General features: G+C 42.5%; 194 protein-coding genes, 2 tRNA genes and 8 pseudogenes (1 of these 204 running past the window's edge). 93 read left to right on the top strand and 111 right to left on the bottom strand.

Going from position 1 to position 230,686, the window contains the following annotated elements; genetic code table 11:
* The 12 genes from MSSIT_RS02560 to MSSIT_RS02500 all read right to left on the bottom strand — a co-directional run.
* Positions 1–1,728 carry the 5' portion of a DUF3160 domain-containing protein gene (locus MSSIT_RS02560; protein WP_048174457.1) on the bottom strand. Its footprint begins 642 nt before the window's first position, so 1,728 of the gene's 2,370 nt are visible here — the first part of the coding sequence; it begins with the start codon at positions 1,726–1,728; its stop codon lies off the left edge, out of view.
* Positions 1,729–2,466: 738 nt separating this feature from the next.
* Positions 2,467–3,645: an outer membrane lipoprotein-sorting protein gene (locus MSSIT_RS02555; protein WP_048169727.1), complete on the bottom strand. Its 1,179-nt coding sequence runs from the start codon at positions 3,643–3,645 to the stop codon at positions 2,467–2,469.
* 61 nt (positions 3,646–3,706) lie between these two features.
* Entirely contained in the window at positions 3,707–4,219 is a 513-nt protein-coding gene (locus MSSIT_RS02550; RefSeq protein WP_048169725.1) for a hypothetical protein, read from the bottom strand.
* A gap of 260 nt (positions 4,220–4,479) precedes the next feature.
* On the bottom strand, positions 4,480–6,771 hold the full coding sequence (locus MSSIT_RS02545; RefSeq protein ID WP_048174456.1) for a DUF3160 domain-containing protein: 2,292 nt from the start codon (positions 6,769–6,771) through the stop codon (positions 4,480–4,482).
* 198 nt (positions 6,772–6,969) lie between these two features.
* Complete coding sequence (locus tag MSSIT_RS02540) at positions 6,970–9,150, bottom strand: DUF3160 domain-containing protein (protein ID WP_082089107.1); 2,181 nt, start codon at positions 9,148–9,150, stop codon at positions 6,970–6,972.
* Positions 9,151–9,400: 250 nt separating this feature from the next.
* Positions 9,401–10,588 (bottom strand): hypothetical protein, encoded by a 1,188-nt coding sequence (locus MSSIT_RS02535; protein WP_048169724.1) that lies wholly within the window; start codon positions 10,586–10,588, stop codon positions 9,401–9,403.
* An 803-nt stretch (positions 10,589–11,391) separates the two neighbouring features.
* The gene (locus tag MSSIT_RS02530) at positions 11,392–12,255 is read right to left on the bottom strand and encodes a hypothetical protein (RefSeq protein ID WP_187151851.1); all 864 of its coding nucleotides are present in this window, start codon (positions 12,253–12,255) and stop codon (positions 11,392–11,394) included.
* Positions 12,256–12,759: 504 nt separating this feature from the next.
* Positions 12,760–15,888 (bottom strand): PocR ligand-binding domain-containing protein, encoded by a 3,129-nt coding sequence (locus tag MSSIT_RS02520; RefSeq protein WP_082088852.1) that lies wholly within the window; start codon positions 15,886–15,888, stop codon positions 12,760–12,762.
* 291 nt (positions 15,889–16,179) lie between these two features.
* Complete coding sequence (gene aroC, locus MSSIT_RS02515; protein WP_048169718.1) at positions 16,180–17,277, bottom strand: chorismate synthase; 1,098 nt, start codon at positions 17,275–17,277, stop codon at positions 16,180–16,182.
* 5 nt (positions 17,278–17,282) lie between these two features.
* Positions 17,283–18,173 carry a cation diffusion facilitator family transporter gene (locus tag MSSIT_RS02510; RefSeq protein ID WP_048169716.1) on the bottom strand — a complete coding sequence of 297 codons (891 nt, stop codon included), beginning with the start codon at positions 18,171–18,173 and terminating at the stop codon, positions 17,283–17,285.
* A 212-nt stretch (positions 18,174–18,385) separates the two neighbouring features.
* Positions 18,386–19,129, bottom strand: coding sequence for a 3,4-dihydroxy-2-butanone-4-phosphate synthase (gene ribB, locus MSSIT_RS02505; RefSeq protein WP_048169714.1), 744 nt, complete (start codon positions 19,127–19,129; stop codon positions 18,386–18,388).
* A gap of 2 nt (positions 19,130–19,131) precedes the next feature.
* Positions 19,132–19,839 carry a winged helix-turn-helix domain-containing protein/riboflavin kinase gene (locus tag MSSIT_RS02500; protein ID WP_048169713.1) on the bottom strand — a complete coding sequence of 236 codons (708 nt, stop codon included), beginning with the start codon at positions 19,837–19,839 and terminating at the stop codon, positions 19,132–19,134.
* Positions 19,840–19,996: 157 nt separating this feature from the next.
* Between MSSIT_RS02500 and MSSIT_RS02495 the strand changes: the two genes are divergently transcribed.
* The 10 genes from MSSIT_RS02495 (at position 19,997) to MSSIT_RS02450 (ending at position 28,837) form a co-directional block, all read left to right on the top strand.
* Positions 19,997–20,482 carry an HVO_0476 family zinc finger protein gene (locus tag MSSIT_RS02495; RefSeq protein WP_222702742.1) on the top strand — a complete coding sequence of 162 codons (486 nt, stop codon included), beginning with the start codon at positions 19,997–19,999 and terminating at the stop codon, positions 20,480–20,482.
* Positions 20,483–20,731: 249 nt separating this feature from the next.
* Positions 20,732–21,367 (top strand): HVO_0476 family zinc finger protein, encoded by a 636-nt coding sequence (locus MSSIT_RS02490; protein ID WP_048169710.1) that lies wholly within the window; start codon positions 20,732–20,734, stop codon positions 21,365–21,367.
* On the top strand, positions 21,309–22,073 hold the full coding sequence (locus tag MSSIT_RS02485; RefSeq protein ID WP_048169708.1) for a protein-L-isoaspartate O-methyltransferase: 765 nt from the start codon (positions 21,309–21,311) through the stop codon (positions 22,071–22,073). The genes MSSIT_RS02490 and MSSIT_RS02485 overlap by 59 nt, the downstream gene beginning before the upstream one ends.
* Positions 22,074–22,186: 113 nt before the next feature.
* Positions 22,187–22,651 (top strand): bifunctional nuclease family protein, encoded by a 465-nt coding sequence (locus MSSIT_RS02480; RefSeq protein WP_048169706.1) that lies wholly within the window; start codon positions 22,187–22,189, stop codon positions 22,649–22,651.
* 469 nt (positions 22,652–23,120) lie between these two features.
* Positions 23,121–23,942, top strand: coding sequence for an imidazole glycerol phosphate synthase subunit HisF (hisF, locus tag MSSIT_RS02475; protein ID WP_048169704.1), 822 nt, complete (start codon positions 23,121–23,123; stop codon positions 23,940–23,942).
* Between the two features lie 44 nt (positions 23,943–23,986).
* Complete coding sequence (locus tag MSSIT_RS02470) at positions 23,987–24,274, top strand: MazG nucleotide pyrophosphohydrolase domain-containing protein (RefSeq protein ID WP_048169702.1); 288 nt, start codon at positions 23,987–23,989, stop codon at positions 24,272–24,274.
* A gap of 352 nt (positions 24,275–24,626) precedes the next feature.
* The gene (locus MSSIT_RS02465; RefSeq protein ID WP_048169700.1) at positions 24,627–25,028 is read left to right on the top strand and encodes a hypothetical protein; all 402 of its coding nucleotides are present in this window, start codon (positions 24,627–24,629) and stop codon (positions 25,026–25,028) included.
* A 247-nt stretch (positions 25,029–25,275) separates the two neighbouring features.
* Positions 25,276–27,954 carry a DUF3656 domain-containing U32 family peptidase gene (locus MSSIT_RS02460; RefSeq protein WP_048169699.1) on the top strand — a complete coding sequence of 893 codons (2,679 nt, stop codon included), beginning with the start codon at positions 25,276–25,278 and terminating at the stop codon, positions 27,952–27,954.
* A gap of 24 nt (positions 27,955–27,978) precedes the next feature.
* Entirely contained in the window at positions 27,979–28,428 is a 450-nt protein-coding gene (locus MSSIT_RS02455) for a nucleoside 2-deoxyribosyltransferase (protein ID WP_048169697.1), read from the top strand.
* A gap of 151 nt (positions 28,429–28,579) precedes the next feature.
* A complete protein-coding gene (locus MSSIT_RS02450) occupies positions 28,580–28,837 on the top strand; it encodes a pro-sigmaK processing inhibitor BofA family protein (RefSeq protein ID WP_048169695.1) in 258 nt (85 codons plus the stop codon).
* 169 nt (positions 28,838–29,006) lie between these two features.
* Here MSSIT_RS02450 and MSSIT_RS02445 read toward each other — a convergent pair whose 3' ends face one another.
* Positions 29,007–29,840 (bottom strand): class I SAM-dependent methyltransferase, encoded by an 834-nt coding sequence (locus MSSIT_RS02445; protein ID WP_315968693.1) that lies wholly within the window; start codon positions 29,838–29,840, stop codon positions 29,007–29,009.
* A 6-nt stretch (positions 29,841–29,846) separates the two neighbouring features.
* Complete coding sequence (lysS, locus tag MSSIT_RS02440) at positions 29,847–31,463, bottom strand: lysine--tRNA ligase (RefSeq protein WP_048169693.1); 1,617 nt, start codon at positions 31,461–31,463, stop codon at positions 29,847–29,849.
* 1,190 nt (positions 31,464–32,653) lie between these two features.
* Between lysS and MSSIT_RS22770 the strand changes: the two genes are divergently transcribed.
* Positions 32,654–32,824, top strand: coding sequence for a hypothetical protein (locus MSSIT_RS22770; RefSeq protein WP_156158774.1), 171 nt, complete (start codon positions 32,654–32,656; stop codon positions 32,822–32,824).
* A gap of 347 nt (positions 32,825–33,171) precedes the next feature.
* Here MSSIT_RS22770 and mtbB read toward each other — a convergent pair.
* The 8 genes and pseudogenes from mtbB to MSSIT_RS02395 form a co-directional block, all read right to left on the bottom strand.
* A pseudogene (gene mtbB, locus MSSIT_RS02430) lies at positions 33,172–34,575 on the bottom strand ([dimethylamine--corrinoid protein] Co-methyltransferase).
* 60 nt (positions 34,576–34,635) lie between these two features.
* On the bottom strand, positions 34,636–34,785 hold the full coding sequence (locus MSSIT_RS23920; RefSeq protein ID WP_187151850.1) for a hypothetical protein: 150 nt from the start codon (positions 34,783–34,785) through the stop codon (positions 34,636–34,638).
* An 18-nt stretch (positions 34,786–34,803) separates the two neighbouring features.
* Complete coding sequence (locus MSSIT_RS02425; RefSeq protein WP_048169688.1) at positions 34,804–35,100, bottom strand: hypothetical protein; 297 nt, start codon at positions 35,098–35,100, stop codon at positions 34,804–34,806.
* Between the two features lies 1 nt (position 35,101).
* Entirely contained in the window at positions 35,102–36,163 is a 1,062-nt protein-coding gene (locus tag MSSIT_RS02420; protein WP_187151849.1) for a DMT family transporter, read from the bottom strand.
* A gap of 459 nt (positions 36,164–36,622) precedes the next feature.
* Positions 36,623–37,273, bottom strand: coding sequence for a cobalamin B12-binding domain-containing protein (locus MSSIT_RS02415; RefSeq protein ID WP_048169686.1), 651 nt, complete (start codon positions 37,271–37,273; stop codon positions 36,623–36,625).
* A gap of 28 nt (positions 37,274–37,301) precedes the next feature.
* A pseudogene (gene mttB, locus MSSIT_RS02405) lies at positions 37,302–38,789 on the bottom strand ([trimethylamine--corrinoid protein] Co-methyltransferase).
* A gap of 26 nt (positions 38,790–38,815) precedes the next feature.
* The gene (mtbC, locus tag MSSIT_RS02400) at positions 38,816–39,457 is read right to left on the bottom strand and encodes a dimethylamine corrinoid protein MtbC (protein WP_048169681.1); all 642 of its coding nucleotides are present in this window, start codon (positions 39,455–39,457) and stop codon (positions 38,816–38,818) included.
* 873 nt (positions 39,458–40,330) lie between these two features.
* Complete coding sequence (locus tag MSSIT_RS02395; RefSeq protein WP_048169679.1) at positions 40,331–41,479, bottom strand: (Fe-S)-binding protein; 1,149 nt, start codon at positions 41,477–41,479, stop codon at positions 40,331–40,333.
* A 340-nt stretch (positions 41,480–41,819) separates the two neighbouring features.
* On the opposite strand from MSSIT_RS02395, the gene MSSIT_RS02390 reads away from it, so the two are divergent.
* Together MSSIT_RS02390 and MSSIT_RS02385 are read left to right on the top strand one after the other, a co-directional pair.
* On the top strand, positions 41,820–42,359 hold the full coding sequence (locus tag MSSIT_RS02390; RefSeq protein ID WP_082088851.1) for a CDP-alcohol phosphatidyltransferase family protein: 540 nt from the start codon (positions 41,820–41,822) through the stop codon (positions 42,357–42,359).
* Between the two features lie 178 nt (positions 42,360–42,537).
* A tRNA-Pro gene (locus MSSIT_RS02385) sits at positions 42,538–42,615 on the top strand.
* Here MSSIT_RS02385 and MSSIT_RS21600 read toward each other — a convergent pair.
* Both MSSIT_RS21600 and MSSIT_RS24490 read right to left on the bottom strand, forming a co-directional pair.
* The gene (locus MSSIT_RS21600; RefSeq protein WP_082088850.1) at positions 42,601–42,795 is read right to left on the bottom strand and encodes a hypothetical protein; all 195 of its coding nucleotides are present in this window, start codon (positions 42,793–42,795) and stop codon (positions 42,601–42,603) included. The two genes, MSSIT_RS02385 and MSSIT_RS21600, sit on opposite strands and share 15 nt — an antisense overlap.
* Before the next feature lie 130 nt (positions 42,796–42,925).
* On the bottom strand, positions 42,926–43,102 hold the full coding sequence (locus MSSIT_RS24490) for a hypothetical protein (protein WP_231590385.1): 177 nt from the start codon (positions 43,100–43,102) through the stop codon (positions 42,926–42,928).
* A gap of 444 nt (positions 43,103–43,546) precedes the next feature.
* Here MSSIT_RS24490 and mutS point away from each other — a divergent pair, with 444 nt between their 5' ends.
* From mutS to MSSIT_RS02365, 4 genes are all read left to right on the top strand, one after another.
* A complete protein-coding gene (mutS, locus tag MSSIT_RS02380) occupies positions 43,547–46,249 on the top strand; it encodes a DNA mismatch repair protein MutS (RefSeq protein WP_048169675.1) in 2,703 nt (900 codons plus the stop codon).
* A 125-nt stretch (positions 46,250–46,374) separates the two neighbouring features.
* Positions 46,375–48,348 (top strand): DNA mismatch repair endonuclease MutL, encoded by a 1,974-nt coding sequence (gene mutL / locus MSSIT_RS02375; RefSeq protein ID WP_048169673.1) that lies wholly within the window; start codon positions 46,375–46,377, stop codon positions 48,346–48,348.
* A 573-nt stretch (positions 48,349–48,921) separates the two neighbouring features.
* Positions 48,922–49,941: a cobalt-precorrin-5B (C(1))-methyltransferase gene (locus MSSIT_RS02370; RefSeq protein ID WP_048169671.1), complete on the top strand. Its 1,020-nt coding sequence runs from the start codon at positions 48,922–48,924 to the stop codon at positions 49,939–49,941.
* A gap of 83 nt (positions 49,942–50,024) precedes the next feature.
* The gene (locus MSSIT_RS02365; RefSeq protein WP_048169670.1) at positions 50,025–50,612 is read left to right on the top strand and encodes a cobalt-precorrin-7 (C(5))-methyltransferase; all 588 of its coding nucleotides are present in this window, start codon (positions 50,025–50,027) and stop codon (positions 50,610–50,612) included.
* 72 nt (positions 50,613–50,684) lie between these two features.
* On the opposite strand, the gene MSSIT_RS02360 is transcribed toward MSSIT_RS02365, so the two are convergent.
* Positions 50,685–51,449 (bottom strand): A24 family peptidase C-terminal domain-containing protein, encoded by a 765-nt coding sequence (locus MSSIT_RS02360; RefSeq protein WP_048169666.1) that lies wholly within the window; start codon positions 51,447–51,449, stop codon positions 50,685–50,687.
* 248 nt (positions 51,450–51,697) lie between these two features.
* Between MSSIT_RS02360 and MSSIT_RS02355 the strand changes: the two genes are divergently transcribed.
* The 6 genes from MSSIT_RS02355 (at position 51,698) to MSSIT_RS02330 (ending at position 58,073) form a co-directional block, all read left to right on the top strand.
* Positions 51,698–51,771, top strand: a tRNA-Val gene (locus MSSIT_RS02355).
* Between the two features lie 589 nt (positions 51,772–52,360).
* Positions 52,361–53,335 carry a hypothetical protein gene (locus tag MSSIT_RS02350; protein ID WP_048169664.1) on the top strand — a complete coding sequence of 325 codons (975 nt, stop codon included), beginning with the start codon at positions 52,361–52,363 and terminating at the stop codon, positions 53,333–53,335.
* The gene (locus MSSIT_RS02345) at positions 53,307–53,906 is read left to right on the top strand and encodes a hypothetical protein (protein WP_048169662.1); all 600 of its coding nucleotides are present in this window, start codon (positions 53,307–53,309) and stop codon (positions 53,904–53,906) included. Before MSSIT_RS02350 ends, MSSIT_RS02345 begins: the two co-directional genes overlap by 29 nt.
* A gap of 4 nt (positions 53,907–53,910) precedes the next feature.
* Positions 53,911–54,282, top strand: a complete 372-nt coding sequence (locus tag MSSIT_RS02340; RefSeq protein WP_231590384.1) for an AAA family ATPase — start codon at positions 53,911–53,913, stop codon at positions 54,280–54,282.
* Between the two features lie 14 nt (positions 54,283–54,296).
* Positions 54,297–55,883: a hypothetical protein gene (locus MSSIT_RS02335; RefSeq protein ID WP_048169658.1), complete on the top strand. Its 1,587-nt coding sequence runs from the start codon at positions 54,297–54,299 to the stop codon at positions 55,881–55,883.
* Positions 55,884–56,411: 528 nt separating this feature from the next.
* A complete protein-coding gene (locus tag MSSIT_RS02330) occupies positions 56,412–58,073 on the top strand; it encodes an IS1634 family transposase (protein WP_048169656.1) in 1,662 nt (553 codons plus the stop codon).
* 1,137 nt (positions 58,074–59,210) lie between these two features.
* Here the strand turns inward: MSSIT_RS02330 and MSSIT_RS02325 are convergent.
* The 4 genes and pseudogenes from MSSIT_RS02325 to ltrA (MSSIT_RS02315) form a co-directional block, all read right to left on the bottom strand.
* A complete protein-coding gene (locus tag MSSIT_RS02325; protein WP_048169653.1) occupies positions 59,211–59,969 on the bottom strand; it encodes a hypothetical protein in 759 nt (252 codons plus the stop codon).
* A gap of 15 nt (positions 59,970–59,984) precedes the next feature.
* On the bottom strand, positions 59,985–60,359 hold the full coding sequence (locus tag MSSIT_RS21055; RefSeq protein WP_052721489.1) for a hypothetical protein: 375 nt from the start codon (positions 60,357–60,359) through the stop codon (positions 59,985–59,987).
* Positions 60,360–60,644: 285 nt separating this feature from the next.
* A pseudogene (locus MSSIT_RS24485) lies at positions 60,645–60,800 on the bottom strand (IS110 family transposase); the annotation flags it as partial.
* 129 nt (positions 60,801–60,929) lie between these two features.
* On the bottom strand, positions 60,930–62,408 hold the full coding sequence (ltrA, locus tag MSSIT_RS02315; protein ID WP_048174449.1) for a group II intron reverse transcriptase/maturase: 1,479 nt from the start codon (positions 62,406–62,408) through the stop codon (positions 60,930–60,932).
* A gap of 331 nt (positions 62,409–62,739) precedes the next feature.
* On the opposite strand from ltrA (MSSIT_RS02315), the gene MSSIT_RS02310 reads away from it, so the two are divergent.
* Positions 62,740–64,077, top strand: a complete 1,338-nt coding sequence (locus MSSIT_RS02310) for an IS1634 family transposase (protein WP_048169651.1) — start codon at positions 62,740–62,742, stop codon at positions 64,075–64,077.
* 55 nt (positions 64,078–64,132) lie between these two features.
* Complete coding sequence (locus tag MSSIT_RS02305) at positions 64,133–64,462, top strand: hypothetical protein (protein WP_331456177.1); 330 nt, start codon at positions 64,133–64,135, stop codon at positions 64,460–64,462.
* A gap of 597 nt (positions 64,463–65,059) precedes the next feature.
* Here MSSIT_RS02305 and MSSIT_RS02300 read toward each other — a convergent pair.
* Positions 65,060–65,278, bottom strand: a pseudogene (locus tag MSSIT_RS02300) (transposase); the annotation flags it as partial.
* A 422-nt stretch (positions 65,279–65,700) separates the two neighbouring features.
* Here MSSIT_RS02300 and MSSIT_RS02295 point away from each other — a divergent pair.
* Complete coding sequence (locus tag MSSIT_RS02295) at positions 65,701–66,498, top strand: hypothetical protein (protein ID WP_052721488.1); 798 nt, start codon at positions 65,701–65,703, stop codon at positions 66,496–66,498.
* Positions 66,495–69,665: a DEAD/DEAH box helicase gene (locus MSSIT_RS02290; protein WP_048169646.1), complete on the top strand. Its 3,171-nt coding sequence runs from the start codon at positions 66,495–66,497 to the stop codon at positions 69,663–69,665. Before MSSIT_RS02295 ends, MSSIT_RS02290 begins: the two co-directional genes overlap by 4 nt.
* 74 nt (positions 69,666–69,739) lie before the next feature.
* Here the strand turns inward: MSSIT_RS02290 and MSSIT_RS02285 are convergent, their stop codons facing one another.
* The 4 genes from MSSIT_RS02285 to MSSIT_RS02270 form a co-directional block, all read right to left on the bottom strand.
* Positions 69,740–69,973, bottom strand: coding sequence for a hypothetical protein (locus MSSIT_RS02285; RefSeq protein WP_231590383.1), 234 nt, complete (start codon positions 69,971–69,973; stop codon positions 69,740–69,742).
* Positions 69,974–70,086: 113 nt separating this feature from the next.
* Positions 70,087–70,365: a hypothetical protein gene (locus MSSIT_RS02280; RefSeq protein WP_011020566.1), complete on the bottom strand. Its 279-nt coding sequence runs from the start codon at positions 70,363–70,365 to the stop codon at positions 70,087–70,089.
* 137 nt (positions 70,366–70,502) lie between these two features.
* Positions 70,503–70,979, bottom strand: coding sequence for a GyrI-like domain-containing protein (locus MSSIT_RS02275; RefSeq protein WP_231590382.1), 477 nt, complete (start codon positions 70,977–70,979; stop codon positions 70,503–70,505).
* A gap of 344 nt (positions 70,980–71,323) precedes the next feature.
* Entirely contained in the window at positions 71,324–72,355 is a 1,032-nt protein-coding gene (locus tag MSSIT_RS02270) for a 6-bladed beta-propeller (RefSeq protein ID WP_052721487.1), read from the bottom strand.
* Positions 72,356–73,251: 896 nt separating this feature from the next.
* Between MSSIT_RS02270 and MSSIT_RS24480 the strand changes: the two genes are divergently transcribed.
* Positions 73,252–74,124: a hypothetical protein gene (locus tag MSSIT_RS24480; RefSeq protein ID WP_231590381.1), complete on the top strand. Its 873-nt coding sequence runs from the start codon at positions 73,252–73,254 to the stop codon at positions 74,122–74,124.
* A gap of 168 nt (positions 74,125–74,292) precedes the next feature.
* Here the strand turns inward: MSSIT_RS24480 and MSSIT_RS25595 are convergent.
* Positions 74,293–74,430 (bottom strand): annotated as a pseudogene (locus MSSIT_RS25595) (transposase); the annotation flags it as partial.
* 587 nt (positions 74,431–75,017) lie between these two features.
* Here MSSIT_RS25595 and ltrA (MSSIT_RS02250) point away from each other — a divergent pair.
* Together ltrA (MSSIT_RS02250) and MSSIT_RS21580 are read left to right on the top strand one after the other, a co-directional pair.
* Entirely contained in the window at positions 75,018–76,262 is a 1,245-nt protein-coding gene (gene ltrA, locus MSSIT_RS02250; RefSeq protein ID WP_231590380.1) for a group II intron reverse transcriptase/maturase, read from the top strand.
* Between the two features lie 315 nt (positions 76,263–76,577).
* Complete coding sequence (locus MSSIT_RS21580) at positions 76,578–77,045, top strand: group II intron maturase-specific domain-containing protein (RefSeq protein ID WP_082088847.1); 468 nt, start codon at positions 76,578–76,580, stop codon at positions 77,043–77,045.
* 118 nt (positions 77,046–77,163) lie between these two features.
* Here MSSIT_RS21580 and MSSIT_RS25590 read toward each other — a convergent pair whose 3' ends face one another.
* The gene (locus tag MSSIT_RS25590) at positions 77,164–77,460 is read right to left on the bottom strand and encodes a transposase (RefSeq protein ID WP_048169639.1); all 297 of its coding nucleotides are present in this window, start codon (positions 77,458–77,460) and stop codon (positions 77,164–77,166) included.
* 450 nt (positions 77,461–77,910) lie between these two features.
* Here MSSIT_RS25590 and MSSIT_RS02235 point away from each other — a divergent pair, with 450 nt between their 5' ends.
* The 6 genes from MSSIT_RS02235 (at position 77,911) to MSSIT_RS02210 (ending at position 85,251) form a co-directional block, all read left to right on the top strand.
* Positions 77,911–79,818, top strand: coding sequence for an alkyl/aryl-sulfatase (locus tag MSSIT_RS02235; RefSeq protein ID WP_052721485.1), 1,908 nt, complete (start codon positions 77,911–77,913; stop codon positions 79,816–79,818).
* Positions 79,819–79,918: 100 nt separating this feature from the next.
* Positions 79,919–81,646, top strand: a complete 1,728-nt coding sequence (locus MSSIT_RS02230; protein ID WP_048174444.1) for a SulP family inorganic anion transporter — start codon at positions 79,919–79,921, stop codon at positions 81,644–81,646.
* A gap of 52 nt (positions 81,647–81,698) precedes the next feature.
* Positions 81,699–83,306 carry an MFS transporter gene (locus tag MSSIT_RS02225; RefSeq protein WP_048169637.1) on the top strand — a complete coding sequence of 536 codons (1,608 nt, stop codon included), beginning with the start codon at positions 81,699–81,701 and terminating at the stop codon, positions 83,304–83,306.
* A 2-nt stretch (positions 83,307–83,308) separates the two neighbouring features.
* Positions 83,309–83,656: a SulP family inorganic anion transporter gene (locus MSSIT_RS25175; protein WP_048169635.1), complete on the top strand. Its 348-nt coding sequence runs from the start codon at positions 83,309–83,311 to the stop codon at positions 83,654–83,656.
* A complete protein-coding gene (locus MSSIT_RS21050) occupies positions 83,601–84,461 on the top strand; it encodes a SulP family inorganic anion transporter (RefSeq protein WP_197080328.1) in 861 nt (286 codons plus the stop codon). Before MSSIT_RS25175 ends, MSSIT_RS21050 begins: the two co-directional genes overlap by 56 nt.
* Before the next feature lie 535 nt (positions 84,462–84,996).
* Positions 84,997–85,251 (top strand): hypothetical protein, encoded by a 255-nt coding sequence (locus MSSIT_RS02210; protein ID WP_231590379.1) that lies wholly within the window; start codon positions 84,997–84,999, stop codon positions 85,249–85,251.
* A 483-nt stretch (positions 85,252–85,734) separates the two neighbouring features.
* On the opposite strand, the gene MSSIT_RS02205 is transcribed toward MSSIT_RS02210, so the two are convergent.
* The 7 genes from MSSIT_RS02205 to MSSIT_RS02185 all read right to left on the bottom strand — a co-directional run bounded on the left by MSSIT_RS02205 (position 85,735) and on the right by MSSIT_RS02185 (position 91,800).
* Positions 85,735–86,919 carry a YncE family protein gene (locus tag MSSIT_RS02205; protein WP_048169633.1) on the bottom strand — a complete coding sequence of 395 codons (1,185 nt, stop codon included), beginning with the start codon at positions 86,917–86,919 and terminating at the stop codon, positions 85,735–85,737.
* 465 nt (positions 86,920–87,384) lie between these two features.
* Positions 87,385–87,498 carry a cytochrome P450 gene (locus MSSIT_RS24475; RefSeq protein WP_231590378.1) on the bottom strand — a complete coding sequence of 38 codons (114 nt, stop codon included), beginning with the start codon at positions 87,496–87,498 and terminating at the stop codon, positions 87,385–87,387.
* 92 nt (positions 87,499–87,590) lie between these two features.
* Complete coding sequence (locus MSSIT_RS24470; RefSeq protein WP_231590377.1) at positions 87,591–87,755, bottom strand: hypothetical protein; 165 nt, start codon at positions 87,753–87,755, stop codon at positions 87,591–87,593.
* Between the two features lie 18 nt (positions 87,756–87,773).
* Positions 87,774–88,358, bottom strand: a complete 585-nt coding sequence (locus tag MSSIT_RS24465) for a hypothetical protein (RefSeq protein WP_231590376.1) — start codon at positions 88,356–88,358, stop codon at positions 87,774–87,776.
* Positions 88,359–88,859: 501 nt separating this feature from the next.
* Positions 88,860–89,378, bottom strand: a complete 519-nt coding sequence (locus tag MSSIT_RS02195) for a pentapeptide repeat-containing protein (RefSeq protein WP_048169631.1) — start codon at positions 89,376–89,378, stop codon at positions 88,860–88,862.
* A 748-nt stretch (positions 89,379–90,126) separates the two neighbouring features.
* The gene (locus MSSIT_RS02190) at positions 90,127–91,050 is read right to left on the bottom strand and encodes a hypothetical protein (protein ID WP_048169629.1); all 924 of its coding nucleotides are present in this window, start codon (positions 91,048–91,050) and stop codon (positions 90,127–90,129) included.
* Positions 91,051–91,062: 12 nt separating this feature from the next.
* A complete protein-coding gene (locus MSSIT_RS02185; RefSeq protein WP_048169626.1) occupies positions 91,063–91,800 on the bottom strand; it encodes a DUF6345 domain-containing protein in 738 nt (245 codons plus the stop codon).
* A gap of 197 nt (positions 91,801–91,997) precedes the next feature.
* Here MSSIT_RS02185 and MSSIT_RS21045 point away from each other — a divergent pair, with 197 nt between their 5' ends.
* A complete protein-coding gene (locus MSSIT_RS21045; protein ID WP_052721482.1) occupies positions 91,998–92,540 on the top strand; it encodes a winged helix-turn-helix domain-containing protein in 543 nt (180 codons plus the stop codon).
* A 563-nt stretch (positions 92,541–93,103) separates the two neighbouring features.
* On the opposite strand, the gene MSSIT_RS02170 is transcribed toward MSSIT_RS21045, so the two are convergent.
* From MSSIT_RS02170 to MSSIT_RS02160, 3 genes are all read right to left on the bottom strand, one after another.
* Positions 93,104–93,895, bottom strand: a complete 792-nt coding sequence (locus MSSIT_RS02170) for a hypothetical protein (RefSeq protein ID WP_156158771.1) — start codon at positions 93,893–93,895, stop codon at positions 93,104–93,106.
* 85 nt (positions 93,896–93,980) lie between these two features.
* Positions 93,981–94,223: a hypothetical protein gene (locus MSSIT_RS02165; RefSeq protein WP_048169621.1), complete on the bottom strand. Its 243-nt coding sequence runs from the start codon at positions 94,221–94,223 to the stop codon at positions 93,981–93,983.
* A 2,252-nt stretch (positions 94,224–96,475) separates the two neighbouring features.
* A complete protein-coding gene (locus MSSIT_RS02160; protein ID WP_052721481.1) occupies positions 96,476–96,988 on the bottom strand; it encodes a hypothetical protein in 513 nt (170 codons plus the stop codon).
* A gap of 360 nt (positions 96,989–97,348) precedes the next feature.
* Here MSSIT_RS02160 and MSSIT_RS02155 point away from each other — a divergent pair, with 360 nt between their 5' ends.
* Positions 97,349–99,631 (top strand): carboxypeptidase regulatory-like domain-containing protein, encoded by a 2,283-nt coding sequence (locus tag MSSIT_RS02155; protein WP_231590375.1) that lies wholly within the window; start codon positions 97,349–97,351, stop codon positions 99,629–99,631.
* Between the two features lie 517 nt (positions 99,632–100,148).
* Positions 100,149–100,691 (top strand): GrpB family protein, encoded by a 543-nt coding sequence (locus MSSIT_RS02150; protein ID WP_048169619.1) that lies wholly within the window; start codon positions 100,149–100,151, stop codon positions 100,689–100,691.
* A 79-nt stretch (positions 100,692–100,770) separates the two neighbouring features.
* On the opposite strand, the gene MSSIT_RS02145 is transcribed toward MSSIT_RS02150, so the two are convergent.
* Entirely contained in the window at positions 100,771–101,421 is a 651-nt protein-coding gene (locus MSSIT_RS02145; protein WP_048169617.1) for a YggS family pyridoxal phosphate-dependent enzyme, read from the bottom strand.
* Positions 101,422–101,561: 140 nt separating this feature from the next.
* Here MSSIT_RS02145 and MSSIT_RS23915 point away from each other — a divergent pair, with 140 nt between their 5' ends.
* The 3 genes from MSSIT_RS23915 (at position 101,562) to MSSIT_RS21040 (ending at position 106,128) form a co-directional block, all read left to right on the top strand.
* Complete coding sequence (locus MSSIT_RS23915) at positions 101,562–101,954, top strand: hypothetical protein (protein WP_197080327.1); 393 nt, start codon at positions 101,562–101,564, stop codon at positions 101,952–101,954.
* A gap of 8 nt (positions 101,955–101,962) precedes the next feature.
* Positions 101,963–102,253 carry a hypothetical protein gene (locus tag MSSIT_RS23910; protein ID WP_197080326.1) on the top strand — a complete coding sequence of 97 codons (291 nt, stop codon included), beginning with the start codon at positions 101,963–101,965 and terminating at the stop codon, positions 102,251–102,253.
* Positions 102,254–102,564: 311 nt separating this feature from the next.
* Complete coding sequence (locus tag MSSIT_RS21040) at positions 102,565–106,128, top strand: PAS domain S-box protein (protein WP_052721480.1); 3,564 nt, start codon at positions 102,565–102,567, stop codon at positions 106,126–106,128.
* Between the two features lie 66 nt (positions 106,129–106,194).
* On the opposite strand, the gene MSSIT_RS02130 is transcribed toward MSSIT_RS21040, so the two are convergent.
* On the bottom strand, positions 106,195–108,756 hold the full coding sequence (locus MSSIT_RS02130) for a PocR ligand-binding domain-containing protein (protein ID WP_048169615.1): 2,562 nt from the start codon (positions 108,754–108,756) through the stop codon (positions 106,195–106,197).
* A gap of 446 nt (positions 108,757–109,202) precedes the next feature.
* Complete coding sequence (locus MSSIT_RS02125; protein ID WP_052721479.1) at positions 109,203–110,027, bottom strand: DUF5050 domain-containing protein; 825 nt, start codon at positions 110,025–110,027, stop codon at positions 109,203–109,205.
* Between the two features lie 277 nt (positions 110,028–110,304).
* Here MSSIT_RS02125 and ygiD point away from each other — a divergent pair, with 277 nt between their 5' ends.
* Positions 110,305–111,081, top strand: coding sequence for a 4,5-DOPA-extradiol-dioxygenase (gene ygiD, locus MSSIT_RS02120; protein WP_048169613.1), 777 nt, complete (start codon positions 110,305–110,307; stop codon positions 111,079–111,081).
* A 542-nt stretch (positions 111,082–111,623) separates the two neighbouring features.
* On the opposite strand, the gene MSSIT_RS02115 is transcribed toward ygiD, so the two are convergent.
* Entirely contained in the window at positions 111,624–113,060 is a 1,437-nt protein-coding gene (locus MSSIT_RS02115) for an IS1634-like element ISMac23 family transposase (RefSeq protein WP_394296903.1), read from the bottom strand.
* 176 nt (positions 113,061–113,236) lie between these two features.
* Between MSSIT_RS02115 and MSSIT_RS02110 the strand changes: the two genes are divergently transcribed.
* Positions 113,237–113,608 (top strand): hypothetical protein, encoded by a 372-nt coding sequence (locus tag MSSIT_RS02110; RefSeq protein WP_156158770.1) that lies wholly within the window; start codon positions 113,237–113,239, stop codon positions 113,606–113,608.
* A gap of 224 nt (positions 113,609–113,832) precedes the next feature.
* Here the strand turns inward: MSSIT_RS02110 and MSSIT_RS24460 are convergent, their stop codons facing one another.
* Entirely contained in the window at positions 113,833–113,976 is a 144-nt protein-coding gene (locus MSSIT_RS24460; protein WP_231590370.1) for a hypothetical protein, read from the bottom strand.
* Positions 113,977–114,184: 208 nt separating this feature from the next.
* On the opposite strand from MSSIT_RS24460, the gene MSSIT_RS02105 reads away from it, so the two are divergent.
* Positions 114,185–115,174 carry a TolB family protein gene (locus MSSIT_RS02105; RefSeq protein ID WP_048169608.1) on the top strand — a complete coding sequence of 330 codons (990 nt, stop codon included), beginning with the start codon at positions 114,185–114,187 and terminating at the stop codon, positions 115,172–115,174.
* A gap of 148 nt (positions 115,175–115,322) precedes the next feature.
* Here MSSIT_RS02105 and MSSIT_RS02100 read toward each other — a convergent pair whose 3' ends face one another.
* A complete protein-coding gene (locus MSSIT_RS02100; RefSeq protein WP_048169606.1) occupies positions 115,323–115,613 on the bottom strand; it encodes a hypothetical protein in 291 nt (96 codons plus the stop codon).
* A 263-nt stretch (positions 115,614–115,876) separates the two neighbouring features.
* On the opposite strand from MSSIT_RS02100, the gene MSSIT_RS02095 reads away from it, so the two are divergent.
* Both MSSIT_RS02095 and MSSIT_RS02090 read left to right on the top strand, forming a co-directional pair.
* Positions 115,877–116,449, top strand: coding sequence for a hypothetical protein (locus tag MSSIT_RS02095; RefSeq protein WP_048169604.1), 573 nt, complete (start codon positions 115,877–115,879; stop codon positions 116,447–116,449).
* Between the two features lie 4 nt (positions 116,450–116,453).
* On the top strand, positions 116,454–116,849 hold the full coding sequence (locus MSSIT_RS02090) for a hypothetical protein (protein WP_231590368.1): 396 nt from the start codon (positions 116,454–116,456) through the stop codon (positions 116,847–116,849).
* 343 nt (positions 116,850–117,192) lie between these two features.
* Here the strand turns inward: MSSIT_RS02090 and MSSIT_RS24455 are convergent, their stop codons facing one another.
* The 7 genes from MSSIT_RS24455 to MSSIT_RS02060 form a co-directional block, all read right to left on the bottom strand.
* Positions 117,193–117,339 carry a hypothetical protein gene (locus MSSIT_RS24455; RefSeq protein ID WP_231590366.1) on the bottom strand — a complete coding sequence of 49 codons (147 nt, stop codon included), beginning with the start codon at positions 117,337–117,339 and terminating at the stop codon, positions 117,193–117,195.
* A 489-nt stretch (positions 117,340–117,828) separates the two neighbouring features.
* On the bottom strand, positions 117,829–117,975 hold the full coding sequence (locus MSSIT_RS22755; RefSeq protein WP_156158769.1) for a hypothetical protein: 147 nt from the start codon (positions 117,973–117,975) through the stop codon (positions 117,829–117,831).
* Positions 117,976–118,676: 701 nt separating this feature from the next.
* On the bottom strand, positions 118,677–119,048 hold the full coding sequence (locus MSSIT_RS02080; protein ID WP_048169600.1) for a PRC-barrel domain-containing protein: 372 nt from the start codon (positions 119,046–119,048) through the stop codon (positions 118,677–118,679).
* Between the two features lie 629 nt (positions 119,049–119,677).
* A complete protein-coding gene (locus MSSIT_RS02075; RefSeq protein ID WP_148704756.1) occupies positions 119,678–120,715 on the bottom strand; it encodes a hypothetical protein in 1,038 nt (345 codons plus the stop codon).
* A 236-nt stretch (positions 120,716–120,951) separates the two neighbouring features.
* Positions 120,952–121,395 carry a hypothetical protein gene (locus tag MSSIT_RS21035; RefSeq protein ID WP_052721478.1) on the bottom strand — a complete coding sequence of 148 codons (444 nt, stop codon included), beginning with the start codon at positions 121,393–121,395 and terminating at the stop codon, positions 120,952–120,954.
* A gap of 48 nt (positions 121,396–121,443) precedes the next feature.
* Positions 121,444–122,058 carry a hypothetical protein gene (locus MSSIT_RS02065; protein ID WP_048169597.1) on the bottom strand — a complete coding sequence of 205 codons (615 nt, stop codon included), beginning with the start codon at positions 122,056–122,058 and terminating at the stop codon, positions 121,444–121,446.
* 1,404 nt (positions 122,059–123,462) lie between these two features.
* Complete coding sequence (locus MSSIT_RS02060) at positions 123,463–124,347, bottom strand: hypothetical protein (RefSeq protein ID WP_048169595.1); 885 nt, start codon at positions 124,345–124,347, stop codon at positions 123,463–123,465.
* 665 nt (positions 124,348–125,012) lie between these two features.
* On the opposite strand from MSSIT_RS02060, the gene MSSIT_RS24450 reads away from it, so the two are divergent.
* From MSSIT_RS24450 to MSSIT_RS02050, 3 genes are all read left to right on the top strand, one after another.
* Complete coding sequence (locus MSSIT_RS24450) at positions 125,013–126,056, top strand: SWIM zinc finger family protein (RefSeq protein ID WP_231590364.1); 1,044 nt, start codon at positions 125,013–125,015, stop codon at positions 126,054–126,056.
* A 314-nt stretch (positions 126,057–126,370) separates the two neighbouring features.
* On the top strand, positions 126,371–126,985 hold the full coding sequence (locus MSSIT_RS24445; protein WP_231590362.1) for a hypothetical protein: 615 nt from the start codon (positions 126,371–126,373) through the stop codon (positions 126,983–126,985).
* A gap of 184 nt (positions 126,986–127,169) precedes the next feature.
* Entirely contained in the window at positions 127,170–127,349 is a 180-nt protein-coding gene (locus MSSIT_RS02050) for a 4Fe-4S binding protein (RefSeq protein ID WP_048169593.1), read from the top strand.
* A 130-nt stretch (positions 127,350–127,479) separates the two neighbouring features.
* On the opposite strand, the gene MSSIT_RS02045 is transcribed toward MSSIT_RS02050, so the two are convergent.
* The 3 genes from MSSIT_RS02045 to MSSIT_RS02035 form a co-directional block, all read right to left on the bottom strand.
* Positions 127,480–127,956 (bottom strand): DNA-deoxyinosine glycosylase, encoded by a 477-nt coding sequence (locus MSSIT_RS02045; RefSeq protein ID WP_052721477.1) that lies wholly within the window; start codon positions 127,954–127,956, stop codon positions 127,480–127,482.
* A gap of 107 nt (positions 127,957–128,063) precedes the next feature.
* Positions 128,064–128,855 (bottom strand): helix-turn-helix transcriptional regulator, encoded by a 792-nt coding sequence (locus MSSIT_RS02040; RefSeq protein WP_048169591.1) that lies wholly within the window; start codon positions 128,853–128,855, stop codon positions 128,064–128,066.
* 226 nt (positions 128,856–129,081) lie between these two features.
* Positions 129,082–129,936 (bottom strand): helix-turn-helix transcriptional regulator, encoded by an 855-nt coding sequence (locus MSSIT_RS02035; RefSeq protein ID WP_048169588.1) that lies wholly within the window; start codon positions 129,934–129,936, stop codon positions 129,082–129,084.
* 901 nt (positions 129,937–130,837) lie between these two features.
* Here MSSIT_RS02035 and mtaC point away from each other — a divergent pair.
* Complete coding sequence (mtaC, locus tag MSSIT_RS02030) at positions 130,838–131,614, top strand: methanol--corrinoid protein MtaC (protein ID WP_048169586.1); 777 nt, start codon at positions 130,838–130,840, stop codon at positions 131,612–131,614.
* A 10-nt stretch (positions 131,615–131,624) separates the two neighbouring features.
* Positions 131,625–133,010: a methanol--corrinoid protein co-methyltransferase MtaB gene (mtaB, locus tag MSSIT_RS02025; RefSeq protein ID WP_048169584.1), complete on the top strand. Its 1,386-nt coding sequence runs from the start codon at positions 131,625–131,627 to the stop codon at positions 133,008–133,010.
* Between the two features lie 55 nt (positions 133,011–133,065).
* On the opposite strand, the gene MSSIT_RS02020 is transcribed toward mtaB, so the two are convergent.
* A complete protein-coding gene (locus tag MSSIT_RS02020) occupies positions 133,066–134,064 on the bottom strand; it encodes a PHP domain-containing protein (protein WP_082088845.1) in 999 nt (332 codons plus the stop codon).
* A gap of 119 nt (positions 134,065–134,183) precedes the next feature.
* On the opposite strand from MSSIT_RS02020, the gene MSSIT_RS22750 reads away from it, so the two are divergent.
* From MSSIT_RS22750 to MSSIT_RS02005, 6 genes and pseudogenes are all read left to right on the top strand, one after another.
* A complete protein-coding gene (locus tag MSSIT_RS22750; protein ID WP_156158768.1) occupies positions 134,184–134,360 on the top strand; it encodes a hypothetical protein in 177 nt (58 codons plus the stop codon).
* A 167-nt stretch (positions 134,361–134,527) separates the two neighbouring features.
* Positions 134,528–135,013, top strand: a complete 486-nt coding sequence (locus MSSIT_RS23905) for a hypothetical protein (RefSeq protein WP_197080325.1) — start codon at positions 134,528–134,530, stop codon at positions 135,011–135,013.
* Complete coding sequence (locus tag MSSIT_RS02015) at positions 134,922–136,088, top strand: UDP-N-acetylglucosamine--N-acetylmuramyl-(pentapeptide) pyrophosphoryl-undecaprenol N-acetylglucosamine transferase (RefSeq protein WP_048169582.1); 1,167 nt, start codon at positions 134,922–134,924, stop codon at positions 136,086–136,088. Before MSSIT_RS23905 ends, MSSIT_RS02015 begins: the two co-directional genes overlap by 92 nt.
* Before the next feature lie 57 nt (positions 136,089–136,145).
* Positions 136,146–136,265, top strand: a pseudogene (locus tag MSSIT_RS22745) (UDP-N-acetylglucosamine--N-acetylmuramyl-(pentapeptide) pyrophosphoryl-undecaprenol N-acetylglucosamine transferase); the annotation flags it as partial.
* Between the two features lie 175 nt (positions 136,266–136,440).
* On the top strand, positions 136,441–138,102 hold the full coding sequence (locus MSSIT_RS02010) for an IS1634 family transposase (protein ID WP_048169579.1): 1,662 nt from the start codon (positions 136,441–136,443) through the stop codon (positions 138,100–138,102).
* A complete protein-coding gene (locus MSSIT_RS02005; RefSeq protein WP_394296907.1) occupies positions 138,098–139,216 on the top strand; it encodes a UDP-N-acetylglucosamine--N-acetylmuramyl-(pentapeptide) pyrophosphoryl-undecaprenol N-acetylglucosamine transferase in 1,119 nt (372 codons plus the stop codon). The genes MSSIT_RS02010 and MSSIT_RS02005 overlap by 5 nt, the downstream gene beginning before the upstream one ends.
* A gap of 81 nt (positions 139,217–139,297) precedes the next feature.
* Here the strand turns inward: MSSIT_RS02005 and MSSIT_RS02000 are convergent, their stop codons facing one another.
* The 3 genes from MSSIT_RS02000 to msrB all read right to left on the bottom strand — a co-directional run bounded on the left by MSSIT_RS02000 (position 139,298) and on the right by msrB (position 140,891).
* Positions 139,298–139,954 (bottom strand): HAD family hydrolase, encoded by a 657-nt coding sequence (locus MSSIT_RS02000; RefSeq protein ID WP_048169573.1) that lies wholly within the window; start codon positions 139,952–139,954, stop codon positions 139,298–139,300.
* A 135-nt stretch (positions 139,955–140,089) separates the two neighbouring features.
* Positions 140,090–140,290, bottom strand: coding sequence for a hypothetical protein (locus tag MSSIT_RS01995; protein WP_231590353.1), 201 nt, complete (start codon positions 140,288–140,290; stop codon positions 140,090–140,092).
* 178 nt (positions 140,291–140,468) lie between these two features.
* Complete coding sequence (msrB, locus tag MSSIT_RS01990) at positions 140,469–140,891, bottom strand: peptide-methionine (R)-S-oxide reductase MsrB (RefSeq protein WP_048169570.1); 423 nt, start codon at positions 140,889–140,891, stop codon at positions 140,469–140,471.
* Positions 140,892–141,157: 266 nt separating this feature from the next.
* On the opposite strand from msrB, the gene MSSIT_RS01985 reads away from it, so the two are divergent.
* The gene (locus tag MSSIT_RS01985; protein WP_048169568.1) at positions 141,158–141,622 is read left to right on the top strand and encodes a hypothetical protein; all 465 of its coding nucleotides are present in this window, start codon (positions 141,158–141,160) and stop codon (positions 141,620–141,622) included.
* A gap of 23 nt (positions 141,623–141,645) precedes the next feature.
* Here the strand turns inward: MSSIT_RS01985 and MSSIT_RS01980 are convergent, their stop codons facing one another.
* Complete coding sequence (locus MSSIT_RS01980; protein WP_048169567.1) at positions 141,646–142,857, bottom strand: ABC transporter permease; 1,212 nt, start codon at positions 142,855–142,857, stop codon at positions 141,646–141,648.
* A gap of 390 nt (positions 142,858–143,247) precedes the next feature.
* On the opposite strand from MSSIT_RS01980, the gene MSSIT_RS23900 reads away from it, so the two are divergent.
* Positions 143,248–143,445 carry a hypothetical protein gene (locus MSSIT_RS23900; protein ID WP_197080324.1) on the top strand — a complete coding sequence of 66 codons (198 nt, stop codon included), beginning with the start codon at positions 143,248–143,250 and terminating at the stop codon, positions 143,443–143,445.
* Between the two features lie 131 nt (positions 143,446–143,576).
* On the opposite strand, the gene MSSIT_RS01970 is transcribed toward MSSIT_RS23900, so the two are convergent.
* The 4 genes from MSSIT_RS01970 to MSSIT_RS01955 all read right to left on the bottom strand — a co-directional run bounded on the left by MSSIT_RS01970 (position 143,577) and on the right by MSSIT_RS01955 (position 148,489).
* Positions 143,577–144,128 carry a flavodoxin family protein gene (locus tag MSSIT_RS01970; RefSeq protein WP_048169563.1) on the bottom strand — a complete coding sequence of 184 codons (552 nt, stop codon included), beginning with the start codon at positions 144,126–144,128 and terminating at the stop codon, positions 143,577–143,579.
* A 120-nt stretch (positions 144,129–144,248) separates the two neighbouring features.
* Entirely contained in the window at positions 144,249–144,878 is a 630-nt protein-coding gene (locus MSSIT_RS01965; RefSeq protein ID WP_269430140.1) for a flavodoxin family protein, read from the bottom strand.
* Positions 144,879–145,039: 161 nt separating this feature from the next.
* Entirely contained in the window at positions 145,040–145,807 is a 768-nt protein-coding gene (locus MSSIT_RS01960) for a hypothetical protein (protein ID WP_048169561.1), read from the bottom strand.
* A 609-nt stretch (positions 145,808–146,416) separates the two neighbouring features.
* Complete coding sequence (locus MSSIT_RS01955) at positions 146,417–148,489, bottom strand: DUF2341 domain-containing protein (RefSeq protein ID WP_048169558.1); 2,073 nt, start codon at positions 148,487–148,489, stop codon at positions 146,417–146,419.
* Between the two features lie 319 nt (positions 148,490–148,808).
* On the opposite strand from MSSIT_RS01955, the gene MSSIT_RS01950 reads away from it, so the two are divergent.
* Both MSSIT_RS01950 and MSSIT_RS01945 read left to right on the top strand, forming a co-directional pair.
* Positions 148,809–149,324 carry a deoxyuridine 5'-triphosphate nucleotidohydrolase gene (locus MSSIT_RS01950; RefSeq protein ID WP_048169556.1) on the top strand — a complete coding sequence of 172 codons (516 nt, stop codon included), beginning with the start codon at positions 148,809–148,811 and terminating at the stop codon, positions 149,322–149,324.
* Positions 149,325–149,435: 111 nt separating this feature from the next.
* Positions 149,436–150,239 carry a 2-amino-3,7-dideoxy-D-threo-hept-6-ulosonate synthase gene (locus tag MSSIT_RS01945; protein ID WP_048169555.1) on the top strand — a complete coding sequence of 268 codons (804 nt, stop codon included), beginning with the start codon at positions 149,436–149,438 and terminating at the stop codon, positions 150,237–150,239.
* 943 nt (positions 150,240–151,182) lie between these two features.
* Here the strand turns inward: MSSIT_RS01945 and MSSIT_RS01935 are convergent.
* Positions 151,183–152,178, bottom strand: a complete 996-nt coding sequence (locus MSSIT_RS01935) for a radical SAM protein (protein ID WP_048169551.1) — start codon at positions 152,176–152,178, stop codon at positions 151,183–151,185.
* 263 nt (positions 152,179–152,441) lie between these two features.
* Between MSSIT_RS01935 and MSSIT_RS24440 the strand changes: the two genes are divergently transcribed.
* From MSSIT_RS24440 to MSSIT_RS01900, 9 genes are all read left to right on the top strand, one after another.
* Entirely contained in the window at positions 152,442–152,720 is a 279-nt protein-coding gene (locus tag MSSIT_RS24440; RefSeq protein WP_231590351.1) for a hypothetical protein, read from the top strand.
* 2 nt (positions 152,721–152,722) lie between these two features.
* A complete protein-coding gene (locus tag MSSIT_RS01930; RefSeq protein ID WP_231590343.1) occupies positions 152,723–152,965 on the top strand; it encodes a hypothetical protein in 243 nt (80 codons plus the stop codon).
* Positions 152,966–153,861: 896 nt separating this feature from the next.
* Positions 153,862–154,167, top strand: coding sequence for a hypothetical protein (locus MSSIT_RS01925; protein ID WP_048169549.1), 306 nt, complete (start codon positions 153,862–153,864; stop codon positions 154,165–154,167).
* 351 nt (positions 154,168–154,518) lie between these two features.
* Positions 154,519–155,583: a CobW family GTP-binding protein gene (locus tag MSSIT_RS01920; protein WP_048174432.1), complete on the top strand. Its 1,065-nt coding sequence runs from the start codon at positions 154,519–154,521 to the stop codon at positions 155,581–155,583.
* A gap of 116 nt (positions 155,584–155,699) precedes the next feature.
* Complete coding sequence (locus MSSIT_RS01915; protein ID WP_048169547.1) at positions 155,700–156,008, top strand: hypothetical protein; 309 nt, start codon at positions 155,700–155,702, stop codon at positions 156,006–156,008.
* A 247-nt stretch (positions 156,009–156,255) separates the two neighbouring features.
* A complete protein-coding gene (locus MSSIT_RS01910) occupies positions 156,256–156,438 on the top strand; it encodes an indolepyruvate ferredoxin oxidoreductase subunit alpha (protein WP_048169545.1) in 183 nt (60 codons plus the stop codon).
* 94 nt (positions 156,439–156,532) lie between these two features.
* Positions 156,533–157,561: an aspartate-semialdehyde dehydrogenase gene (gene asd, locus MSSIT_RS01905; protein ID WP_048169543.1), complete on the top strand. Its 1,029-nt coding sequence runs from the start codon at positions 156,533–156,535 to the stop codon at positions 157,559–157,561.
* 235 nt (positions 157,562–157,796) lie between these two features.
* A complete protein-coding gene (locus tag MSSIT_RS21575; protein WP_331456186.1) occupies positions 157,797–158,060 on the top strand; it encodes a DUF1670 domain-containing protein in 264 nt (87 codons plus the stop codon).
* A gap of 551 nt (positions 158,061–158,611) precedes the next feature.
* The gene (locus MSSIT_RS01900) at positions 158,612–159,343 is read left to right on the top strand and encodes a hypothetical protein (protein WP_048169541.1); all 732 of its coding nucleotides are present in this window, start codon (positions 158,612–158,614) and stop codon (positions 159,341–159,343) included.
* A 346-nt stretch (positions 159,344–159,689) separates the two neighbouring features.
* Here MSSIT_RS01900 and larC (MSSIT_RS01895) read toward each other — a convergent pair whose 3' ends face one another.
* The 11 genes from larC (MSSIT_RS01895) to MSSIT_RS01850 form a co-directional block, all read right to left on the bottom strand.
* Complete coding sequence (gene larC / locus MSSIT_RS01895; protein ID WP_048169539.1) at positions 159,690–160,880, bottom strand: nickel pincer cofactor biosynthesis protein LarC; 1,191 nt, start codon at positions 160,878–160,880, stop codon at positions 159,690–159,692.
* A gap of 29 nt (positions 160,881–160,909) precedes the next feature.
* A complete protein-coding gene (gene larB, locus MSSIT_RS01890) occupies positions 160,910–161,734 on the bottom strand; it encodes a nickel pincer cofactor biosynthesis protein LarB (RefSeq protein WP_048169538.1) in 825 nt (274 codons plus the stop codon).
* A 312-nt stretch (positions 161,735–162,046) separates the two neighbouring features.
* Positions 162,047–163,249, bottom strand: coding sequence for an aldo/keto reductase (locus MSSIT_RS01885; RefSeq protein ID WP_048169535.1), 1,203 nt, complete (start codon positions 163,247–163,249; stop codon positions 162,047–162,049).
* A 454-nt stretch (positions 163,250–163,703) separates the two neighbouring features.
* Positions 163,704–164,303, bottom strand: a complete 600-nt coding sequence (locus MSSIT_RS01880; RefSeq protein WP_052727151.1) for a DUF2202 domain-containing protein — start codon at positions 164,301–164,303, stop codon at positions 163,704–163,706.
* A 121-nt stretch (positions 164,304–164,424) separates the two neighbouring features.
* A complete protein-coding gene (locus tag MSSIT_RS01875; RefSeq protein ID WP_261788986.1) occupies positions 164,425–164,742 on the bottom strand; it encodes a flavodoxin family protein in 318 nt (105 codons plus the stop codon).
* Positions 164,687–164,806 carry an NAD(P)H-dependent oxidoreductase gene (locus MSSIT_RS25465; RefSeq protein ID WP_261788985.1) on the bottom strand — a complete coding sequence of 40 codons (120 nt, stop codon included), beginning with the start codon at positions 164,804–164,806 and terminating at the stop codon, positions 164,687–164,689. The genes MSSIT_RS01875 and MSSIT_RS25465 overlap by 56 nt, the downstream gene beginning before the upstream one ends.
* A 30-nt stretch (positions 164,807–164,836) precedes the next feature.
* Positions 164,837–165,820, bottom strand: a complete 984-nt coding sequence (locus MSSIT_RS01870) for an alpha/beta hydrolase (protein WP_048169533.1) — start codon at positions 165,818–165,820, stop codon at positions 164,837–164,839.
* Positions 165,821–166,039: 219 nt separating this feature from the next.
* Positions 166,040–166,579, bottom strand: coding sequence for a flavodoxin family protein (locus tag MSSIT_RS01865; protein ID WP_048169531.1), 540 nt, complete (start codon positions 166,577–166,579; stop codon positions 166,040–166,042).
* A gap of 333 nt (positions 166,580–166,912) precedes the next feature.
* The gene (locus MSSIT_RS01860) at positions 166,913–168,097 is read right to left on the bottom strand and encodes a glutathione-independent formaldehyde dehydrogenase (RefSeq protein WP_048169529.1); all 1,185 of its coding nucleotides are present in this window, start codon (positions 168,095–168,097) and stop codon (positions 166,913–166,915) included.
* A gap of 63 nt (positions 168,098–168,160) precedes the next feature.
* Entirely contained in the window at positions 168,161–168,586 is a 426-nt protein-coding gene (locus MSSIT_RS01855; protein ID WP_048169527.1) for a cupin domain-containing protein, read from the bottom strand.
* Between the two features lie 170 nt (positions 168,587–168,756).
* Positions 168,757–169,500: an SDR family oxidoreductase gene (locus MSSIT_RS01850; RefSeq protein WP_231590340.1), complete on the bottom strand. Its 744-nt coding sequence runs from the start codon at positions 169,498–169,500 to the stop codon at positions 168,757–168,759.
* Between the two features lie 675 nt (positions 169,501–170,175).
* Between MSSIT_RS01850 and MSSIT_RS01845 the strand changes: the two genes are divergently transcribed.
* On the top strand, positions 170,176–170,580 hold the full coding sequence (locus MSSIT_RS01845; RefSeq protein ID WP_315968704.1) for a winged helix-turn-helix transcriptional regulator: 405 nt from the start codon (positions 170,176–170,178) through the stop codon (positions 170,578–170,580).
* Between the two features lie 256 nt (positions 170,581–170,836).
* On the opposite strand, the gene MSSIT_RS01840 is transcribed toward MSSIT_RS01845, so the two are convergent.
* From MSSIT_RS01840 to MSSIT_RS01770, 14 genes and pseudogenes are all read right to left on the bottom strand, one after another.
* Complete coding sequence (locus MSSIT_RS01840; RefSeq protein WP_048169522.1) at positions 170,837–171,745, bottom strand: cyclophilin-like fold protein; 909 nt, start codon at positions 171,743–171,745, stop codon at positions 170,837–170,839.
* Between the two features lie 18 nt (positions 171,746–171,763).
* Entirely contained in the window at positions 171,764–172,822 is a 1,059-nt protein-coding gene (locus tag MSSIT_RS01835; protein WP_231590338.1) for a DUF3737 family protein, read from the bottom strand.
* 197 nt (positions 172,823–173,019) lie between these two features.
* Positions 173,020–173,595 (bottom strand): sugar O-acetyltransferase, encoded by a 576-nt coding sequence (locus tag MSSIT_RS01830; RefSeq protein ID WP_048169518.1) that lies wholly within the window; start codon positions 173,593–173,595, stop codon positions 173,020–173,022.
* A 29-nt stretch (positions 173,596–173,624) separates the two neighbouring features.
* Positions 173,625–174,377, bottom strand: coding sequence for a carboxymuconolactone decarboxylase family protein (locus MSSIT_RS01825; RefSeq protein WP_048169516.1), 753 nt, complete (start codon positions 174,375–174,377; stop codon positions 173,625–173,627).
* A 21-nt stretch (positions 174,378–174,398) separates the two neighbouring features.
* Positions 174,399–175,541: an aldo/keto reductase gene (locus MSSIT_RS01820; RefSeq protein ID WP_048169515.1), complete on the bottom strand. Its 1,143-nt coding sequence runs from the start codon at positions 175,539–175,541 to the stop codon at positions 174,399–174,401.
* Positions 175,542–175,589: 48 nt separating this feature from the next.
* A complete protein-coding gene (locus tag MSSIT_RS01815; protein ID WP_048169512.1) occupies positions 175,590–176,129 on the bottom strand; it encodes a flavodoxin in 540 nt (179 codons plus the stop codon).
* Between the two features lie 54 nt (positions 176,130–176,183).
* On the bottom strand, positions 176,184–176,819 hold the full coding sequence (locus tag MSSIT_RS01810; RefSeq protein ID WP_048169510.1) for a flavodoxin family protein: 636 nt from the start codon (positions 176,817–176,819) through the stop codon (positions 176,184–176,186).
* Positions 176,820–176,839: 20 nt separating this feature from the next.
* Positions 176,840–177,718: pseudogene (locus MSSIT_RS24435) on the bottom strand (aldo/keto reductase).
* A 260-nt stretch (positions 177,719–177,978) separates the two neighbouring features.
* A complete protein-coding gene (locus MSSIT_RS01800) occupies positions 177,979–179,073 on the bottom strand; it encodes an aldo/keto reductase (protein WP_048169508.1) in 1,095 nt (364 codons plus the stop codon).
* Positions 179,074–179,244: 171 nt separating this feature from the next.
* A complete protein-coding gene (locus tag MSSIT_RS01795; protein ID WP_052721475.1) occupies positions 179,245–180,309 on the bottom strand; it encodes an NAD(P)-dependent alcohol dehydrogenase in 1,065 nt (354 codons plus the stop codon).
* Between the two features lie 69 nt (positions 180,310–180,378).
* Complete coding sequence (locus tag MSSIT_RS01790; protein ID WP_048169504.1) at positions 180,379–180,801, bottom strand: cupin domain-containing protein; 423 nt, start codon at positions 180,799–180,801, stop codon at positions 180,379–180,381.
* Between the two features lie 247 nt (positions 180,802–181,048).
* Entirely contained in the window at positions 181,049–181,624 is a 576-nt protein-coding gene (locus MSSIT_RS01785; protein WP_048169502.1) for a TetR/AcrR family transcriptional regulator, read from the bottom strand.
* A gap of 412 nt (positions 181,625–182,036) precedes the next feature.
* Complete coding sequence (locus MSSIT_RS01780) at positions 182,037–182,639, bottom strand: TMEM175 family protein (RefSeq protein WP_048169500.1); 603 nt, start codon at positions 182,637–182,639, stop codon at positions 182,037–182,039.
* Between the two features lie 521 nt (positions 182,640–183,160).
* Positions 183,161–183,358: a hypothetical protein gene (locus MSSIT_RS01770; RefSeq protein WP_048169496.1), complete on the bottom strand. Its 198-nt coding sequence runs from the start codon at positions 183,356–183,358 to the stop codon at positions 183,161–183,163.
* A gap of 117 nt (positions 183,359–183,475) precedes the next feature.
* Here MSSIT_RS01770 and MSSIT_RS01765 point away from each other — a divergent pair, with 117 nt between their 5' ends.
* On the top strand, positions 183,476–184,243 hold the full coding sequence (locus MSSIT_RS01765; protein ID WP_048169494.1) for a winged helix-turn-helix domain-containing protein: 768 nt from the start codon (positions 183,476–183,478) through the stop codon (positions 184,241–184,243).
* Between the two features lie 136 nt (positions 184,244–184,379).
* Here MSSIT_RS01765 and MSSIT_RS01760 read toward each other — a convergent pair whose 3' ends face one another.
* From MSSIT_RS01760 to MSSIT_RS01735, 6 genes are all read right to left on the bottom strand, one after another.
* On the bottom strand, positions 184,380–185,549 hold the full coding sequence (locus tag MSSIT_RS01760; protein WP_231590336.1) for an MBL fold metallo-hydrolase: 1,170 nt from the start codon (positions 185,547–185,549) through the stop codon (positions 184,380–184,382).
* Between the two features lie 22 nt (positions 185,550–185,571).
* Positions 185,572–186,474 carry a permease gene (locus tag MSSIT_RS01755; protein ID WP_048169492.1) on the bottom strand — a complete coding sequence of 301 codons (903 nt, stop codon included), beginning with the start codon at positions 186,472–186,474 and terminating at the stop codon, positions 185,572–185,574.
* Positions 186,467–187,534, bottom strand: coding sequence for a DUF362 domain-containing protein (locus MSSIT_RS01750; RefSeq protein ID WP_052721474.1), 1,068 nt, complete (start codon positions 187,532–187,534; stop codon positions 186,467–186,469). Before MSSIT_RS01750 ends, MSSIT_RS01755 begins: the two co-directional genes overlap by 8 nt.
* A gap of 162 nt (positions 187,535–187,696) precedes the next feature.
* Entirely contained in the window at positions 187,697–188,275 is a 579-nt protein-coding gene (locus tag MSSIT_RS01745; protein ID WP_048169490.1) for a TetR/AcrR family transcriptional regulator, read from the bottom strand.
* 231 nt (positions 188,276–188,506) lie between these two features.
* Positions 188,507–189,088 carry a nickel insertion protein gene (gene larC, locus MSSIT_RS01740; RefSeq protein WP_231590518.1) on the bottom strand — a complete coding sequence of 194 codons (582 nt, stop codon included), beginning with the start codon at positions 189,086–189,088 and terminating at the stop codon, positions 188,507–188,509.
* A gap of 147 nt (positions 189,089–189,235) precedes the next feature.
* Positions 189,236–191,023: a hypothetical protein gene (locus tag MSSIT_RS01735; RefSeq protein WP_052721473.1), complete on the bottom strand. Its 1,788-nt coding sequence runs from the start codon at positions 191,021–191,023 to the stop codon at positions 189,236–189,238.
* Positions 191,024–191,326: 303 nt separating this feature from the next.
* On the opposite strand from MSSIT_RS01735, the gene pyrH reads away from it, so the two are divergent.
* The 6 genes from pyrH to MSSIT_RS01705 all read left to right on the top strand — a co-directional run bounded on the left by pyrH (position 191,327) and on the right by MSSIT_RS01705 (position 196,146).
* Positions 191,327–192,028 (top strand): UMP kinase, encoded by a 702-nt coding sequence (gene pyrH / locus MSSIT_RS01730; RefSeq protein WP_048169487.1) that lies wholly within the window; start codon positions 191,327–191,329, stop codon positions 192,026–192,028.
* A 186-nt stretch (positions 192,029–192,214) separates the two neighbouring features.
* Positions 192,215–193,393, top strand: coding sequence for a hypothetical protein (locus tag MSSIT_RS01725; RefSeq protein ID WP_048169485.1), 1,179 nt, complete (start codon positions 192,215–192,217; stop codon positions 193,391–193,393).
* Positions 193,394–193,481: 88 nt separating this feature from the next.
* On the top strand, positions 193,482–194,597 hold the full coding sequence (locus tag MSSIT_RS01720; protein ID WP_048169483.1) for an ABC transporter permease: 1,116 nt from the start codon (positions 193,482–193,484) through the stop codon (positions 194,595–194,597).
* Positions 194,598–194,696: 99 nt separating this feature from the next.
* Complete coding sequence (locus tag MSSIT_RS21570) at positions 194,697–194,978, top strand: DUF7557 family protein (protein WP_082088842.1); 282 nt, start codon at positions 194,697–194,699, stop codon at positions 194,976–194,978.
* Complete coding sequence (locus MSSIT_RS01710; protein ID WP_048169479.1) at positions 194,966–195,229, top strand: type II toxin-antitoxin system RelE family toxin; 264 nt, start codon at positions 194,966–194,968, stop codon at positions 195,227–195,229. The genes MSSIT_RS21570 and MSSIT_RS01710 overlap by 13 nt, the downstream gene beginning before the upstream one ends.
* A 200-nt stretch (positions 195,230–195,429) precedes the next feature.
* Entirely contained in the window at positions 195,430–196,146 is a 717-nt protein-coding gene (locus MSSIT_RS01705; RefSeq protein WP_394296906.1) for an ABC transporter ATP-binding protein, read from the top strand.
* Positions 196,147–196,242: 96 nt separating this feature from the next.
* On the opposite strand, the gene MSSIT_RS01700 is transcribed toward MSSIT_RS01705, so the two are convergent.
* Entirely contained in the window at positions 196,243–197,166 is a 924-nt protein-coding gene (locus tag MSSIT_RS01700) for a ribose 1,5-bisphosphate isomerase (protein ID WP_048169477.1), read from the bottom strand.
* A 76-nt stretch (positions 197,167–197,242) separates the two neighbouring features.
* Positions 197,243–198,031 (bottom strand): helix-turn-helix transcriptional regulator, encoded by a 789-nt coding sequence (locus MSSIT_RS01695; RefSeq protein ID WP_048169475.1) that lies wholly within the window; start codon positions 198,029–198,031, stop codon positions 197,243–197,245.
* 1,328 nt (positions 198,032–199,359) lie between these two features.
* Here MSSIT_RS01695 and MSSIT_RS01690 point away from each other — a divergent pair.
* Both MSSIT_RS01690 and tsaA read left to right on the top strand, forming a co-directional pair.
* Complete coding sequence (locus tag MSSIT_RS01690) at positions 199,360–199,995, top strand: FmdE family protein (RefSeq protein WP_082088841.1); 636 nt, start codon at positions 199,360–199,362, stop codon at positions 199,993–199,995.
* The gene (tsaA, locus tag MSSIT_RS01685; protein ID WP_048169472.1) at positions 199,988–200,425 is read left to right on the top strand and encodes a tRNA (N6-threonylcarbamoyladenosine(37)-N6)-methyltransferase TrmO; all 438 of its coding nucleotides are present in this window, start codon (positions 199,988–199,990) and stop codon (positions 200,423–200,425) included. The genes MSSIT_RS01690 and tsaA overlap by 8 nt, the downstream gene beginning before the upstream one ends.
* A 243-nt stretch (positions 200,426–200,668) precedes the next feature.
* Here the strand turns inward: tsaA and MSSIT_RS01680 are convergent, their stop codons facing one another.
* The 5 genes and pseudogenes from MSSIT_RS01680 to MSSIT_RS25460 all read right to left on the bottom strand — a co-directional run.
* A complete protein-coding gene (locus MSSIT_RS01680) occupies positions 200,669–205,114 on the bottom strand; it encodes a cobaltochelatase subunit CobN (RefSeq protein ID WP_231590334.1) in 4,446 nt (1,481 codons plus the stop codon).
* A gap of 302 nt (positions 205,115–205,416) precedes the next feature.
* On the bottom strand, positions 205,417–209,970 hold the full coding sequence (cobN, locus tag MSSIT_RS01675) for a cobaltochelatase subunit CobN (RefSeq protein WP_048169468.1): 4,554 nt from the start codon (positions 209,968–209,970) through the stop codon (positions 205,417–205,419).
* Positions 209,971–210,572: 602 nt separating this feature from the next.
* Positions 210,573–216,251, bottom strand: a complete 5,679-nt coding sequence (gene cobN, locus MSSIT_RS01670; RefSeq protein WP_231590332.1) for a cobaltochelatase subunit CobN — start codon at positions 216,249–216,251, stop codon at positions 210,573–210,575.
* Positions 216,252–216,835: 584 nt separating this feature from the next.
* The gene (locus MSSIT_RS01665; protein ID WP_048169467.1) at positions 216,836–221,149 is read right to left on the bottom strand and encodes a cobaltochelatase subunit CobN; all 4,314 of its coding nucleotides are present in this window, start codon (positions 221,147–221,149) and stop codon (positions 216,836–216,838) included.
* Positions 221,150–221,877: 728 nt separating this feature from the next.
* Positions 221,878–221,997 (bottom strand): annotated as a pseudogene (locus MSSIT_RS25460) (MM0924 family protein); the annotation flags it as partial.
* A gap of 678 nt (positions 221,998–222,675) precedes the next feature.
* Here MSSIT_RS25460 and MSSIT_RS01660 point away from each other — a divergent pair.
* Positions 222,676–222,912 (top strand): hypothetical protein, encoded by a 237-nt coding sequence (locus tag MSSIT_RS01660; RefSeq protein WP_048169465.1) that lies wholly within the window; start codon positions 222,676–222,678, stop codon positions 222,910–222,912.
* A gap of 410 nt (positions 222,913–223,322) precedes the next feature.
* On the opposite strand, the gene MSSIT_RS22735 is transcribed toward MSSIT_RS01660, so the two are convergent.
* The gene (locus tag MSSIT_RS22735) at positions 223,323–223,466 is read right to left on the bottom strand and encodes a hypothetical protein (RefSeq protein ID WP_156157238.1); all 144 of its coding nucleotides are present in this window, start codon (positions 223,464–223,466) and stop codon (positions 223,323–223,325) included.
* Positions 223,467–224,117: 651 nt separating this feature from the next.
* Between MSSIT_RS22735 and MSSIT_RS01655 the strand changes: the two genes are divergently transcribed.
* The 11 genes from MSSIT_RS01655 to MSSIT_RS01610 all read left to right on the top strand — a co-directional run bounded on the left by MSSIT_RS01655 (position 224,118) and on the right by MSSIT_RS01610 (position 230,594).
* Positions 224,118–224,324: a hypothetical protein gene (locus MSSIT_RS01655; protein WP_048169463.1), complete on the top strand. Its 207-nt coding sequence runs from the start codon at positions 224,118–224,120 to the stop codon at positions 224,322–224,324.
* Between the two features lie 153 nt (positions 224,325–224,477).
* On the top strand, positions 224,478–224,852 hold the full coding sequence (locus MSSIT_RS01650; RefSeq protein ID WP_048169461.1) for a putative zinc-binding protein: 375 nt from the start codon (positions 224,478–224,480) through the stop codon (positions 224,850–224,852).
* Positions 224,853–225,161: 309 nt separating this feature from the next.
* The gene (locus tag MSSIT_RS21030) at positions 225,162–225,512 is read left to right on the top strand and encodes a hypothetical protein (RefSeq protein ID WP_187151845.1); all 351 of its coding nucleotides are present in this window, start codon (positions 225,162–225,164) and stop codon (positions 225,510–225,512) included.
* 19 nt (positions 225,513–225,531) lie between these two features.
* Positions 225,532–225,711 carry a hypothetical protein gene (locus MSSIT_RS01640; protein ID WP_048169460.1) on the top strand — a complete coding sequence of 60 codons (180 nt, stop codon included), beginning with the start codon at positions 225,532–225,534 and terminating at the stop codon, positions 225,709–225,711.
* A 321-nt stretch (positions 225,712–226,032) separates the two neighbouring features.
* On the top strand, positions 226,033–226,758 hold the full coding sequence (locus MSSIT_RS01635) for an energy-coupling factor ABC transporter permease (protein WP_048169459.1): 726 nt from the start codon (positions 226,033–226,035) through the stop codon (positions 226,756–226,758).
* Positions 226,759–227,061 carry an energy-coupling factor ABC transporter substrate-binding protein gene (locus MSSIT_RS01630; protein ID WP_048169458.1) on the top strand — a complete coding sequence of 101 codons (303 nt, stop codon included), beginning with the start codon at positions 226,759–226,761 and terminating at the stop codon, positions 227,059–227,061. It begins immediately after the preceding gene.
* Between the two features lie 48 nt (positions 227,062–227,109).
* The gene (gene cbiQ / locus MSSIT_RS01625; protein WP_048174424.1) at positions 227,110–227,892 is read left to right on the top strand and encodes a cobalt ECF transporter T component CbiQ; all 783 of its coding nucleotides are present in this window, start codon (positions 227,110–227,112) and stop codon (positions 227,890–227,892) included.
* A gap of 29 nt (positions 227,893–227,921) precedes the next feature.
* On the top strand, positions 227,922–229,286 hold the full coding sequence (locus MSSIT_RS01620) for an energy-coupling factor ABC transporter ATP-binding protein (protein ID WP_048169456.1): 1,365 nt from the start codon (positions 227,922–227,924) through the stop codon (positions 229,284–229,286).
* A gap of 3 nt (positions 229,287–229,289) precedes the next feature.
* On the top strand, positions 229,290–229,898 hold the full coding sequence (locus MSSIT_RS21565) for a cation diffusion facilitator family transporter (RefSeq protein ID WP_052721471.1): 609 nt from the start codon (positions 229,290–229,292) through the stop codon (positions 229,896–229,898).
* Positions 229,868–230,188: a cation transporter dimerization domain-containing protein gene (locus tag MSSIT_RS24425; protein ID WP_052721470.1), complete on the top strand. Its 321-nt coding sequence runs from the start codon at positions 229,868–229,870 to the stop codon at positions 230,186–230,188. The genes MSSIT_RS21565 and MSSIT_RS24425 overlap by 31 nt, the downstream gene beginning before the upstream one ends.
* Positions 230,189–230,249: 61 nt before the next feature.
* The gene (locus MSSIT_RS01610) at positions 230,250–230,594 is read left to right on the top strand and encodes a hypothetical protein (RefSeq protein ID WP_048169455.1); all 345 of its coding nucleotides are present in this window, start codon (positions 230,250–230,252) and stop codon (positions 230,592–230,594) included.
* Positions 230,595–230,686 lie beyond the last annotated feature (92 nt).

Here is a 230,686-nt window from a genome sequence, read left to right as displayed (position 1 = left end):
GGCTTTGGTCTGCATGAAGGTAGGGTAACCTTCCGGGTAGCTTACAAGGAGAGGTTTTAAGGTGTACAGTTGAGACCAGTAGATATTTTTATTCCATTCTTCTTCATCAAAAGCTCCAAATTCACTTTCCAGAGATTGGTAGCGCCTATTATACTCTTCGTTTTCGGAAACACCCATATTTTTTAGATGTTCTCTGGCTCTTTCAGAACCCAGAAGGTCCATGATGTTCAGGGCTGGAGGATTGAGTTTCTGGAGAACATAAGAGTCCGGAGTGTAGCGCTGCCCCATGAACCTGAACTCTTTCGTGGCCTCAAGAGTTTCGTTTCCAGTTTCTGAGCCTGACGGAATTATTTCCCCGCTACCTCCATAGATTTTCGGGCTTTCATATCTTTCCAGCTCGGTCTTCAGTGCTGTAAGGTTTTCACTATCGAAGCTTGGTTCTTCTCTATCATTCCCAAAGACGGTATCCAGAGCTTTTGCATATTCATAAGGCCCGAGATCGTCGGAAAAACCGACATAAAGAGCTGTCACATCGTAAATTCTGTCCCATCTGTCCCGGAGGTTTTTGTCCCTGTCAAAATGGTCAGAAATCAAAAGGGCCTGAATTGTCTGAATTCTGGACTCCTTTTCGGATTCTTCCACAGCTGATTTTTCCGCAACTGATTCTTTTGCCATTGATTCTTCTGAAATGATCATGTCCGGCCGAAGGAGCATGCTCATTCTACCGTGCCACATCATGGCCTTAAAATAGTTAGTTAATTTCTCAGATGTTGTATAGTGCCCTCTTGGAATGTACTGTGAATAATCTTCATAATACTTGAAAATTGGAGATATTTCTCCTTTTTGCGCTTCTATCAGGGCAAGTTCGGTTTCTACATCGGCTTTTACAAATGAAGGGATTTCTACACTGTATTGTTTCACATTCTTAGGGTCAAAAAGTCTGGTTTTCCCTAAATATATCTGTGATTGCTCTATCTGCTCAGGTTTCGGCTGGAGCAGGCTCAAAGCCACGGTGAAGTACGCAACATTTCTTCTTGCAGCTTCCGTTACTTCTTCAGAGGCTTTATCCTCTATCGACCTGTTATAATCCTCTATGGAGGCTTCAAGAAAAGCTTTGTCAAGTTTCCACAAATCGTCATAAAATTCGTCCTCTTCTACCTTTTTTAAGGTCTCATCAAACTGGATGTGGTAAAGATGAAGAAGAGAGTCCGACGTGATGAAAATAGGAACGTCAGCCGTTTTCAGGGCGTTGTAAGTCTCGTTTACTCTTACCGGCTCTGCCTCAAACAGGTTTCCAGCAGCTCTGCTTTCAATTACAACAAACCCGTTTTTGTACAGTAAGTCCCTGTTCTTGTTCGTCAGAGGAATTTTTTGGATAAAATCGTCATAATTTGTAATTTTGGAAGCCTTTAGAGGCAGAGAATAAGCGGGAACATCAGCCTCAAACTGCAGGTTTTCTTTCCTGTAATAGCCGGAAAAGGAGGCTTCATTTTCAAGCTCAAGAGTATTGCTCTTCCCGGAGAAATTCTCTGGAGGAGAGGTTTCTGCTGTATCACTGGACGAACCGTCCTGATTGTCTGTTCCTTCATCCGGTTTCGTTTCATTGACAGGTTCGCTACTGCTATCAATACAGCCCGATCCAGGTATCAGTGAAACCACCAGTAAAAATATAACTATCGATGTCCTTATTTTCAATTGAGATCCCTTCAAAACTGCAATAATAAGCATATCTGTGGCTGGCACGTTTATAGAAAATCGGAAAACTAACTTTACACGAAATATTAGTTATCTCTTTATATGTTTTCCAGGTAAAACTTTCGAAATGACTGTTTTCACATTCATTTCAGGTATGTGCTTATTCCCCTACCTTTGATTGTTTGAGACTTTGGACAGAAAGATTATATGACCATACCTACTGCAAGTGTATTTGCAGCGAAATAACAAAAGTCCTGTGAGACATCAGGTATCTGGAAACATTAGCTACCTGTAAAAATTAAGAACCTATCCGAAAAGTGCTGCAGTTTGCTATAACTTTTACATTGAGCAATACACAACCGGAACGGAACCCGGATATTATAGCCTTCTCGTAATCTTTGCAACATGCCATTATCGACTTTTCGGATAGGCTCTTATAGTCACCACGTTAAATAACCGCAAAGCTAACACTAACCATGCCTCCGGGCACAATGGAGTTCAAATCTACTCTGGAAGGTGCGTTTGAACTCCACAAACTATTTTCTCAGATATATTATATAAAGTATAAAGTTTTTCACCATATCATCTAACAATAAACGCTGAATTTACGATTACTTTCATCAGTTGTAACACTTTATGTGAGAAATTACATGATGATTTTGACAGGATGATTGTAACTCCCAAATGTCGCCAGTACTTATATTACAAAAAAAAGAATGTGAAGTCTGTAACTTCACCCTTACTTCATTCATTCTGAAAACTTCTCGGATGTCAGGAGAAGGATCCTGCGATATTAAGCAGCTCCCCCTTATCAAGAGAAGAAATAATAGTAATTTCGAATTCCCCATCTTGCCAGGTCAGGGCTTTCATATTTCCTCCAAATACCGAAGAAATCGTACCGGACTTGTTATTGACCGGAACAGGCTCTCCTTCAAGTTCAAAATCCTGAGTTTCAGGTAAACTCTGTTCAGAAATGCTTTCTACAATACGTATTTCGTCTTCCCCATTAGTATATACCAGAGTGACCTTTTCGCGAGGGTATCCTGCAAAAATGCCGAAGCTGCTATGGAGAAAAGTGGAATAAGGCGTATCGATACCGGAAGATACCGTAGAATAATTAAATTCATATCCTTCCGGGAGATATTCAGGGATAAGTATTTCAAAATCAGTAAGTTGTTTTGCTTCTTCAAGCGTCATTTTTTCAGGCTCGTTTTTGAAGTCTTCCGGCTCCAATACCTTTACCTGTGCCCCATCCGGAATATTAAACTCAAATTCAGAATCCGGAATTCCCGTATTCAATCTCAGGTCCCTAATTTCCATGTCAAGATAAACATTTCCTTTGCTGTCATATAGTTCATACCCGAGAAACATCCAGTTTTCGCTGTCGACCCATATTCTTGATTTCGATTGAAGTGATTCATTATTCCCAGAGGGTGAGAGCTCAAGCAAATATACGCTTTTCCCATCTATATTTTCGGTCCCGAGGATAGAAGGGGACCTCCCACTAAGGACGAAACCGTTCAAAAAACCAGCGTAAACGTCAGGCTCAAAAAGTTTCAAACCGTCAAAGTCATCCGAAGTTTCCGCTTTGAAAACAGTCTCGGATTCGGAACTGTAAATCCATTGAAAATCTCCGTCAGAGACCATGATTATTTTCGTATCATTATCCGGACCTAAAAGAATCATTTTCATTAAATCAGGCTTTTTCCAGACAACTTCATATATTTCCGGATTCTGCCCTCTTAAACTTGAATTTACATACATTGTGAAAGAATAGTCTTCAAGACTATCCATTTTCATCTGCATGTTATATACGACTTCTTCACCGTCGGGCCGTATGTCAGATGTAACCCCTTCACCACCGGATTTCCCCCCACAACCTGAAATAAAAATGGATAGGGATACCAGGAACAGGATGAGCAGTAAATATCTTTTGGATTTATTCTTCATATAGAGTTCTCCACAGGTTATTTAATTAACAAACGGATTTGCATGATAATGTCAGGTCATGTCAGGGAATAAGCTCAGCTCCCACTACTTCAGCTTCTGCAGTCCAGTCAGGCAGTTCGTCCACCTTTTCAATCGATCTCACCGTCTCGTTTGGCGTGTCAATAGTTATTATGTAGAATTCTCCGCCTGTAATTTTAGAAGAAGTGGATATTACGGACCCGTTCAGGGAATCAGCTTCCATGTAAAGATCTTCCAGAGAATCGGAAGGTCCAACGGTTTTTAATGTACCGTTTTGCAGCTCAACAGTTACTTCGTGAATATACCAGCCATTAATCCGGATATATGCGACAGATTCCCCTGTTTCATTGAAGATTCCAACTTCATAGGTATAGTTGCCTTTTGTCAGGTTTTGAAAATCACTATCATTCACGTATATTTTTCTTAATATTTCCGATCCGGGCTCTCTGTTAATCCCTCCAGAATTATCAACGTCATTCATACCCAGGGGCAAATTTCCGGATTCATAGAGGGATAAAAGAAAAATTGCCGAAAGAAAACCAAGAATCACCAGCATAAACCATTTATTTCCGTCCAGAATTATTCCTCCCTGACCACCAGTGGCTTTAAATGTTCTGTAACTTATTAAGATTTATGATATATAGGTATAGAATCATAGAGGTACAGAGTTATGGGTACAGAGTTATAGGTACAGAGTTATGAAGTTGCGGAGTTGTAGAGTTACAGAATTCTAAATGTTACTGTTTTTTCCGGGCTACCCAAGCATATCCATGAAAGAAAAATGAAGGGAAAAGAAGCCATAAAGAACAACATCTTTTACGTCTTAAAAGACTCAACCCATTCCGGCCTTTCAGGAGGGTTATTCTCTAACATTTCTCTCCATTCTTCATCAGTCAACCTTTCTCCTGAAGGCTGCAAGAACTCATAATAACTCATTACAGGACCTGCTCCAAGAACTATCCTGCCGTCAGGCTGTTTATAAGCTACAACCATCAGGTCCAGTTTTCCGGTCCCTTCTTCCAAAACACTCCCCAGATTTGTGTAGACATCCGCAACCATGACAGAGCTCTGGGCATCCCCATCGATGTCCTCAAGCATTGGAGCTATATTCTGGTCGAAATTTCTAATGAACTCGTACTCTTCATCCGTCAGCTCTTTATTTTCAAGCTCTTTAATCGAGATTTCCAGCAGTTTTTCGAGGGTTTTTTCAAGAGTTGTAAAGTCTCTATCTGACTGCTCATCAAGCACTTCCATTTCAGCCAGCCCGGTATGTGCCATTCTGGTAAGGGCGAGCATCCTTGCATAAAATTCAGGTACCGGCTCCACATAGCCTTGGACCGGTTTTTCCTCCGGTGGCACATAGAGTGCACCTGTAGAGTAAGCCTGCTTCGCATAGAGAATAGTATCACGCCGGAGTTCGGTCCAGGAGGCGAGGGCTGTGTTAAGCTGCTTATCTTCCCAGGCTTCGGTCTGCATAAAGGTAGGATAACCCGCCGGATAGCTTGCAAGGAGGGGCTTTAAGGCATATAGTTGAGCCCAGTAAAGGTTTTTGTTCCACTCATCTTCATCAAGAGCTCCAAATTCATTTTCAAGAGATCGGTAACGCACTTTATAAGATTCACTTTCTGAAATATTTAGGTTTATAAGATGTTCTCCGGCTCTTTCAGAACCGAGAAGGCACATTATATTCAGAGCAGGAGGATGCAGAACCTGGAGAATATAGGAGTCCGGAACATATCGTTGACCCATGAACCTGAAACCTTTTGTGGCGTCAAGAGTTTCATTTTCAGTTTCGGAACCTGTAAGAATCATATTCCCTGTTCCACCGTAGATTTTCGGACTTTCATATTTTTCCAGTTCCACTTTAAGTGCCGTGAAGCTTTCGTTGTCGAAGCTTACTCTTCCTCTATCGTCCCCAAAAACGGCATTCAGAGCTGTTGCGTATTCATAAGGTCCGAGGTCATCGGAAAAACCTACATAGAAAGCTGTTACATCGTAGATCCGATCCCATCTGGTCCGAAGGTTTTCGTCCCTGTCAAAATGGTCAGAAATTAAAAGGGCCTGAATAGTCTGAATTTTTGCTTTCTTTTCTGACATTTCCAAAGCTGATTCTCCTGCCGTTGAATCTTCCGTAGCTGAACCTTCCACTGTTTGCTCTTCTGCAGTGAGAAGGTCCGACCGGAGCAGCATACTTATTCTACCGTGCCACATCATGGCTCTGAAATAGTTAATCAGCTTTTCAGAGGACGTGTAATGTCCTCTTGGGACGTACTGAGAGTAATCTTCTTCATACAGGAAAATCGGAGAGCGAGCAAATCCTTCGTGAGCTTGTATCAAAGAGAGTTCGGCTTCAACCTCTTCTTTTACAAATGAAGGAACTTCAAAGCCGTATTCTTCGGAACCCTGCTTCTCTGTGGATTTGACTTCGATCCTGTTTGGATCCGGTTTCTCTTCAAGCAAACTAAGGGCTACTGCAAAATATGCAACATTTCTTCTTGCAGCCTCTATTACTTCTTCAGATGAAGAATTGTTTTCTTTTGCCTCATTATAGTCCTCTATGGAAGCTTCAAGAAAAGCTTTATCAAGTTCCCAGAGCTTATCATAAAACTCCTCTTCTTCGACTCTTTTTAAAGTCTCATCAAACTGGATATGATAAAGGTGAAGAAGAGAATCCGTTGTGATGAAGATCGGGACCCCAGCCACTTTAAGGCTCCTGTAAGTTGCATTTACCTGCTCAGCTTTAAATCGGTTCTCAGTAACCTCATTTTCAATCACAACAAACCCGTTTTTGTACAATAAGTTCCTGTTTTCGTTTGTAAGGGGGATCTGTTGAGTGAAATAATAATAATTCTCAAGCTCTGAAGCCTTTAGAGGCAAAGAATAAGCGGGAACGTCGGCCTCGAACTGCAGGTTTTCTTTACTGTAATATCCGGAAAAGGCGCTTTGTTTTTCAAGTTCAAGGGCATTGCTCCTGTCAGAGAAATTCTCTACAGATACAGAAATAGTTTCCCTGGTATCATTAAATGAATCATCCGATCTATCAGTCATTTCTTCCAAAAATGTCTCTATAACAGGGTCGCTATTGTTAGTGTTCAGGTTACCAGTCATTTCTTCAAGGCCGGTTTCTTGGACTGGTTCGCTGCTGCTGTCAATGCAGCCAGACCCGGAAATAAGAGTTATTGCCAGCAGACAGATAACTATCAATGTCCTTATTTTCAAATCAAATCCCTCACATCTTGAATTTGGTTTTAGTGAACCGGCTCAAAAAAGAAAATGAAAAAGATAGCCTATTCAGAATGGCATCTTTTACCCCCTAAAGGAACTTGTCCACTCCGGTCTTTCAGGAGGGTTATTATTCAGCATCGATCTCCATTCTTCATCAGTCAACCTTTCCCCTGAGGGCTGCCAGAACTCATAGTAACTCATTACAGGGCCTGCTCCAAGCACGATCCTGCCGTCAGGCTGTTTATAAGCTACAACCATCAGGTCCAGTTTTCCGGTCCCTTCTTCCAAGACATTTCCTCCCGGACCTGTATAAACATCCGCAACCAGAGTGGACATCTGGGACTTGATATCTACGTTCTCAAGCATTGGAGCTATATTCTGGTCGAAATTCCTGATGAACTCGTACTCTTCATCCGTCAGCTCTTCGTTTTCAAGCTCTTTAATTGAGATTTCCAGCAGCCTTTCAAGGGTGTTTTCAAGAGTTGTAAAGTCTTTATCCGACTGCTCATCAAGCACTTCCATATCATTTAATCCGGAATGTGCCATTCTGGTAAGGGCAAGCATCCGGGCATAAAACTCCGGAACCGGTTCCACATATCCCTCTACAGGTTTTTCTTCCTGAATTTGAGGAGAGCCCATGAAGTAAGCCTGTTTTGCATAGAGGATAGTGTCGTGCCTGAGCTCGGTCCAGGAAGCAAGGGCGGCATTAAGCTGTTTATCTTCCCAGGCTGCGGTCTGCATGAAAGTGGGATACCCCTCAGGATAACTTACCAGGAGGGGCTTTAAGGCATATAGTTGAGCCCAGTAAAGGTTTTTGTTCCAGTCTTCTTCATCAAAAGCTCCGAATTCATTTTCAAGAGATTGATGGCTGATTTCATATTCTGCATTTTCGGAAATACCCATATTTTTAAGGTGTTCCGTGGCTCTTTCAGAACCGAGAAGATCCATGACATTCAGGGCTGGAGGATAGAGTTTCTGGAAGATATAGGAATCAGGGGTATAGCGCTGACCCATGAGCCTGAAACCCTTTGTGGCATCAAGAGTTTTGTTTTCAGTTTCGGAGCCTGCCTGAATTATTCCACCTGTTCCGCCGTAGATTTTCGGACTTTCATATATTTCCAGCTCGGTTTTCAGTTCTGCCAGGCTTTCGTTATCGAAACTCACTCCATATCTATTATCCCCAAAGACGGTATCCAGGGCTTTTGCATATTCATAAGGCCCGAGGTCGTCGGAATAACCAACATAGAAAGCCGTTACATCGTAAATCCTGTCCCACCTGTCCCGGAGCTCTTTATCCCTGTCAAAATGGTCGGAAATTAAAAAGGCCTGAATAGTCTGAATTTTTGCTTCCTTTTCCGGGTCTTCTGCAGAAATCATATCCGATTGGAGCAGCATACTCATTCTGCCGTGCCACATCATGGCCTTGAAGTAGTTCTGTAGCTTTTCAGAACGAGTGTAATGGCCTCTTGGGGTGTACTGAGAGTAATCTTCCCCGTACTTGAAAATTGGAGATACCCCGCCTTCCTGAGCTTCTATTAAGCGCAGCTCGTCATCTACGTCGGTTTTTACAAAAGATGGGACTTCGACACTGTACTGCTTTGCTTCCTGAGAGTCGAAGAGTAGAATATCTCCCGAATCTTCTCGTGATTCCCCTATCTGGTAAGATTCCGGTTCAAGAAGCTTCAAAGCAGCTGCAAAGTATGCAACATTTCTTCTTGCAGCTTCCTTTTCTCGCCCTGAGGCACTGTCATAATCCTCTATGGAGGCATCAAGGAGAGCTTTGTCAAGTTTCCAGAGTTCATCGAAAAATTCCTCAGATTCCGCCCTTTTTAAAGTCTCATCAAACTGGATATGATAAAGGTGAAGAAGAGAATCCGAAGTGATGAAAATAGGAACATCAGCCACTTTCAGGTCTTTATAAGTAGAATTTACCAGCGTATTCCCTGCTCCAGGCAGATTTTCGATAGCCGGATTTTCAATTACAACAAATCCATTTTTGTACAGCAAATCCATACTCTCGTTTGTCAGGGGAATTTGTTGAATGAAATCGTCATAATTCGCAATTTCAGAAGCCTTTAAAGGCAGGGAATAAGCTGGAACATCAGCCTCTAACTGCAGGTTTTCTTTCCTGTAATATCCGGAAAAGGAGCTTTCCTTTTCAAGTTCAAGAGTGTTGCTCTTGTCAGAGAAATTCTCTGCAGGAGCGGTGTTTATGGAATCATTAAATGAATCGCTCTGATCATCTGTTTGATTATCTGTCATTTCTTCCAGGCCGGTTTCGTTAACTGGTTCGCTGCTGCTGTCAATGCAGCCGGACACGGAAATAAGAGTTATTGCCAGCAGGAAGACAACTATCAATGCACTTATTTTCAATGCCTTTATTTTCAAGTCAAATCCCTCACATCTTGATTTTGGTTTTAGAAGGCAGATTCATAAAAAGTAAGAAAATTTAAAAATTAGAAAATTAAAGCAGCATACCGAAACCGGGAATGAAAAGCTTAGTTTATTACAATTACAATCCCACAAATTTCCCGGAATGTTGAGCATAACCCAATCGGTGCGGCATGATGAATATCCCTATCGGAAAGACATTATCTCCTACCGAAAAAGTAGTATTTTTATCTCCTACCGAAAAGGTAGTATTTTCCGGATCGTTTAATTGGGCCGAGCTGTTTAATGTGGAATTTTCTATCCCGCCGCTACTCCATGAAGTCAGGTTCCCGGGCCGGAAATATGATTTATTATAGTAATTATCAAAACGCACTTTACCTTTCTCGTTGTAGAAATCAACGGAAACGCCATCAAGACCGGCTCTTTTTGCATGTTTTGTCACGAGATTGTATATTTCAGTAAGTTCGCTTTGGGAATAGACTGTTTCGTTTCCTTCATAATAGAGTTCTATAGGGAAAACTTGATCCATGGTGTCGGAACCGTAGGTAATTATCGGGCCTTCGGGGTAGAGGTATGGTTTTATTTCGGGAAGTGAACTGTTTTGTATAAATTGCAATGATGAAGAATTAACTATATAATAAAAACACTCAGGGAAGCAAACATCTGTTAGCTGGACAACATCTTTGCCGAAGCCAGGTTTATTTTCAGGAAAACAGAATATTGCTGTCTTATCCCAGAGACAAAATATGACCGGGACTTCATCAAGTCCGGCTTTATTCGCATTCTTTTCCACAACATTGCAAATATCTTTTAACTCGGTTTCTGGATAAGCAGTTTTGTTACCCCCATAGTCATAGAGTTTGATCAAAAAATACCCTGGCATAGGACCGCCCCCGTAGTAAACTATCGGACCGTCAGGATAAAGATAAGGCTTTGCCTCGCGAATAGAACTGTCCCTTACAGCCTGCAGGGTTGAACTGAACTCAGCTAGCTGGGAAGCATTTTTAATCGCCGGAACACTTCCATATGCTTTTAACACGTTGGGATCATATACAGGACTTTCAGGGTTTGTACAGTTTGCAAGTGATTCTTCGCTTAATTTTGAGAGCAGGGAGATTGTTTCCTCCGGACTATCATGCCAGGTATAGTATGGCACGTCATACACAGGTATCTCTAACCAGCCAGTATTTACCTCTAAAGTCTTTTCCTCTGATATTTCATTCTGGCCGGACGTATTGTAAGTGTCTGCAAGTGCAGGTCCTGAAAGCAGGACTAACATCAAAAAAATAAGAACTGATTTTCTACCCATATTATCACCAAATTTCCCCTAAAGGTAAGAATAATACTATTTTACAAAATTTCTTTCACCAGCAGTTCCTCTGCTTGGATAATTATCCCCAGCTCTATCCCTGGCTCCAAAACCGATATAACAGTCCGTAAATGCTATAACAACTGTTTTTTCAGTCAGTGTTTAAGTACCCAAAAAAAGCACAAATATAGTTCAGCAACATTGCTGAAATTAGCGTTCCTTCAGGTTTCTTCTGTGGGATCACACCTTCCGACCTTTTCTTTACTCAAGAGGCAGAACCAGAGAAACCAGTACTTCCAAAACTGGTATAATCCTGCCTCAGGAGCATGGAGTTCAAGCGAGTCGGGAAAGTAAATTAGAACTCCATAGTTGACATTTAATAGACACTATATAAGTTTTCTAGCCAGATCGTCAAACTGATGGTTTTCCATACTTATTCCAAATACACAAAAAGCCTGTAATTAATGATTGTTAAAGACTCTGGTCAGAAAACTTATAAGGTGATAGTTACCACATTCGTTTTCCACACTGAAAAATGCTAAAGTTTTCAGCTCTTCTCTATTTTGTGTAAGTTGAAAATAATTGCTTAGTTAGGAAGGGCGTTCACATAACCCAATCCCTGCAATATGATTGATGGATATTTCTAACTGGTCAATCACTTCCCTTATAACTGCGGTCAATCACTTCCCTTATAACTTCGGTCAATCGCTTCCCTTATAACTTCGGTCAATCGCTTCCCTTATAATTTCAGCCAGCTATTAAGAGGCTCTGGCAAAAGCGACCAATAGTCGCAACTCAACAGTTTAACTTTCAGTGTCAGAGGTCACGTCACCATAAAAATCTAAAACATATTGACTACTCCATAAAGAAGCAGACCCACTCCTCCATGGCACTTCCTGTCCGAGAATAGCCCGGGCTTTTACATAGCCTGTGTCATTAACTTTTGCGAGTAGCAGGTTATTGTAACAACCACAGTATTCTTCAGGCCATTCTGTTGGGTCGTTATTTGCCTCCAATTCGATATTGAAAGATACTGTATCTCCCCCTTCCAGATTTTCACTTAAGTAGACGTAGGTATCATATGTCGGATTTGAGACATACTTAACGTAGTCTCCATAAGGAACTACAGAGATTTCAGAAACGTTTTCAACGGGGTACAATACGGGGCTTCCATTATTAATGGGATCGAAAATATCGAAGTAATCTGCAACGAATTCTCTACTAAAAGAAATATCGTCAAGCCTCGTCTCATTTGTCCTGAATCCATACATATAACCTTTATCAGTTTCTGCAATGAATGTTGTCCAGTTCCCGGATATCGTTTTGTTGTCAAAAACTTCAGTTGAATTTTCAAAATAGGGTCCTTTGCGGTGTTGTTCAGGCCAGTCAAGGATTTCATGCATCAGTCTCTGGCTTAAATAAGGATCCTTCTGGGCAGGTGGAGTAAAAAACTTGCCTTCTTTTGTTGCAGGAATCGGGACCATTATCACAGTAGTTCCAGCTACTTCCCTTCCGGAAAGGCCGCCTACACTGACCTCATATATACAATGGTATCTTCGACCCGGGGATCTCCAGTCCTCTGCATCCGTATAAATAGCATGAGCAAATATGGACCCAACGAAAAGAACGATAAATATAGCCAGGAGTAACAAATTCTTTTTTCTCACTTTTACCTATCCGCTTCATTCTTTCACATAATTAACAAGTTCCCTAATTTACCAGGAAGCAGGACCATGTAAGTCTTAAATATACTCAAAACTGATATAATTCTGCTCCAGGCGCATGGAGTCCAGGCAAATCGTCTGGAGGGCGTATTTGAACTCCATAATTGACATTTAATCGACTGTATATAAGTTTTCTAGCCAGATCATCAAACTGACGTTTTTTAGTACTATTTTGGAGTACACAAATATTCTTTGATTTTTGATGTTTAATATCCGGGTGAGAAAACTTATAATGTTGCAGTTGACCCAGGCGTTTTTCATGATATAAAAAAGACTTCATATTCTACAGTTAATACTCTGACATTTAAAAAGGAACCTGCGAAAAGAGAACAGGAAGTAAAGCTCCGGTCAAGTGCAGGACTGAAGATTTTACTGGCAACGAGAAAAGACAATATGAAAGGTCATTTGAGTGTGAATGCTTTCAGGACACTGTATTTTTATCAGGGATTATGATCTTTCCGCTACCTTGAATGTAATTATGAATTTTGTCCCCTGCTCTTGCTTGGAATCGATTTTTCCATCCAGCTGGTCAACAAGGATACTCACTAACTGCAGTCCGAGTGATTCAAAACTTTCGAATTCTACGTTTTCAGGAATACCATTTCCGTTATCTGAAATTGTCAGACTGAAAAGAGATTTATCCAGTTTGTTATTATTTTCTTCCCTGCAAAGCCGGATTCTAATTTCCCCTTCTTTTTCCTCAGTGAAGGCGTGCTTGAGAGAGTTAGAAACGAGTTCATTAACAATAATTCCTAAAGGAACAGCAATATCCATATCAAAAAAGATTTTTTCTTCAAGATCCATTTTTAAGTTGATATCAGCATTTCCAAGCCTGTATGTCTGGAAAAGGTTCTCAGCGAGTTCCTCAATATACGATGAAAAGTTAAGGGTGTCGAACCCTCCACCCTTGTACAGTTCCTCGTGGATAAGAGCCATTGATATTACTCTGTCCTGGCTTTCCCTGAAAGCTTCCATAATTTCCGATTTTTCAACATGTTCCCTGTTATTGAACTTTTCAGCCTGAAGGTCAAGAAGGGATGAAATTACCTGCAAGTTATTCTTAATCCTGTGATGAATTTCTTTTTTGCGGGCACTCTCAAGGTTCACCAGAGCCTTCTCGGCTTTTTTACGTTCGGTGATGTCCTGAACCGTCCCCTTTAGTCGAACAGGGACCTTCTCTTCATTAAAAATAACTTCGGATTGCAAGTGGATTGTGTGTTCTTCCCCGCTAGCTAAAATAATCCTCTGGTCAGTGCTGTAAGGTTTTCCCTCTACGGCACCCTTGTGGGCATTATCATAGTAGTCCCGGTCATCGGGATGTATGTAACTCAAATACTCATCGTAAGATGGCGCCATTTCCCGGGGATCACGTCTGAAAATACGGTACATTTCCTCAGACCAGTATGCTTTATCGCTTGCAATATCCCATTCCCAGTTTCCGATATGAGCCATTTTTTGAGCTTCAGCCAGACCTTTTTCGCTTTCTTTCAACAAGTTGTAAGCTTTCTCAAGCTGGATTGTTCGCTCTTCAACTAATTTTTCCAAATTTTCATGTGCTTCTTTCAACCTGGATTCTGCTTCTTTTGCATACGTAATATCCCTGGAAATCGCAAGAACGGAAGTCACTTCCCCGCCAGCAAACTCCGGTACTATTCGTGTATTAAAATAGTACTCTTTTCCCCGGGGCGATGTATGCTGAAATTCCGCTGTTTCGGGTTTACCTGTGGAAAAAACATTTTCATGGTGTTCTTCCAGGAATTTTACCTTCTCAGGATTCATTCCCAGTTCAGTGTGAGTTTTCCCAATGATTTCTTCCGGAGAGCGGCTATAAGGTTCCACAGCTGCAGGATTGGCATATATATGTCGCTTTTGTCTATCAAATCGGACAATTATGTCGGGAGAATTTTCAGCCAGTGTACGGAATTTGTTCTCATTCCTTATCAGGGCCTCTTCAACCTGCTTGTGCTCGGTAATGTCGCGGACGATACCTCCCCTGAAGAGGGGCCTGCTATTCTGATCCTTTATCTCCGTGAAGTGATCTGCAAGCCAGCGGTATTTTCCGTCCCTGCACCTGAACCGGTACTCAACAGTCCCACGGCCTGCATCTAATGCCCGGGCCAGTTCCGCGCTAACCAGGGGGAGGTCGTCGGGATGAATGCGACCAAGAACTTCGTTTATGCTCATCGCGCTCATCTCCCGGACAGAGAAGCCTGTTATTTGCTTTATCACCGGACTCATGTAATCATAGCTGTCGGTCTGAAGGTTTCGCCGGTACGCCGCATCAAGGGAGTGCTCAAGAACCGAGCGGAACCGCTCTTCACTCTCCCGCACCACATCCAGCAGGGCATCGCGTTCCGTAAGCGACCGGGCCATTTTGATATTGCTGTAGCCTAGCTGCGAGATCATGTGAGCAAGCTTCATGAAAAAGGACATACATATGCCTACGGTCTCCCTGCTCAGGCGCGGAACTTTTTCAAGCGCCGCTATGTATTCCTTCTCGTTGAAATCGTATTTTCTGGCCTGGATGCGGAAAAACTCATAGTCCGGAGTCTCTTCCTCAAAAAAGAACTGCCCTGAGAAGATATTGCCAACATGCCGCCCGTCCACTATGATAGGGGTTGCTACGTCCCACATGTTGTTTTTGCATTTGTACAGCTTAAATTCTCCAGGAGCAACGCCAGCGGATAGTTTTGTGTCGCTTTCCACGCAGCGTTTGCAGGTTTCGGGGTGTACCCTGTGGAACCTGGTGCAGATGTCCTGCCATCCGACATTTACCAGAACATTGCCTTTGAGATCCACCAGGGCCATGGTAATGTGAGCAAAGTTATAGAAATCATCCATCAGGGAATGGATCGCACGGGCATCAACTATATCGGCAAGCTCCGGCTCAGCCATCTGCCGGGAAGGAAAGGTAAGCGAAAGCATGTTCTCCAGCTTCAGCCTGAAGTGCTGCTCACTCCGGCGTAGTTCCTCTTCTGCGCGCTTTCGGCTGTAACTTTCTATCCGCTCCCATATTCCTTCCTTTTTGATCAAAGCAAATTGATGATTGAAGGCAATTTTGAGGATATCTGCGGTGCTGCACATATCGAGAAAATATGGAAACAAAGATATAGTCTGGTATTTGCCGATATTCGCATCCACTTCACTCTCATAATCAACAAAATCACCCAACTCCCCTTTTTTCGACCAGGGAGTGTCCCCTGCTGTCCTGAGCCCTCCATAGCCACCTGCCAGAACCGGATCTGATTTCTTAACCCGGTCTTTTATGACTTTCTCTGAACCGAAAACACCTTCATTTATATGTTCGTGAATGTAGGGAATGATTTCGATTTGCCCTTTCTCCAGATAAACATCAAAATCAGGAATAACCCTTCTCAAGGCTTCTTTTGCCTCTCCCGCTTCCAGAGGCTTTGATGTGATCCACACGCAAAGCTCGTTATTTTCCAGCCCTGCTTTGAAGTAGGGAACAATTATTTCCATTAAATCTTCTTTTGTTTGGTAGAATTGACAGAAGTGCGTTCCCCAGGGCACGTCTCCAATCACATCAATGCCAGATTTTCTCAGGCTTTCTTTCATCCCAAAAATTTCTCCTACATGAAGATGTATAAAGCGAAAATTCCATTGCCTCTATGCTGTATGGTCTTGCTTCCCGTGCTTCATAATTAGACTTACTTAAAAAATACTATGCAGAGCGATATTTGGAAGAATCAAAAACCTCATTTGGCGGGAGAGGTGACAGTTTATAATGCTATGCCAGCCATATGACACAGGAGTATTAATTTCCTTTTATTTATTTTAACCACTATATATAATTATTGAGCCTGCAAAGGTATCCGCTTTGTAAATATTAATTAAAATCTTATCTTTTTATTCCAGCAGGGTCCTGGAATTGATAAAGCCGCTCCTGAGCATATGGTCGGCAAGTACGAGGGCAACCATGGATTCAGCAACCGGAACCATGCGCGGAGGGATAGTGGGATCATGACGCCCTTTGATTGCGATTTCTGTGTTTTCCCGGGTTGTAAGGTCAACGGTTTGCTGGACCTTTCCTATGGAGGGGGTGGGTTTTACTGCTACTCTGCAGACGATATCAAGACCAGTAGAAATTCCTCCGAGGATTCCGCCTGCATTATTTTTCGAACAGGTTACTTTTCCTGCTTCCATGCTGAAAGGATCGTTCATTTCACTTCCGCGCATACGGGCTGCCTCAAATCCGGCTCCTATTTCAAAGCCCTTGACTGCGGGGATGCTCAGAAGGGCTTTTGCAAGGTCTGAATCAAGCCTGTCAAATACGGGTTCTCCGAGACCTGCAGGCACACCTTTTACAATAAGCTCAACAATTCCGCCAACACTGTCTCCTTCCTGCCGCAGAGCTGCAACTTTTTCAAGCATTTTTTCAGCCGCCTCAAGATCGGCACAGCGCACAGGGGTTTTTTCCACGTTTTCAAGAATTTCTTCAAAAGAGAGGGGTTTTGCCCGGATTCCACCAAGTTCGAGCACATTCCCGGCAATCCTGATTCCGTAACGTGAAAGCAGAAGCTTTGCAAGAGCCCCGCCTGCAACCCGACCTATTGTTTCACGGGCTGAAGACCTGCCTCCTCCGCGGTGGTCCCGGATTCCGTAGCGGGCCATGTATGTAAAATCGGCATGTCCTGGACGGGGAGTATTTTTAATAGCATCATAAGAAGAAGACCTGGCGTCCGAGTTCCAGACCAGCATAGAGATGGGAGTACCTGTGCTCATGCCTTCGAAAATTCCTGAAAGGATCTCCACCCTGTCAGCTTCACTTCTCGGTGTGGAAACCTCACTCTGCCCGGGGCGCCTTCTGTCCAGTTCTTTCTGGATGTCGGCTTCGGAGAAAGGAAGTCCTGCAGGCAGCCCGTCAACCACGACCCCAACAGCCCTGCCGTGGGACTCGCCCCATGTCGTGATTCGAAACATCTGCCCGAAAATGTTTCCAGCCATGCATCTTAACTGGTTTTTTTGCTATTTGATCCTTGGGGTAAGGCTGGCTCAAGATGTACAACCACATCAGAAACGTCTTTGTATTCGGCTTTCAGCATCTTGCTAACCCTGTGAGCGATAAGATGCGCATCTTCAAGAGGCATATCGGGCCGCACAAGCACATGCATGTCTATCCTGATATCCCCCATGCCCCCGCGAGTCCGGATCTTGTGGCAGTCGATAACTCCATCGACTCCCAGGACAAGATTACAAATCTCTTCTTCCTCAAGTCTGGACATATCAAGGAGGACTCTTGAGCTCTCCTTCATAATCCTGAACCCGGCCCTGAAGATAAGGAAAGAGATGAGAAGAGCGATTAACGGATCCAGGAGAGGAAACCCGGACTTTATAGCAACCAGGCTTGCGATAACCGAGAGAGAAACATAAATGTCACTTTTAGTATGCATGGAGTCGGCAATAAGGACCTGGCTTCTCAGGGCTAACCCCTTCCCGTATTCATAGCGGGTAACAAGGTAGTTTATGCCCATTGTCCCGAGCATAATGACAAAGCTCAGGGTTGTTACCTCGGGAGTGCTCCGTACAAGAAAACGGTTCAAAGCGTTCTGGAAGATCTCAAACCCGACAAACAACAACAAGACAGCTATAAAAATAGAAGCAAATGTTTCGTACTTCTGGTGGCCGTAAGGATGCTCCCGATCAGGAGGACGGGATGAGATATAAATTCCCACAAGCCCCACAATATTGGATACCCCGTCAAAAAGGGAGTGGTATCCGTCCGCAGTCATGCTCAGGGTGCCGGTAAATGTTCCGTAGATGATTTTAGCAAAAGCTACGGCAAGGTTCAGGAAAAGTACGAGAATAAGAACCTGCTGGACTTTTTTATATCTATGGATCATCAGATGACACCTCGGATGTAAGTTGAAAAATACAGGAATACGGCACAACAAAAACAAAAGGTTCAGTATAGTCGGAAGAGACTGCTATTATATAGTAACTTACGTTTTATGTTATAATATTCTGCTGTCCCGGACTCGCAAATGGGAGAAGAAAAAGGAATCTAAGATGGGAAATAAAAAATAAGGGTAAAAGAAGGAAGAAAAAAGGTGTTTCAGCACTCAGAACCTGCCCACAGCATATAAGCTTCCAGGATTTCTTTCCCTTCAAGGAAGACAAGCCCGTGGTCTTTGCCGTAATCTTTTGAATTTTCTTTTGAAAGGGCTTTTCCACTCTCATCATCCAGCATTTCACAGACAACCATTGCAGGGGTAATTCCTGCCATTCTGGCTAAGGCTACTGAAAGTTCTGTCTGGCCCATACGTTCATCGAGGAGCCCTTCGGCAGCCCGGAGGAGAGCCACATGCCCCGGAGTCCGAAACTCGTTTCCAAAAAGGACTCCGTTTCCAGAAAGGGATTTTTCGGTGATTTCACCTATTTTCCGGATTGTAAGGGCTCTTTCAAGGTCAGGAATTCCGGTCCTTGTGTCCCTGTGGTTGACCCAGATGGAAAAGGAGGAGTGAGAATCGTACTTAAGGTCCCCGTCTTTTTCAACAACTTCTCCGAGGGACTCGCTGGTTTTGCTGGCTTCCCGGACAAGATCTGCCATAAAAGGCAGCCTGAGCTGTTTTGAGGCAACAGGGTCCACTGCCACACAGATAAGTCCGCCTGCGTCTTTCCGCATCCACTTCACACTCTTGTAAGTGACAGCCTTTGCAGGGATCACAAGATCTGTTTCCCCTTCCCTGGAGTCCGAGTCATAGATCTGGATCATTTTTCCGGCACGCAGGGCTTCCAGTGCCATGTTAATGTTTTCATTCCCGTACTTCAGGCATTCATATATCGTGCTTTCATTCATTTCTATCCCTCCATACCCTGTTTTTTTACCCTTGTCACAATTCTGTCTCCGTCTTTCAATTTCAGGGCATCCCTGAGTTTTACCGGTGCAATAATCTCAATTAAATCCGAGGGGTAGTGTGTTCTGTCAGGGACGACCACAGCAGCTTCGATCCCCTCTACTTTAATAGGATAACAATTCCCGCCTCCGAAAGTGCGCTCTCCGTCATTAAAACCGTCTATTCGGATAGCAGGCATTTCTTTAAGCCTGTTTCGAAGAGCCGAGCTGGTTTCCGAAAGCTGCACGTTCAGAGTACCCGGAAAAGGCACGAAATGAAGTTTTTCTTCAAATTGATGCCTGTATCCTGGGATGTTTATATAATACTGACCTTCCCCAAGACCTTTAAGCACATTTCCCTCGAGTTCCAGAATATCGGGCTCTGAGGAAAAGATCCTGCTGTATTCGACGTATTCATTCTTCAGGATTTCAATCCCTTTTTCTGTCATTTTTATCAACTGGCCACCGGGAACTATCTTTCTTTCAATCAACTGCTCTTCTTCCATCTGTTTTAGCTTTCGTGCTGTGGTTTTAGAGCTGTCTCCCGTATGCTTGTGAAACTCACTCGAAGAGACCTTAACAGTTTTATTTACTGCCCCTCTGAGGGCAAGTTTCTTCAGGTATTCGATGTCCGGCACTGTCGGCACCCACATTGCCTTAATTTTGAGATGCATCTCAATAATGAGATGTTAGACTACGCATTTCAGTATAATAAAACTTTTGATATTGGGCGAAGTAGGAGGAAAACGGAAGCAGTATTCCGAATAGTGATATAAAAAGTTTTACGAAACAATTAAGTAGAATTATGAGAATTAGAGAATCAGACTTGCCATGACACAACATCTCAATATTGAATGCCCCTCCTGTTCACCGAAGGAAAAAGTCTCTCACGAACTGATAAAATTCGGGATAAACCCTATGGTGCACTGCCTTGAATGCGGACTTGTCTACATCGCCTCAGGACTGAAGACCCCTGATAAAATAAGTGTAAGAGTCTATGTAAACAGGATCGATCGCCCCTTCACCCGCTGGGTAAAACTGAATGCAGGAGAACTCCTTAGCGAAGATGAGGAAATAGTTCTGGATTCAGGAAGAAGCAGTGATAGGAACCAGTATGTTATAACCTCACTCCAGGTAGGAGTCAGGCGCGTGCCTTCTGCCCTTGCAGAGGAACTGGACACAATCTGGGCGAGACCCCTTGATGAAATCACTTTCGCAAAGAGAAGGAAAGTGAGACAAAAACATCCCGCAGCTCTTGAAAATATGATAGGAGTTCCCTCCCCTTCGGGAGCCTTTGACATAGCACAGGAAACGTAATTTACAGGTTCTGCCGGGAAATTGAATGGTATTGCCCGGAAGAGAAAAAATTCGAGCCCAAAATGGGAATCTATTTACTTTTTTTGCTATTTTTGCTATTTTTGCTTTTTTTGCTATTTTTTGTGATGTTGGATTTATTTTAAAGGGGACTTTCTCCCGTCCTGACCTCTACTTCTGGATACCTTAGGAAGAAAACACCACCGGAGAAGTTAAGTATTTAGTATTTTGAATCCATCTAGTGATTAGACCATGATAAGAGAAATAGAGATTGAGTGCCCTTCCTGTTCCCCGCAGGAAGAGGTCGCGCATGAAGTTTTAAAAGAAGGACAGAGCCCCCTTGTTCGCTGTATGGAATGCGGCCAGGTGCATCCTGCAAAAATGAAAACCCCGAAAAACGTCAGATTGAAAGTTATTGTCAGCAAGATGGACGTCTCAAATACCTTCAAAACCGAGCTGGACTCCGAGACCGTGCTTCAGGTGGATGATGAGCTGGTTGTTGATGACGAAGAAAGCGGAATAGTATGTCCCATTCTGATTACCTCCCTTGAAGCCGGAGGAAAACGAGTCAATGCAGGCATGGCTGAAGAAATTGAGACAGTGTGGGGCAGGGCAATTGACGAAGTAACAGTTAAATTCTCTGCACAGGAAGGAACTGAAAAAACGGAAGTAATGGAAAAAAGCTTTCATGGAGACTATGAATTTGTAGTGGGAGCGGAGGAAAAAGTTGGGAACACCAGGCTTTTCATTAACAAAATCAAGGTCCGGGACGGGAATTTCAGGTCAAGAAAAGGAGACGTTGTACTTGCAAAATATGTAAAACGCATATTTGCCAGAAAGAAAAGAGAAGGGTCAGGCCAGCGTGGGAGCAGAAGAGGACCGTGGTAAAAAAGGCCACAGCGAAAAAAAGAATAAAAGAAAACAGGAAAAAGAACAGGAAGAACTGCATAAACTCGAAGAGATGCGGGAACGTCTCATAAGAGGACTTGAGCTCCACGGAACGGATGAAAAAGTCCTCAAAGCCATGCTCAGGGTCCCGAGGCATGTATTTGTCCCGAAATACGCGAAAAAAGGGGCTTATATTGACACACCCCTTGAGATCGGCTTCGGGCAAACGATCTCTGCCCCCCATATGGTTGCTATCATGTGTGACCTCCTTGAGCTTTCGGAAGGACTGAAAGTTCTGGAAATTGGGGCAGGGTCAGGTTATAACGCAGCAGTAATGGGGGAGCTGGTAGGAAAGAGCGGGCATGTTTATACTGTTGAACGCATTGAGTCCCTTGTAGATTTTGCCAGGGAGAACCTGAAAAAAGCGGGCTATGAAAACGTTACGGTGCTGCTTGATGACGGGTCCATGGGCTATCCCAAATACGCTCCCTATGACAGGATAGTTGTAACATGCGCAGCACCCGATATTCCTGAACCTCTGCTGGAGCAGTTGAAACCCGGAGGAATAATGATAATTCCAGTGGGGGACTATATCCAGGAGCTGATCAGAATAAAGAAAGATTCTGAAGGCAATATACACGAAGAAAAAAGAGGGGGAGTTGTTTTCGTGCCCATGTTCGGCAGACATGGCTTCCCAAGAAATTGAGAATATAAGACTATGAAATTAAAAAAAAGTATGAATAAGGGTATACGCATCTCCATAAATAAATTAAAAAAAATTAAAAAAGGTATTAATATTTGTTAAATTAACTACTGGATATGGACACCGATGACTACGAAGATTTTGAAGAAATTCGTGTCAAAGATGTGTATATAGTCGATGTTTTCAGTGACCCTACTCCTGTTGTACTTTTAGAGAATTTGAAAGGTGAGATGCTCCCCATTTATATAGGGCACCTAGAAGCCCTTTCAATAGGAAACGTGATTAAAAAAATATCTCCTCCTCGCCCGATGGCTCACGACCTCATGGTCAATATTTTTGACCGCCTTGATATAAAAGTAGAGGGTGTAATGATTGATGACAAGGTGGACAAAGTTTATTACGCTCGTCTCCTGATCAAAAAGGACAATAATATAATGCAGTTCGATGCCAGACCAAGCGACTGTATAGCCCTTGCCCTCAGGGTGGGTGCCCCTATAAGGATCAGAAAGAAAGTGCTGGAATGTTCAGAAATAGAAATGTCGAGACTTGAAGGTGCCCGTGTAATGAATATTTTTGGCTAACCCGGCAGAGTTGCGGCTCTGCAGTGCGCTGTCCTTTTCGCTCGCTTCGCTCGCTCAAGAGGACTACTTGATGGATTTTAACATTTAAAATCTGGTTTTTCTGCTTTTTTGCATGACCAACAGACAGGTGGCTGGGGCGTTTATATTTCATGTGACTTGAAAAGAAGATTCTGTAAAAGAAACAGTATTCTCTCGGTCCATACTATTTCCTTCAATATCTGTATTTCTTAATTGCGGCATCGGCTTTTGGAGAGTGTTTTGTCGGACTGAAGGCTGGCACGGGTCCTTACGGACGCAGGGAGAGAAAAAAGGAAGATCTCCTTACGGGGACTCTGCAAGAGGCCAACGAGTTAATAACGGCTTACCGGGTTATTTTGTCTATGCTCATTCTGGCAGCCTGCGGTCTTCAGGACTTCTCCCGCTCAATTTCAATAAGCTTTTAATAACAGTTAATTTCATTATCCCTTAGATGCTCACCAAAAGAATAATACCATGCCTTGATGTGACCCTTGACAGGGCAGGCGGTTGTGTAGTCAAGGGTGTGGAGTTTGTGGACCTGAAAGAGGCCGGAGACCCTGTGGAGCTCGCTAAACGTTATAATGAAGACGGCGCTGATGAACTTGTTTTCCTGGATATCACAGCTTCCGCCCACGGCAGGGAAACAATGATCGATGTAATTGAAAGGACTGCAGATGAGGTTTTCATTCCCCTTACGGTTGGGGGCGGGATCAGTTCGATTGATGCAATCCGCCAGATCCTCAGGGCAGGCGCGGACAAGGTTTCGGTCAACACCTCGGCAGTAAAGAACCCTGATTTTATCAAAGAGTCCTCGGACATATTCGGAGCCCAGTGTATCGTTACTGCGATTGACTGCAGGCGGAATACCGACATAAAGAACAATCCCGACAAGACCGTCCTGGAACTTGAAGACGGGACCCCGGCCTGGTACGAAGTGGTAATTTACGGAGGCAGGGAAACGACAGGGATCGATGCCGTGCAGTGGGCAAAAAGAGCGGAAGAACTGGGGTCCGGGGAAATCCTCCTTACAAGCATGGACCGTGACGGGACCTGCGCTGGCTACGACCTCCCGATTACAAGAAAGCTCTCCGAAGAGCTCGACGTCCCCATCATCGCCTCCGGTGGAGTAGGAAAGCCCCAGCACATCTACGAAGGGTTTTCCGAAGGAAAAGCCGATGCAGCCCTTGCAGCAAGCATTTTTCACTTCAGTGAATATTCAATACGGGAAGTAAAAGAATATCTGAGAGAGCGGGAAATCCCCGTAAGACTCTGAATACTGGAAAAAACTGAGGGCAATGAGATACAGGAGAAAGAAGAATGGAGATTTCCGAGTTTCAGAAACTTATGTACGAACTCTACGCCCATAATGACAAAAGGAGGGGTGGAAAGGCTACCATGCTCTGGCTGGTTGAGGAAGTAGGAGAACTTGCCGAAGCTATTCGCAGAGAAGAACCCGAAAATATAGAAGAGGAACTTGCGGACTGTTTTGCCTGGATAGGAGCTCTTGCAAACCTTTACGGAATTGACCTCGAAAAAGCATTCCTTAAAAAATACCCTGGGGTCTGCCCTACCTGCAATCAAAAGCCCTGTATCTGCACTGACTGAAAATGCAGAAGTTTGCCCTGTCCAGGCAGTTTTGTTCAAGAGGTTTTGTTCAAGCAGAAAAACCTGAGAATTGGGACTCCGGTATCCAAAAGGGAGAATCTTCATGATCCCAATTTTCAAAGAATTTACTTTTTAAAACAACAGATTTTTTTCAATAATCTGCTTTTTCAAGACAATCTGTATTTAAGAGATTTAAGTTGTTCAGAGCCGGGGGTATCAATTTTAATATAGTCAATTAAATATAATTATAAAAATACTCAGTTTCAGAGATTTTGAGATACTTTTTTATTTATTAGAGGCAATCTCTTGTTCGGAATTTTATCTGATTTGTTATTTCTCGGGGTAATCGAAGATGTCAGAAACAGAAACTATGGAAACTCTTGAAGGCTTGCAGTTGAAGATCCTGAACAACACCGGTGATGACTTTGTACTTCAGGCTCAGAAAATCGAGAAGGGAATGTACAAAAAAGGCCACGTTGCTCCAGAAAAGATCGGGTCTTACGAGGAAAAGGGTTTTGGGCTTATTGCATGCGAAGGCAGCTGTGAAGGTGGAGCGGACATTGAAGGCTGGATAAAATACGGGATCGGGTGTTCGGAAGGATATTTCAAGATACATTTCAAGTACATTGGAAAGCAAGACAAAGTCAGCTATTCCTGTGAATCCCACATGCATGAAGGGAAGATACTCTGCGAAACCTCAAAAGATAAGAAAAGCGATAGGATCATGACCTGGATAATAGGACCAAAGGAATAACCCGAAAAAACATTATATCGGACTCTGTCCGGAAGCTTGCAATCTAACCCTTTTTATTTTTTTACTTTTCACTTTTTACTTTTTATTTTTTCATTATAATTCTTGGTTTCCCCCGCTTTTTGATTTTAGAGCCTTTTGTTTTCCATAATCCTTGATATTAGAACCCTTTGAGTTTAGCCCCTTGAGTTATCCGGCGGGAAAAGGATGCCAAAGCTTTAATTAAGAGAATACTCTGTAATCCCAACTGATGAAACCTGCAAAACCTGAACTGCTGGCACCGGCCGGCGGCATGGAAGCCCTGAAGGCAGCTGTGGAAAACGGAGCTGACGCTGTATACATAGGAGCCAGGGCTTTTAGCGCCCGGGGATATGCATCTAATTTTTCAGAGGAAGAGCTTGAACAGGCTCTTGATTACGCCCACCTCAGAGGCGTAAAAATATACGTAACCGTAAACACCCTGCTCAAGGAAGAAGAAGTTGAAAGTGCACTTAGACTGCTCGCCAGGCTAAGAGAAATGGGAGCAGATGCGATTATCATTCAGGACCCGGGACTCATTGCCCTTTCCCGGAAATACCTTCCTGACCTTCCTCTCCATGCAAGCACGCAGATGACCCTGCACAGCAGTGAAGGAGTTGCTTTTGCAAAGGAGCTGGGAATCGAAAGGGTCGTACTCTCACGGGAAACTTCGCTTGAAGAGATTAGAAAGATAAAAGAAAAAAGTGATATGGAGATCGAGGTTTTCGTACACGGAGCCCTCTGTATCTCCTATTCGGGCCAGTGCCTTCTGAGCAGCCTTATAGGAGGAAGAAGCGGGAACAGGGGATACTGCGCCCAACCGTGCCGCAAAAAGTACAGGCTGTACTGTGAAGGCAAGCAGGTTAAAACAGGCGGTAGTTACCTGTTAAGCCCTAAAGACCTTAACACGGCTTCGGGCCTCGGCACCCTCATCGAAGCCGGGATAGAGTCCTTTAAAATTGAGGGCAGGATGAAAAGGCCGGAGTATGTTGCAGGAGTTGTCAGGATCTACCGCCGCCTGATTGACAGGTACCTGAAAAACCCGGCCGGGTATTTTGTATCCGGAGAGGAGCAGGAGATCCTTACCCAGCTTTTTAACCGGGGCTTTACCTCAGGCTACTTTTTCGAAAACCCGCGTGGAAAACTCATGAGCCGGGAAAACCCCCACAACCGTGGAATTCCTGCAGGCACGGTTGTCAGCTACGACAGGCGCACAAAGCGAATCCGTGTGAAACTTTCAAACATCCTCCGCCTGGGAGACGGGATAATGGTCGAAAATGCCGAGACCAGGCCGGAAGATAAAGGAAAAATCATCTCTTCGATGTATACCGGAAAGGGCTCCGTATACAGCGCAGGGAAAGGAGAAGTCGTGGAGATCCCCTTTGATTCAAGGGCGCCCTCAGGAAGCACCGTCTACAGGACTCATGACAAGAAACTTATGGATTCCCTTAAAAAAGAAAGCGAATCCGGAGCCCTGAGGCCAAAGATCCCTGTATCCCTCGCAGCAACCCTTACATCCGGAAAACCTGCCCGGTTCGGGATAAAAGACAGCGATTCAAATGTAGTTACTGTGGAATCCGAATATCTTGTTGAGGAAGCAGAAAAGCTCCCGACTTCAAAAGCCCGGATCGAAAAACAGCTCACCAAACTTGGAAACACTCTTTTTGAAGCAACCGAACTTAATGTGAGTGTTGAGGAAGATATTTTTATTCCCGTAGGGCAGCTGAACGAGCTGAGGACAAAAGCGGTCTTGCAGCTTGAAAACCTGCGCACCTCAAAGTGGAAGCGAAAGCCTCTCGAAAATCTGCAGCTCCCCGCCCCCGGAGAAAAAAAGGTGAAAGAAGTAAAAAGAATAGGGAAAATAGAGGAAACAAAAGAAATAGAAGGAACCGGGAAAATAAACCATCGAGAAGAAATCAAAGAAACTAAAATCCGGAACCTTCCAAAAAAGCCCCTGCTCTCAGTTACCGCTTATTCCTTTGAAGGGCTTGAAGGAGCTCTTGCAGGTGGAGCAGATTGCATTTACTTCGGAGAGAGCCTTTTCAGAAAACCGAACACCACAGGAAACGCAGCCGGAAAAGCATTCAGAAACACAACCGGTAGTGAAACCGGAGTAGCGGAAGCTTCCGGAATGAAACGTGATACCGACAGGAATAATGATTCCGTTTTAGAAAGCGCGGTTCTGAAAGCCAGAGCTGCAGGCAGAAAAATCTATTTTAATACCCCAAAAATCGTGAAGGACTCCGGGATGGAACAGGTAGAAGAACTATTTTCCCGCGCAAAAAAGTTCGGAGCTGACGGAGCCATTGTTTCAAACCTCGGGACGTTTAATCTTGCAAAAGAAAAAAAGATCCCTTGTATTGCAGACAGTCCCCTGAATATCTATAACGGTTATACCTTTGCCCTCCTTTTGCAGAACGGAGCCAAAATGGCAGCACTTTCACCCGAATTAACGCTTGAAGAGCTCAAAGAAGTAGCCGCTTACGGGCCTGCCGAATGCATTGTCCACGGCCGCCTCGAACTGATGGAATCCGAACACTGCCTGGTAGGCGGGCTGCTCGGGAAAGCAGGAAACAAATGCAGTGCTCCCTGTACCTCGGGAAACTTCACTCTGGTAGATGAAAAGAAATACGAATTTCCTCTCCTCATGGACTACCAGTGCCGGACTCACCTTTTGAACTCAAGGTCCCTCTGCATGCTCGAATATATTCCCTTACTTGTCGAAAGCGGGGTTGCAAGCCTGAGGATTGAAACGCTTGGGATGGACAGTGCAGAAGAAATCAGGCGAGTTACGGCAGAGTACAGGAAAGCGATTGATGCGTTTTGCGAAACCGGAGAGAGGGGAAAGAGAAAATGTGAGAATCTCGGGAAGGGTTTTACCGCAGGACATTACTTCAGAGGCGTGCAGTAAGAAAATCTGGCAGGTGAAAAAGGAATGGAAAAAGTTGTAATTTCAGGAAATGATAAAAAGAAAATTTTCCTTTCAGGCTCGATCCGGGGAGGGAGACAGCTCCTTGACGTATACCGGTTTATGTACGACTCCCTCGAAGAAGCAGGCGCTGACGTACTCAGCTGGCATGTTGCAGACCCGGAGCTGGAAGAAACCGAATCGAAAATGACCGAACAGGAGATCTATGCCAGAGATATGGGGCTGCTTGCAAAAAGCGATGCCCTGATTGCAGATGTAACGGTACCGTCCACAGGCGTGGGCTATGAAATCTGCAGGGCACTTGTCCGGAAAATCCCCGTGCTTTGCCTGCACAGGCCCGAAGCGGCAGTTTCTGCAATGGTGCTCGGAAACCCTGACCCTTCGCTTGAAGTAAAGATTTATTCCGACGAGGCTACACTTAAGGAAATTATTGTTGAATTTATCCGGGCTTTATAAGGAAAAAAATATCATAAAATAGGATTGCTCCCTCAAATAAAGAATATCAGCAGACATTTTCCAGTACACAGGGCATAAATTTCCAAAATGCCACTACTGTTTCATAAAACTCAGTGATAAATATAAATAACTTGAACCCTATGTATAATCTATGGTAGTTGGAGTTACCGAAATCTCAGTATTAATTATAGCAGTTATAGCAGCGTTTGTGCTGTATAAGGTCCTCAAGACTGCCACCAGCCTTGCAATAAACGCAGCCCTTGGGATCTTAACCCTGATCGTAGCAAAATTTTTGCTGGGACTTGAAATCGCAATCACCTGGATAGCAGTCCTGATATGCGCAATAGGAGGAGTCTTCGGAGCCCTTGTAATAATCGTGCTCAATTACCTTAAGATAGCCTTTGTATGAAAAATAAAAACAGAAGAAGTAAAAAAGAAAATAAAAACTGAAATTAAAACTAAAATTGAAATCAAATATTCAGATTTTTTTGAAGTTGTGTAGAGGGCCTGAAACGGCAAAAAACAGATGAGTCAGAAGATTTGGAAAATAGAAGCTTCAGAAAATTTCTGAATCAAGTTCAGATTTTCCGAAAAATCCCTCTGACCATGTGCCGGACATAAGATTCCCCTCTAAAAATTTTCTCTTTTCGTACATTTTCCAGTTCAAGGACTTCAAACCCGCAGAAAAGTGTCTTTACCTCTTCTTCAGAAAAATAATGGTAAATTATCCCGTTTTGCCGGACAAAAGTATTTTCTTCAAACGGGCTTGAGGGCTCTCCCCCACAGCGCATATCTTCCCTGCCAAAAGCCTCGAAAAAGGTTAAACCACCGCAGTTGAGCACGCGCATGAACTCCCTGACAGCAGCTTCCCGCTCTTCTTCGAAAAGGTGCTGGAGCACTCCGTAACAGAGAATTCCGGCAAAAGACCCGGATTTGAAAGGGAGGGCATGCACGCTCGCTCCGAGGTGTTCTGCAAACCTGCCGCTTCTTGCAAGCTGCGCGCGGGAACTGCCAAGGGCAGTCCGGGAGATGTCAATCCCGACAGCACTGTAGTGCCTTGAAAGTTCTCCAAGATACCTCCCGTTTCCTGAACCGGCATCAAGAATTCTCGCTTCCGGTGCAATGTAAACCTGCAGGTTCCGGATAGATGCAGGCCCCCCCCATTTGAGGTGAGAGTATTCCTTATCCCAGGCAAGGAAATGTTCTTTTGAAGAGGCTGCTTTTGAAGAGCTTGCCTTTGGAGAGCTTGCCTTTGGAGAGCTTGCAGATTTTTTCACCGGTACATCCAGACCTTTTTGTGCGATCAGATCCTCTGACGCAGTCAGGTCCTCTATTTCCGTCGTGCCTGGGACCTCGGAGGCCAGGATTTTCGGGTCCTTTATACCCCGTTCATTCTCCGTTTCCATGTTCATCCGTTTTTATTCACCTGTTTTTTCAGGGCTGTATGTTGAAGCTTCCCTGAACCTGGTTATCAGGAAGTCCTTTTCAAAGGAAGACAGGAACCAGCCGGCTTTCGGGCCTGAGCTCTGCCCGAGAATAGAAGTGTAGATAGCTTTGAAAAGGTCTTTAGGTTCAACCTGCGAGACAGGCACGTTTATTTTTTGTGCAATCAGCCTGTTCAGTTCGGAACCTTCGTCTTTGGCGGAATAGACCAGCATATGGTATTCTTCTCCGCTGATTTCCCCTTTCGTTTCGATAAGGTCGGCAAAAGCCCCGAGGAAAGCTTTCTGGAGTTCCGAAAGGGTTGCGGTCTGCACAGGCACTTTCTCTTTGACGCTGAACCTGGCAAAAGGCGGGGCATAGAGTTCAAGCCATCTGGAGACATTATCTGCAAGTTCCCTGATACACTTTTCATCTTCAATTGAAAAGCCCGAACGCTTTACGATCTTTAGCACCTGCTCAAAATCTCCCCTGGCGACCTGGTAGATCGTAACCATCTGCTTGAAAGGAATATCAGGATGGCAGATCCCGGTTGCCCTGGAAAGTTCGTAAATTCTCTTTTCAAAGTCCCCGAGGGAGGGGGCATTTTCCCGGGATTTATCCCTGAGCCGCTCGTATTCGTCCACCAGGTTAAGGAGAGGCTGGCCGGGATCGAACTGGATATGTTTTTCGGGTTTAGTACGGATGATCAGGTAGCGCAGGACTTCCGGAGGCACAACTTCAAGCATGTCCGAAATCGAGACAACAACTCCTGTAGAAGATGACATTGCTCCCTGCTTTCCAAGCATTATCCACTCATAGACGATAGGGAAGGGAGGCTCGTGCCCGTAGATTTCCCTTACTATTCGCTTTCCTGTGTCATAGGACCCGCCCCTTGAAGCATGGTCTTTTCCGAAAGGCTCCACAGTCACCCCAAGTACAGCCCAGCGGGCAGGCCAGTCCACTCTCCAGGTGAGTTTTCCTCCTCCCGCCATTGGCACCGTCCCCGAGTGCCCGCAGGCACAGACATAGTCCACGGTTTCAGCTTCAAGGTCAAAACCCGTAACTTTCGTGCTTGTAATTTTCCCGCACTCGTTACAGCGGGGGTTAAAAGGGCTCCAATCTTCTGCAACTGTTTTGCCCGAGACATCTTCAAGGATCTTTGCAATTTCATCCCTTTTTGCAAGGGCGGTTTTTATCGCTTCGGTATACAGGCCTGCCCTGTACATTTCGTCTGCCCTTAAGACCTCGGGGTTAATGCCCAGGCGCCTCAGGGCTTCAAGAAAAGGTTTCAGGAAATGCTCGGCATAGTTTGCACATTCCCCGCATGGGCAGGGCACATCGGAAATTGGTTTTCCCACATGCTCTGCATAACTTTCAGGCAGGAAAGGGTAAACCTTGCGAAGAGGGTCGAAGTTGTCGGCAATATAGATAAAACGGGCGTCTGCCCCCCTGTCAAGGAGAGCCCTGTAAGCAGCATCTGCAGTCACAACCTCCCTCATATTGCCTATATGGATATGCCCTGATGGGGTGATTCCTGTGGCAACAAGATGCTTGCCACTCTTATTTAACACGTCTTCGGCTATGACGTCTGCCCAGTGAATTGTGTCAGCCATGGTTCTCACCAGAATATCAGATAAACCGTAGAATCAGGTATGGAAACAAGAAATGAGGCCCTGTTCATGCATAAATCTACAGGTTTGGGTCTCCTGCATAATTATCGTTTCAACTGATAAACTTTGGGCTGGAAATGAAAAAACCTGAAGTTACCTGATCCCGTCCCTTACCAGGGCATAGAATAAGAGAAGCAAAAAGCGAACGGGAGAAGAAAAGGAGCATCAACTCAGAGGCAGAAAAAAATGAAAAAAATAATGGAGGTTCAAAGGCAAATTGATTCAGGAGTCTGCAGAATTACGGAGACTTAAAATGGCGCTTTACGGGAAAATCAAGTAAATTTGATTTCCCAATAAATAAAACCATGTATAAATATATAAATTTATCGCAGTAAGTAGATCACATTATTAAAAAAACAAAAGTTACAGAACAACAATAGTGAAAACAACCTGAACGGACATCTGAAATTAAAATTGTTCAGACCCAAAGGAAAAACTGCAAATTGGAAAAAAGAAAAAAATGACTGCAAAAAAATAAAAATGTTTAAACTACGAAAATCCGCAGAAATAATGGTTTTTAAAACCCGGGCTTCAGAAAAGTTATATAAAAATAATCTGCTGAAACCAACAAAAATTATTGGGACTTATTTTGACTCTGAATCAAGCATGGTAAAACATTTGTTTCATTTTCCGCCCATATCAATCATCAAAAACAGATTCGACGTTCCAATCCACAATTGTTCCAGTAGTTGCATCAATTTCAAATTCATACTCCATATTATCAAAAACAATAGACCCTTCATCTGTCATTTCATCTTCATAGTTCAGATAAAGCCGGATGTCAGACCCTATTGCACCTGAAACTTTTGCAAATGCTATGGATTTGTTGATGAGTTTGCAGAAATTGTAGGGGAGATTGCTTCATCAGCAATGATGGGCGTCGTATCATCAGTATCCGCACAGCCAGCAACACTGATCAACAATAAACCGACCATCAATACTGTAGAAAGTATTTTTTCACCAGAATACCTCAAGAGACAAGTCTATTTCGTGTTAAAAAGAGTTAAAATCAGAGGGATATAAGTGATACTATTTAGGTAAATATTTGAACTTAAAGATTAAAACCTGATTATGGTCTGGAACCTGCAGAACCTGGAGATAAACACAGAGACCTGTCATGAAAAGAGAAAGATATGAACCAGGAAGCCCCTTTCTCACTTATTAAGAAAATAGGAAGGAGTAATTGGCCTGAGATCCAAAAGACACCAGAGAAAGAGATTAGAGAAGAGATTAGAGAAGAGATTAGAGAAGAGATCCAAAAAGATTTAAAAATAAAAGCATCAGGAAGATACTGTCATTCATAAGAGGATTACTTTTCTGACCTGCCACCTATGAAATCGGCTTTTTCGAGCTATCTGTTTTTAGCTATCTGTTTTTAGCTATCTGTTTTTAGCTATCTGTTTTTAGCTATCTGTTTTTAGCTATCTGTTTTTAGCTATCTGTTTTTAGCTATCTGTTTTTAGCTATCTGTTTTTAGCTATCTGTTTTTAGCTATCTGTTTTTAGCTATCTGTTTTTAGCTATCTGTTTTTAGCTCGTTTTCAGGAAAGGAGAGTTCTCCCTGCTGCACAAGAAATCGAAGGAATGCAGGCTCATGCCTGAGATTCCTTCAAAGGTCTGTTCTTACCTAATCAGTTTTTCAGATATTTTCTTTACTGGATCTGTTTTCTGAAGAGATTGCAGGAGTTTATCTTGATATCAAGCAGCTTTTCGATATTCATTTTTGCAGCAATACCTTTTGCAGCCCCCGGGACTGAGGTGATGACACCGATGTCGAGCTCTTCTCTGAGTTCGCGCATAATGTGCTCGTCTACGAGGTCCATGGTGTCAACGTTAAGCTTCTTTGCCACGTACTCTTTTGCCTCTCCGATGCGCATGTTCTTTGAGAACTGCATCCTTGCAACAAGGTCGCCTGCCGCTCTTATCCCGGTCATTCCGGAAGCCATTATGTGGGAAATCGGCATACCCAGAGGGTCGCCGACCCCGATCTATATGCCGTCGACGCCGGCAACCTCGACCATTGCCTTGCTTGCCCTTGTAACAGCGTCCACAGGTGGAGTTTCAAGCATGGGGATTCCGCCCACACCCATACCCATGTCAACGTGACAGGGGATAGGAGAAACCTGAACAGCTGCCTTCATGAAGTTGACTGCGCGGGCGAGGTTCCAGGCAGAAGTCTTGCTGGTGTTGGTGTTGCACACAGGGCCGAAAACATTTGCTCCGGCTTTTGCAACAAGAGGAACCTGCTGGTGCGGCCAGAGCCCGGCAAGGGTCACGCCGTCGTACTGCAGGTTTCCGTGCATCCCGAGCACACATTCTCCAGCCATGCCGGCTTCGATGTACATGTCAGGGAATTCCTTCCTGAGGGCCTCGATTGCGTGCAGAGTCCCGTACATGTCAGCATCACCTGCTGCTGCAGTAGTGTCAAAGTTGACACCGTCCGCACCTGAGGCAAAGAGCTTCTGCATGACCCAGACAGTGTCCCTTGTCAGGTGCTCTGCGGCATGTTCCATGGACTCCCAGGCTTCCGGGATCTTGAAAGCCTTCATGAGATCGCCGGGGTTTTCGAAGGGTCCATCAGGGGTGTAGTAAAGCCCCATGTTCGGCATTGCACCGTAGAAGAGCGGAACTATCATGTTCTGCTGGCAAACTTCCATTGCCTGGCACTCGTTTGAGACCACAGGCTTGACAGGCTTGAAACTGTAGTCGATGTGACCGAGTTCCATTGTGTCGGCGCCAAATGCCCTCTCATGCGTCATGCAGCCGACCAGGCGGCTTGAGGGGATCCCCACACCGCTGTTGCCCTGGTCTCCGTCAAGCCTGATGGTACCGATGTCGTGGGTGACAGGGACTTCCATACCCTGTTCGACACTTACGGCTTTGCCGGGCATCATGAGGATTTCTGCAAGCTTGTCAATCTCATCGGCACTGAGATCAGGGATTTCCCCGAGGTCTGAGGCATTCGCCATACCTGCCTCAAGTTCCTCCAGGATTTTCTCTTTTGTAAGGAAGACCCTCTTCCCGTCTCCCATCCTTAAAGCATATTCGGTTGCCATTTTTTCACCATTTATATTGTATATTAGATATTGTGTCTGGAAAGCTGTATTCTCCCGGGTTCAGAACTTGGACACGAAAGTCCTTGCCTGCCAGAGGGCAACTACCGCCAGGACCAGGATGAGAACCATCCACATGATGTCCCCGGCAGGGATTAAGGAGTTTGCCCAGTAGGCATTGTAAGCTTCCATTGCAGCTGCTGTTTGTACCATGTTTAACCTCCGATAAGATTATACATATCTCAGACAGGCATCTGAACCGCGGGCCTTTCCAAAGTCGGTGATCACGTATTTGTGCAGGAGGAATCCTTTTTTATAGATCCCGTCCTCGTCGACTTTCTGCTCCACGTCCTTCAGCATCCCTCCGGACGCCAGTTCGATGATGTCAAAATTGATGCTGTCCCGGTTGTAATTTCCATGCATGTTGTACTCTTCCTGGATCTGTGAAACAATCTCATAGTTCCAGCGTTCTTTTTCATCCAGCAAGAGTTCCAGAATCCTGAATTTAATAGGGCGGTTTCCGCTCACTTCACTCACCTCTCAAAGTTTCAAGTTCACTTGTGTCTTCCGTAAACATAACGAAACTACCAATAACACAGAGAGTGCCTCCGACAAGGATGGTCCACTGCGGGACATCTCCGAAGAAGAGGAAAATGAAGATAATAGCAAACAGCCCGTAGAGGTTTCCTATACCCTGGCCTCTTCCGACTCCGATAAGCGGGAAGGACTTGTACCAGCAGACATAACAGAAACCAAAGGTAATTCCTGCAAAGATCAGGACCAGCAAAGTCAGGGGTTCGAAAGCCTGGAATGCAAAGGAATACATCGGGTAGCCGACAAGTGCGAGTATCGGGACAATAATGACCCACCAGATCAGGTTTTCTCCGACGAACCTGAGGGTCAGCCCCACATCGGGTTCGGAGATATCGAGTCCTTTTCCTGCGATTGCACCTTCAATACCCCAGCCGGCAGCAGCCATCAAACCTCCGAGATATCCGATCCACTGAACATTGCCTGAGGAAAGCTCGGTCAGAAGCCCGCCTCCGAAGATCGTGATGCCTCCTATAATGATGACTCCTATACCCATTGCCGCTCTTGTGGAGATCTTTTCCCCATACCAGTAGTAGGCAAGAATCGAACCCACCACAGGGTAAAGAAGAGCTGCAACAGCTGCGAATGCTCCGCCAATAAAGCCCATAGCAATGAATGAACCGAGAATTGCCATCGGACCTCCGAAAATTGAAGCAAGGAAGAACCACTTGGAGCACGGATGGAATTCTTTCATTGTCCGGACAAGTTCTCCGAATTTACCGAGAACCCCGTTCCAGAGCATAAGCGCAAGCATGACCGTAAGCGCATTGAAGGCCGTAATCAGAACAGCAGTTATGATAAGAGCCGTGCCGTCTCCACCTGTTTCGGCGATAGCCCCGTACATCTCATCGAAGGGGTTAAGCACCCACACAACGGTCCCTGGCAGATACCAGATACCCCAGAATACAGCACAGAAAAGGGCCCACATATACCCTTTACTTATTTTTCGTTTACTCTCCTGTTTTTTTAAAGTTTTTAAATCCACGGAAAATCCCTCCATTTTTCAGATGCACTGTGGAATTCCCTCAGGGAATGAGTCCGTCTCACCCCGATTCCACAGTCTGAAAGTGCAGATTGCGAACCGACTCTATGAGTGTTTGCATCTCAGGGAAACCAGATTGAAATTAAAGTTGAATTTCAACACTACCGTTTTTTTGGTTTTTCAGATTTTATAGAACTACATTTATATAAATATAGTTTAAATTCCCTTTTTTAACCAGGAATCAGCAGCTTTGAAGTTTACCGCCATATTTCCCCTGAGTTATTGGAGGATAATATTGAGTAGGTTTACTGCGCTGCTTTCTCCATAGTTACTGGATTCTCCCGTGAGTATGACCGGAGATGCAAGAACTTATTTTCATACCCATAGCTATCGGTTTCGCAAAATCCACACAAAATAAAGTTAAGCAGGAAACGCATTTGATCGGATCTTCTACGTTTTCTGCTTATTGAACCTTTTTTAGAGTAAAGCTGCTCTTACCTTGCTGACTACATCGGTGGCACTTTCTCCATAGAGGTCTGCGCCGATCTTGTCAGCCCAGTCCTGAGTAACGGGTGCGCCACCGACCATGGTCATAACCTGGTCGCGGACGCCTGCTTCTTTCAGCTGTTCCTCGATCTGGATCTGGTTGACCATGGTTGTGGTCATAAGGGCGGAGGATGCGATGATCTGTGGTTTGATTTCCTTTGCCTTTTCGACAAAGGTCTTTATCAGGACGTCTCTGCCGAGGTCTACGACTTTAAAGCCTGCAATGTTGAGCATGGAGGCAACAATATCCTTTCCGATGGAGTGGATGTCGCCTTCGATGGTACCGATGACAACGGTTCCGAGGCTCTTGGTCTCAGCCTTGCGTTTTTCCATTTCCGGCTTAATAACTTCCATGCCTGAGTTCATTGCTTCGGCAGCTGCAAGCACGTGGGGGAGGAAAAGGGAACCCTGTTCAAACTGTTCTCCTACTTCCTGCATGCCTGCGGTAAAGCCCTTTTCAATGAGCTCTATCGGGTCAATCCCTGCAGCAAGAGCTTCTTCTGCAACTTCTGCTGCAAGGTCCTCATCAAAATCAGTGATTGCATCTTTTGCTTTTGCAATGATTTCTTCTTTGCTTGCCATTTTTAGATCTCCTGAATATCTGGTATAATTACATGCCTCTGAAGGCTTTGTCAGCTCTGTCCACGACAGCCTGCATATCCTTAAGAATGTCTGAATCGATTGGTTTGACAACGTGATTCTTGAGAACATCTACGACCTTGTCGTGTGCAGCGGATGCCAGGTCCTTTGATCCGGCTGCCGCCCAGTCTCCGAACATGCGCCTGTCAATAAGCATGGGGTCAGACGGGTAGTTCACAAGTTGTCTGGTCTGTTTGAGGGCAAGGAAGTTGTTTCCGATACCTACTTTCTGAATGGATTCGACAGCAAGGGTTTCCTCATTTACAGGAACTCCCTGAAGAGCTTTCTTGGTCATCCTGATGATGTCGTTGTCAATAAGGAGCTGTTCCATAGAGAAGGTCATACCGAGTTCAAGCATCCCGGCGCCGTACAGAGTGTTTGCACCTGCAAGGGCTGGAAGAAGGCAAGTCATTGTTTTTTCGTGTCCTGCCTGGTTGTCCGGGATCTTTGCATCAGACTAGGTGCCTGCCACGAATGCGGGGAGGCCATAGAACTGGGCGAGCTTTGCGACAGATGCGCTGATCAGGCCGAGTTCGGGAGATCCAACGGGAGCAGTGCCTTTCTTCAGGTCAAATGTTGTTGTAGAGCTTCCGTACCAGACCTTAGCACCGGGGACTGTGAGCTGAGCAAGGGTGATACCTGCAAGAACTTCTGCGTTGTGGGTTACAAGAGTTCCAGCAAGGTAGACAGGTGAAGACCCACCGGACATTGCCATACTCAGGACGTTTACAGGCATTCCGAAACGTGCACCCTTAATGATAACCTGGCAGGCATTGACACTGAGCTCTAGAGGGCTGGTCGGGCAGAGGAGCATGGAGAAGATCGGTTTTTTCCTGGCTTCTTCTTCATCGCCGCCGTAGTAGGCTGTTACGATGTCCCGGTAGTATTCGACATTTTCGCCGACGGGATCGATGTGGTGGTAGTGCTTTGAGGTGTTTGCGATTGGGGTGAGGGTTTCATGAACGTCCTGGGCACCCTGACCTGCAACATCTCTTGCGGAGACAGGGAGGGAGAAGTAGTCGATGTTTTCAGCCCAGTCACAGAGCTTTGCTATGTCTGCGATGTCCTGTTCCACGGAATCAACGGTTACGTACTTACCGTCCTGGTACTTGCACATCTTAACGCCTGTACCGAAACAGGTCCAGTGTACTTTACCACCGCATTCCTGGACAGTGTTAAACTTCTTGTCGCGGCCCCAGAGGACAAACCTGGAGGGAGCGAGCTGAAGAGCTCTTCTTACAAGGTATTCAGGGATCTTTACAACATTTGTTTTTTCGTCAACTTCGCAGCCATTTTCCTTGAAGATCTGCCTGGCTTCAGGATCAGAGACCTGAACACCGGGGTCCATCAGAACTTCCATGGTAGCGTAGTGGATTGCTTTGAGTTCATCAGTGGTAAAAAGATTTAATTCTACACCATTAAGTGCATTAAATCCTGCAACTGCATTATTTTTTGCCATTTTTGTAACCTCCGAATGAGAATAATTTAAGCCAAGATCTCCTTTGCCTTGGCAACTGCCTCGCTTGCGTTTTCAGCATAACAGTCTGCACCGATCTTCTCAGCCCAGGCCTGGGTAGCCGGAGCGCCTCCGATCATGACCTTTACTTTCTCCCTGAGACCTTCTTCCTTGAGGAGTTCGATAACTTCTCTCTGGCCGGCAAGGGTAGTGGTCATAAGAGCAGAAAGTCCGATCATGTCGGCATTGACTTCCTTTGCTTTTTCGACAAAGTTCTTGATCGGAACATCACGGCCGATGTCGTACACTTCAAAACCAGCGGACTGGAGCATGGTGGATACGATGGATTTCCCGATGTCATGGACATCGCCTTCCACGGTACCGTTCACAATAACGCCCATTTTGGAACTGGCAGAGCCTTCAGGCATAAGATCCTTTAAGGCTTCAACTCCGGCAGTCATTGCGTCAGCAGCCATCATCACATGGGGTAAGAAAAGTTTGCCCCTCTCAAAGAGGACACCCACTTCGTTCATGCCTGCTGCAAGCCCGTTTTCAATGATTTCGGAGGGATCCAGTTCTCCTTTTGCCTTTTCAACGGCAGCGAGTACCGCATCCTTCTTACAGGTGATTACAGCGCCTGCAAGTTCCTGAAGCAATTCTTCTTTGCTAATATTGCATCCTCCGTTTTAGTTTTTCAACTATGGAGACGCCTCTACCCGTAAGTATCATGAATAATCATGAACTATTGAGATATCAGCTCACGCTCAACGAGTCATGAGTGCACAAGAAGTAATTCACGATAACCACAGGTAGGGAATCATGATTACTACAGGCGAAACTGAGAAATCAGGCAAAATTACTTATTGTCCTGATCGGGGTTCATGAGTACTTTAGCAGAGGGAGTGTTTTTGGTGCCATTTTAAATCCCGTCTGTTTACTCATCATAGAGGTCTCCAAGTTAAAGTTCGATTTACTGGTATAAATATTTTGTTAGAAGGAGTGTGGTGAAACCAAGTGTTAAATAAATACTTTTTGGTTAAAATGTTTTGAAGGGAGTGTTCTAAATAAAAAAAACGAAGCAAAACGAAAAATATAAATAGGAACTATAAAAAATGAATTTTTAAAGGTATATAAAGGCGGGAAAAATAAAGTTAACGGTAGAAATTTCAGCAAAAATATTAAAAGAGAAAAAATATTTAATTGTAAAACACACAAAGACATAGGAAGTCTACTAAAGCTGTTTTTCAGCATAATTAAGAACCATAAAATTTGATTGATGAACAAAAATTCCTTTTTTAAGCAGGACTTTTGTTCTTCCCGGGGTTTGGACAGAACTCAGGTTAGAAAACTGGAAAAAAGAGAAAATAATATATACTAAAGATTTCACCGGCTCAGACTTTTGCGATGATTTAGTGCCTGTGGCAAAAGAATAGAATTAGGGGAAAAGGGAGAAAGAAAAAGAGAATCGAAGGGATCAAAAAAGGAAAAAATCTCAGGGAAAAATTCAGAGAAGAAAGAACCCGGAGGAAAATCCCCAGAAAAAGTTATGGCAAATCAGGTTCCTGATATCCTGAAATACAGGACTTGTAAGCCCGGTTTACAAGCTCGAGCATTTTCTGATCTTCTCGCTTGATTTTTACTCCGCAAGCAAGGCAAAGGTATTCAGCGAGGTCAAAGACCTTTATCTTCTCATCTTCCCCGGCTTCAATAAGGTTCTGCATACATCCACCGCAGTTGGTTATGATCACATCACAGCCCAGTTTCCCGGCAGCCCTGTAGCGGTCCGAAGCAACTGAAAGGGAATCGGAAGGATAGTTAACTCTTACCCCGCCTCCGAACCCGCAACAGGCTGAATTTTCGGGGGTTTTGTTTGCAAGCTCGGTGCCGGGAATATTTTCGAGCACGTTTCTTGCTTCCCTGTAGACGCCCATTACCCGGGTAAGATGGCAGGGGTCATGGTAAAAGACCCTGTATTGAAGAGCAGCTTCAGGAGCAAGTTTTTCATCCATAAGCAGGCGTTCCAGGTACTGTGAGACCTGCAGCACCTCAAAGTCCAGTTCCCCGAACATTTTTGGATAAATTTCCTTAAAAGCTTTAAAACAACCGGGACAGGCTGTAAGCAAGATTTTGGCACCCCTCTTCCGGACCTCATCGATATTTCGCTGTCCGTTCCGCAGAATCGGAGCCGGGTTTCCCGCCCCTGCCGAAACTGCTCCGCAGCAGTATTTAAGCCCGCTCAGGACTGTATAATCGACTCCCGCCTTTTCCAGCAGGGAAACGGTTGCTTGCGCCATATTTTTGTTAATATAGGTACCAGCGCAGCCCGGGAAATACACGACAGAGCCAGGACCGTCTTTATACTCAGGAACGTCATCCATTTCAGCAACCTTTTTGAAAAGATTATTTTCAGCATCAGGGTCTGCCATAGTCTGCCTGTCCGTAAGCCCGTGTTCACGTACCCATTTCTGCCGGGCAGGAGAGATAAGCATCTTGATACCCAGGGCTTCGGGGCAGGCATCGGCACAAAGCCCGCAGGTAAGGCAGCGCAGCAGGGAATCAGGCTCAATTCCTGAACTTCCCTCCAGATACCCGTAAAGCAGATCAAGCAAACCGAGGTCATCGTACCGGGGGCAGACTGAAAGGCACTGTCCGCATTGTGTACATTTTTCCCTGTGTTCTTCCACTATATTCATATTTTAACTCCATATCATTTTAAACTCGTGCGACTTTATTCATATACCGATCCTTAAAACCCTTTTCTGGAGAATTCCATTCCTGCAGACCATTCAATCAGGAAAGTTGCCCTTAAAGTTTTTAAAGGGCTCTTTCAAAGGACTGCGCAGAACCCGAAGGCCTAAATCTTTAGAAAAAAGATAAGACTATATCCGTATATGCAGCATTAATAACCAGATAAAATAGCCAGATAAAATAGCCAGATAAAAGGATGGGATTGAAATATTCGAAGACCTGAAAAACAGCGCAAGAAAGCTGGTAATTCCGTTTGCCCGCTCAGTACCCCTCTCTCCAAACACTCTGACCCTGCTGGGTTTTGCGGTAAGCGTGGCTGCAGGAATTGCATTCGCGCTGGGCAAACCTTTTGAAGGAGGGATCCTGATCCTCTTCAGCGGAGTTTTTGATATCCTTGATGGAGGGGTCGCAAGAGCGAAAGGCAGGACCACTCCCTTCGGAGGCGTCCTCGACTCGGTTTGCGACCGCTATTCCGACGGCATGATGTTCCTTGGAATCATGACCGGAGCAATTTATGGCCGGCTCAGCTTTGTCCCCTTCCTCGGGATGGAAGGATGGCTCTGGGCAGGCTTTGCACTGATCGGCTCTTTTCTGGTAAGCTACACTCGCGCCCGGGCCGAATCCGCAGGCTGCAGGAAACTATCGGTAGGAATTGCTGAGAGAACCGAAAGGATGCTAATCCTGGCCCTGGGTGCCTTCTCAGGTTTCCTTGGATGGGCCCTTGTGCTGATAGCCATATTCTCCCATATTACAATAGTCCAGAGAGTACTGAGGGCAAAAAGCATACTGAGCAACCCTTCTGAGCCCGAGGTTCAGAAACCGTAAGCCAGAATGCCTGGAAAACCCCACGCAAAAAATGCTGATCAACACTCAAAAAAATAACAAAAATAGAGGAATGGCTTTCCTCTACCGATACTCATTTATACTACATGTTTAATTACAATAGTTGGCTGATGGCAAGCAGGGTAATCCGTTGTCATCAAAGAAATAGAATCTGCTCTGCGGGGCCGTAGGGTAGCTTGGTCCATCCTGCAAGGCTGGGGGTCTTGCGACTTGAGTTCGAATCTCAGCGGCCCCACCAGAATTCATTCGAATTTTTGGCGTTTTTACGCGTTTTGTTGCGTTTTTTCAACCCTATTTTGCTGCATAGTCCGTTTTCAAGCCTTTTTCTCTTCTTTGAGTTTATTCCGAAACTCGTGCCCGGATTATTAAATTTGTTTTTGAACCCGGAGGGCTCCCCGACTGCGAAGCATGCAGCCATTTCCAAAAGAGAGAAAAGAATCCACGAAAGCCAGGTACTATGAAAAACCGAAGGTCAATGAGATGAACAGGAGATAAAATTACAAATAAAGTTCCAGAGAAATATAAAAAAGGAAGTATATCATTGGATTTTATTCATCTCCTTTTTCCATTTCCTCTTCCATTTCCTTTTTCTCTTCCATTTCCTTTTTCTCTTCCATTTCCTTTTTCTCTTCCTCTTCCATTTCCTCTTCTATTTCCTTTTTCTCTTCCTCTTTCTTTTCCTTTCTCTTTTCCCGCTTATAAGTTTCTTTTATTTTATCAATCATTTCCTCATTAGCCTCAACAACAAAAGCTCCGACATACCCGCACTCTTTGCAGTGGTAGACTGAACCTACATATCCACCAACCTCATAGTAAATATCCGCGTTCCCGCAGACAGGACAGACTTCAACTAATTTTTCATGGCTCAGAGCAATTCCCTCCTTTGATAAGGCTTACAGTCCCGAATTGTTAAATTATATATAAGAAGCATGATTGAAGATAAAGGCATAGTATTTTAAACTGATGTTCGGATTGATACTAAAACAGATACTATACCTATGCTCGGGTCAGGTGTATATGCGGAAAGGGAACATGCTGCTTAACTGAAGTAGCCAGCCGCTAAAACCCTACCATTTATTCAGATTTTCCCGTTCATTTAGATATTGTTCTTAGTTTAGAACTTAACAACTGTGGATATTAACGATTCAAGGCTTACAGTGAGTTGAAAAATGACAGAAATGATGACCCCTGCAATGCGCCAGTACTACGAAGCCAAGCAGGCATACCCCGACACCCTTATCTTCTTCAGGATGGGAGACTTCTACGAGTCCTTTGGGGAAGACGCAAAAACCATTGCAAAGGAACTGGAAATTACCCTGACAGCCAGGGGAAAGGACAGAAAAGGAGAGAGAATGCCGCTTGCAGGAATTCCCCACCACGCAATTGACACCTACCTGCCCAGGCTGATAAATAAGGGATACAAGGTAGCCATCTGCGAACAGCTCGAAAACCCGAAGCAGGCAAAAGGAGTTGTGAAGCGAGGGGTTGTCAGGGTTGTAACCCCCGGAACGGCAATAGACTCTTCCATGTTTTCGGATGCCTCAAACAATTACCTCATGGCAGTTGCGGGAAGAGAGGTAGGGAAATCCGGGAAGAGCGGAGAAAAGGAAATGGAATTCGGGATCTCTTTCCTCGATATCTCGACAGGGGAGTTCCTTACAACCCAGTTTACGGACTCGGAAAACTTTGACAAACTCCTCAGCGAACTTGCCCGCATGCACCCTGCAGAATGCATCCTACCCCCGTCCCTGTACGGGAATTCAGAGCTTACAGGCAGGTTAAGGGAGCAGACAATTGTACAGGAATTTACCCCCGAGGTTTTCGGAATCGAAGATGCCGGAGAAAAATTAAAAACCCATTTCGGGGTTGCAACCCTCGAGGGTATGGGCTGTGAAAAACTGGAGTTTGCGGTATACTCAGCCTGGGCCGCCCTTGAGTATGCAAAGACCACACAGATGAGGGACCTTTCTCATATCAACACCCTCAGAACCTACTCAAACACCGAGTTCATGGTCCTGGACTCAATTACCCTGCGCAACCTCGAAATCGTAAAAAATGTGAGGGATGAAGGGGACGAAAATTCCCTCTACAGGACCCTGAACTGCACAAAAACACCGATGGGAAACCGCACCCTGAAAAAATGGCTTTTAAAGCCCCTGCTTTCCGTGGAAAAAATCAACCTCAGGCTGAACGCGGTAGAAGAACTCGCAGAAGACTCGCTGCTCCGCTACGATATAAGGGACTGGCTCTCGGATGTAAGAGACATCGAACGCCTGGTAGGGAGGATAGTATACGGAAATGCCAGCGCTCGAGACCTCGTAGCCCTGAAGAAATCTCTGGATGTTGTTCCCCCCCTCCGGGACTCCCTGCTGGAAAAAGCCAGGTTCGAAATGTTAAAAGAGATTGCAGAAGGGCTTGCCTCTTTTTCCGAACTGGAAGAACTTGCTGAGATGATCGAAATAGCAATCGTGGATGAGCCCCCCATATCCGTCCGGGAAGGAGGAATGATAAAACCCGGATACAGCGCGGAACTTGACGAATTCCGGGATATTTCAAGCAACAGCAAACAGTGGATTGCAGCTTTCCAGCAGAAAGAAAGAGAGCGAAGCGGGATCAAGTCCCTGAAAGTCGGCTACAACAAAGTCTTTGGTTATTATATCGAGGTTACCCATGCAAACAGTAGCCAGGTGCCTGAGGATTACATAAGAAAGCAGACAATGGCAAATGCCGAGCGTTTCTTCACCCCCGAACTTAAAGAAAAAGAAAGTTTGATCCTGACAGCAAACGAAAAGGCAGTGGCTCTGGAATACGAAATATTTGCCGAAATCACACGAACTCTTTCAGCCCGTTCAAGGGAACTCCAGGAAACCGCAGAAAGAATAGGGACCCTGGATGTCCTTGCAAGCCTTGCCGAAGCCGCTGAAAACAACAACTATACCCGCCCGCAGCTTACCGAAGACTGCAAGATCCTCATAAGGGACGGGAGGCATCCGGTAGTAGAAAGTACCGTATCCGGAGGTTTTGTGCCCAATGATACCGAAATGGACTGCAAGGAAAATCAGTTTTTGCTTGTTACGGGCCCTAACATGGCAGGAAAGTCCACCTATATGCGCCAGACTGCCCTTGTCGCAATTATGGCCCAGGTGGGTTCCTTTGTCCCGGCTTCTTATGCTTCCGTAGGCATTATCGACCAGGTCTTTACAAGGATAGGGGCTTTTGACGACCTTGCAAGCGGGCAGAGCACTTTTATGGTCGAGATGGTGGAGCTTGCAAATATCCTGAACAACGCAAGCCCGAAAAGCCTTGTCCTGCTTGACGAAATCGGCAGGGGAACAAGCACATATGACGGGTATAGCATTGCAAAAGCCGTTGTTGAGTTCCTGCACAACAGGGGAAAGGTCGGGGTAAGGGCTCTTTTTGCAACCCACTATCACCAGCTCACAGCCCTGGAAGAGAAATTAAAGCGACTAAAAAACTACCATATTGCAGTAAAAGAAGATGGGCACGAGCTTGTTTTCCTGCGGAAAATAGTCTCCGGAGCAACAGACAGGAGTTACGGAATCCACGTGGCAAGGCTTGCCGGAGTCCCGGAAAAGGTTATCGGAAGGGCAAACGAGATCCTGAAGGAACTTGAAAGGGAAAATGTACTTGAAGAAGCCGAGGAAAGCGAAAACGGGAAAAAGAGGAAAAGCAAGGCAACTGCCCGCTATACCCAGATGCTGCTTTTCGATCCCGGCAGCGGAAGTGGAAGTTCGGAGAAGGCGAAGGGATTGAGCCCCGTGGAAGCAGCCCTGAAAAAGGTCAACCCGGATGAGATGACTCCAATTGAAGCCCTGAACAAACTACATGAGCTGAAAAGGCTGCTCGGCTAAAGGAAACAGGTTAAAAAAGAATCGGATAAGTTAGAAAGAGGGATCGAAGAACAGATTTAAAGTCAAGTAGAAAATCAGCTGGAAAAACGGATGGAAAGCAATCTGAAGAGCGGGTTGAAGAAAAGATGGAAGAGCAGGAAAATAAAATCCGGATTCTTGACAGGGACACGATAAATAAAATTGCAGCCGGAGAGGTAATAGAACGCCCGGCATCCGTGGTAAAGGAACTTGTGGACAACTCAATCGATGCAGGAGCCACGGAAATCCGCATCGAGGTTGAGAAGGGAGGAAAACATTTCATCCTTATCAGGGACAACGGCTGCGGGATGAGCAGAGCCGATGCCCTCCTCTCGTTTGAAAAGCACGCAACAAGCAAACTCACGCAGATCGAAGACCTGGACACTGTCTCAACAATGGGGTTCAGGGGAGAGGCCCTTGCTTCGATTACCGCCATTGCAAAGGTAGAAATCCTCACCCGTCCCCCGGAAGAGCTTACCGGCACAAAACTGGCCATCCAGGGAGGGAGGGTGCAGGAAACATCGGATGCAGGCACGGCTCCCGGAACCTCTGTACACGTAAAAGACCTCTTCTACAACACCCCTGCAAGGCGTAAGTACCTGAAAAGCGACCGTACCGAACTTGCTCATATCACGGATACCGTTACAAGGCTTGCCCTTGCAAATCCCGGAATTTCTTTTACCCTGCTAAGCGAAGGAAAGCCAGTCATAAGAAGTACGGGCTCAAGCGACCTGTTCAAAAGCCTGGTCAACCTGCTAGGGCCTGATACCGCCCGCTCAATGCTGCCCCTTGAGTACAGGACAGAAGACTTTGAAATCCTGGGATATGTCTCAAAACCCGAAACCAATAGGGGTGGGAGTGACCAGCTTTATGTTTTCGTAAACACGCGCCCTGTAACTTCCAGAGCCATCAACACAGCTCTCCGCGAAGGATACTACACAAAGATCCCTAAAGGCCGCTATCCTGTGGCAGTGCTTGCTCTCACCCTTAACCCGGAAGAAGTAGACGTGAACGTACACCCCCGCAAAGCCGAAGTCCGGTTCAGCCGGGAAAAGGAAGTCGGTAAGGCAATTATCCGTGCAGTTGAAAAGGTCCTTTCGGAACACGGACTTGCCCCCGAGGTCAGGGAAAAGGAAGGGAAAAGGCTTCAGAAAACCTTTGAAGACCCCAGGGTATCAGGGAAAATTAAGCCCCAAGAGACCCCTGCAACCCTGCCGGAGAAGGCAGATGGAAAGGAAATCGGGGGTCGAGAGGAAGCGAGGGTATCTGAGAGCAACGGGCTCCTGAAAGAAAAATCCGAAGCTTACACTTATCCGATAAAGGATACGGAGAGAAGGCTGAAGAAATCCGAACGCCTGCTTGATTTTGACGGAAGGGCAGGAATTCGGGATACCCTGAAGAAAGAAGAGCCGGCAAGTGGAAAGGAAGAGGAAAAAGCAAGCGAGAAAGAAGAGAAAGCTGGAGAGAGGCAAAGCAAGAAGCCGAAGCAAAAAGCAAACACCGATCTTCTCGAAGACCTGCGGATCATAGGTCAGATTTCCAAAATGTATATTCTTGCAGAAAAAGGGGAAGACCTTGTGATAATCGACCAGCATGCAGCCCATGAAAGGGTTCTTTACGAGCAGGTCCTGAAATCGAAAAAATCCAGGGTACAGGAACTGATCACCCCTGTAATGATCGAACTTACCCCCAAAGAAAGAGTACTGATGGAGGAATATATCCCCTATCTGGAGGAATACGGCTTCGGAATCTCGGAATTCGGGGACAATACTTATGTCGTGACCTTTGTCCCCGAGGTTTTCGGAAGGCTCGAGGACACAGGCGTAATCCATGACGTAATCTCGGACCTGCTGGCTGAAGGAAAAGTCAAAAAAGATACCGGAATCTCGGAAAGTGTCAGCAAAACCCTTGCCTGCAGGGCAGCAATCAAAGGAGGAGCAGCCTGCAATTTAAGGCAGATGGAAGAGCTAATAGAGCAGCTCAAAACCGCTGAAAGTCCTTACTCCTGCCCGCATGGGAGACCAACAGTGATAACCTTTACAAAAGGTGAACTGGACCGCATGTTTGCAAGAACTCAGTAAACAAGCTCCCTGAAAAAAGAGAAAAGTAGAAAAAAACCGGGAAAATAGCTGCACGGATAGAAGGATATTCCCACAAGAAACACAATCTTGCGATAGAGAAAGTGTGAAGAATACAGATGATTATAGAGGGAAAAATTCGAAGAAATTCGAAGAGAGTTCCACAGGAAATTCGCCATTTTTATCCAACAAATATATATAATATGGCCTAAGATGTAGAATAGATGTCGGGCGAGTACTGACATCCAAAAGGCATCATTCCAGAGACTATTTTTTACACACCAACCCCACCCCAAAAAGAATGGTACCCCCATTCAAACCCTAAGAGAAATACCCCAACTTCCAGAAAAATAAAAAAATTCCCCACCCCTGGAATGATGCCACTCTTTTCTATATCAAAGTATTATCCTGTGATGTTTACACTGTTTTATGATCGTATAGGTCTTTTTTCCGGTTTGTAGAGGAAGCCTGCAGGGACTTCCTGAGCATCAGTTTTGTTTTATTGAGGCTCTTCGAGCTCTTTTCCTGGCTTTCAGGTCAATACATTTATAATAAAAAACCTCCGAGTATTGTTCCATGATAGATCCGGTTAACAATTTCAAGTTCCCTGAAGAATGGATTGCCCGTACCGGGCTGCCCAGGGAAGAGCTTGAAAAAAACGTGGCATCCGGGATGATTGTGATCCTGAGTGACGGGTCCGTGCTCAAGAGAGGATATACTACAGGAACCACAGCCAGTGCCGCTGCAAAAGCCGCTGTCCTTTCCCTTAAAAAAACAGTTGACAGCGTATCCGTGCCCACCCCGGTAGGGCTGAGGGCTTACCTTGAAGTCAGCGAGTCCTCTACCGGGCGTGCAGTTGTAAAGAAGATTCCTAACGACCACGAATCCGATATTACCCGGGGGCTTGAATTTGTCGGGGAAGCCAAGGAAGCCGAGGGGATCAGCGTCCTGGGCGGAAAGGGCATAGGGGTTGTAAAAAGGGACGGGCTGCAGGTCCCAAAAGGAAAGCCGGCCATCAACCCAAAACCCATGGAACAGATCCGGGCTGCAGTGCAGGAAGCCGTAGAGGAGCTGGGCCTGAAGGGAGCCGAGGTCACGATTTCCATTCCTGAGGGAGAAAGGGTAGGAAAAGAGACTCTGAACAGCAGGATAGGAGTCGAAGGCGGGATTTCGGTCCTCGGGAGCACAGGCTTTGTCGAGCCCTGGAACGACCACCTTGGAGAGATGAAAGGAGACCTGATCCGCTGCACGGATAAAGTGGTCCTGACCACAGGCCGGATAGGAATGAAGTATTCTCACATGCTTTTCCCCGATTACACCGTTGTTATGGTCGGGAGCAGGATCTCAGAAGGTCTTGATAACGCTTCAGGCGACATCATTATCTGCGGGCTTCCGGGCCTTGTCCTGAAATGGGGGAACCCGAAGATGCTGGAAGGAAGCGGCTATGCAACCGTCGTTGAGATGCTTGAAAAAGCTCCTGAACACGAGCGCCTGAAAGAAGCCTTTGAAATGGCAGTCGAGAAAGGCAAAGGTGCGAGAATCGTTGTGATTGACAGGGATGGCTCTGTCCTTATGGACAGTAAACCTGAGAAGTAAAAGTGAATTCAAAAATTGAATCAAAAGTAAACTCCAGGGACTGAGATTTCAGAAATTAAACCGGACAGAGGGGAAGAAAAACTATGATTGTGGTAGGAGTCGGGGTCGGACCCGGCATGCTCACGGAAGAAGGGATAAAGGCAATAAGAAAGGCATCGGTGGTTTACGGGGCAAAAAGAGCCCTTGAGATCGCACAGGAATATATCACCTGCGAAGCAAAGACGATTAAAGATTACAAGTCGCTCCACCTCCTGCCCGCAGATGCCGTTGTCCTCTCCACAGGCGATCCCATGTTTTCCGGGCTCGGGAAATTTGCAGGGGAAAAGGATACCGTAATTCCCGGGATATCTTCAATGCAGGCAGCCTGTGCACGGACAAAGGTAAACCTGACGAACCTCTGTGCAATAACAGCCCACGGCAGGGATTTTGAACCTGCAAAAGCCGAACTGATCCGGGAATTGATGAATGGAAGGAACATTTTCCTGCTGCCGGAAGAGTCATTTGGATCCCGCGAGGTTGCAGAAATTCTTAAAGAACTTGAAATCGAAGCCGAACTCTATACCTGCGAAAACCTCGGCTATCCCGAAGAAAGGATCGCAAAAGGCACTCCTGATAACCCCCCGATTGCCGAAACTATCCTCTACGGGCTGCTTGTCGTGCAGAAAAGATGAAAAAGTAGAAGAAAAGAAGAAGTAGAAAAGGAAAGCAAAAAGGAAAAAAGAAAGTTTCCACAGGCTTTCAGTTCATCCTTCAAGAATGATCACGACGGCATAAAAGATTAAATCCCCGAAAATCACTGCTGTTATAAAGCCTGCCGTAATTGAGAGCATGAAAGGAAGGCCCGGAGTAACCCAGACTTCTTTATCGATAAGCCCTTTTTCTGCGTATTCCTCAAGTTCGGGTTTCCGGTTCGCATCAAAATCGAGCCCTGTCCGTGCAAACTTCCTGATGACGGACCCGTTTTCATCAAGTTCGAACTTTTCAAGCAGGCCCAGATGTTCCTTATCTTTCAGGGAGGACACATCAGTCCTGTACCCGAGAAACATGTAGAAGGGTTTTTTGAGCATCCCGGTCGAGAAGTGCAGGAGGTTGTAGCAGAACATCCCGAGAGGCACAAGGACGGTTACCAGAAGAGCATTTTCCAGCACCGTGAAGGCAAAGAGCCCTATCGGGGGCAGCCCGAGCAGGGGATAGACCTTTCCCGAGTACTGGAAAATCGGATAGAGCGGAAATAAGATAGAAAGCACTATCAGCCCCTTTGCATCCCCGCCCCCGAAAGCTCCGAGCTGGAAAAGGATGTAAATCGAAAGGAAAACAACAACTCCCGAAAAAATAAGAGCCTTAAGATAAGGAACACCTCCTGTAAAAACTTCATAAATTACAAATACCGACCCCGATGCAAGCATGTACTTCCACACCTTATTTGAGACTCTGCGCTCCTTCAGGTCAGTATAGCATGAGTAGAACAAAAACGGCATGGTAAAGAGGATTTTCAGGATTTCTATCATACAAACCAAGCAATTAAATTATTTCTATAGTTATTAACATTATTACGTATTTACTTCTTTACTTTATCGCCTGACTTAAAATCCCCAAAATATGAAAAGGAACCGGAATCCCTTTGCCAGAAAGATAAAAAAGTACTCCCATAACAGGCCCGGGCAAGCCAAAAATAAGCCTGCAAGCGATAAGCTTATACATAAGAAGTTCTATTTTATGGTTGCTTAACCCTTATTAGTTTTCAATTTCATTTCATGGGCTCGTGGTCTAGACGGTTATGACGTCGCCTTCACACGGCGGAGGTCCTGAGTTCGAATCTCAGCGGGCCCACTATCCTTCTTTTCAGATTTAGAGTCTTTATAGACTTCCTTTTCTAGTGCTTCAATTCTTGCTTCGAGGTCAGATTTTACTTCTGGTTGTACAACTTTAAGTTCGCCATTAAATTCTTCATCCAAGGAAATCACATAAACAAATTTGCCGTTATACTCCGTTTTAAAGATATAAGCTGTATCTCCTGCAACATTAATTTCCGATTGTGGCAGCCTTATTAATGGATATGAAATTTCGGGTTTTGCTTGCAGTTTTGTGATCTTGGATTTTCCTATGATCTTCATACTTCATCCCCAATACGCCAAAAAGTAGTTTTCTAAATTTATACAACACAAAGCATTTCTGTTATATTATGTTTAGTAAATTAATTGATCTATTTAAATTCCCTCTAAATTCATGCAAATTTTTAAAAATTTGCCCTGGCCCCCTCAAAGTCTTACAAATCTTTTTCTAAACACCCACTATCCTAGTGATTTCATGTAACCAGATGGTGCATGTGAAAAGTTTACAACATTTTTATTCATTATCTTTAATTAATGCCGAGTAAATTCGAAAAATTGATAAGCCATCAGTATAAATAATATTTACAATGTCCAAAGGTGACAAGCTAGAAATTTTAGTCGAACAACATTTTCGATGGCTCTTTGAAGAGATGAATTTCCAAGTAATTAGAGTTAGAAGACAAAATAGCGGTGCACAATTTGGATTTGATGTTAAAGTTCAATTTTATGATGACGATGATCATCCAAGAAATTTCTTTTTTGAGTGTAAAGACTATTCTACTGAGCTTAGTTTTAATGCTTTACTTAGGAAAATGTTTGAATTAGATAGTTCTGCATATAAAGCTGATGCTTTTATAGCAATATCTCCAAAGATACAGATATCAAATATTAAGGATAACACATTGGAAAGTTGTAGAGATAAATTTCCATTTTCTATTGATCTATGGGATACAACGAGTAACATTGAAGAGTTATTCGCATTGAATAGTGATTTCTTTTATGAATTATATAACTATAATTATTCAAACTCAATTGACAAAAATAATGTGATAAATAAAACGAAACTAAGAATCAATGACCTAATAAAACAAAAGAATTGTCGTGATTTGGGGAATAGAATCAAAATTATCGACTCGGATAGAAAACCTAATGAGAAAGAAAACTATAAAACAACTTTAGACTGCAAGTTAAACTCTATCTTTCCAGAACATGATGAGACAAGATTACGATACCATAAATTTCGCTGTAACTATAAAATCTATTTAGAAGATTTAGAAGATACTAACAATGATTTAAGATCAGAAATATTAGATTGGCAAGAAAACCTGAAGATTAAAGCATATAGGCTTACAGGAAGATTTAATGTCCACCAGGACGATAGTCCTCGAAAGTTTTTCTATGATTTTTTCGATGAGGCAAAAACAGATTTGGACATTTTATTTAAGAATGGAAACTACACAGGAGACATTGAAAAATTGCTTAATGGAATTGTAATGGAACTCGCTGCTGAATGTCCTCTTGACTGGAGAAAGAATGAACTCCGATATCGAGTTATTAATTAATAGAATAGAACAAAAAAAATTAAAAGTACGTGTTAGTTTAGATAGACCAGTCTATAAACAACCAGAAGATTCTATACTATATCGATCTTGTAGAATTCTTCTTATTTTGGGAATGATAAATCTTGAAAAGGGCCTTAGTAAAGAATTAATTGCTTGTATAGATTTCATTTTAAGGAACACTGGATATCAATCTAAATTTATTCTTGAGTACTTCAAGAATAATAAAGAATTATTAAATAAATTGAACTCTTGGAAAAAACAAAAAAATATCGAAAACGATTTTTACCTGATACAATACAAAAGTGTTCCTTGGGATTTAAGATTTAATGATATGTTTTTATTCTTGTCAATTCGAGGTTTTATAGATACAAAAAAAACGTCAAATAGTACTAAAATTATAATTTTAGAGAAGGGTATGAATATATCTGAGGCGTTAAGAAGCATTTTTGAAGAAGAAACTAATTTTCTAAATTTGTTTAATGGGAAAATTAAGGAAAAAGATACTAAAAAAATAATTACTGAAGTAATTCCAAACACCTACTGGCGAGAAAATGAGAAACTTATTTGTTAATAAATTGAAATATACTATCAGATGTGCCGATAATTCTACATATGGAGCTTTAGTGGAATTCAAAAAAGGTCTAAATGTAATTTATGGACCTAATTCCGTAGGGAAAAGTAGCATTATAACAGGCATCTTATACGGCTTAGGTGCCGAAAAAGGTCTTGGAATATTTAAACTTAAAGATAATCCATTTAAACCAGAATTCTATGAAAAAATAGAAGAAAAGAATATTATCGAATCTTATATACTTTTAGAAATTAGCAATTCACATGAAACAATTACTATTAAACGGAATATTATTGGAAAGACAAATATCTGTATTGTAAAAAAGTGTGAATTGGAGCAATTTTATTCTACTAACAATTCAATGACTTTTATATAATAAGCAATGGAACAATGGATGAATATGGATTTCAGAGATATTTATTTAATTTTTTGAACTGGGAAATCGTTGAAGTCGTAGGATATGATGGGGATAATAAAAAATTATATTTTGAAAATTTAGTACCTCTTTTTTTCGTTGAACAAAAAGCTGGTTGGTCTCAAATACAAGCGCGTCAGATTACTCGGTATAATATAAGAGACGTGAAAAAAATATCATTTGAATACTTACTTGGACTAGGAAAATTTAATGTACATTTGCTAGAACTGGAGAAAAAAGAGATTAGTAACACAATCAAAAGCTTAAAAACTGAACTAGATCTTAAAAGAGATTACATTCTCACGCTAGGAAATGCTACGGTTAGTGACAATAACGTACTTATAATTGATAAAATTGGATTTGGGAGATATGAAATAAATGATTTAATATGTCATATGGAAAATTTACTAAAAGAGAAAGAAGAAACAATTCAGGTTATATACGACAAAAAAGACTTATTTGACTCTTCTGCAAATTCTAAAAGAGATAAATTGAGACAAATTTTAAATTCAAAAACTTTGGCTTTAGAAAAAAAAAGAGACTTAGTTAGGGAAATTAATAGTTACAAAAATTACATTGCAAAAATTGAGATTAATAAAAAAAAGAATAAACAATTAGAACAAATTCAGAGGCTCAATCTTGAGTTGAATATTACCCGCTGTCCGGTGTGCGAGTCAAAACTTAGTTCTAATGATGAATCACATTGCCGTTTGTGCAAATCAGAAATAAGTAATATATCTACTGTAACTGAAAATTTGCTGTTCTTAGAAGATGAAAAGTCTTCTTTTGTTAAGATTTTAGAAGCTCGGGAGCTGGAACTACAGAAAACATTGCAAATAATTCAAAATTTAAGTTCAGATGAAACGTATCTAAAAAATATGTTAGATTTTCAAATGAAAACTTATCTTGGACAGGAAATACAAAACTTAAGAGATTTGGCTAGGGAAATAGATAAACTTTATTCTGATATTTTAAATTATAAGGAGTTATTATCTAAATGGGAAGGCTTGGAACCGCTTATGCATAAAATTGACGAAGCTGAAAAACACAAAAAACAAATAGAAAACGAAATAAAAGATTACAAAAAATCTACAACAGATCAAGATATATTAAACACAATAAAGAATTTCTTGATTAACAATTCTAAAGAGCTACATTTATTTACTTCAAGTAAACTAACGAACGATATAAAATTAGAAATGTCTGATAATTACACTCCTTCGTTGGAATTTTATGATATTTCTAATATTAGCAGTTCGAGTGATTATATCCGAATTATCCTGAGTTATTACTTAGCCTTACTCCAAACTTCAGTTAAGTTATTTGATGTAGAAAGAATCAAATATCCAAATCTTTTAATTTTGGACGAGCCTAAACAACAAAATTTAGATGCTAGTGCTATCAAAGCTTTTGTGAAGATAATTGAAAAAATTCCGAATTCTGATAATTGGCAAATTATTTTGACGACGTTTAACTCTAAAGAAAAGAGTTTGCTTGAAAAATACATTCAATATGAGATGAAGGATAGGTATGATTTTTTATTAAAGAGAATCAGTTCCTGAGCTTCTTTTGAATACCGCGCCCAATTTAGAAATCTCTATATATACCAATCTCCAGTATCTTTGGACCAATCGTGGCCCATCCTTATTTCAAAATTACTATAAAGCTTCTTAAGAACATTCTTTGTATCCGGTTTTTAATTCAAATTAATATTAGAGATCTAAAAACCTCTTTCCAAAAATATTATCATAAGAATTTTAACAAATGAGGTTTTGCCAATTTCTCTATTAATGCTTTAAAATTAAATTAAGAGCATTAAATTCCCTTTTTTAAGAAAAAATTACTTTTACTTGCTCAGACATTCAACCTTCTAAAAGCTCCTGGCGCTCTTATCAGGTCATGTCTTCCAACCTTAAACTGAAGTTTCAAAGAAACGCGATTTTAACCTCAATTTTCTCTAAAAAACAATATCAGCTGACCTTTTGCAAATTTTTTATTTGTAGATCCTAAGTATTAAATTCACTTTAAAAAGTCTATTGATATTGTTTATTTCAAAAAGTTATTTATATAGGTAGATCATAATCAATACTATGGTATTTTTAAGAAAGAAACTCGTCAATGGGAAACCTTACTGGTATATAGTAGAATCTGCCAGAGTTGATGGAAAGGTAAAAACCATTTTTCAGGTTTATCTGGGTAGCGCAGAAAAAATACTTGAGATGAAAAGGCAATGTGAATCATTGCCCTATGATAAACTTAGATCCTTTGATTACGGCAAGCTTGCCGCACTTCTTCATGTGAATGAAGAACTTGGATTCATTGACATAGTTAACAAGCATACTGACAAAAAATTAATAGATGGATTGAGTGTTGGAGAATACCTCTTACTTGATGTAATCGGAAAAAGTCACGGCGTTTTAAGTGAAAACGGGATTGAAGAGTGGTTCAAAAAATCCCCTTTAGCTTTCATGTGGAAATTCCCGCACAAGTTAAATTGTCAGAATTTTCTGAACCAAATGAATTATGTCGACTTGGATACTATGAAAAAGATTGAAGACGATCTTTGCAGAGTTCTTGTAGGAAAGGGATTTACTCCATCAATAATGTTTGTGGATGAATCAAACTGGTTTACGTATGCTAACAATTATGATGACGAGAGCGAACTGCTTCATAAAGGATATAACAAAAAGCATAGGAAAGACAAAAATCAAATATGTGTTTCGCTAGCTGTAAACGAGGATAACATACCTTTTATTCATGAAACATATCCTGGAAATGTTCATGACTCTGAAGAATTTTCAGGCATAGTAGATAAAATCATAAACAGACTGACTGAATTAAATATCTGTTCTGAAGATCTTGTTCTTGTTTTCGATAAGGGTAACAACTCAAAAGATAACATTGAAAAGGTAACCTCAAAAATGAGTTTTGTAGGATCTGCAAAAACAAATCAAGCCGAGGAGCTTCTCGATGTTCCGCTTTCCAAATATGAGTGTTTATACAAGAATTCGAAAGGTAACAAAATTTTTGGATACAGAACAAAACACCAGTTTTACGGAGCAGAATATACAACCGTAATAACCTACAACGAAGGAACTTACAAGCTTCAAAAGAGCACTTATGAAACAAACAAATCAAGAATAATTGATAGTTTGGAGGATCTCCAGAGAAGATTAGAAAGCAGTAAAGGAAAAGAAAGAAACAGGAGCAGCGTAGAACGTGAGGTTGCAGGAATTATTCTGAAAAAATACAATAGCGTTATAAAATATGAAATAATTGATGCTCTGGAAGGGAAGAAAAAGCCTCAGTTAAAGTTCTGGATTGATGAAGAAAACGAAAAAAAGTGCGAAAAGACGTTTGGGAAGAACGTCCTATTTACGGATAAGCAAAAATGGCAAACTAAAAAGATAGTGAAAACATATAACAGTAAGAATCTTGTTGAAGATGATTTTAAACTGTTGAATGATCACTTGCTTGTTCCTGTAGGACCAGTATATCATCACAAGGATGAAAACATTAGAGTTCATGTGTTTTTGGCTATGGCTGGCCTACTTTTCTACAGATACCTGGCATGGGAGACCAAAATGTACGGTTTCTCTTTGAAAAAGCTCATTGAAAAACTGTCTGAGATCAAGATTGCGGTAGTTCAGGAAAAAGAGTCCAAAAAAAGCAAAATTATTGTGGAAGAAATGGACACAAAACAAGCATCGTTATTTTCTTTTCTAAACATGGAAAAATACCTGCCATATTAACAAAATCGTTATTGTCAGGATTATTCTTTTATTAGGCATACACAAACAAAGCCAGAGGATAACGGAAAATCACTCATCTTTGAAAGGTGAGTTAAAACCTAGATTCCCGTTGATTCATAACGAGTCTGGTAATACTTGGTTTTATATCCCTTGAAATTTGAAAAGGTTTTCGTTAATTGGGGCGTTGATTCCTTGAAATTTCAAAAGGTTCTCGTTTCTCGGATCGTTAATTGTATCCTCGTTATGTGCTATATTACACATAACGGTGAGAGAACCTTCGTGGCGACAAACTCGATGTCATTGAATGCTTCGGACAGCCAGGAAAATCGCTTTGAGTGGGCGAGATGCTGGAAAAATAAAAAACAGCTGTACACCATGATCTGGGGGTGAACCCGCCTGCCTCGTTATGAGTGGGCGGGAATCTAGGTTAAAACTCACATTTCGACCCCCCTTTCAAAAATAAGGTGATTTTTGCAACAACTGGATAAACTTATTGAATCTGCCGTAAAACATGCTCAACAAAATCAATGATTTTGGCTTGAATCCCACAATGTTCAAAAAAATCCAGTTCAAATTTAGAAAATAAAATAAAAAAATAGATACCTCTGAATAAATATAGTGAATATTGGGTAATTAATAGAAATGTAAAGGCAAAATTAGCAATGGACTGTGCGAATAAAAAAAATAAGTTGTGTTTTTTGGGAGGGGGTCGAAATGTGAGATTATAGTTATGAATGCAACAATTTACACTTAGGAGTCGTAACAAAATAACCTAGGGAATATACAATTTGTTTGAATTAAATAAACGAGCTCGTTCGCGATAATACTTTAAAACAGTATAAAAAAGCACCTAAGTTATTTCGATGCGGATACTTAATTCTCAGAAATAACTGAAAACACAATGCATTGGACTAGAAAATAGGTCAGTCCAATTTTAGTTTAATTCTTTGCGTAAGTGTAATTTTTTGCGTAAATGACTATAGTTAGAAAGTAGGTAGTGTCGCAAATTTGCTGTAAATTCAAAGTCAATTTTTTGGACACTGGATGTAAAAACAATTTATTGATATCGAACTTTTGATTCAAAAACCCTCTATAATTTGTAATTTTACAGAAAAATTAGCATACTACCAGTGTTTTTTACAAAATAATTTTAAATTTTGATTCTAATCTGCATTTTGATAATACATATTCGTCTACCCATGCTGGAGTATAATCTGTACATAACTTTAATGTATCATCTGGATTCTTTTCGGCAATTAGTGGCATATCTTTTGTTGAGTTATCAAAGATATATGCTCTATGGCAACATTGTAAAGCGGGAAATAAATTTGCAAGTGACCGCCAATACCTATCTATGACTTTTTCAGGTGGAACATAATGTCCTCCTTTTAAGACTCTATCCTCTACCCGCGCAACGTTGATAATTGGATCTTCTGTGCATACATAGTATAAGTATACCAACCATCCACACTCTTTTGTACTTTTTAGAAAATCTACTTTTGAAGGGTGTGATAAAACAGTTTCAAATGAAAAATTATCTTCATTTAATTTTATATAACAAACTCGTAAATAATCAGCTAGAATCGAGCCAATATATGAGTTTTTGTTAGGAATTTCAAATGAATTATTTTTAATTACTATGTTTTCAATATTAATATTACTTCTTTCATAATGGGGAGACTGCCGTACATGCTCTTTAAAATCAATTTCTTCAACCATCACCCCAAATTTACTAAAATCAATTATATCAATCGCATTGAGATCATCAGGATTTATATGACGGTTTGAATTTATTATTTCAAATCCATGCTCTATAAGTACTGCTTTGTTAACTTGATTGAGCAAGGTTGATTTGCCAGCACCATTTGGGCCGGCAAATACTCTCATACGTCTCATGAACCGTAATATGTTTCATAGATGATAAATTCTTTTTCCTGATATTACTGGCATTTTCTCGATTTTTTTTACAGTTTCAGTTCTTCCATCTGGATATTTTTTGACAATATATCCGTCTTCTAGAATCATTATTGGATTACCAAGCCTAAAGGTATCCATTATAGCATTTCTGGCAGCTTGTTTTGCGATTTTTGCGATAACTTGACTTTCGTTCGCCATCACATCTGTCGAAACATCTACGTCTTTTTGTGACGTATCATACGTGCATAGATTATCACACATATCCAGCCCTACTATTAATTTAATCTCACGAGCTATAGTTTGCTCACAACTTTGAACCTCACTTGAAAGCAAATGTACATGCTCTAAGTCTACCAGTCTCAAGCCCACTCTACTAAGTATACGTCTTATTACAAGATATATTTTCCTAGAAAAACAATTTAAAAAATACTAACTTTTTTCTGTATTTTCTACCAATTTTTGAAATTAGCTCCGTTATCACATCTTCTTTTTCAAATATACCTTGTAGTTATTTTCAGCTTATACAGTTAATTTTTTAGAGAGTCGCGCTTTCTTAACGTTCTGTTTCAAGGTGATTATAACATATAATAGTATCGTTTTCATATATTTTTCTAATTTAGCATGAAAGTACATGATTATTTTTTTCTCACGTACTTTCTCCTTCCATTTTCCCATTATTGGGATAATTCCACTAATTTTTGTTATACGCCCATCAACCGAGAATATCTCTGTTTCCGCAATTTTCCTCTTTTGAATTTCTCCCTTTTGCTATCCTGTTTCATCTTCGTACATCTTGTCGTTGTCGAATAAGAAAGAGCGATTACTCGCTCTTCCTCTTCTAAGAACCGTACGTGAAAGTTTCCCTTCATACGGCTCAAGCGTTCTATAACCTTTTCTGTATCGGGCAGCAGTCTTTTTTTTTCTCTTTTTTTTTTAATTTCAAATGGAGTGACTTTTCCGGAAGTTCAATTTGTTTTGGCGTTCACGGTAGTAATCAGTGTCAAGAAATGGATTCATTTGCAGTCTTAAAGGAGTATGTCTATAGATTCTGGTTTGGGATGGAAGTAGTAACCCGTTTCCTTCTGTTCTGAAATTCCACTTTCTGGAAATGCTTCTTTTCCAATATTTGTTGACAATCCAAGATTTAGATTTGTTTGGATGTCTTCTTTTAGCCCATGTCCATAACAGTTCCCAGATTCGATGGTCAAGGATCTGGAAAACTTCCGAGGAGACTACTGAGTTGTGATAATTAGTCCAACCTCTTATTATGGGATTCAGTTTGGCAATTAAGACTTCCTGAGACCATGCCATTCCTTTCTTTATGGTTTGACTGATTGTTTCAGTAAATCTTTGGATGGACTTTTTGGAAGGTTTGATCAGGAGCTTGCCATTATACTTGCGGAAATTCCAGCCGAGGAAATCGAAGCCTTCATTAATGTTTGTTATAAGGGTTTTATCATCAGATAGCTCAAGACCTCGTTCTTTGAGGAAAACAATAAGTATGTCCCGAATTTCTCTGGCAGTTTCTTCTGAATTAGCAGTAACTATGAAGTCATCAGCATAACGGACGAAGTTAACCTTAGGAGACTTACGACCTTGTTTTGGGTATTTGCTCATAAGTAACTCCTCGATGCCGTCTAATGTCATATTAGCCAGAATGGGGGAGACTATTCCACCTTGCGGCGTACCTGCTTTAGTTGGATTCAGATGGTGTTTGTAAATAAAACCTGCTTTGAGAAATTGAGTTAGTATTGACTTGTCCATCGGAATGTTAGTCAACAACCACTGATGATTTATGTTATCAAAGCATCCTTTGATGTCGCCTTCTAAGATCCATTGAGCTGAGCTCTTCTTGCTCAAACACAAAAAGATTTGCTGACATGCATCTTTGGTACTTCGGTGCTTTCGAAATCCAAAAGACCTAAGGTCAGATATTGTTTCAGCTATGGGTTCGAGAGCTAATGCATATAAAGACTGAATAGCTCTGTCATACATTGTAGGGATGCCTAAGGGACGTTTCTTATTCTTACCAATCTTAGTGACGAAGACTCTTTTCAGGGGTTTAGCTATGTATCCTTTACCAGTAAGTCTGAGGACAGCCGTCATTTTGGCGTTGGAAGTTAGCCATTTTTCATTATCAATTCCAGGTGTCCTTTTTCCTTTGTTTAGAGTAACTCTTCTTACTGCCAGAAGTTTGGCGAAATAGGAATGAGTTAATAAATACTGCAATCTCTTGACATGGTTCCATTTGTTTTTCATGACTGCTTTTGCAATTCGGGTTTGCAACTTATTAACACTCTTTTCTACTTGATTCCAGTCAATAGTTTTCCATTTCTGGAAGAGGTGAGCGTCTGTAAGCTTCTTATCCTGAGAGGATATCGTTGAAATACTTACATTCAGAAGTTTGCCTCCTTTCATACAATAGAACACCATCAGTAAGTCTGCATCCTTTCGGATTAAGGCAAAGTTTGAACCCTTATCCAGTCCATTATAGACTGGCATTCGCTTTTTACTGAATCCTCTACCCTCTTTGTCATTGTTGCTCCTTACGAAGTTTCTACCCCCTTTAACTCACATTTCGACCCCATCTTCCCGATAAGACCTAATTTTTTCTTCATTCAATTTTTATAAACGATTCTCATCTTCACATTATTCCTAAGGATTTGATTTTTATAACGTCCTGCATATAATACATAACATAACAAACAAATTCTTCAAAGCCTAAAATAAAAACAGAGAGTTATCTCGCATGAAAAATACTTCCAACTGTGATAATATTTCCGAACACTTGAATACAAATGAATTTCCACAGACAAATACGACCCCATTCACAGTTTTGGCTCCTAAACATTATTTAAATCAAATTTCTTTTGAAGCCATTATCAATGACAACATCCAATGGGATCGAGATCAATGGAGAGTTCCGCCAGGAACTCTGGCACTGAGTATAGTGCTAACTCCTTTTTTTCGCGCAGATAAACGATATCCTTTATGCTCTGTTGAAGAGATTGTTGAATTCATGGATACTGAGCTTGTTTTTGGAAAAGATTATCCCCACTCATACTTCAATGATGATTGTTTAGGTCTGTTGCTGGATCGAGTTCATGAAGCAGGTTGCCCAGGTCTTTTCAGCATGGTAGTATCACAAGTTTTTGCAAACTTCAAAATTCCATTCGGTCGAATATTCCAAGTGGACACTACATCTCATGTTTACTACGGAGATTCTAAGGTTTGTGAAGAGGAAAATTATGAAGGTTTGAAGGTCACTTACGGTTATAGCAAAGATAAGCGTCCTGATAAAAAACAAATTATGAGCGGAATGATTACAAACGAATTAGGACTTCCTCTTTACACAGAAACACTTGATGGGAACACTGCTGATACTGTTTGGCTCCCAGATGCTATGCGCCATTTCAGGGATTTATTTGGTGAAATGTATAGTGATTCGATCTTCATAGCAGATTCGAAACTGGTGAATAAAAAGAATTTTGGAGTCCTTTTCGATAAAACAAATCCTTTCAGTTTCATCTCCAGGTGCCCAGAGAAATTCTGTTCCAGGATTGCAGAAAAGACTGTATCTGAGGCTTATTCGCTCAATGAATGGGAATACGTAGGACCTTGCTGTAAAGATGAAGAATCTAAAAGAGCAACAAAGTATGAAGTGCAAGGTTTTGATAAAATTGTTCATGGAAATGAATGTCGGTTAGTCGTTTTTAGAAAGCTTGATGGTGATGAAAGGTTAGCCAATGAAAGTAAAAAGGAACGAGAAAAAATTGAGGAAGGAATAAAGAAAGAGTTTAAAAAACCATTCGCTTGCGAAGCAGATGCCAGGAAAGCAATGGATGAATTTGCTAAGAAGTACAAACCCTCATTATTCAATGTCACATTTGAGATCCAAGAAGAAACAATTGAAAAAAGACCGAAAGGAAGACCCTCCAAGAGTCAACAAAAATTGAAAATCACCAGTGAATTTTACGTTAAACTCAAAAGCCTTGAGCAAAACAAGGAAAAAATGGAAAAAGCGCCATCAGTCGTTGGAAACTGTAGTACTGATTACAAATGTTCCCTTCGATACAAAAAACAATAAGGAAATCTTTCAGTTATATAAAAACCAACAAGTTGTTGAAACGAACTTTGAAGAATTGAAAAAACCTTCTATGTTTTACAGGATATTTCTGGAAAAACCAGAACGTATTGAAGCATTGCTTATGCTGCTGCATGTTTCCTTATTAGTAAGGGTACTTATGAGGATTACAGCAAGAGAAAATCTGAAAAAGGAAAATGAGCCTTTACGTATTGATTTTGGGAGGTCTATCCTGAAAAACCCTACAGCAGAAAAAATGCTGAGGTTGCTTTCCTTCCATTATATCATGACTATAGATGGAAAGCGTGTGATTATCACAAAAAATGGAAAAGTAGATCACCTGAACAAGTTGGTAAAGCTACTGGGCTTGAATCTCGAGTCTGGGTGAACTTCCTGAATAAGGCTGAATAAAAGGTTATATTTCGGAAAATATGTAGCGGTAGCTATACAGTTTGTGATGTAACACTTGGTTAATGAAATCAAGAGTTTGAACTTTTTCAAAAAAGAACTGATGGGATTAACTAGAAATTATGGTAATTGAACCATAATTCAGGGGAAAATTAAAGGGGGGGTCGAAATGTGAGCTTTAAAGGGAACAAATAGGGCTTACCAAGTTCTATGTCATGAACAATTATGGGTTCTTTAGGGGCCATCTATAAGCCGGAAACCGTTTGTCCATTTGCTTTAACATATTACAAGCCATTAAAGCCTGATTTCGTACCATTTTGGTTCAAGCGTGTCAATCCAATTTCGCTTGTTGCACCTGACGACTCTTACAATGGTTCACTTTACATTCTCCATAGAACCCTTACCCTAGCAAACCGTCTGAACTGGATTTCCAGAGGAATTCACATTGTCCCAGAAGCTTTGCACACCTGTATTGCTACTAATGCACATTCTGGTAGGGTTACCCCAAATGGAAAGGGCAGCATTCATGCAATTCATGACATAACTTCTTGTCGCACTGTAATAATATGCCATATTATGATTGATATACATTTGGAACCAGACCAAGCCATGAAGTAAGTTTATCTCCAGATACAAAATCCCTGAAATTTCCTATTTCAGCAATAAGAGTTCCCGCCCTAAGTTCTCCAATTCTTGGAACTAATATAAAAATTCCCATTTCTCGCTTATGGTTTTTGTAAACATAATTGAAAATATCTCTATCCATAACTTCAATTTCATCATCTAAATGTTTTATACCTAGATTCCGGCTTTTTAGGCGCATAAAACTCTACTGATGTCGAATTATGTGCTTAAATTTAAGCACACGAACTAAGGATTTAATTTTGAAAACCGTAATCAATTGGAACGATAGATTTACGGAACTTGATATATGCGCTTAAAATATGAGAACTCAGGTTACAAATATTATTTAATTAAAAGTACGCTCTTAGACCACTTTCACAATATTATTATACAACTACTATCTGTTATTCATAATAATAAACGATAAATACAGGTTCTGAGTGGAATCCGAGATATCGTTCTTCCTAAAATTAGGTCTGGAGAAATTAAAATCTTTGAAGCCGAAAAATAGATTGCATGACTGGTATACGCAAACGGACTGGTGAGTTGTTCAATTCAAGGTGAGTTTCAAAGCAAATACACAGAGGCTGCGTCATGAGTCTAACCTTTGCAAATATTGAGTATGAGAATAATCATGCCTCCGTATCATGGCGCGGTTTGAAATTTACAAATAATGGTTCATTCCTAGTTTTTCTGAAGGACGACGTCGCAAGTCGTTTGGATGATACATCTGGAAGGGATGATTTCAGTAGCCACCTTAAAGGTCTTTCATTGACTGGCATGGGTCAGAAAAGTTTGAAAGCAGTTTTGAATGCTGACGTACCAGAAGAGCGGGCATGGGCCGCAGGTGAGGCTTTGGCTGAGGCATATCTAATACATAGTCATGGGGTCGTTTTTCCTTGGAACATGGAACGGGATAAACGTAATCCTTTTGGAAGTTTGCCGGGAGCCGACATTGTAGGTTTTATCAATGATGGACTAGGTTATCGTTTTGCACTAGGCGAAGTTAAGACTTCTGGCGAACAGAAGATACCTCCACAGGTCATGTCTGGACGTAGTGGACAAATGGGACATCAAATTGATAAATTGGCCAACAATCTCACGATAATTAATCAGCTACTGAGGTGGCTTCTTCCACGAGTGAAGGGCACCAAATATGAATCGGTCTTTGACCAAGCATCGATAGCATTCTTTAACTCAGGAAATAAACAAATGGCTATTTTTGGTGTGCTAATAAGGGATACATCACCCAATGAGCTCGATTTATCTGGTCGAGGAAAGGTTCTAAGGAAAACACTAGTATCTCCAACAAACTGCAACCTTGTAGCCTTATATTTGCCATGGAGCTTGGACCAGCTAATTGATCAAATTAGAGGTGGAGTTTTGTCATGACTTCTTTGTTGTTAGACTCTCTCCACGAAAAACGAAGAGAAGCACTTGATATTGCAAATCGCATTCAAGTCTACCGGGAGATAATTAAGAAAGAGCCTGATGTGGACTTGAGGCTTGTTCAGGATGTCGCTAATGCTCTGGAACTAGCATCACTAGATCTTACTCTGGAACGATTTGAAGAAGATGATGCAAAGCTGAGAGCAATGCGAGAAAGTGCAGCAGATGCATTCCGCCTTCTCCGCGTACTACCGCTACCCAACGAACCTCTTAAGGCTTCGATTCAGATATTGCGCATGTCCGCTTTGGCAGTGCTTGGAGACAAGGGTGCAGATGCGGCCAGAATGCTTCGCCAAGAAGAATGGCCTGTACTTCCAACTGACAGTGATGATTGGGGCAAGAGAACTTGGGCGACCATTGTCGATGTATGGTTGCGCCTAATTCGTAAAAAAGGTTGGGAAGATCGCGACATTGTGTTGCAGAGAATTGCGGAACTCAGGAATAGGCAAAATGAGTTTGAAAATACCTATCTTGATAGTATGGAACCGGTTCATGCTAAAGCAGCAGCTTTAGAACTCATTGGGCTTTATCACCTTGCCAAAACAGGAGAAATTTTTGCACTGTTCATTACAGATGGTGCTGTTGAAGGTAACTACCAAGTTAATCAGTTGCTTGATACGCATTTTGACCGAGTGTTTGCAGTCTGTGAAAATGCCCGTATGATAGAATTGGAACCACTTGCGCGTCTACTAGCTGCGGCTTCTTCACAAATGGTCGAGAATTCTATATGGACAGTGACTAGGGCAGCCTATCCTAAAGTGATAAAATTTGTTGAGACTCTAGTGGATAAAGGACGTGGTGACAAAGCCTTGTTCGATGTTCTACCTCCTCAAAGAAGAACTTTGCTAGAGAAAGGGCTACTTGGTTCAAGTCGACGAGCCGTCGTCGTCAGCCTGCCTACTTCCAGTGGAAAAACATTGATTGCACAGTTCCGTATCCTTCAAGCTCTTAATCAGTTTGATGAAGAAGAAGGATGGGTTGCTTACCTTGCTCCATCAAGAGCTTTGGTCAATCAAGTAACAAGACAATTGCGCCAAGATTTTGCTCCATTATCCCTAATTGTTGAAAAAGTCAGCCCTGCTTTAGAAATCGACAATATAGAGATGCATATTCTCCAAGAGAATGACATCGGGCAGAAATTCAGAATCCTTGTCACTACACCCGAAAAACTGGACCTTATGCTTCGTCAAGGCTGGGAAGAAAAAATTGGACGTCCTCTGACCTTGGTTGTCGTCGACGAGGCACATAATATTCAGGATGAACATAGAGGGCTAAAATTGGAGTTGCTTTTAGCAACTATTAACAAAGAATGCCGCTATGCACAGTTCCTTCTACTGACACCATTCATTCAAAATGCCCGTGAAGTTGCTCGCTGGTTAGGGGGAACAAGCTCGGAAGATATCAGTCTCTCTCTAGATTGGCAACCCAATGACCGAGCAATTGGGATTGTTGAAGCAGTAAAAGGAAGGCATATAAAAGGCAGAAGTTTTGATTATCATCTGAATTTCGAAACTGTTCACACAACGCGTAAGACTATCGCGCTGGAGGAAATAATCCCTTTACCGAAATCAACGTCTATTGCCCCATATTTCTCCCAGGCGAACAAAAATGGAGAGATTGCAGCAATTACGGCCCAGTATCTTAAGGGTCGTGGTCCAGTCATCGTCATGCATGCACGTCCCGATTGGGTATGGTCACTTGCTAGAAAATTCAAAATTGAAGAGAACTTTAAACGTGCAAATGATGAAGATGTCAGACTTGTTCAGGAGTTTCTGCGATTGGAACTTGGCGAAGATTTTCCTTTAATCGAACTTCTTGATTATGGAATTGGTGTACACCACTCAGGATTACCTGAGGAGGTTCGAGTTTTGATGGAGTGGCTCTTTGAAAAGTCCCGACTGGATTTCCTGATTGCTACCACCACCATTGCGCAGGGCATTAACTTCCCTGTTAGTGGGGTGGTTATGGCCTCTCACCAGTATTTTAGTGAAAAAAAGGGTGCATATAATATGCCAGCAGAAGACTTTTGGAATATTGCTGGGCGTGCAGGTCGTGTATCACAAGGTCAATTAGGAGTGATTGCTCTGGCCGCTAACAACAAACAGAAAGCAGATGCACTCCGAGTTTTCATTAATAACAACACCGGGGATCTTAATTCAGCCTTGATAGATTTAGCTAAGGCTGCTGGCGAGCAACTTGGTGACCTTGGAGCAATTGTATATAATATTCCTGAATGGTCAAGTTTCCTGCAATACCTTGTTCACACTTATCGTCAGATGGGAGAACCGGATACTTTCTCTGAAGAGATAGAACAAGTACTCAGAGGCACACTCGGTTTTGAAAAATTGCGTACAAAGGATAGCCAAATTGCCCTCCGCCTATTAGATGGGATTGAAGAATACACGAAATACTTTCAAAAACCTGGTCAACCATTGAAGTTAGTGGACAGCACAGGATTTTCTCTACAAAGTATAAAGACAATCTTGCAACATAAAGGAAACATTGATTCGGCTTCATGGAATACTGAGAATCTTTTTGATTCAAGAAATAATGATCTTCAGGACATGATGGGTGTTCTACTAAGAGTTCCTGAGCTACGTGAAAACCTTAAAGAAGCAACCGGTGGCGATGGACCCGATGGAAATAAGTTAGCTTCAATTGTAAAAGACTGGGTAGGTGGAGCATCAATTGGAGAAATCGCTCAGTGGTACTTTCAGAATGAAAATGAGGATACAGTCACCGCGTTGACTAAATGTGGGCAAAACCTTTTTGGGAAACTAACGCAGACTGCCTCTTGGGGGCTTGGGGCACTATTAGCCATTACTGGTGAAAATCTCGATGACGAAAGTATGAAAAAGCTTAGGAATCTTCCATCTAGAGTTTTTTACGGAGTTAATAGTGATGAGGCGATTGTGCTTCGACTATTGGGAATTCCTCGTTCGGCAGCAACGTCAATGGCGGACTATTTAAGTGTTCAGACAGAGGAACCATTGCCTAAGGTGCGAAATATGCTGGTTGAACTAAGTGAAGATGACTGGAAGCAAGCTATGGGTGCGAATGGTAGAACCTACCGTAGGGTGTGGCGCGTGTTGGAAGGTATTGATGAATAATCAAGTATGATAGACACACTTAAACTCACATAGAGCTGATAACCACCGATGAATCGCTATCAATTGACCAAAATTCACTTATTATAACCGAATTTTTTATCGTACTTTTTATGGTCAATTATGTCAAGCACCAATACGATAATTTCAATACCTGAACTTCCCGCTGTAAGCGTATAAAGCATCCTCCAGAAATTAGGAAGTTCAACTCTAAATAGATTCGTTATTCCATACCTGGTTTTATATTCCGCAGGAATCAGTTTTTTGGCAATTGGTTGACCATAATGGACATTCTCCTTTAGAAGTTCCACTTTCTAAAGGAAAGCATTAAGGATTATCTCTTCTTGCTTTGATTCAGGTGCTCTACTAATGAGAGAATTGTATGCATCTGCGGCTTCAGGGGTCAGGATTACTCGAATATATTTCATAATTCAAGTCCCTGAACCACTGCCTTTCTCAGGTTTTCATTCCTGCTGTGAATCCAGGTTATTCCCCTAAGTCCAACAGCAATCTTATTGCTCTGCTCCAGATAGTCCAGAATAACCATCAGTGTGTTATGGTTTACCTGTCTTGGCAGCATTTTTTTGAGTTCGGCAACTGTCACAACACTGTCAGGGCTGTTTTGCAGAGTGTCTTCTACCATAAGAATAGTGTTAAGAGTTGGAGAAGGTTTTGCTTTATCGGAGTTTAATGCTTCTGCCATTTCTTTGTCTCCAGTAGGTTTGTAACAGCTTTTAGGATTTTGCTTTTAATGATGACTATGTAATAAAAGGTTATTAACTAATAACTAACTGATATTTACAAATACTTATGTTTTCCGGAGTAAGATTCTTCACCGTATCATTCCAGAGGAGCATAAATTTCAGTCAATATCTCTTCAGGCTGAACTTCTCGAGGATCATTAAGATATACTTCACGGACAGGACCAGTAATTCTTTTTCCATTCTCTGAAATCCAGGAAAATAGTTTTTCATAAGCGAGGGTGCATTCCTCGTAAGGGCCCTTATGAACAATCTTTGCCATTTTCCCTCCCGGAAGCTTATAGACCTTAATTTCCTCATCCCCGGTAATTTCAACAAATTCATAGATAGGGAATACAACTTCAATATCAGCATTTCCCTCTTCATCAGCTTTCTGGACTTCTTCAACTGTGATCTCATGACAGAGAAAAGCAGGGTAGGTGGCAAGCGGAATATTTTTGCTTAAAGCAAACTCACAAATTCTCTGAAACATTACCGGGATCTCCCTGTAAGCTCCGGTCTTACGCATACCAAGCACAAGTTGAGGGCTAAGTTCAACAATAGTGACTTCGGGCACCAAAAACCTCCTTTACTATTGAAAATATATTGAAAGATTGTAATATATAGTTAAGGATTATTGATCCTCGTTCGATTAGATAAACTGTCAATACATAAATTGCGCATTTCCCAGCCTTCACATGGCGGAGGTCTTGAGTTTGAATCTCAGCAGGCCCACTCTCTGTTTCTTCTTTATTTTTTGATTATAAGAGCGTAAAGAGCTTTTTTTCTAATGCTTCAACTTTTGCTTCGAAGTCGGATTTTACTTCCGATCATGTAACTTGAAATTCACCATAAAACTCCTTATCCAAATGAATAACATAAACAGGATTTTTCTCTATAAAATCGAGATTTCCATCGTTTTCAAAAACAATCGAAAGAAAAATTACAAAAATTGAAAGGACATCTGCGGAAAATCAAATAAGATCCCCAGCTAGTAAGAAATTTACCATTGCTGTCAAATTTCTGAACGCGGTGATTACCAGTATCGACAACACAAACGTTGTCCAAAGGATCAACAGTTACACCGGATGGAGAGCTAAATTCTCCAGCCCCACTGCCGTAAGAACCCCATTTAGTAAGAAATATACCATTGCTGTCAAATTTCAGAACGCGATGGTTGCCTGTATCGGCAACATAAACATCGTCCAAAGAATCAACAGTTATGCCAAATGGAGAGTTAAATTCCCCAGCCCCACTGCCAGAAGAACCCCATCTAATAAGAAATTTACCGCTGCTGTCAAATTTCTGAATGCGATGATTGTCAGTATCGGCGACATAAACATTGCCCAAAGAATCAACAGTTATACCAAATGGAGAGCTAAATTGCCCATCGCCACCGCCATAAGAACCCCATCCAGTAAGAAATTTACCACTGCTATCAAATTTCTGAATGCGATGATTATTAGTATCGGCGACATAAACGTGGTCAGCAGGATCGACAGTTATTCCACTAAGTAGACTAAATTGTCCAGAGCTATCCCCAGAGGAACCCCATCCAGTAAGAAATTTACCACTGCTATCAAATTTCTGAATGCGATAATTGCAAGTGTCGGCAACATAAACATTACCCAAAGAATCAACAGTTACACCAAATGGAGAGCTAAATTCCCTATCCTCACTGCCATAAGAACCCCAGCTAGTAAGAAGTTTACCACTGCTATCAAATTTCTGAATACGATGAAAGTTAGGTTCTGAAACATAAACATTACCCGAAGAATCAACAGCAATACCTTGTGGATTCATCATTTGTCCGGTACCACTTTCATCAGAACCCCACTTTATAATAAAATTAGTATTTGCGGCATGCGTAAGGTTGGAACTCATTAAGCCAAGAAACAGCAAAAGAAAACAAAAAAAAACTTTTCCAAAAATGCTTTCCTGTTGGGACTTCACTTTGAATTCTCCTATTTTATTTGAAGCTTTTCTAAAGTTAATTTACAGATAGTTGTTAGTAAGACCCCATTTGATGTATTACTGTGTACATATAGAATAAAAAGATTAGGAAGTGATATTATATTTTATATTAAATAGTCATGTAGACTTTTATGTAAAAAGAACATATTGCGTTTAAACCTACTCCAGAATCTATGACGGTTTGTAGAGATATGAAATGTAAGAAGTTCGAATCTCAGCGGGCCCACCACATTTATCTGGTTCTTTTGATGCTGATTCGAGTATAAGAGTGAGAGCTGTTTTTCTAGTGATTCTACTCTTGCCTCAAGGTTGGATTGATCCTTCGGTTTTATAACCTGTACATCACCATCGAACTCATCATCCGATGATATCACATATATTGGCTTACCATTATAATTTCCTTAATTGGTAGCAATTTTTGTTTCTTCCTTTGTAGTGGAGGCAATCTACAGGAAGAAACATTCACAGGATAGACAATGACAATCGAAATGAAATGTTTCGAAATTTTAATTCCTAAAGGTATATAGTCCAGGAGTAAAAACTTTATTTGTAGTTGTGTGTTGGTAATTCTCTCATGATTGTGGTGTTATTCTGATGACAGATGATACTTGGAGCATAAGCATTAAAGGTCATGATGGGAAAAAGTGAATCAGGGGAGGATCTGGTGGCGAAGCTTCAATAGATGAGCTTATGGGGAAACTGTCTTCATCTCTTTTGCGTGATGATAACCTCAGCTGACAATACTATCACCAACGGTTTATGGAGATGTGAAAAGAATGGGACTCAAACACCCCAAAGGACCAGGGCATAATATTATCCACTGGAATCTGACCATGCCTGGCTGGTTGACAGCTAAATCGGAGAGATAAACGCTTATGTCAACTTCAATTAAACGAGGCTATATCTATTTTCCGGATACGTGGGAACATATCGAGTCACAGTATATGGGTCCCTTTGTTACCCGCATTGTCCACCGCCGGCCTGATGGCACTGTGGATGTCAGAACCTCCCGGCGACATCGCAAGCGGTTCGGTCCGGAACCAGGCCCTGAAGCGGCGGAAAAAAAACAACCCAGATACCTGCTTTGGCGCCCCCGATCGTTAAACTGGTGGATCGCCGTTTTGTTCATGATTGGCGCCATCCACTTTGCACTGGGCAGCGTCTTATTTCTGGCCGGGTTCAAAAGATATCTCATTCTCAACCTGATTTTTTTCATCGGTTCGATCTTCTTTACCTCTGCCGGTTATTCCCAATACCATCAGTCTATCAACGCCGAGACTACCGTTGACGGTGATGTCCAAAACGCTAAACGCAAATGGTTGGCCTGGCAGCCGGCTCGAATTGATTTTTGGGTTACATTTAGCCAATTTCTGGGAACAATTATGTTCAACTTCAACACGTTTGATGCTTTTCTCAATCTGGGTTGGGTGGGGCAAGACCTGTTGATCTGGGTACCGGACATGGTTGGCTCTATTTTCTTCCAGATCTCCGGTACGTTTGCGGTATTTGAAATTTGTCATCGCTGGTGGTGCTGGCGCAGTCGCAACATTGACTGGTGGATTACGATTATTAACTTTGTAGGATGTGTTGCATTCTTAATTTCGGCATTTCTGGCTTTTATCAGACCTGCCCCCATTTTTAACAATCTCGCGCTGTGGGCCACTGCTTTCACCCTGATTGGGGCAGTTTGCTTTTTTGTCGGCGCTTATTTGATGTGGCCGGAGATGGCCCAGGAAGAGTCGGCATAAACGAAAAAGAGGCATGGACCTTACGTTGAATAATTTGATCGTGGAAGGAAAAAATGAAGCAATAAATAAATTAGACATATTTTTCATAGAGTTAATTTCTAATTGATGATGATGATCTTGAAAATCAAGGCATCCAATCGAAACCTGTGCATATTTTGTTCTGTGACAACTCCTAAGTGTAGGTATGTAAAGTGTAGAATCATTCACATTTGCAGGTACAACGATAATAGAAAGAGGTCGACCCTGTAAATCTACTAAAACGCTTAATTTTATTCCTTTTACCTTCTTGTAACCATCATAGCCGATATTTCCCCTTTTTTAGCCGAAATATCTTTTGTATCAGTAAAAAAGTGCGACAAGAAGCGGTATCTGAGATTGCAGGAAAATCTGCCTCCTATCCGTTTAGGGTGTCCCTACTGTGGCATGCGTTTCTGGTTAACGGGAGGGTGTGAAGCCCACAGGACAACGTGGAAAAGGATAGAACCCTGATCTGTTCAATCTGCAAGGGAAAAGACGCCATGGAGAAGCAAACGCTGAATCATCGAAAGGATCGTCATGATAAACAAGTGAAAACAGGGCGATACACTTGGGCCAAAATGGCATGGAACCTGGCCATCCTGGTTGTTTTACAGAATGGCAAACGGACGAAATGGTTCCCGGTCTATAGATGGCTCCTAAAGCGCCAAAAATATCTCCGATACTGAACTTGGTAACCCGTATACGCTCCTCAAAAGAGGTATGCAAGTCGCGAGACCTACAAATAGTGTAGACGGGAAAGGATGTTTCAAAAAGCGAACGCCTGCCTATAATGGACAGGATAGAGGCTTATGCCTTAGCCTGAAAAGGCGCTGACTTGAAACAGGTGTTTCACGGCAAAGAAAGGAGGTATACCAGTGAAAGTGCAGCATTCAACGACGCCTCATAGCGAGAAGCGCACTGACCGGAGCTTTTCAAGTCAATGGAATTCTATTGACTGGGAAGCAACTATATTCCGAGTTAACCGGCTACAGACCCGGATTGCAAAGGCAACAAACAACGAAAACTGGAATCTGGTTAAAAGACTAACATACCTATTAACTCATTCCTACTTCGCAAAACTGTTATCAGTGCGGATAGTTACGCAGAATCGTGGTAAGCGAACTGCTGGCATAGATAGAGAACTCTGGACTTCCGCATCGGACAAGATGCAGGCAGCAATCAATCTTTCAGAACAACACTATCGAGCATATCCATTACGCCGTATCTATATCCCCAAACCTGGAAAAATTAGCAAACGTCCTCTGTCTATCCCTACTATGAGAGACCGAGCTATGCAAGCTCTGTATGCTCTAGGTCTTCAGCCTGTAGCTGAAACTACAGCTGATACTCGATCCTTTGGATTTCGCCTTTTCAAATGTGCACAAGATGCATCAAATTATGCATTCCGATGCCTCTGGAAAACGACATCTAGCCCTTGGATTCTAGAAGGTGATATCAAAGGCTGTTTTGATAACATTTCCCATTCTTGGCTCAAGAACAATATCCTAATTGATAAATCAATCCTATCTCAATTCCTGAAATCTGGTTTCACTCTTGATGACAAGTTCCACTCCACTGACATAGGTACACCCCAGGGAGGAAACATCTCTCCTGTACTAGCTAATATGACATTGGATAGAATAGAAAAACTCCTTCACGAACATTTTCCGAAAATGAAAGTACACCTCATCCGCTACGTAGATGACTTTTTAGTCACTGCTCCAACAAAGGAAATAGCAGCTGAAGTACGTGATATCATCCGTGAATTTCTGGCAATTAGAGGCCTTGAACTCTCTCTTGAGAAAACATTAATTACTCATATCGACGATGGATTTGACTTCCTTGGCTGGCATTTCCGTAAATACAAAGGACAACTTCTAATAAAACCATCCGAGAAGTCAATCAAATCGATTTCTCAGAAGCTCAAGACTACCGTAAGTAATGCTAGGTCATGGACACAAAATGAACTCATCAAGAAGCTTAACCAAATAATCAGAGGATGGGCCAATTATCATCGTCACATAGTGGCTAAGGTTATTTTCAAAAGACTTGATCACTATGTATGGGAACTCACCTGGCAGTGGGGAAAAAGGCGACACCCAAATAAAGGTTATAAATGAATATTCAACAAGTATTGGTCTTCTGAAGGTTCAAGGAATTGGGTCTTCCAGACTAAAGAGACAAAACTTCTCCAATTCTCAGATTTCCAAATCCGCCGGCATTCAATGCCCAAACTTGATGCTAATCCTTACCTTGATAGGAGTTATTTCCTCGAAAGAAAGAACCGCATCAAGAAACAAACACCATGGATTCAAACTAAACTTCCATTTTTCTTTTAAAGCCGCCTGAAAAGGTTGTGAAATGCGCGAGCGAACTGCGGTGAAAGTCGCACGGTTCGTTCCTGGAAGAGAGGGAAAGATTAATCTTTCCTTCCTATTCAACTCCGAAAATATAGAGGAAAACTTCTGATTAAGCCATCCCAAAAATCAATCAAATCGATTACTCAAAGGCTCAAGGTTATTGTCAGCAAGGCTAAATCATGGACACAAGATGAACTTATCAAAACCCTTAACCCGGTAATCAGAGGATGGACGAACTATCACCGTCACATAGTGGCAAAGGATACTTTCCGAAAACTTGATTCCTATCTATGGGAAATCACTTGGCAATGGGGAAAACGGAGACATCCTAATAAGGGTCACAAATGGATTGCAAACAAGTATTGGGCCTCTGAAGGTACCCGAAAATGGATATTTCAGACCAAAGAGACCAAACTTCTCAAATTTTCAGATACCAAAATCCGCCGGCATTCACTGCCCAAACTTGATGCCAACCCATACCTTAACAGGCAATATTTCCTTGAAAGGAAGGATCGTATCAAAAGACAGGCACCATGGATATAAACCAGACTTCCATTCTTCTTTTAGAGCCGCCTGAAAAGGTTGTGAAATGCGCGAGCGAATTGCGGTGAAAGTCGCACGGTTCGTTCCTGGAAGGGAGGGAAAGAGTAATCTTTCCTTCCTATTCAACATGGGAGAGATCTATTTTGTTCAGATCATAACCTTTGTTTAAAAGTTCATTGAAGATCTTCTGGTAAATGCCATGTTCACACAGGTAAAGATGAAATCTATGAACCGTTGACTTAGATCCATAGCGGCGAGGAACATCTTTCCAAGTACAACCTGTCATAACAACGTATAAAATACCGTTAAATAACTTCCTCATATTTGCGCGTGGTCTTCCTGTAGGTGATTTCTGTGGAGGAAGATAAGGTTCTATGGATTCCCATAGAACGTCATCGATTTCATGAAATGACATAAAAATAAATTTATAATTTCAATAACATATTAGTTTTGGGATAGGCTCAATAGATGCTTAGCTGAGTAATGGCATCTTGAAGTAGACAAATGGGGAACTATTGGAAGGGCATTTTTGGGAACTGAAACCACGGGGACAAAAGAACACAGTTACACATTGCATAATAATGCTGGTAGCTGAAAGTGAGCTGTCGGAACTGAAACGCTCTTTGAACACGGAGGTAAAAATACAGTTTCCAATCTCGCTATTTGAAAGCAACTACAACTCCAGAGAATACTTAGGCATTATTGCCTGTTGATGGGGCGTTTGCTGTTTGTTAATTTCTTCTGATGTCTAACCATATACTTTGAAATATTGGAAGTAAACCGAGTTTCATCGGGGGACTTTGCAACATATGGGACATATTGTAAAATTCTTTGTATTGACTTTATTAACAAAAGGGGGATTGAAATGACTGAAAGATCAAATGAGGCTACAAAATTTACCAAAGCCTCCAACTCCGAATTTTTAAGCAAATTACCCTTTGAAGACCGTCGCGATTTTGAAGATGCGGCAAGGGGCTTCATCGCCCCGCTGCCTGACAGGGGAGTGATCAAAGATGATAACGGGCGCGTTGTCTGGGATTTGACTCGCTATGACTTTATCAAAGAAGACGCATCGTCCCCGGAAACAGTTAATCCCAGCCTGTGGCGACAATCACAGCTGGTTTTAAAGGGTGGTTTGTTCAAAGTAGTCGATCGCTTGTATCAGATTCGTTCGGCCGACCTTTCAAATATGACCATCGTCGAGGGGGATACCGGTCTAATCATTTTTGATCCGCTTATTTCCGCCGAAACGGCCAAAGCGGCGCTTGAACTCTACTACGAACACCGCCCCAAAAAACCGGTGGTAGCCGTCGTTCACTCGCACAGTCACGTAGACCATTATGGCGGCGTGCGGGGCGTGGTCTCGGAAGAGGATGTGAAGACGGGCAAGGTCATGATCATCGCGCCGGTCGGTTTTCTGAAAGCGGCCGTGGCCGAAAACGTACTGGCCGGCAATGTGATGAGCCGTCGAGCCAGTTACATGTACGGCAATCTACTGCCGCCCGGACCCAAAGGGATGGTAGGCACCGGCCTGGGGATGAGTACCTCCAACGGCACCATCACCCTGATTCCGCCCACCCACGAAATTACCGAGACGGGGCAAAAGATGAACATAGACGGCTTGACTTTCGAGTTCCTGCTGGCACCGGACACCGAGGCTCCGGCTGAGATGCACTGGTATATCGAAGAGCTCAAAGCTCTGACCGCCGCCGAGAACTGCTGCCACACGCTGCACAATACCTATTCGATGAGGGGTACAAGTTGCCGTGACCCGCAAGCCTGGTCAAAATATCTCAACCAGACCATTGACATGTGGGGTGACAAAACTGAGGTTATGTACGGCATGCATCATTGGCCGGTATGGGGCAAAGAGCGGGTTCTTGAGATGCTTAAGAAAGGACGTGATGGCTATCGTTTCATCAATGATCAGACACTGCGTCTGGCCAACCACGGTTATACACCGGTGGAGATTGCGGAAATGATTGAGTATCCGCCGGAACTGGCCAGACACTGGGCCATGCGCGGTTACTACGGCACGCTCAACCATAATGTAAAGGCAGCCTACACCAAGTATCTGGGCTGGTTTGACGGCAATCCTGCCACTCTGCATGAGCTTCCTCCGGAAGATGCGGCCAAGAAATACGTTGAGATGATGGGCGGGGTCGATGCTGTTGTGGAAAAAGCGACCAAGGACTATGCCAAAGGCGAGTATCGCTGGGTGTCCGAAGTGGTGAAACACGTTGTCTTTGCCGATCCGGAGCATAAAGCCGCGCGTGAACTGTTGGCCGATGCCTTTGAGCAGATGGGCTACCAGGCGGAGTCCGGCCCGTGGCGTAACTTCTACCTGACCGGGGCCAAGGAACTGCGTGAAGGGGTCAAACAGCTTCCTACGCCTAACACGGCCAGTCCCGATACAGTGCGGGCGATGAGTTTGGACCTGTTCTTTGATTATTTGGGGATGCGCCTGAATGGCCCTAAAGCGGCCGGCAAGAAGATTACGGTTAACTTTGACTTTACCGATACGGGCGAAACGGCCGTGCTCTTTTTAGCCAACGCCGCTTTGAACCACTCACCGGATCGGCAAGTCGCCAACGCCGACGCCAGCCTGACTCTGACGCGGATAGCCCTGAACAAAATCATCCTCCAAGAATCCACCTTCGACGAAGAAATCAAAAACGGCGAGGTGCAGGTTGAGGGCAGTCTAGATAAGGTTCACGAACTGATTTCACTACTGGATGTGTTTGAATTCTGGTTCAACATTGTGACGCCATAAATAATCCCACCGTAAGGGAGGCTAAGAGTAAAAAACTTCGACTCCTTTATGGTATTCGCGTTCTTTGCAGTTAATAGCCTTTTTCGGTAGCGATCTTCTTATGAACATCAAAAACTATGCACGTTCGCTGAAACCAGACCCAAAGACTTTGAAATCTGATGTGGTATCCGGTTTTGCCACCGGCTTGTTCAGCATCCCCGAAGGGACGGCTTACGCCCAACTGGCGGGGGTCAATCCAGTCTACGGCCTCTATTCCGGGATTTCGGCGACCATTGCGTCGTCGCTGACCACGGGCACTATCCTGATGATTAGTACCCTGACCAGCGCCATCGCCCTGTCAACCGGCAGCGTGATGCAGGTGGCCGGCATTCAAGACAGCCAGATGCCCCAGGCCCTGTTTACCATCACCTTCCTGATAGGCGCCATTATGTTTGCTATGGGCCTATTGCGTATGGGCATGGTGGTCAATTTTGTCTCAAATGCAGTGATGACCGGCTTTGTGGCGGCGGCCTCGCTGCTGATTATCATCTGTGAAATGGGCGACTTTTCCGGCTATGCCCCATCGGGCGCAAATAAGCTGATGGAGATGATCAATTGGCTGGCCAACATCGGCCAGTGGGAGACGACGACAACGATCGTGGGGGTCGTAACCATCATCATGATGGTTGGGCTAAAAATGATCAAACCGACCGAGAAGCTGGCAGCCATCATCACCCTCATTGTGATGACTATTGTGGTCAATCTACTGGGCATGTCCTCGGTAGCGCTGGTCAAGAGCATTGCCACCATCCCCAATAGCCTGCCTATGCCTATGCTGCCCGATTTCAGCTTATTACCCAAGCTGGCTTTAGGTTCGATATCGGTGGCCTTGGTGGCCCTGGTCCAGGGGGCCGGCATCAGCACGGCCTATCCCAACACCGATGGTAGCCGGACCAGCCAAAACCGGGACTTCACCGGCGAAGGCTTGGGCAACCTGGTCGGCAGTTTCTTTCAGTCAATGGGCACCGGCGGCTCGCTCTCGCGGACGGGCATTAGCGTGGGGGCCGGGGCCTCCTCTCGCTGGGGCGGCATCTTTGCCGGACTGTGGCTGGCCTTGATTGTAGTGCTATTGGGCAGTCTGGCGGAGTTGGTACCGCTGACCGTCATCGCCGGCATGTTGTTTGTGATTGGAGCCGAGTTGATTCTGGCCCGGCTGCCGGACGCGCGGCTTATCTACCGTACCTCGTGGGGCTCTGTAGCCGCCGGGATGCTGACCTTCCTGTCAGCTCTCTTTATCCCGCTGCAATGGACTATCTTCCTGGGCGCGGGACTATCGCTGGTTTTGTACATTTATGCGTCCTCGAAGGATGTTCGAGTGACCTGCCTGGTTCGCAATGAAAACGGCCATTACGAAGAACGAGACGTGCCGGACGCATACCCTTCGAACGAGGTGACCATACTTTCTCTTGGCGGCCACGAATTTTACGCGGAAACCCCCCTCCTGGATGAGCTTATGCCGGCCACCCGTGGGGTTAAGCATGCTGCCGTGATTCTTCGGGTTCGGGGCCGTGAACAGGCCAGCAGCACCGGTTTGAAATGGTTGCAGCGTTATGCCAGGGAATTGCAAGAGGGTGGCAATTTACTGTTGCTGGCCGGTGTTCAGCCGGTGGTAAAAGATGAGTTGGAGCGAACCGGACTGATGGATATCGTTGGTCAGGAGAATGTGTTCGAGGCGCAGCCTGGCCTTGGGGCATCGTTAGATGCGGCCCTGGCAGCGGCGCAGACCTGGTTGTCTACTCGCCAATCTACCGTAGAAATTAGCGGCGAGGCAGGCTCGACCGAAGAATAATCTACACTTTAAAAATGAGACCCACCAACCACCTCTCAAAAGCGAGGACAGTATGAGTAATCAACAAACTGAACTCAAATCAACCGTTGTCCCGGCTGAGTCGGCGGGCGCGCCTGAGAAGGCCGGGATCATCCTAGCCACTCTCATCATTGTGGCCGCCGTGGCCAATCTCCCGCTGGCTATGGCCAACGTGGCGCTGCCGTCCATCGGTGACTATTTCAATGCCTCCCAGACGCAACTCAACCTGGTGGCGGTCAGTTATTCGCTGGGCCTGGCCTGCTCGGTCCTGTGGCTTGGCGCCCTGGGGGATCGCTACGGGCGCAAGCTGATGCTGATCCTCGGCGTTTCCCTGGCGATGCCGGCCGCCCTGGTCAGCGGATTTGCGCCGACGATCGAGATATTGATTGCCGGGCGTCTTGTGGGCGGCTTCGCCGCGGGTATGGCCTACCCGACGACGTTGTCTTTGATCACCGCCCTGTGGGGAGCAGGGCCGGCGCGCACACATTCGATTGCGTTGTGGGCGGCCATTGGCGGCGCCATCAATGCCGTCGGCCCGCTAACCTCGGGTTTGCTGCTAACGGTTTTCCCCTGGAGCTCCATCTTTTTCGTGCTTCTGCCGCTGGCGGTCGTGGCGCTCCTGATGGCGATCAGGTTTGTGCCGGGGCACGTCAACGAGACGAGCGAATCCGTTGACAACCTGGGCGGCATCCTGTCACTAATCCTCGTTGGATCATTTATCCTGGCGATCAATTTTGTACCTGTGCCCGATGCCACGACCCTGGTCATTATCCTGGCTATCATTGCGCTGATTGCAGCCGTCCTATTTGTCATGCGGCAGCGGCGAGCTGAGAACCCGCTTTATGACCTCAAGGTGGCCGCCCGACCGACCTTCTGGGTGGCGGGGGTGGGCGGCATCATCGTCTTTGGCTCGTTGATGGGGGCGCTGTTTATCGGCCAGCAGTTCCTGCAGAATGTCCTGGACTACTCGACGGTGAACTCCGGCCTGGCCATCCTGCCGGCGGCGTTCTTTATGATCCTGATCGCCCCGCGTTCGGCCAAGCTCATCCAAGCGCGCGGTTCCCGGTTCACCCTGCTGGGTGGTTACTTGTTTATCCTGCTCGGTTTCCTGACCATGTTCTTGTTGTGGAATGAAGGTATCCCCTACTGGATGGTGGGGCTGGGGTACTCCTTTCTCGGGGTCGGAGTCGGGCTGGCCGGCACACCCGCTTCAAATGCGTTGACCGGCTCGGTGCCGGTCACCCGGGTAGGGATGGCCTCCGGTACGGCTGACCTACAGCGCGACCTAGGCGGTGCCTTGTTCCAGTCGATCTTCGGCGCTTTGCTCGCGGCGGGTTATGCGGCGTCGACGGCGGCCCAACTGGCCGACGTGCCGAATGCGGCGCAACTTCCCGACAGCGTGACGAGTGGCTTTTTGATGTCCTACGCCGGCGCCCAGAGTGTGGCCGCGCAGTACCCGCAGTATGCCGATCAGATCACGGCTGCGGCCAGGATCGCCTTTCTGGCCGGCGATAAAAGTGCCTACATTGCCGGGATCATTGCCGTTCTGGTCGGCGCGGCGCTGGTCGTCCTCTTCTTTCCGAAGCGAGCAAAAGAACGGGAGCTGCTGCAAGAGTACCATACGGCAGATATGCAGCAATAGATATGGCGCTAATTTCAAAATTTTTGGTTTTTGACCGCAAGAATATCTCAAGTGACGCCGGGGCTGGATTAACCGCAGCGATGGTGGCTATCCCTGACGCCATCGCCTCGGCAATTTTGGCCGGCGTTAACCCAACCTTCGCCTTTAACTCGATGATGGTGGGGATGCCCGTAGCCGGGCTGTTTACCGGTTCGCAATATATGAACTGCGCCCTGACCAGCGCCATGATGCTGGTGATGGCCGGCGCGGTGGCCAGCGCCAGGGAGGTGGACCCGATCTCGCTGATTGTCACTTTTGACCATTCTGGTCGGTCTCTTCCAGTTGTTATTGGGCCTGCTGAAATTGGGTAAGGTGACCCGCTTCATCTCCAATGCCGTGATGACCGGCTTTTTCAGCGGCATTGCCATTACTATCATTCTAAGCCAGTTGGGTGGGCTAACCGGCTTCGAAAGCGAGGCCAGTAGTCACTTGACCAGGCCCATCGACCTGCTGTTCCATCTGGGTCAAATCCATTGGCCTTCATTGTTGACCGGCCTGGCCACAATGGCCATCATTTTTCTGTTGGCCTGCACCCGCTTAAAAAATTATGCCCTGATCATCGCTTTGCTGGGTGTGTCAGCCGTCGTCTCACTGGTAGGCCTCGAGTCGGTTCAGTTGGTGGGAGACCGCTACAACATCGCCGCGACCACCGTTGACGGTGATGTCCAAAATGCTAAACGCAAATGGTTGGCCTGGCAGCCTGTTCGAATTGATTTTTGGGTTACATTTAGTCAATTTCTGGGAACAATTATGTTCAACTTCAACACGTTTGATGCTTTTCTCAATCTGGGTTGGATAGGGCAAGACCTGTTGATATGGGTACCGGACATGGTTGGCTCTATTTTCTTCCAGATCTCCGGTACGCTTGCGGTATTTGAAATTTGTCATCGCTGGTGGTGCTGGCGCAGTCGCAACATTGACTGGTGGATTACGATTATTAACTTTGTAGGATGTGTTGCATTCTTAATTTCGGCATTTCTGGCTTATATCAGACCTGACCCCATTTTTGACAACCTCGCGCTGTGGTCCACTGCCTTCACCCTGATCGGGGCGGTTTGCTTTTTTGTCGGCGCTTATTTGATGTGGCCGGAGATGGCCCGGGAAGAGTCGGCATAAACGAAATTGTACAATCAAATTGAATTTTAAGACACGTTCTTAGAGAATTCAGACAAACAAGACCAATATACCCTTTCTCTTTGACTTTAGCTTTATGGTGATAGTCTTGCCAGGTATGAAGCTGGAAGAAAACACTGACATTAATTATTTTGCTAAACTTTAAAAATAATTTATTTAAATTTCCTGGTAGAGATCAAAGTAAATATAGAAAAATTACTCTGCAAACGAGCTTTTATGTTTCTATTTTCCAGGTTTTATTATACCCATCCAACTAATATTATACTACCAGCATCTCTGGAATACTATCGAAATAATATTTGATCAATGAGATAACTATTTATAGAAAGTTTTTGTATATCAGTGTACCTGATTTTCTGTAAACTCATAAATTTCAAAAATTTACACGATAGAAAATTCCACATCGGAAGAACAAAATCATACACAGTACACAAAAAATTGACTTGGAACTTATAGCAAATGCGTGACACTGCCTTTTGTATTTAGAATCTAAGTGCAGGTAAAAAAAAACTTTACAGTGGGAAAAGAACTTTACAGTGGGGAAGAAAAACTGCAGGTGAAATATATGAAAAAGGACGAGACATATTTCAGGCTGTTTGACAGCGTGATAGGCTATGATGGTGCTGTAATTCGTGGGGGAAACGGCATTGAAGTCCGGATAATGAGAGGTCTGGGCTCTCTTGGACATTTCCTGTACGTGATCTTAGTATTACTGCCAATAGCTTACTTGCTGATTATTATATTTTCATGGATCTTTGGAAAAATAATGTAAATACGCGCTTCTACACAAAAAAGCTCTCGGTTTCATTGGGGTACTAACAGCGTTTTTGGAGGCAATTGCAGCATGGGTGGCTATATCCTGAATAAGTAAATGCCCGCCCGATCCCCATGGAATAAAATACATCCTTGAGGCTAGCTGGAGATTAGATTGTACAGCTCATCGATTCCACATATCCTTAATCCTATCTCTAACTTAACATTTTTTATCAGTATTCTACTGTTCGGTTTTTTTCATTCAATGAACGAGAAAGACCTAATATGCTTGTGCTCGTCAAACACGGTGCTTGAGTCGCTTATTCGCCGGTCTTCACAAGGCGGAGGTCCTGAGTTCGAACATCAGCGGGCTCACTGTTTTGATCTTATTTCTTTTCTGATTTAGAGGTTTTATAGACTTCTTTTTCTAATGCTTCGATTCTTGCTTTTAGGTAGGATTTTGCGGCTGGTTGCACAATTCTAACTTATCCACCAAATCCTATTACTTTATTCTGAACCTCCACATTCCATATAGACAGCCCAGGCTTCCCAATAATCCAAAACCCGGAGTAGAGTTATTTTTGCTCGATTCATTTTTACCTGAGCTACTACCGTAATCAGATTCGGAATTATTATTTTTTGAATTGTTGAAGTCGACAGCATTTTGTCCTTCAGATGACAAATTAGTTTTTTCAGTTCCGACATCTTCAGTTACGTTGGAGTTTGTCCCTGTGCTTTGGACAGTCATATCAGAATCTGTAAGAGGTACAATTACAACATTAGTAGGGTAGACTCCTGCATTCACCGTAGCCGTAACAGTGTCTGTGGCTGTGTCAATTACGGAAACAGTGTTATTGTTAGCTACATATACTTTATTTCCATCAGAAGTGACTGCAACAAGATTGGGCGAGTTTCCTACAGGCACAGTGGCTATTACATTATCCATGTCTGTGTTAATTACAGAGACAGTGTTGCTGTCATAGTTAGGTACGTATACCTTTTTTCCGTCCGGTGTGACTACACCCTTATAAGGACTGTCTCCTACAGATATATTGGCTGTAACTTTGTTTGTAGCTGCATCGATTGCATAAATAGTGTTGTTGAAAGTGTTTGTAGCGTAGATTTTTTCCCCATCCGGTGTAAATGCAATACCATAAGTACTCGGTTCCACAATAACCGGTGCCATTAAAGTGTTTGTCGCTGTATTAATTACAGAGATATCGGTGTTGTCACGCTGCTTCGTCACATAAACTCTTGTTCCTGCGGGGTTAAATGTAATTCCAGACGGATAACTACTTTCTATATTCACTTTGGCATTGACAGTATTTGCGGCTGTGTCAATTACATAAACAATGAAGACGTTGTTTATAGTTGCGGACGCTACATATGCCTTTGTTCCTCTAGGGTTGACTGCAACTCCTACAGGCCATCCTCCACCGAGAGACACTCTGGCTGTAATATTGTTAGTTGCTGTGTCAATTACAGCGACATAAGGGGTAGGAACAGTACCATTATAATTCATATCGTAATAATAACCTCCCTGATCATAATCTCTCAGATTTGTCACATATGCAAATGGAGCCGCACCTGCTACACCAGCGAATATTAAAATCGTAAGTGAAGTTATTCCCAAAACTTTTATGAGAGTGTGCTCTTGATATTTTTTATTACATGTAATTTCTTCCATTTTAAACCCCAACTTATGAACTTATTAAAAAGCAACAAAATCAGCGACTCTCTCCTATATTTTGTTCATACCAGCACCCTATAAATAAAGAGGTTTCGATAAACCCCAATCTTTGGCTGGTTGTTATAGGTTCATAAACAACCGTTGAAACGAGAAGTTTATCGAACTCCTCTGAGGGATTTTTAACTTATATATATACGCACAGATTCTGAGCTACCATATGTGCGTTCAAGTAATCCTGGATTACCAAGCGTTGAACCAACAGGTTCTGGATCATTAAGACGCAAATATGTATACCCATTTTGAGTTATGTATCCTTTACAAATTCGAAAATGATTTGGATTTGTAGTCATACTGAAAAATGGTCTCTCATTTTCAATTTCTGATATAGCGTCACTATTAAAAAGCCTAGTAGTTATAGTTCCCGTTTTACCCCATTTTTTATCAGCCCATTCTACAATATCATCAGGTGAGAGCCCAGATGAATATGGGGGGAATCAGGATTCCAAGTCCATAGTCCTTCCCCCATATAGATGGTTTCCTGTGAAGGGGCAGGGTCAGGATTGTGATAGTACACACAAAGCATTCGGATACTGCTGGACCACAAAAAACATCTCGTTCTTGTCCAATACCGTCAATATCAAGTATTTTACCTGTAAATGAACTTCTCACTACTGCATCGTCACTGATATTTGTAATATTTTATCTGTAATATTTTCTTCAGTGACTGCAGCATTAATATTAACTACTTTATTAGCTGCTGCTTGTTCTATAGATTTGGTAATTTCATCACTTTTTTGCCATTCTTTTAAATTGTTTTCCTTTCCATAAGTCAAAATCTTGTCATACAGTGACTATATTCCGGGTTCGGTTTCAGTTGCAGCTTTACCTTTAACCTCATTAAGGGAGTACGCATCTACAAATATCCGGTGTTCAACTCCAGTGGTCTTGTCTTTTACTACAGTCATCGCCCCTACACTTGGATAGCTGTATACAACCAAATTGGTTGATTTGATTTCCCCATCTGAATATTCACTTTTGGCTATTTCTATTGATTTTTTCATGGCTTCAGCCGCTTTATAAGGTTCAGGATCAAATACAATGTCATAGAGTGAAGGGCCCAATGTTTCATCGGCACATATGTCAATTACACCTGTCAATTTTTTTTCTTTGTATACTGAGAATTGATAAAATAATTTCTGACCATTTATGTCGTAAAGTTCAACCGGTTTGGGATCAACAGATGCACCTGTCCAGTTTTCAAAGCCCGGTGCATCGGCTGCTATGAAACTTATCATGTTGGCATTGGCATGCTTAAAAGCTTCCTCAGCAGTTACACTATAATTTGTCTCTTCCTGTGCACTTAATGCCGGCCTTAACGCCATACCAACCAGCATTGCCAAAAAAAATAAATTTATCATAATTTTGTTTTTGATCATTCGTCTGACTCCTAAGTTGTTTTTCCCTTAGGAGGCAGGATCAGGCAAACTTAAATACAGACAAAGCTAACATAATCACTGCCTTTTAGGGTGTATTTTATGGAGTTTGCGTGAACCTGGAACGTACATTTGAACTCCATAAACTCATTTTTATTAGTTCTTTAAAAGTTTTATGGCCAATTCATTTAACAATTCGATTCTCTAACTAATTTGGAGCATATATGTTGCTTTTTAGTCTTTGATTGTTAGAGTATTTGGAGAGAAGATATAAATATGATCATACCGCCATAATTCAAAATCCAATTGTCGTACTGAAAAGAGAAGTTATCCTGGATATTAGTGGGAGAAAATTCATATTAATAATCCTCGACGTATACAGAACGTAGAAGATCATTACAAATAGGACAAGTAATCGGGGCGTTATCCTTCAAGAAAACACACATAAAATTCTACGAATAAAATGTGAAAAAATTCTTCACCAGGAGATGCTAAAAGAGTGGTTTATTCCAGTACAATGTCATAAATGTCTAAAAGGGAAATAACTTCAGGAATAGAAAATACTGTCTTTTTTAGAAAATTTTCATTGGGATTTATATCATAATTTTTTGCATTCTTGAACGATGTAAAGCTAAGGTTCGCTTTTTTAAAGAGACTGTTTTTAAGATCGGAATTCTCAAAATTCGCATTTGTAAGATTAGTATTTACAAAATCACAGTCATATATCTGGCAATTGGTAAAATCCGTATTTTCTAAATTCATATCGGAAAAGACTGACAGGGAAAGAAAAGAATCTTCAAATCCAAAAGCGAGTATAAAGTCATTACATTTTGAAAAATCCAATCCCAGAATTTTGCAGCTTTTGAATCTTATATTCTGAAATTTTGTGTTATCCAGATCGACGTTTGATAAGTTGCAGTTTTCAAAATCACAATCAATAAACCTTGAATCCTTGAAAGATACGTCTGTAAGATCAGTATCTTTAAAGGTTTCTGCTTCAAACTCTTCGTTCTGGTATTCCACGATTTAGACTTATTGTTTCTGACTTATATGATTTTTTCGGCTTTTTGCTATTTCTAGTGGGTAACTTACATTCATCTATTGAATGTCGAAGTAACACATCTAAAATTTATAAGCACTTATGGTTGAAAATCACACTCAAACTTGATGTTTCTCTTTTTGGCAGGACCACTTTTTAACTGAGCAATTGGCTCACTTTTTTCCTGAAACCCGGATATCTCTTGAATTCTCCCCACATTACAGCAAATACAAACCCATTGTCAGAAATCTATAAAGGCACCAGAGCGAGAAACAACGATGGAAGCTATGGGAGTTTTACCAGCAATGGAAATCAAAATACATAGGAGAATATAGAGTGAATCAAAACCCCATTATTTCCAGTGGAGTTTACAGAAATAATCTTAATTCAATATATTATTCAGAAGCTAACGAGATTAGTATGAGAAAACAATTCAGATTCAAACCTGGGCCCGGAAAAATCTCAGGCTAAATTTGGAATAAGGCTAAATTTGGAATATCAGTAAAAGAACAGCAGAAGACATGATGGCACTATGGCAGATGATGATTTTACTATAAATTAGAACGGGAATGAGGTATTTTGGATTACGGAAGCCGTATTAAAGTACATGAAATCTCTGGTTTTGCCTGGAGTTTTGCGAGATTTGATTTCCCTATAAAACACTGACATTTATATCAATATCAAACTCCTGTTAAAAGTCAAAGGGTTCAATATTTAAAAAATAAAGAGAGATTAAATTAATCCCCCTTCGGTGGCGTATACATACCCTTCATACTGTCCTGAATATTTACCATTTGAGTCAATAACATCCCCTTTGAAGATATATACTGGCAGTACATTTGTTTGTTCTTTATCAGCAGGTTCCATCCAGTAGCCAAGTGTTACATTTTTTATGATAACTTTATCGCCATCTGCACGTACTGGTAATACGATATCGTTACCTTCGACCAGATCCGAATATGCCTTTTCAGGAGTTTTGATCTTAATGTTGATATCTGGCATTACATCTCTCCATACTTTGAACATCCCCACGACTCCGTTATTATCACCTATGAATACCTTGAGTTTGCTTCCAGGGCCTACCACCGGAATGCCATTGATCTCTCTCTGGTATCTCACCTGCAGAGTCGTATTATAGCTCTGTATAACTTTGTCAGTCCCCTTTTCGGCAGTTATTTGCTGATCTGCAACAATCTCATTGAACTTTGAGTCTTGAGGCAAGCAGTTTGTTGAGACCAGGAAATCGGTTGCTATTTTTTTTGCGGTCTCATCATCAGGGAGATTTGGTTGCATATCCACTACCGGATCCATTTTTGAAGGAATTACATACCATATAGCACCAGACTTCTCGTAGACAGACAAATGCTTTTCCCCATCAAACATCCCTATTGTTCCGGGATCTGCATTGCTGGGACTGCAATTCACAAAGCCAAATTTGCTGCCGATTTCTGCAACAGATTCTGTAGTCACAATCGAATTCCGTATCGTGTAGATTTTAACAGTGTCATTAATAGACGGGAGAGAGCCTTCAAGTTCATACTGAACACTGCCCCCATCTTTTGTATTTATTACATTGCTTCCAAAATTAGTAGCCTGACCAAATGATAAAACAGCCAATGTTGCCATGATTCCGAGTCCTATTATCAATTTTCTCATTCCAACACACCTTTATCCCATATTATATGTCCAATATGTGTATGAGCTGTCCACGGGAGGGTCAGTAATTACGCTCCCCTGCCCCCAGATATAATCATTTCCACAACTTGAGGTTTCACCGAAAACTTTTGCTGTTACGCCACTCGGTTGATCTACATCCGCCCCATAGAACCATGAATTCTTGACTGTATATGCAACATCGTTTGAACCGTCATCCACAAGATAATTTGCCCAATGAAGTCCCAGATCGGAATCATAGCAGTTTGTTGAAAATCCTAGAATAAGATGCGCCCCATTCAATGAAGACGAAAAATCTCCTGACCCGGCCAGACAACAATCTAAGCCTATCCACTCAAGGTCATAATCCCCCCATTCAGCTTCATCATGGTATACCTTTTCAGTTACAGTTGATACATCCAGTTTATCTGTAGAACCATGACCTGAATAAAGAGCAATATCTACTGCATCAATGTACTGTGAATCTTGGTTGGCTTGCTCGAAATGAGCTGCTTTTGCATTGCTATTTCCTTTATTGAAACTCTTTGTCCAACCCTCATTCCCTAATCTATTGTACAGGCCATTTGCCGAATCATCACAATATGACAGATCTGAATATGGCCATGTATAATCGTTTACCCATTCTACACCTACCTCTGGAGAAGACGCATCACTATCGTCTCCGGTACCTGCAAGCGATACGGAAGACGCAAGCAGGATCAATATTACGGATAAGGTAACCGATGCTGTCATACGACACCATGTTGATCGTATCAATTTCCTCATTATTATTCACCCTTCATCATTAAGATATGTACTTGATTTTTTATCCCCCCAAATAAGTATCAAAGAAAAAATAGTAAATAATGTACTAATATATTCCTTTTTAAGTAACCACCAGGTGACTCAAAAGCATAAGTTTATAAAATGAGATTCACATCTGATATTATGTGTCTGAGAAACTTCATCAAAATAAGTTTAAAGCAAATGATAATGAGATTCTCAAAGCAATATTATCAGACACACGGTTAAAAATTCTTAAAAATCTAAATAAAAGGCGCATGACAGTTGCTGAATTGGTAAATAATGTGGGGGTTCAGAAAAATGCAATATATAAACATCTGGATAAACTCACCAGCGCAGGACTCGTTGATAGAGTAGAAAGCAGTGAGCGTAAGTGGGTATATTACGAACTTACCTCTAAAGGCAAAAAGATAATATCTACCGGCAAATACCAGGTTCTTATATTGTTATCTTCAGGGATTGGTTCTCTAACAATTGGAAGCATTGGAATTGTTTTATACTTCTTAAATGAAGTGCAGTCTCCAAAGACAAAGGGATTGGAGATATCAGGGTTGGATATTGGTATAATATTCATAGCTGTCTCAATGATTCTGTTGCTGGCAGCAAAATTTGTATCAAGACGTCGATGGAAAAAAATCAATCAATGCTTAAAAATTACAGAGAGTCAAACCATAAATACTGAAAACTGAATCAAATTACATGAGACCACTCCACCCTAAACAGGCTGTCCGATAATTATTGATCCCACTTTCCGCAGTATTTTTCGTATATTCATTATTTTTCTTGCTATCGATCTTCTTCTGAGGTGAATTTATCGGGTTTCTGTGCAGGAGTTAAAAATGGCTATACAGTGTGTTCAGAGACCAAAAAATATAGTATTCAATTTTTATCAAATAATTTTGTTTGCTGAATTCAGTTATATCTTTGATATTCAACCATTTATTGAATGCATCCTTAGAAGTTTTCCGAAAATCGTTAAACATCATCCTTTACCAGTTCAGTGTCAATTCCTAAAGTTCGATTCGGAATTTTAAGAGAAAAAATGGTCATGTTTTCTGCAGCATGAGCCTTACCCGGAGGGAGTCCTGAGTTCGAATCTCAGCGAGCCCATTCTTGTTTTTTGATTTCTGATTTTAAGAGCGTATAAAGCTTTTTTTTCGAGCTCAACAATTCTTGACCGTATCACAGAGCCCTGTTTTTTAAACAACTAACGTTTAGACTTTCAGTTCAATAATTTATGGACAGGACCTGATTATGAATACCTAACAAACAACACCAATAGAAGCCCTAGAATGACCATTACCGAAGTAAAGCCAGGTGTTTGGTGTGTTGTAGTTTCACGATCTGTACCCTTTTCATCTTCATCGGGGGATTCTGCTTGTTCCCTTTCATCAGAAACTATCTCTTCGCCTTTATCAGGTGATTCTACCGGTTCTTCTTCATCTAAAATAATCTCTTCACCTTCATTAGGTGATTCTACCGGTTCTTCTTCATCTAAAATAATCTCTTCACCTTCATTAGGTGATTCTGATGGTTCCCCTTCATCTAAAGTTATTGTAGATTTCATAAAAACGACTGGTACTTCACTTATGCCTTCTTGTTCACAGTGGTCACTTATTATTGAATATATTTCATCAATGACAGAATCAGTAACACTTTCGAGAGATTTTTCATCAATAAACACATTTATATATCCGTCATAAAAATAGCCAAAACCATTCAATTGTCCACCATTCGATTTCATGTAGGGCTGAAGTTCATCACTGAAACTATGAATACACTTCTCTGCTTTCTTTTCCCATTCAACTTTTTCATTAGCATCTGTAATTACAGGCATCGTCCCTCGAGTAGTTATGAACCAAGTCTCATTTTTAATTTTCTCAAAAATCTCAGGATCATAATTAAATGTAGGGAACTCTTCATCAGATCCTGAATCATTTAATTGTTCATCATCTGCATTTGCAGAGACAGACAATAAAATTGAAATAAAAATCATAAACATCAGCCATTTACCAATACTATTTATTTTGAACATTAAAATCATACCTTATTAATGAGTCCATGTTTTTAACTACTATTGTTGTATTAATCCCACAAGTTCCCGCTTTAACAAAATTTTGATTGCTGATTCATTTTATATAATCAAAATTTTGAGAAATATAAATCCCATGTGTAACGCACACATGGGATTTATCGAAATCATCTGTTATTTCAGGTATTACACCTCGAGTTTCAATAACGCTTGAGTCATCTTTAAGTTCCACAAAGATACTTGAACCATAATCGGGTAGATAATATCCATCCTCAAAAAAGTTGTCTTCCTGTTGTGCATTAACAGCCGGCCTCAACGCCATACCGACCAGCATTGCCAAAATAAGTATTCCGATTTAAAATTTGTTCTTAGTCATTTGCTTTACTCCTAGTTGTTTTTCCCGAGGAGGCAGAATCAGACAAGCTTAAATACAGACAAACCTAACAGAATCATTGCCTCTTAGGGCAGATTTTATGTAGTTAAGGTGTACCGAGAAATACTTCCAAACTCCATAAACTCATTTTGATTAGTTTTTTAAAAACTTTATGGCCAAATCGTCTAACAATTCGATTTTCAACTAATTTAGAGCTTAGATGTTACTTTTCAATCTTTGATTGTTAAAGAACATGGCGAGAAAGTAAATATATGAGTAGAGTGTCTTAACTCAAGATTTAACCTTTGTACTAAAAAGACCATTTCTTCCAAATATTCATACGAAAAAATCTATATTAATGCCTCGCTACGTATGCAGAACGTAAGAGATCATTACAAATAGGACATAATAATCGAAGCATTACACTTCAAGGAAACTCACATAAAATTCTACAAGTAAAATGTGAAAAAATGGAAGTATCCGGGAGCGATTTCATACCCACTTTCCGCAGTATTTTTCGTATATTCATTATTTTTCTTGCTATCGATTTTCTTCTAATGTGAATTTATCGGGTTTCTGTGCAGGAGTTAAAAATGGCTATACAGTGTGTTCAGATACCAAAAACGTAGTATTCAATTTTTATCAAAATCTCAGTTTGGCTCTATTATTTGGGGATTTTCAAAAAAATACTGCGGAATGTAGGATTGATAGTAATAAAAAGTGTTAAAAAAGCAAATAAAACCTTTAAATCAAAAAAAGGAATTTTTTTATTACTAAAGGTTATTATCGGCTATTGTCGGACAGCTTCCTGAAGGCGGGGTATTCGTAGTCCTCTTATTATTATCTGGGTTTTGAATCTATTGCAATCAATTACCAGTGCAATGATTACTCAAAGTTCTCCTTCTCCTCCTACTAAATTTTCCTTCTCCTTCTACTAAGTTTTCCTTCTCCTTCTACTAAGTTTTCCTTCTCCTTCTACTAAGTTTTCCTTCTCCTTCTACTAAGTTTTCCTTCTCCTTCTACTAAGTTTTGAATCTATTGCAGTCATTACCAGTGAAATTAATGGTCAATTTTTGCGATCCCGGAACATATTAAAAACTATCAGCTATCACCATGAAGCACAAACCAACAATGAGAGTAGCTATTGAAGATATACAAAAAGGAGTAATGGACTACAACACTTTCTAATGTTATCCATCCCGATATAAAGCGGACCAAATTCGAAAATGCTGCTATGAGAGAAAGTGCAAAAGGCACCATCAATTTTTTTCTCTTTTCTTCCGGGACAGAGAGGCAGAATAGTGCAACGGAAATCGAAAAGAAGATATAAATGAAAAACAGGACAGTGGAATTCACTATAGAGTCATTCGGAGACAGAGACTCTAAAATATGCCATTTGTAAAGGATGGGAAAGGTGGCTATGAAAGACTGACCATAAAAGAGGTTAACGGCATAGGGGCTAAATGGATTCATAAACATAAAGTCTCTGAGAAACGTATTTAGAATAAGTCCCAGAAGAAATGGAATTCCCCAATACCATCTGGATGAGATTCTCCTATTATTTTTCATAAAAACTAAAAGTCCGGCTGCAGGAAGAAACAGTGAAAGGAGGTACAACATCAGGAGATTTATAAACTCCCGATAAGGCATATGCAGTGTAATAAAATTACAAATAATGAATTCGATCCACATAACTAAAAAAGTGAGTGATATCATGAACAATGAAACTCTTGTCTAACGTATTGATATTCGATTCATTAGTATAGGCTCCAAGGTGTCGATAACACACACAGTCGAAAGAACTCACGTCTTTTAGGGCAAATATTATGTCGTTCGAGTAATCCGAAAAGTACTTTTAAACACTACAAATTTCTCCCTGTTATTCCTTATAAGTTTTCTGACCATTTCATCTAACTATCTGTATTTCAACCCATTTTGAATCTGTAATTTTTCTTATACTTTTGATTGCTGGAGACTTTGGCTGAAACTTATTTGTATTCTTCATATCCCTGGAAATAATAATATCCAGAACACCTACGTCCTTGATACCTACAGACAGTAAAAAAGAGACAGGGTATAATTTTTACAAAAAGAGACTAACAAAAAGAAACATAGCATTTTAACCGAGTCTCATCCTTTACAAGCAATAACACAGTATTTTCCCCAATAACGATTAAAAAGTGAATTTAAGAAACCTTATTCAGTTGAGATCATCAGATTCATGGAACAGCAATGCTTAGATCCAATGAACCATCGCGATGCGCATCTATATCGATATATAAGATCGCTACATCACTCAAATCTCCGAGGACAACCTCAGTTTCTGTAGTATTGCTATCCAATGTAACTTCAATGCGTGTCCTATCTGCTAATCCAACAGAGGATTCGCTTTTTATTTGTTCATCAGGAGCCAGAATATATGATTTGTTGAATATAGAGGTATTTTTTAAGTCAAATAATTCTACAGTGACTTCATGATTTATATTTCCGTGATTGTTTATGATATACAGAGTATAGCCTTCTTTTTTGTCAGAAGGAAAATTACTTTCATTTTGAGCAGCTGTTTGTTCAGTTGTCTGAACTGGTGCAGGAGGTTCTGTGGACTGTTCAATTGACGATGTTTTTTCAGTAAGATTTGCCTCTGAAGGAGTATCTGCAGAATCTGTGCACCCGGCTGCTATAAGCGCCAGGGATAGACAGGCAATTGTGGCAATCAATTGTGAAGATTTCATAAAGATGTCAACGTCTCAGAAGTATTAGAAATTTGCATTGAATAAGAAATTTGCATTGAATATTCTGAAGCTTTTTTATCTTTTCAAAATGGGATCATTTACATTTCTAAAATTGAAATTCGAGATTTAGGACTACGAAAGGGCGATTAGCTCAAATACTTATAGAAGTACAGTACATTAACATTTGGGGAAAGTTAAGAAGGAGACAACAAATAATGTTGATATGGCACTTCAAATCAAGTAATGAATTTTCTTTGATTGTAACTAATTTTGAAATTTGTCTTTAGTTTTGATAATAAAAAAGGAAGTAGATATAAAAAATAGAATTGGGTTCGCCTATCAGAGAGGTTATTAATAAGCATGAAATCTAAAAATCTTTTTATCTCTTTCCTTATATCCATCTGCTTTTTTTCAACAAATTGTTCAGGTACAGTTATCAATGTAGGTCCGGGAACGTACTTTAGCCCTGCAGGTTCAGACGACCAGAAGGTTATTAACGCTGCCATAGAATCAGCAAATTCGGGTGACACTGTACAGCTTGCATCGACCACGTTTCACATAAGTTCCCCCATAATCATGAAATCAGGGGTAACCCTTAATGGAAATGGGATTGGGGCAACCGTTATCTACTGTGACGAGCCGAGCTCTAATTTTGCAACTCAAAATATTATTCATTGCGAAGGTGTTTCAGATATTGAAATCTCGAATTTCTTAATTGATGGCGGTTGGGAGTCTTTAAGCATAATGCATGCCGCAAGCAACAGGTATAGGGAGTATGAAAAAGGAGTTTATTTACGTGGCTGTTCAAATGTAGCTGTTCATGACTTAAAAATGCAATACAGTATGGGAGACTTTATTTACTGTAGTAGAAATACGAACAATGTTCAGGTTTATAATACAGTATGCAAACCCGGGCATGACAGTTTTGATGCATGGTCAGCCGGGGATGGAATTTCGATATATAATAATTGCTGGGGCACTTTTATAAATTCTTGCATTAAAATTCATAATACGAAAAACGTTCAAATTTACAAAAATACTTTCTACACTGATACCGGTTCAGGGAATGCCGGTGTAGAAGTAATGGGAGGGGATGTAACAGGCCTTAATATTCATAATAACATATTTTCTACACTTCGACTAAATACAATTTATCAAGACCTGGCTGATGGGGCCAGTTCAGGCAGCGGGACCGTTTCAAACAATATATTCTATAACAGCCCCGCATATAATGGAATTGGCGGGCTGGATATTGTATCAACTGGCAATATTGTAACCAGCTCCTATTCATGCTCCAGGGGGACGGGAGATTACGGGTATGTTGCAGACAATGGCACAAGGAATTTGCCTGTCTACGATGGTTCTGTTATACCTTCCGTTACTTTTCCAGCTGATGACAGTACGATTTCAACGGTTAACGGATACGTAAGCATAAGCTGGTCATATTTAAATGCAACAAGTTATTCTATCAATGTATATAACAGTGCATCACAATTCGATTCTTCTCACTTGATATACAGTCTTAACACTTCACAAACATCTGCAAATGTACCGATAAGCTCCACCGGGACGTATGCTATAAAAATCGGGGCACATGATGACGTTCATAATTCATGGGTATATAACAGTCCCGTAAGTTACTTCACCGTAAATGGAAAAAAATCGGCTACAGTTTATTCCGGGGTATACGGATACTTAACAGATGCAGCTACAGGTCAACCTGTTCAGAGTGCTGTAATAACATTATCAAATGATCAGGAGGATTGTACTCAAATTACTGATGTTGACGGACTTTACCAGTTCACCGTAAACAATGGAGAAGGCACTTATTGTTTAACCGCTTCAGCAACAGGCTATCATAACAGTCCTGAATTACCGGTAAATATGACAGGTATAAACACAGAAATAAATTTGAAAATGGTTAAAACCCCTGATTATTCAGAACCACACTATGTACAATTATGTGTTTGTACTGATTCAAACGAGAGTGTTCCCGGATGTGAAATTCGGATTTATGCACCAAACAATGACCCGGATAATGAAAAACCGAATTTTTGTGCCTGGACAAATAATGACGGAAGAGCAACTTTCCATTTGACTCGGGATGTCACATATAAAATTGTAACAATTACTCTGGGCGGTCAAAAGTACACCAGCACATTGACCCCGAATCTGGATCAACATACTATTACAATACCTTCAGGTGACACAGCTGCAATACCTCCAATGCAGACTGTGATCAGTACAAATTGTACATATAAACAGATAAACAATACTGCCGCTTATATTAATGCAAGCTATTATGATTCGTCATCACAATCCAGCGACCTAATTTTTGTACTGGGTACTATGAGTGAGGGAAAAACATTTGTACCTCTTGGAATCTCAGGCACCAATGACAACGTAAGTAACCCTGTAGGAGTGATAACTGACTCTTTTATAGTCACTGACTGTTCCGGAAAAACGTACACTGTCAAAATTAGTGTGCAGTCTCAAACTTATGGTACTGTGTATGAAACTGTTAATGTAACGGTTCCGGGCAGTAATGTGCCGGATGTAGGGTCTACTTATAGGAGTTATTTCTGTGTTTTAATCTTAATTATTACAGGACTTTTATTATCAAAGACTCGTAAGGCGCATTAATCTCTGCACCTTATTCCGGATTTTTCATTTTATGGGACAGTGTTCCAGGGATTTGATTCCTCATTTAATGAAAAAGAAATCTACCGCATTTGACCGGTCAATAACGATGCATACGTCACATGTTCCAGCCATCACACAGCGGAGGTCCTGAGTTCGAATCTCAGCGGGCCTATTTTTCGATTTTGTCTTTATTATCTTCTTTTTCGACTCTAAAAACGTATAGAGCTTTTTTTCTAATGCTTCGATTCTTTCCTCAAGGTCAGATTGTACTTCCGGTTGTACAACTCTATTTTGTCACAGATGGATTGGATTTTTATAGAGGAGATCCTTTGCATGTATATGGAGTAGTAAAGGAGTTACCAAAAACAGGATTTCCAACGGCGTCAGCAAAACATTTTACCAATCTGTTTTTTCCAAGCCACACATCAACATAGTCATCCTGGAAAAGGAGTAAAAACTAACAGGTTTCTAAACGGCATACAGGCTAATAATTTAAGAAAGTGAGTGTGTAATATCCATGTCAATTGGTTTAAAGAGAAATACTGTTGTTCTGGAAAGCTTTTCCCCCGAATGGGAGGAGTATTTCGAGTTAGAAAAAGAAAGGATACTGGGAGCAATAAAAGAGAATATAATTTCAATAGAGCATATAGGCAGTACCTCAATTAAAAACTCCGTTGCAAAACCAATTATTGATATATGCATCGGGATAGGCGGTTACCCCACAGGCTTTGAATGTGTGAAAAAACTTGAAAGCCTTGGATATAAATATCTGGGGGAATACGGAGTAGAGGGCAGACATTATTTTCGAACGGATTCCGACTGTGTGAAAGTACATATTCATATGTTTGATGCGAAGTCTGACCAGTATTTAAATCATATATTATTTAGAGATTATTTGAACTGTCATCCGGAAGATTTACAAAAATACAACGAACTTAAAGAACAATTGAAAGGAAAAATGATATCCCGTGAAGAATATACCAGACAAAAAGAACCGTTAATAAATGAAATACTTACTAAAGCAAAAAGATGGAAAATTCGTGAAGATATTGAGTATTAAATTAACCTTATGCCGGAAACAAAATAAAGATAAAAAAAGTAATATACACTGTGCCACTATTTATCACAAAGCAGCACTTTTAGTACTCCCTCTTCCCGAATATGGCAGAACCCACACGTACCATCGTGGCTCCTTCCTCGATGGCAATCCTGTAGTCACCGGACATGCCCATGGATAGCGTCCTGATATCGATGTTATCCCCGTTTTCCTGCTTCATTTCATCAAAAAGGGCCTTCATCTTCCTGAAATAGTAACGGGTTTGTTCAGGGGGTACGAAAGGAGGGATGCACATGAGACCTTCCACACGAACATTCCTTAAAGAGAGGATCTCTGTTATTGCGTTTTTTAGCTCATCAGGTCCGAATCCGTATTTTTGTGGTTCGTTGCCGATGTTAACCTGAAGATAGACTTTCTGTACTTTGTCAAGATCCCTGGCTCTCCTGTCAATATTCCTTATTACCTTCAGGGAGTCAATTGACTGAATAACATCAAATAGATCTACGGCTTTTTTGATTTTGTTTGTCTGTAGATGGCCTATAAGGTGTGTCTCACAGGGCAGTATATCATCACGTTTGTCCTCGTACTCCTGAACCCTGTTCTCTCCAATGATAATGGCTCCGGCCCGAATGGCTTCGTTTATCCTTTCAGGTTCAATCATCTTGGTGACGCAAACCAGTGTTGCGCATCCAATCTCCTCAAGGATCAACTTTGTATTTTCATAAACTGGCATTGCTGTCCCTAAAACTGTTTTTATTCAAAAGTAGTTGTATTTAAATGATTCCAATTATAGCTTATGATATTATAATAAGATCTAATTTACAATGGTTGATCCCCTGGAAAGTAACAAAAGCGATGAAACGGTGTTGAACGATGGAACAGGAAGGTTTCACCAGCCAACATCGAATGCTGGGAAGAGCTGCAGCCTTTGCCGTATTCCTCCTCTTGATAGCATACACGGTTACGCTGGTTCCTGGATTCCTCTCACTCAAGTCACCCCCGGACTCGATCGGTGATCCTTATCTCTCCATATTAGAGCTGCTTATCATTGTGATAGCGCCATTGATGGTTATTGTCGTGATTGCGATTCATGCTTATGCCTCTCCCGAGACTAAAGCGTATAGCCTGACAGCGCGTGCATTTATGATCATCATGGCGAGTATTACCTGTACTGTTCACTTCGTTATCCTTACCGTAAGTCGGCAGATAGAGTCTGCAGGATTCCCGTGGGTTTCACTTTTCTTTTCCTTTAATGGCCGTCTGTAGCTTATGCAATGGACATACTCGCACGGGACTTTTTCTTTGCCCTCTCGATGCTCTTTGCGGTACCTGTATTCAAGGTGGGACGGCTTGAGAAAACTGTTCGGATTCTTATGATTGTCAGCGGTTTACTGAGTCTTGCGGGGTTAATCGGGGTGCCGCTTGCAGATATGAATATCCGAAATATCGGGATCCTGGGCTACACCGGGGTTTCTATGTTTGTATTTCTGCTACTGGGAATAACTTTCGGGCGTTCCGGGACCCGGGGCAATATTGATCAGTTTGCAGTTTCGGAGCTGCACTAAATAAAATATTTATATAAAGTTGTAGAGGGCTTTTCCACAGTCCTGTAGAATTGTTCATCCTGCAGGTGCATTTACAATCTACCATCATATGAATAATTATGAATACAAAAGGCACACGGATAATAAGGATGGTCAATAAAGAAAATCAGTTAGAAGAGGCAAATTATGATGAAGGAAGACATCCCCTGATCTGAAGAGCTCAAATTTGGAAACAAAATAACTTCACAAATTATAAATATTGCATTATACAGAATAGCGGTGAGAATTTATTACAATATATGAAATGTTGATCAAGGGGACTTGTAAAAAATATGACTGCAGAGTACTACAGCCGTGCCGCTGAGCCTTCCGGCCTGACGGGAAAAAATCACGAAGGTTTTGAAAACCTCGTTGATGAACTGCCCCTTGGCTTACTTTCATGTGACAGGGAAGGAAACATTACCGCACTGAACGATTGCCTGCTGAGCCTGCTGGGGTTTCCCTCCGCTGATTTTACAAAAAAACTTAGTATACTGACCTTTCCACCTCTGGTTGAATGTGGCGTGTCTTCCGCTGTTAAAGATACACTTAAAACAGGCAGGAACTCTTCGATAGAATCGGTTTATCGATCGGTCTGGAAAAAGGAACTTATTCTGAGTTTCAAAACATTTCCCCGGAAGGATGAAAACGGATTCGTTTACGGATGCTATACCATTATTGAAGACCTTACTGCTAAAAAAAGAGAAAAGGACGAACTTGAACAAAGTAAACTCAGGGACAAACTGATATCACAGATATCTGATCGTTTTATAAATAGTAACTTTAAGGATATTGACGGGGACATCAATAAGACCCTGCAGGACCTGGAAGATTTCTTAGGTGCGGATCATGCAACTCTTTTCAGCATTGTGGAAAACCAGAACTGCATCATCAAAACATATGAATGGTATACAGACGGTGTAAAATCCAGAATACCACTCAATAAGAAATGGGATGCGGAAAAGGTTATATTTGAAAAACTTGAGAGTTTACAGCTTTTCAATATCCCTGATGTTGAGAAACTCCCAAAAGAAAAAGAATATTTGAAAAAGATGCTGCAGGAACTGGGAATAAAATCCATTGCGATTGTCCCCCTTTCATATGACGGTGTTTTCAAAAGTTTCCTTGTAGTCGATTCCAAAAGTAAAAGACGCAGCTGGGACGATAAAGAACTCAATGTCCTGAAGATTGCCGGAAACATAATAGCAAACATCCTCGAACGTAAAAATGCAGAAGCTTTACTCCTTAAAATGGAAAAGGAGTATGAAGGGGTTGTTAACTCCCTGAATGCAATAATCTGGAAAGCTATTTTTGATAAAGAAGGAAATGCACTGAGTACATATATTTCCAAACCTGTGGATAAAGTACTTGGACTCCCGGCTGGCACCATAGGAAATGACTGGGATAAGTTTTTTGCGCACATCCACCCGGAAGACATGGAAAAATTGAGAGCAGTATTAAAACAGGCATTTAATCAACCCGATATCCCTGCCTGTATAGACTACAGGCTGGTCTCTGATGATGGAGACACTGTCTGGATAAGTACCACGGGGTCCTGTCACAACCTTAATGATGGGAACATGCTTGCATACGGGACATCAGTGAACATCACCGAGAGGAAAATGACTGAGGAGGAAGTCATTCGAAGTGAGAAGCGGTACAGGTCCCTCGTAGAACAATTAAGCGATACTATTTTTATAAACACTCTCGAAGGACAGATACTGGAAGTAAACGAGAGTGCCTCTAAAATGCTCGGATACCCGAAGGCAAAATTACAAGAAATGAATGTCTGCGATCTGTTGATTCCGGAGCGTCAAAAAAACGGGCAGGAGGCGATGAAAAAGCTGAAAGTCGAGGGGGCTGTAAGGGGGGATACCAGATATCTCACTGGAAATGGGGATATCATCGATGTAGAGATAAATGCCCGGCATCTGAGAGGATATCATAACTTAGCCCAGGCGGTTGTAAGAGACATTACACAGCGTAAACGGACAGAAAATAAACTGCGTGAAAGTGAGGCTCTTCTTAGCGAAGTAGGAAAAATAGCCAGAATTGGAGGATGGGAGCTCGATGTAGTTTCCGGAGTGGTCACATGGACACCTGAAGTTGCAAGGATTCATGGAAAAGAGGAGTCCCTCAATCCAGGCGAGAATGAACTGAGCAGTTTTCCCCCAGAATCAAGAGAGGTCTTTAAAAAAGCAATTAAAAATGCTGTTGAAAAAGGTGAATCATACGATCACGAACTGGAACTTGTCTCTGCAAAAGGCAAACATAAATGGGTCAGGGCAATTGGCCGTCCTGTAATAAAAGATGGGAAAGCCATAAAATTAATCGGCGCTCTGCAGGACATCACAGAACGCAGAGAAGCCCAGGAAGAACTGAAACGCAATGAAGAAATGTACAGGGCACTCTTCGAACAATCAAATGACGCAATATTCCTGAATCGGCTCGATGGCCGGATAGTGGATGTAAATGAAAAAACATGTGAGATGTTCGGGTACACAAAGAAAGAATTGCAAACTATGAACGTGAGAGACCTCCTGGCTCCTGATTCTAGAGATACATGTACTCTGCAAATGGAAAAATTCATGAAAAAGAAGTTTTTCCGCGTCTATACAGTGTACAGAAAGACAAATGACGAAATTTTCGATGCAGAAGTCAGTTCCAAAGTATTAGAGGGATACAAGGACCTTGCCCTGACCATAGTTAAAGATATCAGTGAACAGAAGAGAGCAAAAGAAAAGATAGAAAAAAGTGAGATGAAGTACCGGAGTCTTTTTGAGAAATCAAACGACTTCATAATAATCCACGACTTTAACGGAAGGATACTCGAAGTAAACAAAATGACCTGTGAAGTATTCGGTTATAGTGAAAATGAACTGAAACAAAAATCAATATTGGAACTGCTTTTGCCGGATGGGAGGAAAAAAGCCCTATCCGAAATTATGAAAGTAAGGAAAACAGGCTCCACACGTAAGGAAACCAGAATGATAAGATCGGACGGAACGGTTATTTTCACGGACATTAGTGCTTCACTACTCCAGGCACAAGATAACAGCATTCAGGCCGTGGGAAGGGACATAAGCGACCGTGTACGGGTGGAGGCAGCTATGCTCAGTGCCAGGATAGAAGCCGAAACTGCCAGCCGTACAAAGAGCGAGTTCCTCGCCAACATGAGTCATGAACTGCGGACACCTCTGAATTCCATTATCGGTTTTTCGGACGTCCTGATCGAGAGAATTTTTGGGGAACTCAACGGAAAACAGCTGAAGTACGTTAAGAACATCTCTGCAAGCGGAAAACACCTTCTGGGACTTATAAACGAGATTCTGGACCTCTCTAAAGTGGAAGCAGGAAAAATGGAACTTCACTACAGTGAATTTACTGTTGACTCGGTTTTTGAAGAGGTGAAGGCCACGCTTTCCCCCCTTGCCCAGGCCAAGTCCCTTGAAATAGACTTTGAAGTGGAACCGGATTTAAGAGAGATTAAAGCTGACAGAGACCGACTTATCCAGATCCTCTACAATCTTGTAAGCAATGCGATCAAGTTTACCCCGAAAGGGGGAAGGGTTTCTGTCTACTGTAAAAAGAGAGGCAGCAGAGTTCATTTTTCCGTAACGGATACCGGAATAGGGATTTCTCCCGAGGACCAGAAAAAACTTTTCTGGCCCTTTACGCAGATAGATTCTTCATGCGCCAGAGAGTACTGCGGGGCAGGGCTCGGGCTTGCTCTGGTGAAGGAACTTGTGAAACTTCACAGCGGGACTATTAGAGTTGAAAGTGAAGTTGGGAAAGGGAGCAGCTTCACATTTGAATTACCCGTGGATAACGAAGAAGATATCAAATTGGAATTTTAATTCAAAAAGCTTCACCGATATAACCCAATATTATACACCTTACATGTTCCGTTCGAATAACAGGGCTCATGTTTCCGGATTTCGGAACCAGATAGTGAATTTTGTTCCGGAATCCATTTTGAGTTCTATATAACCATCTATTTGCTCAACAAGCAGGTTTACAAGCTGGAGTCCGAGAGAATCCGTATTTGGGAACTTTATTTCTTCGGGAATGCCTTTTCCGTTATCCGCTACGGTGAGTATGTAATGCAAGTTATTCTTACCTGTACAGGAAGGGCAGGGGCCGGGGATATAATCGTTTGCAGTAAAACTTTCTTTTTTGCAGAGACTGATATGGATTTCACCTGATTTTTCGGCGGAGAAGGCATGCTTCAGAGAATTTGAGATGAGCTCGTTCACGATAATGCCAAGAGGTATTGCAATATCCAAATCAAGATGAATCTTCTCAAGGTCAAGCTTCAGGCTGATACCACTATTTCCAAGATTATATGAGTCGAAAAGATCTGCAGCCAGCTTCTGAAGATAGGCTGCAAAATCAAGTGTGTCCAGCTCTTTTCCTTTATAGAGTTCTTCATGAATCAGGGCCATTGAAGCCACACGATTCTGGCTTTCCCGGAAAGATTCAAGCATTTTTTCATCCCCGAATTTCTCAGCTTCGAGGCTGAGGAGAGATGAGATTACCTGCAGGTTATTCTTGATCCTGTGGTGGATTTCTTTTATGTGGGTTTCCTGGATTTTTTCAAGAGCTTCTTCAGCTTTTTTGCGCTCGGTAATATCCTGAACTGTCCCTCTCATTTTAATAGAGTTATTTTCTTCGTTAAAAATGACTTCACCCTGTGCATGAACCACACGTTCTGTTCCGTCAGCTGAAATTATCCTGTAGTCAATTTCATAGGGTTCTCCATTTAAAGCTCTTTTAACGGCATTATTCATATAGTCCCGATCGTCAGGATGTATGTAATTCAAAGCTTCACTGTAAGGTAAGCCAAATTTTCGGGGTGTAAGCCCAAAAATTCGATACAATTCATCAGACCAGTAAGACCTGTTAGTTAAAGTGTCCCATTCCCAATTTCCAATATGAGCCATTCTTTGAGCTTCGGAAAGGCTTTTTTCGCTTTCCTTCAATGAGTTGTAAGCTTTCTCAAGCTGTCCTGTGCGCTCTTCAACCAAATTTTCTAAATTATCATGTGCTTTTTTTAGAGCTTTCTCTGCCTTTTTAAGTTCTGTGATATCACGCGCAGCAGCAAAGACCCCGATAACCTTGCCGGATTCATCCTTATAAACCGAAGCATTATATAGAACAGGAGTTGTATGTCCATCTTTATGCTGAATCTCAAGAGGATAATCCCGTACCAATCCTTTCTGGAAAACACGCTGATAACCCTCTTTGGCTTTTTCAGGCTCAGTAAAATAGTCCGAGAAATCTGTACCTATAAGTTCATCGCGAGAATAGCCGGTAGCTATTTCGGTGGAATTATTGACATCGGTTATTTTTCCGTCTGACCCGATGGTTACAAGAGGGTCCAGACTGGCTTCAATCAAACTGCGATTATAAATATTTGATAATCTGAGAGCTTCTTCTGCTCTTTTGCGCTCGGTGATGTCCTGCGTTATACCAAAGCCGGCAATCAGCGATCCGTCCCTGTCAAATTCAAGATAAGCTTTTTCACGTACCCACTTTACCTTATCATCCGCGATAATGCGGTGCTCGATGTCGTATGGTTTGCCCTCCATCCCCTCCTTCCATTCCCCATCCACATATTCCCTATCATCCGGATGAATCGTTGAGAGAAAAGTTTCATAGGTCAGAGGGGTACCTTTTGGGATGCCAAAAATACGGTGATTTTCATCGGACCATGTCAATACATTATTACATAAATCCAGGCGCCAGCTCCCGATATTTCCCACTTCCTGGGCGCGGTCGAAATCCTCCCTGGTCTTCTGCAGCACATTTACCAGGACGTCGCGTTCCTCCAGCAACTGAGCCAGCTTGATATTACTGTAACTTAGTTGTGAGAGCATGTTGGCAAATGTCATGAAAAAGGCCATACCCGTGTCCACAGATTCCCTGCTTAACCTTGGAACTTTTTCAAGCGCTGCTATGTATTCTTCCTCGTTGAAGCCATATTTCCTGGCCTGGGCCCGGAAAAACTCATAGTTCAGAGGCTCGTCATCAAAAAAAAACTGCCCTGCAAAGACATAGCCGACATGATGGTACCCCACCATGATGGGAGTCACTGCATCCCACATATTATTCTTGCACCTGTAGAACTTAAACTCGCCAGGGGCAACACCTGAGGATAGATTTATATCGCTTTCTACACAGTGCCTGCAGGTTACGGGATGAACCCTGTGGAATTTGGTACAGATATCCTGCCATCCAGCACCTGCCAGAACATTGCCTTTGAGGTCGTTTAAGCCTATGGGAATATGAGTAAGTTTATAGAAATTATCCAGCAGAGGCTGGATAGCCTGTACATCAATAATCTCGGCCAGTTCCAGGTTCTCTACCGCCCGAGCAGGCGAGAGACCTTTCTCCAACTTCAGCCTGAAACGCTGTTCATTCTGGTTCAGAACGTCGTCTACTAGCTTTTTATCTATACCGGAATTTCGCAGGTTTTTCCTCATTTCATACCTTCCCCGACCGGAGAAAATTCATTTCGTTTTTCGCTTCAAATAGGACAGGTCCGGTCATCTGTTTCCCAGGGAAATCATACCTGCTTGCGATTGATATCGTAATTATATATAAATTTTTATATAACAGAGCACATATTAAGTTGGTAAGGAAATTGCTGAGTTTAAAGTTATTGCAATAAGTGGTATATGTTTTCGATTTATACTGAAAAACAGGAACTTCCTTTGTTCAGGTTTGAAGGTATGGATAGAAGGCAAAGTTTTGTGAATTTAATTAAATTAAATTCTCTGACGTACCGCTCAAAAAAGATTATCACTCACAATTGTTTCCTAAAAAAAGTTATCATTCACCGTTCTTTTCTAAAAAAGAAGATAATAGTGGAAGTAGTTACCGAATTAGATCAATAACTCTCCGATACCTGACTGTAATTCACCATGTTTTATCTTCTCCACTGCAAGAACACAGCAAGCAAACCAACGACACTATACACAATTTCAAACCCAGAAGTGTTTTTGCTTATGCTTCCTTCCCCTTCCGGTTCCGGTTCAACCTCTGATCCCAGTTCCGGTTCAACTTCTGACCTTATTTCTGGTTCTACTTCTGACCCTGCATCCTCCCCTGAGACCGTGCACATGTAAATGTCATTGTTCCCATTGCGTTGATCCCGCCAGACGATCATGTTTCCCCAGATATCAAGCTCTCCCCACTGGTTTGATTCGTTGGTCGTGATCTGAGTTTCCGTGGAGGAGGAAAAGTCGTAAAGGTAGATATCCAGATTTTCCCACCCTTCACGGTAGTCAATCCACACTATCCTGTCCCCGTAGAGAGCAGACCCGGATTCAACGGATCCGCTTGTGGTTATTTGAGATTCGGTAGAAGTGGAAAGATCGTACATGTAGATGTCAGCTTTTCCATTACGGGCATCGGTCCAGATTATTCTGTCCCCGTAGATGGCAGGAAAGTACTGGGCTGCAGGGTCAGTGGTGATTTGAGTCTCCCTGGAAGTTGAGAGATCGTACATGTAGATGTCCCAGTTCTTCCCATTGCGCAGATCCTGCCACACCACCCTGTCCCCGTAGATTGAAGGGTAGGCCTCATCCGAACTATTTGTGGTTAGCTGAGTCTCCTTTATGGTCAGCCGGTTACTGTGCAGAGAAAACCCCAGCGCCACAGGTAAGGTGGAAATAAACAGAACTAAAAGCAGAACTGTTGAAGCTAAAAGAATTAAGTACCGATCTAAATACCGATCTTCCCTATTTACCATTCACCATTCCCTCAACAATCCAATATTTGAACTTCAGGTAATTTTAAATGTTTTCATTGGACTTCAGATTTTGAGAAAGTACCATAGATTAGGACTAGTTTTAAGGGACAAGAAGAGGAACGAAGATTTTTGAAATAAAAAAATTGGTATTAACATTCTCGGCCATTGATGACATCTAACCCTGAAAGCAAAAATATCCGAATCAGATGTACTTTATTTTATACCACAAATACGTATACTATAATAAGCAAAAAATAATTAAATCGGGGTCAAAAACATGGAAAAAGTGATTCCAGTCCTGTTTATAGGTCATGGTTCTCCTATGAATGCCATCGAAGAAAATGAGTTTACAGAAAGCTGGAGAGAGATTTCCGAAAAAATTCCCAAGCCTAAAGCAATCCTGGCAATATCCGCACACTATGAGAGAGAGGATAGCAGTGTTACTTCAAACGAGAAACCGAGAACAATCCACGATTTTTATGGGTTCCCAAAGGAATTATACGACCTGAAATATGATTGCTCAGGCTCAAAGGAACTAATTACAGAAGTAAAAAACCTGGCTCAGGAGGTTAATTTAGACAGCAGATGGGGCATTGACCACGGAGTCTGGTGCGTACTTTCGAAGATGTATTCTGATGCTGATATCCCGGTAGCCGAACTAAGCATAAATCGAAAACTCAGTATGCAGCAGCACTATGATCTGGCAAGGAAACTCTGCAAATTAAGAGAAGAGGGGATTCTTATCTTCTGCACCGGAAACGTAGTGCATAACCTCATGCTGGCAAGAATGTCCGAAACTCCATATAAATGGGCAACGAGTTTTGATGAAAAAGTGAAAAAATACGTTACAGCCAGAGACGACCTGAAGCTGGTCAATTATGAATCACTCGGGGAAGATGCATTATTGTCCGTCAATTCCGCCGAACATTATATCCCTTTAGTCTACGCTCTTGGCGCAACAGATAAAAAAGAAAGTGTCAGCTTTTTTTGCGAAAAGATAGTTTTTGCATCAGTTTCCATGCGCTGTATATTGTTTGAGGCTAAAAATGGATGAAAAAGCTTGGAATTTTCTAGCAGAGCCTTTATACGGCTAGGTTCATGAGTTTGAATATCATCGGCCCACCACAATCTCATCATACTCATGTAGACAAACATCCCGATAGCGATGGAATCTATTAAAGAGACATTACATTGTAAACACGGAAATCCAGGATCTCCTGGGCATTTGCCACGCATTGCCATTTACTTATTTTTTATATTATTGAGCTAAATAATAGGGTTGAATAGAGAACTGTACTACTCCAATAATAGGAAAAAACGAAGATTCATTTCGTGAATTGAGGAGTGCTTCCAGAGTTGAGAAATTGAAAAAAGAATTTTATTACCAAATAGAAACAGAAAATAACTTTTTTTAAATAAAAATAAGTAGATATACCTGAGCCCATACACTGAGATCTAAAATTAGAATAATAACTGTTGTGAAAATTAAATCCTTAATTTGACAGTATCCACTAATTGATATTGAAAATCTATCCTATTCTTAGCTCAAACTAATTTGACACAGGGTTATGAATCTATCTAATTTTATAATAAATTCTATGGAATAGTGCCCATTTTTGTTACAATTAAGCTATTGATCTTATCAAAATTAGCAAAAATATAATTTCTGAGTCCATTTTTCACGAACTTTATTGTAAGTGTCAAATTTTTCAAGCTTTTTTTGATGAATTTTGTGGATTTGTGCTTGATTTCCTCAAATTCATATCGCATCAGCGATATGAATAATTGAGCAATAAATCCCAGTATAATAGCTCCATGAATGCTATTTTCTGACCAAACCCTTAACGGCTTAATCTGTATTTCGTTTTTAAGTGAGTTGAATATTTTCTCTATAGAGTCCTTTTCTCGATATATTTCCAATGCCTTTTCAAGTGTCAAATTCTTGTCTGATTTAAGGCAGAAAAATCCTTCTCTTCCATTAATTATGGAACTCTTTAGTAGTTCTATCGCTTCATCATCACTAAGCTCTTCGAGCTTAGTCTTAAAAGAATAGTCAATCTCAATCAACTCATTGTTTATTCTGAATTTTTTGGGAAGCTTTTTATTTTTGACAATTATCTCCTGTATCTCTTTTGCTTCCTGTAACTTCTTCAGAACAGTTCTTGCCTTTGCTTCCAACTGTTTTTCTTGTAATGATTCTGAGAAATAGAAATACTTAATGCTATTTGGCTTGACTATTTTTATCCCATAAATTCCTTTCTCAGAATCTATCTGTTCTACTTTAGTTACATCAAATTTCTCAATGATTTTATCGTCACTTGAATTCAGTTTCATGGAAGTAAGATATGTCATCTTATCTTCCTGTATCAGCTTAATGTTTTCAACTGTATTAGCGCCTTTATCAAAAACAATAAGAGATCCTTTTTTGAGTTTACTTTTTACCTGGTTATATGTCTCAGGAAAATGTTGCAGATCAAGAACATTTCCTTTGTTTACTGTAACTCCAATGGGTATGTTAATTGGTTTTTTGAGTTCACTTACTCCAACTGTTATCTGAAGCTTATCAGGTCTATGATCTCTGCTATATCCAAACTTTCCAAGCTTGGATTTTGTGCCGTAAAGAGTTATACTTGTCCAGTCAAGGTTTATATCTGTCTCTTCAAAATCATAAACGGAAAATAGATTACCTAAAATATCAGAAAGAATTTCCTCTTTGTTGCGCCCCAGGATCTCAAGTGTTCTGTAAAGAACTTTTTCATGAAAGCTCTCGAGATTCAAAATCTCGAGAATTTCTTTCTGATTTAACCATTTGCCAGCTTCTTTAATGCTAAAATTCTCGGTGAGCTTGTAGCTCACCAAGCCTATTAATAAACTATTGAGATCTAAACCTCGGCTTTTATGCTTACCAAAAACATCAGAGAAATTAAGTTTTTCATAAAAGTATTGAACAGCAAGCATCGAGCCGATAGGAACACATATATTCTTGTTAGGAATAGTAGGGAATGCTCTTATTTTTGTTTTTAGATTCATCAAATCAATAACGAAAATAAGAGTATTTATTTTTATAGAAATGTCAAACTAAGGTTAAATAGTAAGACGGCGAAGAAACTAAAATGGGGAAAAATGCTCAAAAACCTTCAACATTTAGAATATTTCAATCTGATTTCACAGCGAGAGTGTCATTGATATTTATTTTAGTAGTATGAGGATTGTATATAATATCAGCCTATTATAGTGGATTGCTAAGTCCAAGATTAACTGCTTCTGCTGCACCATTTTACTTAAAGATGGCAATTTGTGCAGTTGTACTATTAGCACCTATTATTGTATGGAAACTCAAATATTACAACAAAATGTTCAAAGGTGCCGACGAGGTTACAGGATATATTACCGCTATAAGTTTCTACCGTGACCGAGGACAAGTAAAATATGAGTATATATACAAAAATGAAAAACATTCTGCTAAGAACCGAATATTAAAATCGGGAAGAACAAAATACTATCAACTAGGGGATGAAATAACCTTGATGGTAGATCCGGAAAAGCCAAAGAAGGCTATAATCAGAGATATTTACATATAAACTGCAACGGAACGAAAAAAATCGTATTCTTTTAATTCTTTTCTATTTAATTAGTTCGAGCAGGCACACCCTGCCCCAGCTAACTACCTATCCCTGTTTCCATTGATTGTACACATTATCTCTTTAAAACTTGAAAGTGAAGCCTCCATATTCTCGATTATCTCGTTTGCAGGAATATAAGGACCCGGAAGGTTGCCCAGATCAGCGATGCTTTTGTCTTTGAGTCAGAAGATATCCAGGTTAGTCTTATCCCTTGCTACAATTTCGTCATAGCCGAATTTTCGGAACCTTCCTTCAGGAGATTCTTCATTCCAGGTCTCTTTGCGGCTGAAACGGTTTTTCGGGTTGTAACAATCGATATGTAACAAAGGTTGGAAAATATTTTATTCGCAAAATTATATAATTACTTAGTCTCTTTACTAATTTATCATATAATTGGTTGGGGAGATAATCCAGGTTTGGATTAATGTGATTTTAGTAATAGACGATTCAGATATTATTGCAGAACCTGAAAAATCTCCGAATCATATAAACTGCACATTAACTTCAAAAAATAAAGCTATCTGGGGGAAATAAATGAAAAATAAAGGGGAAATATGTTCAATAGCTTTAGCTTCAACATTCCTGGTTTTTGTTTTTTTGATTTTAATTTCAGTTGCAGCTTCAGCAGCCCAAGTTACGAAAATTGGCACAGGATACGATCCTGCTGTTTATGATAACAAGGTAGTATGGACAAATGGGGTTGTTATTCATTTATACGACCTGACCAACGGAACAGACACTACGTTTAGCTCTGCTGGGGCTTCTAGTCCGGATATTTACGATAATAAGTTAGTGTGGCGTGATGAAAGCAGTGGAACACCAAGGCTTGCTGTGTATGATATACCAACAGCCACAAAAAGTTACATCACGCAGAATGTAGACCAATTTAGCAAACCTGCTATTTACGGCAACAGAATCGTCTGGAGTGCAGATGATAATGTGTATCTATGGGACATATCTACATCCACACAGACAAAAATAGGAAACGGTAGTAATCCCGACATATATGACACAAAAGTGGTGTATTACTCATATTCAGAAGATCCGGAAGCGGATATAACTATCAGGATGTATGATATCGATACGCAGGAAAAAATAACTGTTACTTCATATGGAGATCCAAACACACCGCGTATATGGGGTACTAACGTCATCTGGTCTGACGTATATAATCATCAGGGATATATTGAGATGTATAATACATCAACAAAGAAAACCATAGACGTTACACAACCACTTGGCACCGATCCAGATGGAAATGAATACGGTGCCAGTACAGGGACACACATTGCCATACAAAATGATAAAATTGCATACAATAAATGTGTTGATGATTACGAAGGCAAACCTGGAGTATATGTATATAACATATCTACGGGACAAAGCACCCTAATATATGAATATCCTGAAGAAGTTTATACGACACCGGAAGTATACAATAACACTGTTGTATGGGGAATGGACAAGAACTATGTTGATGGTACGGTTGGCAATGATATATACTTATACAGCCTTGCAGCCTGACCCAAATGTCTCAAGTATATAAGAGGTTCACAGTAAGAAGTGGTGGGTATCCACCACAACATTTTATTGAAAAACATCTGAATTTTTGGATTTGGCGATGATAAAAAGAATATCAGAATATTCTTTAATCTTCAGGCATATGTGGAATTTATTTTTTAATTCTCTTCACCATCTCTTCACGATCTCCATTGATTGTGACTATCATTTCTTTGAAACTTGCCAGCGAAACCTCCATATTCCCAATTATCACGTTTGTAAGAATATCAGGGTCCGGCAGATTATCCAGGTCAGCGAGGCTTTTGTCTTTGAGCCAGAAGATGTACAGGTTCGTTTTGTCCCTTGCTATAATTTCATCATAGACGAATTTTCTGAACTGCCTTCGGGAAATTCCTCGCCCCAGGTCTCTGTACGATTGTGGCGGTTTTCCGGGTCGTGGCATTTGATGAAGTCTTCCAAATCCGAATATTTCATTGGATTTTTCTTCAATGTATGATGCACATTTGTGCAGTAGTCGTAGGTGCAGTAGTCGGAGATACACACTTCTGTGGTTCAGGATTCTTTCAATGCGGGTTTTGCTTTAAGTCCATGATATTAATGAGGAATATAATACAACATAGTTACATATAATCACATATTCTTTGAAAAAGAGAACACTATTCCAGATAGCAACGAGCATCGAATTGAAGGTTAAGGGGGAGTAAATTGAGAATTTCATCAGACAATATTGAAGAGGTCCTTTCTCCTTTAAGTATTACTATACTTGAATTATTGAAAATGAATGATGAGGAACCGGCAAAAGGAAAGGTTACTTTTCAAAAAGAGATGTTTCTGATATCGAATTACATTGATAAAGTGAACGAGTGGACAGAATTCGGTCCTCATTACCTCGGGCCGTACAGCGAAAATTCCGAGGCCAGCATGGAGAATCTGATATCAATGGGCCTTGTCGAAAAAAAAGAGGATTATACTTACAAAATTACTCTTCCAGGGATAAAGGCACTGGGCCTGAAGCAAGACCTCTTTTCTTCAGAAGAAAAAGAAGCAATTGCCGACTTCAAGAAATTAATCAGTAATCTCACCGATGACGAAATTCTTTTGTTTATCTATATCTCACATCCGGAATTTACCATTAAATCAGTCAAATATCAGGCAATTATGAAAACAAGGGTTAAAGACTCGATTTCAATCTACAGAAAAGGAGTCGTAAGTCTGGAAAAAGCAGCTTTCCTTGCCGGTATAAATATCGAAACTTTTCTTGATTTACAGGAGGCTTAAAGGCATGATAATTTTTGATGCTTCCTCGATCATCTACTTACTTCGGGAAGCTTACTTCCCAAGAGCTTTTGAAATCTCCAAAAAACAGGGGTACGACCTGGCAATTACAGAACATGTATATAAAGAGCTGGAGACAAATCCTGAAACCTTCAATTTATTAAATTCCTGCAAAGATTTTATAGTTATCCACAACGTTGACAAAAAGTGTATATCAAGAATTTCGAAACGTTATCCATGGCTGCATGAAGGAGAAATTAGTGTTCTCTGTGCCTGTATAGACAAAGAACAATCCGGAGAGAATTATAAATGTATCATTAATGAAATCGCCGGACAATTAAGTTCCGGGTTTGGGACAAAAGCAAATCGAACTATAGACTTGCTCTTAGAACAAAGAGGATAACTGAATGAACTAACAGATGCCGATTGCAGTGAAGCATACAACAATTGCAGTGAAGTATACAACAATATGAAAAGCTCTCCTTTCCGGATAAACCCCTTAGAGGAGGAAGGTCGTTGTTAAAATCTCAGCGAGCCCACTCTTCTTTTAAGGGTAGGATATGTCTGCATAAGCAGACAATTGCTTCAGGCAGAAAGCAATTTCAATTCCTGTCCCCGTTTCCATTAATTGTAGCCATAATCTCCTTAAAACTTGCCAGTGAAACCTCCATATTCTCAATGATCTCATTTGTAAGAATATCAGGGTCCGGAAGGTTGTCCAGGTCAGCGGGGCTTTTGTCTTTGAGTCAGAAGATATCCAGGTTAGTCTTATCCCTTGCTACAATCTCATCGTAGCTGAATTTCCGGAATCTGCCTTCTGGAAGCATCTTCACTCCAGGGTTCTTTCCGGCTGTGGCGGTTTTCAGGGTTGTAGCACTTGATAAAGTATTCAAGATCCGAATATTTCATAGGGTTCTTCTTCAATGTGTGATGCACATTCGTGCGGTAATCGTATATTTAAACTGTATGAAGGCATATATGCCTTTATTAGAGCCACAAACGAAGAAAAAGAGTCTCGAAAATATTGTAGCATTGAAAATTAATCGGGGATGATTGGAATTGTGAATGTTAATATTTATTCTGACAATCTTAATATTTCACTAATTTTTATCCTTCTAAAGTGAAACAATTTTTCGTACTACTGTGGAAGTATCTGTCGAAAAGAATTATGTTCATTTTGTCTCAAAACAGTTTCATGATGTTGTTTGTTAAACATCTGAAACGAAAAGCTAAGAAAAGCAGTAAAAGAAAAGAAATGATATATACGCTTTAACTTTGATTAGAAGAGTGAATAAGGGTTCACAAGGTTTGGTCTGCAACAATGAAGTAGAGATTGAGGAATCAGGTTTTTACTCTGTCCTGAATTTGCTCCATTTTACAGCTTACGCGTCAATGAAGTTTATTACGGAATCAGCTTTCAAGCCGTCCTGAATTTGCTTCATCTCGCAGTTTACGCCATAAATGAAGTATATTACGGGATCGGTTTTCAAGCCGTCCTGAATTTGCTTCACCTTATAGCTACGCGTCAATGAAGTTTATTACGGAATCAGCTTTCAGACTGTCCTGAATTTGCTCCATTTTACAGCTTACGTGTTAATGAAATAGATTTCGAGATCGGTTTTCAAGCCGTCTTGAATTTACTCCATTTTACAGCTTACGCGTCAATGAAGTTTATTGCGGGATCAGATTATTACTCTGTCCTGAATTTGCCTCATTTTACAGCTTAGTTCCTTGTGAACAATATATAATATGTAAGTTCTAGTATAAAATGCTGACGGTATTATTACTGATGGTAATATAAACGGTTCGTTTTTTGCTAAGTCTGCCTGTAAATCATCAGTCATACACTCTGTCGATCAGTGTGTGCATAAAATGCTTTACTAATTTTTACATTCTTAAACAACATCCTATGGTTCCTATATATGGCTAAAAAACCTTCATATTGCCGTTTATGCAACTTTTGGGACATCATCCTAAATAGTCATAATCTCTTATTAAAACAAACTTTACATTATTTAACATAGTTTGTAGAATAATAGATAATCAAAGTTTTGCGGGTTCACCTCGCCGCAAGCAGCGAGGGCATTCGACTGAATAAATTATTCAATGGAAAAGGGCATATTCTCAAAAATAGTAAGGTTTCCGAGAACCTCAAATCTTTCCTGTATTCTTCGGTAAGAAAATCGGATCGGAAACAACAATTTTCATATAATCACGCGAAAATGAACTTTTAAATTTCCCAGTAAGGATGAAGATTATACTGTTCATACACTTTAGCCAGATCATTATGATTTAAAGTCCACACATCTTCATCCAGGCCTTCTGCCGTTTTGAATGCTTCCTTATCAACTTTAAGGATATAATCTCCTCGACTTGCATGAAGAGCTCCCCAGGGAATGGCAAAAAATTTACACTTCATACCAAGAAAACAATCACAAGCAAACACTACGTATGCGATTCTTCCCCGTTCGGAGTCAATCATGACTTCTTTAATCGTTCCGAGTTTTTCATCTTTAACGGTGAGAATCTTAGATCCTTTTATTTCAGTTGACGCCACAAAAGTCCTGTTCCCTGGAACTTGCGTTTCTTCAGCTATTCCCATACACCTCACTCCTAATATATTATTCACTTATCGCATGTGTTTATTTATTACAAATGTATAGAGAAGCGTTTCATGCTTTCCGCCTGCACTTTCTCCATTCCAGACTTAAGCATATTGTCACGACCTTTAATCGTTTGGAAAAGAGATGTGACCGTCAGCCTTTTGCAAGAAACTCTTCGAAAGTTGCCGTTATAAGCAATATTGACCAGGCATACCTTCGGATTCAAATGTGTAAACAAACCGTTCAGGTATGTTCTCGATCTCTTTTAATTTTTGATTTATGCAAAAGTATGATGCTGATTGCCCATTTTAAGATCAACAGGTTACCTTTTGAGAATCTCAAAACCAGAGACTTTTGGCTTCCTATGCTATAGCCACCGTAACTACTACCGGTTAGCAGAAGCAGTTTCAAGTCCCGAGTGTGTAGTTTCCGTCCCTGGTTACCTTATCAGCCATCCCATCATAAACCTTCTCACTAATATTAACAACTAATTAATAATATACTTCCTTAAGCACCTGATGTCGTGTTCACCAGTAACTGAAAACAGTGAGCAAAAAAACGTCTATGAATTATTCCCAGAATTTTGTATACAGTTTACAGCCAAATTTACAAACCTGATATCAGCAAATTATACCCTGCTATTATTTTCCAGCCATTCTCCTTTTTTAACAATTATCGTTGAGATAGGGTAGTAATTACCATAGTACGATGACCAGATCCCGAGTTCCATCATATCAGCCTCTGATAGATCAGTTACATACGGAGGTGTATTCATGATGATCCTCCATCCATGCAGTTCTTCGGGTTTGGCAGTATTTCCTAATCCATCAATTATCAGATCGATATCAAAAACAATTGTCTGGTTAACGTTGCTCCTTATATCCCAGCGGTAAAAGTAATCCATAGAGTTGCTCCTTTTTTTAGGAGAGGAAATTGTTAGAGTATGTGTTTCACGATTTCTCATCTCTTTCCAATACTTAGATGGGATGCTGTCATTACCGGATAGAACGTCTGCACCCTTATCACCAGATAAAAGCATTCCCAGATAAAAATTTTTATACCCAACGTCAGTAACCTTTTTAACTTCCAGCTGATACTTCATTTCAGGTTTTTTGGTGGATTCAGGAGCTAAACTTATGTTCTCATGGCCTTCTATTTTGAACTGGTAAAACCAGCATGTTTCAAGCCAACCGCCTGGGTAGGTGTTCATAGATATTGAGGAATCAAGTGAAATTCCATCCACTTCTTCATGGATATAATCACTTATTACCAAACCGGAATCCGGATCAAAATCTTCGTGAGTTTCATCTTCTTTAATGCTAACTTTTTTACTGTTCATATCAATGTAAAATCTGTACACAACCCCGTCAACCATTCTGAAACCTTTCGAATACCTTGACTTCTCAGGATGAAAGCCAACAATGTAAATAACTTCTACCAAACTCTCGTTATGTATTATTTCATAAGCCCTGAAATGTGTCTTTTCGTCCAGTAAATCCTGTACATCAGGATCTCCTGTTAGTATTCTATCAGATTCAGCCTGCAAGTTCTTTATGTACTCTAACTGTTCGCTGGTTTCATTTGCAATTTGAGCATTTTCTGTTGAAATGTCCTGTTTAAGGGCCTCAATTTCAAAAATGCCTGCCAGCAGGATTAGTATTAACATAAAGAAAAAAATGAGTTTAAACTTCATTTTTAGAATTCCCGATCCATGCTATATGAAGTATCTTTTTCGCCTTCGTTACCATAGTTTTTCTAAAAATGGAGCATTGAAGAATTAAAATTCCGTTTATACCCAAAAAAACGGAACCATTAAGTCCCTTACAAAATTAAAATTTTCATTATCCCTTAATTGACATTCTGCATTTTCTGTAATTTTACAATAAAAAAGGAAAATAGCACTCAATCATAATCCCACTTCCTACCTTTCCCAAGCTCAAAAGACATTTCATCTACGATAATTGGATAATACTCACTATCTTTATCATACAATACAATATGAACTTCCCTGAAGTTATCAGTTTTTCCTTCGTATGTTCTTACCGTTTCATTATCCAGGGTGACTTCAAATCTATAATCTGTCCAGCGGTTAAATTTAAACCAGAATGTCTTTGGATAATCTGCCATACTCCCGGACCTTACAGAATACTCTTCTTTGGTTATGGATTGATTATAGACTCCAAATACCTCTACAATTACCTCGTGCTGCGTATCGTCTTTATTATGTATGCTATAAAGAGGAAGCAAAGATCCAAATAAAATATAAGAAAAAGTGCTATAGACATAAAAGCCAGAAAGAAGAAATACCAGAACTACTGCAATTACAGTCATCCGCTTTGGTTTCATACTTCACCTCCTATAACTAATAGAAAGTAGCCGGTTTTGTAGAAAATCTCACGAATTAAGAATTTCAACAATTTTCTCTGCAACCTTTCTTGCTTCTTCTTCCTCATCATACACTACTATTTCTAAGAAAGCGTTTGAGATCTGAACGAGATAAATATACCGACTTCCATGTTCTTCTGAAATGACAGCAGCTTCATCCCCGAATCCTGTTATTTTAGTCCCACTGTTTTTATCTGTTCTATAATCAAAGTATTTTTTTGCACCTTTACGGTCGTTGAAGACAAAGCTATCAAGTTCAATGAAACCTACTGTAATTTCATGATCTAACTTCCTCAATTGCAAAATAGATCCGTCTTTCACATTTGATTCGTTAAGTTTAGTTGACATTTCCAGCAAACGTTCTTTGTCTTTTTTTGCTTCTTCGGGATTAGATGCTGTTTCATCAATTTGATTAACAAAGTCCTCAAAAAATTCTACAGGATCACCAATATATTGATAATTTTCTTCTTTCCATCCAAATCCAATTTCACTTGAGGTTATTTTAAGTTGTTTTGCACTGCTAATTGTTGACGGCTTTTCCCCGCTATCATCCGCATTCAATGCTAAAACAAAAATTGAAACTATGATCAAGCAGCTAATTATCAGTAGTCTGTATTTTTTCATTTTTGAATTTTCCCCAGAATTTTGTATACAGATTACAGTCAAATTTACAAACCTGATATCAGCAAATTATATCCTGCTATTATTTTCCAGCCTCATCCAGAAGATTCAAAGGTTAAATAGCGCAGTGTTTACAATCTAACTGGCAAAAATCCACTATATGCAGATCTAAAGAATTTGCTGGCATGACACCCCTCATTTAATATTTTTCACATAGAAATTATACCGCATTACAGGAATTAGTTAAAGAAGGTAACAATTGGTAGCAAATTAAGTAACTTTAAAAAGGAACATGTAAAAAAAATTACATTATAATATATCAATGAATTTATACGAGTAACATTTGTTAGCTATTGAGGTAACATGAAAAAACTGATAGCTTACGAATAATTATTTTGAAAATCTTTCTGGCAATGTACATGATTTTCTGTAAACCATAATCTAAAAAAAGCTATTATGGAAAGAATTTCACATCAAGAGAACGATGTTTCACACAATGTAAAAAAATTAGACTTTAAATAGTACAACGAATTCCCGACATGCCCTTTAGGCATAGAGCAAAGTCGCAAACCCAAGAATTTTACGGTGCTACTTTTTTCCTTCCGTTTGTGAAACTTTAATTTCACTATCAACGAAAAAGAAGATAAGAGCGTATTGAAAAATTACACAAAACAGTTCATTATGTAGGAAAAATAAAAACGGAGGGTAAAAAACAATTTCAAAATGAAAGAAAAAAGAGATGATGAAGGGAAGTGTTTTTTATTGGGAACGTTTTTTGCATTTATCAGAGTATTTAGAGTAGTTAATTCTGTAATTTACTGCTACGGTTGTCGGGTTTTCATGTGGTCGCCCGGTTCTTTCGAACCGGGCAAAGGAGGTACATTTTGATACTAATCAAACGATATTCAATTTAGGTATAATCTGGTGTGTAGGGATTTGTTCGATATGTTTGTTCTGTGCTTATTTCAGGTCTGTCTGGAAAGATGAGGAGATTCAAATCATCTCCTTTCCAAGTTCCTATCATCTCCTTTTGAGTTTTTCATCATCTGGATTTTTCATCATCTCTTTTCGCTCCCGATCTCATGTAGGACTCCATATCACCTTCTTTTGAGTTTTTTATCATATATTCATCATCAAATCTAATTTGTGCATCATTAAGCCTGTTATTCACCCATTAAGCCTGTTATTCAGTTTGAAGTGTTCAAACCTGGCAGAACTTACCTTTCAGAGTTCCTGCCAGAATTTACTGTCACAGCTTAGTAGCCGTCACAGAACAACCTATGCAGATTTCCTATTTGACATTTTGATTTTCAATATCAAGGTCGCCAATCGAAGTTACAATAAATAATCAGTTGCATAGGTTATTTCGTTGCGGGCACTTACCCATCACAGGTTATCTGTCACAGCTTACTTGGTACTGTCATCAGTGCTGCTGTCCTGAGCTTCGGAGGGAGGCATGGGGCAATCGCAGCCACCGTGCTGCATCGGGCCACCGATTCCCATACCAGGCATTCCCTGGGAAGAGGACATGGCCTCCATAAGGTCTTCAAGGGACTCTGCTCCGTTGATATCGTCTATCAGGGCAGTAAATTCCGTGATCCTGCTGCTGATGTTCTCACTCATGTTGTCATCGGTGGTCTCGCTGTTACTTTGCATCTCTTCGAGGTGTTCTATTTCCATTTCAAGCGAGTCAACAGCCTGGGTCTGTATATAGGTAAATACTACATCCTGAAGCTCGTCTGCACCGGAAGCCTCACTTACTTCGCTGGATAGGGTTTCAAGCTCGGTTATTTGTTCGTTGAGCATCTCAGTCATATTTTCATCAGTAGTGTTATCCAGCTGACTGTTAAGCACATAAGTCATATTTTCAAGGGAATCAACAATTGCTGCCTGGACCTCGGTATAATTATCATCAGTTACGCTCTCAACCTGAGCGAAACAGAATAATCCGGGCATTCCACAGATCCCCTGATTCATTCCTCCTGGACCCATATTCCCTTCATGTCCGCCTCCGTTTTCCGGCATTTGGCTGGACAAAACTTCCTGGAGTTCCGAGGCATCGGATGCTTCACTTACATTGGAATAGAAGCTTTGAAGCTCAGAAATTTGTTCGCTGAGAGAGTCAAGGATCCCTGCCTGAACATCAGCATAATTATCATCTGTTATGTTCTCCGCAGGAGCAAATGCAGGGGAATTCTCCGATGCAAAAGCCCCCGAAGGGACTATACATAACACCATTAGTACCGCTGCAATGCGGAAAATCGAATTGAATACTGTTGTTTTTATTTTCATAATATACTTCCATTACGGGTTCATCTTTTTGTCCTTTATATCCTTTTTATGGCCGTTTTATATCCATTATGGCCGGTTTATAGCCGTTTTGTGGTCGTTTTATGCCCTTTGGGCTTGTTTTTCAGTTATTCATCTTATTCTGGGGAGGGATTCATTTGTTCCATTTGTCTTGTTTTTTAGTCTTGTATTCTGATGATTCATTTGTTCCACTTGTCCTGCAGGTTTCTCACCTGCTGACAGTCATGAGATTAGCAGGCTAAAATATAAACTTACTTTCAGAAATAAAGGATTTAAAGCAATTAAATTTTAAAATAAAGCTTTATAAAAACTTATAAGTCTCAAAGAAGCTTAAAAATATAGATTAATACTAATCAAAATTCTTAAAAGTCTTTTTTTATAAAGGAAAGAAATTATATATTTATCTTCATAAGAGATCGGATTGTTACATGAGAAAAAACTCTAATTATAGGGCTCCATGTCAATGGTTTTCTTTCTACAGGCCCATATTCAATGAGTTCCCGCCAGCGGAAATTACCATCCGGACAGGATCAAAAAAGAATATCCAGGACAAAACAAGTCCATTTCTGGACTTCCTTTCAGAACCCTGATCCATAAAACCGGCCCGTAATTCCTATTTTTATATGACAATATCGAAATAATAGTTTATGCCATCGGAAAATAAGGATGTTGACCCCTTCAAAGAGCTAAGGTGGGGAGACCTGGAGGATTGGGCAGGAGGGAAAGCTACTGAAAAAGGGATAAAGTACCAGGAGGAAGGGCGGATAAAAGAGCTGAAACGAACCCCGGAGGGCAGCCTTGTAGCCCGGGTAGAAGGAACAAAAGAATATTTCACGGAAATCTTTCTGGAAAATGGAAAATTGAGCTCAGTCTGCACCTGCCCTGTAGGGCACGACTGCAAACATGGGGTTGCAGCCGTACTGGAGTACCTGGAACTCGCAGAGTATGGAGAAGAGGTTCCTGTAATTTTTGGAGAAGCCCCGTTAGTTGCGAGAACTAGAAAGGAATACACAGAAGCTGAACCACCTCTCAAAGGAGCTGGAGAATTCTCAGCCAGAGCTCTCAGCGAATACCTGGAGCAGCTAACAAAAAAAGAATTAATCGAAATACTTGTGGCGTTTGCAGAAAAAGATGCTCTTCTCGGCAGGTACCTTAGAGACCGGCAGAACCTTGCAGCAGAAAATGTAGTTGCAGCAGAAGATGTGGGAGAAATTATAGGAGAGGCAGATTCCGAACTTGACGAGCTTCTGAAAGAAACCGAGTATTTTGCTTATGAAAATTATGAAATTGATGTGCCTGACTTTCCGGATGTGCGGATAGGGCTGGAAAGCCTGCTCGATTCCGGAGACTCCGATGAACTGCTTGATATCGGAAAAGAGCTGATGGACAGGTACGAAAAAATAGCAGAATATGACGAAAAAGGAGAGATCGGAACAAAAATAGCCTTCTGCATGGACGTCGTGTTTGAAGCCCTGTCCCGGTCATCCCTGCCTACCCACGAGAAAATGCTCTATATGCTTGAAATTGAGCTTAGAGATAACTACAATATTCTTAATGAACACGCTTTCTGGGAAGGGGATTATACTTCTGAAGAATGGAAGCTCTTTGCAGAAGTCCTGAAAGTTAAGCTTAATGAAGCAAAAGAGAAAAAAACTCTCTCTACAGCCCACCCTGGCAGAGGGACTATGTAGTTGACAGGCTGATTGATTCCTTTGGAAAAGCCGGGCTTCCCGAAGAGATAATACCTACCTGTGAACACGAAGCCGAAAAAACAGGTAATTACATCCGGCTGATAGAGCTGCTGCTCGACTCTGGAGAGAAAAAGAAAGCAGAAAAATGGATTTACAGGGGAATCAAAAAAACCAGAGAATACCAACCAGGAACTGCCCGCCAGCTCTTCCGGACCCTGATTGAGCTAAAGGAAGAAGAAAAAAACTGGCTTTTTGCAACTGCCCTTGAAGCAGAAAAGTTTTTCAGGGCTCCTTATACGGCCAGTTATCCCGGAATGCAAAAAGGCGCTAGAAAAGTGGGAGTCTGGAAGGAGGTACGGGAAGCTGCCCTCAAATATCTGAAAACAGGGGAACTGCCGGCAGGTCAGGCTAAAGCTGACAAAGCCAAAAGTAAGGAAGAAATCTCAGGTAAAGAAGAGCTTTCAATTCTTCCAGGCATTCTACCGAAAACAGGTCTTTTGGAAGCTGGTTCCATACAGAAGATAGAAACTCCCGCCTTTGATCTTTTAATAGAAATAGCAATTCAGGAAGAAGACCCTGAAGAAGTGGTTTACTGGTATGAAGAACTTAAGAAGAGTGGAGCAGAAGCCGAAAGTCACTGGCTTTCAATCTCTGAAAATCAAATTGCAAACACCGTCAAAGTGAAATATCCGGAAATCGCGCTTGATATCTGGAAAAAACGTGCAGAAAAGTTGATTTCCGAAACAAAAGTAAGCTCATACGAAGAGGCATTCCCTTACCTCCGGAAAGTAAAGGAAACACTTGAAGCCAGCGGGAAAAAGGAAGCCTGGGAAGCCTATCTTTCGGAGATAAAGAAAGTAAACAAACGCAAAAAAAAGCTGCTTGAGATTCTGGACAGGCTTGGAGCAGACAGGATCATCGGAGAGTGAACAGGGACAAAAAACAAAAATGAGATGGAAACGAGCAGGAGTAAATTTTTATATATAAAAATAGATAAATAAAAAAAGGACCAGGATTTACCTGAAACCTATACTTGCCATACTTCTAAAGTAATGTTTAAAGCACTGATCTGACAGAACAAAACAGAAAAACGAAAAGAGGAGTTGAAAACTAATGCCAGCAAAAGTCAACAAAGAAGAATGTACAGCATGCGGAACCTGTGTGGAAGAGTGCCCTGTAGAAGCAATCATTATCGATGAGGACGCGGGTTGTGCGGTTGTGGACGAAGACGAATGCGTGGACTGCGGAGCCTGCGAAGAAGCCTGCCCGGTAGGGGCTATAAAAGTAGAATAAATCGGAAGTAAGAATAAACCGGAAAAATCAAAAATATACAGCTTTAAACATATAAGGATTAATTTGTATTCTGAACCGTGAGTTAAAATCACTAACATGAGAAAGAGTGGACTTGAGGAAGTGTCAGGTTTTAATGCCTGAAAACAGCCTCCCACTCCGATTCCCTATTTTTTGAAAATCTCCGGTTAGCCCCGCTTGAAGAGGGTAGAACCTTTGTTTCATATCCCATTCCTCTCAGGAGAGTTTCATATTCTCCGGCTTTTCTGCCATTGAAACAGATAAGCCTGAGCTTCGGGACCACTTCTTTCAGGCCTGAAAAATCATTTATTTCTTCGTCCCCGATCTTTGAGTCCTGGCTTCCGGCCCGGTTTCCGGCTTTAAACACATCCCAGAGCCCTATTCTGTTGCACTTAAGGGTTTCAAGTCTTTTTTCGTAAGCCATGCCCTGAAGAGATTCTCCGATAGCGTTTCCGACAAGCCTCCAGAAATCGTTGCCCGGGTTTCCATAGTACTGCTGCTTACGGATGGACTCATCACTCGGAAGAGACCCCAGAATCATGATTTCGGTGTTTTCGTCAAGAATCGGAGGCAGACCGCGCTTTATCATGGTTAGAGAAAACTCCGGTTTAAGGATACTTTAATTTTAGGGAAAGAAAATTGAGTTTAAGGATACTTTAATTTTAGGGAAAGAAAAAAAGAAATATTACAGCCTGCTCAGACCTGTGTGACCTGCTCGGCCATGTCCCTGTAATAGTTGTAAAGTTCCTGTCCCCATTCAATGGCGCTTTTCTCAAAGCTCACCATTTCATGGTTATAGTACCTTCCGTCCTTGGAGATCATGGACAGAGAGATAAAGCGGTCCGTAACAAGGCTGGACGCAAGTTCGATTTTATTTTCACAGACAAAGATCTGCGCATTTTCCAGGTTAAGGAACTCTTCGACTTCCGGTCTGTAATCGGAGACCATTTTTCGGTAGATGGGTTTTTCGAGAACAAGAGAAACTTCAATACCTTTATTCGCAAGGTCAAGGTAGAGGCCCGGATACCCGGGGCGGAAAAAAGAAGAGACTTCCATTACTGTTTTTGACCTGTAGAGAGGATCCATTATTTCAGGAGGGTAATCAAAAATATGAATCCTGTCAGGCACAAGCTCCATACAGCTGCCGAGATCCCCTATCCGGTCAAGCAGGTGGGTGGGAAGAGTGAGGAGGTTCTGCCTTGCCCAGTAATCATGGTTTTCATCAAAGAGCCGGAATGTGGAGAGGAGAGGTTCCATTTTGGGGACTATAAGTTTCCCTTTTACGGAAAGCTCGTAACTGTTCTCTTTCTGCGCCAGCAGCCCTTCTTTGAGCAGGATACGGATCTGAGCCATAATAGGGCTGGAACTGACTTCAAGCTCAGTCTTGATCTCTTCAATCGTTTTTGGCCCGTTCTTAAGGAATAAAAGCAAATTTTTTCGTTTATCTGAAAAGAAAATAGTATCTATTAACTGCAGTTCCATACTCATTCTATTCGGCCTCCTTCCGGATGGAGTTTAGATTAAATAAGGTATTTATTATTTATCCTGAGTTACTGAGGTTGAAGTTACTGAAGTTTGAGTCGGAATATTCAAACTGTCCGGAATAATTTCCAGCACTTGAAGAACCCCTGTTGCCCCGGCTAATCTCAATTTCCTTGCGTATTTTGGGAAAAGCCTCAAGCCTGTATTAAACCTGTTAACGTACTGGCATAATTCAGTGGAGGCTTAAGAGAAGAGATTCTGAAAAAGCTCCGTGTTCGGACGTACATGTAAAACTGTCAAGACTCGTCTCGCCATCGACTTTTAATGCCCTTGATTTATAAAAATCAAATAACTCTTTTGCCCAGGAAATAGCCTGGGATTCGGAACAGTACATATATTCATGGTAGAACCTGCCCTGGCTGTCAAAGAGAGAAATCATCATCCCACGATCCGAGACGATAAGTTCGGCAATTTTTACGCCATCCTTACAGGCAAAAAGTTCGGTATTGTCCATTGCGGCAAATCTTCTTATTTTCTTTTCATAGTTATACAGGAACTTTTCAAGTACCGATTCCGTGAATATAAGGGAAACCTCTGACTCAAGCCTTCCAAGCTTTGAATAGAGGGGGAGGAACTCCGGCCTGTAGAAGGATGAAAACATCATCAGGTAGCGAGAAGAAGCGAAGTATTCCAGAAGCTCGGTATTGGGCTCGAAAATCTGGCTGGGATCGGCTTTAACCAGATTGCAGTCCTTAATATCCCCTATCCTATCAAGTAGGTACGGGGGAATTCCTCCCAGGTCGTGTTCAATCCAGTAGTTATCTTTTTCTAGCAGGGTGAGGACATCAACAAGGGCCCTGGCTTTTTTGAAGACCTGCTCTCCCAGATCTGTCAATTCGTAGTTGCCATTTTTTTGAATAACAAGGTTACTGTCCGTAAGCCTCTTGATCTGGGGCAAAATAGCCGTGGGAGAAACATCAAGGAGGACTTTAATATCCTCCATTGTGCGGGGTTCTTCTCCCAGCAGTAAGAGGAGGTCTCTTCTTTTCTGAGAACGAAATACTACATCTATTAACTCAGATTGCATTCAAACCATTCCTATCTCTTTTTTCTTTAAAATATAGGATAATCTGCATTATACGGGAAGGAAAAATGTTCGCATTGGAGCGAGTAAAGATTTGAGTTACACTCGGGCCATATACGGCCTTAATAGGAGGAAGAGTTTGCGCCATATATTAGAGATTACTGATATATGGATTTATATAAAAGAGTTTGGATGAATAATTTAAAACGCTAAATACTCTAATCAATTTTACTCCAACAGTTGAAGAGTGATGCAGAATAGAAGTAAAAACAAGATCATTCGACGGATAAAAGAACCTGAATTACATACATACTAATTCTAAAATATATATATGTGAACTGAGATGGCAAATCTGAACATTGAAATTTTTTATCCGCTTGATCTGAATAAAGACATTGTTCAAAAAAAATATAAATGTTGAAAACGAAAGCATCTCAAAAAATATCAAAGAAAATTTGCATGATTTGCCTCAAAAATTTAGAGTTCTATTATCGAGAAAAGAAGGTTTAAAAAATTCAAAGGAAAGAAGCCCCTCCGCGCCCTCAAAATTTCAGACGCCGTGTTGACCTATAAAAATCAGGAAAAAATTTCCGTCGGTTATGGTATATGTGATGATTTCCCCTAATTATGCTGTAAACACATGTCGGCATGCAGGCATGAGATTTTATAAAAAAAGGAAAAGTTTCGGTAACAGGAGAAAGAAATTCTTCCATCGGTATTGTACTGAAGATATCTGAAATTTAGACCCTCAAACACATAAACGTCAGATACTTTTCAGGTCTACCGCAGAAAGAAAAATACTTTACAAAGGCAAAACCGGAGCATTCCAGGCCTTATTCACCCGGAAACTGCAGAGCCGGAATGGTAATGGCTTTTTGTTTGATCTAAATGGAGGTTTAGAAATATGTTGGACTTTACAGAGGCAAGTCTGAAAAAGGTATTAACCAGGTACAATGTGGCTCTGGAAAAGGCAATGACGCCAGAAGATGCCGCAGAAGAGCTTTATCCTAAAGACGAACTTATCTACCCGATCGCAAAAGCCATCTTCGAAGGAGAAGAAGATGATGTGATCGAGGGTCTCCAGGCTGCAATGGATGCAGGCAAGGACCCAATTGCACTCATCGACGATGCCCTCATGGTCGGTATGGGCGTTGTCACCAATCTCTACGATGAAGGTATAATTTTCCTCCCCAACGTCATGATGTCTGCTGACGCCATGCTTGACGGTATCGAATTCTGTAAGGAAAACTCTGAAACTGCCCCTGTAACAAAGGGAACTGTTGTCTGCCACGTCGCAGAAGGTGACGTTCACGACATCGGTAAGAACATCGTTACCGCCCTCCTCAGAGCAAACGGCTACGATGTAGTTGACCTCGGAAGGGACGTCCCTGTGGATGATGTTGTCAAAGCAGTTGCTGAAAACAACCCGATAATGGTCACAGGTACTGCACTCATGACCACCACCATGTATGCATTCAAGGAAGTTAACGACAAACTCCTTGAGAAAGGATACAAGCTTCCATTCGCATGCGGTGGCGGAGCAGTTAACCAGGACTTCGTATCCCAGTATACACTCGGTGTGTACGGTGAAGAAGCCGCTGACGCCCCCAAGATTGCTGACGCAATCATTGCAGGTACCACAGATATCGCAGCATTAAGAGACAAATTCCACAAGCACTGAGGTGAGTTAAATGGCAGCAACAAGATTCACTAAGATGGCATACGCAAGCGCAGACGAAATGACCTTCGGCGTATCCAAGCACCCCGTAAAGGCAGGCCTTGGCCTCGAAATCGGTGCAGGCTACACAATTCCCGAAGTTAACTATGCCCCCAGACCTGAAGCCGGTGCATCCAAAGAAAAACTCATAAAGGAATACGAGAGGATCACCACCGACATTATGGGTAGAATGGTCCAAGTCGGTTTCCCTGCAGTTATCCTTGAAACCGAACACGTTCAGCAGATGTCCAACAACCCCTCCTGGGGAGCAGAAGTCGCACACGCCCAGAAGACCATCATGGAAGAATACCACGATGAATACGGCATAAAGTGCGCCCTCCGCCACACCATCGGTGACATCCGTGAAAACAGGGACTTCCTCCAGCTCAGAGGCGACAAGTACTCTGTCTTCCTCGAAGCCTTCGAAGAATGTGCCAAAGCCGGTGCTGACCTTCTGTCCGTTGAATCCATGGGTGGTAAGGAAGTATTCGACTATGCAGTTCTCAGAAACGACGTCGCTGGTATGCTCTACGCAATTGGCTGCCTCGGTTCCATTGACATGGAAATGATCTGGTCCGACATCGCCGCAATTGCACAGAAGACCGGCACTGTTGCAGCCGGAGACACCGACTGTGCCCAGGCAAACACCGCAATGTTCATCGGCGGCGGTCTGCTTGACAAGAACCTCGCACACACCCTTGCAATCCTCGCAAGAGCAATCTCTGCCCCCAGGTCCCTTGTGGCATACGAATGCGGTGCAAAAGGTCCGGGTAAGGACTGCGGCTATGAAAACATCATTATCAAAGCCATCACAGGTATGCCAATGACCCAGGAAGGTAAGACTTCCACCTGCGCTCACTCTGACGTACTGGGTAACCTCATTATGCAGTGCTGTGACTGCTGGTCCAACGAGTCTGTCGAATACCACGGTGAATTCGGCGGTACAACTGTTCAGTGCTGGTCCGAGACCCTTGCATACGACTGCACCCTCATGAACACCGCTCTTGAAACCAAGAACGAGAAAGTTCTCAGAGACCTCTTCATGCTCTCCGACAGGTACAGAGACCCGCAGGGATATGTCCTCGCCTACGACAACGCATACAAGGTCGGCGAAGCAATTGTTAAGGACGGAGAAGACATCTACCTCAGAGCAAAGAACGCTGCAATCGCATGCTGCGACATCGTCAGCGAAGGTGCAGCCGGCAAGCTCGAGCTCTCCAGGTTCGAAACCAACGCCCTTGCAGACGCAAAGGCATCCCTTGACTCCCTCACGGACGACATGGACAAGTTCATGGACGACTGTCTCACAAAGTACAAGAGTGAAGTTAAGGTCTTCCTCCCCGAGAACTACGGCTTCTAAGCCCTCAGTTCTCTTTTTCTTTTTTCTTAAACTTCACCCCTTTTCCCCACTAATTTCATGCCGTCAAACTGACTACTTTTTCTATTCTGGAAACCAGAGGCTTTTCAGCCCTCATGTACATATAAGCAGGAAGTCCCGAGCGGGAAAAGTTCCGGAAAAATCTCATCGCAAGCCCGTTAATCCTGGGGAACTCCCTTATCTTTCCGTTTGCAAAGAAACCTATCAGCCTGTCAAAAGTCTTCACATTTGTGGTGAAACCCGCATCTTTCCCTGCATTCCGGTCCATGGAAAAGACCAGTTCGACCCAGGCATTCAGTTCTTTTGTAAGGTGCCGCCTGGCTCCCCCCTCAATTACCATATAGGACCTGCCGTTTTTGATGTTATCAAAATATTCTCTGAAAGAATCGCCCTTTGCGAGCGTATAGACGGCCCCCATGCCTCCTGTATGACTGTCCGTAGTGGCAGCAAGCCCTTTTCCGTATTTCCGGGCAAGTGCAGCCGTTATCAGGTTTTTTTCCGTTAAGTCCTGCATGTTGAATTCGACAACAGGAAACTGCTTTATGAGTTCAGGCACAGCCCGGAGGTTGGGCCTGTCTCCTATGGCAAACCAGAAGGGGTGATTATAAATATGCGGGAGGTCGTGAACCCTGAGGTAGCGGATAAAGCTTTTGAAGTCATGTTCCTGGTTTGCAATTACCTCAAGCTCTCGGAACTCTTCGGAATCGAGTTCAAAAACATTAACGTGAAGGGTATGCCCTATGTACTCAGGGTCTTTAATCGAAATCTCGACCCCCGGCACCAGCCCTTCCCTGTCCCAGCCAAGCAGGTCATATGCTTCGACAGTATCATGGTCGGTAAAGGTCACGTAATCAAGCCCTTTAGCTATTGCTTTTTCAAAAAGAACCGAAGGGTGCATTGCCTTTGCGGGAGGGACATCATAGGAACAGGATGAGTGCACGTGCAGATCCACCTTTTTCCATCCCTCCTGAAGCAGAGTTTCTGCAAGCTCAGAGCTTACAGTTGTTCTGGAATTGTTTCCGGTTTTTCCTCGCATAAATACGCACGACCATTTTATTCGGATATTTTTTCGGTGCGAAATATTCAAGAAATTCTTATCCAGTTAAAAGAAGGAGGGGGAAATATAAAGAGATTTCGCTAAAGAATATATTTTTTTTGATAATACATATATTAATTAAAAATAAATTGTTGATAAATAGATATAGGAAAGATCAGACAAAAAAAAGAAGAGGAACTGGGAGGGAAAAAAGGGAGAAAAAAAGATTAAGCCGAAAGAAACAGGGAGAGAAGAAGAGAATGATGAAGCTTGAAGGCACTATTTTTTTGTTTTGAATGAAAATATGAAAAATAAAAAGGTTAAAAGAAATTTAAAGTAAATAAAACCTTCTTTTTGTAAAAAACTTAATTTAAGGCCAGTATTTCTTACCTGATATATCCTAAAAATCGGAGGAATAGAAAAATAAAAAATATAGTTTTCAAAAAATAATAACATATCTAGAATGATATTACATAGAAAAAGAGAAAGTATATATATATGGAATGAATATCTACTAATTAGTAGCGTGGGATCAAAAAAGAACAACCGGAATATACGAACAGATCAAAAAGCATACGAACAGACCAAAAAGCATGCCATCAGTAAGGAGCTAATAAAAATCTTCTTCCCATGTTACTTCCTTTTAAATGAATTTTGCCTCAAATTTCTTCTTTATATTTTTTTAGATATGCAAACCTTTTTTGAAGCTACTATTTTTGAAGTTACTATTTTTGAAGCTACTATTTTTGAAGCTACTATTTTTGAGATAATTACAACTCTGCAACTCTGCAGGCAAGAGTTAAACTCAAGAAAGATATTTAGTGTTACAGTTTACTGCGAGGAAGGGAGACAGAAGTGTGAAAATCTTGCTGTTTATATGTGGAGAAGGGCTCGGGCACACAAGCCGCTGCCTTGCGCTGGGAAAAGAACTTCTGGCTGCGGAGCATGAGGTGCACTTCGGAGCTTATGGTTACTCGAAGGAACTTGTGGAAAAAACAGGCTATTCGGCATGGGAGATCCGGCCGGAAATAAGGCTGAGAGGTGAGACCGGAACCTTTGAAATCGGAAAGTCCGTCAAAGAAACCCTGAGAAACCTTTCTCCTGCAGGATTCAGGAAGCTTCTTAAGCTGATCGAAGCCCTTGACCCTGACGTTGTCCTTTCGGACGGGTACTACTCAGGTGTCCTTGCGGCAAGGTCAAGAAAAGTCCCTGTTTACTTTATAGGGCACCAGTTCAATATGGAAGAGTTTTTTCAGAAAAGGGGACCTCTTTTAGATGCGGCAGGAAAGCTTGTCAGAAAGTTTTACAATTACATCTTCAGCAGCGTTGACGGGATAATAGTCCCTGACTACCCGCTCCCTTATTCCGTAAATCGTAGAAATTTCACAATCTCAAGAGCGCTCAATGAGAATATCTTTTTCAGTGGTCCCCTTATCCGGAGCAGGTACGGGGAAGTCGAGGCAAAAACTCTCCGGCATCCGAATGTCCTCTCAACAATAGGAGCCTTCGGGTACAGGGCAGCTATTTTTCGGAAGGTCCTTGAGGCTGCAAAACTCGACCCTGACATCCACTATACTTTTATTGCAGGCCCAGAGATAGTCCCCAAACAGTTTCCTGAAATCCCTGAAAACGTTGAATTTACGGGATTTACGGATAACCCCTTTCCTTATTACAGAGGCTCGGACCTGGTAATTACTGCCGGAGGGCACGGCACTATTATGGAAAGCCTTGCCTTCGGGCTTCCCGTGCTTTCCTTCCCGGACGAAAAGCATACGGAGCAGGAAAATAATGCCACCGTGCTCGAAGAAGCAGGATACGGGAAACGGATGAGTTACCTTACGCACCCGGAAGTTATCCTTGCCTGTATCCGGGAAGTCCTGGAAGATGAAAATTACAGGAGAAAAACCCGAAGGCTGATGGAACTTGCCGAAGTGCTGGACGGACCTGCAGCTGTCAGGAAACTTCTTGAAGAGAAGTTTGGAGAAAGGCCTGCAGGGGAAGAAAACTCAAAGGAAGAAACCTGAAGTCCGGGAGAAAAAGCAAATAGAAATAAACACATCCTGAAAAACGAGGGATAAAGGATGAAAATAATGATTTTTATATGCGGAGAAGGGCTTGGCCACACCAGCCGCTGCCTTGCGCTGGGAAAAGAACTTCTGGCTGCGGGGCATGAGATCAAATTCGGGGCTTACGGCTATTCAAACTGAAGTTTCAAAGAAACGCGATTTTAACCTCAATTTTCTCTAAAAAACAATATCAGCTGACCTTTTGCAAATTTTTTATTTGTAGATCCTAAGTCTTAAATTCACTTTAAAAAGTCTATTGATATTGTTTATTTCAAAAAGTTATTTATATAGGTAGATCATAATCAATACTATGGTATTTTTAAGAAAGAAACTCGTCAATGGGAAACCTTACTGGTATATAGTAGAATCTGCCAGAGTTGATGGAAAGGTAAAAACCATTTTTCAGGTTTATCTGGGTAGCGCAGAAAAAATACTTGAGATGAAAAGGCAATGTGAATCATTGCCCTATGATAAACTTAGATCCTTTGATTACGGCAAGCTTGCCGCACTTCTTCATGTGAATGAAGAACTTGGATTCATTGACATAGTTAACAAGCATACTGACAAAAAATTAATAGATGGATTGAGTGTTGGAGAATACCTCTTACTTGATGTAATCGGAAAAAGTCACGGCGTTTTAAGTGAAAACGGGATTGAAGAGTGGTTCAAAAAATCCCCTTTAGCTTTCATGTGGAAATTCCCGCACAAGTTAAATTGTCAGAATTTTCTGAACCAAATGAATTATGTCGACTTGGATACTATGAAAAAGATTGAAGACGATCTTTGCAGAGTTCTTGTAGGAAAGGGATTTACTCCATCAATAATGTTTGTGGATGAATCAAACTGGTTTACGTATGCTAACAATTATGATGACGAGAGCGAACTGCTTCATAAAGGATATAACAAAAAGCATAGGAAAGACAAAAATCAAATATGTGTTTCGCTAGCTGTAAACGAGGATAACATACCTTTTATTCATGAAACATATCCTGGAAATGTTCATGACTCTGAAGAATTTTCAGGCATAGTAGATAAAATCATAAACAGACTGACTGAATTAAATATCTGTTCTGAAGATCTTGTTCTTGTTTTCGATAAGGGTAACAACTCAAAAGATAACATTGAAAAGGTAACCTCAAAAATGAGTTTTGTAGGATCTGTAAAAACAAATCAAGCCGAGGAGCTTCTCGATGTTCCGCTTTCCAAATATGAGTGTTTATACAAGAATTCGAAAGGTAACAAAATTTTTGGATACAGAACAAAACACCAGTTTTACGGAGCAGAATATACGACCGTAATAACCTACAACGAAGGAACTTACAAGCTTCAAAAGAGCACTTATGAAACAAACAAATCAAGAATAATTGATAGTTTGGAGGATCTCCAGAGAAGATTAGAAAGCAGTAAAGGAAAAGAAAGAAACAGGAGCAGCGTAGAACGTGAGGTTGCAGGAATTATTCTGAAAAAATACAATAGCGTTATAAAATATGAAATAATTGATGCTCTGGAAGGGAAGAAAAAACCTCAGTTAAAGTTCTGGATTGATGAAGAAAACGAAAAAAAGTGCGAAAAGACGTTTGGGAAGAACGTCCTATTTACGGATAAGCAAAAGTGGCAAACTAAAAAGATAGTGAAAACATATAACAGTAAGAATCTTGTTGAAGATGATTTTAAACTGTTGAATGATCACTTACTTGTTCCTGTAGGACCAGTATATCATCACAAGGATGAAAACATTAGAGTTCATGTGTTTTTGGCTATGGTTGGCCTACTTTTCTACAGATACCTGGCATGGGAGACCAAAATGTACGGTTTCTCTTTGAAAAAGCTCATTGAAAAACTGTCTGAGATCAAGATTGCGGTAGTTCAGGAAAAAGAGTCCAAAAAAAGCAAAATTATTGTGGAAGAAATGGACACAAAACAAGCATCGTTATTTTCTTTTCTAAACATGGAAAAATACCTGCCATATTAACAAAATCGTTATTGGCAGGATTATTCTTTTATTAGGCATACACAAACAAAGCCAGAGGATAACGGAAAATCACTCATCTTTGAAAGGTGAGTCAAAAGACCTGATCGAAAAGACAGGGTATACGACTCAGGAAATCCCCTCGGAAATAAAACTGGTCGGAAAGGCAGGGGGGCTAGATTTGACAGGGTCGATCGAAGCAACCCTCAAAAGTGCCCAGCTTCTCGGAGGCCCGAAGGTCCTCAAACTGCTCAGGGACTTCAAACCGGATGTGGTGGTTTCGGACAGTTACTACCTGGGGACTCTTGCCGCAATGGTCCTTAAACTTCCCGTATATCTGATAATTAACCAGTCGAATATGGAAGAATTTTTCAAGAACAGGGGAGTCCCTGTTCGGATAATTGGGAAGCTGACAAAGAAGTTCTACAAAGAAGTCTTTGAAAAAACCGATAAAATAATTATTCCTGACTATCCCCTGCCCTACACAGTTTGCAGAAAAAATCTGAATTTTACCCCCGGGCTCCGGGAAAAGCTGTTTTACAGCGGCCCTCTTGTAAGGGAGAAATATGAAGATATAGACAGCATCCCTCTGGAAAAACCTCATGTTGTATCCCTGGTAGGAGGCTTCGGGTACAGGGAACCGATATTCAGAAAAGTGCTCACAACTGCCATGTTCGACCCGGGAATTAACTATACGCTCATTTCAGGCCCTTCCCTTGCCCCCTCAAAACTCGGGAAAATCCCGAAAAACGTTCAAATTCTCAGCTTTGTTGAAGATACCTATCCTTACATCAAGAGTTCGGATGCCGTAATAGCTCCCGGCGGGCACAGCACAATTATGGAGGCTTTAAGCTTAGGGGTTCCCATCCTTTCATTTCCGGACGAGGGACACAGCGAACAGGAGAGTAATGCTGCAGTGGTGGAGGAGGAGGGCTATGGAAGAAGGCTAAGTTACTCAACTCCTCCCGAGGTCATTCTTGAATGTATAAGGGAAGTCCTTGAAGATGAGGCATATAGAAACAAAGTAGAGAGACTTCAGCGTCTTTCCGGGGAACTGGACGGGCCAAAAGCGATAAGAAAACTACTGGAAAAAGAAATAGGGAAAAAAGCCTCCTGAAAACTTTCCTGAAAAAGATGATTCCCGGGAAATAAAGACCGGATTCTCAGAAAAGAAGAGCCCCATTCGGGACGAGACTCATCAGGTGTGAGACTCCCCGGGTATGAGGCTTTTCAGGTAATCAAGCAGTACAGCATGGTTTTCGAACACAATGTCAGCATGCTTCACCTTTTCAGGGGAAAGCATACTTGCAACCGCTACACAGTAAAGCCCGGCTCTTTTGGCGGCAGTAATTCCAAGAGGGGCATTTTCAACTACAATGCACTCATTCGTTGCCAGATCGAGTTTTTCAAGCGCCTTAAGGTACGGGTCAGGACAGGGTTTTCCGCGCTCAAGGTCGCCCCCGGTGACAATGACCTCAAAGCAGTCCGGGAAGAAAGAATTTGCAAATGTACTGACGATATCAAAGTTCGACCCCGAAACCATTGCAAGCCTGAAATGTCGTTTTAATTGATTGAGACACGAAGGCATGCCTTCAAAGGGTTTTATGCGGTCAAACTCGAGAACTTCACGTTTTTTTACAGGCAACTGCTCATAGTGCCAGGGTTCAGGCTCTTTTCCTGCCTTCTCAAAGACCAATTTGATCAGCCCTAAATTATTTGAACCCTCAAGCTCGTAAATGTCTTCCCTGCTGACGGTAACACCCACTTCTTCGAGAGTCTTAACCCAGGCCTCAGCCTGAAAACGCATGGAGTCGACAAGGACCCCGTCCACATCAAAAATGATTGCTTTTAACATCTGTGCAGGAGATTGTTATGCTTCTTAATAAATATTGTGAGAAATCCAAGCTTGTCCAAGTTTCTATATAGATAATCAGTATAAACATAGTAAGATAAACGTGCCCGGATTGAAACATTGGTATGTCGCTCTTTTTCATCCGGGTTTTCGCCCCAGATATTTATCGTAGAGATAGCCCCCCAGCCAGAATCCAAGGAAAGCAAAGATAAGAGTCCCCGGGGCGTAAATAGGGTAACCAGGACTTTTAAAGCGGAATACCAGGTTGAAAAAAACAAGGTAAAAAAACAAAAAAACTAAAAACCCACCAATTTCGACCTGCCTTTTCGTCAGATTCAAACTTACCAGGACCCCCTTTAACCGGATCGAAAACTAATTCGAAATTCCAGTTCCCTGCGTATAATCCGGATTTTACTCAATTTTTTCTCTTAGTATTTCTATTACTTCTTTTCTTACTATTCCTCTTACTGTTTCCATCGCTGCTCTTTTCTTCCTATTTCGCCTATTACCCCATCTATTACTCCTCTTCCTTTCCTGCTTCTTCTTCCATCTTGAAACCGAGAGAAACGGAATTGATGCAGTAACGTTTGCCGGATGGGGAAGGCCCGTCTTCAAAAACATGCCCGAGATGGCTTCCGCAGCGGGAACAGATCACTTCGACCCTGTTCATGAAATAGCTGTTGTCTTCCTTAAGCCTGACTTTGTCACTGGAAATAACATCATAGAAACTTGGCCAGCCGGTTCCGGATTCGAATTTGGTATCGGACGAAAAAAGCTCCTGCCCACAGGCAGCACAGGTATAGACCCCTTTTTCTTTATTGTAGTATAGGTTGCCGGAAAAGGGCTTTTCCGTGCCTTTCTGCCTCAAAACATGATATTGCTCAGGAGTGAGAACCTTTTTCCACTCCTCTTCGGACTTCTCGATTTTGTTCTGTGCCAGTTACAAACCCCCTTTATGCACATAACTCAATTATGCCGTAAAAGACTATCACCCTTCAGGCCAGGAAAAAAGCCTGGCTTTTCCTGCAGGAAGGACATTGTGTACTATTAGAGATTATTAGATTATTATATGCCAAAGAGATTATTAGATTATTATATGCCAAAGAGATTATTAGATTATTATATGCCGAAGAAATATAAAGAATAGTGTAATGCCTATTCAACCGAACTGAATTGCAGGAATAAAAACTCGTGAGTCGGGGGGCCATGGAGGAAAACCGGGGGAAAAGAAAAGACCATAGCATAATAGTAGCAGCCCTTTTATTTTTTCTTCTTGTGTTTATGTTTGCCCTTGTAGTTTCCATGAATATTTCCCTGGGAAAATTTACTCTTCCATTTTATCTTATTGTCTCAGGAACGTATATCTTTGCTACTTCCCTGGAAACCGAGGGAGATACTGGAGAGTGGATTGCTTCTTTCGGCTGGACGCTTAACATGTTAGGCCTGATCCTCTTCTACCAGTACAGAACAGGAGACGTGGAAAGCTGGGCTTACGTCTGGCCTCTTATATTCCCTACAGGACCCGGCCTGGGGAAACTGATTTATGGAGCAGTGAAAGCCAGAAGTGACCCTTTTGAACGGGGGAAAGTCCTTATCCAGATCGGACTTGGGCTTTTTGTTCTTTCCCTGATAGTTTTCAAGCTCCTTTTTCAATTACTCGATATCAGGTAAAAGAATTTGAAAGGAAAGGAATCTTATTCGTATCTGAGTGAGTCCACAGGCTTCATTTTTGCAGCTTTTCTTGCGGGATAGACCCCGGAGACGAACCCGACAACAACAGCAACAACAAATCCGGCGACTATCAGGCTTAACGGAAAGACCACAGGCAGGTTGAGAAGGCTTTCCACGCTGTATGCGCCTGCAATTCCGACAGCTCCTCCGAGAATGCCCCCGAAGACTCCAAGCAGGATTGACTCGACCATGAAAAGAAAAAGGATGTCAAACCCTGTGAAGCCGAGGGATTTGAGCACTCCTATCTCCCTTGTCCTTTCGGTAACGCTTACGAGCATGATGTTCATAATGCCGATGGACCCTACAAGAAGGGAAATCAGGGCAACTGCTGTCAGAAAAGAACTGAGGGCTGCTGCCATCATATCGGTCTGCTCTAAAATCTCAGCCTGGTTAACGAGCATGTAAGGCCGGGAATCCTTGTCGTCAAGCTCCCTTTCGGAAATCCCGAAGCTCCGGGCAAGCCGCCGGTCAACCTCATCCGAAGTCTCCTGGATTGCTGCAGGGTCTTCAGCCATTGCAAAAACCCCTCCATAGTCCTTTTCACCAAGAATCTCGTTCATGACATCAATGGGGATCAGGATGGCTTCGTTATCGTTGTATGCCTGGACCATGGTATTTTCCGGGTTCCTGATTATCCCCTTGACTTTGAAGGTTTTTGTGATTTTTTCGTCTTCTCCTATCCTGAAGGTTATATCTATGGAGTTACGGACCGAAAGGTTCCTGCCGAACTTCTCGTTTGCAATGTCATGCCCGATAATTGCAACATACCCGTCGTTGTCATTGATAAAAGTGCCTTTCCCCAGACTGGTATTTGCAACCTCGTCATAAGCTTCTCCTACCCCGCTTACCATGATGCTTTTGGTCTCGGACATGTATGTGACTTCGGCAGTCTGAGACTTCAAAGGCGAAACCCCGGAAATCCCCGGCGTATTTTCCATAATCTTCAGCTGGTTATCATAGAAGAGCTTTGGCTGCATCCCCTGAATGTAAATGAAATTTGAGCCGAGGTTCGAGACCTCATTTGTAAAGTGCTGGTTGAAGCTTGCCCCGAGGGACACATTGGCAATTACAGCCGCAACTCCGATAACGATTCCAAGCACGGTAAGGGTTGAACGCATCTTTGCACTTTTAATGCTCCCAAGAGCGATTTTTCCTGCACTTAAAAGAGGGATCATGAATGGGGGCTCCGTTTTATATCATTTTTCGGGGGGAAGGATAAAATTGAGACGAGGGTCAAACTGAGGTCCTTAAACTTTATTTAAATGAATATATCAGACATATAAATCCTGCTAATTAAGAGGACATTAGTCCGGAATGAAAAAAGAGCTATAAAAAGGGAGAAAGAGATAAATATACCCTTTTAAATCCGCCCCGAAACTTCCTCCGACTATCCTGCCATAAGCAAAGTAAACGACTCTGTCTTCGGGCAGCCGGCTGAAGGAAAACTCGTTGAAAACTTCAGGAAAAACTCCAAATTTGTCCCTGAACTTTCGCTTTCCCCGGTGGCAGTCCGGCCTGAGTTCCGGAAACGGGGGATTGGAGGCACACTAATAAGAGAAGGACTCGTGGCTTGCCTGCTCCCAGGATACGATTCGGTAGTCATAGTCCTCGGGCATCCTGAGTATTACCCGAAGTTCGGGTTTGAACCGGCGGTAAAATGGAGAATAAAAAAACCCTTAGGCGCGCCGGCTGACGCGTTCATGGTGCTAGAGTTAAGGAAAGGAGATCTTAAAAGGTGCAGGCGGGATTGCGGAGTCTCCTGAAGAGTTCAATAACCTGTGAAGAATAACGTGTAAAGATAAATTCAAAAAAATTGGGGATGGGAAATTGAGTTCCCACAGAAAAAACTCCCCCAGCAAAAAATGATTTAACTGGTTTATCGGTTTTTACGGTTTTAAAGGCTTTTTCCGATTTCTTTTGCTTGTTCAAGGATATCCGGCTGTTGAAGAATATCTTCAGGAGCGTGAGTGTTGGCCGCGACTATACTGCCCCGGACATCGAGGTGGATGAAAGAGAAGAGCCCTTCCATATAATCAAAGTACTGTTTGAAGGTATTCGGATCGGGGTTGCCCTGAGTATAGGCGAGGACGAATTTCTTGGACCCTTTGAGCCGGGTGGAAAAATCCGGATTAATGAAGGCGATCAGACGGTCTATAAAGAGTTTTGTCTGGGCAGTGACTTCCCACATGTAAAGAGGAGAGCCGAGTACGACAGCATCAGCTTCCTGGATTTCATCATAAAGCTGCTGCATGTCATCATCGATTACACATTTACCATCGATCTTGCAGGTCATGCAGCCTTTACAGGGGTTGAGGTCCAGTCTGGAAAGATTATAGACCTTTGTTTCAGCGCCGTTTTCTGCGGCTCCTTCAAGAATTGCATTTACAAGCTTTGTGGTATTTCCATCTACTCTGGGGCTTCCGATTAATCCTAAAACTTTCGTCAAAAATCTTCCTCCGAAAAAGAAAATGAAAAGTAATAAAGTAGATTGGCTAACCGAGGTATAAAATATTCCCTCAGAAAATTTGAAGTAAACCGGTCTTTATTGAAAAAAATGTAAAAAAATTTAAAGTGAAGGAGTCCGGCTTAATTCGATCCTGTTATACTCCAGACCTGGAAGGTTCGAAACCGAGATTAATCTCCCGAGATCCTTTGCATTCTCCAGCAACCTGGGCCTGAATGCAACTTCAAGTTTATCCGTACCTGCTGCAATGAGTGTATCAAGAACATCAAAGCCCAGATAATAGAGAAGGCCTGCTGTATATTCAAAATACGGTTTAAAGGCATCCCTGTCCTGAATCCCCTGAGAGAAGACAAGGATTAGTTTTTTATGTTCAAGCCTGCTCGAAAAATTTGGCCTTAAGAAAGCTGTCATGCGGTCAAGAAGGAGTTTTGTCTGGGCTGTCACCTGCCACATATACACAGGAGAACCGAGTACAATAACATCGGCTGTCTGGATTTCACGATAAAGTTCCTGCATATCATCATTTATAACGCAGCAGCCTTGTTCCTGGCACCTGCCGCAGGCATCACAACCTTTGATGTCAAGAGAAGCAATGTTATAAACTACGGTTTCTGCCCCCTTTTCCGCAGCTCCCTCGAGAACTGCATTCACAAGTCTTGAAGTATTACCATCGATTTTAGGACTACCCACCAATCCGAGAACTTTAATGTTAGAACCCCCATTAGATTTCAAATAAGTTGTCAAGCGTTTTTGAGCACAAAGATATAAACGACTGATCAGAATAAAAAAGTTTCTCTTGTTTGAAAAAATACATAAGTTTGTATAGAAAGCTTAAAATAAAAAAATAAAAAAGAGAAAAAGAGAATTCCGCATAGTTTAACCGGTTATCCCGATTACTTTTTAATTACATAGAACGCCCCAAGAAGCGCTGTAATAAAAAGCAACCCTGTAAAAAATGTTGAATAACCTGATTCTTCGGTACTTTCGGTTTCTCCCTCACCTGCTTGAGAAACAGGATCGGACATACCAACAGAACTTTCAGTTACTCCTTCTGCAGAACTGGTTTCCTGAGAGTCTCCTTCTTCTGTGGAATCATCTTCCGTGGAATTATATTCTGCGGAATCGTCTTCTTCGGAACCATTTTCTCCGGAATCCACATAGTCAGAATTTTTCACAATTTTAACTTCCCCTACCGAATCGCCGCTACCACTTGAACTCGTACTGCTCGAACTCGTATCGCTATCCTCAGAGGAAGCTGCAACTTCAAGATCAATTTCAGAGATCGACCCGGCAGTTTTGTTTACAGCTTCAATTTCAGAGACAGGGATCTTAAAACTGGAATTATTTTCATTGACATAGAGTTCCACATCCCCGAGATTAGTGTAGTTCTCGGAAGTGAGATTCAGGTTCAGGCTGTATTTGCCCTCTTCTCCGACAGTGCTTTTTGCAATCAGCTCTCCGTCATAATATGCCAGAATCTCGGAGCCCTCAGAAACAGGTTCTCCATCCACATTTAGCCCTCCACACAGGATGAGCGGCAGGTCAGGCACATCTTCAATCGAATCATTTTCTTCGGATAAGGCAGTCCCACATAAAACTGCAAACACTAATAATATCATCAGGCTTAAAGTAAGCACTCCGAATTTTCGGTACTTAATCAAACTACTTCCCCCAACTCCATTTTAGTTAATATAAAACTCAAACCACTATCCGGATTTTCCCTGCACCATACAGACTCCGACTGCATGACCTTCAGGTCTTTCGTCAGAAAGGGTTTTTATTCAGGTTTTTATCCCCTTTTGCTCAGGCAGGACTACCCCCGACAAAACTTCCAGATGTCCGGCTTGAAAATATTTCCTGCCCAGAAATGTAATAGGGCAAGAGTTATTGAAATATAATATTATTAGATATTATAAATAGCAGTATTTTGAAAAATAATAATTAATTAATAATAATAATAACATGCTCAGTCTGTATGTTCCTATCAACCGAAATTGAATCCGGACATTTGGAATACTGTTCAGTATTCCACATACAGGTTCAAGCTGCAGATAAACGAAACAATGAAACCCCATGCAGTAATGTAAATAAAAGAGGGGACAATGAGAGAAAAGAAATAAAGACAATAAAAAGCAGAAACAGAACAAGATAGATAAAAAAAGAAGAAGGAGAAAAAAGAGAAAAAAGAGAAAGCTTCCCTTTACTCTTTTCTCACTATTATATTCGCCTTTTGTTCTGTTTTCTTAATCGATCTTTTATTCCGATTTTGCTCAATTTTTCCTCATTTTAAGGAGAGCAAATGCTCCAAGCCCCGCAAACAAAACAGAAAGTGTTTCGAATCCTGGCAGTGCCGACTTTTCTTCATCGGGTTCGGCTTTCACAGGCAGGGCTTTATATGTATCATAACTGGAAATTGAAACTCCCATAAAAGCCGAATCGTTGGTATAGTATTCCGCAAGGGTAGCAAAAAGGTTCTGTATCGAATATTTGTCCTCAAAGCCCTCATCTACGGAAATTTCAATTATTCCTTTTGAGTTCACACCTCTGATTTCTCCCATCTCGAGTGCAACAGCATCAACAATATCCGATTCGGAGGTGAGGTTATTCTCACGGCCATAAGCCCTGACAACGAAGAAATCTACCAGAGGAGCTATTTCTTCAACGTTTGATGCATCATAACCGGGAGGAAGACTTGCTGAAATGGACACTTTGTCTCCGGCTTTATCTCCTGCAGCCTCAAAAAGGGGTACATAGTCCATACAGCCCTCTTCAGAATTATTGAAAGTTTTCATGTAGATGTTGATCCCATCAAAAGGTGCAAGCGACTTTTCGTTATAGTCAAGGATAGCACCCAGGGAAGCCAGAGAGCTGTTCATGGCACCTGCTTCCGTGCAGTCGATCTCTTCAAAAAGCACTGCATGCACGGTCATTCCTTCCTCGTGAGCCATCTTAACAAAACGCTCGTACTGCCAGGCATCTCCCCCGTTCATGCTCAGGAAGATGGTATCGATTCTGGAGGAGTCAAAATCTTTTGAAAGCGCAGAGAAATCGAACCTGTATGGGGAAGAAAGTTTAATGCCCGAAACATCGACACTGTATCTTGGGAACAGGGTTTCGGGAGTCGTAGTTGCGTTTTCACTCTGGTTATCCTCCATCTGTACCGGGATTTCAGAAGACTCTTCAGAAACCGGCACCTCAGAAACAGGAGTCCCGTTCTCGGTGGAATTTTCAGAGCCCGAAATAGTCTCATTCTCGGCAGAAGTTTCAGATCCCGAAATAGTTTCTTCCGGGGTTTCGTCTTCAACCTGGGCCGAAGCGAATGCGACAGTTGGTTCGGGGCCCACGAATTTACGGACAAAAGCATAGTCTACAGCCATATATCCGGTGTTCTTCGAGGCATCGGAGTAAGAAGCTGCATAAAGATAAACATGCATCGGGATGTTCGTAACATACTCGTTTGAAGTATAGTCCATCTTTGTATCCCGAACCCCATCCTTAAACCAGGCAATGCTGCGATTGTCGTTTTCTTCGTACCAGGCAATTTCCGAGGTGTACCATTCCCCTTCGGGCACGCGGACATTTGTAAGATCAAAAGAGTTGTACCTTTCCTTTCTGTTAGAAGTCTCCCAACGCACACGAGTTTCATTGGCAAACTCGGTTTCGTGCTGGATTTCGTTTTTCTTGCTGCTAATCTGATCTATGAAACCCTGCCTCAGCAGAGGGCCCCTCTCATCCTTTCCTGTGGTAACCTTCATTCTTTTGACCACGAACATGGAATTTATGTCAAAGCTGGCTTTGCTGTAGATCATGGAGGAATCATAAGCATGAACCTTGGGGGCTGAAACATTACATATGCCATTTTTGACTTCAACAATACCTCCCCCGGCACTTTCGGATCTCCACAAAAAGCTCTGGAGTTTATCTCCCTCAAAGCCATCAAAAAAATCAAAGGTATCTTCTCCGCTGCTAACTGCCGTGGCTTCCGAATCCCCGCACTTCATAAGCAGCGTAATGTTGCCGTTTGCAAGCAGGAAGGGAATCCTGACCCAGATAAGAGCCTTTTCGGCCTCCGGGTCCCAGGTTTCAATCCAGTAATTGAGACTTCGGCTTCCGGAAGAAAAACGAAGGTCAGAACCATCTTCGTTTGCCTGCGAGAAATTAAAGTTAGAAGAGTTCAAATAAATGGGAACCTGATAGCCCGTTAGATTTTTTCCGGAGTTCTCAGTAATTGTGATCTCCCGGGAACAGACATCTGTATCATTCGTTGAAGCCAGAGCAAAGCCTGTGATCAAAACCAGGAAAAAAATAGAAACAATCCCATACGTGAGCAGTCTCTTTTTCATTTTTAGCAGCCTCTTATTAAGCCCTTATATCAAACACGATAAAGAATACTATCCAGATATTATCAAGACATTTTATCAAGACATTTTATCAAGACATTTTATCAAGACATTTTATCAAGACATTTTATCAAGACATCAGCAAGACCATATAACAGATACTGTGCATTTATCTCTAATTAACCCAAAAACAATAAACCTTTTCATAAATACTTGTACAGAATAATAATTAAAATAATAATATCAGTCTATATAAAAATTGAGTTCGAGAGAAAAGAAAGTCCGAAATGATAATAAAGAATCTTTACAATTACAGTTTCCAATGACTCTCCTATCCAGCAATGAACTAAGAAAACTTGTACAAGCAATCCCCCCTCTGCTTGAAAATGCAGTTGATATCGAAACCCAGATCCAGCCAAACGGGCTTGAACTTACCCTGAAAGAGATAAAAACAATAGAGGGTGTCGGAGCTGTCGACTTTGACAACTCTGAAAGAAAGGTTCCCGATGCAAAGCCTCTCGAGTTCGGGGGCGACGACTGGATCCATCTTCCCAAAGGGATATATAAAGTTATATTCAATGAGGTCGTCAATATTCCCATGAACCTGGCTGCAATTGCAAAACCCAGGTCAAGCCTCATTCGCTGCGGGGCAACCCTTGAAACCGCGGTATGGGATGCCGGGTACGGGGGGCGAAGCGAATCCATGCTTGTAGTTTACAACTCCGCAGGCTTCAGGCTGAAGAAAAACGCCAGGATCATGCAGCTCCTTTTCTATACCCTCAACAGCGAAGTAGAAGAAGGTTATTCCGGAATATACCAGAACGAAAATACAAAATGATTTTCGGGATTGAACTCCGGGAAAGAGGACAGTGTTTAGAAGACCGGAGAAGGGGTCTGTCGAAAATATATAGATAAAGTATATATCATCTGATTTGTATATCACAGCCTTATGAGTACTATAGGGAAATCCGTAAGGATTGAGCGTATTTTCAACAGGAATACAGGTAATGCCATTATCATTCCCATGGACCATGGAGTCGGGGCCGGTCCAATTTCAGGGCTTACAAACCTTCAGGAAGCTGTAAATAAGGTTGCAGAGGGTGGGGCCAATGCCGTTCTCGGGCACATGGGGCTTGCCAAACACGGGCACAGGGGATACGGGCACGATGTGGGCCTCATAATCCACCTCTCAGCTTCAACCTCCCTTGCTCTTGACCCGAACCACAAAGTGCTTGTAACGACTGTGGAAGAAGCCATGAAAGTCGGGGCTGATGCTGTCTCGGTCCACATAAACATAGGGGCTGAAGACGAATTTGAAATGCTGCAGGGGCTTGGATATGTTGCAGGAAAATGCGATGAATGGGGAATTCCTCTCCTTGCAATGATGTATCCCCGCGGAAAGAAGGTTCGTTCCGAATACGACGTTGATGTAGTAAAACATGCAGCCAGAATCGGGGCTGAGCTCGGAGCAGATATCGTAAAAACAAACTACACCGGAAGCCCGGAAACTTTCAAGGAGGTTATCAGCGGATGCCCTGTACCTGTGATTATTGCAGGCGGGCCCAAGATGGGCTCGGAAAAGGAACTGCTGGAAATGATCGAAGGTTCTCTTGAAGCAGGTGGAAGGGGTGTCGCAATCGGAAGAAACGTTTTCCAGGCAGAAGACCCCACAGGCCTTGTGCGGAGAATTGCAAAGATCGTCCACGAAGGCATGACCACAGAAGAAGTGATAAAACTGGGCAGCAATGTCTGACATCTGGGTGTTTAAGGTAAGCAAGAGAATTTATTAAAAGAAAATTTGAAATTAATTAACTTTAATAAAGTCCGAATTTCAGATCGGGTAGAACGGGAAATTTACCATTCAGGAATTACCCCGACACTTGTTAGAGACATCTACGAAACCCCCTTCCAGGAGATAGCCGGAATTGTATTGACCTCATCAAAAACTTCAATATAAATAGATCGATGCGAGAATTTCAACAATATAAACTTTTTCCAGTATAGGTTTTCTTCCCATTGAAAGTTTACCAGACCAGAAATCTGTTATTGTATACACCGGAAAAAGAGTATTTGTTTACCTGTGGATTCCACTGGAAATAAAGGGGTAGAAAATTACTGTCCGAATGGTAGAATATGAGGCGGGGGTCTTTCAGAGAAGGACGCAAATAAGATCCGGATAAGCTGAAGAAAAAGGAAGGGAAAAGAGTGTTTTTAGGAATCATGAATCTCCGCGAGAGAGTTGATGCGGGCAAAAATCCATGAAAGTCTAAAACAACAGCAGAGTGAAGAAAAAAGTTCCCTCTCTGAAAACAGGAAAAATGGAAGGAATCAAGGAAATATATAGAAAGAAGATGAAAAAATATAGAACAGAAGAAAATGAAGGTTATAAAAAAAATTAGTCTGCAAACATCTCCAGTGGAAATTGTGGGGTGCCCGTTAGAGGAGAGAAAAAATTGAGGAGCTCCATAAAGAATTTTGAAACCCCGTAAAAAGATAAACCTGTAAAAGGTAAAAGAGATCCCTCAAATAGTAAAAATTAAAAACCCGGGTCAGGAACTTAGAGAGAATCACCGCCCCTGCCCGGAATGCCTTCTATGGAATCATACATGGATCAAACTTAATAATTCGAAACCATACCTGAATGAAGACTTATACCTTAATGAAGACTTATACCTGAATGAAGACTTATACCTGAATCAGAAGTCTACAAAAGGTACAAGGTCACAACCCGTGCATTTCAGGCACATCGTCGTCGCAAGTCCGGGATCAAGCCCGTATTTCTTCAGGATTTCAGCCTCCATTTTTGCAAGTTTCAAAAGGCGTTCGGGAGAAGGGCGTTTGGTAAAACAGTCTCCGGACCTGAGAGGATGAGGGTTTACCGGGCGCAAGATGGGGATTACTCCTATCTTTGCAAGGGTCTCGATTCCTTCCCGGACAGTGTCGTCGTTTTCCCCAAGCCCGATGATGAAGTTGCTGAAGACCCTGTTTTTTCCGAAAATTTCTACAGCCTCTTTGAGCCGGTCCAGAATATAATCAAGGGAAAGGTCTCCACAGACTTTCCGGAAAATCTCTCTGTCCATGGTTTCAACATTGTACTTGACTTCGGCAACTCCGGCATCATAAAATTTGTGGGAACAGCCTTCGGTCGGATAAACCGAAACTCCTATTGGGACATTGTATTTTTTGAGAGCAGGAAGCAGCTCAAGCACGCGTTCAACTTCCCCTTCAATCGATGTTTCGACTCCGGAAGTAAGAGAGATAGCTTTGAGGGTCCCTGCCTTCATGACCTCGTGAACTATGCTCAGGACTTCCTCTTTACTTTTGACATGCCCCTGAAGTTTGGGCACAGGGCAGTATTTGCAGTCAAAGACGCACCTCTCGCAGAGCGTGATGAACGCCTGCTCAGGGCAGTGGGCAGGAGCAGGTTCAAGTTTTCCCCTTATCAGTTCTTTTCCTTCATGTAAAAGCGCAACTGTTCCGTCCTCTCCTGCAGCTTCGATGGAAAGCGAGGAGTTTTTATTTACACTGAGCCGGACTCTCTTTTTCCCTGACCTGAAAAAGACGGAGCTGGTACCTGCTCCAGGACCTGCAGTAGAACCTCGCGCCCTTGGAATAAGCGAAGGGTCCACGGAAACGGAACCTATAGAGATCAGAAAAGCTTTTATTTCCGGAGTGATTTTCATGCCTTGCATTCGGATATTCCTCAAAAAATTATTTTTTCCTGTAGTTCCGGCCTGTTTTTCATCTCCACCAGATAGTATATAAATTATTCTGAAAATATAATTTAAACAGTCTGGAGACAGCTTCGAAATAAGGAAGACTTTTTTCGTTGGGTATTAATTTAGGATATCCGGCCCGAAAAAAAGCCTTTTTTCCCGGGAAAAGTCAAAGTAAGCACATATAAATAAAATAAATGCTATTTAAATTTTGAAGTTAATCTAGGAGGAGGAGATTTATGTTTAAGAAGTGGTTTCCAGTACTGGTAATACTCATATGTGCCATTTTTGCTGTTTCTTCGGGGTGCAGTGACAACAGCGAAGAAGACACAAATGTTCCGGAAGAATCAATTGAAGACGTAAACGAAGAAGAGGTTTCTGCAGAAGAAGAGGCTTCTACAGAAGACACCGAAAATGAAGAAAACGTTGAAGTGGAAATGGTTAGCGGAGACACCAGCGACTGGTGTGCTGTAGGATCTTCCTGGAAGTCAACAAACCCCAGACAGGCGAGGAAGTAACAATGGAAATAGTAGGGACCGAAACTGTTGATGGGGTCCTGATGTGCAAAGCCGTTTATGAGACTAACGTTGAAGATGAAGACGTCTCCAGCATTGAATATTTATGGTCCGAAGACGGAGCAACCTATTTCTGGACTGCTTATGACGCTTCGGGAGACATAATATCCGAAATGAGCATGAAAGACGGCAAAATGACAATCGTAGATGAAGAAGGCCATGTAATGGAATATTCCCAGGGACAATAAAAAAATAAAGACTCTGCAGTTCTGCTGGATTTTTCCAGCATATTCTGTTTTTCTTAAAACTCCGGACTTTATTCATACTTATTCTGAACTCTATTCCGCAATTGGTTCTAATAATCGAGATTATAGAAACATTTTTATATATATTCAATATCCCAAAAAAAATGAGAACTTGCACTTTTGCACATCAAGAATTTGAATTACAAACCAAATATTATAATCCATTTTCAAAGCTTTTTTTCAGGAAAGAAAACGTCGGCTTTATCTCAGGACATATTTAAATCCCGATGAGAATATGGAAAAGAAGAGAGCATTTGATACTGATTTATCCCGAGACTTGGAAGAGATATAAAGATTTTGTAATGTTAGACCAGTGAATTAAAGTTAGATTAATGTAATAATGACATGGGATTGGAATAACATTATGTGTTACATATAATTACAAAAGTGTTATATACATGAAGTGCATAGTATAACTTGCGTTCTCATCCCTTCAACACCCCACACTAGTACAAGATCCACTCCGCAAGTAAAGGGATAAAGAAGAAATGAAAAACTCGCAACCCGTGAGTCCAGTACCTCAATATCTCTTCCCAGACAAATAAAGCATCATTTAAAGCCGTTCGGAACTTCCAGGTTTTTGGATGGGAACGCAAAATTATTTTATTATAAATACTATTTTTTTGATTTGTATCCACGCCCTTAGCGTTGCTTGAGCCTTCATGCGTAAAGTGGAAAGCGAAATGAAAACATCTCGGAAGGTAACTATTGCCCCAACAAAGATTACACGAACCTCCTTTAAAAGATTCAGATCCTTAACCGGGAAAACAAAATCAAAATAATTATATATTTACCCTCCCGAATTTCAAAGGAAATTATTACGGCGCAGGAAGGCATTAATGATGGAAGAAATTGATGAAATTGACCTTTTTCTGGACTCGCAGACAAAAAACGAAAAAGAACTGATGCAGGAAAAATGTGAAAAAACCTACAATGCAGCATCCAACCAGAACCGTAGAGATATAATGAGAACGGTTTGTTTTCTAGGGAAAAGGAAAAACGAGCTTCTTAAAGAAACAGGTCTTGATGAAGCTGCTTTAAAGTTCCACACTGAAATTCTGATAAGTGCTGATTTTCTCATTCTGGACGAAAAAGGCGTTTACAGGCTGACCGAACTCGGGCTGAAGGTGCTTCCCAGACTGTGAAAAGTTTGCAGCCCGAATGAAAATTAGCGCGGGTTCATTTTGAATATTTACCGGTTTTATCTGTTTCAAGAAAGAGCTCTGTTCAGGTTCCCTTCTCAGATCTGGAAAAAACGGAATCGTTCCCTGATATGGCGACCCCGGGAAGATGATCAAACAGCAGGCAAGAGAAGGGAAAACTTCTTAAAGGAAAGAGCCACGACCCGTCCACCCGGATAGAAGGCTTTACCAATTTTATATATATGAGAAAATATATTATACTTCTTGGCCCTAAATGAAATATTCTTGCACAGAACATGTATATACAGAATCTTTTTTCAGAATAATTTTCAGGATAAAAAAGGACAGAAAAACATGAAAGTCATGATTATAGGAGGTTTTCTCGGAAGCGGGAAAACAACCGCAATTCAGAAAATAAGCAGGCAGCTCAGTAATGCCGGAAAACGGACTGCTATTATCGTAAATGAAATCGGAGAAATAGGGCTTGACGGAGACACCCTAAAAAGCCCTGATATCAAAACTGAAGAATTGACAAGTGGCTGCATATGCTGCACCTTAAAAATCAGTATGCAGTACACTCTTCAGACCCTTGAAGAAGAATTCAGACCCGAGATTGTGATTCTCGAACCGACCGGGATTGCTTTTCCAGGGCAGATAAGAGAAGAAATCGAAATGATGGGCCTCTCCGAACTGTCCTTTGCCCCGGTTGTGACCATAGTAGACCCGGGGCGTTTCGGCACCGAAGCAAAAGAAATCCCCAGGTTTATTGAGACCCAGGTAAGAGAAGCCGAAATCCTCGGAATAAACAAGGTGGACATAGCCCCTGCGGAAATAGTCATGGCAACAGAACAGATGCTTACAGAGCTGAACCCTGAAGCTAAAATCCTGAAGTTTTCGGCAAAACTGGGAGATGAACCGTTCGAAAACCTGCTCGCCCACCTTGCAGTACCCGGGACTGCAAAAACTCCTCAGGAGAAGCAAAATTCCATTGAAATTTCGGAAGTCTCGGCTCACTCGGTGCTCTATACCCTCAAGGCCTCCAGCCTTAGCCCTGAAAAAGGCAGGCTTCTTATTGAAGAAAGCCTTCAAACCATAAGGGACAGGATAAAGGAAATGAACCCCGAATTTATAGGGCATGTCAAACTTTCCCTGAAACTCCCGGGCTCCATGATAAAAGGTAGTGTGACTTCCTCGGAAGAGGCGCCGCAGGTGGAATTTATTTCCCGCAAAAATGAAAAGCTAGAACTCAGGCTGCTTTCCGCAATTACAAAGGTTCCGAAAGACAGGCTAAGAGGAATAGTGGAAAGTACACTTGAAGCAAAGCTGGACGAATCGGACACATCCTTTGAGAAAAAAGAACTGCACCACGGCAAACCTACGAAAATCGAAAGGCTCATGAAAAAGAAAGTTTCGTTTTAATTCCAGATATTTTAAGAAATCCGGTTCCAATCAACGAAAAAATAAAAAACAACTATATTCAGTATCAAAAACTAAAACAAACTGATAAATTAAAGGATAAGAATTGGAGTTTCAATATGCAAGACGAAATTGACGAAATTGATGCTTATTTCGCCTCAAAGGGAGAAGTGACTGAAGCCGAAGCCGTCAAGCTGGATCACATGATGATGGAAAAGGTTTCTATAAACCCTGCAAGAAGGAAACTTCTCAGGATAGTCGGCATCTTTGGGAAAAACGAGGAACAGCTAAAAAAAGAGTCAGAGTTAACCGATTTTTTATACAAATTCCATATGGATTTCCTGTTAAAAGAAGGACTCCTCAAATTTGAAGAAGGAATGTACCGGCTTACAGATTCCGGAATTATATTGCATGATTCCGTATGTTAAAAAAAGATTTTCTCATATTTTTTATTATTTATTATTTTTATGTACTCTCAAAAACATAAATTTTGGAAGCGTGAGCCTTAGCTCCTTTCGATTCCTGAGAATGCTTTTTGCTAAAAAGCGATAAGTTTTTATGTTTATCTGAGTAATGGCGTTATGATCAATTTTTCGATATTCTATGGAAGTTTCAAAAACGCCCCGATATAATTTCCTGGTACATATCGAGCAAATTAAAGGAGTGTGAAAAAATATGCCAGCAATAGTTAATGCAGATGAATGTTCTGGATGTGGAACCTGTGTCGATGAATGTCCCTCTGAAGCAATCACCCTCGATGAAGAAAAGGGAATTGCAGTTGTCGACCAGGACGAATGTGTAGAGTGCGGCGCATGTGAAGAAGCATGCCCGAACGAAGCAATTAAGGTAGAAGAGTAAAAACAGAAATCAGTGTGGAATAATTATTTATTCCATTTTTTTCTTTTTCCTTTTTATCAAATCATTTCTTATCTCTCCGGAGGCAATTTTTTAGATGGCAGCAGTTAAAGCGGGTATTTTAGGCGCCACAGGCGCTGTAGGGCAGCGATTTGTAGAAGCACTTGCAAACCATCCCTGGTTTGAGATTACAGCCCTTGCAGCGTCCGAAAGAAGCGCTGGCAAAACGTATAGAGAAGCGGCAGGATGGAGGCTGGATACAGCCATGCCGGAAAGTGTCGAAAACATAGAGGTTGTTCCTGTTGACCCTAAAGCCGTTGATGCGGATGTGGTCTTTTCGGCTCTTCCTGCAGACCTTGCCCTTACAGTGGAACCCGAGTTTGCAAAAGCCGGGTTTGCAGTTGCAAGCAATGCATCTTCCTACAGGATGGAAAAAGACATTCCCCTGGTGATTCCGGAAGTAAATCCCGGACACCTGGGGCTCCTTGAGGTCCAGCAGGACATAAGGGGCTGGGACGGATACATTATTACTAACCCTAACTGCTCCACAATCGTCATGACCATTACCTTAAAGCCCCTCATGCAGTTCGGGCTTGAAACCGTACAGGTCGCCACAATGCAGGCGATATCCGGAGCAGGTTTCTCCGGCGTTGCAGCCATGGCAATCTATGATAACGTAATCCCCTATATCGGGAGCGAAGAAAAGAAGATGGAAACCGAAACCTTAAAGCTCCTCGGGGAATTTAACGGCTCGGAAATCGTACCCGCAGACATGAAAGTAAGTGCTTCCTGCCACAGGGTCCCTGTAATCGACGGGCACACGGAAGCCATCTGGGCAGGCATGAGGGATAAACCCACCCCTGAAGAGGTAAGAGAATCCTTCCTCAAATTTGACCCGAAGCTCGGAGAACTCCCCTCAGAACCAGGGAAAGCCCTTATAGTCCGGGACGAAGTCGACAGGCCCCAGCCACGCCTTGACCGCAATATGGGAAAAGGTATGAGCGTTTCGGTGGGCAGGATCAGAGAAGGAATCCGTTACATCGCAATGGGGCACAACACAATCCGCGGGGCTGCAGGGGCAAGCGTCCTGAATGCGGAACTCCTGCACTCGATGGGCAAGCTCTGAGAGCTTTAAAAACTCTCAATTCCCTTTTTCATCCCCTATTTTAAAATACTTCCATCTGACCAATCATTTATCTACTCTTGCCACCAAAACGATATTGATGGCACTAATGGTCATAGAAATTCCCAAAGAATACGTTTCAACTTTTAATTGTAAATTACAGACGCAACTTTACAATGAGATCATGCATGACTACTCTTTTCCTCGTGCTGTCTGCTGATCACGATCTGAGCTTTTCATTTTTTATCCGGACCTGTACTTTGGCAACCAGCGTAAGGAAGCTCAGATTATCTTTCAGGGAGTTTCCAAAGAAGTTCCTCCAGGCATACCAGTAGAAGAAATGAATCCGGTTCCTGTCAATATCACCCACTATGATCCTGATGACTGTGCTGTCAAGGATCAGAAGGAGTTGCCGGATAAGAGAATTGTGCGCATAAGTAATGAAGCACTTAATCAGGGCGCTCTACTCACCCAGGCCCGTGAGTTCAATCTGAGGAATTAATTGCTGTATGTCATTCCTGTCCTAAAAAACGTCATTAACAACAATGATTTCTGATTGGTGATCGACTGTAATTTGAGCATTATACGAGGATTCAGCTTTTCCTTTCTTGTTTTTCATGTAGCGTGAATCTTTGTCTGTTAAACTGATTTTTTGTCTTATCTGTTTGAAACTCTCCTTTTGTTTCTTCAATATTCTAATCTCGGATATTCTGTCCTTCTTGCTTTTATTTACCTGCTTTATATATCTTGCAACAACAGATTTTACTCTGTTTTTCCACTGTTATTGAGATAGTATTGATAGTTTTGTAATGAGTTTGATAACAGGTAGAACTCTATACAGATTCTTTAAAAAAAATGTAATGAAGCAGAGCGACATTTTACTCAAGCCATTTTTTAACTGTGTGATTATGAATCGTAAAATGTAATTTTATTTTATAATAGTAAATTATATTTAACTAAACATGTTGTATTTTTTGTTAGTATTAAATAGTATGAGAAATATTATACTATACACAGAAATTTTATGCAAATTTTACAAAATGATGAATATACATGAAGAATGATTCAAGGAATGGAATTGTGGCATTACTGCTTACATTACTACTGGTTAGTGGTGCAAGCATTGGGAATGCAAGTGAAAACTCAAGCAATATGTCAGATGCTTTCGTACATCCGGGAATTGGAATGGATTGTGCGAAAACAGGGTATTACAAAGAAGCTTACCTTGATTCCTATGGAATTCTACCAGAATTCAAAAGCGAAGAGGAAAAAAAGGAATTTTATAGAAAAGTGAAGCAGGTAAAGTCGAGTGTATCTAATGATTTGGACAAGAAACTTGCTGAAATCGAGATCCATACCAATAATACAGGTCCTGGAATGGATTTGGTTTTGATAGAAAAAACTGCAAAAGAACATAATATCGATGTTTCAGACAATCTTGCCAAATATTTTATCGAGGATCAAATTAATAGTTGGGGAGTTAATAAAGAGGGCTACATTGGCATCGGCCTGAATGTTGAAAATACTGATCAACAGACAAGGGATGAAATATATCTCATTTATTATAAGAAAGGAATAGAAATGGGTATTGAAAACATCCCTGTGGTTTTTGAGAATTTTGGTACGATTGAATATTACTCGGAAACAGATGAAGAAAATACAGGTATAAAAATCCCCGTGCAAGAAAACGATGATCTCTCCGTTAACAGGGCATCGGGTGCAGGCATTCTTCTTGCTATTTCCGTAACAATTCTGGCTTTTCTTGTTGGCAGGAGAAAAATGTAAAAGATGTAATCACTAATCAATATAGACTACAAACCGATAATAATTCTGATTCTTGTTTCCCTGCTCCTTGTGAATCCCGTACTTTCTGGCAGCGTGCCAAAAGTTCTGTAAAATTATAAATTTTAGAGAGTTTTTGAATAACAAATTTCGTATTGGTAGAGAGATTTCCCACACAGTATACAAAAAATAGACTTTGAATTTACATAAAATTCGGGAAACTGCCATGTTTTTGGATACATATCTACAATAATGAAAAATACAATAATGAAAAATATGATGTCTGTAATTGATTCACTCTATGCGGCGCTTCAGGGAGAGCCACCGATACCTGAATAATTACAAAAAATTAAGAAAAAAGTTTCCAGGCAACTTCTTCGGCCCTTCGCATTACCTCTTTTACGGGAAGTCCGGTTGTTCTTGCGACCCTTTTGCAGTCCTCAAACTCCGCAGAGATATTGAGCAGAACCCCTTCAGAGTCCCTGGCAACCTTGACAGCGGTTTCAAATTCCTGGCCTTCGAGTTCTATTTTTATCATCTCAATGTTGCGGGCAGCCATCAACCTGTGCCGGGCAGGCATAACCCTGACTCCAAGCGATCCTGTTTCTACAATGATCTTCCGGGATAGTTTTGCGCTGTCTTCAGGCTTTGCAATTACCTTAATAATATGGGCAGGCCTTCCTTTTTTCATGGTTACGGGCATAATCGCAACGTCCCTTGCCCCCATCGAGAGCAGTTCTTCAAAAAGGTTGCCCAGGACTTCCCCGCTTACATCATCGGCATTGGTCTCAAGCACCTCAATTATATCCGAAATCAGGTGGGAGTCAGGTTCAAGAAGCACTCCCTGGAGTACATTGGGCCCTGGAAGGTCGGCATCTCCTGCCCCGTATCCGATGGCTATTGCCTTCCCCTGGGGAAAGGTTTCAACAGGCTTTGCAAAATGTGAAAGGATAGCAGCCCCTGTAGGGGTCAGCAGTTCCTTATTCACGCTCCCTCCTCTGAAATAGAGTTTCCCCTTTCTGAGAATCTCCAGAGTTGCTGGAGCCGGCACAGGAAGGGTACCGTGGGCACATTCTATTGTTCCACTGCCCACGTTGATGGGGGTGCAGTAAACCGAATCACAGTTAAGCGAATGGAGGGCTGCAGAAGAACCTATGACATCGGCAAGGGCATCACTCTGTCCCACTTCGTGGAAATGGAGCATTTCAAGGTCGGGCTGCCCGTGGACGGCAGCTTCGGCTTCGGCCATTTTTAAAAAGATACTAAGAGTACTTGCTTCCAACTGAGGAGGTAGTTTTGCAGCCTTTACGAGGTCTACGATTTCAGGATACGTCCGGACATGTTCATTTTCAGGCACTTTCATGCGGACATCCAGAGCTTTTATTCCCTCTTTTACCACTTCCCTTATATCCATGGATACGGGCGCTGAAGCTTCAACAAGTTCCTTCACCGCTTGCTTGTCAGCTCCGATGTCGAGAGCGCAGGCCAGGATCATATCCCCGGCTGCCCCTGAAAAGGGATTAAAGACCAGTGTTTTCATAAAATTCCTCCCTGAGTCCCACTCTGAACTTATTCATAGTTATTTTCCTGTTCTTCTTCCTGTTCCGCCTCTTCAGCTATCTTCCCTGACCCGGCAGCAGCAATCAGATTTGCGATCCTGGCTGCATAAGCCCCCGCAACAAACCCTGCATCGATGTTTACCACTGCAAGGGTCGAGCAGGACTGAAGCATTGAGAGCAGGGCTGCTTTTCCTTCCCCACCCGCTCCGTAACCCGTGGACACCGGAAGCCCGATTACCGGCACGTCAACAAGCCCTGAGACTATGGTAGGAAGCGTACCCTCCCTTCCGGCTGCAACAACGATCGCCCCAGGGTTCCGGAGCTTGAGTTTCTGGAGTTCGGGAATCAGCCTGTGGATCCCGGCAACCCCTACATCGTAGACGGCTACGGTTTCACAGCCCATTTCCGAAGCAACGACCCTGGCCTCTTCTGCAGCAGGGATGTCTGCCGTGCCTGCGGATATTACTCCAACAACCCCTCCTGTAAGCGGAGCAGGAGTCCCGTCATGAATAACCACTGTGCGTGCACGGCTGTTCCACTCGAGTTTATCAGCAGCAAAAGCCTTCATCAAAGCTTCAAGATGTGGGGCAGAGACGCGGGTAATCAGGGCTCTTTTACTTTTATCTACCATAACCCTGGCAATCTCGACAACATCTTCAGGCTCCTTGCAGTCAGCAAGAACAGCTTCGGCTACTCCTGTTCTGTTTTTTCTATGGGTATCCACTTTAGCGATATGCGAATAGGATACAAAACCCAGACCTCGAACCTGCTGTTCTGCAGTTTCAAGATCGATTTTCCCTTCTTTGACAGACTTCAATATATTAGTAAGATCCATGCGCCACCCTTAATCGAAAAGAATTGAATGCTTTAGCAATAAACAGCTTAAATACAGAGCTACCAGACACTAATTTATTATTTTGGAGGCTCTTTAGAGTTTCGTGCTAACTCATACAGGTTTGATTTTTATAATTATTTGGGTTACTACTTTGTAATTAGGTAAGAATTCAAATTCTAAAGATGAAAAAGTATAGTTAACCGGGACTGTAGGCCAAAAGCAGGAAATGGAGATATTGTTTAATCTTTCGATAAAAATCAGCTTAAACAACATCTCCATATTGTCATTTTTCACTTCAAATCGTTCTTGCTTTTACGCCTGTTTCTTGAACAACTGCCTTGCCATGGCAACTCTTTCCTCCAGATCAGATCCTTCCAGTTCTTCTACAACGGATTCGAGCATCTTTGGTATTTCAATATGCTGGGGACATTTTTCAAGGCACTGCCCGCACTGGACGCACTGGGATGCAAATCCGGTTTCTCCAACGGATATGGCACCACTCAACTGTGCAGCATATAGGAACTTTGTCTCGTCTGCGTTGCCGGACAGATAGAGGTTGTTGTACAATTCAAAACAGAGTGGGATATTCACGCCTGCCGGACAAGGCATACAGTATCTGCAGCCTGTACAGCCTACTTTCATCAGTTCACGGTACTTCCGCTCTACTTTCTTTACTAACTGCAGTTCGGTTTCTGTAAGGGAATTCGGGTAAGCCTCGCCTGCCACTTTCAGGTTCTCTTCCACATGGGCTTCTTCATTCATCCCGGAGAGGACAACCGTGACCTCCGGGTGGTTCCAGACCCAGCGAAGAGCCCATTCCGCAGGGGATCTCTTTATCGGGGCTTCTTCCCAGATATCTTTCACGGCTTGAGGCATGGTTTTTGTCAGGTTTCCTCCACGGAGAGGTTCCATTATGATTACGCCAAGACCTTTTGAAGCTGCATATTTCAGACCGGGGGTCCCTGCCTGGTTCTTTTCATCCAGGAAGTTGTACTGGATCTGGCAAAAGTCCCAGTCATAAGCGTCCACTACCCGGTTGAAGTCCTCTCCCGAGCCATGGAAGGAGAAACCTGCATTTCTGATGCGGCCGTCAGCTTTGGCTTTGTCAAGGAAATCAGCCACACCCAACTTTTCGAGATTGTCCCATAAATCACCAACGAGAGCGTGTATGAGATAATAGTCGATGTGGTCTGTTTTGAGTTTCTCCAGCTGAGCGTTCAGGAACTTATCCATATCCTCCCGGCGCTCTATAAGCCAGGAAGGAAGCTTTGTGGCGAGTTTAACTTTCTCACGGTACCCGTCAGCAAGAGCACGACCCAGGAAAGGCTCGCTCTCTTCCATGTGATAGGGCCAGGCCGTATCAACATAGTTTACTCCCTGGTCGATTGCATAGCGTACCTGCCTGGTGGCTCTTTCTTCGTCTATACTACCGTCTTCTTTTACCGGAAGGCGCATGCATCCGAATCCAAGTATCGAAAGTTCGTCTCCATTTTTAGGCATTTTTCTGTATAGCATTTTTAGTTCTCCTGAATTCTTGAATTGTGTAACTTGACCCTGACCGATCTTTTATTGACAGCTTATTTTTGCGAGAGATCGATCAGTTAATTTTTGTATCTGATAGACTGGTCACTCATAAAAAGAGTGAAATACTTACTTTTGGGATGAGATTACTACAGAATGTAAATTGTTGTGACTGATCAGTCAATCAACAAAATGCTTAATATTATATAACCATTTGCTCTCTCAGTAACTACTGAATGAAAAGAGAAATGATAAATAACACTCACAAATATGACCACTCACAAATATGACTCCGAACTGATTTCCCAGAAAAATCCATGATCTGCGAACCAATTCAAAAGTCAAGTTTTATGGACCTATTTCAGAATCGCGGTACTGGAAAGGTTTACCCCCAAGTCCCGCCAAAAGTATAGTATGCGTCCACAGAAAAAGGAAAGTGTTGCCTATGTTACTTTCCAAGCTGGGTGTTGAAGGCGGAGAGGTGATTATTCGAGCCTCGCAGCAAGTTGCCGTAGACCGTCCTGATATCGCTGTTCGTGGTATTAGCGAGATCTGCTTCTAGATCGCGAATGTCCTTCTCTTCGATGATCACACCTACTTTAAGGGCCTCCTCCCTGGAGACACTTCCCTGCTGGGTCAGCTGATTGTAAAGTTCCTGCAGCTCGGGATTGGTGAACTCTCCCTCAGAAGTCGTGGCGGCCGGGTCCTGCACGCCATACTGCGTCAGTAAGTATTTCACTGCATCTGTATGTTCCTGTTCGCTCGCAGCGATGTTTCTGAAGATGGGTATATTCCATTTGTCGTAGAGGTAGAGGTACACATCTCTCGCTAACTTCTCTTCCTCTCGCATGTATATGAGAGAGTTTATTTCCGTATCATTCAAAACGGCATCCTGTAAAGTGACGCCCGACGTATCCGTACTTTCGGAATTTGTCCCGTTTTCCTGGCATCCCGAAATCCCGACCACTGTGGTGATCAGTAGCAGGACAAAAAAGGTTAAGCTGCTTATGTTTTCCCTAATTTGTATCACTCCCAGATAATTTATCATTTTATGTATACTTAGTTAAATAGCTATTGATGGTGTTTAAAATATGTTATTATGCGGATCAATTTTCCTGGGGCAACTTGCTGGGATGCGTTCCTGAGGGTATCAGCAATTGGAGTTTTGGTCATATATTGCAGTTGTATATCGTGCACATGTGACCCATTATTTTACTCCAAACAAGGTACTGGAACAATAATCGTTCCAGAAAAGACCTCATCTCTCCGGTCACATCCCCGAAGTAGATAGGAGCCCCAGGAATAAAGGCATCGGCTTCTTCCATTTTCTTAAGGACAGGGGTCAGTTCATCTTTCATGGCACATATGCCATAGCTTTGACCGCCTATTCTCTTGCAGGCAAAGCAGCTTGTGCACCCTTTGTAGTTCAGATCATAAGTGGATGAGTTCTGTTTCCGCCCCCTTGGATTCTGCTCCCTTAAGTGCATGTTCCAGGAGTATTGCAGTGTTCATATTCTTCCCTGGACTACCATTAATTGCTATCCTCTTCATGTAATCATCTTATTTTGATTTATAAAGGGATCATTTTAGATTTTCAGAGAAAAATGATTCTAATTTGTCAAATGGAATCATGTCGGTCCTGTCGTACAGATCAATATGTCTTGCTCCCGGAACAACGTAGAGTTCTTTGGGTTCAGCAGCAATTTCATAGGCATCTTCACTAAAGTATCTGGAGTGAGCATTTTCACCGATGATGAACAAAATTGGTCGTGGTGAAATGGTCTCAATATAGTTCATCAAAGGGAAGTTCATGAATGACATGCTACTTGTAATAGTGAATGCGGCTCCTGCATTAGGATGATGTCCACGCTCCATTCCGTAGTATTCAAAAAATTCACTTGAAATTGGATCTAATCCTTCCGGAATTGAATCTGCTGGTTCACCTGGGAAACCTATAGGCAATTCTGGAGTACCATTCTCGAAGTCTTTCCATCGTTGCTCGCCCAACTGAACTAAAGTTTGCGTACGCTGTTCATCAGTCATTGTTTTTCCAAATCCATCTCTTATCATGCTACTTATATCGTACATACTTGCAGTAGCAACTGCTTTGATACGTGGGTCAACTTGAGCTGCAGTAATTGAAAATCCGCCGCTTCCACAGATACCGATAACGCCGATCCTGTTTCTGTCCACAAAAGGACGTGTTCCCAGAAAGTCTACTCCTGCGCTAAAATCTTCAACAAATATATCTGGAGAAGAAACATGTCTTGGTTCCCCACCGCTTTCGCCATTAAATGATTCATCGAACGCAATGGCAACAAATCCTCGTTCTGCCATATTCTGCGCGTAAATACCAGCCCCTTGCTCTTTCACACCCCCATAAGGTGTTCCTATAACAATTGCTGGATATTTTTTGGACTTGTCTATATCCTTTGATAAGTACATGTCCGCTGCAACGATAATTCCGTACCTATTCTTATAGGATACTTTTTCTACAGTTACCTTTTCACTGAGTTCAAAGGTTTTTCCACTAGATTCATTTTTAGATTCTATGTTTTCCGACATTTTTATTTCTCCTGAATATTAGAATTGTATCAAATATCATTGTTACTGACTGACTAAACAGTCATTGGTATGTAGTGTTCGTAGTATATATTTGCTTTGATTGATTAATCACTCATAAAAAGAGTGAAAAAATTAGTTTTTAGTTAGACCTCTCCGGATAATTCTTCAACGATCTCTTTTCGCATGATTCTGCTCTGTTCATTGTATCATATTCTTCAATCAAACCCCTTTTCCCATTTCATATGCCTGTTCCATTGCTTTGCTTCCCTTGATATCTCCTACGTTCCAGGCACCTGTTCCATAGACAACGCCTTTTTCATTTGGCCCTTTAAGGCAGGAAGTAAAACCTCTGAATCCCTCAAGTGTTCTCTCCATGGCCGGTTTACTATCGGCGGCAGCTGCTACAATGAAATAGAAATCCTTGTCATTGATCTCTGTGTATCGAGCGCAAGTACGGTCTATCAGGGTCTTCATCTGACCATTCATTGTGTAGAAGTATACCGGAGTGGCCATTACGATCACATCTGCCGCGATCATTTTATCCAGGATCTCGTCCATGTCGTCTTTTTGGGAGCATCCATTCCCTCTGTTAAAGCAGACCCCACATCCTGTACAGTAAGCGATCGTCCTGTCATTCACAAAGATCTTCTCCGCCTGATTGCCTGCCTCTTCCGCTCCACGTATGAACTGATCGCACAGCAGGTCGGAGTTTCCGCCTTTTCTTGGACTTGCAGGCAACACTAATACTTTTTTGCTCATTTGTATTATCTCCTATATTCTTGATTATGTTTTATACTCGGTAAATTTGAACTTTGAGATAAGTTCATTAGATCATGAGAATATCATTATTGACTGATCAATCAGTCACCAGATACTTAATGGTATATAACTATTTGCTTCCTAAAAAAATTTAAATAAAAAAGAAATTGATAACTAACTCATGGATATGACTCCTGATTGATTAAAGGAAAGTTTTCAATTAATCTCTATATCTGAATGACTGATTTTTAGTCCGCAGTCGCTATAATTAGGGAGAATTAATCAAATGAAAGTTAAATTAAAAAATAAGTTAAGTTCTTATTTTAACCGTGCTTAATGGAATTTGATTATAGGCTTAACTACATCATCCCTCTTATCAAATTGCTTATATGCCTCAGGAGCTTCATCAATGCTGATACGGTCAGATACTATGAAGCTTGGTTTTGCTTTACCATTGAATATCAAATTTCTTAAAAACACGTGCATTTGTTTAACAGGTGTCGGTCCAGTACCTATGGATACTCCTTTGAACCAGAATTCAGCCCACGGAAGCGTTAAATATCCTTGTTTTTCATTCTCATCCTTACCGGCAGGATCTGGACTATAAACACCAATTACTCCAATGCTGCCCCCTGGGGCTATAATTCTTGCGATGTCCATTAAAACTTGGTTTGGCTTAAATTCTTCAGAATTATTTCTATCAAGTGCTTGATAACCCACCGCATCAATTGCACAATCCACGCCTAAAACCTTTTCTTCTCCAGGCCTTAGAGAACTCATTAAATTTTTGTCATTTTGACGGATTTGCATTATCATCTCAACGGGATCACCATCTGTAAAGTTAATTGGAACTGCACCAATTGATTCAGCAAGTTTTAAACGTTTATCAGATTTATCAACAACGTAGACTTCACTTGCACCCATTAACATTGAACTGTATGCTGCAAGTAGACCTACAGGCCCGGCACCAAAAACGGCTACTGTTTTCCCAGTTTTTACTTTAGCTAACTCTGCTGCATAATATGCTGTTGGAAATATATCTGCAAGCATCACAAAATCGTCTTCAAATTCATCCCCCGGCTCACCGGGCAATTTTAAGCAAGCCCAATCTCCATAAGGAACTCTCAGATACTCAGCTTGTCCACCATCATATGGTCCCGCTCCAGGATATCCATAGTTTGCTATAGCTGCGTCTGGATTCATGGTAAGACACATATTGGTCAAACCCTTAACGCAATTTAAACAAGATCCACAAGCAACATTAAATGGTATTACTACCCTATCACCAGGTTTAACTAGCTCAACTGCATCTCCAACCTCTTCAACAACTCCCATTGGTTCATGTCCTAAAATTGTTCCTAATCCGTCAGGACCATGGCCACCATATAGATGTAAATCACTTCCACAGATTCCACTACTTGTCACTTTTATAATTACGTCAGTTAGCTTCTCTATTTCTGGTTTTTTAACTTCTTCAACATCTACATTTTTTGGTCCTTTATATACCACGGCTTTCATTTTAGCCCCCCATATTGGATTTTGTATAAATAGTATTATTTTACAAGAATATCGTATTCTGAGTTATTCTAACTTGTTATATTCTTCATCAGTTACGGGTTCAAGCCATTCGGCCGTACCTGCACTAACATTCGTCTCAACGGAAAGGTGTACGAACCAGCTATCATGTGCTGCTCCATGCCAGTGTTTCACATTCGGATGAATTTTTACTATATCACCTGGATTAAGTTCCTGTGCAAGCTTTCCTTCTTCCTGATAGTAACCACGTCCACCTGTTACTAATAGAATCTGTCCGCCCGGATGCTTATGCCAGTTATTCCGACAACCCGGTTCAAACGTTACATTGCCTATTGGACAGTTAAATTCGTCATCCCTTGGCACCAGCATGCTAAGCCATGCTTTACCTGAAAAATACTTGCTGAACATTTCCGGAAGTTCTTCTCCTTTCGGGAAGATTACACTTTCACTTAAATTGTTTGATTTATTCATGTTTTATTCTCCTTCAAATTTTTTCGTGATACTACTTTCTTTTCAGCACCATATGGAAATTACCGATAATTGCCGACATTACATGTTCCAAAGAACGGAAGCAAGTAGTAAGCCCAATGACAATTAACACCGATCTTGATCCAAAATTCTAAGTAGTATGGGATGTGCCGTTAGTGCGCTAACTGTCCTCCGTCAACACGCATCACATCTCCGGTCACAAAGGAAGCTGCATCTGAACAAAGCCACAGGACCGCAATGGCGATCTCCTCGGGCCTGCCCATTCTTCCGATTGGCTCCTGCTCGATTATTTTTTCGTAACCCTCGGGAGTGCCCCCGCTATACCGTTCCATCATCGGAGTGTCGGTCATTCCAGGACAAACGGCATTGATCCGGATATTTGACTTGGCGTAATCAAGGGCAGCTGTTTTTGTGAGCCCCACCACCCCATGCTTACTGGCAACATATGGTGCGATATCTGGAAAACCGGTCAGTCCAGCCCCGGAGGAACAGTTTACAATTGCTCCGGCACCTTGTTTAAGCATCTGCGGAATCTCATACTTCATACAGAGGAAGACTCCTGTGAGATTAGTGGCAATGACCCGGTTCCACTCTTCAACTGGATATTCAGCAGTTATTACTGTTTTTCCTTCAATGCCGGCATTGTTAAAAGCGTAATCAAGTCGACCGAATTTCTGGATGGTCTTTTCTATAGCATTCTTCACATCTTCCTCTCGCATCACGTCGCACTTGACGACTAATGCTTGTCCACCAAGTTCTTCAATCATACGAGCAGTCTGTTCAGCCCCTTGCTTGTGATACGTTAGCGCAACGTTAGCGCCCTCACGAGCAAAGGCGACCGCAGTAGCCTGGCCAATGCCGGTCGCCCCTCCGGTAATGAATGCGACTTTCCCCAAAAATCGCTTAGTCTCGTTAATAGCCATTCTTTTCCCCCTATTTTTGCATTTATGAAAAACGGGACTAACAATATATTGTAATTTATAATACATTCACTATAAATTTCCACTAGGAATTTCTATTCCCGGCGAGCTCAATTCTCCTTATGTGTAGAAAATACTTTTAGTAGCTCTTTGATCCTATCTTGTATTTTTCAGATAGTGTTTATCTGATAGTACTTTTGATAATGTCTTTAGGATGTGTGCTTTCAATAGCATTCTTCGATAGTGTCTTCCTAAAGCTCTTGTTTTTAAAATATGACTTTTGAGTTTTGACTATTCTTTGTATGGCTGTTTGCATGCTAGTCAAACTGCCTGTAGGCTTCAGGCAGTTCATAAAAAGAGATTCTATGCTCACTAAAACTTGGGCTTTGCTTGTCCTCCAATTATCAAACTACGCCGATCTATTTTGATTCATTATATACGATAGCTTTCAATTTTTAGATCCCTGTATTTATTCCTCTTAAGGGCGTGGCGATTAGAACTCCCCTTCCCCGACCTTACTCCCTCTGGGTTCAAATACTTAACAGTCATACTCTTGTAATGGATAATAAATTAAATATAAGGAAATATAAAACTAATTTTAAGTAATTTTTGTAACCATTTGGTAATTAATTACTATTTGGTAATGGGGGAATTAGTACGACTCAAAAGGACTATTATTTCGACGAAGTATATCGAACCATTGATGAAACCTTTGACTGTCTTGGGAAAAAATGGAGTGTTAAAATAATTAAAGGGCTATTTTGTAATCGCAACCATTTTAAAGACTTATTGGAACTTAATCCCGCTTTAAGTAGTAAAGTTCTCTCCGAACGATTGAAAGAATTAGAAAAGAAAGGTATAATTGAAAAAAAAGTAGTAAATTCTAATCCCTTTCATACAGAGTACTTTTTAACTGAAAAAGGTCTTAAACTAAATAAGATAATCTTCGAAATGTTTGATTTTGCTTTAGATACAGTAGATATAAATAATGAACACTGTTCTAAACTAAGAGAAGAATCTAAAAAAAAGGCAAGGGTTTGCTTAAATATAAAATGATTTTAACTCTTTTATAAATTATTTATACAACTTTCCTTTATTACATTAGTTAAACTTAACCATTTTTGTTCATCGAGTCACCATATGTGGAAAAAATAAATCAAATAAGTGGCTTTATTTAAATTCTCTAACCGTGACTGATAATTAATTACAATTTAGTAACCGTTTACAGGCTTTTTAAAGCATTCCAAGGCCCACATCGTTGATCCCTTGATTGTTGGTGTAGGTCATTTCTCGACCGCGATTTTGCCTATGTTTACACTTTCTCGATCAGTATCGTGCCTGACATATTTTTGATATGCTCGCCGCCTGATATGACATCCCCTAACTCATATAAACCGCCTGCAGAGCCGAATCTATCATAAAACATTACCACGTCCCCCCATGGAGCATAATATGCAAGCGTTCCAAACTGTGCATTTGCCATAGGTGTGTTAGTTGTATCAAGTTTTTTGGGTGGATAAAATATCTTTTCATTATTGCTGTAATCTTCAACATCGATCGTTAAGGGCAACTGTTCATAGAGTTCTTTTGCAGCTTTCCCGTCATTGAGCTCATAAATCGTTGTTTCTCCATTTGCCTGAATACTGATTCTCATTTTTGTTTCCCTCTCTTCTTGACTAAGTTCATTTTTTTCTATCTGTATGCTACCTGAAATATTGGCAATCTCATCTATTCCATTGATGCATATCCCTAAACGGTGCATCTCGTCACCAGCATAGAAATCCTCATAGAGCATGAACACATCACCCCATGGTTCATAGTAGCTGAGTTCGCCCTTTTTACCGTCATGATAAGCCTCTTGTGCAGTAACATTGAGTTTCTTTGGTGAGTAGAACATCCACTGTGCATCCCGGAAATTCGTTAGATCTAATTCCAGTGGCAATTGTTCATACAATTCTTTGGCGGCAACCGTATCATATAGTTGGAACGTCGCTATATGGCCCTGTGAAGTGATTTTAACGCTCATATCCGATAAAGCCAGACCGTGCTCCGGCTCTGTTGAAACTGTTTTTTTGGATGAATTCATTTCTGATTGATTACTGATGGCTCTTTGATCAATGTTATTTTGTTCAATACATCCTATCGCTAAAATTGCTAGTAAAAATACTCCTAAACAAATTAACATCCATTTTGTGCCATTATATTCAGGAATCATTTTCATAGATAAGGCCTCACTTTACTATGTCTCTTGCACAGGAAAATCCTTAGTGTTGAATAAATTTCCATTACAGTTATCTGAATTTTGAATTTCTTCTTTATTCAGCTTGCTCCGGACTTCAATTACACATGAAACGTCTACTGATTGATTCTCATCCAATATTACTTCCCCAATTGAATCCGCACTGATATGTCCGCTGCATGGATTTTTTACACTTGTTATCGAACCTGTAATTACAGCATGAACCTCACTGTATTCAAAGGCAAGATCACAACCAATCATTTCGCAATCTTCCAGAATCAGACCTTTTGCATAACAAAGCGGCTGAGTTCCGATAATTTTACACCGGATCAGTTTGAGATTTTCGGAGTACCAACCCAGATATTCGCCTTTTACTATACTGTCTGAGACAGTGACATTTTTGCTGTGCCAGAAAGCATCCTTTGTATCCAGACAGGAATCCCTGATTTCAACATTTTTCACATACTGAAAAGAGTATTTACCATTCAATATAAAGTTATCAAGCAGGACATCTGAGCTGTAGAAAAACGGATATTCAGACTCAAGCTCTGTATTCTTTATTATCATTCTATGTGATAACCATCCAAATTCGGATGATTGAATATTACAGTTTTCAATAGTGACATCCTCACATTCCCGTACAGCTTTAATGCCTTCCATATGACTTTCTTTTATTGTCACCTGTTTGCCATACCACAATGCAGCACGGCATGTATCTGCCATACGACTATTTTCAATTTGAGCGTCCCTGACATGCCAGAAAGGATAACGAAGCCTGAAGTCACAATCTGAAACGTAAATGTCTGCACTTTCCTTCAATGCAGATTCCCCATCGCGAGGGCCGTCAAAGATACAATGAGTTATTGTTGCGTTATGTATACCATACAGGGCACGCTCTTCATCCATTGTCAAGTCTTTAAATTCATTTATCTGCTCTCGTTTTTGTTCAACACTGATTGGAGTGTTGAGCTTTGCGGATAATTCAGTTGTCCGGGAGCCAACATCGGAACTCTTATTATATTGAGTATTATCAAAGGGAATTGATTCACTTGCTTGCATTATTTCTAAGATATCTCTAGTGTTTTGACTCATATTTAAACCTGTTTTTATCCTAGGTTTTCCTTGAAGAATGATCCCAATTTATCAAACGGAATCATTTCTGGGGAGTATTTAACCAATCAACATAAGTTATGAGTGACTGATCAGTCATTTTATATGATAACTATACTCGTTATACTGGTATATAAGGTTAAGCATTACAATGTTCTGATAACTTTTGCCGGTACGCCAGCTACGACTGTGTTAGGAGGAACATCTTGTGTAACGACAGCTGCGGCTGCTATTATAGAGTTCTCTCCGACAGTTACACCGGGTAAAATAGTTGCAGCAGCACCGATCCATACATTCTTTTTGATCCATATCGGAGTCGATATTAATTCCTTTCTACGGGCCGGATCCAATGGATGATTGGATGTGATAAGATTGACTTTTGGTCCTATCTTGGTGTCATCCTCGATTGTTATGCCCCCTCTATCCATAAAGGTGCATGCGTGATTGATAAACACATTTTTACCGAGCTTGATATTTCGTCCGAAATCTGTATAGAATGGAGGAGTTACCCTTGAGGATTCATCCACCTCCGAACCTATCAATTCACTGAACAGGCTCCTTATTTCATCTTCATCATGAACTGAAGTATTCAATCTGGTGATTAGTTCCGCAGTACGAAGCATCGCTTCCTTTAACTTCGGATATTCCGGGTCATCTATAGAAACCGCTTCTCCAGACCGATCACGTTCAAAAATATCTTTATGCAACGCTTTTTCGCTCATTGAAACTATCTCTCTGATCTACATCAAATTTATTCCGGTATCAATTCGTTCAAACACGCAATCGCATTCAATGTCCTTGGATATCCGATATATGGCAATAGCTGCGTAACTGTGCTGAGAAGTGTTTCTTTATCGTTCCCTACATTCAGATTTCCCTGAATATGTCCCTTTAACTGAGGTTCACATCCGCCCAGTGACAGGATAATAGAAAATGTAAGGAGTTCTCTTGTTTTTACATCCAGACCTTTTCTGGTGTAGTAATCACCAAAACAGTTTGCAGACAGATATTTCTGAATATGGATCTGGTTTTCCGGTGATGCCTCGTACATTTTATCGATCACATCTCCAAATATTGCTTTCTGCACTTCCAGTCCTTTTTCAAATCGTGTTTCAGGTGAAGTTGTAGACTGGCCTTCCAGTGGCAGTTTAATCCCTCTGCTTTCCAGTATTTCATTTGTGGCATGGATAAAATCAAATGCTTTTGCCATCCCGACATATGGAACGGATTGATATACAATCTCCTTGACCTCGATGGGAGTGACACCAATATTAAGTGCACCGCCAAGCATTACTTTATATTCGCTTAAAGTCTGGCTTGCTATCAGCGAGCCCAGAATTACCATCATTCTGGTCTTTGCATCTAAATTTCCATAGCTGATCACTTCATCGAAAGCAAAATTGTCAAAGACCTCTATAAGCTCCGGATCTGTTACTTTAAGTGTCGATTTGTGATTTGGAAATAATTCTTCATGGTTCCTGTTTGCTGTTTCACTTATCCTCATAATCAAACCTCTCTTTCATTCTTATTTCGTAGGTAATGCAGGTCCGCCTTCCTCGAATTCTGCGACCACATCTTTGAGATATTCTGTTATCTTCAGATGTTGAGGACATGTCTCTTCACACTTTTTACACTCAATACAATCACTGGCCTTTCCACGGGTTGAGGTCAGGTTCATGTAGTAAACGAACTGGCTGGAAATATTATCGGTTACAGCTCTCTTTGCACTATTATATAATGCAAAGTAGTCCGGTATTGCAATATTCTTGGGACACCCTTCTTCACAATATCTGCAGGTTGTGCAGGGAATTGCAGTATCTTCATTTATAATATCAATTACCTGATCGATGACATTGTATTCTTCCTCGTTCAGGGGTTTGAAATCTGTCATATAAGATGTGTTGTCAAGAACCTGTTCCATGGTATTCATACCACTGAGAACCATCATGACGCCTTCCTGACTGGCAGCGAATCTGATTGCCCAGGAAGCAACTGAAGCATCCTTTTCATATGCTTTCATCAATTCTTCGGCCTTTTTTGGAACTGATGCAAGATTCCCGCCCTTGATGGGTTCCATCACAACAATTGGCTTGTTATGTTTCCTTGCAACTTCATAGCATCTTCTTGACTGGATACCTGGATTCTCCCAGTCGATGTAATTAATCTGCAACTGCACAAAATCAAGCTCAGGGTGAGCAGTCAGGATCTCATCCAGCAGTTCTGGAGTGTCATGGAAAGACATACCCACGTTCTTAATTTTGCCTTCTTCCTTTTTCTTCAAAGCAAAACCGAATGTATCATATTTACATGCCTGCTCATAGGCACTCACACCAACATTGTGAAGCAGGTAATAATCAAAGAATTCTACACCACAATTTTGCAGTTGCTCGTTAAAGATCCTTTCCTGATCTTCCACTGACTTCAGCATTCTGGGTGGAAGTTTCGTCGCAAGGGTGAATTCATCCCTGTTATGTCTTTTTACCAGAGCCTCTCTGACAGCTTCCTCACTCTTGAATCCATGGTATGTATACGCGGTATCAAAGTAAGTAAATCCTTTTTCCAAAAACGTATCTATCAATTTGTTTAATGCTTCTGTATCAAATGATGTCTGATCATCTTTGTCCAGAAGTGGTAATCTCATACAGCCAAAACCTAATCGTTTTGCCATTTTATCCCCCCCTGTTCAATGTTTCATAAATGTCCTTACTCGAACAATTTATGAAATAATCCCAAGTTTATTCAACCAATCCGTAACATCTTTTTTCGCAGCACTTACACGAGAGCCTTGAATAGCGAACCCCTTCAAAAGTGTCGCTTCCGGGCAAAGCTTTGCAATATCGTTCTCACTGCGACCCATTCCACCTCCACCATGCGTACAGAATGGAACAATGATCTTTTCGGAAAAGTCATATTCTTCCAGGAATGTAAACACCGGCATCGGCATCGTTCCCCACCAGTTAGGATAACCCAGGAATATCACATGATAAGAGTCTATGTTTTCCACATGGCTGGAAAGCTCCGGTCTGGCATTGTCATTCAGTTCTTTTTTTGCCACGTTGGTGGTTGCAGTATAATCCTTGGGATAAGACTTTACTGTATCAATACGGAAAACCTCGCCTCCTGTTATTTCCCGGACCATGTCGGCTACTACTTTTGTGTTACCTACCGGCAGATTCACGATCTTTCCACTGACATAGTTATTACCAGCACGCGAATAATAGGCTATCAGACATTTCTCTTCATTCAAATTCGTCATTTTAATCCCACTCTTTGTGTTTATTAATTTTCAATCCAAAATTCCAAATGATAATTATTCCCTAATGAAATTCGTAGACACCCTTTCTTCTTTCACCGAGAGCGGTACGCCAGCTTTCTTGCCAGCCTCTTTACACTTCATGAACCATACCATATTTCGTGCAAGCACACGCATGATCTGCAATCCTTCCAGATCCTTTTTAACATCTTCAGGCTTTGCTCCATGAACCATATTCCAATATCGGGAAGAAATAACCGGTATCTCCGAAAGTGTGAAGTACTTATTAAGCTGGTCAAATGTAGCTGTTGTCCCCGCTCTTCTCGCCGAGATGACTGCTGCTGCTGGTTTCAGATAAAAAGACTGTCTGCCTCCCAGCAGGTCAGAATAGAAAACGCAACCCATAAAATATGTGATCGCGCCGGTAGCAGATGCATAATGCACCGGAGAACCGAAAATAAATCTATCGGCATCTTTGGCAATGTCAAGAAAATCGTTGGCACGGTCATTAAATGCACAGCGCCCTGTTTTGATGCAGCTCTTGCAGGCAGTGCATCCGGTAAGTGGTTTTTTTCCGATCCAAAAAATTTCTGTGTCAATCCCTTCTTCATTCAAAGTCTTTGCTACTTCCGTAAGAGCAGTATAGGTACAACCTTTCTCATGCGGACTTCCGTTCACCAATAATACTTTCATTCTCATACCTCGATCATGACTTAATAATCGTCTTTAACCCGGTTGATCCTGCTTCCTGCAATCTTTATCTTTGAGAGCGTTTCATTTAGCATAGCTAACTCTTCTTCAGTCAGTTCAACATCTGCTGCAGCTATGTTCTCTTCCAGACGTTCCAGTTTGCGAGTTCCAGGGATAGGAATGATCCAGGGCTTTTGTGCAAGTATCCATGCAAGAGCAATTTGAGCCGGAGTTGCATTTTTGGTTTCAGCTATTTTCCCGATCAAATCTAATAGTACCTGATTTGCGTCAATGTTCTCTGAAAGGAAACGGGTAAGTATGCTGCGTATATCCCCCTCACCAAATGTGGTGTTCTTATCAATCTTGCCTGTAAGGAAACCATTGCCAAGCGGGCTAAAAGGAACAAATCCAATACCCAACCCCTCAAGTGTAGGCAAAACCTCCTCTTCAGGTGTCCTCCACATCATAGAATACTCGCTTTGGACCGCTGTAAGCGGCAGAACGGCATGTGCTCTTCTGATCACATCTGCACTGGCTTCTGAAAGTCCTCAGTGTTTGACTTTTCCTTCCTGCATCAGTTCTTTAACAGTCCTGGCAACCTCTTCGATGGGTACATCTGAGTCGACACGATGCTGGTAAAGCAGATCGATAGAATCAACCCTTAATCGCTCCAGAGAACCTTCAACTGATCTTCTGATATTTTTCGGGGTACTGTCCATCAATAGCTTACCACGTTAGCCGTATCCGAAAGCAACACCAAACTTTGTGGCTATCACAACTTTTCCCTCATATGGTTCAAGTGCTTCACCAACCAGTTCTTCGTTTACATAGGGCCCATAAATTTCTGCTGTATCAAAGAATGTAATACCAAGCTTTACAGCTGAACGGATCAGTTCTATCATTTATTCTTTATCTGCTGTCGGTCCATACGCATGGCTCATTCCCATACACCCTAGACCAATTGCAGATACCTTGAGACCGGAGCTGCCTAATTCTCTATATTTCATCTGCAATCCTCCTTTCCTATTTTTTCGTTTAAACAGACTCTCTCTTGGCCCAACTCGGGATGCGAAAAAGAACCGATACGAATTTTCTTTGCGTCTTCACCGTAACTCGTAAATTCTTTTTTAGTCACTAAAATTATCCTCTTTATTCGCTATTTTTATTTTTCAAAACAATTCCTGGCTTCTTTCATCCTGCTGCGGACATCTACATGGAAAGGACAGTTCTCTTCGCAAACACCACATTCAGTGCAGTCATTTGCATTTTTGCTTAATTTCATGTAATGGTCTTTGGCGAGTTCATCACCCGCTTTTTCCAGATCCAGATATTTGTTTACTGCACCGATATCGATCCCAGACGGGCACGGCTGACAGTGATTACAATAAATGCAGGTGCCCTGCATGTCTCGGTGCGGCAAGCTGCCGATAAAAGAATAGTCCCGTTCTTCTCCGGAAGCGGAGTAGTATTTAAGTACATCCTCCAAATCTGCTCTGGAGCGTACGCCCGGCAGACACGAGAGAACAGCCGGGCGGTCCAGCGCATACTGTATGCATTGAGGGATTGTCATGCTACGGCCGAAAGGAGATGTCTTTGCGTTCAGCAACTGTCCGCCGCCATAAGGCTTCATGACTGTGATGCCAATGCCACGTTTTTCACATTCTCGATAGAGTTCCATGCGCTCGTGTGATAAAGCCAGCTTTCCACGTGACGGTTCAAAATCATAAGCGGCGTTGAGGCTGAACATAAAAATATCGACCTCTCCGGTCTCTATAAAAAGTCTGCAGATATCCGGAGAATGTGAAGAAAAACCAAGATAGCGAATGGTTCCTTCCTGCTTTAGCTTTCGAGCGTAGTCAAAAATACCGTCCGACATGATCTTTTCAAAATCATTAACCTCATCAACACAATGTATAATGCCGATATCAGCGTAGTCGGCACCGTATTTTTTAAGTTCCTTCTCAAACCCGCTCTTAATTTTTGAAAGAACTCTTGTTCTCGAATATATTCCACGGGGGTAGACGGCACCCAGATGCACCTGCATGTTCATCTCGTCCTGCCGTCCTTTAAGCGCCTGTGCTATGGGCTCCGCTGCGCTGGAATCATACATGACCGTGTCAATAAGGTTTATGCCATTTTCCATTCCATAATCGATGATGTCTTTGATTTCCTGTGATGTAGATTCACGTAGACTTCCTGCGCCAATGCCAATTGTGCTGATCCTGTCACCGCCATGCGGCAAAGTTCTGTATTCCATATATCTTAGCTCACTTTCCAGATACTTTCATTATTTCATAAGAAAAGTTAGATTGCAAATTATTCTGCGATCCATCCATCTTTTTTCTTTGAAGCAATCCTTAATTGCAGGTACCAGCAACAAACTATTTGAAATTGTGACTGGTAAAAAAGTAAAAACCTTTTAAAGACCTTACTTCAAGGATGACATGTTAATTACATATCGATATCGAGCTTCTTTATTTACGACCTTATCCCATGTCTCATTGATCATTTCAGGTTCGATCATCTGAATTTGCGGATAGATCTTATTTTCCGCACAATAATCAACAACTTCCTGAGTTTCCGGGATTCCTCCAATAAGCGATCCATTGAAGTTTACTCTATTGAAAATCATATTGAAGTTGTTAATTGTGAGTTCTCCTCCAATTGGTTGTCCTACTTGAGTGAAGTACCCGTATGGTTTTACGCAATCAATGTATGATGACATTTCGTATGCGTATGGAATTGTGGATATCATGTAATCCATTTTTCCTTTCCATGGTTGTAGGTCGCTTGGTGAGTTAACAACAATAACTTCCGTTGCTCCGAATGCAAGGCAATCTTCTTTTTTGCTTTCAGTGGTTGTAAAGGCATAAACTTCGGCACCTTTTGATACGGCTAATTTAATAGCCATGTGTCCCAGTCCACCAATTCCTGCAACTCCTACCTTGTCCCCTTTTTTGATATTAGCTTTCATTAGAGGTGAATAAGTAGTAATACCGGCACATAGTAATGGAGCAGCTTCCTGAAGATCTATGGAGTCGGGTATCTTTATCGCAAAATGCTCGGTGACAACGATATTCTGAGAATATCCTCCCTGGCTTATACCTGTAGGTGATGTTTCTTCAAGATAACCATATGTCATTATAGTTGCATCGTTGTCGCAATGATGTTCTTCACCATTCTTGCAGCTTTCACACTCCATACAACTGTTAACCATGCACCCGACTCCTGCGCGATCACCTACTTTGAACTTTGTTACGTTCTTTCCAACAGCGGCAACCACACCTGCAATTTCATGACCAGGCACTTGCGGATACTGCTGTGGGCCCCAATGTCCTTTGATCTGATGAATATCAGAATGACAAATTCCACAATATTTTATGTCAATTAGAATATCGTTATCGCCTACCGGTCTTCGTTCAAAAGACCATGGAACCAGTTTTCCGGACTCATCTTTCCCAGCATAACCTTTTGATTGGATTGTTTCTGTCATATTTATGCACCTCTTGTTTGCTTTGTAACTTTGAACTTCACTTCGAATTCTTTATTTTCTCAGCCAAATTCATTTCAATTTATTGTACTCTTCATCTGCTACAGGTTCCAGCCATTCTGCCGGGCCTGCGTTAACATTTGTCTCGACGGAAAGATGCACAAACCAGCTGTCGGGTGCCGCTCCATGCCAGTGCTTTACATTTGGAGCTATTGTCACTACATCACCGGGTTTAAGTTCCCGGGCAGGCTTTCCTTCTTCCTGATAATAACCACGTCCGCCTGTAACTAACAGGATCTGTCCACCAGCATGCTTATGCCAGTTATTCCTGCAACCAGGTTCAAATGTCACATTGCCGATAGGACAATTGAATTCATTATCCCTTCCCACCAGCATGCTAACCCATACTTTACCTGTAAAATACTTGCTTAAAAATTCCGGAAGTTCTTCTCCTTTCGGGAAAATTGTACTTTCACTTAAATTTGATTTATCCATTTTCAATTTTCTCCAGTCTTGATGATATTATTTACTTAAACTGCTGTGAGTGACTAATCAGTCAATATACAAGGCGATTCTAGTATATAAATATTAACTACCAAATAAGTACTAATATTTGATATGTATATGATATTTCACTAACTTTGTTCATAGCTAATCATCTGATTGATGTCGATTTTTAAGATTTGACTCTCTGGATTTTGTAGTGAGTGACTACTCACTCAACAAATTAATGAAAAAAATATTATTTTTTGACCAGCCCCTCCCAGACAACCTGAAATCCATCTTCAATAACCTTATCTTTGTCTTCTGGTTCATAATCAAGGATCAAGTTCACCACCGCCCTGCTGGACTGATAGAACATTGACGTGATCAGTTCTACAGAATAATCCTTTATATCGCCATTTGTTATTCCCTCTTTCACAAGATCGCTAAGGAATACATACTCTTTCGCTACTTCTTCACGTGTATAGCTCGTAATATAAGGAGAGGAACAGAATTGACCAACAAAAAGAAAATCATCCGGATTGTTGATTCCCCATTCGATCATATTATACCAAATTTTTTTAAGCTTAGCATGAAAGGTGTTTTGTGTCTGGAGATCTTCCCCCATGATGCGGCTTAATTTTCCCTTCACATCCAAATACAGGCCATTGATGAGATCCTCTTTTGTTGGGAAGTAATTGAATAAAGTACCTGTGGCTACACCTGCTTCTTTTGATATCTGAGCAGTGGATGTACCGTGGAAGCCTCTTTCGGTAAAGAGCTTCAGAGCCGCTTGCAAAAGGGCTGTTTTCTTGTCTTCAACCTGTTTTTTCATGGATTATCTCTGAGAGTGACTGATTAGTCATTTTATGATTAAAAATAATTTGCTGTATAAATACCTTGTGCAAATGTCAAAATAACTAATTATAACTATAGTCTTGAACGCAACTACTTACATTTAAAATCTCATCATGAACTAGAAATACAATATCTCGGATTGGGAAATAGGTCAGTTCAATTTAAAGTGTAATTCTTTGCGTAAATGACTATAATTGAATGTAGCGCTTGTACAATGTATCTGAGTATTAATCAACAAAAAGCTCGATATCCATCAATTCAAGGAAAGTTTCTTTAAGAGATGGAAAAGACCACTTTCGGATATAAGGACGAGGGATTGTTTATTTATAGAATCCCCAAGTTCCCCTGTGGTATTTACATTTCTGCACGTCCGAATTAGGCAGCAAGTGTCAGGCATTGGCACTGGTGGTATGTTCGTGACCTGGCCAAAGGAAGAATAAATTTAAAACGATATAAATTGTCAACGCTACCCACGGCGCTAACAAGGAGACTATCACTCCAATACCATAGCCCACAGGGCCAACCAAAAACCTGCGAGTGTTCCATTTTACTTGCTCATGAGAAATATCCTTGCCGAGGAGAAGATGCTCATGTGCAGCGTGATGCCACATAAAATTCACAAGTATTCCAGTTACAGCCAGGGTACCACCATAAAATGAGGTAGCTATTGATTCTTTTGTCCCGTTATGTAAGGCTTGGGAGAGAACTGCGGTGGGAAATGGGATGAATGCAATGAACATCAAGTGGATGGTATTGAGCAGAAGGAGAGTATGATCGGCCCTGACTATATGGTCAAACATTGTGTGATGATTGATCCAGATATTGCCAATGACGATAAAACTGGTTACATAGGCGAGATAAGAGGGCCAAAGGGTCAGGAGTTCTCTCCCTAGTTCGGAGCCCGACGGCGGAACGCTAATCTCCAGAACTAGTAGAGTTGCTGCAATTGCGAAGACACCATCGCTAAAGGCCTCAAGCCGATTAGTTTTCATAACTTATCCAGTGGTTTTTTTCTCATCGTATTTAAACCTGACAGAAATTATACCACCAAACGGTATTTAGGCGACGCTGTCTATGGCACGACTTCATTACATAATTCCATGCCACTCATTGATTTCGGATATCTTTTTTGAGTAGTAGTCTAAAAAGATAGCTTCAGGCCAATTATAACAAGTACCCTGCTCTTTACTTAGGGATTGGCTTATCAGGCGTGACACCATAGTAATTAGTTCTAGCCTTACCCCACGGACAACCATTAGGACCGGTTATCCTCAATTCGATATTCTGCAGTGTTTTACACAGACTGTTACCAGCACGTGCACCTCTACAGATAATACAGAGCTTTTCACAGAATATTGGAGCTTTTTTTTGGTCTGTCATTTGTTATACCCTCTTGTTATAGTTTCGTTTATTCTAAAATCCCCCATCATTTATTGTAACGATTCAGATAGTATGCCTCTCAATACATAAAAAATAAAAACAGAGAAGATCAGAATCCTGATGAATTCTGATTTTATCCCTGTAACTTCTGACCTGCATTCTGAAGAGCGCCACCCAATGCTTTCACGATCTCACAATCTAAGTCGCATTTACATGAACATGTGCAGTACTTAGGTTTGAGTCCCATCAACCATTGACCGAGGAAACCGAGGGCTTCAAGTTCTTCTTTACTGGCATTTTCTACGTATTTGTTAAGATCTTCTAATTCCATGGGTTATTCACCAAATACTATTAATACGTGCATAATAATATACTATTTTGTCACAGAAATATACTAAAAGGTTGTCAGGTATAGATTTCTGACAAATAAATTATTAGGAGGTTTTTCGTGAGCGAAGTAAAAATGGCATTAGAAAATGTTTCTCTGTTGCATGGAGAAATAACTGCTCTTCGTTCGGAACTTAATCGTTTCAGAAATGAAGTTACAATGAATAGGACCAATTCAATGTTCAATGAGTTCAGGAACCAGTGTGCTGCAACACTAATTAATGGGTCTTTAGATAGCGCTTTAAACCTCAGCGGAAAGGAAGGAAAAAGCTGTTCTATGTGGACACAATGCAAGCCTAGTTTTGTTGACTTTTTTGATGAGTTGGCAGAATACGCCAGAAACGATCAACTATCTGAGAAAAAAATAGACAATATAAGACGAAATTTTGATAAAATGAAGGAAGAAGCAGCCAAATTGAATCAATGTTCACAATGCTTCAAACATGTAGAATTGTACTTTGATCAGCAGATCGAGATGCTGGAAAAGATGGGCTTTTATCAAACAGAAAGCAGTAAGCCATTAGAAATTCAGAATCTTCATGAAGAACAAATCTCAAACATGGTAGGAGATGCATTAAGTAGTGCTGTAAGGGTGCAGATTTTAAAGGCTTTGTATGATGATGGAAAATCATTTACCGAACTTTCAAAAATCACAAAACTCCGCGCCGGAAATCTTCTTTTCCATTTGGACAAATTACAGGACAAAGGATTGATACGTCAACGTGAAGAACGAGGTGAATATCAGATCACATTTAAAGGCTATCATCTTCTCAATTCTATGCTAGAACTTGTGAAAACGTTAGGCATGGATAATGAGGAAGAATATTAAAATCTTTCAACTAGCAGAAAAAATAGAATAAAAATAATTAATCGAAGTTCCTCTATTTTTCTTCGAATGATACAAGCCTTTTTAATTCCCTCTGTTTAGCGACACAACCAGATTAACTTTAACTTGAGCCTCCTGATTAGAAATTCCACCACAAAGTAGGAGGCATTTGCAGGTCTGAATCCAGTAGAACAGTTTCACCGATTTGAGGAGCAATTATGTTCACTTCTCTTTTGCTTGCTTCTTCCAGCGCCCTTTCTATTGGTTCATTCCAACCGTGATTAGCTAATGTAAATGCTCCCCAATGCATCAACATCATGGTCTCACCATTTACATCCAGATTAGCCTGTACTGATTGTTCCGGTGTCATATGGATATCCGACCAGCTCGGATCATATTGGGCACCTTCGATCAAGGTTATATCAAAGGGTCCGTATTTATTTCCGATCTCCTTGAAATGGCTGTCATATCCGCCGTCTCCACTGGTATATATTCGAGTTTTATTTCCCAGGATGACCCATCCACCCCAGAGGGTAGTATTGATATTAAATGGATCTCTTCCGGAGAAATGTCTGGCTGGTGTCAAAGCAACGGTTAAGCCCTTATACTCCGTTTCTTCCCACCAGTTGAGTTCCGTAATTTTTTCTTTTGGAATACCCCATCTAAGCAAATGGGCACTAACCCCAAGAGGAACAAAGAAATGTGATACTTTGCTGTTTAGTTTTACAATAGATTGATAATCCAAATGGTCATAATGGTCATGTGTAATAAAAACTGCATCAATAGGCGGCATATCATCAATAAGATTCAGCATAATATCTTCACTGTATTCATATCTTTTAATTCCCACAAATGAAACCGGCGAGGCAATAGGACTCAGCATAGGATCTATCAATAACTTTTCATTATCAATACTAAGCAGAAAAGCAGAGTGTCCAAACCATGTCAAACTATCATTTTCACTTTTAATTTTGTTCCAGTCAATGGAAGAAACAGGAATTGGACCATTCGGATTGCGGTTTTTAGCCTCTGAGGCAGAATCTTCATTCGTAGATGAAACGTCTGAGGAATTCATGACATCGGTTGGATCCTCATTAATAAATTTCCCATCAACATAATTATTAAAATGTTGATACATTTCTTTTTGTTCTGTCGTTGGCTTTCCACCGAAAGCTGGGTCTATGTTTATAAACAATATAAGAGCTGCACAAAACAGAAGTAAAAAGAATAAAAAATATAACACGATCTTTTTGAGTTTAATTATTTTTGCCCTTTCAACCACAAGAACACTAATTTTTCTAAACACCATGTATAGCTCCAATAATAAGGCACTATAGATAAAAGTTTATAATAAGCCCTGTTGTAATTGCAAAAAGAATTGTGAATAACAGGTAGATACCGAATTGCCTAGAACCAAGAACAATTTTCACAGCCCCAAGATTCGTTATCTTTGTTGCTGGCCCCGTTATCATAAATGCTGCGGCAGCACCCATACTCATGCCATGCCGCAACCACTCAAGCAGCAAAGGAATGGTTCCTCCGCCACACACGTATAAAGGTACACCTATCGTTGCTGCCATTAACACGCCAAATCCCTGCTGACTTCCAAATAGGCTTGCAAATGCGTCAGGGGACACATAGCGCTGAAAAAGTGCCGAGAGAGCGATACCAATAAGAAAATAGCCTCCCGTTGCCTTGACATTCCTCCAGATGTTTTTTAGCAGGCGAATCAGCATATTGGGATCCGTATCCCGATTTGCCGGTTCTGCAAATCCGGAAAAATTAAAAAAATTCTTGTTTCGGAAAAAGAACTGGACACAAAGCCCTGCCAGGATACCGCAAATTAAACATGAAACAAAACGCATGACAAACGCTGTCCTGCCGAGAGCAGCGCTGTAGACGAGTAGTTGGGGATTCAGCAAAATGGAGCTCATCATAAAAGCGGCCAGCCAGTCATCTCTCATGCCTTTTTCGGAGAATGAAGCAGCGATAGGTATGGTTCCGTACATACAAAGAGGAGAGGCGATTCCGAGCAGGCCTGCCGGAATCACCCCAAATACTCCAAGACGTTTGTTTTGAATTGAAACAAACAACCTGTGGATCTTGTCTTTACCATATACGGAAATTACCGAGCCCAGGAAAATACCAAATGCCCAATATTTCACAATTTGGTGGAACTGGATGCTGAAGTAGTACCAGAGATATATAAACTCCCTCTGGAGTACATCAATCATCCAGTATCACCAATTCATAGTCCTGGCTGCCCAGACCAAGTTCTTCCGCATGATCGAGCAAATGAGTACCGTTTCTTGATTCCATACGCTCGATCAGATCCTGTCCGTCAGGAGCTGCATATACAAGATCCACGCAGGCCTGATCCAGCGCTACCGGGTCGAAAGATGCCAGAATGCCAATGTCTGCCATTGTAGGCTCAGCAGGACTTGAGTCACAATCACAGTCAACAGACAAATTATTCATCACATTGATGTACACAATATTTTCTCCCAGACTGTTCATGACAGCACCGCCGGCTTCAGCCATGGATTCCAAGAACAAATCCTGATCAGTGCTAAAAGCAAGAGAAAAATCATTTAAACTTTTAGTCCTACCAGCACTGTGGATCCACATTTTCCCTTCAGCAGATGCAATACCGATTGCCATGTTTTTGAATGCACCACCGAAACCGGCCATGGCATGTCCCTTGAAATGGGAAAGCATGATGAAAGAATCGTAATTTTCAAAATGGGAACCGACTAAATCTTCCTGAATATTTATTCCATTTTCAAAAGGCAGAGAAATAGAGCCTTCTTCATCCATAATATCAACAGGCGCGATGGCAGTATAACCATGATCTTCTGCAACCTGTTTATGCATAGCCGTCTCAGCCCGACCGCCACCGTAAGCCGTATTACATTCAACGATCGTTCCATTCACTGACTGTACCAGATATTTAATCAAATCAGGAGAAAGATAATAGTGACCACCAGGCTCTCCCGTAGTGATTTTTACCGCCACTTTTCCGGTAACATTACGGTCCAGTGCTTCGTAAACCGCCATTAGCCCTTCCGGACTGATATCAGTAGTCATATAGACTTGTGGCGCTCCATCCGCTACGTTGTCCGGAGCAGCTATCGCTTGAGATTCCTCATCAGAAATGCTATCTACTTCCAATGGTTCAGAAGCATTCTCTGGGATGTTGCTTATGGCGTTGTTGCCGTTGTCATTCGTGATGCATCCTGCAATTAGAGAAAACATCAGGAGGGAAGCTAACAGAATAGTAAAATGTATTTTCATATTTCCTCCTCACATTTGAATCATGCTCTTTGAAGTTATTATAAATGTAAAGCATTCAAGTAATGCCCAAGCAGATGCCTTTGATTTCCTGTTAATTATTTAGATAGTATATTTCTTAATTTAGTATGTGACTGACTAATCACTCATGAAAGGAAGAAAAAATTAATTCTTAGCTAAACCTCTCCAAATAATCTGGAATCCATCTTCTATAATCTTATTTTCATCCAGTGAAGAATCCGAATCAAGGATAAAATTCACTACTGTCCTGCTACCCTGATAAAACATTGCAATGACCAGATCCGCAGAAAAGTCTCTGATCTCTCCCGCATTTATTCCTTCATCCACAAGCTTATGGAGGAAAACATACTCTTTCATCACTTCATCACGCGTAAATTTTGTTATGTAAGGGGATGAACAGAACTGCCCGACAAAAAGGAATTCTTCCTGATTGTCTACTCCCCACCTGACTAAATTTGACCATATTTTTCTTAATTTATCCTGAAAGGTGCTCTCAGCTTCGAGATCTTTCCCCATAGCCTGGCTTAGCTCTCCTTTAACTTCAAAATACAGGCTGTTTATAAGGTCTTCCTTTGTGGGGAAGTAATTAAAAAGAGTGCCGGTGGCTACACCTGCGTCTTTTGAGATTTGTGCAGTGGAGGTGCCATGAAAACCTCTTTCGGTGAAGAGCTTCAGAGCAGCACCCATAATTGCTGTTTTTTTGTCTTTGACCTGTTCTTTCATGTATTATCTCTATTATTGACTGATTAGTCAGTTATGGTTTAATATTATGTTATTATAAATACTTAATGGTGCTTTTACTTAACTCTTGTTAAGTGTTGTAGTACACAGGAGATTTTTGGCAACTATAAGATAACGGGCACTTTATGATAATACATTCACGATAAAAATTTCCCAGAATAAAAAAGAGTTTTTGGAAAAGGGCCTTGCTCTGGAAAAAAGGTAAAAAACGGTTCAATTCCCGAGGAAGGTTTTCGTTTTATCCTTACAGCACAGTTTTTTCGAAACAGGGAACAGAGACTCACTGTCCAGTCCCGGACCACAATCATTGAAATTGATAGTAAAATCTTTTATGCCTTTAAGAGCCCTTTCTTCGATCAATTCCTTAATTTCGTACATGGAAAGCTTCAGGCCTGCTTCCCTTACCCGGCTTGCCAATTCCTTAAGTTCTTCGTACTCCGCCCGGGCAGAAAGGGGCTTTTGCTCTTTTCCTATAACTATTTTTATATTAATTTCCCCTTCCCAGAGAGGCAGGTCATTTTCGTCCCTGAAAGAAAGGCAAAGCTTCCTCAGCTCGTAGTCAAAGGGATAATGCTCGGTCTTCAAAAGCCTGACTCCGAGAGTTCCGGTTTCCATGGCCATGAACTCGGCAAGGGAATCAAGAGTTTCGTCCTCACTGTCAATAAGGAAAATGTACTCAGGCCTTCCCTTCTTTGTAAAGGCAGGTATTACATGTACGTTTTTAGCTCCAAGTTCCATAAGTTCTTCGATCAGATAGGGGACCTGATCACAGGTGATATTATCAATGTTAGCCATCAAAAGCAAAAAGAGACCTCCCGTTGATATCCATAAAGGAAAAAGGCAGAGGTGAAAACGGGGTTAAGCCTGTAACTTAAACCCTTTATCCTCTGCCCGGTTCAGGGCCGTTTTTTGTGGATTGGTGTGGTTTCATCCGGATGGTACTCAGATACCTTCCATGGATTCCATTATTCTGACTGCCATTTTTGCAACGTCCACAGCCTTTTCCCGGGCTCCCGGAATTGCAGCTGAACAGGACTTGCCCCCTTTTTCTGCAAGCTTTGCAACATCTTTCGGGTCGGTAACTTTCATTGCAGCTGCAACGGCTGCAGGTACCGTGATATTGATAATTGAGTGCCCCGAAAGCTGAAGTTCGGAGACGGGTATGGCTGCGAGAGGTATGATTTCCAGAAGGTCTTTTCGATCATTGAAAATAGCATCCGGGATCACGTTCTGTCCAAGCCCGATCAGTTCGAAAACCTTGCCGTCTACAGTTAATTCGATATCGGCATCCGTGTCAAACCCGTAATAAGAATTCGTGAAGGGATGACACCTGCGGGCACCTCCGACCAGTTTTTTAATTTCGATCTTGATATCGTGCCCTGTCATAGCCCCAAGCATTGCAGCCGCCCTGGTTTCAACAGTTTTCTTTCTTTCCAGGTCCAATTCATTCACGACGTCCTCTACCGACTTTCCGGCTTTTATGTCTTCATATGCCTTTTTTGCCCTCCTTACTATGGCGGCTGAGCGAACTCCATCAGTCCCGAGGATCATGGTACGTGTAATAGGGCCTCTCCGGACCTGTTCGGTTTTTCTTGCAATGGTATTAAGGGCAACCGCGGCGATTTCCGGGTCAAGCCATTCGTTCTTTTTTACTTCTGCAACGATGTCTGCAGCCTGTTCGGTATTGCCTTCAAACTTAATCAGGGCTCTCAGGACAATAATGGCATCTGCAGTCATGTGCCCCAGAGGAGGCATTATAGGTCCGCCGGAAAAACCGGCCCCTATTTCGACAGATTCTTTAAAAGCACACAGCATCTCACCAAAAGACATCATCCCGACAACAGTGGGAGCTCCAATGTCTTTCAAGATGACCCCGAGGTCTCCTACCAGCCTGAAGGAGTCGTATTCTTCGTCCGTGCCGCGCATATGGAGCTTTTCCGGAATTCCTGCAGCCTGGCACGCAGCTTTGCCTGCAAGATAGGCACTATTTACTTCAAAGAAACCTCCGTATTCCTCCCCCACAAAAGCATCAGGGTGAACAATTTCAAGAGCTGCTGCAGCTCCGAGAATGGCCGAAATTATGGGGCTTGCGGAAATCCCTGCCCCCCAGTAAGCCTGCATCATAGCTTCAGTGCCGATTCTCGCCGAATTCATAGCAACTTCAGGAAAACCGATGTCTTCCCCAAGAGTGTTATGCCCATAAAGGGGACCCCCGGCAACGCCCAGAGGAAGTTTCCTTCCATCTATACGTGTGAGTTTGCCTTCTGCCATTGCATTGTAAATAGCCTGAACCGCCGCAAAACCCGATACCTTATTATTGGACTTTGGAGTGGGAACTGCTATAACTCCTGTCCTGTCAGCTCCGGCAATCATACGAGCAAGAGCCCCAAGCTTCCGGTTCCCTGCAGGAACCCCGGCCTGGGCATTGGAGCCTGCAAAGTAGCAGATCGTAGCTGCAAAAAGGGCTGCATTTGCCGGGCTTGCACCGGCTTCTTCCGCAGCTTCAATACCTTTTTTGAGTACGTGATCGATTTCCAGGCTGCCGCTATCTTCATCGGTAAGCTGGATATTCACGCCCCGGAAAAGTTCCGTAGAGATAGCGTTTGCAGCACAGATAGCACCTATATTTGTCATCCCATGGCCTTTGGTAAGGGCTTCTATCCTATCATTGGTAAGATTCTGGATACTTGAGATTGAAGCCATTACTGCAGCATAGATTTCGTTATTCAAAAGATGTCGCCTCCTCCGAAAAGTACATTGAATATATTTTCCCTCAATAGTTTAAAATCATTCATGTAAATAGTTATGTATTAACGCTGTGACTACCGCAAGAAAATAAAAATTCGGATGGAAAAGGAAATAAAAATCAAGTAAAGTTGTGTCAATTTCCGTCATAAACATTGAAAAGGTATGGAACGGGAAAAACTCAAAAACCCTGCATTACATTGAAAATAAAAAAAATGTGGAAAACTTTGAGTAAAAAATACCATCGATACATTTAAAAATCCGCATTGTTAATGTGTAGAGATCATCATGCTCATAGTACTCTCATTAGGCGGTTCAATTCTCGCAAAAAACCTTGATTCGGATCGTTTTTTAAAATATGCAAATATCCTGCGCAGCATATCCAAAAAACATACACTGCTTGTAATAACTGGTGGTGGGGAAGCGGCACGGAACTATATCGGTGCTGCACGGGCTATGGGAGCAGATGAAGTAACCTGCGACTACATAGGCATCGATATCACTCGCCTGAACGCAAGACTGCTTATTGCAGCTCTAGGGCTCGACGGATACCCTGAAATTCCCACAAACTACCTTGAAGCTTCAAAAGCCATAAACTCAGGAAAAGTCGTGGTAATGGGAGGGGTAACCCCTGGCCAGACCACGGACGCCGTTGCTGCAATCCTTGCCGAGTATCTGCGAGCAGACCTTCTGACAATTGCAACCTCGATTGACGGAGTTTATTCCTCGGACCCGAACTGCGACCCGGACGCGGTCAAATTCGACACGATCTCTCCTGAAAAGCTCATAAACATAGTAATGGCAATCGAGATGAAGGCAGGCTCCAAGTCCCCTGTAGACCCCGTAGCCGCAAAAATCATCGAACGCTGTAAGCTCGATGCCCTTGTTATGGACGCCCGGGAACCTGCCCTGCTTGGAGAAATTCTGGGCGAAGAGGTAGCCAAAAAATCTCCGGTCTCCTGCGGGACCTGGATTACGGCAAGAAAATAAAAAACTTGAAGCAGGGCTTTTGAGCCTTTCTCCGGGGAATTAAACCGAACTCCAATATATCAAAAACCGGATTCAAATACATCAAAACCTAAACATAGAGGTTCCTACATACATTCATATCGCAGAGAACCGGATAGGTCTCCGACCCTGGTTCCCGGCAGTTTTTGGAAAAAGGAGGAAACGGGCTTGATTCTGCCAGGAAAAACTAACTGTGTAAAACAGAGAGATTCTACTTTCCGTTTATTTTCTTTGATTGCATTCCTGATTTTCTTCTGTGCCCAGGCAGGACCTGTTTCGGCGGCAACGAATGGGACAGCTTCCGGAGCAGAAAATAGCCTTATTATTGACTTTTTTTCAGACCATGACCTGAGCGATGCAACGGTCAGGTTTGAAGAGCCCCTTGAAAACGTTTCTCTTGTTTTTAACCTGAGCTCGGGAAAAGAAATTCTGAAATCGGAAACTTTCAACCTTGGATCCGTAAAGGAAGGACAGGAAATTACAAAAGTCCTTTTCTGGGGACTTGAAGAGGACTATGGGAAAGACAGGGACTCCTATACGGCACAAATTTTTGTAAAGGACGGAAGCAAAACGCTTGAATCCCGGAAACTTTCCTTTTCTTACAAAAACCAGTACCTTTCAAACCTTAAAATTGTGGATTTTTCTGCAGACTCCGAAAAAGCTTCCGTTCTGATAACCCTTATGAGCTCTGCAAATCTCGGATTCGTTCAGATGCCCGAGCCCGGCATGGTAGACCTGGACCTAAAACTCCTTTCAGGCACGGACATAATATACTCCGAGAAGACGGAAAACATCCCCGTAACGGACGCATACTATAAAGCAATGATCTGGCCCTTCCTGCTCGAAAGAGACCGAAATTACACAGCCCTCCTGAAGGTACATTCCCATTCCCCTGACATTGCTACAGCCTATACATCGGACTTCAGGGCTGAAGAAAAAGTGGAAATCCTTGATACGGACATCGATGTGGATGAATACGGAGCAAGTGTTACGATCGTAGGGAAATCCCAGGTACCTTTTGACGGGATAATCAGGGTCGTGCTGACTCCTGAAGAAGGGGATGTGCAGGTCTTTGAAGAAACTGCCGATATCCTGACCGCAGGAAAAGAAGATACCGTGGGAATTATCTGGCAGGGAGTCCCCAGAGGAGACTACAATGTGAAAATATATGCGTTAAACCTTGATGAGGAAGTCCTTGACAGCCACGAAACGGTTCTGAGGGTGTTTGAGCCTGTAGCCGAAATAACCCCGTCTGAAGAGTCCCCAGCCTTCGGAATTAAGGAAGCGTTTGGAATTTTCCTGTGTTTTGCAATTTTGCTGGGGAGAAAAAAGAGAGGGAAAAAATAAGCGCGCTAAGTGTCTCAAAAAGTCCAAAACAATAGCTTACGCTGGCAGCTGAAAACGCATCCGTATGTGGGATTATTATGGGATTATTATGTTTGACCTGATCATCCGAAACATAACGAACAGGAAAGTCCGGAGCGCACTGACAATCTGCGGGATAGCCCTCGGGATTTTTGCAGTTATAGTTATGGGCGCAATGTCCGAGAATTTCCACCAGACATTTGAGCGTTCCATGAGTGTAACCAGCGATAAAATCCGGGTTTTTGCCGAAAGCGGGGTCTTCGGAGGCGGGCTCACGGACGATAAGGTAAGCGACGTGCTTCGCGTAGCCGGGGTAAAAGATGCCTACGGGCTTTTAATGACCACCTTTGATGAGGACAAAATGGGCATGACCGGAAAGCAAATCCTCGGCGTCCCTCCCGAAAAGTCCGGCGTTGCCCTTAACCCCGTGGAGCTGAAAGCAGGCCGTTTCCTCAATCCGGGCGATTCCTACAGTGTGGTCGTCGGGAACAATATCAAAAGAGAATATGAGCTTGAGGTAGGCAGCAAATTCGAAATCCATGACAAATATTTTACCGTTGTCGGGATCCTTGATTATACCGGCTCGATCTTTGACAACGCTGTTATAATCCCCCTCGATACTGCCCAGGACCTTTACAGCGTGGGGAATTCCGTATCCTATATCTTTGCCGTTCCCGACGACCGGGTAGACGCCGAGATGCTCTCCAAGCGCATCGAGTTAAGCGTGAAAGGCACAAGCACCCTTTCTCCGGGAGAACTTGAGGTACAGGCAAGGCAGTCCTTCATGATTTTCAGTGTAATCACTATCAGCTCAGGGCTCCTTGCAGCAATAATAGGCGGGCTCTGCGTGATGAATACGATGCTCATGTCCGTTGCCGAGAGGACGAGAGAATTCGGAATTTTGAAAGCCATCGGCGCAGAAACGCGCGATATCCTGCTCCTGACCCTCGGAGAGGCTTCATTCATGGGCCTTTTAGGTGGAATTCTTGGAATTATAGTTGGGGTAGGAGCTGTCCAGATCATGAATGCCTGGCTTGAAACGACAAGGATTGTACTTTTCCTGATAACTCCGAGGCTCCTTGTAATTGCCATGCTTTTTGCTTTGCTGATAGGAGCGCTTTCGGGGCTTTATCCGGCTTACAGGGCTTCGAAGATGAGTCCGATGGAGGCTTTGAAGCATGCCTGAGACAGGGCTAGAAGGGCTGGAAAAATAACTGATTTTCCCGGAAGACTTGACAGTACCTGCAAGGATATGGTTATAACATATAGGCACCTATAGGATACTATGGCAGCTACAACTACAATTTGTCTTGAACCCGAAGTAAAAGAGTTACTTAATGGATTGAAGATCCATCCGCAGGAATCTTATAACTCTGTCGTGAAACGATTGGCTACCAATGCCTATGACTGGGAGCCACTGAGTGAAGAGTCAATAAAACAAATAGAAGAAGGACTGCGTGATTATAGAGAAGGCAAATTTTTTATTCATGAAGAAGTCTGGGGAGAAATAGAAAAAGAAAGAAGAGAAAGGACCGGAAAAACAAAGGTTGAAGAATGTACCGAATAATTTATTCTCCTGCAGCTAAAAGAGACTTGAAAAGGTTGCCTGCAGACGTTCAGGATCACGTGCACGATGCTCTTGAAGAAATAGCAGACGATCCTTATGTGCATGTCAAAAAGTTAAAAACTCCTTATAATTCTCCTATTTTTGCTTATAGAGTCGGAAAGTATCGGGCAATTATGTCGATTCATGATTTTGAACTGATAATTCTGGTCCTTAAAGTCGGAGACCGGAAAAATATCTATAGAAAATTTTGAGCCAAAACTGCAAGAATGCAGATATTTTACAATAAAACTCGTCTCCGATAAAATATTACCATCAATTACAGCAAACAAAAAGCTAGGACATGAAACATTTAAATTAGATATTCTGAAAACACAAACCGTGATCAAAAGATGAGATTCTAAGATGATTCCGATGGAGGCTTTGAAGCATGCCTGAAAAAATGGAGGGCCTGTTGTTGGCAGAAAAATCAGGGAATAATGGACAGAACGGCGGACAAAAAATCATCATGCGTGTTGAACACCTCTCCAAGACCTATATGCAGGGGAAAATTCCTGTCCATGCCCTCCGCTGTGCCTGCATAACCGTAAGAAAGGGAGAGCTCCTTGCCATAATGGGACCTTCCGGCTCAGGGAAATCAACCCTCCTTGCTCTTATCGGCACACTTGAAAAAGCCACTGACGGAAAAATAATTCTTGACGGGACAGACCTTACTTCAGTTCCGGAAAAGCTGCTTCCGGGAGTGAGGAGAGAGAAAATCGGTTTTATATTCCAGCACTACAACCTGATCCCTACTCTTTCGGCCCTTGAGAATGTGGAACTTGCAATGCGCTTTTCCAGGGTGCCAAAAAAAGAGAGAAAAGAGAGAGCAAAAGCCCTGCTTGAGGATCTGGGCCTGGGAGACCGGCTGAACCATAAACCCACCGAGCTGTCCGGGGGAGAACAGCAAAGGGTTTCTATTGCCAGAGCCCTTGCGAACAGGCCTGCCCTTATTCTTGCAGATGAACCGACAGGAGAGGTGGACAGCAAAACCCGAGATTCCATTGTACGGGTTTTCAAGGAATTGAGCCGGAAGGGACAGACAATTCTCGTGGTTACTCACGACCCCGAGGTTGCAAAAGAGTGCTCAAGAGTGATCAGGATCACGGACGGGATGATCAAAGATAACTGAAGACACCATCACTTTCACATTTATAGAACATCCCCGTCAGCTTGCCTTGAACCCAGTCAAAAGAAAAGAAAGAAAAGAGACCTTGAAAGGATTTCTTTAGATTTCTCCGAGTTCCCATCCCAGGTGCTCTTTTATGACGGTATACGCCATCGCGGGCGGGATGATTCCGATGTCTGTTACGATCATATCAATATATTCTGAAGGGGTAAAGTCAAAAGCCGGGTTTCTTACCCGCACATGAGGGAGATCCGCAAGGACGGAAGGGTTGACTACTTCGTCTGAATCCCTTTCTTCGATTTCTATCGGGTTTCCCACAATGGTATTCGGGCTGAACTTGAATGTCTCGGCAGCTACCATAAAACTTTTTCTGGCTTCATGGGCGGCAAGAGCAAGCTGAGAAGTCCCTATCTTGTTTACAAGAGCTCCGTTGGCTGCAATTGCATCCGCCCCAACGATTACTTTGTCCACTCTTTTCATGTAGTAACGTACGGCAGAGTCCACGATCAGGGTTGTTGGGATGCTAAAGTCGTTAAGGTGCCGGATCGTCAATAAGCCCTGACGACGAGGGCGGCTTTCGGTAGCGAGTACTGAAATATCCTTTCCGGCCTCAAAAGCAGTGGTGATTATGGAAAGCGCAGCATGCGAGTTGCAGTGGGTCATAATAACGTCTCCGTCCTGAATTCTTCTTGACCCTATTTTTCCTATTTTTTCAAGTGCGCGGTCTGCTCTTTCAATAAAAAGGTTTGCATTTGTGATGATTTCCTGTCTTGCCTCTTCCACATTTTCCGAAGAATATCTGGAAGCAAGTTTTACGGCGTTCGGAAGGGAAACAGCCGTTGGGCGGGTACCGATAAGAAAACTCGAAACTTCCTGGATGCTGGCTGCAAACTCTTCCATTGAAGCTGCCTCCAGCCCTGCGGCATAATCCCTGATGGCTTCAGCAGCTGCTTTTGCAATTCTGCCTGCGCCCCGGATTTCCATTGTCCGGATCTTTTCTGCGGTTTCCTGAACTTTTTCCATAATATAAAGGATAGACAGAGTCCGATTTATAGCTATCTTCCGGCAGCGTCCAGAGATTTACCCGGATTACTTAAATTCAAATCCCGGTTATTTCTTCGGACCTCTCCCTGTAGTAAGCAAAAAGGTCTTCTCCCCATTGAAGGCCAGCGGGATCGAAGCACAGAACATCCTGTTTATGGTCGAAAGTGCCATCTGAAAAAGGAAGCGTTAGAGAGAGGAACCTGTCAGTAACAACATGAGAAAAATCTATTTTTTCGTCACAGACATAGAAACTGGAATTGGGTAACTTTAGAAATTCTCTTAATTCCGTCTGGTATTCCTCTATTATTCTCCCGTAAACCGTACGGGTAACAAGAAGAGAGATATCCGCCCCTTTTGCTGCGAAAGAGAGAAAAAGATACGGGTAAAGAGGGTGAAAAATAGAGGCAATGCCCCTGATTCTTCTCGATATTGAAAGTTTTTCCACAAATTCCCTGTGAGGTTCAAAAAGATGGGTCCAGTCAGGAGGTTCGGAAAATTTGCAGTTTTCCAGATCTCCAATCCTGTTCCTTAACGAGAGTGGGATGCACTCAACTGAATGTTTTGACCAGTACTCATAGTTTTTACCAAAAACATTTAATAAACTTACCATTGCCTGCATTCTCCCGGCTACAGCTATGCCAAGAGGAGACAGGCCGTAAATGTCTTCTTCTTTGAACACCAGGGAATCTTCCCTTAGTTTTTTTAATTGAGGAAGTACTGCTACCGCATTAGCATCCAGATATTCTTTTATTTCTCCGGTAGTTTTTGGCCCCTCTAATAAGAATAAAAGAATGTTTTTTCTTTTCTCAGAGAGGAAAATTAATTCAAGAAGCTGACTGTTCATGTTTTTGAAATATAGGTGAGCACGTGATAAGTATCTTTCGTATATTTCACCGTTTTTCCCAGAAAAAGTATCAATTAACTAAAAATTACCATGTGTCTATACAAAAAAATTTGATATTATAGCCTTTACAGAAAAGTATAAATCCAAATAAATGTTACAGAGTGAAAAATCAGAAAGATTAAGGATGTAAAATCGAATTTTCAGGTCAAAAGACCTTGATTTTGAAGCTGCTAAATTATTTAATGAGAACCAAATTTTGAGGTCGGATAGGTTATATACCTATATAACATAAAGAAGAAGTCGACGATTAAGAGTTAAGGGGTTTTTCTCTTAATCGTATAGGGGTTGAATCATACATTTGGGAGCCGAATCAGAGGTGGCAAACGGCTCCCAATTCTAACACCGATATTTTTTAAGGATCCAGATCCATAAAAAACCGAGTGATCCAGACTATTCATGCACTTAATTTTTTTAAATAATAGTTTAGCTGGACAAAATAAATTATAGAAATTTGGGTTAGGAGGAGGAATTATGAGAGAGGAAGTTAGTGATCGAGAAAAACCGAGATCTGAAACCCTGGACTTGAATTTTTTGAGTTGAAAAAACTCTGATTGTGTATATTAAAATCCGGAAATAAATTTTAAGGATGAAAGAAAAGGAAAAAATAGTTATCTTTTTCAATTATGTTGAAAGTTTTAATGTTGTCAAAAAATTTGATGTAAATAAATATTTTAAAGAAATATAAAAAAATAGTGACCTCATTTTTTTGATAGATAAGCAATTTTTCATGTCGTTTATGTTATATAATTAGAAACCATAAAAAAGAATAGAGATTGAGAGCAAGGGGTTTACTCTCGGTCTTACGGGGTTGGATCATCGGTAGGGACCTCAGGGAAAAAAATTACGGTCCCTATTATCCTAATTATGAAGGAAAGTAAAACCTTTCAACTCTTTTTACGAAACATAGAATTTTTCTTAAGCAGAGATACCTATTTCAAGCAGAAATATATATTTTAAGCAGAGATATCTATTTCAAGCAGAAATATATATTTTAAGTAGAAATATTTATTTTAAGCAGAGATATATTCCTTAAGTCGGATTGTTTTTTATAAAAATAGACTTGTTTTTATATTTCCAAATATAAATCATATAGTGGAAGAGTAGAGGAACTCAATGAACGTACGCAACTCACCTTTGAAACTGTGAAAAAACAATAGCAACGGCCCTCGTCAGTTAATACTTCATACTTTTTTTGTAGCATCAAAGAAATACAGAATTTATAAATAATAGTCAGGGAATATGAAACAGGTCAATTTAATTAATCAGAGATACCAGAAAAAGAAATTAAAGTAGGAGTTGGAAACCTGGAATTCAATAACGCTGATTTTGATACTGCTGTAAAGTTCCACGGACATGTCTGTCCGGGCATTTCCATAGGGTACAGAGTAGCTGCTCTGGCTGCCGACCGTTTCAAGGACAGGAGTGAAGACGAAGAGCTCGTTGCAGTCGTGGAAAACAGGTCGTGCGCGGTGGATGCGATTCAGGCGATCAATGGCTGCACCTGCGGGAAAGGAAATCTCATCTTTAAAGAACACGGAAAGCATGTATATACGTTTTTCAAGAGAGGAGACAAAAAAGCCCTCCGAATTTCCATGACCTCGGATGCCTTCCCCCGGGACGACAGACACACGGCACTCTTCGCAAAACTGAGAGCAGGAACTGCGAGCCCTGAAGAAGCAGAGGAATTCAGGGTTTCCCACGCAGCAAAAAGCCAGAGAATTCTGGAAATGCCTGAAGAGGAACTTTTCTTCGTGAGTGAAGTGGAAATCGAGCCCCCGGAAAAGGCCATAATCTACCCTACCCTTATATGCAGTAAATGCGGAGAAGGCTTTATGGAGCCCCTTGGAAGGGTGAAAAACGGAGAAATAGTCTGTATTCCCTGCTTTGAGGCAAAAGATGAATGAAAATACAGAACCAATCCCCGAAAAAGTCGAATTTACCCCCATAGGCTATGTTGAGAATGACTACCTCAAGCCCGGCCATAACGAAGAGATCTACGGAAAGGTCTCAAAAATTATCCTCAGAAAAGACCTGATAGACGGGCTTTACAGGGTAGACGAACTTGAAAAACTGTATATTCTCTTTTATTTCAGCAAATCAAAAGGGTATAAACTGATCCACCGCCGCCATTATGACGGGGAGATGTCCGGGGTTTTTGCGAGCAGAAGCCCGTTCCGTCCGAACGGGATAGGGCTGACCATCGTAGAGTTCTTAAAAGTGGAAGGAAACGTGCTCTACGTAAAGGGCCTAGATGCCATCAACGGGACCCCTGTACTGGATATAAAACCCTATATAAAAGATCTTGAAGAAAAAACAGAAGAAAGTAAAGCCTGAAAAAGGTATTAAAAGGTAGAAAAAGAGGTATTCGGGGACAAAAACCGGACACTCGAAAATAAAAATCAGACATTAAGAGATAAAACCAGGCATACAGGAATAAATAGAGAAATAAATAGAGAAATAAATAGAGAAATAAAATAAAGAACTGGAAAAGGCCTTTCCCACATAAAAAGAAAGGAAAAAAGGGTTTCCCCTTTTCCAGACACCTTAGCTGTTTTTAACATTCGGTTTATTTGTACCTTAAAACTTTTTCTTCCGTATGCCCAGGTAAATTCCTCCGGCTGCAACCAGTACGAAAAGAGTTCCTAAAATATCCGCACCCGAGAAGGACATCCCTCCCCCATCCTCATTTTCAACAGTCTCCTGCGTCATTTCATAGCCTTCGACATAATCCGGATCTGCAGAAGACCCTGAGACTTCAGGTGCAGGTTCGGGAGAATCAACCCCGTATCCGGTATCTTCCTCCATAACAGTCTGATTGCTGCTCTCAGAACTCCGAATCACAGGAGTCGAACTCCCCTTGTTCCCACTGCTGCTGTGCTTTTCAGATACCTCCTGCTCAAGGGATTCCTGCGTAGCCTCTTCGATTGCTTCGGTGAAACCGGGGACTGAGACCAGGCCTGCTACATAGCTGTTTAAGGTCGGGTTTCCGCAGGTGTGGTGGCAGCAGGTGACCCCGTCTTCTACCACGGATTCCGCATACTCCCTGGCAAGCTCTTCCAGGACTTCATCGGGAGGATTCCAGTCTCCCCTCCTTACGGATTCGAGGAGGTTCAGGGCAATTGACTGATAGGCATAAGGGTTCGTATTTTTCAGGTGCTCGGTAACTCCCAGGTCATACTGGTCCCGGAAATAAGTTTTGTATACCTCATTCCACATGTCCTCCGTAACCAGATCGGGGGTCGCAACTTCCCAGACCCGCATATTCTCTACAAAGGCATTCATATAACGTGTCCCGTCGTACCCGTCCTGCATCATGCCTTCGATCCATGTGGGGTTCATATAGCGAGAACGGAGATCCCGGCTCAGGAAGTGCTGCAGGGTTTCCACGCCTTCCTCTCCTGAGCTACGCAGGTTATTGATGTACATGTCGGGACTGCTGCCTCGAACACTTTCCACTGCCATGGAAAGCCCTCCGAAATAGGCTGCAACCATCGGGTGCTCAAGCACTCCGTAAACATTGGACGTCCGGCTAAAGACCCCGACTTCCACATCAGCAAGATTTTCCCGGAAGACATCCGTGTACTGTTCTCCCCAGATGTTTTCCCCGTAAACGTATCCCATACGGTCGATATAGAGATCTGCGATATCTTCCCTGTCTTCCCAGTCTGCTCCAGAAATGGCATTTTCGATTCCCGGAGTATACGAACCGGGTGACGGGCAGAAAATACGAGATGTGGAAAGGTTCTCCGCGGTTTCCTGATCATACCCGGCAACCAGCAAAGCTTCCTCAATCTTCTCGGAGTTTTGTTTTACATAGTTAAGATAGGTTTCATTATCAGAAGCATTTGCCGCAAGTTTTACCGCCCTGTCAATTAACTGGAGCCGGCTTGCATACATGTCGCGGTAGGACCCCGAAGTTGTGACCAGAACATCTATTCTGGGCCTTCCGAGTTCATCCGAATCGATAAGTTCCACGTCCTTTACCCTTCCTTTGCTGTCCCGTACAGGTTTCACACCAAGGAGGTAGAAGATCTCGGACTCCATGGTCCCCTGGTTCCTTGATGTCTCAATAGACCAGAGCAGGAAAGAGACTTTTTCAGGATAGGCCCCGTTTTCAGCAAGGAGCTCTTCGAGAAGTTCGTCTCCGAGTTTGACTCCCACATTCCAGGCAGCCTTAGTGGGCACCAAACGGTCATCAAAGGTACAGAGGTTTCTCCCTGTCGGAAGAGCATCCGGGTTCCTGATAGGGTCCCCTGCAGGCCCCGGTGGGATATATTTACCTTCCAGAGCATCGAGAACACGCGGGATCTCAATGGTACAGGCATTTATTCTCTCCGTATACTCAAGGGCAAGTTCGAGATCGGAGCTTACATTCTCCGAAGTCGTACCCAGCACCAGGTTCTGGGCTTCTTCGGCTGTCTTTCCGGAAAGTACGGTCTCATTGAGAAGAGCCGTCGTCAACCCTTCCGTAGAGTTTACTTCCTCTACACGGGCTTTGAAATCATCCCCTAGCATTGCCTCGACCATTGCAACCAGACTTTCCCCCGTAGGGGGTTCACTCAGGGTATGCGAACCGTAAGGCATGTAGATAGTCTTCAGTTCTCCGAGATAGGCGTCCAGGTCCTCGATGAAAGCATCGGTTTTTGTTTCGTTTCCGGCAATGCTTTCAAGGTCCACTCCCAGGTCCGTGTCAAGGTCAAGCTCCCGGGTACTATTAAGGATGAGCTCTCTGTACTCGGCCTTAACTGCCGGGTCAGCTGCCTGTTCGAACAGGCTTATGTCCTGCTGGAGCAGCGTCAGGTTCCCGTAAAGCCCGGAAGGTACAATGGTCGGGGTCAGAAAGTCCACAACCAGCATGTTTGCCCTGCGCCTGTCAAAAATCCCCTCGGCATCCATAGGAAGCACATGAACCATAGGCATGTCCTGGAGGAGAATCGCACCCCAGTCCTTTGCGGAAAGTCCGGATTCCTTTCCGGGCATCATCTCAACACTCGAGAAAATCGTGAAAAGAGCATCTGCCCCGTACTCCTCTCCCATATACTTGTAGAAAGCCAGACACTGGTGAGTCGGCGGGATCGAACCGTCATAGTAGGTCACGGACTCGTCCTGGTCCCAGCCCCACATTGGATCGGGAGCAAGCAGCACATTTCCGTATTCGAGCTTCGGAATTACGAGATACTTTCCGGTCTCGTTTTCCCAGACCATGATCTCCCCGGGAGCAGGCCCCCAGATGTCTTCCATTTCAGCCTGCTTCTCTTCAGGGAGAGCATCAAACCATTCAAGGTACCTGGCTTCAGGAATGAGGATAACATCCCCGTTTTCAACAAGGGAATCAAGAACTCCCGGGGCCCAGACCCCTACATTGTGTCCTCTTTCCGTCATGATTTCGGCAAGTTCGTCCCTGTCCGGAAGGCTGTCATTTCCGAGGTTGTAGCCCCTTTCCTTCATTGCTACAAGGATGTTTGCAAGGCTTGCCTGGGCGTCCAGGTAGTAGTCAATGTCAGCCCCGATTTCAGCTTTCCCGGCTTCTGCAGCATAATAGGGGATTACGATCTTCTTTTCGGAGTTTGTTTTGCGGTGGAGCTCGGTCCAGGAAATTGTCCTGTTTACCAGCCATTCCACCTGGTAGTCAATCGGATAGTAAACCGAATCCCCGATCGACGGGTCCTTGCAACCGATTACTATGGGCTCTATGATCCCGTCCATCTCCGCAGCCGAAAGCTGGTAAGTTTGCTCGGGCCCGACCCCGTGAGAGGAGTTTTCCCATTCCTCCGCACTCACATCGTAGAAAAGGCGGATTCCATTCAGGGGGATCACATTCCAGGTCTTAAGGTCCTCGATTCCCTGTTCGGAGTCGGCATAGTTGAAGCGAGAACCCCGGGAAATTATGACCACACTGTCTGCGATACAGCTCCCGTTCAACATTAAATAGTCCCTGGAACCTTCGTCTTTATATGAATAAGTAGCAACAACCACATTGCAGCCACTGGATTCGAAGGAATCAACAAGAGCCTCCACAAGCGGTGCATCCCTGGTGTCAATGTACGTGAAACTATCCGAGATAATCCCCACAGTTGGCATTGCAGGGTCATAAACATGCCCATCATCTCCTCTGTTAATGTACCAATCAAGATAATCACCGGCAGAGGAATAGACTTCCGGGGCATCGGGGTGGTAAAGCCCGTATAAAGGACGCGAAACGGGCTCTTCGATCACGTCATACCTGTCTGCGAACTTAACCCCCACAAAAGTAGCAAGCCTCTTGAAGTTTTCTTCCGAATCGTATGTGAAATATTCAGTAATATCAGCATAATTCGGGTCCGAGAGGTTGACATTGTGCAGGTTGTAAGACTGAATCAGGTCTCCCAAACTGATAATATAAGCCCCGTTGGCTTTTGCCTGATTGACGGTAGGAGAGATAGCTTCGATTACCTGGGCATCAAGGTTTCTCATTATTATAATATCCTTGTCGCTCAGATCGAAGCTCAGGTCTTCATTGGAACGCCCGAAATACGTACTGATATTAATGACCCCGGAGAGCTCAGGGTCAAGAGCCACTTTATCCATCGTCAGTACGGCACTTTCCCTGGAAAAGACAAAAGCAACTTCAAGCTTTTCCGGGGCCTGAACGCCACCTCCGTAAAACGTGTCGTTCATGTATCGTATGAGCGTTTTTATGTTATGGTACCCTCCGGCTTCCCAGAGCTCCGTCATATTCGGATCGTTTGAGTTCCCCAGGTCAAACCCTTCGGGAAGGTCATAAGAAACGATGTGTGCACTCTGGTTTAGCGTACTGTTGATGTTTGCGAGGGCCTCCTCATCAAGGGAAGCAAGAAAGAGCACCTTTTCCGAACTGAAGTCCGTGGAATTTGCTTCGGTCGCATTATAGAGATTTATAGTTACTCCCGGATCACCTTCAGCAAGCACGGCTTCAAATGCCTCCGTATTGTTCTCCGCTCCCAGCACGAAACTGAATGTATTTTCCGCTGCCGAGGCTGTCGATATCAGCGAGCTTAAGAGCATTAACAGCAATACCGAAGTTAAGAATTTTATACAAAAGTTTTTTTGAATAGAGATATATCTAGTTCCAAGCATATCGAAACACCTGTAGTATACAGCCCGTGCCTGTTTATGGAAAACGTAGGCACGGACTGATCTTCAATTATTTTCTAAATTTGGGATTTTTTTAAGGAAAAAAACATAAATTGGGTAATATATTTTTAAAAGTGTATTACGCTCTGACCTTTAAAAAGGACAGAAAGTGGAGAATAAGGCATGCTAAAACCCCACTTTCCTGAAATTCACCGGCTCATACATACCGGAATTTACATTTTCTTCTTCCGCATGCCCAGGTAAATACCTCCGGCAGCTGCAACCACAAAAAGGGTCCCGAAAATATCCGCACCCGAGAAGGACATCCCTCCCCCGTCCTCATTTTCAACAGCCTCTTTCTGCATCTCGTAGCCCTCCACATAATCGGGATTATCTGCCATTTGGACCTCAGGAGCAGGCTCGGGAGAATCAACGCCATACCCGGAATCGGAATTCTGGACAGTCTGGTTGCTGGCAGATTCCTCGGGGCTTGACTTGGCAGTCTGGTTGAGTTTTTCGGCAACACTCGTCTGGTGACCTTTGCTGCTGTGCTTTTCAGGTTCTTCCTGCTCAAGGGATTCCTGCGTAGCCTCTTCGATTGCTTCGGTAAAACCGGGAACAGAGACCAGACCCGACACGTATCTGTTGAGGAGGGAGTTCCCACAGGTGTGATGGCAGCAGGTGACCCCGTCTTCGACAACGGACCCTGCGTAATCCGCAGCCAGGCTTGCGAGGACCTCGTCCGAAGCCTCCCAGTTGCCCTTACGGGCCGTCTCAAGCATCCTTGCAGTCATGGACTGATAAGCATAGGGGTTGTTCTGCTTGATCCATTCGCTGAGTTCCGGGTCTGCCATGTAAGTCCGATACACCTGGTTCCACATATCATCACTGATCAGGTCAGGGTTTGTGGCTTCCCAACCCCAGAGGTTTTCAATGAAATCCGCCATTTCCCCGGCTCCTGCATAGCCGTTCCTCTGCATGCCTTCGATCCATTTCGGGTTGAAATAGCGGGAATAAGTTTCCCTTGTGAGGAACTCTTCCAGAGTTTCAACCTTCTCGTCCCCCCCGGTAAGCATGTTCGTGATAAAGGAATCCGGGTACTTCCCTCCAGAAACGGAGCTGATTGCGAGATTCAGTCCTCCCAGGTACTGGAAGAAATCGTCATTGTCCAGAGTCCCGTAAAGGTTTGTGCTCCGGCTGTGCACCGTGGCTTCGACGCCCTCAAGGTTATTTTCGAAAAGCTCCCTCAGGTTTTCCCCCCAGACGTCTTCTCCGTAGGCGTTGCACATCTTGCTGAGATAAAGTTCTGCAAGCGCATCATTACTCTCCCAGGTATCACTTGCAGCGATCGCATTGGGGAGCCCTGTGCCGTAGTCCCCGTCCGCAGCCCCGAAAATCCTTAGCAGGGCCAGGCCCAGAGCCTCAGTTTCATTAAGGGAACCCTCACTCATCAGCGAAGCTTTAAGAGCTTCGGCATTTTCCCGGACATAGTTGGGAGAGTCCTCCTGGGCATAAGCCAGTTTTACGGCTTTGTCCAGCAGGAGCACCTTGCCAGGGTACATGTCCCTGTAAAGCCCCGATATCTGGATCACGACGTCAATTCTGGGCCTGCCCAGGGTCTCCATGGGAATCTCTTCCACATCAACTACCCTGCCGCTTTTCCACACAGGTTTGACCCCGAGCAGGTAGAGGATCTCTGCCTCCATGACCCCTTCATGCCTTGTGGTCTCCCCGGCCCAGAGAATGTAAGCCACCTTTTTCGGGTAGGTCCCGTGTTCGGCAACATAGGCTTCAAGCACCTGGTCAGCCATCTCCTGCCCGAGCGTCCAGGCAGCTGCTGTTGGCACTATCCGCTGGTCAAAAGCATAGAAGTTTCTTCCGGAAGGCAGAGCCTCCGGGTTCCTGACAGGGTCACCCCCCTGATTTCCGGGGATGAACCTGCCATCCAGTGCGTATAAAACCTGCTGAATTTCCTCTTCTCCGAGAGCCAGGTTTGCAGCATATTCTTCCGCACTGGAAAGGAAGGTCCCAACTGTTTCATTCTCTGTCCCGAGGACCTCTATCTGCGCCTCGGAAGAATTGGCTCCCCGGTTCAGGACCAGGTCCAGCAGATAGAGCTGGGCCCCTTCGGTCTCGTTGAATTCATTTACCGAATCGGCGAAGTCAGTTCCGAGCATCGAATTTACCATACCCGTAAGCTGTTCCCCTTTCGGGCTTGTGCCCAGGATGTGCAGCCCGTAAGGCATTGACTGGCTCTTGTACTCATCCAGCAGTTCCTTAAGCCCTTCCAGGAAAACGTTCTCAAAGTAAGTCTCGTTGTTTTCCGCTTCGGTCATGTTGAACTCATCGTCCAGGGAAAGGGACAGGGTCAGGTTTAAGACCTCAGACCTGTGAGCCGCTTTAAGGGTGGCATCTGCTTCTGCCTGTTCATAGTTAAGGATCGCTTCGCTCAGGTTTGCATAGTCCCCATAGCTTCCGGCAGAAACAATCGGAGGGACAAGGTGGTCGACTATAACCGCTCCACCTCTACGTTTTGCCTCATTGCCCTCTCCAAGCCCGTCCATCACATAAGGATAAATCACAGGCAGGTCCCCGAGCATCAGGGAAGGCCAGTCGTAGCGCGTAAGTCCGAACTCTTTTCCGGGAAGCCATTCCTGGGTCCCGTGCCTGCCGAAATGCACAAGGGCATCGCTGCCAAACCCGCCTTCCTCTTCGGAATGCTGGAGCCAGAGGTAGAACGCAATGTACTGGTGGTGAGGAGGCAGTTCCGAATCGTGGTAAAGGGCCTCGTTGTCATCAAGCCAGCCTCTTGAGGGCTGAGGAGCCAGAAGCACGTTTTCCCCAACCTCGATTCTGGGGATTACAAGGTATTTTCCACTCTCGTTTTCCCAGACCATGATCTCCCCCGGAGCCGGCCCCCACTGGTCAATGACTTCCTGCTTCCTCTCTTCGGGAAGCTCCGAAAACCATTCCTCATATGTGCTTTCGGGGAGAAGAACAACTTTGCCCGTATCAACCATCTTCTCGAGTTCTCCCGGAGCCCAGGTCCCTATGTTTATGCCCTGGGTCAGCATCAGGTTAAGGAGTTCGGTCTCGTTCGGGGCCTGGCTTTCGTTCAGGGCATATCCTTCGGAAGCCATAGCATCAAGCAGGCCGGAGAGACTGGGGACGACATCAAGATAGGAAGCCCCTATGTTGTCCTTCCCCCCTCCATGGTTATAATAAATGATAGCAACTTTTTTTTCGGATTCGGGAATTTCCCCGAGCTCCACCCAGCTTTCGACGCGGTCAATGAGCCAGTCCACCTGATAGTCTATGGAAACTGATATCTCAGTCTCGGTCTCAGGGTCTACTTCCGTTGCAGCCATTATTACCGGGTCGATAGCTCCCCAAAGTTCCTGCAAATCTATCTTCATCATCTTATCCGCAGGAAGCGGCCTACTGCTGGCTTCGTATTCGGTCCTGTTCATGTAATTGTTAACGATGCCGTTGATTACGGGCACATCAAGTTCCTCGGCATCAAACTTGTTGCCAAAGTACGTAAACGAGATGATGGCGTCTACAAGGACTTCGTCCCCCTGCTTGAAAAAGTCCCCGGAAGGAAGGGAATCCGCCCCGTAAGTGGCAATGACATTATAGTCCCTGGCTTCCAGTTCCGAAATCAAGGCATCAATGGGCTCAATCTGGAAGGGGAAATAACTCTGGTACATGGTAATCGCAACTGTGGGCTTTGCCGGGTCGTAGACATGCCCTCCGTCACTTCTGTTTGAGTACCAGGCAAGATAGTCATCCAGGGAATCGGTGAAATACCCTGTCATGTCCGTATGATAGATCGCCCTTTCGGGAAGCGTGTGCGGGTCCTCATAAGGGAGGTCGGTCCTCCCGCAGCAGTCGCTGGCGATGCAGAATACAAGGTTTTTCAGGTTGCTCTGGTCGTAAGCCCCGTTAAGCCAGTAATTGTTCAGTTTTTCCCTGAAGCTTTCTATCTGGTCTTCAGGAAGAGGAATACTCTCGTTTAACAGGGTGTCGTCATCAATAACCACACATCCGTTAGTAATAGCACTGTCCACCATGGGTGTGAGCTTCAGGGCGGTTGAGGCGCTTAACATGTTGATATAGATAACATCCATCCCGCTCAGGTCGACGTCATTTCCCGTCACATAATCCGCCATAAAATAACTGAAAGTGAGGTTCAGGCTGCTGTTATTGTTGATCTCTTCCATAAGGTTCTTGAGGGGAAGTTCATGGCTTCGGTACCCGGTAACAACGGCAATGTCCAGGTGCTGGCCGGAACCGGAGGCAACCAGAGTGTCTTTTGCTTCTTTTACCACTTCCCTCAACAAAAGAACGTCTGTAAAGCCCAGAGGCACAGGGTCGGCATTCATCTGTTTCTGGCGGGTGAGCCCGCTTATCACAGCACTGCCTGTAAGGTCACCCCCGCTGCCCTCAAGGTCAAGAAGCGCCTGGGATCCGTTCGCATCGATATCCATGCTTGAGGTATCAAGGTTCACCGAAAGATCCGCCCCCAGGACCCGGACCTGCTCGTCGGCACGACGCCATTTGTCCTCATTGTAGAGAGCAACAAGCGTATAGTTTCCGTCCGGAATCCCGGAAAACACGTAATAGCCTTCAGCATCACTGGTAGTGTTGGCAACAAGTTCGTACTGAATGTCCGTACTGCAAGCCGCAGGGGTTGCAGAAAACAGCATTAGAAGGATTAAAATTGCTAATCCGAAAGCTTTTATTTTGTTCAAAGGGTCTATTTCGTTATTTACCCATTCTTTCATGATCCCTAACTCCAGAAGATAATTAATTTTAGAGCTATGAAAACCTCGTACTGAAATCCTGCTTCTGTTCGCCGTTTGAAGTAAACCCTATTTTCAGCTTTAAATTCCTATTAGCAGACATGGCAAATCAGACTAACAGAAAAAACGAAGCACATAGTAAATTAATAACTAAAGTAAACTTTACTTAATTAAAGAATATAAATATCATCCATATGTGAAGAATTTGTAAATGTTTTGGTTACCCATCGCCGCAATAAACCATTGACTGTTTACCTCAAAAAACATACAATGCCAGAACATTTTAACGCAATTTTACTTTATTTACATAAAAAACTGAGATTTTAGGTAATAGTTATTAGCTGAGAAGATAACAAAAAAATATAAATAAGTAAAAGGAAAAAAGGCAAAAAAGTAGAGGGAAAAAGGACAAAAGAAAAAAGTACAGAAAGGAGGCAAAGAACAGGAAATGCTACTTATTCAAACAGGAACAGGATTAGCAGACCGGGGGACACACCGGGTCCGAATTTTCTTCTAAAAAAACGGAAACTAGAAGAGCACGGAATGAAAAGTGCTCTCCTTCAATACAAATTCTACATTTTCTTTTACATCTTCTTTTTCCGCATCCCCAGGTAGATTCCACCCATTGCTACTACTACAAAGAGAATTCCGACAATATCGGCCCCTGAAAAAGAAAAATCTCCGTTTTCCGCATTTTCTACGGATTCTTTCTGCATCTCATAACCCTCGACGTAATTTGAATCTGCGGCCTGTCGGATATCCGGAGCGATCTCCGGAGAATCAACACCGTACCCTGCATCCGAAGTCTGTGAGGTCTGGTTGCTGGCCGATTCCCCGGAGTTTGTTTCGGTCTGGTTGCTGGACATACTTTCTTTTGAAACTACGGTAGCTTCCCCTGTACCAGAACCGCCACTGCTGCTACTGCTGCTTTCACTTGGCTCCTGAGAAGTCTCGCTTGATGTTGCCTGTTCAATAGCCTCGGTGAAACCGGGGACTGAGACCAGACCTGCAACATAGCTGTTTAAGGTCGGGTTTCCGCATGTATGGTGACAGCAGGCAACTCCGTTTTCTACAACGGATTCTGCGTACTCCGTAGCAAGGTTCCTGAGGACCTCATCCGAAGCGTCCCAGTTGCCTTCCAGGGCAGTTTCCAGCATCCTGGCCGTGATGGACTGGTATGCATAGGCATTGGTCGCTTTGAGCTCGGCATTCAGTTCGGAATCGGCAACATAGGTTTCATACACCTTGTTCCAGATATCGTCACTTACCAGGTCAGGGTTTGTCTTTTCCCAACCCCAGAGGTTTTCAACATAGTCCGCTAACTGGCTCACCCCTTCAAAACCACTCCCCAGCATTCCTTCAATGGATTTGGGGTTCAGGACACGGGTGATAATTTCCCTTGTAAGATACTCACTCAGGGTTTCTATCTCTTCATCCCCCGAATTTTGCAGGTTCATTATGTACGAATCGGGATACTCGCCTGAAACAGAGGAAACTGCAAGGTTAAGGCCGCCAAGATACTCGAAGGCATCACTATTATCCAGGATTCCGTAGGTATTTGAACTGCGGCTGAAAACCGTAACCTCGACATCTCCAAGATTATCCTTAAAAATGTCCGTATTCTCAAGGGAACTGCCGTCTACCCGGAACTGCGAGACAATATCGGCTATACTCTCTCCCCATACATTTTCTCCATAAACATAGCTCATCCTGTCTATGTAAAGTTCGGCAATTTCACTGGTGCTGGAATTGCTCGCAGAAACAACATTTGACAATCCGGTCCCGTAAGTGCCATCCTCAGGCCCGAAAACCCTCAGAAGAGCCACGGTCATTGAAGCGGTCTCGTTTTGGAGAGACTCGTTAAGGACAAGGAAAAGGTCATTGGTATTCTCCCGGACATAATTCGTATTATCTTCAGGGTCATAGGAGATATACTCCGGGGTCGGTCTTTCCTCATCTTTTCCGTACTGGTTGTCAGGGTCGTTGTAAGCCAGGTAGACTGCTTTATCGATCAGCTCTACCTTATGGGGGAAGGTGTCCCTGTAGAGCCCCGAAATCTGTACAAGCACGTCAATGCGCGGCCTGCCCAGTTCCGAAGAATTAATGAGTTCAACATCTATGACCTCATCTCCGTCATCGTCCCAGACCGGCTTTACTCCCAGGAGATAGAAGATTTCAGCCTCGGTTACTCCCTCGTTCCGGGTAGATTCCCCGGCCCAGATGATCAGGCCTATTTTCTTCGGATACTGCCCTTCGTGATTAGCCTGGTAGGTTTCGATTGTCTGGTTAGCCATTTCCTTACCAAGTTCCCAGGCCTGCTTCGTGGGGGACAGTTGTTCGTCAAAGGCGTAGAAGTTCCTCCCCGAGGGAAGCGCGTCAGGTCGGAGGATGGGGTCTCCACCAATATTCGGTTCGATGTATTCACCGTCCAGAGCCTTAAGGATCTGCTGGATTTCATTTTTACTTTCTCCGAGCTTTTCTGCGTATTCCTGAGCCGTGGTCAGGTAACCGGTCACGTCTTCGGAACTGCTCCCGAGAACCTGTATCTGGGCGTCTTCAATACTCACGTTCTGCAGGAGGACAAGGTCCAGAAGGTCAAGAGAAGCGTTTTCAGAACTGTTGTATTCGGCCACCTCTTCGGAAAAATCATCTCCCAGCATCGAGTAGACCATCTGTGTAAGGTTTTCTCCCTCAGGGGAGGTCCCGAGTATGTGAAGCCCGTAGGGCATGGAAGTAGTCTTAAGTTCCTCCAGAATATCATCAAGCTCGTCAAGGAACTCTTCTTCCGTATCCTCACTCTCGGACAGGCTTACGTTCACAAACTCGTCAAGGCTAAGTTCCTGGGTGAGGTTAACGATTTCCTGCATACGAAGTTCTTTCAATTCGGACTCACTGGGAAGGGTCTGGTACTGGGAAATCTTGCTGCTCAACTCGGTGTAATTCCCATAACTTTCGGAAAGCACAACCGGAGGGACCAGATGGTCTATAATCACCGCATTGCCCCTGCGCTTTGCCTGCATTCCTTCTCCCATCCCGTCCATTATGTAGGGATAGATTACAGGGATGTCCCCGCTAATAATTGCAGGCCACTCATCACTGAAGAGGCAAAATTCTTTTCCGGGAAGCCATTCCACAGTCCCGTGGCGGCCCATATTCACAATCGCATCGGCTCCGTATTCATTCTGGAGCCAGAGGTAGAATGCGAGGTACTGGTGGTGAGGAGGAAGGTCCCCGTCATGGTAGAGAAGTTCGTTATCCGATAGCCACCCTCTTGTTGGCTGGGGGGCAAGGATTACATTATCACTGACTTCAACCTTCGGAATTACCAGGAATTTGTCCCCGGAATCATCTTCATAGACCATTATTTCTCCGGGTGCTGGTCCCCACTGGCCAATTACTTCCTGCTGCCTCTCTTCAGGGAGCGCCGAAAACCATTCAAGGTATGTTGATTCTGGAATAAGCCCGACTTCCCCTGAATCGACAAGCCTTTCAAGCTCTCCCGGAGCCCAGGTCCCTATATTCGTACCCTGTTTTAACATCAAACTTGTTAATTCACTCTCATTCGGAATGGATTCCTTATCAATATCATATCCCGCATCGGCCATCCCTTCAAGGAGATTGTTAATACTCGGGATAACCTCAAGATAAGAAGCTCCTATGCTGTCATTTCCGCATCCGTGGCTGTAATAGAGGACTGCAACTTTTTTCTCGGATTCACCCTTGCCGGAAAGGTCAGTCTGGGCAACTGCCCTGTCAACAAGCCATTCCACCTGAGCCTCAACAGGGACATACACCTCGGTATTTGTTTCGTTATCCAGCTCATTGGAAGCGATCATTATCGGGTCGATCCAGCCCCAGGTCTCGGGCCTGTACAGCCTGATCATATAGGTATTTGTCAGGGGGTCGCTGACATTCTGCCATTCGCTGAGGTTCATGTAACCGTTGAGGACGCAGTTGATAACCGGAACTCCCAGGGCTTCAATATCAAAATACTGGCTGCGATAGGTGGTCGAGACTATCAGGTCGGCTTTCGTAGAGCTGTTATGATTGAGGAATTTGTCAACAGATTCCTTGCTGGACCCGTAGCATGCTATGACATTCACACCCCGGGACTCAAACTCCTCTATGAGAGCATCGATAGGCTGCATGTCCGCAGGATAATAGGAGAGGTAGAACAGTATCCCTACCGTGGGAGCGTTTTTGTCGAAAGAATGTTCGCTTTCATTCCTGCTGCCATACCATTCGAAGTATTCACTCGCATTGGCAGTAAAATAAGAACTGTTAACCATACCCGGATGATAAATGGAGCTGGCAGCTCCTTCAGGAGCTGAGACCTGAAGGTCATCCCGGCCATAGAAAGTCTGTGCCAGATAGAAAATCAGGTTATCAAAGTTTGCGTCATTCGTAGCCCCGTACACCCAGTAATCCTGAAGATAGGTTTTGAGCTCTCCTACATCAGAAAACGAAGAAGGAAGGGACGAGTTGTCTATGTTATCAGGCAGATAAGTGTTATAGCCTATGACAACCGCTCCGTTTGCGATCGCTTCATTGACAGTATTTTCAAGTTTACTGGCGCTGTCGGTAAACATATTGATATAAATTATATCCATATCACTGAGATCAACATCCCCTCCACTTGTGGCAGGCAGGTAATAGGAAACACTCAGATTAAGAGAAGAGTTGCCGTTGATCCTCTCCGCAAGAGCATTTAATTTAAGGTCATAATTTGAGTATCCCGTGATTATAGCTACATTTAAGTGGGAAGTGCTACCCGAATTTGAAGAATCCGAATCCTGAGCCGAAGAGCCGGATGTCTTTTTCAGGAGTACCAGGTCGGTCCCGGCCTTAATAGCCCCGGACTTGCTGAGAGTCAGGCCGGAAACGGTAGTTCTGTCAAGATATCCGAGGATCTCTTCATGGTCAATGCTCTCATTACTTCTCATGGCAAAAGTGAGATTTACAGGCTGACCATCTTCAATGCTGAATTCGCTTTCATTGGTAAGCCACATTCCTCCCATGGAAGAACTGTAGATTACGGCAGAAAGCCGGTAGTCTCCATTCGGTACATCTGAGAAAAGGTATTCCCCATTGTCATCACTGGTGGTGTTGGCAACGAATTCTTCATCCTGAGTGGTAAGGACAAGATCGGTCCCGGCCTTGATATCCCCTGATTTGCTAAGAGTCAGGCCGGAAATGGTAGTTCTGTCAAGGTAACCGAGGATCTCTTCATCGTCGATGCTCTCATTACTTCTCATGGCAAAAGTGAGATTTACAGGCTGACCATCTTCAATGCTGAATTCGCTTTCATTGGTAAGCCACATTCCTCCCATGGAAGAACTGTAGATTACAGCAGAAAGCCGGTAGTCTCCATTCGGAACATCTGAGAAAAGGTATTCCCCATTTGCATCGCTTGTAGTGTTGGCAACGAACTCTTCATCCTGAGTGGTAAGGACAAGGTCCGTTCCAGCCTTGATATCCCCGGACTTGCTGAGAGTCAGGCCGGAAATGGTAGTTCTGTCAAGGTAACCGAGGATCTCTTCATCGTCGATGCTCTCATTACTTCTCATGGTAAAGGTGAGATTTACAGGCTGACCATCTTCAATACTGAACTCGCTTTCATTGGTAAGCCACATTCCTCCCATGGAAGAACTGTAGATTACAGCAGAAAGCCGGTAGTCCCCATCCGGAATATCTGAGAAAAGGAATTCTCCGTTCTCATCACTTGTAGTGTTGCCAAAGAACTTGAAAAAAGATCCGGATGTAGAGTCCTGATTTTCTTCTGAGTCCTGGGATTCCGTCTCATTTTGATCAGAAGAATCAGAGTCGGAAGAATCAGAGATGTACGTAAGATTTACAAATCCATCATCGGAAGTACTTTTTAGCAAAATAACAGTACTCATTCTCGGATAATCAAGACTCCTAACATAAGAAATTCCGGAGACAGAGAACCCCGCAACAGAATCAACCGTAGCAGAAGAATTATTCAGTAAATCCTGCACCCAATAAGGGTCAATATTATTGCTACTGTTTATCCGAAGATTCCGGTCAACCAGATCAGTATCTTGCACCGTAATATTCAATGAAGCTGTATACCATATATTTCTATCATCAGAGTAATTCGTTGCAACGAGAGTATAGTTGCCATCAGGGATATTATTAAAAACATAATATCCATTTTCATCACAGATCGTATTTGCAACCAGTTCATACTGCACACCATCACTTTCAGATGCCTGAGCAGTTGAAACCAGTAAAAAAAGCATCAATAGAACTAAACCGTAAATTTTAATTTTTTTATTCAAAGGGGTTGTTCCTTCTTTCAAATATTTTATCATAACCTTTTCTCCAAATAATTGTTCGGTTCTGCCAGGATACCGGAGTACAATCTCGAAACTGCATGCTGCTTGGGGAGTACTCTTAAAATTTCAGTTTAACTCATTTTAACTCATTTCACCAGCAAACCTGATGGATCAGATTTGAAGGAAAAAAAATCTCATATTATACAAATAAATAAAGTAAACTTTACTTATTAATACAGCAAGAAAACATCATCCAGATGAAAAAATTGGAAGACATTTTAAAGAACTGTAGCCTCGAAACGCATCAACTTTTATCCTTAAATAAGGATGTATATTTGGCAATTTTAACTCAGGTTTACTTTACCTGCATAAAAACCTGTGATTTAGGGTAAGAATTGTTAGCCAAATAGATAACAAAAAAACATTAGAATGCCTGCGTAAGAAAGAGAATTGCAAAAGAACGAAAAGGTAAAAAGGAAAAGTGAAAAGAAAAATAAAAAGGAAAAGAAAAGAACACAAAATAAAAGTTCTTTTCTTCCATACGAATTTTACATCTTCTTTTTCCGCATTCCCAGGTAAATTCCACCCACTGCCACAATCACGAAGAGAACTCCGGCGACATCGGATCCCGAGAAGGACATACCTCCACTTTCTTCTTCAACCGGGTCCCTCTGCATCTCGTAGCCTTCCACATAATCGGAATCTGCGGATTGCTCAGAAGAGGAAGAAGATTCAGGAGAATCCATGCCATACCCGGCGTCGGAATCCTGAGTGGTCTGGTTACTGTATGTACTTTCTTTTGAGACTACGGTAGCATTTCCGGTACTGTGGCTACTACTACTTCTACTGCTCTGCGTCTCTTCCGTAGTTTCCGGAGTTTTGGCCTGGGTTGCTGCTTTCAGTTGTTCGGAGTAGCCGGGAACAGAGACAATTCCGCTGACGAATTTGTCAAGCAGGGGGTTTCCGCAGGTATGGTGGCAACATGTAGCTCCGTTTTCAGCCACGGATTCTTCATATGCTGTTGCAAGGCTCTCAATAATCTCATCCGACGGTTCCCAGTAACCGTGCCTGACAGCTTCGAGCATCCTGGCGGTTATGGACTGGTAAGCATCGGGGTTATTCTGCTTGAACCAATCTTTCATGGAAGGGTCATTGACGTAAGTCTCGTAGACCTGCTCCCAGACCGTATCGTCCACAAGGTCCGGATCACTGACTTCCCAGCCGAAAAGGTTGTTCACGAACTCGGACATCATCCTGCCGCCCGAATAACCGGCGCCCTGCATCCCTTCAATCCATTTCTCATTGAAATACCTGGACCTCAGGTTCTTGCTCAGGTACTCCTCCATTCCAACCATCTGAGCATTGTTAGAGTCTCTGGTATCCGAAACGTACATTTCCGGAGTTTTGCCATCTCCCCTTACATATCTAGTAGCCAGGTTAAGGCCTCCGAAATACTGGAAGAAGTCATCGTTGTCAAGAGTGTCATAAAGGTTTGAAGAGTCCGAATGTACGGAGGCTTCTACATTTTTCAGGTTCCCTTCAAGGAGTTCTCTGCATTTTATGCCCCAGAAATCTTCACCGTAAGCATAACCCATCTTGTCCAGGTATACGTTTGCAATCGCCTCTTCGTTATCCCAGCTGCCACTCGCACCGATAGCATTTGAGACCCCGACCTCATAAGTCCCGTCCATTACCGCAAAGCAGCGCATTGTTGAGAGCTTTGTTGCAGTCTCACTGTCGTATCCTGCCTCAAGCAGGGCATCGTAGATAGCAAGCGAACTCTGGTTCACGTAGTTGGGATAGTTTTCCGAAGGAAGCGAGCTTGCAAGTTTTACGGCCTGGTCTACCATTTTGATCTTGTCCGGGAAAGCGTCCCTCATGCCTGCGGTCGTATAGACGATATCGATACGCGGCCTCCCGGGCTTAGAAGTGTCATAGTTCGGAAGCAGTTCTTCTTCAGGAATTTCCTCAACCCCGGTTACGTAACCGTACTCGTCCCAGACAGGCTGCACTCCGAGCATGTAGAGCACTTCGGCTTCCAGGGTCCCGTGGTCACGGATAAATTCTACCCCGAACCTTGAGAAAGAAACCTTTTCCGGATATTCCCCATATTTATCGTGATAGTCCTCAAGCAGCTGGATTGCAAGGGATTTTCCGAGGTCCCAGGTTGCCTTTGAAGGATAGAGCTTTGAGTTGATGCCGTAGAAGTTCCTTCCCGTCGGTACAGCATCAGGGTTCATAACAGGGTCCGTACCCGGTCCGGGAGGGATAAAGCCTCCGTTTAAGGCGGAAAGGACTCTGGCAATCTCCACATCGCAGTCGAGAAGCCTGCTCCTGTACTCCAGCCCGCGTTCAAGGTCAAGGGTAACCGAACTGTTGCTTGTCCCGTAAACCTCAAGCTGCGCCGCAGTAACCCCGGTATTATTGGTCATTACCTCCCAGACAAGCCTGTTAACTTTCGTATCATTCAATGGAATCCCTAGCGGGTAAACCGACTCCGGATAGAAGGCTGCTGTAACATTGTCCTCGAAATTTCCTCCGAGCATGGACCTTACCATTGCAGAGAGCTCGTCTTTCTCAGGATCTGTCATGTTTGTTGAGGGCACCTGGCCAAGGACATGCATCCCGTAAGGAATGTTTTCTCCCCCCACGTCTTCAAGATACTCATGCAGGACGTTCTTTACGAAAGCCGTAAACTCCTCTTCACTGTAATCCCTGAGAGCTGTTGCGTTATCGAGTCCCAGGTCAACATCCAGGTTAAGTTCAATTATCTGGTCAACTATGGTTTTCTGGTAACTTGCCTTTGTCTGTGTGGAAATGGCAGGATCATAATATTGCTCCACACTGATTGAAAGGTTGACCAGGTCTCCGTAAAGCCCGCTGCGTTCAAGGGTAGGAGTGAGGTGGTCGATAATCAGGGCATTACCCCTGTACTCGGCAGTCAGCCCTTCTCCTACGTTGGCAACTATGTAAGGATAGATATTAGGAATATCCTGAAGCAGCAAAGGCGCCCAGTCAGAGGTCCTGTTCATGCCGTAGGTAGAGCCCGGAAGCCACTCGTGCGTACCGTGGGTCCCCATGTGGATAACTGCATCGGGCTTCCATTCATGGTTCAGCCAGAGGTAGAAAGCTATGTACTGGTGGGGGGGAGGCACGAGGCTGCTGTGGTAAAGGGTGTCGTCATTTTGCAGGAAGCCCCTGGCAGGCTGGGGCATAAGCCAGACATTCCCAAAACGCACCGCAGGGATTACAATATACTGTCCTGTCTCGTTTTCATAGATCATGAGATTCTTATTCTGGGGAAGGTCCTCAGCCCAGGGCTCGCCCCATTCCTCTACTACATCGGACCTCAGGTCTTCCGGAATTTCCGACTCAAACCATTCCCTGTAGGTTTCCATGGGTATGAGATACAGGCCCCATTCTGTCCGGTTTTCTACCATTTCGTTCATGACACCCGGAGCCCAGGACCCGGCATTTATTCCCTGTGCCTGCATCATTTCCAGAAGCTCGCTGCTGTTATCCGGAATTCCTGAAACTTCATACCCACTTTCATTCATCGCATCGATAAGGTCAAGCATGCTCTTGGTGCTATTAAGGTAGCTTGCCCCGATGTTGTCTTTTCCGGAAGGGTAGTTGTAATAGATAACAGCGACTTTCTTGTCCTCATTATCCTTTAACTTCAGGTCCGCCCAGTTTATCGCCCTATCTGAGATCCAGTCAACCTGGTCGGGGAGGGGTTCGTAGTTGCTTTCCCCGGTTTCGGAATCGTAATTATCAATTCCTATCACGATGTACTCAAAAATCCCGTCAATGCTCGGAAGCAGGGTCTTGTACACAACCTCGCTGTTGGGAATGCCCCTGTTGCTATCAGCCGTATCGGAAGAGTCGGCAGGATTTGAAACCACCATACCTCTCAAGATCGGGACATCAAGAGCTTCAAGTTCCTCTATTCCTTTATCAGGGTCCTCGTAATTCAACCGGAAACTCTTGAGAGAAATTACGCACTGGACAAGAGGATCTCCATTTTCATCAAAGTAAAAATTATGAATATCATTAAAAGTTTCAAAACCTGCAATTACGTTGCAACCCTTGCTTTCAAGATCCCGGATAAGGTAATCTATGACTTCAAGGTTGCCAGCCGTATAATCTGAAGCATGGAACCAGATCCCTATGGTAGGTTTGTTCTTATCGTAAACATGTTGAGACTCATTCACAGTTGAATTGGAGTACCAGTCAAGGTAATCCGTGGTGTTTTCAAACCAGTCAGGTTCCAACTCATTCAAAGAGGAACGGGAGTCCGGATGATAGAGTGCAGCGTCAGGGAATTCTATGGGATCATTGTAAACCCAGCTGTCAGTAAGCTCGGGTTTATCCCCGTAAGTTTTTGCCAGATATATAAGGAAATTTTCAGTGTTTTTCAGCAAAATTCCTGTCGGACCCATGCTGTAAAAGTATTTTTCTTCAGTAGAATTATAAGGCTTGGTCCCCGACAGTATCATGTCGTAACTTGAGGTATTGATGTATGTCGGGTCCATCATAGAGGTAATATCTATGAGAGCGGTTCCGTTTTCATGAGCCCTTTCAAGATCGTCTCCGATATACTGGTACTGAGACCATAACATATAGGTAAATATTACATCCTGGTTTTCAATAGTGACATTGGAAAAGTCCGAATAACCCGAAATATAAGTTACATTTATACTTGCATTATACGGATTGGACTGCTCTGCTGCATTCAAAGCGTTTCCGTCATAACAGATAAAAGTGATATTTACATGATTTTCATCAGCCGATACATTCTGTGCAAACAGTAAAAAGAAAACTGCACATAAAACCAGTAATCTGCTTCGTGCCGTATGCATCTTATCCCCAGTAGAATTATAATGAACCTGCGGCACCCCAATAGAAAAATAACCAGGACGCCTGGCCCACCAGTTTAGTTTTGAGTGAAAGTTTCCGAATTTTTAGAATATACATGAAAACAGCCGTCAAGTATATACAATGAAAGAGGAAGCTCTCGATTCAAACAGACAAATCAATCCGGGAACCTCCAAAAACTAATGAGCAGCCGATTCTGTATTATATATTTAACATTCGGAGCTTTAGGGAATAAAATACATAAAAAGCAGTTTTTGGCTAACAATTATTAGCTATTCGGATAAAATGATTACTAGATGGCGTTTTTGTACGACATATAGTTATAACCCCTTAAAAATAAGTATACAAATAAAGGATTCAAATCACCTATTTTTGACAATAAATATACATAAAGAGGTTTCCAAGTAAAAATATGTATTAAAAATACCATATTTGGAAAAAAATTACATTTATCTTTTAAAAGTAGTAATAAAGTTGAACAACAGCTTAAAATCCTATGAAAGATAATATTTATGTCTCTTCGCTGATAATAGAGACTAAAAATAAGTTTTCAGTTGAAAAGTAACTACACAAACTACGCAAAATAGATAATTATCTATTTTGAATGGAGTTCCCCACAATAAATCATTTCAAACATTTATATATATTATATCAAATTTAAAACGTAATTTTAAACTTCCCACAAAAAATAATGAATAGCCTTGTTATTTAATTACGCTTGCCAGAGAGCTATAATCTTATCAATCGCTATATGGGTAAGCTTCCCATCTTTTTGGAGAGTGAGGACATTATCAGCACAGGCTTCTACGGTTCCTTTGAAAATGTCAGGCCCACACTTCTTATTCCATTAAAATGTATTTAAAAAATGGAATTGATTTTCGTGATGCTGCGCCTTTATGTTCAGGGACTAAAATAAACTTACTCACCCAAAAACCTGTCCACTTCTCAGGTTCTCGTTTTCCCGCAAAATAAACAGATAATTATATGACTTTTTTTCTTCAGGTTGATTTGTGTTAGGGATTCGAGAAAGTTAAGTTTAGCTGTAGAACTATTATGAAGTCAGGTTTTTAGAAAAATAGGGATTAATTCAAAGAATATCTGAAAAAATCTGAAGCTTGTGCTATTTCGGGATTATTCTTTTTTCTACAAACCACGAAACTCTTATTGAGTCTATCCGAAAAGTCAGTAACCAAATAATTTAATGAGGTTTAACGGCAAATCATTTCCTGAAAACTGGAGGTTTAAGGAGATATAAAATGGCAAATTACTCCTGAAAGACTGTAAATTTAAGGAGGATTCAAAATGGAACTTTACAAGATAAATCAAGTAAATTTGACTTGCTTACAAATAAAAACACATTTAGACACATATATATTTCGTGATCATTAAGGCCTGTTTATAAAAGGATAAAAATAACAAAACAAATTAAAATGAATATATTAGTAGATGGTGAAAACAAAATAGAGTTAGGAATAAATAAAAACCTCTATTTGTGAGGAGATTCTCAAATATGTCGTATTTAATAATTCCAAAATACGTTTTGGATGATATTAACAGGTTCATACATGAGAATTATCATTACTCTTTGCCACACTCTTTAATTATTGCTCAAGCATTTTGTTTAAGGTTTAAAAATTATGGGAATGAATTTGGTGTATCTGAAATAACCGATGCTGTAGAATATGTAAGAAATCATCAACAGAAAATGAGAGTAGTTAATCTGAACAAAAAAATGTTTGATCCTTGAGAACCTGCAAGACCTTCATTAAAATCGATATCCTGGTAAGTTCTATTTATGGTCCCGATTCTCCGTATCATGATAACACATTTTAGGAAATAAACATTGCTATTCAGGCAAATAAAAAAACATGGAGACCCAAGAAACATTATATCATACTTTCTTGAATATATCCCAGAAGGAATATCAGCCGGCTTTTTTTGTCTTTTAATTTTTGTGGTCACCTGAAGGGCATGAATATCTTCCTGTACACATTTCAATATTCAATCAGGTTGTCTCAAAATTCGCGACACTGCCCTTCAAACAGGACCTTCGAATAGGAAAGGAGTCTCCTGGACATCCGGGCTAATTGCAGCATTCAGAAGATCAAAGACCTTATTCAGCCCTTTCCAGCAACCGGTTGAATTATAAAGTTATGATCAGCTACTCTTTTCACAACTCAACAGATGCTTCTTTTTTCCCCCTCGTTCATCTTCAGGATGTATCGGATCTACATGAGCAGCCTCTTCCTCTTCTTCTTTCTTTTCTTCTTCCTTCCCCTCTTCTTTCTTTTCTTCTTCCATTAAGTTATACCCCCTCTAGAAAATTATTCAAGCGAACTTCATGTTTCATCGGTTAAGCGTTGGAGACTCACTCCCGTATACGTTTTTATTCCCTGCATTATATAATACTCAATAAAAGGATAACAATTCTTATGCAAACCCTAACAAACCGACAAAAAATCGACACGGCAGAAAAAGGCTAACGAGGTATTTATTAGGACTTACACACTTGAATTACAAAATCAAGCACATTCGACGCTGTGGCTGGTGCAGTGTTTTATACAGTTAGAGGTCTAATGCTATTGGTTTCTCAGTTCAAGATGGTAACGATGAAGCTCTTAGGACAATGTGGAGAGTCTCTGGTCCAAACCAGACAATCTGCTAGGATACCAGACAATCCGCTAGGATAAGAATGCCATGGAGAATCATAAGATGAGCCACTGTAAGAGTCGTTAAGCTTACAAGAGAAACTGGACTGATACGCGTCACCAAAAAGCAAGGAATCAGACTGTAATGGCTCGTACATTACAGGAAAGCGAATGGTAACTTGTAATGGACTGAGTAGGGGTTCAAACTTTGCCCTAGTCCGAAAGGATGCAGACTTACTGATAGTGTTCTCTTGTGTGAACAGGAACAAACTCACGAATGTGAGATACCCAAATACACCGATAGATGAGAGGCTTACAGACAGTTAAGTTAGTAGGCTGTTATCCAGACAAAATCGGTTATGAAAACAAATGGGGAAAGCCAGCTTCCGAAAAACTAATCAAATTCCTCTGCGAAGAAAACAACTTCCCTGTAGACAGGATGAAAAAAGCTGCGGAACACCCTAAAGCAGCTTCAGGAGCAAGGCAGAAAACTCTCGACCAGTGGTTCTAAAAAGTCCCATAAACTTTTATCCATCCTATCTATTTTTTGTCGGTTTATTAGTAATTTGAATATAAATAGTAGCCGTTTCTCGAGCATTATATACTGCAGTGGATATGAGACATACTGCGCTTTTTCTAAAAACGAAAGGAGGTTTTGAACGCTATGCCTGAATCAAAATCATCATCCAGTGACGGTACTGTTTTAATATTCCCCTGTGCAGGTGCCACGAACCTTGGACAGCTTTCAACCCGCCTGGGAATTGAAATGGAAAATAGAGGCCTGGGTACCTTCAAGTGCACGTCGGGAATTGGCTCCCAGCGTTCGGATTTTCTAATTGCTGCGGCCCGCTGTGACAAAATAATTGCTATCGACGGCTGTGATTTCAACTGCTCGATGAAAATGCTCCGAAGAGCTGGTTTTGAGGCAGACAGGCACATCATCCTCACCAGGGAACTCGGAATGAAACTTAATAGGGAACTGAACGTCCCCGATACTCTGCTCAGCGAGAGCATTGAAAAACTTGCAGACAAGTTATGAAAACCCGGCGTTTAATCCCGGGATATTTTTTCCATACAAATATTTTTCCAGGAAAATATTTTTTGTGTATCTTTCTTTCCCCGCTCAGGGGAGTCTTAAGTTCCTTTTTCTTTTCCGTCGGATCCAGGAGCCTGGAGGGTTTTATTGGTCACACGGATTAAAATTCTTAATTCAAACGTTAGCCCCGCTGCTAAAAAGTCTTACCCAATCCCCCCTGCATATATATATTTGCCTTTATAAAATACAACGGCTTAAAGTGCTACACTCAGAGTACTTTAACATAATTGTTTAAGAGCGGGTGAGAAACATATGGTACACCATACACACCTCAAGTGTTATCAACTGAAAATGGGAGACTCCCTTTACTGTGACGACTGCGGATTCGAAGTCATGGTAACGAAGGAATGCGACGAGAGCTGCAAGAAAGAAGGCTGTTGCGATGTGGAAGAACTGATGTGCTGCGGCAAACCCATGGCCCTTAAACAACATGCCCGCTGCTACGAGATGAAGAAAGGAGACTTTCTGGTCTGTGACGATTGCGGTTTCAAGGTGGAAGTCGTTGAAGAATGCGACCAGCACTGCAGGAAAGAAGGCTGCTGTGAAGTTACCGAAATGATGTGCTGCGGCAAGATTATGAAACTCATCAGGAAAGAGGTATAAGGGGAACGGAGGGTAAGAAATGGTTCACCACTTACACAAGAAATGCTATGAACTGAAAAAAGGACAGAAACTTGTCTGTGATGACTGCGGTTTTGAATTGACAGTTATAAGAGAGTGCGACAAAACATGTGAAGGTGAAGGATGCTGTGAAACCAACGAATTCAAATGCTGCAGCAAACCCATGAACCTGGCAGAATAAAGAGAATAAAGGTGGGCGCCTGAATACCCACCTCATTTCTTTAGCCATTCCCTGCCAGTTTCATAATAGCAACTTATTTTCTTCATGGTTATCGTTAAATCCACTTTTGCTGATGTCGGGCAATTGCTCAACTTAAGTTTACTTCAATTCAACTGAATTTTATATAATATCGAATATAATGCCGAAATAGAAGGTTAGAAAAGTCTGGATAAGGGGGTAGATAAATCAGAATATCTTTGGGATTTTTCCGGGTGCCTATTTCATTTAATCGTTCAATAATGACGGGGTTTTACAAAAATAAATGGGGAGTGATTAGTTAATATGCACATATTCGAAGGGTTCCTTCCAGGACCCTGGTGGCAGATCTGGTGGATACTCTCAATACCGGTACTTGCCTACGGAACTGCCAAATTGAACAAACTCGTGAAAACCAATCCCGGGGTGCTGCCTCTGCTTGCAGTTTCGGGAGCTGTCATGTTCGTGTTATCTTCCCTCAAGCTGCCTTCGGTCACCGGAAGTACATCACATCCAACAGGCACGGGAATGGCAGTCATCCTCTTCGGACCTGCGATAACTGCTATCATGTCTTCCATAGTCCTGCTATATCAGGCTCTCTTCCTGGCGCATGGAGGGATTACAACCTTCGGGGCTAATGTTATGTCAATGGGCATAGTGGGTCCTGCTGTGGCATATGCGGTATACAAAGCCCTGATGAAGGCAAATGTTAACTTTTATGTCGCTGCTTTCGTAACCGCAACCCTTGCCGACTGGGTAACCTACGTGGTAACTTCCCTGCAACTTGCCCTGGCCTTTCCTGCCGACCCGGGGGGAGTTGTGGGGTCTATGGTCGCTTTTTTGAGTGTCTTTGCAATCACCCAGGTTCCGCTTGCAATTTTAGAGGGGGCACTAATAGCTCTTCTCTTCAGGTATGTTATTCAGGCGAAAAGCGATGTGATGGTGAAGCTTGAAGTGCTTAGCGAGTCACAAGTGAAAGAATTGAAGGAGGATGAATCGCAGGTGAAAGGATTAAAGGGGGCCGAGGCATAAATGCGCAAGCTGGATATTGCAGTTCTGACAATAATTTTACTTTTTGTGGTACAGTTCATCTACGTCTCAACCTTTACGGATGCCGAATACAGCGGCTCGGACGGGCAGGGAAGTGACATGATCGCCGAAATTACCGGAGGTGAGTACGAACCCTGGGCAACTCCGGTCTGGGAACCCCCCAGCGGAGAAATCGAAAGCCTCCTCTTTGCGTTGCAGGCTTCAGTCGGGGCTATAATAATCGGCTATTTCATCGGATACTACAAGGGAAAAGAAAAAGGCAGAATGGAAAGCCAGAATCAATAAGTGGGCATAAGCCAGGCAATGATGAATCTAGGGGAGGCAACATTCCGTATGCACAGAATGATGGACGATTATGCCCTGCTAAGTCCTCTTAGGCACAAAAACAATAACCTCAAGATGGTGATAGCGGCTTTTGGACTGCTGGTGGGGGTATCTTCTGCCTCTCCTATTCCGCCACTTTTCATAGCCCTTTGCATGAGTTTTGCAACAGTGTATCTCGGAAAGACCGATAAAAAGGCATATCTGCATATCCTTGGAGCCCCGGTGGGCTTTTCTTTAACCGGGGTTGTGATCATAGCTTTTTTTTTCGGGAGCGGTCCAGAACTTTTCGGTTTCGACGTATTTGGTTATCGGTTTACAGTGAATACCGAAGGGCTTAATATGGCATTTCTGGTTCTTGCAAGAACCCTCGGAGGCATGTGCTGCCTATTTTTCCTGGCGTTTACGACTCCTATGGTGGAGCTTTTCTCCGTCCTTAAGGCCTGGAAACTCCCCGACGCCTTCGTGGAACTTTCCATGCTGATCTACCGCTACATCTTCGTCTTCCTGGACGTTGCCATTTCCATCAAGTTTGCCCAGAGCACCAGGCTCGGGTACAAGGATATGAAAACCTCGTTTCACTCCCTGGCAATGCTTTCGAGCACCCTGTTCATAAGGGCTTGGGAACAGGGCGAGAAGCTCTTTGTCTCTATGAATTCGAGGTGCTACAGCGGGAAGCTGACCCTTTTTGAAGCCAGAAGACCGGTAAAAGCCCCTGAACTCGTACTGACTGCAGCATACTTCATATCCGTTTTAACCCTGCTTTATCTCACAAAAAACATCCAGATGGCATGATAGAATGAATCCCCGGGAGGTTGAAAACAATGGCAATTCTAGAGACAACAGACCTTAAGTACAGCTATCCTGACGGAACTCTGGCAATTGAGGGAGTCAGCGTCTCGATTGAGAAGGGAAAAAAGATTGCCTTTGTGGGGCCCAACGGGTCAGGGAAGTCCACACTTTTTCTGCTCCTGAACGGCACTCTGGAACCCCAGGAAGGGAAAATCATCTTTCACGGCAAACTGCTTCTTTACGACACACCCTCTCTCAGGGATATACGGAAAAGCATAGGCATCGTTTTCCAGAACTCCGATGACCAGATATTCGCTCCTACCGTTTACCAGGACGTGGCTTTCGGGCCCACCAATCTTGAAATGCCAGCCGAGGAAGTGGACGCAAAAGTAAAAGAGACGCTGGAATATGTCGGGCTTCTGGAGATAAAAGACAAACCTCCTCACCACCTGAGCGGGGGGCAAAAAAAGAGGGTTGCAATTGCAGGGGTGGTGGTGATGGAGCCTGAAGTTATCATCCTGGACGAGCCCCTTTCCAACCTGGACCCCGTGGGGGCTGACGAGATCCTTGATCTGCTGAACGAGCTGAACCAGTTTGAAAAGACGATCGTGATCTCAACCCATGATGTGGACTTTGCATATTCCTGGGCGGATTACATCTACCTTCTCGTGAACCGGAAAATCATTGGGGGCGGCACCCCGGATGAGGTATTCTGCGATCCCGACATGCTCAAAGATGCCGGGCTCAGGATGCCAACGATACTTGAGATTTACTACGAGATCCAGAAAAGAAATATGGCTTCGATAAACAGAGTGCCAAAAACGGTTCCCGAAATCGTGGACACTTTAAGGCCCCCGTCCCTTATCTGGCTGTATGTACCCGAAGGAGTTAAAGAAGGGGATAAGCTTGACCTCGGGCTATATGCAGAGCAGCTGGGAGAGATCTGTTCCGAGGGGGTCGTGGACACAAGGGTGCTCCATATTCATGAAGGTAGGCAGGCCATCGTGGCTGTGAGGCGAATAAGAGCGGGGATAGGAAGAGTCCTTATCTATGATACAAACAGCTATAAACTCAAAGAAATCAAAGAACTTTTTGCTTCCGGAGACTTCGATGTAGTGGGCGCGATGGGTAAAAAGACCAAACTCATAGTGGAAAGTGATAATCTGAAACTGGACCTCACTGTCGGGGTAATCGATAAATCCATCCTGATGGCACTTTGCGGGAAGAATGTCCTGATTATTACAGGTGGGGGGATGGTGGACCACGCTGTCAGAAGGATTTCGGACTACTGTAAAAAAAGCGGAGTCATGATTAATGTAGGTGTTTTTAACAGGGAACAGGAGAAGATACCGGAATGCAAAGAGAGTACGAGAGTATGTAATTTCGATACATCCTGAAAAGTGGAAAATTCATCAGGGGGAATTCAAACGCCTTCAGATGCGGACCTTGAAGAGCACAAAGATGTCCATAACCAGAGCAAATACGCCCATACCCATACCCATTGGGCTGTAGACCCCATCATCTCCACGGAGAGGGGCATCTGGGCTGTTAAATGGTCTTTTATAGGGCTGATGGTCACAGCTGTCCTTCAAATTCTCGTCGTTTATATCTCAGGTAGTGTTGCCCTTCTTGCCGATACTATCCACAACTTCGGGGACGCTGCAACGACGATTCCTCTGGGCTTCGCATTTATCCTCGCCCGCAGGAAAGCTAATAAGCGTTTCACCTACGACTACGGCATAGAAGGCCTAGCAGGGGTCGTAATTGTCTTCCTGATCCTCTTCAACGCCCTGGTGGCAGCCTATGAGTGTACTGACAGGATCTTCCACGCCCGGGCGGACGGGTATACAAGTCTGGCGGTGCTCTTCGGAGCCATCGGTGTCTGGCTAGGTTGCCCTCTTGCGGACTCGATAATCGGACTCGTCATCACCCTGGCAATCCTGCACTCTGGGACTCCGGAAAAGCTGTTTTTACCCGCATGCTCGACGGAGTGGACCCGGGAATCGTAGAGGAGATTAGGTATGAAATCGGCTGTGTAGAAGGAGTGAAAGGCATAAAAGAAATCCGTGTGCGTTGGATCGGGCACAGGCTGCATGCTGAGGTGAACATCGCAGTTGACGCCGGGCTATCGGTTGAAGAAGGGCACGAGATTGCCATGGATGTCAGGCATGAAATGATGCATCACCTTGGCTACCTTTCCAACGCTGTCATCCGTGTGGATCCGGTGGGGCATTCCGGGGAAGGATATCACCGAATTGAGGAACATGAGCACGGAGAATATCCTCTGCATGAGCATTGAACGGGTAATTTGAATCTGAAAAAGCAAGAAGCGGAGAAAAGAACTAAAGGAGAGTTGGGAAATGACGGAAGTAATAAATGCCAGGTGCTACGATCTGAAAAAAGAACAGGTCCTGGTCTGCGAGCAATGCGGCTTTGAACTAACAGTCGTAAACGAATGTGAGAAGGCCTGTGAAGGCGAGGGGTGCTGTCCCCTTCCACAGTTCATCTGCTGTAACGAGCCTATGAAACTGCGGACCTACTCCTGCTATGAACTGAAGAAAGGAGATTCTTTAGTATGTGAAAATTGTGGCTTTGAGCTGACGGTTGTAAAAGAATGCAGCCTAAGCTGCCTGACCGAGGGGTGCTGTGACCTTACAGAATTTGTTTGCTGTGGGAAGCAAATGAAAATCAAAAGAGAGGAGTAAAGCTCGTAGGACCCATCGCGAAATAACTCAGGCAGCTATTAATGCACCAGACAACTGTTTCATAAACAGGCTCATCTATTCGATTCCAAAAA

The organism is Methanosarcina siciliae T4/M, from assembly GCF_000970085.1.
In the GTDB taxonomy this organism is placed as follows: domain Archaea; phylum Halobacteriota; class Methanosarcinia; order Methanosarcinales; family Methanosarcinaceae; genus Methanosarcina; species Methanosarcina siciliae.
The sequence above is the reverse complement of the archived record's forward strand: the minus strand, read 5'-3'. Positions and strand labels throughout refer to the sequence as shown.

Coding starts and splice junctions, on each gene's coding strand:
- MSSIT_RS02555 (WP_048169727.1), bottom strand. CDS start 3,645: ATGAAGAATAAATCCAAAAGATATTTACTGCTCATCCTGTTCCTGGTA.
- MSSIT_RS02550 (WP_048169725.1), bottom strand. CDS start 4,219: ATGCTGGTGATTCTTGGTTTTCTTTCGGCAATTTTTCTTTTATCCCTC.
- MSSIT_RS02545 (WP_048174456.1), bottom strand. CDS start 6,771: ATGACTGGTAACCTGAACACTAACAATAGCGACCCTGTTATAGAGACA.
- MSSIT_RS02540 (WP_082089107.1), bottom strand. CDS start 9,150: ATGACAGATAATCAAACAGATGATCAGAGCGATTCATTTAATGATTCC.
- MSSIT_RS02535 (WP_048169724.1), bottom strand. CDS start 10,588: ATGGGTAGAAAATCAGTTCTTATTTTTTTGATGTTAGTCCTGCTTTCA.
- MSSIT_RS02520 (WP_082088852.1), bottom strand. CDS start 15,888: ATGAAAGAAAGCCTGAGAAAATCTGGCATTGATGTGATTGGAGACGTG.
- aroC (WP_048169718.1), bottom strand. CDS start 17,277: ATGGCTGGAAACATTTTCGGGCAGATGTTTCGAATCACGACATGGGGC.
- MSSIT_RS02510 (WP_048169716.1), bottom strand. CDS start 18,173: ATGATCCATAGATATAAAAAAGTCCAGCAGGTTCTTATTCTCGTACTT.
- ribB (WP_048169714.1), bottom strand. CDS start 19,129: ATGAATGAAAGCACGATATATGAATGCCTGAAGTACGGGAATGAAAAC.
- MSSIT_RS02500 (WP_048169713.1), bottom strand. CDS start 19,839: ATGCATCTCAAAATTAAGGCAATGTGGGTGCCGACAGTGCCGGACATC.
- MSSIT_RS02495 (WP_222702742.1), top strand. CDS start 19,997: ATGACACAACATCTCAATATTGAATGCCCCTCCTGTTCACCGAAGGAA.
- MSSIT_RS02490 (WP_048169710.1), top strand. CDS start 20,732: ATGATAAGAGAAATAGAGATTGAGTGCCCTTCCTGTTCCCCGCAGGAA.
- MSSIT_RS02480 (WP_048169706.1), top strand. CDS start 22,187: ATGGACACCGATGACTACGAAGATTTTGAAGAAATTCGTGTCAAAGAT.
- hisF (WP_048169704.1), top strand. CDS start 23,121: ATGCTCACCAAAAGAATAATACCATGCCTTGATGTGACCCTTGACAGG.
- MSSIT_RS02470 (WP_048169702.1), top strand. CDS start 23,987: ATGGAGATTTCCGAGTTTCAGAAACTTATGTACGAACTCTACGCCCAT.
- MSSIT_RS02465 (WP_048169700.1), top strand. CDS start 24,627: ATGTCAGAAACAGAAACTATGGAAACTCTTGAAGGCTTGCAGTTGAAG.
- MSSIT_RS02460 (WP_048169699.1), top strand. CDS start 25,276: ATGAAACCTGCAAAACCTGAACTGCTGGCACCGGCCGGCGGCATGGAA.
- MSSIT_RS02455 (WP_048169697.1), top strand. CDS start 27,979: ATGGAAAAAGTTGTAATTTCAGGAAATGATAAAAAGAAAATTTTCCTT.
- MSSIT_RS02450 (WP_048169695.1), top strand. CDS start 28,580: ATGGTAGTTGGAGTTACCGAAATCTCAGTATTAATTATAGCAGTTATA.
- MSSIT_RS02445 (WP_315968693.1), bottom strand. CDS start 29,840: ATGAACATGGAAACGGAGAATGAACGGGGTATAAAGGACCCGAAAATC.
- lysS (WP_048169693.1), bottom strand. CDS start 31,463: ATGGCTGACACAATTCACTGGGCAGACGTCATAGCCGAAGACGTGTTA.
- MSSIT_RS22770 (WP_156158774.1), top strand. CDS start 32,654: ATGAACCAGGAAGCCCCTTTCTCACTTATTAAGAAAATAGGAAGGAGT.
- MSSIT_RS23920 (WP_187151850.1), bottom strand. CDS start 34,785: ATGGTACAAACAGCAGCTGCAATGGAAGCTTACAATGCCTACTGGGCA.
- MSSIT_RS02420 (WP_187151849.1), bottom strand. CDS start 36,163: ATGGAGGGATTTTCCGTGGATTTAAAAACTTTAAAAAAACAGGAGAGT.
- MSSIT_RS02415 (WP_048169686.1), bottom strand. CDS start 37,273: ATGGCAAGCAAAGAAGAAATCATTGCAAAAGCAAAAGATGCAATCACT.
- MSSIT_RS02395 (WP_048169679.1), bottom strand. CDS start 41,479: ATGAATATAGTGGAAGAACACAGGGAAAAATGTACACAATGCGGACAG.
- MSSIT_RS21600 (WP_082088850.1), bottom strand. CDS start 42,795: ATGGCTGCATGCTTCGCAGTCGGGGAGCCCTCCGGGTTCAAAAACAAA.
- MSSIT_RS24490 (WP_231590385.1), bottom strand. CDS start 43,102: ATGATTGATAAAATAAAAGAAACTTATAAGCGGGAAAAGAGAAAGGAA.
- mutS (WP_048169675.1), top strand. CDS start 43,547: ATGACAGAAATGATGACCCCTGCAATGCGCCAGTACTACGAAGCCAAG.
- mutL (WP_048169673.1), top strand. CDS start 46,375: ATGGAAGAGCAGGAAAATAAAATCCGGATTCTTGACAGGGACACGATA.
- MSSIT_RS02370 (WP_048169671.1), top strand. CDS start 48,922: ATGATAGATCCGGTTAACAATTTCAAGTTCCCTGAAGAATGGATTGCC.
- MSSIT_RS02365 (WP_048169670.1), top strand. CDS start 50,025: ATGATTGTGGTAGGAGTCGGGGTCGGACCCGGCATGCTCACGGAAGAA.
- MSSIT_RS02360 (WP_048169666.1), bottom strand. CDS start 51,449: ATGATAGAAATCCTGAAAATCCTCTTTACCATGCCGTTTTTGTTCTAC.
- MSSIT_RS02350 (WP_048169664.1), top strand. CDS start 52,361: ATGTCCAAAGGTGACAAGCTAGAAATTTTAGTCGAACAACATTTTCGA.
- MSSIT_RS02345 (WP_048169662.1), top strand. CDS start 53,307: ATGAACTCCGATATCGAGTTATTAATTAATAGAATAGAACAAAAAAAA.
- MSSIT_RS02335 (WP_048169658.1), top strand. CDS start 54,297: ATGGATGAATATGGATTTCAGAGATATTTATTTAATTTTTTGAACTGG.
- MSSIT_RS02330 (WP_048169656.1), top strand. CDS start 56,412: ATGGTATTTTTAAGAAAGAAACTCGTCAATGGGAAACCTTACTGGTAT.
- MSSIT_RS02325 (WP_048169653.1), bottom strand. CDS start 59,969: ATGAGACGTATGAGAGTATTTGCCGGCCCAAATGGTGCTGGCAAATCA.
- ltrA (WP_048174449.1), bottom strand. CDS start 62,408: ATGAAAGGAGGCAAACTTCTGAATGTAAGTATTTCAACGATATCCTCT.
- MSSIT_RS02310 (WP_048169651.1), top strand. CDS start 62,740: ATGAAAAATACTTCCAACTGTGATAATATTTCCGAACACTTGAATACA.
- MSSIT_RS02295 (WP_052721488.1), top strand. CDS start 65,701: ATGAGTCTAACCTTTGCAAATATTGAGTATGAGAATAATCATGCCTCC.
- MSSIT_RS02290 (WP_048169646.1), top strand. CDS start 66,495: ATGACTTCTTTGTTGTTAGACTCTCTCCACGAAAAACGAAGAGAAGCA.
- MSSIT_RS02280 (WP_011020566.1), bottom strand. CDS start 70,365: ATGGCAGAAGCATTAAACTCCGATAAAGCAAAACCTTCTCCAACTCTT.
- MSSIT_RS24480 (WP_231590381.1), top strand. CDS start 73,252: ATGTCAACTTCAATTAAACGAGGCTATATCTATTTTCCGGATACGTGG.
- MSSIT_RS25590 (WP_048169639.1), bottom strand. CDS start 77,460: ATGTCATTTCATGAAATCGATGACGTTCTATGGGAATCCATAGAACCT.
- MSSIT_RS02235 (WP_052721485.1), top strand. CDS start 77,911: ATGACTGAAAGATCAAATGAGGCTACAAAATTTACCAAAGCCTCCAAC.
- MSSIT_RS02230 (WP_048174444.1), top strand. CDS start 79,919: ATGAACATCAAAAACTATGCACGTTCGCTGAAACCAGACCCAAAGACT.
- MSSIT_RS02225 (WP_048169637.1), top strand. CDS start 81,699: ATGAGTAATCAACAAACTGAACTCAAATCAACCGTTGTCCCGGCTGAG.
- MSSIT_RS25175 (WP_048169635.1), top strand. CDS start 83,309: ATGGCGCTAATTTCAAAATTTTTGGTTTTTGACCGCAAGAATATCTCA.
- MSSIT_RS02205 (WP_048169633.1), bottom strand. CDS start 86,919: ATGGAAGAAATTACATGTAATAAAAAATATCAAGAGCACACTCTCATA.
- MSSIT_RS24465 (WP_231590376.1), bottom strand. CDS start 88,358: ATGATCAAAAACAAAATTATGATAAATTTATTTTTTTTGGCAATGCTG.
- MSSIT_RS02190 (WP_048169629.1), bottom strand. CDS start 91,050: ATGAGAAAATTGATAATAGGACTCGGAATCATGGCAACATTGGCTGTT.
- MSSIT_RS02185 (WP_048169626.1), bottom strand. CDS start 91,800: ATGACAGCATCGGTTACCTTATCCGTAATATTGATCCTGCTTGCGTCT.
- MSSIT_RS02170 (WP_156158771.1), bottom strand. CDS start 93,895: ATGATTTTAATGTTCAAAATAAATAGTATTGGTAAATGGCTGATGTTT.
- MSSIT_RS02160 (WP_052721481.1), bottom strand. CDS start 96,988: ATGAAATCTTCACAATTGATTGCCACAATTGCCTGTCTATCCCTGGCG.
- MSSIT_RS02155 (WP_231590375.1), top strand. CDS start 97,349: ATGAAATCTAAAAATCTTTTTATCTCTTTCCTTATATCCATCTGCTTT.
- MSSIT_RS02150 (WP_048169619.1), top strand. CDS start 100,149: ATGTCAATTGGTTTAAAGAGAAATACTGTTGTTCTGGAAAGCTTTTCC.
- MSSIT_RS02145 (WP_048169617.1), bottom strand. CDS start 101,421: ATGCCAGTTTATGAAAATACAAAGTTGATCCTTGAGGAGATTGGATGC.
- MSSIT_RS23915 (WP_197080327.1), top strand. CDS start 101,562: ATGGAACAGGAAGGTTTCACCAGCCAACATCGAATGCTGGGAAGAGCT.
- MSSIT_RS23910 (WP_197080326.1), top strand. CDS start 101,963: ATGGACATACTCGCACGGGACTTTTTCTTTGCCCTCTCGATGCTCTTT.
- MSSIT_RS21040 (WP_052721480.1), top strand. CDS start 102,565: ATGACTGCAGAGTACTACAGCCGTGCCGCTGAGCCTTCCGGCCTGACG.
- MSSIT_RS02130 (WP_048169615.1), bottom strand. CDS start 108,756: ATGAGGAAAAACCTGCGAAATTCCGGTATAGATAAAAAGCTAGTAGAC.
- MSSIT_RS02125 (WP_052721479.1), bottom strand. CDS start 110,027: ATGGTAAATAGGGAAGATCGGTATTTAGATCGGTACTTAATTCTTTTA.
- ygiD (WP_048169613.1), top strand. CDS start 110,305: ATGGAAAAAGTGATTCCAGTCCTGTTTATAGGTCATGGTTCTCCTATG.
- MSSIT_RS02105 (WP_048169608.1), top strand. CDS start 114,185: ATGAAAAATAAAGGGGAAATATGTTCAATAGCTTTAGCTTCAACATTC.
- MSSIT_RS02100 (WP_048169606.1), bottom strand. CDS start 115,613: ATGCCACGACCCGGAAAACCGCCACAATCGTACAGAGACCTGGGGCGA.
- MSSIT_RS02090 (WP_231590368.1), top strand. CDS start 116,454: ATGATAATTTTTGATGCTTCCTCGATCATCTACTTACTTCGGGAAGCT.
- MSSIT_RS02080 (WP_048169600.1), bottom strand. CDS start 119,048: ATGGGAATAGCTGAAGAAACGCAAGTTCCAGGGAACAGGACTTTTGTG.
- MSSIT_RS02075 (WP_148704756.1), bottom strand. CDS start 120,715: ATGTTAATACTAATCCTGCTGGCAGGCATTTTTGAAATTGAGGCCCTT.
- MSSIT_RS21035 (WP_052721478.1), bottom strand. CDS start 121,395: ATGAAACCAAAGCGGATGACTGTAATTGCAGTAGTTCTGGTATTTCTT.
- MSSIT_RS02065 (WP_048169597.1), bottom strand. CDS start 122,058: ATGAAAAAATACAGACTACTGATAATTAGCTGCTTGATCATAGTTTCA.
- MSSIT_RS02060 (WP_048169595.1), bottom strand. CDS start 124,347: ATGAAAATAAAAACAACAGTATTCAATTCGATTTTCCGCATTGCAGCG.
- MSSIT_RS24450 (WP_231590364.1), top strand. CDS start 125,013: ATGCCATCGGAAAATAAGGATGTTGACCCCTTCAAAGAGCTAAGGTGG.
- MSSIT_RS24445 (WP_231590362.1), top strand. CDS start 126,371: ATGCAAAAAGGCGCTAGAAAAGTGGGAGTCTGGAAGGAGGTACGGGAA.
- MSSIT_RS02050 (WP_048169593.1), top strand. CDS start 127,170: ATGCCAGCAAAAGTCAACAAAGAAGAATGTACAGCATGCGGAACCTGT.
- MSSIT_RS02045 (WP_052721477.1), bottom strand. CDS start 127,956: ATGATAAAGCGCGGTCTGCCTCCGATTCTTGACGAAAACACCGAAATC.
- MSSIT_RS02040 (WP_048169591.1), bottom strand. CDS start 128,855: ATGAGTATGGAACTGCAGTTAATAGATACTATTTTCTTTTCAGATAAA.
- MSSIT_RS02035 (WP_048169588.1), bottom strand. CDS start 129,936: ATGCAATCTGAGTTAATAGATGTAGTATTTCGTTCTCAGAAAAGAAGA.
- mtaC (WP_048169586.1), top strand. CDS start 130,838: ATGTTGGACTTTACAGAGGCAAGTCTGAAAAAGGTATTAACCAGGTAC.
- mtaB (WP_048169584.1), top strand. CDS start 131,625: ATGGCAGCAACAAGATTCACTAAGATGGCATACGCAAGCGCAGACGAA.
- MSSIT_RS02020 (WP_082088845.1), bottom strand. CDS start 134,064: ATGCGAGGAAAAACCGGAAACAATTCCAGAACAACTGTAAGCTCTGAG.
- MSSIT_RS23905 (WP_197080325.1), top strand. CDS start 134,528: ATGATATTACATAGAAAAAGAGAAAGTATATATATATGGAATGAATAT.
- MSSIT_RS02010 (WP_048169579.1), top strand. CDS start 136,441: ATGGTATTTTTAAGAAAGAAACTCGTCAATGGGAAACCTTACTGGTAT.
- MSSIT_RS02000 (WP_048169573.1), bottom strand. CDS start 139,954: ATGTTAAAAGCAATCATTTTTGATGTGGACGGGGTCCTTGTCGACTCC.
- MSSIT_RS01985 (WP_048169568.1), top strand. CDS start 141,158: ATGGAGGAAAACCGGGGGAAAAGAAAAGACCATAGCATAATAGTAGCA.
- MSSIT_RS01980 (WP_048169567.1), bottom strand. CDS start 142,857: ATGATCCCTCTTTTAAGTGCAGGAAAAATCGCTCTTGGGAGCATTAAA.
- MSSIT_RS01955 (WP_048169558.1), bottom strand. CDS start 148,489: ATGAAAAAGAGACTGCTCACGTATGGGATTGTTTCTATTTTTTTCCTG.
- MSSIT_RS01950 (WP_048169556.1), top strand. CDS start 148,809: ATGACTCTCCTATCCAGCAATGAACTAAGAAAACTTGTACAAGCAATC.
- MSSIT_RS01945 (WP_048169555.1), top strand. CDS start 149,436: ATGAGTACTATAGGGAAATCCGTAAGGATTGAGCGTATTTTCAACAGG.
- MSSIT_RS01935 (WP_048169551.1), bottom strand. CDS start 152,178: ATGCAAGGCATGAAAATCACTCCGGAAATAAAAGCTTTTCTGATCTCT.
- MSSIT_RS24440 (WP_231590351.1), top strand. CDS start 152,442: ATGTTTAAGAAGTGGTTTCCAGTACTGGTAATACTCATATGTGCCATT.
- MSSIT_RS01930 (WP_231590343.1), top strand. CDS start 152,723: ATGGAAATAGTAGGGACCGAAACTGTTGATGGGGTCCTGATGTGCAAA.
- MSSIT_RS01925 (WP_048169549.1), top strand. CDS start 153,862: ATGATGGAAGAAATTGATGAAATTGACCTTTTTCTGGACTCGCAGACA.
- MSSIT_RS01920 (WP_048174432.1), top strand. CDS start 154,519: ATGAAAGTCATGATTATAGGAGGTTTTCTCGGAAGCGGGAAAACAACC.
- MSSIT_RS01915 (WP_048169547.1), top strand. CDS start 155,700: ATGCAAGACGAAATTGACGAAATTGATGCTTATTTCGCCTCAAAGGGA.
- MSSIT_RS01910 (WP_048169545.1), top strand. CDS start 156,256: ATGCCAGCAATAGTTAATGCAGATGAATGTTCTGGATGTGGAACCTGT.
- asd (WP_048169543.1), top strand. CDS start 156,533: ATGGCAGCAGTTAAAGCGGGTATTTTAGGCGCCACAGGCGCTGTAGGG.
- MSSIT_RS01900 (WP_048169541.1), top strand. CDS start 158,612: ATGAAGAATGATTCAAGGAATGGAATTGTGGCATTACTGCTTACATTA.
- larC (WP_048169539.1), bottom strand. CDS start 160,880: ATGAAAACACTGGTCTTTAATCCCTTTTCAGGGGCAGCCGGGGATATG.
- larB (WP_048169538.1), bottom strand. CDS start 161,734: ATGGATCTTACTAATATATTGAAGTCTGTCAAAGAAGGGAAAATCGAT.
- MSSIT_RS01885 (WP_048169535.1), bottom strand. CDS start 163,249: ATGCTATACAGAAAAATGCCTAAAAATGGAGACGAACTTTCGATACTT.
- MSSIT_RS01880 (WP_052727151.1), bottom strand. CDS start 164,303: ATGATAAATTATCTGGGAGTGATACAAATTAGGGAAAACATAAGCAGC.
- MSSIT_RS01875 (WP_261788986.1), bottom strand. CDS start 164,742: ATGCACTTAAGGGAGCAGAATCCAAGGGGGCGGAAACAGAACTCATCC.
- MSSIT_RS25465 (WP_261788985.1), bottom strand. CDS start 164,806: ATGAAGAGGATAGCAATTAATGGTAGTCCAGGGAAGAATATGAACACT.
- MSSIT_RS01870 (WP_048169533.1), bottom strand. CDS start 165,820: ATGTCGGAAAACATAGAATCTAAAAATGAATCTAGTGGAAAAACCTTT.
- MSSIT_RS01865 (WP_048169531.1), bottom strand. CDS start 166,579: ATGAGCAAAAAAGTATTAGTGTTGCCTGCAAGTCCAAGAAAAGGCGGA.
- MSSIT_RS01860 (WP_048169529.1), bottom strand. CDS start 168,097: ATGAAAGCCGTGGTATATAAAGGACCAAAAAATGTAGATGTTGAAGAA.
- MSSIT_RS01855 (WP_048169527.1), bottom strand. CDS start 168,586: ATGAATAAATCAAACAATTTAAGTGAAAGTGTAATCTTCCCGAAAGGA.
- MSSIT_RS01840 (WP_048169522.1), bottom strand. CDS start 171,745: ATGAAAATGATTCCTGAATATAATGGCACAAAATGGATGTTAATTTGT.
- MSSIT_RS01835 (WP_231590338.1), bottom strand. CDS start 172,822: ATGCAAGCAAGTGAATCAATTCCCTTTGATAATACTCAATATAATAAG.
- MSSIT_RS01830 (WP_048169518.1), bottom strand. CDS start 173,595: ATGAGCGAAAAAGCGTTGCATAAAGATATTTTTGAACGTGATCGGTCT.
- MSSIT_RS01825 (WP_048169516.1), bottom strand. CDS start 174,377: ATGAGGATAAGTGAAACAGCAAACAGGAACCATGAAGAATTATTTCCA.
- MSSIT_RS01820 (WP_048169515.1), bottom strand. CDS start 175,541: ATGGCAAAACGATTAGGTTTTGGCTGTATGAGATTACCACTTCTGGAC.
- MSSIT_RS01815 (WP_048169512.1), bottom strand. CDS start 176,129: ATGACGAATTTGAATGAAGAGAAATGTCTGATAGCCTATTATTCGCGT.
- MSSIT_RS01810 (WP_048169510.1), bottom strand. CDS start 176,819: ATGAAAGTATTATTGGTGAACGGAAGTCCGCATGAGAAAGGTTGTACC.
- MSSIT_RS01800 (WP_048169508.1), bottom strand. CDS start 179,073: ATGGAATACAGAACTTTGCCGCATGGCGGTGACAGGATCAGCACAATT.
- MSSIT_RS01795 (WP_052721475.1), bottom strand. CDS start 180,309: ATGACAGAAACAATCCAATCAAAAGGTTATGCTGGGAAAGATGAGTCC.
- MSSIT_RS01790 (WP_048169504.1), bottom strand. CDS start 180,801: ATGGATAAATCAAATTTAAGTGAAAGTACAATTTTCCCGAAAGGAGAA.
- MSSIT_RS01785 (WP_048169502.1), bottom strand. CDS start 181,624: ATGAAAAAACAGGTTGAAGACAAGAAAACAGCCCTTTTGCAAGCGGCT.
- MSSIT_RS01780 (WP_048169500.1), bottom strand. CDS start 182,639: ATGAAAACTAATCGGCTTGAGGCCTTTAGCGATGGTGTCTTCGCAATT.
- MSSIT_RS01770 (WP_048169496.1), bottom strand. CDS start 183,358: ATGGAATTAGAAGATCTTAACAAATACGTAGAAAATGCCAGTAAAGAA.
- MSSIT_RS01760 (WP_231590336.1), bottom strand. CDS start 185,549: ATGGTGTTTAGAAAAATTAGTGTTCTTGTGGTTGAAAGGGCAAAAATA.
- MSSIT_RS01755 (WP_048169492.1), bottom strand. CDS start 186,474: ATGATTGATGTACTCCAGAGGGAGTTTATATATCTCTGGTACTACTTC.
- MSSIT_RS01750 (WP_052721474.1), bottom strand. CDS start 187,534: ATGAAAATACATTTTACTATTCTGTTAGCTTCCCTCCTGATGTTTTCT.
- MSSIT_RS01745 (WP_048169490.1), bottom strand. CDS start 188,275: ATGAAAGAACAGGTCAAAGACAAAAAAACAGCAATTATGGGTGCTGCT.
- larC (WP_231590518.1), bottom strand. CDS start 189,088: ATGGCTAACATTGATAATATCACCTGTGATCAGGTCCCCTATCTGATC.
- pyrH (WP_048169487.1), top strand. CDS start 191,327: ATGCTCATAGTACTCTCATTAGGCGGTTCAATTCTCGCAAAAAACCTT.
- MSSIT_RS01720 (WP_048169483.1), top strand. CDS start 193,482: ATGTTTGACCTGATCATCCGAAACATAACGAACAGGAAAGTCCGGAGC.
- MSSIT_RS21570 (WP_082088842.1), top strand. CDS start 194,697: ATGGCAGCTACAACTACAATTTGTCTTGAACCCGAAGTAAAAGAGTTA.
- MSSIT_RS01710 (WP_048169479.1), top strand. CDS start 194,966: ATGTACCGAATAATTTATTCTCCTGCAGCTAAAAGAGACTTGAAAAGG.
- MSSIT_RS01700 (WP_048169477.1), bottom strand. CDS start 197,166: ATGGAAAAAGTTCAGGAAACCGCAGAAAAGATCCGGACAATGGAAATC.
- MSSIT_RS01695 (WP_048169475.1), bottom strand. CDS start 198,031: ATGAACAGTCAGCTTCTTGAATTAATTTTCCTCTCTGAGAAAAGAAAA.
- tsaA (WP_048169472.1), top strand. CDS start 199,988: ATGAATGAAAATACAGAACCAATCCCCGAAAAAGTCGAATTTACCCCC.
- MSSIT_RS01680 (WP_231590334.1), bottom strand. CDS start 205,114: ATGCTCTTAAGCTCGCTGATATCGACAGCCTCGGCAGCGGAAAATACA.
- cobN (WP_048169468.1), bottom strand. CDS start 209,970: ATGAAAGAATGGGTAAATAACGAAATAGACCCTTTGAACAAAATAAAA.
- cobN (WP_231590332.1), bottom strand. CDS start 216,251: ATGCTTTTTTTACTGGTTTCAACTGCTCAGGCATCTGAAAGTGATGGT.
- MSSIT_RS01665 (WP_048169467.1), bottom strand. CDS start 221,149: ATGCATACGGCACGAAGCAGATTACTGGTTTTATGTGCAGTTTTCTTT.
- MSSIT_RS01660 (WP_048169465.1), top strand. CDS start 222,676: ATGTCGTATTTAATAATTCCAAAATACGTTTTGGATGATATTAACAGG.
- MSSIT_RS22735 (WP_156157238.1), bottom strand. CDS start 223,466: ATGGAAGAAGAAAAGAAAGAAGAGGGGAAGGAAGAAGAAAAGAAAGAA.
- MSSIT_RS01655 (WP_048169463.1), top strand. CDS start 224,118: ATGAGAGGCTTACAGACAGTTAAGTTAGTAGGCTGTTATCCAGACAAA.
- MSSIT_RS01650 (WP_048169461.1), top strand. CDS start 224,478: ATGCCTGAATCAAAATCATCATCCAGTGACGGTACTGTTTTAATATTC.
- MSSIT_RS21030 (WP_187151845.1), top strand. CDS start 225,162: ATGGTACACCATACACACCTCAAGTGTTATCAACTGAAAATGGGAGAC.
- MSSIT_RS01640 (WP_048169460.1), top strand. CDS start 225,532: ATGGTTCACCACTTACACAAGAAATGCTATGAACTGAAAAAAGGACAG.
- MSSIT_RS01635 (WP_048169459.1), top strand. CDS start 226,033: ATGCACATATTCGAAGGGTTCCTTCCAGGACCCTGGTGGCAGATCTGG.
- MSSIT_RS01630 (WP_048169458.1), top strand. CDS start 226,759: ATGCGCAAGCTGGATATTGCAGTTCTGACAATAATTTTACTTTTTGTG.
- cbiQ (WP_048174424.1), top strand. CDS start 227,110: ATGCACAGAATGATGGACGATTATGCCCTGCTAAGTCCTCTTAGGCAC.
- MSSIT_RS01620 (WP_048169456.1), top strand. CDS start 227,922: ATGGCAATTCTAGAGACAACAGACCTTAAGTACAGCTATCCTGACGGA.
- MSSIT_RS24425 (WP_052721470.1), top strand. CDS start 229,868: ATGCTCGACGGAGTGGACCCGGGAATCGTAGAGGAGATTAGGTATGAA.
- MSSIT_RS01610 (WP_048169455.1), top strand. CDS start 230,250: ATGACGGAAGTAATAAATGCCAGGTGCTACGATCTGAAAAAAGAACAG.